At 38.9% G+C, this 230,686-nt stretch carries 223 protein-coding genes, 5 pseudogenes and 2 riboswitches (1 of these 230 only partly in view); of the genes and pseudogenes, 165 read left to right on the top strand and 63 right to left on the bottom strand.

Annotated elements, in window-relative coordinates; genetic code table 11:
* On the top strand, positions 1 to 504 hold the 3' portion of the coding sequence (locus IGI44_RS18340) for an ABC transporter permease (protein WP_438789379.1). 114 nt of this gene lie to the left of the window's left edge; 504 of the gene's 618 nt are visible here — the last part of the coding sequence; its start codon lies off the left edge, out of view; its stop codon occupies positions 502 to 504.
* 28 nt (positions 505 to 532) lie between these two features.
* On the opposite strand, the gene IGI44_RS18335 is transcribed toward IGI44_RS18340, so the two are convergent.
* Positions 533 to 1,246 carry a MurR/RpiR family transcriptional regulator gene (locus IGI44_RS18335; protein ID WP_438789378.1) on the bottom strand — a complete coding sequence of 238 codons (714 nt, stop codon included), beginning with the start codon at positions 1,244 to 1,246 and terminating at the stop codon, positions 533 to 535.
* A gap of 220 nt (positions 1,247 to 1,466) precedes the next feature.
* Here IGI44_RS18335 and IGI44_RS18330 point away from each other — a divergent pair, with 220 nt between their 5' ends.
* The 6 genes from IGI44_RS18330 (at position 1,467) to ade (ending at position 9,109) form a co-directional block, all read left to right on the top strand.
* Complete coding sequence (locus IGI44_RS18330) at positions 1,467 to 2,954, top strand: FAD-binding oxidoreductase (protein ID WP_438789377.1); 1,488 nt, start codon at positions 1,467 to 1,469, stop codon at positions 2,952 to 2,954.
* Positions 2,955 to 3,024: 70 nt separating this feature from the next.
* On the top strand, positions 3,025 to 3,813 hold the full coding sequence (locus IGI44_RS18325; RefSeq protein WP_438789376.1) for an electron transfer flavoprotein subunit beta/FixA family protein: 789 nt from the start codon (positions 3,025 to 3,027) through the stop codon (positions 3,811 to 3,813).
* Positions 3,813 to 4,745, top strand: coding sequence for an electron transfer flavoprotein subunit alpha/FixB family protein (locus IGI44_RS18320; RefSeq protein ID WP_438789375.1), 933 nt, complete (start codon positions 3,813 to 3,815; stop codon positions 4,743 to 4,745). The genes IGI44_RS18325 and IGI44_RS18320 overlap by 1 nt, the downstream gene beginning before the upstream one ends.
* A 46-nt stretch (positions 4,746 to 4,791) precedes the next feature.
* Positions 4,792 to 5,568 (top strand): SDR family oxidoreductase, encoded by a 777-nt coding sequence (locus IGI44_RS18315; protein WP_438789374.1) that lies wholly within the window; start codon positions 4,792 to 4,794, stop codon positions 5,566 to 5,568.
* Between the two features lie 114 nt (positions 5,569 to 5,682).
* Positions 5,683 to 7,128: an FGGY-family carbohydrate kinase gene (locus IGI44_RS18310; RefSeq protein WP_438789373.1), complete on the top strand. Its 1,446-nt coding sequence runs from the start codon at positions 5,683 to 5,685 to the stop codon at positions 7,126 to 7,128.
* Positions 7,129 to 7,369: 241 nt separating this feature from the next.
* Positions 7,370 to 9,109: an adenine deaminase gene (ade, locus tag IGI44_RS18305; protein ID WP_438789372.1), complete on the top strand. Its 1,740-nt coding sequence runs from the start codon at positions 7,370 to 7,372 to the stop codon at positions 9,107 to 9,109.
* Between the two features lie 47 nt (positions 9,110 to 9,156).
* On the opposite strand, the gene IGI44_RS18300 is transcribed toward ade, so the two are convergent.
* Positions 9,157 to 9,414: a hypothetical protein gene (locus tag IGI44_RS18300; protein WP_438789371.1), complete on the bottom strand. Its 258-nt coding sequence runs from the start codon at positions 9,412 to 9,414 to the stop codon at positions 9,157 to 9,159.
* Between the two features lie 232 nt (positions 9,415 to 9,646).
* Positions 9,647 to 11,416 carry a Na/Pi cotransporter family protein gene (locus IGI44_RS18295; RefSeq protein ID WP_438789370.1) on the bottom strand — a complete coding sequence of 590 codons (1,770 nt, stop codon included), beginning with the start codon at positions 11,414 to 11,416 and terminating at the stop codon, positions 9,647 to 9,649.
* Positions 11,417 to 11,685: 269 nt separating this feature from the next.
* Between IGI44_RS18295 and IGI44_RS18290 the strand changes: the two genes are divergently transcribed.
* The 9 genes from IGI44_RS18290 (at position 11,686) to IGI44_RS18250 (ending at position 21,320) form a co-directional block, all read left to right on the top strand.
* Positions 11,686 to 13,086, top strand: a complete 1,401-nt coding sequence (locus tag IGI44_RS18290) for a glutamate decarboxylase (protein ID WP_438789369.1) — start codon at positions 11,686 to 11,688, stop codon at positions 13,084 to 13,086.
* A 24-nt stretch (positions 13,087 to 13,110) separates the two neighbouring features.
* Positions 13,111 to 13,428 (top strand): DsrE family protein, encoded by a 318-nt coding sequence (locus IGI44_RS18285; protein ID WP_438789368.1) that lies wholly within the window; start codon positions 13,111 to 13,113, stop codon positions 13,426 to 13,428.
* Between the two features lie 569 nt (positions 13,429 to 13,997).
* Positions 13,998 to 15,923 (top strand): BglG family transcription antiterminator, encoded by a 1,926-nt coding sequence (locus IGI44_RS18280; protein ID WP_438789367.1) that lies wholly within the window; start codon positions 13,998 to 14,000, stop codon positions 15,921 to 15,923.
* 4 nt (positions 15,924 to 15,927) lie between these two features.
* The gene (locus IGI44_RS18275) at positions 15,928 to 16,254 is read left to right on the top strand and encodes a PTS lactose/cellobiose transporter subunit IIA (RefSeq protein ID WP_438789366.1); all 327 of its coding nucleotides are present in this window, start codon (positions 15,928 to 15,930) and stop codon (positions 16,252 to 16,254) included.
* 29 nt (positions 16,255 to 16,283) lie between these two features.
* Positions 16,284 to 16,622, top strand: a complete 339-nt coding sequence (locus IGI44_RS18270) for a PTS sugar transporter subunit IIB (protein ID WP_438789365.1) — start codon at positions 16,284 to 16,286, stop codon at positions 16,620 to 16,622.
* A gap of 15 nt (positions 16,623 to 16,637) precedes the next feature.
* Positions 16,638 to 17,987, top strand: coding sequence for a PTS sugar transporter subunit IIC (locus tag IGI44_RS18265; RefSeq protein WP_438789364.1), 1,350 nt, complete (start codon positions 16,638 to 16,640; stop codon positions 17,985 to 17,987).
* Between the two features lie 49 nt (positions 17,988 to 18,036).
* Entirely contained in the window at positions 18,037 to 19,119 is a 1,083-nt protein-coding gene (locus tag IGI44_RS18260; RefSeq protein ID WP_438789363.1) for a M24 family metallopeptidase, read from the top strand.
* Entirely contained in the window at positions 19,103 to 20,149 is a 1,047-nt protein-coding gene (locus tag IGI44_RS18255) for a M42 family metallopeptidase (protein WP_438789362.1), read from the top strand. The genes IGI44_RS18260 and IGI44_RS18255 overlap by 17 nt, the downstream gene beginning before the upstream one ends.
* Positions 20,136 to 21,320: a MalY/PatB family protein gene (locus IGI44_RS18250; protein WP_438789361.1), complete on the top strand. Its 1,185-nt coding sequence runs from the start codon at positions 20,136 to 20,138 to the stop codon at positions 21,318 to 21,320. Before IGI44_RS18255 ends, IGI44_RS18250 begins: the two co-directional genes overlap by 14 nt.
* Positions 21,321 to 21,349: 29 nt before the next feature.
* Here IGI44_RS18250 and IGI44_RS18245 read toward each other — a convergent pair whose 3' ends face one another.
* Positions 21,350 to 21,529, bottom strand: coding sequence for a hypothetical protein (locus IGI44_RS18245; RefSeq protein WP_438789360.1), 180 nt, complete (start codon positions 21,527 to 21,529; stop codon positions 21,350 to 21,352).
* A 74-nt stretch (positions 21,530 to 21,603) separates the two neighbouring features.
* Here IGI44_RS18245 and IGI44_RS18240 point away from each other — a divergent pair, with 74 nt between their 5' ends.
* From IGI44_RS18240 to IGI44_RS18210, 7 genes are all read left to right on the top strand, one after another.
* The gene (locus tag IGI44_RS18240) at positions 21,604 to 21,783 is read left to right on the top strand and encodes a hypothetical protein (RefSeq protein WP_438789359.1); all 180 of its coding nucleotides are present in this window, start codon (positions 21,604 to 21,606) and stop codon (positions 21,781 to 21,783) included.
* A 76-nt stretch (positions 21,784 to 21,859) separates the two neighbouring features.
* On the top strand, positions 21,860 to 22,045 hold the full coding sequence (locus tag IGI44_RS18235) for a CsbD family protein (protein ID WP_438789358.1): 186 nt from the start codon (positions 21,860 to 21,862) through the stop codon (positions 22,043 to 22,045).
* Positions 22,046 to 22,281: 236 nt separating this feature from the next.
* On the top strand, positions 22,282 to 22,749 hold the full coding sequence (locus IGI44_RS18230; RefSeq protein ID WP_438789357.1) for a cysteine hydrolase family protein: 468 nt from the start codon (positions 22,282 to 22,284) through the stop codon (positions 22,747 to 22,749).
* Positions 22,750 to 22,764: 15 nt separating this feature from the next.
* Entirely contained in the window at positions 22,765 to 23,364 is a 600-nt protein-coding gene (locus IGI44_RS18225) for a short chain dehydrogenase (protein ID WP_438789356.1), read from the top strand.
* Between the two features lie 29 nt (positions 23,365 to 23,393).
* Positions 23,394 to 26,258 (top strand): serine hydrolase, encoded by a 2,865-nt coding sequence (locus IGI44_RS18220; RefSeq protein WP_438789355.1) that lies wholly within the window; start codon positions 23,394 to 23,396, stop codon positions 26,256 to 26,258.
* Positions 26,259 to 26,425: 167 nt separating this feature from the next.
* Positions 26,426 to 27,343 carry an AraC family transcriptional regulator gene (locus tag IGI44_RS18215; protein WP_438789354.1) on the top strand — a complete coding sequence of 306 codons (918 nt, stop codon included), beginning with the start codon at positions 26,426 to 26,428 and terminating at the stop codon, positions 27,341 to 27,343.
* Between the two features lie 60 nt (positions 27,344 to 27,403).
* On the top strand, positions 27,404 to 28,201 hold the full coding sequence (locus tag IGI44_RS18210; protein ID WP_438789353.1) for a Cof-type HAD-IIB family hydrolase: 798 nt from the start codon (positions 27,404 to 27,406) through the stop codon (positions 28,199 to 28,201).
* 41 nt (positions 28,202 to 28,242) lie between these two features.
* On the opposite strand, the gene IGI44_RS18205 is transcribed toward IGI44_RS18210, so the two are convergent.
* Together IGI44_RS18205 and IGI44_RS18200 are read right to left on the bottom strand one after the other, a co-directional pair.
* Positions 28,243 to 30,336 carry an LTA synthase family protein gene (locus IGI44_RS18205; RefSeq protein ID WP_438789352.1) on the bottom strand — a complete coding sequence of 698 codons (2,094 nt, stop codon included), beginning with the start codon at positions 30,334 to 30,336 and terminating at the stop codon, positions 28,243 to 28,245.
* Positions 30,337 to 30,532: 196 nt separating this feature from the next.
* Positions 30,533 to 31,273: an epoxyqueuosine reductase QueH gene (locus IGI44_RS18200; protein WP_438789351.1), complete on the bottom strand. Its 741-nt coding sequence runs from the start codon at positions 31,271 to 31,273 to the stop codon at positions 30,533 to 30,535.
* A gap of 270 nt (positions 31,274 to 31,543) precedes the next feature.
* On the opposite strand from IGI44_RS18200, the gene IGI44_RS18195 reads away from it, so the two are divergent.
* The 8 genes from IGI44_RS18195 to IGI44_RS18160 all read left to right on the top strand — a co-directional run bounded on the left by IGI44_RS18195 (position 31,544) and on the right by IGI44_RS18160 (position 38,461).
* Positions 31,544 to 32,272, top strand: a complete 729-nt coding sequence (locus tag IGI44_RS18195; protein WP_438789350.1) for a GntR family transcriptional regulator, LSA1692 subfamily — start codon at positions 31,544 to 31,546, stop codon at positions 32,270 to 32,272.
* Between the two features lie 25 nt (positions 32,273 to 32,297).
* Entirely contained in the window at positions 32,298 to 33,599 is a 1,302-nt protein-coding gene (locus IGI44_RS18190; protein ID WP_438789349.1) for a Sapep family Mn(2+)-dependent dipeptidase, read from the top strand.
* A gap of 180 nt (positions 33,600 to 33,779) precedes the next feature.
* Positions 33,780 to 34,733 (top strand): N(4)-(beta-N-acetylglucosaminyl)-L-asparaginase, encoded by a 954-nt coding sequence (locus tag IGI44_RS18185; protein ID WP_438789348.1) that lies wholly within the window; start codon positions 33,780 to 33,782, stop codon positions 34,731 to 34,733.
* A gap of 21 nt (positions 34,734 to 34,754) precedes the next feature.
* Positions 34,755 to 35,084 carry a PTS sugar transporter subunit IIB gene (locus IGI44_RS18180; RefSeq protein ID WP_438789347.1) on the top strand — a complete coding sequence of 110 codons (330 nt, stop codon included), beginning with the start codon at positions 34,755 to 34,757 and terminating at the stop codon, positions 35,082 to 35,084.
* Between the two features lie 26 nt (positions 35,085 to 35,110).
* Positions 35,111 to 36,466: a PTS cellobiose transporter subunit IIC gene (gene celB / locus IGI44_RS18175; RefSeq protein WP_438789346.1), complete on the top strand. Its 1,356-nt coding sequence runs from the start codon at positions 35,111 to 35,113 to the stop codon at positions 36,464 to 36,466.
* Positions 36,467 to 36,485: 19 nt separating this feature from the next.
* Positions 36,486 to 36,812, top strand: a complete 327-nt coding sequence (locus tag IGI44_RS18170) for a PTS lactose/cellobiose transporter subunit IIA (RefSeq protein WP_438789345.1) — start codon at positions 36,486 to 36,488, stop codon at positions 36,810 to 36,812.
* Positions 36,813 to 36,915: 103 nt separating this feature from the next.
* The gene (locus IGI44_RS18165) at positions 36,916 to 37,725 is read left to right on the top strand and encodes an N-formylglutamate amidohydrolase (RefSeq protein WP_438789344.1); all 810 of its coding nucleotides are present in this window, start codon (positions 36,916 to 36,918) and stop codon (positions 37,723 to 37,725) included.
* On the top strand, positions 37,718 to 38,461 hold the full coding sequence (locus tag IGI44_RS18160) for a class I SAM-dependent methyltransferase (protein ID WP_438789343.1): 744 nt from the start codon (positions 37,718 to 37,720) through the stop codon (positions 38,459 to 38,461). The genes IGI44_RS18165 and IGI44_RS18160 overlap by 8 nt, the downstream gene beginning before the upstream one ends.
* 49 nt (positions 38,462 to 38,510) lie before the next feature.
* Here the strand turns inward: IGI44_RS18160 and IGI44_RS18155 are convergent, their stop codons facing one another.
* Positions 38,511 to 39,053: a helix-turn-helix domain-containing protein gene (locus tag IGI44_RS18155; protein WP_216409284.1), complete on the bottom strand. Its 543-nt coding sequence runs from the start codon at positions 39,051 to 39,053 to the stop codon at positions 38,511 to 38,513.
* A gap of 175 nt (positions 39,054 to 39,228) precedes the next feature.
* Between IGI44_RS18155 and IGI44_RS18150 the strand changes: the two genes are divergently transcribed.
* From IGI44_RS18150 to IGI44_RS18090, 13 genes are all read left to right on the top strand, one after another.
* A complete protein-coding gene (locus IGI44_RS18150; protein WP_438789342.1) occupies positions 39,229 to 40,008 on the top strand; it encodes a glycyl-radical enzyme activating protein in 780 nt (259 codons plus the stop codon).
* A 39-nt stretch (positions 40,009 to 40,047) separates the two neighbouring features.
* Entirely contained in the window at positions 40,048 to 42,450 is a 2,403-nt protein-coding gene (gene hypD, locus IGI44_RS18145) for a trans-4-hydroxy-L-proline dehydratase (RefSeq protein WP_438789341.1), read from the top strand.
* A gap of 633 nt (positions 42,451 to 43,083) precedes the next feature.
* The gene (gene trxB / locus IGI44_RS18140; RefSeq protein WP_438789340.1) at positions 43,084 to 44,013 is read left to right on the top strand and encodes a thioredoxin-disulfide reductase; all 930 of its coding nucleotides are present in this window, start codon (positions 43,084 to 43,086) and stop codon (positions 44,011 to 44,013) included.
* A gap of 186 nt (positions 44,014 to 44,199) precedes the next feature.
* Positions 44,200 to 44,517, top strand: coding sequence for a thioredoxin TrxA (gene trxA, locus IGI44_RS18135; RefSeq protein ID WP_438789339.1), 318 nt, complete (start codon positions 44,200 to 44,202; stop codon positions 44,515 to 44,517).
* 43 nt (positions 44,518 to 44,560) lie between these two features.
* A complete protein-coding gene (gene grdA / locus IGI44_RS18130) occupies positions 44,561 to 45,025 on the top strand; it encodes a glycine/sarcosine/betaine reductase complex selenoprotein A (RefSeq protein ID WP_115341642.1) in 465 nt (154 codons plus the stop codon).
* An 83-nt stretch (positions 45,026 to 45,108) separates the two neighbouring features.
* Positions 45,109 to 46,644 (top strand): glycine/sarcosine/betaine reductase complex component C subunit beta, encoded by a 1,536-nt coding sequence (gene grdC, locus IGI44_RS18125; protein WP_438789338.1) that lies wholly within the window; start codon positions 45,109 to 45,111, stop codon positions 46,642 to 46,644.
* A gap of 4 nt (positions 46,645 to 46,648) precedes the next feature.
* Positions 46,649 to 47,806 (top strand): glycine/sarcosine/betaine reductase complex component C subunit alpha, encoded by a 1,158-nt coding sequence (gene grdD / locus IGI44_RS18120; protein WP_438789337.1) that lies wholly within the window; start codon positions 46,649 to 46,651, stop codon positions 47,804 to 47,806.
* Between the two features lie 181 nt (positions 47,807 to 47,987).
* Positions 47,988 to 49,313 carry a glycine/sarcosine/betaine reductase component B subunit gene (locus tag IGI44_RS18115; protein ID WP_438789336.1) on the top strand — a complete coding sequence of 442 codons (1,326 nt, stop codon included), beginning with the start codon at positions 47,988 to 47,990 and terminating at the stop codon, positions 49,311 to 49,313.
* A gap of 92 nt (positions 49,314 to 49,405) precedes the next feature.
* The gene (grdH, locus tag IGI44_RS18110) at positions 49,406 to 50,725 is read left to right on the top strand and encodes a betaine reductase selenoprotein B (RefSeq protein WP_438789335.1); all 1,320 of its coding nucleotides are present in this window, start codon (positions 49,406 to 49,408) and stop codon (positions 50,723 to 50,725) included.
* A gap of 71 nt (positions 50,726 to 50,796) precedes the next feature.
* Positions 50,797 to 52,260 carry a glycine betaine uptake BCCT transporter gene (locus IGI44_RS18105; RefSeq protein ID WP_438789334.1) on the top strand — a complete coding sequence of 488 codons (1,464 nt, stop codon included), beginning with the start codon at positions 50,797 to 50,799 and terminating at the stop codon, positions 52,258 to 52,260.
* Between the two features lie 210 nt (positions 52,261 to 52,470).
* Entirely contained in the window at positions 52,471 to 53,169 is a 699-nt protein-coding gene (locus IGI44_RS18100; protein ID WP_438789333.1) for a GntR family transcriptional regulator, read from the top strand.
* 42 nt (positions 53,170 to 53,211) lie between these two features.
* Positions 53,212 to 53,769 carry a DUF3841 domain-containing protein gene (locus IGI44_RS18095; RefSeq protein WP_438789332.1) on the top strand — a complete coding sequence of 186 codons (558 nt, stop codon included), beginning with the start codon at positions 53,212 to 53,214 and terminating at the stop codon, positions 53,767 to 53,769.
* Positions 53,727 to 54,338: a DUF3841 domain-containing protein gene (locus tag IGI44_RS18090; RefSeq protein WP_438789331.1), complete on the top strand. Its 612-nt coding sequence runs from the start codon at positions 53,727 to 53,729 to the stop codon at positions 54,336 to 54,338. The genes IGI44_RS18095 and IGI44_RS18090 overlap by 43 nt, the downstream gene beginning before the upstream one ends.
* A 36-nt stretch (positions 54,339 to 54,374) precedes the next feature.
* Here the strand turns inward: IGI44_RS18090 and abc-f are convergent, their stop codons facing one another.
* Positions 54,375 to 55,868, bottom strand: coding sequence for a ribosomal protection-like ABC-F family protein (abc-f, locus tag IGI44_RS18085; RefSeq protein ID WP_438789330.1), 1,494 nt, complete (start codon positions 55,866 to 55,868; stop codon positions 54,375 to 54,377).
* A gap of 590 nt (positions 55,869 to 56,458) precedes the next feature.
* On the opposite strand from abc-f, the gene IGI44_RS18080 reads away from it, so the two are divergent.
* The 15 genes from IGI44_RS18080 to IGI44_RS18010 all read left to right on the top strand — a co-directional run bounded on the left by IGI44_RS18080 (position 56,459) and on the right by IGI44_RS18010 (position 77,250).
* Positions 56,459 to 58,207 carry a glycoside hydrolase family 13 protein gene (locus IGI44_RS18080; protein WP_438789329.1) on the top strand — a complete coding sequence of 583 codons (1,749 nt, stop codon included), beginning with the start codon at positions 56,459 to 56,461 and terminating at the stop codon, positions 58,205 to 58,207.
* Between the two features lie 107 nt (positions 58,208 to 58,314).
* Positions 58,315 to 58,686, top strand: coding sequence for a DUF1304 domain-containing protein (locus tag IGI44_RS18075; RefSeq protein ID WP_438789328.1), 372 nt, complete (start codon positions 58,315 to 58,317; stop codon positions 58,684 to 58,686).
* A gap of 121 nt (positions 58,687 to 58,807) precedes the next feature.
* Positions 58,808 to 59,320 (top strand): DUF1456 family protein, encoded by a 513-nt coding sequence (locus IGI44_RS18070; protein WP_438789327.1) that lies wholly within the window; start codon positions 58,808 to 58,810, stop codon positions 59,318 to 59,320.
* Between the two features lie 158 nt (positions 59,321 to 59,478).
* A complete protein-coding gene (gene ppdK, locus IGI44_RS18065; protein WP_438789326.1) occupies positions 59,479 to 62,094 on the top strand; it encodes a pyruvate, phosphate dikinase in 2,616 nt (871 codons plus the stop codon).
* Positions 62,095 to 62,718: 624 nt separating this feature from the next.
* Positions 62,719 to 64,137, top strand: coding sequence for a dipeptidase PepV (gene pepV / locus IGI44_RS18060; RefSeq protein ID WP_438789325.1), 1,419 nt, complete (start codon positions 62,719 to 62,721; stop codon positions 64,135 to 64,137).
* Positions 64,138 to 64,222: 85 nt separating this feature from the next.
* Positions 64,223 to 66,142: an OPT/YSL family transporter gene (locus IGI44_RS18055; protein WP_438789324.1), complete on the top strand. Its 1,920-nt coding sequence runs from the start codon at positions 64,223 to 64,225 to the stop codon at positions 66,140 to 66,142.
* The gene (locus IGI44_RS18050) at positions 66,135 to 66,500 is read left to right on the top strand and encodes a PqqD family protein (protein WP_438789323.1); all 366 of its coding nucleotides are present in this window, start codon (positions 66,135 to 66,137) and stop codon (positions 66,498 to 66,500) included. The genes IGI44_RS18055 and IGI44_RS18050 overlap by 8 nt, the downstream gene beginning before the upstream one ends.
* A 182-nt stretch (positions 66,501 to 66,682) precedes the next feature.
* Positions 66,683 to 68,059: an ATP-binding protein gene (locus IGI44_RS18045; protein WP_438789322.1), complete on the top strand. Its 1,377-nt coding sequence runs from the start codon at positions 66,683 to 66,685 to the stop codon at positions 68,057 to 68,059.
* A 75-nt stretch (positions 68,060 to 68,134) separates the two neighbouring features.
* Positions 68,135 to 69,295: an MFS transporter gene (locus IGI44_RS18040; protein WP_438789321.1), complete on the top strand. Its 1,161-nt coding sequence runs from the start codon at positions 68,135 to 68,137 to the stop codon at positions 69,293 to 69,295.
* Positions 69,296 to 69,575: 280 nt separating this feature from the next.
* Positions 69,576 to 71,465, top strand: coding sequence for a BglG family transcription antiterminator (locus tag IGI44_RS18035; protein WP_438789320.1), 1,890 nt, complete (start codon positions 69,576 to 69,578; stop codon positions 71,463 to 71,465).
* A gap of 2 nt (positions 71,466 to 71,467) precedes the next feature.
* Positions 71,468 to 71,914 (top strand): PTS sugar transporter subunit IIA, encoded by a 447-nt coding sequence (locus IGI44_RS18030; protein ID WP_438789319.1) that lies wholly within the window; start codon positions 71,468 to 71,470, stop codon positions 71,912 to 71,914.
* Positions 71,915 to 71,929: 15 nt separating this feature from the next.
* Entirely contained in the window at positions 71,930 to 72,250 is a 321-nt protein-coding gene (locus tag IGI44_RS18025) for a PTS fructose transporter subunit IIB (protein WP_438790294.1), read from the top strand.
* A gap of 16 nt (positions 72,251 to 72,266) precedes the next feature.
* Entirely contained in the window at positions 72,267 to 73,373 is a 1,107-nt protein-coding gene (locus IGI44_RS18020) for a PTS fructose transporter subunit IIC (protein ID WP_438790293.1), read from the top strand.
* Positions 73,361 to 75,961 carry an alpha-mannosidase gene (locus IGI44_RS18015; protein ID WP_438789318.1) on the top strand — a complete coding sequence of 867 codons (2,601 nt, stop codon included), beginning with the start codon at positions 73,361 to 73,363 and terminating at the stop codon, positions 75,959 to 75,961. The genes IGI44_RS18020 and IGI44_RS18015 overlap by 13 nt, the downstream gene beginning before the upstream one ends.
* Positions 75,962 to 76,014: 53 nt before the next feature.
* A complete protein-coding gene (locus tag IGI44_RS18010; protein ID WP_438789317.1) occupies positions 76,015 to 77,250 on the top strand; it encodes an MFS transporter in 1,236 nt (411 codons plus the stop codon).
* 17 nt (positions 77,251 to 77,267) lie between these two features.
* Here IGI44_RS18010 and IGI44_RS18005 read toward each other — a convergent pair whose 3' ends face one another.
* Complete coding sequence (locus tag IGI44_RS18005) at positions 77,268 to 77,546, bottom strand: zinc ribbon domain-containing protein (protein ID WP_438789316.1); 279 nt, start codon at positions 77,544 to 77,546, stop codon at positions 77,268 to 77,270.
* A gap of 255 nt (positions 77,547 to 77,801) precedes the next feature.
* Between IGI44_RS18005 and IGI44_RS18000 the strand changes: the two genes are divergently transcribed.
* From IGI44_RS18000 to IGI44_RS17975, 6 genes and pseudogenes are all read left to right on the top strand, one after another.
* Positions 77,802 to 80,192 carry a Xaa-Pro dipeptidyl-peptidase gene (locus IGI44_RS18000; protein ID WP_438789315.1) on the top strand — a complete coding sequence of 797 codons (2,391 nt, stop codon included), beginning with the start codon at positions 77,802 to 77,804 and terminating at the stop codon, positions 80,190 to 80,192.
* A 110-nt stretch (positions 80,193 to 80,302) separates the two neighbouring features.
* Positions 80,303 to 81,211 carry a DMT family transporter gene (locus IGI44_RS17995; protein WP_438789314.1) on the top strand — a complete coding sequence of 303 codons (909 nt, stop codon included), beginning with the start codon at positions 80,303 to 80,305 and terminating at the stop codon, positions 81,209 to 81,211.
* 74 nt (positions 81,212 to 81,285) lie between these two features.
* Complete coding sequence (locus tag IGI44_RS17990; RefSeq protein WP_438789313.1) at positions 81,286 to 82,230, top strand: TMEM175 family protein; 945 nt, start codon at positions 81,286 to 81,288, stop codon at positions 82,228 to 82,230.
* A gap of 99 nt (positions 82,231 to 82,329) precedes the next feature.
* A complete protein-coding gene (locus IGI44_RS17985; RefSeq protein ID WP_438790292.1) occupies positions 82,330 to 82,878 on the top strand; it encodes a hypothetical protein in 549 nt (182 codons plus the stop codon).
* A 69-nt stretch (positions 82,879 to 82,947) separates the two neighbouring features.
* Positions 82,948 to 83,493: pseudogene (locus IGI44_RS17980) on the top strand (family 1 glycosylhydrolase); the annotation flags it as partial.
* Positions 83,494 to 83,879: 386 nt separating this feature from the next.
* Positions 83,880 to 84,401 carry a hypothetical protein gene (locus tag IGI44_RS17975; RefSeq protein WP_438789312.1) on the top strand — a complete coding sequence of 174 codons (522 nt, stop codon included), beginning with the start codon at positions 83,880 to 83,882 and terminating at the stop codon, positions 84,399 to 84,401.
* Positions 84,402 to 84,598: 197 nt separating this feature from the next.
* On the opposite strand, the gene IGI44_RS17970 is transcribed toward IGI44_RS17975, so the two are convergent.
* The 4 genes from IGI44_RS17970 to IGI44_RS17955 all read right to left on the bottom strand — a co-directional run bounded on the left by IGI44_RS17970 (position 84,599) and on the right by IGI44_RS17955 (position 86,159).
* Positions 84,599 to 85,222, bottom strand: coding sequence for a DUF2922 family protein (locus IGI44_RS17970; RefSeq protein ID WP_438789311.1), 624 nt, complete (start codon positions 85,220 to 85,222; stop codon positions 84,599 to 84,601).
* A 45-nt stretch (positions 85,223 to 85,267) separates the two neighbouring features.
* Positions 85,268 to 85,651 carry a hypothetical protein gene (locus IGI44_RS17965; RefSeq protein WP_438789310.1) on the bottom strand — a complete coding sequence of 128 codons (384 nt, stop codon included), beginning with the start codon at positions 85,649 to 85,651 and terminating at the stop codon, positions 85,268 to 85,270.
* Positions 85,652 to 85,723: 72 nt separating this feature from the next.
* Positions 85,724 to 85,936 (bottom strand): DUF2922 domain-containing protein, encoded by a 213-nt coding sequence (locus IGI44_RS17960; protein WP_438789309.1) that lies wholly within the window; start codon positions 85,934 to 85,936, stop codon positions 85,724 to 85,726.
* Between the two features lies 1 nt (position 85,937).
* Positions 85,938 to 86,159: a hypothetical protein gene (locus IGI44_RS17955; RefSeq protein ID WP_438789308.1), complete on the bottom strand. Its 222-nt coding sequence runs from the start codon at positions 86,157 to 86,159 to the stop codon at positions 85,938 to 85,940.
* Positions 86,160 to 86,737: 578 nt separating this feature from the next.
* On the opposite strand from IGI44_RS17955, the gene IGI44_RS17950 reads away from it, so the two are divergent.
* The 7 genes from IGI44_RS17950 (at position 86,738) to IGI44_RS17920 (ending at position 90,044) form a co-directional block, all read left to right on the top strand.
* On the top strand, positions 86,738 to 87,628 hold the full coding sequence (locus IGI44_RS17950) for an SDR family oxidoreductase (RefSeq protein WP_438789307.1): 891 nt from the start codon (positions 86,738 to 86,740) through the stop codon (positions 87,626 to 87,628).
* A gap of 13 nt (positions 87,629 to 87,641) precedes the next feature.
* Entirely contained in the window at positions 87,642 to 87,773 is a 132-nt protein-coding gene (locus IGI44_RS17945) for a hypothetical protein (protein WP_438789306.1), read from the top strand.
* 41 nt (positions 87,774 to 87,814) lie between these two features.
* Complete coding sequence (gene amaP, locus IGI44_RS17940) at positions 87,815 to 88,387, top strand: alkaline shock response membrane anchor protein AmaP (protein ID WP_438789305.1); 573 nt, start codon at positions 87,815 to 87,817, stop codon at positions 88,385 to 88,387.
* A 55-nt stretch (positions 88,388 to 88,442) separates the two neighbouring features.
* Entirely contained in the window at positions 88,443 to 88,643 is a 201-nt protein-coding gene (locus IGI44_RS17935; protein ID WP_438789304.1) for a DUF2273 domain-containing protein, read from the top strand.
* A 43-nt stretch (positions 88,644 to 88,686) separates the two neighbouring features.
* Positions 88,687 to 89,262 (top strand): Asp23/Gls24 family envelope stress response protein, encoded by a 576-nt coding sequence (locus tag IGI44_RS17930; RefSeq protein ID WP_438789303.1) that lies wholly within the window; start codon positions 88,687 to 88,689, stop codon positions 89,260 to 89,262.
* Positions 89,263 to 89,280: 18 nt separating this feature from the next.
* Positions 89,281 to 89,526: a GlsB/YeaQ/YmgE family stress response membrane protein gene (locus IGI44_RS17925; protein WP_016178779.1), complete on the top strand. Its 246-nt coding sequence runs from the start codon at positions 89,281 to 89,283 to the stop codon at positions 89,524 to 89,526.
* Between the two features lie 347 nt (positions 89,527 to 89,873).
* Positions 89,874 to 90,044 carry a DUF3789 domain-containing protein gene (locus IGI44_RS17920; protein ID WP_438789302.1) on the top strand — a complete coding sequence of 57 codons (171 nt, stop codon included), beginning with the start codon at positions 89,874 to 89,876 and terminating at the stop codon, positions 90,042 to 90,044.
* Between the two features lie 84 nt (positions 90,045 to 90,128).
* On the opposite strand, the gene IGI44_RS17915 is transcribed toward IGI44_RS17920, so the two are convergent.
* Positions 90,129 to 90,458 (bottom strand): hypothetical protein, encoded by a 330-nt coding sequence (locus IGI44_RS17915; protein ID WP_438789301.1) that lies wholly within the window; start codon positions 90,456 to 90,458, stop codon positions 90,129 to 90,131.
* A gap of 236 nt (positions 90,459 to 90,694) precedes the next feature.
* On the opposite strand from IGI44_RS17915, the gene IGI44_RS17910 reads away from it, so the two are divergent.
* Positions 90,695 to 91,189: an Lrp/AsnC family transcriptional regulator gene (locus IGI44_RS17910; RefSeq protein ID WP_438789300.1), complete on the top strand. Its 495-nt coding sequence runs from the start codon at positions 90,695 to 90,697 to the stop codon at positions 91,187 to 91,189.
* On the top strand, positions 91,186 to 92,349 hold the full coding sequence (locus tag IGI44_RS17905) for an aminotransferase class I/II-fold pyridoxal phosphate-dependent enzyme (RefSeq protein WP_438789299.1): 1,164 nt from the start codon (positions 91,186 to 91,188) through the stop codon (positions 92,347 to 92,349). Before IGI44_RS17910 ends, IGI44_RS17905 begins: the two co-directional genes overlap by 4 nt.
* Positions 92,350 to 92,412: 63 nt before the next feature.
* On the opposite strand, the gene IGI44_RS17900 is transcribed toward IGI44_RS17905, so the two are convergent.
* The gene (locus tag IGI44_RS17900) at positions 92,413 to 93,603 is read right to left on the bottom strand and encodes an AI-2E family transporter (RefSeq protein WP_438789298.1); all 1,191 of its coding nucleotides are present in this window, start codon (positions 93,601 to 93,603) and stop codon (positions 92,413 to 92,415) included.
* A 217-nt stretch (positions 93,604 to 93,820) separates the two neighbouring features.
* On the opposite strand from IGI44_RS17900, the gene IGI44_RS17895 reads away from it, so the two are divergent.
* The 3 genes from IGI44_RS17895 to IGI44_RS17885 all read left to right on the top strand — a co-directional run bounded on the left by IGI44_RS17895 (position 93,821) and on the right by IGI44_RS17885 (position 96,614).
* Positions 93,821 to 94,942 (top strand): AI-2E family transporter, encoded by a 1,122-nt coding sequence (locus IGI44_RS17895; RefSeq protein ID WP_438789297.1) that lies wholly within the window; start codon positions 93,821 to 93,823, stop codon positions 94,940 to 94,942.
* A 104-nt stretch (positions 94,943 to 95,046) separates the two neighbouring features.
* Complete coding sequence (locus tag IGI44_RS17890) at positions 95,047 to 95,742, top strand: transposase (protein ID WP_438786461.1); 696 nt, start codon at positions 95,047 to 95,049, stop codon at positions 95,740 to 95,742.
* Entirely contained in the window at positions 95,742 to 96,614 is an 873-nt protein-coding gene (locus tag IGI44_RS17885; protein ID WP_438786459.1) for an IS3 family transposase, read from the top strand. The genes IGI44_RS17890 and IGI44_RS17885 overlap by 1 nt, the downstream gene beginning before the upstream one ends.
* A 143-nt stretch (positions 96,615 to 96,757) precedes the next feature.
* Here the strand turns inward: IGI44_RS17885 and IGI44_RS17880 are convergent, their stop codons facing one another.
* A complete protein-coding gene (locus IGI44_RS17880; protein WP_438789296.1) occupies positions 96,758 to 98,158 on the bottom strand; it encodes an amino acid permease in 1,401 nt (466 codons plus the stop codon).
* A gap of 326 nt (positions 98,159 to 98,484) precedes the next feature.
* Here IGI44_RS17880 and IGI44_RS17875 point away from each other — a divergent pair, with 326 nt between their 5' ends.
* On the top strand, positions 98,485 to 99,462 hold the full coding sequence (locus IGI44_RS17875) for a hypothetical protein (RefSeq protein WP_438789295.1): 978 nt from the start codon (positions 98,485 to 98,487) through the stop codon (positions 99,460 to 99,462).
* An 18-nt stretch (positions 99,463 to 99,480) separates the two neighbouring features.
* On the opposite strand, the gene IGI44_RS17870 is transcribed toward IGI44_RS17875, so the two are convergent.
* Positions 99,481 to 100,446, bottom strand: coding sequence for a response regulator transcription factor (locus tag IGI44_RS17870; protein WP_438789294.1), 966 nt, complete (start codon positions 100,444 to 100,446; stop codon positions 99,481 to 99,483).
* Between the two features lie 273 nt (positions 100,447 to 100,719).
* Here IGI44_RS17870 and ptcA point away from each other — a divergent pair, with 273 nt between their 5' ends.
* The 7 genes and pseudogenes from ptcA to IGI44_RS17835 all read left to right on the top strand — a co-directional run.
* Positions 100,720 to 101,739: a putrescine carbamoyltransferase gene (gene ptcA, locus IGI44_RS17865; protein ID WP_438789293.1), complete on the top strand. Its 1,020-nt coding sequence runs from the start codon at positions 100,720 to 100,722 to the stop codon at positions 101,737 to 101,739.
* 122 nt (positions 101,740 to 101,861) lie between these two features.
* On the top strand, positions 101,862 to 103,283 hold the full coding sequence (locus tag IGI44_RS17860) for an APC family permease (RefSeq protein WP_438789292.1): 1,422 nt from the start codon (positions 101,862 to 101,864) through the stop codon (positions 103,281 to 103,283).
* Entirely contained in the window at positions 103,237 to 104,334 is a 1,098-nt protein-coding gene (gene aguA, locus IGI44_RS17855; RefSeq protein ID WP_438789291.1) for an agmatine deiminase, read from the top strand. Before IGI44_RS17860 ends, aguA begins: the two co-directional genes overlap by 47 nt.
* Before the next feature lie 9 nt (positions 104,335 to 104,343).
* Complete coding sequence (gene arcC, locus IGI44_RS17850; protein ID WP_438789290.1) at positions 104,344 to 105,273, top strand: carbamate kinase; 930 nt, start codon at positions 104,344 to 104,346, stop codon at positions 105,271 to 105,273.
* Positions 105,274 to 105,387: 114 nt separating this feature from the next.
* Positions 105,388 to 105,633 (top strand): type II toxin-antitoxin system RelB/DinJ family antitoxin, encoded by a 246-nt coding sequence (locus IGI44_RS17845; RefSeq protein ID WP_438789289.1) that lies wholly within the window; start codon positions 105,388 to 105,390, stop codon positions 105,631 to 105,633.
* Positions 105,623 to 105,940, top strand: coding sequence for a type II toxin-antitoxin system RelE/ParE family toxin (locus IGI44_RS17840; protein ID WP_438789288.1), 318 nt, complete (start codon positions 105,623 to 105,625; stop codon positions 105,938 to 105,940). The genes IGI44_RS17845 and IGI44_RS17840 overlap by 11 nt, the downstream gene beginning before the upstream one ends.
* Positions 105,941 to 105,951: 11 nt before the next feature.
* Positions 105,952 to 106,107 (top strand): annotated as a pseudogene (locus IGI44_RS17835) (family 1 glycosylhydrolase); the annotation flags it as partial.
* Positions 106,108 to 106,184: 77 nt separating this feature from the next.
* On the opposite strand, the gene IGI44_RS17830 reads toward IGI44_RS17835, so the two are convergent.
* Both IGI44_RS17830 and IGI44_RS17825 read right to left on the bottom strand, forming a co-directional pair.
* Positions 106,185 to 106,619: a hypothetical protein gene (locus tag IGI44_RS17830; RefSeq protein ID WP_438789287.1), complete on the bottom strand. Its 435-nt coding sequence runs from the start codon at positions 106,617 to 106,619 to the stop codon at positions 106,185 to 106,187.
* A 49-nt stretch (positions 106,620 to 106,668) separates the two neighbouring features.
* Positions 106,669 to 109,245: a transglycosylase domain-containing protein gene (locus IGI44_RS17825; RefSeq protein ID WP_438789286.1), complete on the bottom strand. Its 2,577-nt coding sequence runs from the start codon at positions 109,243 to 109,245 to the stop codon at positions 106,669 to 106,671.
* 179 nt (positions 109,246 to 109,424) lie between these two features.
* Between IGI44_RS17825 and IGI44_RS17820 the strand changes: the two genes are divergently transcribed.
* A complete protein-coding gene (locus IGI44_RS17820; protein ID WP_438789285.1) occupies positions 109,425 to 110,378 on the top strand; it encodes a hypothetical protein in 954 nt (317 codons plus the stop codon).
* A gap of 535 nt (positions 110,379 to 110,913) precedes the next feature.
* Positions 110,914 to 112,803 carry a hypothetical protein gene (locus tag IGI44_RS17815; RefSeq protein WP_438789284.1) on the top strand — a complete coding sequence of 630 codons (1,890 nt, stop codon included), beginning with the start codon at positions 110,914 to 110,916 and terminating at the stop codon, positions 112,801 to 112,803.
* Positions 112,804 to 112,937: 134 nt separating this feature from the next.
* On the opposite strand, the gene IGI44_RS17810 is transcribed toward IGI44_RS17815, so the two are convergent.
* Complete coding sequence (locus IGI44_RS17810; RefSeq protein WP_438789283.1) at positions 112,938 to 114,386, bottom strand: helix-turn-helix domain-containing protein; 1,449 nt, start codon at positions 114,384 to 114,386, stop codon at positions 112,938 to 112,940.
* A gap of 416 nt (positions 114,387 to 114,802) precedes the next feature.
* On the opposite strand from IGI44_RS17810, the gene IGI44_RS17805 reads away from it, so the two are divergent.
* Positions 114,803 to 115,057, top strand: coding sequence for a TfoX/Sxy family DNA transformation protein (locus tag IGI44_RS17805; protein WP_438789282.1), 255 nt, complete (start codon positions 114,803 to 114,805; stop codon positions 115,055 to 115,057).
* A 67-nt stretch (positions 115,058 to 115,124) separates the two neighbouring features.
* Positions 115,125 to 115,295: a hypothetical protein gene (locus IGI44_RS17800; RefSeq protein ID WP_438789281.1), complete on the top strand. Its 171-nt coding sequence runs from the start codon at positions 115,125 to 115,127 to the stop codon at positions 115,293 to 115,295.
* 56 nt (positions 115,296 to 115,351) lie between these two features.
* Here the strand turns inward: IGI44_RS17800 and IGI44_RS17795 are convergent, their stop codons facing one another.
* The gene (locus IGI44_RS17795; protein WP_438789280.1) at positions 115,352 to 115,720 is read right to left on the bottom strand and encodes a YccF domain-containing protein; all 369 of its coding nucleotides are present in this window, start codon (positions 115,718 to 115,720) and stop codon (positions 115,352 to 115,354) included.
* A 129-nt stretch (positions 115,721 to 115,849) separates the two neighbouring features.
* Here IGI44_RS17795 and IGI44_RS17790 point away from each other — a divergent pair, with 129 nt between their 5' ends.
* Together IGI44_RS17790 and IGI44_RS17785 are read left to right on the top strand one after the other, a co-directional pair.
* Complete coding sequence (locus tag IGI44_RS17790; protein ID WP_438789279.1) at positions 115,850 to 116,773, top strand: alpha/beta fold hydrolase; 924 nt, start codon at positions 115,850 to 115,852, stop codon at positions 116,771 to 116,773.
* A gap of 36 nt (positions 116,774 to 116,809) precedes the next feature.
* The gene (locus IGI44_RS17785) at positions 116,810 to 117,451 is read left to right on the top strand and encodes a carbonic anhydrase family protein (protein WP_438789278.1); all 642 of its coding nucleotides are present in this window, start codon (positions 116,810 to 116,812) and stop codon (positions 117,449 to 117,451) included.
* 137 nt (positions 117,452 to 117,588) lie between these two features.
* Here IGI44_RS17785 and IGI44_RS17780 read toward each other — a convergent pair whose 3' ends face one another.
* Complete coding sequence (locus tag IGI44_RS17780; protein WP_438789277.1) at positions 117,589 to 118,401, bottom strand: Cof-type HAD-IIB family hydrolase; 813 nt, start codon at positions 118,399 to 118,401, stop codon at positions 117,589 to 117,591.
* A 296-nt stretch (positions 118,402 to 118,697) separates the two neighbouring features.
* Between IGI44_RS17780 and IGI44_RS17775 the strand changes: the two genes are divergently transcribed.
* Together IGI44_RS17775 and IGI44_RS17770 are read left to right on the top strand one after the other, a co-directional pair.
* Positions 118,698 to 119,552 (top strand): glycosyltransferase family 8 protein, encoded by an 855-nt coding sequence (locus tag IGI44_RS17775; protein ID WP_438789276.1) that lies wholly within the window; start codon positions 118,698 to 118,700, stop codon positions 119,550 to 119,552.
* Positions 119,549 to 120,436, top strand: a complete 888-nt coding sequence (locus IGI44_RS17770; protein ID WP_438789275.1) for a glycosyltransferase family 8 protein — start codon at positions 119,549 to 119,551, stop codon at positions 120,434 to 120,436. The genes IGI44_RS17775 and IGI44_RS17770 overlap by 4 nt, the downstream gene beginning before the upstream one ends.
* A 225-nt stretch (positions 120,437 to 120,661) precedes the next feature.
* Here IGI44_RS17770 and IGI44_RS17765 read toward each other — a convergent pair whose 3' ends face one another.
* Positions 120,662 to 121,144, bottom strand: a complete 483-nt coding sequence (locus tag IGI44_RS17765; RefSeq protein ID WP_438789274.1) for a MarR family winged helix-turn-helix transcriptional regulator — start codon at positions 121,142 to 121,144, stop codon at positions 120,662 to 120,664.
* Positions 121,145 to 121,304: 160 nt separating this feature from the next.
* Between IGI44_RS17765 and IGI44_RS17760 the strand changes: the two genes are divergently transcribed.
* The 3 genes from IGI44_RS17760 to IGI44_RS17750 all read left to right on the top strand — a co-directional run bounded on the left by IGI44_RS17760 (position 121,305) and on the right by IGI44_RS17750 (position 124,464).
* The gene (locus IGI44_RS17760) at positions 121,305 to 122,237 is read left to right on the top strand and encodes an ATP-binding cassette domain-containing protein (protein WP_438790291.1); all 933 of its coding nucleotides are present in this window, start codon (positions 121,305 to 121,307) and stop codon (positions 122,235 to 122,237) included.
* A 22-nt stretch (positions 122,238 to 122,259) separates the two neighbouring features.
* On the top strand, positions 122,260 to 123,054 hold the full coding sequence (locus IGI44_RS17755) for an ABC transporter permease (protein ID WP_438789273.1): 795 nt from the start codon (positions 122,260 to 122,262) through the stop codon (positions 123,052 to 123,054).
* 495 nt (positions 123,055 to 123,549) lie between these two features.
* The gene (locus tag IGI44_RS17750) at positions 123,550 to 124,464 is read left to right on the top strand and encodes a DUF6544 family protein (RefSeq protein ID WP_438789272.1); all 915 of its coding nucleotides are present in this window, start codon (positions 123,550 to 123,552) and stop codon (positions 124,462 to 124,464) included.
* A gap of 52 nt (positions 124,465 to 124,516) precedes the next feature.
* Here IGI44_RS17750 and IGI44_RS17745 read toward each other — a convergent pair whose 3' ends face one another.
* Entirely contained in the window at positions 124,517 to 125,446 is a 930-nt protein-coding gene (locus tag IGI44_RS17745; protein ID WP_438789271.1) for a helix-turn-helix transcriptional regulator, read from the bottom strand.
* 115 nt (positions 125,447 to 125,561) lie between these two features.
* Here IGI44_RS17745 and IGI44_RS17740 point away from each other — a divergent pair, with 115 nt between their 5' ends.
* Positions 125,562 to 126,200 carry a DJ-1/PfpI family protein gene (locus tag IGI44_RS17740; protein WP_438789270.1) on the top strand — a complete coding sequence of 213 codons (639 nt, stop codon included), beginning with the start codon at positions 125,562 to 125,564 and terminating at the stop codon, positions 126,198 to 126,200.
* Positions 126,201 to 126,254: 54 nt separating this feature from the next.
* Here the strand turns inward: IGI44_RS17740 and IGI44_RS17735 are convergent, their stop codons facing one another.
* Positions 126,255 to 126,665 carry a YjdF family protein gene (locus IGI44_RS17735; RefSeq protein ID WP_438789269.1) on the bottom strand — a complete coding sequence of 137 codons (411 nt, stop codon included), beginning with the start codon at positions 126,663 to 126,665 and terminating at the stop codon, positions 126,255 to 126,257.
* A gap of 262 nt (positions 126,666 to 126,927) precedes the next feature.
* On the opposite strand from IGI44_RS17735, the gene IGI44_RS17730 reads away from it, so the two are divergent.
* The 18 genes from IGI44_RS17730 to IGI44_RS17645 all read left to right on the top strand — a co-directional run bounded on the left by IGI44_RS17730 (position 126,928) and on the right by IGI44_RS17645 (position 146,828).
* Positions 126,928 to 127,968 (top strand): LacI family DNA-binding transcriptional regulator, encoded by a 1,041-nt coding sequence (locus IGI44_RS17730; protein ID WP_438789268.1) that lies wholly within the window; start codon positions 126,928 to 126,930, stop codon positions 127,966 to 127,968.
* Positions 127,969 to 128,069: 101 nt separating this feature from the next.
* Positions 128,070 to 129,365 (top strand): PTS sugar transporter subunit IIC, encoded by a 1,296-nt coding sequence (locus IGI44_RS17725; RefSeq protein ID WP_438789267.1) that lies wholly within the window; start codon positions 128,070 to 128,072, stop codon positions 129,363 to 129,365.
* A gap of 16 nt (positions 129,366 to 129,381) precedes the next feature.
* Positions 129,382 to 129,840, top strand: a complete 459-nt coding sequence (locus tag IGI44_RS17720; protein ID WP_438789266.1) for a hypothetical protein — start codon at positions 129,382 to 129,384, stop codon at positions 129,838 to 129,840.
* Positions 129,837 to 132,068 carry an alpha-galactosidase gene (locus tag IGI44_RS17715; protein WP_438789265.1) on the top strand — a complete coding sequence of 744 codons (2,232 nt, stop codon included), beginning with the start codon at positions 129,837 to 129,839 and terminating at the stop codon, positions 132,066 to 132,068. Before IGI44_RS17720 ends, IGI44_RS17715 begins: the two co-directional genes overlap by 4 nt.
* 410 nt (positions 132,069 to 132,478) lie before the next feature.
* A complete protein-coding gene (locus tag IGI44_RS17710; protein WP_438789264.1) occupies positions 132,479 to 133,912 on the top strand; it encodes a glycoside hydrolase family 1 protein in 1,434 nt (477 codons plus the stop codon).
* 5 nt (positions 133,913 to 133,917) lie between these two features.
* Positions 133,918 to 134,232, top strand: coding sequence for a PTS sugar transporter subunit IIB (locus IGI44_RS17705; protein ID WP_438789263.1), 315 nt, complete (start codon positions 133,918 to 133,920; stop codon positions 134,230 to 134,232).
* Positions 134,233 to 134,244: 12 nt separating this feature from the next.
* A complete protein-coding gene (locus IGI44_RS17700) occupies positions 134,245 to 134,556 on the top strand; it encodes a PTS lactose/cellobiose transporter subunit IIA (protein WP_438789262.1) in 312 nt (103 codons plus the stop codon).
* Between the two features lie 163 nt (positions 134,557 to 134,719).
* Positions 134,720 to 135,430 carry a GntR family transcriptional regulator gene (locus IGI44_RS17695; protein WP_438789261.1) on the top strand — a complete coding sequence of 237 codons (711 nt, stop codon included), beginning with the start codon at positions 134,720 to 134,722 and terminating at the stop codon, positions 135,428 to 135,430.
* Positions 135,431 to 135,663: 233 nt separating this feature from the next.
* Positions 135,664 to 136,929, top strand: coding sequence for a PTS cellobiose transporter subunit IIC (gene celB, locus IGI44_RS17690; RefSeq protein WP_438789260.1), 1,266 nt, complete (start codon positions 135,664 to 135,666; stop codon positions 136,927 to 136,929).
* Between the two features lie 63 nt (positions 136,930 to 136,992).
* Positions 136,993 to 137,892: an ROK family protein gene (locus IGI44_RS17685; protein WP_438789259.1), complete on the top strand. Its 900-nt coding sequence runs from the start codon at positions 136,993 to 136,995 to the stop codon at positions 137,890 to 137,892.
* A 269-nt stretch (positions 137,893 to 138,161) separates the two neighbouring features.
* Positions 138,162 to 139,130 (top strand): SIS domain-containing protein, encoded by a 969-nt coding sequence (locus IGI44_RS17680; protein ID WP_438789258.1) that lies wholly within the window; start codon positions 138,162 to 138,164, stop codon positions 139,128 to 139,130.
* An 11-nt stretch (positions 139,131 to 139,141) separates the two neighbouring features.
* Entirely contained in the window at positions 139,142 to 139,957 is an 816-nt protein-coding gene (locus IGI44_RS17675) for a fructoselysine 6-kinase (protein WP_438789257.1), read from the top strand.
* 68 nt (positions 139,958 to 140,025) lie between these two features.
* Positions 140,026 to 140,736, top strand: a complete 711-nt coding sequence (locus tag IGI44_RS17670; RefSeq protein ID WP_438789256.1) for a GntR family transcriptional regulator — start codon at positions 140,026 to 140,028, stop codon at positions 140,734 to 140,736.
* Positions 140,737 to 140,761: 25 nt separating this feature from the next.
* Complete coding sequence (locus tag IGI44_RS17665; protein ID WP_438789255.1) at positions 140,762 to 142,258, top strand: amidohydrolase family protein; 1,497 nt, start codon at positions 140,762 to 140,764, stop codon at positions 142,256 to 142,258.
* Positions 142,259 to 142,303: 45 nt separating this feature from the next.
* Complete coding sequence (locus IGI44_RS17660; protein WP_438789254.1) at positions 142,304 to 143,704, top strand: YfcC family protein; 1,401 nt, start codon at positions 142,304 to 142,306, stop codon at positions 143,702 to 143,704.
* Between the two features lie 630 nt (positions 143,705 to 144,334).
* A complete protein-coding gene (locus IGI44_RS17655; protein WP_438789253.1) occupies positions 144,335 to 144,742 on the top strand; it encodes a DUF4430 domain-containing protein in 408 nt (135 codons plus the stop codon).
* On the top strand, positions 144,729 to 145,289 hold the full coding sequence (locus tag IGI44_RS17650; RefSeq protein ID WP_438789252.1) for an ECF transporter S component: 561 nt from the start codon (positions 144,729 to 144,731) through the stop codon (positions 145,287 to 145,289). Before IGI44_RS17655 ends, IGI44_RS17650 begins: the two co-directional genes overlap by 14 nt.
* Positions 145,290 to 145,469: 180 nt before the next feature.
* A complete protein-coding gene (locus tag IGI44_RS17645; protein ID WP_438789251.1) occupies positions 145,470 to 146,828 on the top strand; it encodes an FAD-dependent oxidoreductase in 1,359 nt (452 codons plus the stop codon).
* A gap of 613 nt (positions 146,829 to 147,441) precedes the next feature.
* Here IGI44_RS17645 and IGI44_RS17640 read toward each other — a convergent pair.
* From IGI44_RS17640 to IGI44_RS17620, 5 genes are all read right to left on the bottom strand, one after another.
* Positions 147,442 to 148,101, bottom strand: a complete 660-nt coding sequence (locus IGI44_RS17640) for an EFR1 family ferrodoxin (RefSeq protein WP_438789250.1) — start codon at positions 148,099 to 148,101, stop codon at positions 147,442 to 147,444.
* Between the two features lie 157 nt (positions 148,102 to 148,258).
* Positions 148,259 to 148,900, bottom strand: a complete 642-nt coding sequence (locus tag IGI44_RS17635; protein WP_438789249.1) for a DUF2922 family protein — start codon at positions 148,898 to 148,900, stop codon at positions 148,259 to 148,261.
* 50 nt (positions 148,901 to 148,950) lie between these two features.
* Positions 148,951 to 149,334 (bottom strand): hypothetical protein, encoded by a 384-nt coding sequence (locus IGI44_RS17630; protein ID WP_438789248.1) that lies wholly within the window; start codon positions 149,332 to 149,334, stop codon positions 148,951 to 148,953.
* Between the two features lie 83 nt (positions 149,335 to 149,417).
* The gene (locus tag IGI44_RS17625) at positions 149,418 to 149,654 is read right to left on the bottom strand and encodes a DUF2922 family protein (protein ID WP_438786624.1); all 237 of its coding nucleotides are present in this window, start codon (positions 149,652 to 149,654) and stop codon (positions 149,418 to 149,420) included.
* 14 nt (positions 149,655 to 149,668) lie between these two features.
* A complete protein-coding gene (locus IGI44_RS17620) occupies positions 149,669 to 149,872 on the bottom strand; it encodes a hypothetical protein (RefSeq protein ID WP_048719264.1) in 204 nt (67 codons plus the stop codon).
* A gap of 786 nt (positions 149,873 to 150,658) precedes the next feature.
* Here IGI44_RS17620 and IGI44_RS17615 point away from each other — a divergent pair.
* From IGI44_RS17615 to IGI44_RS17525, 19 genes and pseudogenes are all read left to right on the top strand, one after another.
* Entirely contained in the window at positions 150,659 to 151,408 is a 750-nt protein-coding gene (locus IGI44_RS17615; protein WP_438789247.1) for a LytR/AlgR family response regulator transcription factor, read from the top strand.
* Positions 151,401 to 152,672, top strand: coding sequence for a sensor histidine kinase (locus IGI44_RS17610; RefSeq protein ID WP_438789246.1), 1,272 nt, complete (start codon positions 151,401 to 151,403; stop codon positions 152,670 to 152,672). Before IGI44_RS17615 ends, IGI44_RS17610 begins: the two co-directional genes overlap by 8 nt.
* Before the next feature lie 405 nt (positions 152,673 to 153,077).
* Positions 153,078 to 154,175, top strand: a complete 1,098-nt coding sequence (locus IGI44_RS17605) for a tyrosine-type recombinase/integrase (protein ID WP_438789245.1) — start codon at positions 153,078 to 153,080, stop codon at positions 154,173 to 154,175.
* A gap of 230 nt (positions 154,176 to 154,405) precedes the next feature.
* Positions 154,406 to 155,083: a WxL domain-containing protein gene (locus IGI44_RS17600; RefSeq protein ID WP_438789244.1), complete on the top strand. Its 678-nt coding sequence runs from the start codon at positions 154,406 to 154,408 to the stop codon at positions 155,081 to 155,083.
* 62 nt (positions 155,084 to 155,145) lie between these two features.
* Complete coding sequence (locus IGI44_RS17595) at positions 155,146 to 156,255, top strand: DUF916 and DUF3324 domain-containing protein (RefSeq protein ID WP_438789243.1); 1,110 nt, start codon at positions 155,146 to 155,148, stop codon at positions 156,253 to 156,255.
* A gap of 24 nt (positions 156,256 to 156,279) precedes the next feature.
* Positions 156,280 to 156,633 (top strand): hypothetical protein, encoded by a 354-nt coding sequence (locus tag IGI44_RS17590; protein WP_438789242.1) that lies wholly within the window; start codon positions 156,280 to 156,282, stop codon positions 156,631 to 156,633.
* Complete coding sequence (locus tag IGI44_RS17585) at positions 156,620 to 160,396, top strand: hypothetical protein (RefSeq protein ID WP_438789241.1); 3,777 nt, start codon at positions 156,620 to 156,622, stop codon at positions 160,394 to 160,396. Before IGI44_RS17590 ends, IGI44_RS17585 begins: the two co-directional genes overlap by 14 nt.
* A 50-nt stretch (positions 160,397 to 160,446) precedes the next feature.
* Complete coding sequence (locus tag IGI44_RS17580; RefSeq protein ID WP_438789240.1) at positions 160,447 to 160,680, top strand: hypothetical protein; 234 nt, start codon at positions 160,447 to 160,449, stop codon at positions 160,678 to 160,680.
* Positions 160,681 to 160,697: 17 nt separating this feature from the next.
* The gene (locus tag IGI44_RS17575) at positions 160,698 to 161,423 is read left to right on the top strand and encodes a winged helix-turn-helix domain-containing protein (protein ID WP_438789239.1); all 726 of its coding nucleotides are present in this window, start codon (positions 160,698 to 160,700) and stop codon (positions 161,421 to 161,423) included.
* 161 nt (positions 161,424 to 161,584) lie between these two features.
* Positions 161,585 to 162,349 carry an EFR1 family ferrodoxin gene (locus IGI44_RS17570; RefSeq protein WP_438789238.1) on the top strand — a complete coding sequence of 255 codons (765 nt, stop codon included), beginning with the start codon at positions 161,585 to 161,587 and terminating at the stop codon, positions 162,347 to 162,349.
* A 452-nt stretch (positions 162,350 to 162,801) separates the two neighbouring features.
* Positions 162,802 to 163,374, top strand: coding sequence for a GNAT family N-acetyltransferase (locus IGI44_RS17565; protein ID WP_438789237.1), 573 nt, complete (start codon positions 162,802 to 162,804; stop codon positions 163,372 to 163,374).
* A 254-nt stretch (positions 163,375 to 163,628) separates the two neighbouring features.
* Positions 163,629 to 164,030, top strand: coding sequence for a saccharopine dehydrogenase NADP-binding domain-containing protein (locus IGI44_RS17560; RefSeq protein WP_438789236.1), 402 nt, complete (start codon positions 163,629 to 163,631; stop codon positions 164,028 to 164,030).
* Between the two features lie 101 nt (positions 164,031 to 164,131).
* Positions 164,132 to 164,662 carry a hypothetical protein gene (locus IGI44_RS17555; RefSeq protein WP_438789235.1) on the top strand — a complete coding sequence of 177 codons (531 nt, stop codon included), beginning with the start codon at positions 164,132 to 164,134 and terminating at the stop codon, positions 164,660 to 164,662.
* A 514-nt stretch (positions 164,663 to 165,176) separates the two neighbouring features.
* Positions 165,177 to 165,935: a CPBP family intramembrane glutamic endopeptidase gene (locus IGI44_RS17550; RefSeq protein ID WP_438789234.1), complete on the top strand. Its 759-nt coding sequence runs from the start codon at positions 165,177 to 165,179 to the stop codon at positions 165,933 to 165,935.
* A 492-nt stretch (positions 165,936 to 166,427) separates the two neighbouring features.
* Positions 166,428 to 167,252 (top strand): serine aminopeptidase domain-containing protein, encoded by an 825-nt coding sequence (locus IGI44_RS17545; protein WP_438789233.1) that lies wholly within the window; start codon positions 166,428 to 166,430, stop codon positions 167,250 to 167,252.
* A 1,029-nt stretch (positions 167,253 to 168,281) separates the two neighbouring features.
* Positions 168,282 to 169,066, top strand: a pseudogene (locus IGI44_RS17540) (IS5 family transposase).
* A gap of 179 nt (positions 169,067 to 169,245) precedes the next feature.
* Positions 169,246 to 170,691, top strand: a complete 1,446-nt coding sequence (locus tag IGI44_RS17535; protein WP_438789232.1) for an IS1182 family transposase — start codon at positions 169,246 to 169,248, stop codon at positions 170,689 to 170,691.
* A 174-nt stretch (positions 170,692 to 170,865) separates the two neighbouring features.
* A complete protein-coding gene (locus IGI44_RS17530; RefSeq protein WP_438789231.1) occupies positions 170,866 to 172,008 on the top strand; it encodes an alpha/beta hydrolase family protein in 1,143 nt (380 codons plus the stop codon).
* 20 nt (positions 172,009 to 172,028) lie between these two features.
* On the top strand, positions 172,029 to 172,862 hold the full coding sequence (locus tag IGI44_RS17525) for an alpha/beta fold hydrolase (protein ID WP_438789230.1): 834 nt from the start codon (positions 172,029 to 172,031) through the stop codon (positions 172,860 to 172,862).
* A gap of 72 nt (positions 172,863 to 172,934) precedes the next feature.
* Here IGI44_RS17525 and IGI44_RS17520 read toward each other — a convergent pair whose 3' ends face one another.
* Positions 172,935 to 173,579, bottom strand: coding sequence for a TetR/AcrR family transcriptional regulator (locus tag IGI44_RS17520; RefSeq protein WP_438789229.1), 645 nt, complete (start codon positions 173,577 to 173,579; stop codon positions 172,935 to 172,937).
* A 337-nt stretch (positions 173,580 to 173,916) separates the two neighbouring features.
* Between IGI44_RS17520 and IGI44_RS17515 the strand changes: the two genes are divergently transcribed.
* Positions 173,917 to 174,192, top strand: a complete 276-nt coding sequence (locus IGI44_RS17515) for an FtsX-like permease family protein (protein ID WP_438789228.1) — start codon at positions 173,917 to 173,919, stop codon at positions 174,190 to 174,192.
* A 507-nt stretch (positions 174,193 to 174,699) separates the two neighbouring features.
* The gene (locus IGI44_RS17510; RefSeq protein ID WP_438789227.1) at positions 174,700 to 175,779 is read left to right on the top strand and encodes an alpha/beta fold hydrolase; all 1,080 of its coding nucleotides are present in this window, start codon (positions 174,700 to 174,702) and stop codon (positions 175,777 to 175,779) included.
* Between the two features lie 160 nt (positions 175,780 to 175,939).
* On the opposite strand, the gene IGI44_RS17505 is transcribed toward IGI44_RS17510, so the two are convergent.
* A complete protein-coding gene (locus IGI44_RS17505) occupies positions 175,940 to 176,482 on the bottom strand; it encodes a TetR/AcrR family transcriptional regulator (RefSeq protein WP_438789226.1) in 543 nt (180 codons plus the stop codon).
* A 152-nt stretch (positions 176,483 to 176,634) separates the two neighbouring features.
* On the opposite strand from IGI44_RS17505, the gene IGI44_RS17500 reads away from it, so the two are divergent.
* The 5 genes from IGI44_RS17500 (at position 176,635) to IGI44_RS17480 (ending at position 180,472) form a co-directional block, all read left to right on the top strand.
* Positions 176,635 to 176,931 carry a hypothetical protein gene (locus tag IGI44_RS17500; protein ID WP_438789225.1) on the top strand — a complete coding sequence of 99 codons (297 nt, stop codon included), beginning with the start codon at positions 176,635 to 176,637 and terminating at the stop codon, positions 176,929 to 176,931.
* Entirely contained in the window at positions 176,864 to 177,943 is a 1,080-nt protein-coding gene (locus IGI44_RS17495; RefSeq protein ID WP_438789224.1) for a saccharopine dehydrogenase NADP-binding domain-containing protein, read from the top strand. The genes IGI44_RS17500 and IGI44_RS17495 overlap by 68 nt, the downstream gene beginning before the upstream one ends.
* A gap of 319 nt (positions 177,944 to 178,262) precedes the next feature.
* Positions 178,263 to 178,532, top strand: coding sequence for a hypothetical protein (locus IGI44_RS17490; RefSeq protein WP_438789223.1), 270 nt, complete (start codon positions 178,263 to 178,265; stop codon positions 178,530 to 178,532).
* Between the two features lie 657 nt (positions 178,533 to 179,189).
* Positions 179,190 to 179,615: a transcriptional regulator Spx gene (spx, locus tag IGI44_RS17485; RefSeq protein WP_438789222.1), complete on the top strand. Its 426-nt coding sequence runs from the start codon at positions 179,190 to 179,192 to the stop codon at positions 179,613 to 179,615.
* A 245-nt stretch (positions 179,616 to 179,860) separates the two neighbouring features.
* A complete protein-coding gene (locus tag IGI44_RS17480) occupies positions 179,861 to 180,472 on the top strand; it encodes a hypothetical protein (protein ID WP_438789221.1) in 612 nt (203 codons plus the stop codon).
* 44 nt (positions 180,473 to 180,516) lie between these two features.
* Here IGI44_RS17480 and IGI44_RS17475 read toward each other — a convergent pair whose 3' ends face one another.
* Entirely contained in the window at positions 180,517 to 181,149 is a 633-nt protein-coding gene (locus IGI44_RS17475) for a pentapeptide repeat-containing protein (RefSeq protein WP_438789220.1), read from the bottom strand.
* Positions 181,150 to 181,224: 75 nt separating this feature from the next.
* Positions 181,225 to 181,764: a GNAT family N-acetyltransferase gene (locus IGI44_RS17470; protein WP_438789219.1), complete on the bottom strand. Its 540-nt coding sequence runs from the start codon at positions 181,762 to 181,764 to the stop codon at positions 181,225 to 181,227.
* Positions 181,765 to 181,900: 136 nt separating this feature from the next.
* Here IGI44_RS17470 and IGI44_RS17465 point away from each other — a divergent pair, with 136 nt between their 5' ends.
* Together IGI44_RS17465 and IGI44_RS17460 are read left to right on the top strand one after the other, a co-directional pair.
* Entirely contained in the window at positions 181,901 to 182,329 is a 429-nt protein-coding gene (locus IGI44_RS17465) for a MerR family transcriptional regulator (protein ID WP_438789218.1), read from the top strand.
* A gap of 13 nt (positions 182,330 to 182,342) precedes the next feature.
* Complete coding sequence (locus IGI44_RS17460; RefSeq protein ID WP_438789217.1) at positions 182,343 to 182,741, top strand: FMN-binding protein; 399 nt, start codon at positions 182,343 to 182,345, stop codon at positions 182,739 to 182,741.
* 32 nt (positions 182,742 to 182,773) lie between these two features.
* Here IGI44_RS17460 and IGI44_RS17455 read toward each other — a convergent pair whose 3' ends face one another.
* The 4 genes from IGI44_RS17455 to IGI44_RS17440 form a co-directional block, all read right to left on the bottom strand.
* Positions 182,774 to 182,938, bottom strand: a complete 165-nt coding sequence (locus IGI44_RS17455) for a hypothetical protein (RefSeq protein ID WP_438789216.1) — start codon at positions 182,936 to 182,938, stop codon at positions 182,774 to 182,776.
* On the bottom strand, positions 182,935 to 183,519 hold the full coding sequence (locus IGI44_RS17450; RefSeq protein ID WP_438789215.1) for a DUF1700 domain-containing protein: 585 nt from the start codon (positions 183,517 to 183,519) through the stop codon (positions 182,935 to 182,937). Before IGI44_RS17450 ends, IGI44_RS17455 begins: the two co-directional genes overlap by 4 nt.
* On the bottom strand, positions 183,516 to 183,830 hold the full coding sequence (locus tag IGI44_RS17445) for a PadR family transcriptional regulator (RefSeq protein ID WP_438789214.1): 315 nt from the start codon (positions 183,828 to 183,830) through the stop codon (positions 183,516 to 183,518). Before IGI44_RS17445 ends, IGI44_RS17450 begins: the two co-directional genes overlap by 4 nt.
* A gap of 138 nt (positions 183,831 to 183,968) precedes the next feature.
* On the bottom strand, positions 183,969 to 184,337 hold the full coding sequence (locus tag IGI44_RS17440; RefSeq protein ID WP_438789213.1) for a DUF6713 family protein: 369 nt from the start codon (positions 184,335 to 184,337) through the stop codon (positions 183,969 to 183,971).
* A gap of 233 nt (positions 184,338 to 184,570) precedes the next feature.
* On the opposite strand from IGI44_RS17440, the gene IGI44_RS17435 reads away from it, so the two are divergent.
* The 4 genes from IGI44_RS17435 (at position 184,571) to IGI44_RS17420 (ending at position 189,569) form a co-directional block, all read left to right on the top strand.
* Complete coding sequence (locus IGI44_RS17435) at positions 184,571 to 185,251, top strand: response regulator transcription factor (RefSeq protein WP_438789212.1); 681 nt, start codon at positions 184,571 to 184,573, stop codon at positions 185,249 to 185,251.
* Positions 185,244 to 186,233, top strand: a complete 990-nt coding sequence (locus IGI44_RS17430; protein ID WP_438789211.1) for a sensor histidine kinase — start codon at positions 185,244 to 185,246, stop codon at positions 186,231 to 186,233. The genes IGI44_RS17435 and IGI44_RS17430 overlap by 8 nt, the downstream gene beginning before the upstream one ends.
* A gap of 82 nt (positions 186,234 to 186,315) precedes the next feature.
* Positions 186,316 to 187,002, top strand: coding sequence for an ABC transporter ATP-binding protein (locus tag IGI44_RS17425; RefSeq protein ID WP_438789210.1), 687 nt, complete (start codon positions 186,316 to 186,318; stop codon positions 187,000 to 187,002).
* On the top strand, positions 186,999 to 189,569 hold the full coding sequence (locus IGI44_RS17420) for an ABC transporter permease (RefSeq protein ID WP_438789209.1): 2,571 nt from the start codon (positions 186,999 to 187,001) through the stop codon (positions 189,567 to 189,569). The genes IGI44_RS17425 and IGI44_RS17420 overlap by 4 nt, the downstream gene beginning before the upstream one ends.
* 53 nt (positions 189,570 to 189,622) lie before the next feature.
* Here the strand turns inward: IGI44_RS17420 and IGI44_RS17415 are convergent, their stop codons facing one another.
* Together IGI44_RS17415 and IGI44_RS17410 are read right to left on the bottom strand one after the other, a co-directional pair.
* Positions 189,623 to 190,402: an ABC transporter ATP-binding protein gene (locus IGI44_RS17415; RefSeq protein WP_221675551.1), complete on the bottom strand. Its 780-nt coding sequence runs from the start codon at positions 190,400 to 190,402 to the stop codon at positions 189,623 to 189,625.
* Between the two features lie 80 nt (positions 190,403 to 190,482).
* Complete coding sequence (locus IGI44_RS17410) at positions 190,483 to 192,240, bottom strand: ABC transporter permease subunit (RefSeq protein ID WP_438789208.1); 1,758 nt, start codon at positions 192,238 to 192,240, stop codon at positions 190,483 to 190,485.
* A 61-nt stretch (positions 192,241 to 192,301) separates the two neighbouring features.
* Positions 192,302 to 192,471, bottom strand: a riboswitch (M-box (ykoK) riboswitch).
* Between the two features lie 303 nt (positions 192,472 to 192,774).
* Here IGI44_RS17410 and IGI44_RS17405 point away from each other — a divergent pair.
* The gene (locus IGI44_RS17405) at positions 192,775 to 193,662 is read left to right on the top strand and encodes a LysR family transcriptional regulator (RefSeq protein ID WP_438789207.1); all 888 of its coding nucleotides are present in this window, start codon (positions 192,775 to 192,777) and stop codon (positions 193,660 to 193,662) included.
* Positions 193,663 to 193,779: 117 nt separating this feature from the next.
* Here the strand turns inward: IGI44_RS17405 and IGI44_RS17400 are convergent, their stop codons facing one another.
* On the bottom strand, positions 193,780 to 194,904 hold the full coding sequence (locus tag IGI44_RS17400; RefSeq protein ID WP_438789206.1) for an LCP family protein: 1,125 nt from the start codon (positions 194,902 to 194,904) through the stop codon (positions 193,780 to 193,782).
* 82 nt (positions 194,905 to 194,986) lie between these two features.
* A riboswitch (M-box (ykoK) riboswitch) is annotated at positions 194,987 to 195,154 on the bottom strand.
* 411 nt (positions 195,155 to 195,565) lie between these two features.
* Here IGI44_RS17400 and IGI44_RS17395 point away from each other — a divergent pair.
* Positions 195,566 to 197,176 (top strand): Nramp family divalent metal transporter, encoded by a 1,611-nt coding sequence (locus tag IGI44_RS17395; RefSeq protein WP_438789205.1) that lies wholly within the window; start codon positions 195,566 to 195,568, stop codon positions 197,174 to 197,176.
* On the top strand, positions 197,166 to 197,591 hold the full coding sequence (locus IGI44_RS17390; protein ID WP_221675556.1) for a universal stress protein: 426 nt from the start codon (positions 197,166 to 197,168) through the stop codon (positions 197,589 to 197,591). The genes IGI44_RS17395 and IGI44_RS17390 overlap by 11 nt, the downstream gene beginning before the upstream one ends.
* A 57-nt stretch (positions 197,592 to 197,648) precedes the next feature.
* On the opposite strand, the gene IGI44_RS17385 is transcribed toward IGI44_RS17390, so the two are convergent.
* The gene (locus tag IGI44_RS17385) at positions 197,649 to 198,020 is read right to left on the bottom strand and encodes a YxeA family protein (RefSeq protein ID WP_438789204.1); all 372 of its coding nucleotides are present in this window, start codon (positions 198,018 to 198,020) and stop codon (positions 197,649 to 197,651) included.
* Positions 198,021 to 198,249: 229 nt separating this feature from the next.
* On the opposite strand from IGI44_RS17385, the pseudogene fsa reads away from it, so the two are divergent.
* Together fsa and IGI44_RS17375 are read left to right on the top strand one after the other, a co-directional pair.
* Positions 198,250 to 198,899 (top strand): annotated as a pseudogene (fsa, locus tag IGI44_RS17380) (fructose-6-phosphate aldolase).
* Positions 198,900 to 198,980: 81 nt separating this feature from the next.
* A protein-coding gene (locus tag IGI44_RS17375; RefSeq protein ID WP_438789203.1) for an IS3 family transposase occupies positions 198,981 to 200,401 on the top strand; the annotation gives its coding sequence in 2 pieces (ribosomal slippage) (positions 198,981 to 199,458 and positions 199,458 to 200,401; 1,422 coding nt in all).
* A 104-nt stretch (positions 200,402 to 200,505) separates the two neighbouring features.
* On the opposite strand, the gene IGI44_RS17370 is transcribed toward IGI44_RS17375, so the two are convergent.
* The 3 genes from IGI44_RS17370 to IGI44_RS17360 form a co-directional block, all read right to left on the bottom strand.
* On the bottom strand, positions 200,506 to 201,525 hold the full coding sequence (locus IGI44_RS17370) for an LPXTG cell wall anchor domain-containing protein (RefSeq protein ID WP_438789202.1): 1,020 nt from the start codon (positions 201,523 to 201,525) through the stop codon (positions 200,506 to 200,508).
* 85 nt (positions 201,526 to 201,610) lie between these two features.
* A complete protein-coding gene (locus tag IGI44_RS17365; protein WP_438789201.1) occupies positions 201,611 to 202,558 on the bottom strand; it encodes a DNA/RNA non-specific endonuclease in 948 nt (315 codons plus the stop codon).
* A 42-nt stretch (positions 202,559 to 202,600) separates the two neighbouring features.
* Positions 202,601 to 202,870 (bottom strand): hypothetical protein, encoded by a 270-nt coding sequence (locus IGI44_RS17360; RefSeq protein WP_016178166.1) that lies wholly within the window; start codon positions 202,868 to 202,870, stop codon positions 202,601 to 202,603.
* A 129-nt stretch (positions 202,871 to 202,999) separates the two neighbouring features.
* Between IGI44_RS17360 and IGI44_RS17355 the strand changes: the two genes are divergently transcribed.
* Positions 203,000 to 203,725: a DUF5131 family protein gene (locus IGI44_RS17355; RefSeq protein ID WP_438789200.1), complete on the top strand. Its 726-nt coding sequence runs from the start codon at positions 203,000 to 203,002 to the stop codon at positions 203,723 to 203,725.
* Between the two features lie 49 nt (positions 203,726 to 203,774).
* On the opposite strand, the gene IGI44_RS17350 is transcribed toward IGI44_RS17355, so the two are convergent.
* Positions 203,775 to 205,346 (bottom strand): Nramp family divalent metal transporter, encoded by a 1,572-nt coding sequence (locus IGI44_RS17350; protein WP_438789199.1) that lies wholly within the window; start codon positions 205,344 to 205,346, stop codon positions 203,775 to 203,777.
* 170 nt (positions 205,347 to 205,516) lie between these two features.
* Here IGI44_RS17350 and IGI44_RS17345 point away from each other — a divergent pair, with 170 nt between their 5' ends.
* Positions 205,517 to 205,957 carry a hypothetical protein gene (locus IGI44_RS17345; protein WP_438789198.1) on the top strand — a complete coding sequence of 147 codons (441 nt, stop codon included), beginning with the start codon at positions 205,517 to 205,519 and terminating at the stop codon, positions 205,955 to 205,957.
* 112 nt (positions 205,958 to 206,069) lie between these two features.
* Here the strand turns inward: IGI44_RS17345 and IGI44_RS17340 are convergent, their stop codons facing one another.
* The 3 genes from IGI44_RS17340 to IGI44_RS17330 form a co-directional block, all read right to left on the bottom strand.
* Complete coding sequence (locus IGI44_RS17340) at positions 206,070 to 207,599, bottom strand: ABC-F family ATP-binding cassette domain-containing protein (RefSeq protein ID WP_438789197.1); 1,530 nt, start codon at positions 207,597 to 207,599, stop codon at positions 206,070 to 206,072.
* Between the two features lie 503 nt (positions 207,600 to 208,102).
* On the bottom strand, positions 208,103 to 208,249 hold the full coding sequence (locus tag IGI44_RS17335) for a hypothetical protein (RefSeq protein ID WP_438789196.1): 147 nt from the start codon (positions 208,247 to 208,249) through the stop codon (positions 208,103 to 208,105).
* 182 nt (positions 208,250 to 208,431) lie between these two features.
* Positions 208,432 to 209,514 (bottom strand): CPBP family intramembrane glutamic endopeptidase, encoded by a 1,083-nt coding sequence (locus IGI44_RS17330; protein WP_438789195.1) that lies wholly within the window; start codon positions 209,512 to 209,514, stop codon positions 208,432 to 208,434.
* Positions 209,515 to 209,923: 409 nt separating this feature from the next.
* Between IGI44_RS17330 and IGI44_RS17325 the strand changes: the two genes are divergently transcribed.
* Both IGI44_RS17325 and IGI44_RS17320 read left to right on the top strand, forming a co-directional pair.
* A complete protein-coding gene (locus IGI44_RS17325) occupies positions 209,924 to 210,295 on the top strand; it encodes a nuclear transport factor 2 family protein (protein WP_438789194.1) in 372 nt (123 codons plus the stop codon).
* Between the two features lie 100 nt (positions 210,296 to 210,395).
* Positions 210,396 to 211,061, top strand: a complete 666-nt coding sequence (locus tag IGI44_RS17320) for a helix-turn-helix domain-containing protein (RefSeq protein ID WP_438789193.1) — start codon at positions 210,396 to 210,398, stop codon at positions 211,059 to 211,061.
* Between the two features lie 84 nt (positions 211,062 to 211,145).
* On the opposite strand, the gene IGI44_RS17315 is transcribed toward IGI44_RS17320, so the two are convergent.
* The 3 genes from IGI44_RS17315 to IGI44_RS17305 form a co-directional block, all read right to left on the bottom strand.
* Complete coding sequence (locus IGI44_RS17315) at positions 211,146 to 211,694, bottom strand: ECF transporter S component (protein WP_438789192.1); 549 nt, start codon at positions 211,692 to 211,694, stop codon at positions 211,146 to 211,148.
* Positions 211,684 to 212,502: a bifunctional hydroxymethylpyrimidine kinase/phosphomethylpyrimidine kinase gene (gene thiD, locus IGI44_RS17310; protein WP_438789191.1), complete on the bottom strand. Its 819-nt coding sequence runs from the start codon at positions 212,500 to 212,502 to the stop codon at positions 211,684 to 211,686. The genes IGI44_RS17315 and thiD overlap by 11 nt, the downstream gene beginning before the upstream one ends.
* Before the next feature lie 90 nt (positions 212,503 to 212,592).
* On the bottom strand, positions 212,593 to 213,126 hold the full coding sequence (locus IGI44_RS17305; protein ID WP_438790290.1) for a PadR family transcriptional regulator: 534 nt from the start codon (positions 213,124 to 213,126) through the stop codon (positions 212,593 to 212,595).
* Between the two features lie 107 nt (positions 213,127 to 213,233).
* Here IGI44_RS17305 and IGI44_RS17300 point away from each other — a divergent pair, with 107 nt between their 5' ends.
* Positions 213,234 to 213,767, top strand: a complete 534-nt coding sequence (locus IGI44_RS17300; protein WP_438789190.1) for a phenolic acid decarboxylase — start codon at positions 213,234 to 213,236, stop codon at positions 213,765 to 213,767.
* 93 nt (positions 213,768 to 213,860) lie between these two features.
* On the opposite strand, the gene aspD is transcribed toward IGI44_RS17300, so the two are convergent.
* Positions 213,861 to 215,456: an aspartate 4-decarboxylase gene (aspD, locus tag IGI44_RS17295; protein ID WP_438789189.1), complete on the bottom strand. Its 1,596-nt coding sequence runs from the start codon at positions 215,454 to 215,456 to the stop codon at positions 213,861 to 213,863.
* Between the two features lie 336 nt (positions 215,457 to 215,792).
* Here aspD and IGI44_RS17290 point away from each other — a divergent pair, with 336 nt between their 5' ends.
* The 3 genes and pseudogenes from IGI44_RS17290 (at position 215,793) to IGI44_RS17280 (ending at position 216,675) form a co-directional block, all read left to right on the top strand.
* Positions 215,793 to 216,047, top strand: coding sequence for a hypothetical protein (locus IGI44_RS17290; protein WP_438789188.1), 255 nt, complete (start codon positions 215,793 to 215,795; stop codon positions 216,045 to 216,047).
* Positions 216,048 to 216,222: 175 nt separating this feature from the next.
* Positions 216,223 to 216,291 (top strand): annotated as a pseudogene (locus IGI44_RS17285) (transposase-like zinc-binding domain-containing protein); the annotation flags it as partial.
* A 30-nt stretch (positions 216,292 to 216,321) separates the two neighbouring features.
* A complete protein-coding gene (locus IGI44_RS17280) occupies positions 216,322 to 216,675 on the top strand; it encodes a nuclear transport factor 2 family protein (RefSeq protein ID WP_438789187.1) in 354 nt (117 codons plus the stop codon).
* A 157-nt stretch (positions 216,676 to 216,832) separates the two neighbouring features.
* On the opposite strand, the gene IGI44_RS17275 is transcribed toward IGI44_RS17280, so the two are convergent.
* Both IGI44_RS17275 and IGI44_RS17270 read right to left on the bottom strand, forming a co-directional pair.
* Positions 216,833 to 217,567, bottom strand: a complete 735-nt coding sequence (locus tag IGI44_RS17275) for a YdcF family protein (RefSeq protein ID WP_438789186.1) — start codon at positions 217,565 to 217,567, stop codon at positions 216,833 to 216,835.
* A 98-nt stretch (positions 217,568 to 217,665) separates the two neighbouring features.
* The gene (locus tag IGI44_RS17270; RefSeq protein WP_438789185.1) at positions 217,666 to 217,926 is read right to left on the bottom strand and encodes a DUF6442 family protein; all 261 of its coding nucleotides are present in this window, start codon (positions 217,924 to 217,926) and stop codon (positions 217,666 to 217,668) included.
* Positions 217,927 to 218,256: 330 nt separating this feature from the next.
* Here IGI44_RS17270 and IGI44_RS17265 point away from each other — a divergent pair, with 330 nt between their 5' ends.
* Positions 218,257 to 218,871 (top strand): histidine phosphatase family protein, encoded by a 615-nt coding sequence (locus IGI44_RS17265; protein ID WP_438789184.1) that lies wholly within the window; start codon positions 218,257 to 218,259, stop codon positions 218,869 to 218,871.
* 504 nt (positions 218,872 to 219,375) lie between these two features.
* On the opposite strand, the gene IGI44_RS17260 is transcribed toward IGI44_RS17265, so the two are convergent.
* Together IGI44_RS17260 and IGI44_RS17255 are read right to left on the bottom strand one after the other, a co-directional pair.
* Entirely contained in the window at positions 219,376 to 219,870 is a 495-nt protein-coding gene (locus tag IGI44_RS17260) for a GyrI-like domain-containing protein (protein WP_438789183.1), read from the bottom strand.
* Positions 219,871 to 219,937: 67 nt separating this feature from the next.
* Entirely contained in the window at positions 219,938 to 220,903 is a 966-nt protein-coding gene (locus tag IGI44_RS17255) for a GIY-YIG nuclease family protein (RefSeq protein WP_438789182.1), read from the bottom strand.
* Positions 220,904 to 221,147: 244 nt separating this feature from the next.
* Between IGI44_RS17255 and IGI44_RS17250 the strand changes: the two genes are divergently transcribed.
* Both IGI44_RS17250 and IGI44_RS17245 read left to right on the top strand, forming a co-directional pair.
* Entirely contained in the window at positions 221,148 to 222,767 is a 1,620-nt protein-coding gene (locus IGI44_RS17250; protein ID WP_438789181.1) for an NlpC/P60 family protein, read from the top strand.
* Positions 222,768 to 222,897: 130 nt separating this feature from the next.
* The gene (locus tag IGI44_RS17245) at positions 222,898 to 223,455 is read left to right on the top strand and encodes a GNAT family N-acetyltransferase (RefSeq protein WP_438789180.1); all 558 of its coding nucleotides are present in this window, start codon (positions 222,898 to 222,900) and stop codon (positions 223,453 to 223,455) included.
* Between the two features lie 41 nt (positions 223,456 to 223,496).
* On the opposite strand, the gene IGI44_RS17240 is transcribed toward IGI44_RS17245, so the two are convergent.
* The 4 genes from IGI44_RS17240 to IGI44_RS17225 are packed head-to-tail and all read right to left on the bottom strand — an operon-like array spanning position 223,497 to position 227,198.
* Positions 223,497 to 224,957: a HAMP domain-containing sensor histidine kinase gene (locus IGI44_RS17240; protein ID WP_438789179.1), complete on the bottom strand. Its 1,461-nt coding sequence runs from the start codon at positions 224,955 to 224,957 to the stop codon at positions 223,497 to 223,499.
* On the bottom strand, positions 224,954 to 225,643 hold the full coding sequence (locus IGI44_RS17235) for a response regulator transcription factor (protein ID WP_438789178.1): 690 nt from the start codon (positions 225,641 to 225,643) through the stop codon (positions 224,954 to 224,956). Before IGI44_RS17235 ends, IGI44_RS17240 begins: the two co-directional genes overlap by 4 nt.
* A gap of 53 nt (positions 225,644 to 225,696) precedes the next feature.
* Positions 225,697 to 226,476: an ABC transporter permease gene (locus IGI44_RS17230; protein WP_438789177.1), complete on the bottom strand. Its 780-nt coding sequence runs from the start codon at positions 226,474 to 226,476 to the stop codon at positions 225,697 to 225,699.
* 11 nt (positions 226,477 to 226,487) lie between these two features.
* Positions 226,488 to 227,198 carry an ABC transporter ATP-binding protein gene (locus tag IGI44_RS17225; RefSeq protein WP_438789176.1) on the bottom strand — a complete coding sequence of 237 codons (711 nt, stop codon included), beginning with the start codon at positions 227,196 to 227,198 and terminating at the stop codon, positions 226,488 to 226,490.
* Positions 227,199 to 227,423: 225 nt separating this feature from the next.
* Between IGI44_RS17225 and IGI44_RS17220 the strand changes: the two genes are divergently transcribed.
* A complete protein-coding gene (locus tag IGI44_RS17220) occupies positions 227,424 to 227,753 on the top strand; it encodes a hypothetical protein (protein WP_438789175.1) in 330 nt (109 codons plus the stop codon).
* A gap of 65 nt (positions 227,754 to 227,818) precedes the next feature.
* Here IGI44_RS17220 and IGI44_RS17215 read toward each other — a convergent pair whose 3' ends face one another.
* Positions 227,819 to 228,106: a porin gene (locus IGI44_RS17215; protein WP_438789174.1), complete on the bottom strand. Its 288-nt coding sequence runs from the start codon at positions 228,104 to 228,106 to the stop codon at positions 227,819 to 227,821.
* A gap of 225 nt (positions 228,107 to 228,331) precedes the next feature.
* On the opposite strand from IGI44_RS17215, the gene IGI44_RS17210 reads away from it, so the two are divergent.
* Positions 228,332 to 228,664 carry an SdpI family protein gene (locus IGI44_RS17210; protein ID WP_438789173.1) on the top strand — a complete coding sequence of 111 codons (333 nt, stop codon included), beginning with the start codon at positions 228,332 to 228,334 and terminating at the stop codon, positions 228,662 to 228,664.
* A 119-nt stretch (positions 228,665 to 228,783) separates the two neighbouring features.
* Here IGI44_RS17210 and IGI44_RS17205 read toward each other — a convergent pair whose 3' ends face one another.
* Positions 228,784 to 230,568 carry a PrpR N-terminal domain-containing protein gene (locus tag IGI44_RS17205; protein WP_438789172.1) on the bottom strand — a complete coding sequence of 595 codons (1,785 nt, stop codon included), beginning with the start codon at positions 230,566 to 230,568 and terminating at the stop codon, positions 228,784 to 228,786.
* Between the last annotated feature and the right edge of the window lie 118 nt (positions 230,569 to 230,686).

Genomic DNA, 230,686 nt, shown 5'->3' with positions numbered 1-230,686 from the left:
TTTCCTTTAGGACTTTTATTGTCTGAACGTCCCAAACTTTCGGATATCGTAATTGGGATCATCAATGTGATTCAAACAATTCCTTCAATCGCAATGCTGACAGTTCTCTTGATTCTGATGGGACTAGGTCAAAATACCGTTGTAGCAACGGTGATCTTATACTCACTCTTACCAATCGTCAAAAATACCTTTGTGGGGTTAACCAATGTGGATCCCATGTATATTGACAGTGCAAAGGGGATTGGGATGAGCCGTTATCAAATTTTGTATATGATCAAAATTCCGCTGGCGATGCCGGTGATTTTAGCAGGCGTTCGCAATGCGTTAGTTATTTCGGTGGGAATTACGACGATTGGTTCTTTTGTCGGAGCCGGGGGCGTTGGGGATGTGATTCTAAGAGGAATTGCGATCACAGACGGTGCTCCTATCATCATTGTTGGAGCAGTCTTGTGCGCCTTTATCGCCATAATGATGGATTGGTTGTTTGATTGGATCATGAAATAATGTTGTGAATAAGAAGACGACCGTGATTTCAATCACGGTCGTCTTCTTTACTTAATTTGCGAATGACCTCTTCAATAAACATCAACAAGATCGTTCGGGTCTTTTCGTGAGACTTCAATTGTTCATCTTGATGAGACTTAGTCAGGAAAATGATTTCACTAGCATCTAACGATAGGTCTGTGTTTAGCTCCTCCATCACCAGCAAAGATTTTGCATGGTGTTTTTTTGCTTCTTCAAAAAGGGGATCAAAGCTAGCGAATTTTCCAGCAACGGAGAAAATCAGCAGCAAAGAATCCTTCGTCAATAAATCGGGTATCAAAGTCGGCTGACTCACACGAATGACATTTTTATTTAGAGTGAAATTCAATTTGTATTCAAAATATTCCATGCAGAAGTTCGTTGGACCGTAGCCGAACAATAAAATTTTTTCCGACTGCTGAATTAGATCGACGAGATAATCAACAGCGGATTCATCAAAATTCTCCATGAACTCTTGGATACGGGCGAATTCGCTGTTCATTCTTTTTCGCTTAACTAATTCTTTTCCTGTGAGAAAACGAAAATATTCTTTATAGCCCGAGAACCCCATTTTCTTTACAAGCTTCGAAATTTTTGAAGGTGAAACTTCTGTTAGTCTCGCAGCTTCAGTGATGGTCAAATTGGGTTTCTCTTGGCTTTCCATAGTCAATTGCTGATGAATTCTTAATTCCAGATCATTTAAACGATTCAATTGAATTTTCATATTGATGCCTCCCTGCTGATCAACACAATAATGTCATGACATCAGAATAGCATAGATCGTTCATAAAAGGCAAACAATATATGGAAAATTTTCCATATAATCCAATAAAATCTGATTTAAATAGAAAATCTAATCAAATTTTAATGAAAAATAGACTCCCTCCCTTTATACTAAATTCAGGAAAAGCGCTTTCGAAAAAAAGATGAATGGAGTTAAGCGAATGAATTCTGAAACATTGGTGAAAGAAGCAATCATTAAGGACGTAAAAAAAATCGTCTCGGAGAAGCAGGTGGTCACAGATCATGAAACACTATATGATGCCGCATCTGACCGTTATCGTAAATACATGAAAGCAAAAGGACTGTTAGATAATCCACTTCCAACAGCGGTCGTGTATCCAAACAACACAGACGAGGTTAAAGAGTTACTAATGTATTGCAATGAAAATGATATCAATGTCATTCCTCGAAGCGGTAAAACAGCCACTGAGGGTGGTTTAGAAAATTGGAAGGATCTAGCATTAGTAATCGATGGTTCGCATATGAACAAGATTTTAAAAATAGATCCTTACAACATGCAGGCAACAGTTCAAGCGGGTGTCCCGTTACAAGCGCTAGAAGATGAACTGAGAAAAATCGGCTATACAACTGGCCATTCACCACAGTCAAAACCGATTGCGCAATATGGCGGGTTGGTCTCTACTCGTTCAATTGGACAGTTTTCAACCTTGTATGGCGGAATCGAAGACATGGTTGTGGGATTGGAATGTGTCTTTCCTAACGGACATATTTCACGGATTAAGAACATCTCTCGTCGGGCTGGTGGTCCAGACATTCGTCACATCGTCATCGGAAATGAAGGAACGCTTTGTTATATCACAGAAGTGACTGTGAAGATCTTTAAATACTATCCAGACAACAATAAATTTTTTGGTTACTTAGTCAACGATGTAGAAGACGGCGTGAAAGTTCTACGTGAAGTCATGGTAAACGGTTACCGTCCTTCTGTTGCACGGACGTATTCTCCTGAAGATGCGCGTCAGCATTTCTATCATTTCTACGAAGGGAAATGTGTCCTGATCTTTATGGCAGAAGGACCGGAAGGCATCGTGGAAGCGACTGGTAAAGGGATTGAGGAAGCCGTTGAGAAGTTCAAGGATGGTATTGTGAAGCAAGTAGATTCTCAATTGATCGAAAATTGGTTCAATCAATTGAACTGGACGCAACAGACGATTGATGACGAAGTGCAGGGCATGATCGATAACGACAAGCACGATGGCTACACGACAGAGGTGTCGGCTGACTGGGAAACGATCACAAAAATTTACAACAACGTCATCGACCGAATTCGTAACGAGTTTCCACGTGCGGATGATTTGACTATGTTAGGAGGGCATTCTTCACATAGTTACTTAAACGGAACCAACATGTATTTCGTCTATAACTACGATATCAACTGTGAGCCAGAAGATGAAATGAAAATCTATCATCATCCTATTCAAGCGATCATCGTGGAGGAAACATTGAAACTAGGCGGCTCAATGTGTCACCATCATGGAATCGGTAAGTATCGCAATGAATGGACGAAGGAAGAGCATCAATCGGCATACTATATGTTGGAGACACTAAAAGAGGCCTTTGATCCAAAAGGGGTCATGAGCTTCGGAAATATTTTCCCAGTCCAAGAAGGCTACAAATATCAAAAATAAAGCGATTTTTCATTCAAGGGCGATTCTTCGTCCTTGAATGACAGATAGAAATTAGGTAGGGAGGACAACCATGAAAATCATTTGCTTAGTCAAATTTGTTCCGGATACGGAGAAGTTTGAGTACGATTATGAGACGGATAAGATCGATCGCGACGCATCCAAGCTTATTTTGAATCCAGATGATAAGAATGCGGTGGCTTTTGCAATGGCGCAAAAGAAGCAAACTCCTTCTACTTATGTTGAGGTCGTTACGATGGGACCAATGAAGCTGGATGAACCGATGAAGGATTTCGTAAGATTAGGCGCGGATCAAGCCGTGCTGATCAGCGACCGCCAATTTGCCGGCAGCGATTCGCTGGCGACCAGTCGGATTATTTCCAGTTATTTGGCCTCAAAGGACTATGATCTATTGCTCACCGGCACACATACTTTGGATGGCGGAACAGGACATGTTGGGCCGCAGATCGCAGAAGTGATGGGAGTCAATCAATATTCCGATATCGTTGCTATCAAAGAGGTGACGAAGGACTATTCGATCGTGGAGGCCTTGCAGGAGGAAAAAACCTATCGGCTGAAAATTCAAAATCCCAGTGTCTTGAGTGTCACGCATCTAATGAATCTACGCTTAGGTTTTGTCAGATATGAGAATATCGGGAAAAATGTGGATGACCAATTTGTGCTAGTAACGAATGAAACCTTACAGTTACCAGCAGAACAAATTGGCGGCAAGGGCTCACCAACGAAGGTGAGAAAAAATGTCGTGGTCAAACGTGAACAAGTCGCTCATAAAGTGGTGAAGGTCGACGACGAGGGCATTGATGAAGTGGTTCATTTTCTAAAGGAAAAGGGGTACCTATAATGTTTAAAGGACTCATTCTGATAGATAACGAAAATATTGAGTATTCGCTGGACTTGATTGAGGTAGTGAAGCGATTGGCTGGTGAAGAAGCAACCTTTATCTATGGGCTAGGAATCAATTTATCCTGTGAAGCAAAAGGACTCGATGCGGTCATTCATGTGGACGTACCTAAAATCCAATTAAAGGATAGTCGAGTAGTGACAGACATTGTTCAGCAGGTTCATGAGGAATATCAATTTGACAGTATCATTATTTTAGCAACTGAGTTTGGACGGATGGTGGCTCCACGTTTAGCGATGCGACTTGAGGTAGGATTGGTGGCTGATATTACCGATATCGAAGTCGATAAACGTGGGAAGAAATTGATCCGTCCAGCTTTTTCAGGAAATATCATGGCCAGTATCGTGTGCGAGTCCTCCCCAATCATGGCGAGCGTTCATCCGAATGTCTTTCATGTGGATGCGGAGGAGTTGATCGCAGTGCCAGAGAAGCTTACTTTTGTACCAAGCAAATTGAAAGCGTCGTCAATTGAGGTGCTTGAAATTATTGAGTGTGAAGAAAATACAGTTGATATTCGTGAGGCGGATGTACTTGTTTCCGCAGGAGGTGGGTTCAAAGAGCCAATTGATCAGTTGCAAGGATTGGCTAAGGAGCTGACGGGCTTAGTCTCCGTATCTAAACAGCTAGTGGATCGTAAACGAGCACCACGAGAAATTCAAGTCGGTCAATCCGGTAAAACCGTCAGTCCAGATCTTTATATCGCTTTGGGTATTTATGGATCGACGCAGCATATTGAAGGATTAAAAAACGTAAAAGAGATTATTTCGGTGAATACGGATCTTGGTGCACCGATGAATTATTTAGCCAGCCTCGTCGTACATGGCGATGCGGCAGAATTTGCAAGGAAACTAAGTACCAAACTTAAGGGATAACCCAACCGGGTGAAAAAACAAAAATAAAGGAAAAGAAGGTAAAAAAATGGAAATTAAAGACTTTAAGATGGACATGTTTCACATCAAAGGAAAAAATGCGATCGTAACAGGAGGAAACACTGGATTAGGCCAAGCCTTCTCATTGGCACTAGCAGAAGCAGGCGCGAACATCTTCATGCCGTCGATCATGCCGGATGATCCAGAATTCAATGCGATCTTAGCAGAACGTGGCGCGAAAACGGCATATATGGAAGCGGATATTACGAAAGATGGCGTGTGTCAAGAAGTCGTTGAAAAATGTGTGGCTGAATTTGGTTCAGTGGATATCTTAGTTAACTGTGCTGGCATCTGCCCTTGTGACGACGTAGTCAGTTATGGCCGTGACAAATGGGACCCAACGATCAATATCAACTTAACAGCAGCATTTGACATGAGTCATGAAGCAGCAAAAGTGATGATTCCACAAAAGAGCGGAAAAATCATCAATATCTGTTCAATGTTCTCATTCCTTGGCGGACAATGGGCACCTGCCTATGCGGCGTCTAAACACGGTTTAGCTGGTTTAACAAAAGCTTATTGCGACGAATTGGCACAATATAATATCCAAGTAAATGGGATCGCGCCAGGGTACTTCAAGACCCATGCGGCGAAAGCTTCGATCGAAGATCCAGAGCGCAGCAAATGGATCGTGGATCACACACCAGAAGGTCGTTGGGGAGATGTAGCAGATCTGATGGGGGCGACAGCATTTTTAGCTTCAGAAGCCTCTCACTTTGTTAACGGGCATATTTTAGCTGTAGATGGTGGTTTCCTAGTACGCTAAAAACAGGGAGAACCTATTCTTTATCCCACCGATTATTCTAGGGGCCATGGCAATTTGAATGTCACAGCTCCTTTTTAAAAACCTATGATAGATAGAAAAGAAATGAGGAGACTGATGGAAAAGAAATATCTCGTTGGTATTGATGGCGGTAGCCAAAGTACAAAGATTGTCATTTTTGACTTAGAGGGAAATATCGTTGGCGAAGCGAAAGAAGCTTTGCGCCCGAATCATTTAGCAGAAGGTGTAGTTGTAGAGCACCCTGGAGATGATCTATGGGATGCGATGTGTGTCGCATCAAGTAAAGCAATGGAGCAGTTCGGCGTTCGCAAGGAAAGCATCGTTGGTATCGGCTTAGGCACGATTCGCTGCTGCCGAGTTCTAATGAAGAAAGATGGAACATTGGCTCAACCAGTTATTAGCTGGATGGATAAGCGCACCTCTGAAACTTATGTCCATGATAATCCAGACACGCAATACGTAACGTCAACCAATGGTTATTTGGCTACTCGCTTAACTGGTGCGTTCAAAGACAATATTGCGAATCATTTTGGGCAATGGCCGGTGGATTATGATACCTGGGATTGGTCCACTGACGAAGAAGTATTGAAACAGTATAATCTGCCACGAGAAATGTTGCTGGACCCAGTGAAACCAGGGGAGCAACTGGGGACTATTTCTAAAGAGGCCAGTGAAAAAACAGGATTTCCAGAAGGGTTACCCGTGTTTGCTACTACCGGAGATAAAGCCGTTGAAAGTTTAGGTGCTGGTTTGCTGCAGGAATCGACTGCTTTGGTTTCATTAGGAACCTATATCTGCAGTGTAATGGTCAGTAAAACGATGCCGCCGAAAGATGCGGTAAATTATTGGGGAATTATGTCTTCGATCCCCGGTTTGTATTTGTATGAAGGCTACGGGATTCGCCGCGGTATGTGGACTGTTTCATGGTTCAGAGACTTATTAGGTGAAAAAATCAGTATTCGTTCCGGGTATCAGGGAATCAGTGAAGAGGAATATCTGAATGAACAGGCTGCCAATGTTCCGGCGGGTAGCGATGGTCTGATGACAAAATTGGATTGGTTGGCGAATCCTTGGGAACCCTATAAGCGGGGCGTAATGATCGGGTTTAATGCGCATCACGATTATCGGTATATGTACCGCTCTATTTTAGAGGGGATTGCCTATTCTATGAGGAACAATGTGGTTAATATGGCGGAAGAAGCGGGACGTGAGATCGAAGAAATCATTGTCACAGGCGGAGGTTCTAACAGTGATTTGCTGATGCAAATTTTTGCCGATGTCTTCAACTTACCGATCAAACGAAATGTCGTGAACGGAAGTGCCAGCGTTGGTGCAGCAATCAACGCAGCTGTCGGACTAGGCATCTATGAAACTTATGAAGAAGCGGTTGAAAAAATGGTCAAGGTGAAGGATGTCTTTACACCAAAATCAGAAAATGTAGCAATTTATAAACGGTTAAATGAAGAAGTTTATCAAAATCTGACAGATTACACCGATGAAGTGTTAAAGAAAACCTACAAGGTGCTACACCCAGAGGGATAGTTTTCTGTTCTGTAAATAAATGGTCTATGAAGAGGCAATTTCCATCATTGAGGAATTGCCTTTTTTCTTCGGAAAAAACGTGGGAAGCATCGAAAAGGATGATTTTAGTCGAGAAGACGTTCTTTTCTTTCACTTGTATTTTTCTTAATTAGGTTTTATTTCAAAATTAAAAACATTTGCTAATGAAACTCGTGATCATCCTTGCTATAATAGAAAAAATATTTGAAAAGAGGCGAAGGAAGTGAACAAGGAAACGTTAAAAGGATTAATCGATGTCGCAGCAGGTCGAACGCCTGCTGATTTGGTTTTAAAAAATGCCAAGGTGATTGATGTCTATCAAGCTGAGGTTATTTCGGGTGATTTGGCAATCGTTGATGGTAAAATTGCGGGAATCAGTAAGGAATACCAGGGCAAAAAAACGATTGATCTAAAAGGAAAATATGTTGCACCGGGATTTATTGATCCCCATATTCATGTAGAATCCTCCTATGTGACGCCTGAAGAGTTTGGGCGCTTATTGGTTCCTCATGGAACAACGACGGTCCTAGCAGACCCTCATGAAATCGTGAATGTACTTGGTTTGGCGGGGTTGGATTATATGGTGGAAGCTGCAAAGGGAACGGCCTTGGATATTCGTTACATGATGCCTTCGTGTGTGCCGGCAACCAATATGGAAAATGCGGGAGCAGTGATAGAGGCCGCAGATATGATTGCTTCTTTTGAAAAAAATCAAGTAGATGGTTTAGCGGAATTCATGAATTTCCCAGGGGTTATCAACGCACAAGATGAGGTGCTAGATAAACTATTATCAGCAAAAGAACGCGGTCTGCGCATCGATGGACACTCACCGATGGTTTTTAACAAGGAACTGAACGCGTATGCAGCAGCGGGGATTGCCAACGATCATGAATGCTCTACAGTGCAGGAATTGAAGGATCGAATTGCTCGCGGAATGTATGTGTTCCTTCGTGAGGGGTCAGTCACTCAAAATTTACGAACATTATTGCAGGGAGTAACGGATAATAATTATCAGCGCTGTGTTTTATCAGCAGATGATTTACAGGCGAAAACGATGTTGGAAAAGGGGCACTTGGATAATAGCATTCGAATTTGTATCGAAGAAGGAGTGTCCCCGCTGCGAGCGATTCAAATGGCTACGATTAATGCGGCACAATGCTGCCAGTTGAATGATCGCGGCGCTATCGCACCAGGCTTAAGAGCAGATTTAGTTGTTTTTGCGGATTTGGCACAGCCAGACATTGAGGCAACTTATATTGAAGGCGAGTTAGTAGCTGAAAACGGCCGCTATCTACCCGAGGTGAATCGAATTTCGACTGAAAATGTTCAATCAAGCGTGCATATCGATAAATTCCGAAAAGAGCAGTTAGCGTTAAATTTAACTAGTGATAACGTTAGGGCAATCGAAGTTATTCCGCAAGAGGCGTTGACGAATGAAGCAATTGTTTCTATTAAAAGAGATGAACAAAATCATTTTGTCTTTGATCCGCAACAAGACGTGACGAAAATCGCGGTTATTGAACGCCATCATAATACAGGAAATGCTTTTGTTGGATTATTAAAGGATTATGGGGTGAAAAAAGGAGCGATTGGCTTATCGATTGCCCACGATTCTCATAACTTGATTGTAACCGGGACAAACGATGAAGATATGGCGGCAACTGTTCAGGCACTCAAGGAGCAAGAAGGCGGCGTAGTTTTGATTGAATCTGGGAAAGTTATTGGCAGTATGGCTTTGCCGATTGCTGGATTAATGAGCGATCTTACTGGTGAAGAAGTAGCGGAACAAGAAGCAGAGATTAATCGTCTGGCTCATGAGGTATTAGGTATTTCAGAGAAGGTTGATCCGATCATGACCTTGGGCTTTATGTCTTTAGCCGTCATTCCTAATCTAAAAATTACGGATATTGGCTTAGTTGACGTAACAAAATTTGAAGTTGTACCGATCTCAGTAGAAGAATAAAAAAACTAGGAAAAAGATTCCCGACAAAAGAATCTTTTTCCTAGTTTTTATTTTTTGGGTTTAAATAATGCAGGTAGGAAAATAAAGAATGTAAGAATAAGAGCACTCGCTCCAACAGTTAAAACTAATCTCGGTAGTCCTAACTGAGAAGCACCAGCAAAATTGCCAAATACATTTCCTAAAATAATTACTAAACTGACTAATAAAGTGGAGAGAACAGCTTTGCCTCGCTGACCTCGTTTTTCAAAATAATTAATAACTGAATAAAGACCCCAACCCAACAAAACTATTGTTACTGTATCCATAAGTTCCAACTCCCTTTCTTTGATGTATTCATCATATCAAGGACTTGAGGGTTAAAATACTTACGAAAGTGGTGGTAACCTTACGATCATGAAAGGTTGAATAGTTATTGTTTATTAAGGGAACTGTCCCTCTTTTGATAGTGGAGGAAAAGAGAAACGATCTTGCCATCTTTAAAAAAGCGAAAAGCGCGACATGCTGTTCTTTATAAAGAAGCATGTCGCGCTTTTTTAGCTAATCCAGTACTTCACCGTTTGTCCCAATTGAATCGCCTGACGCGTCATCTTCAGGTTCTTCATAGTGGAAGTTTGAAGTATCGTATTTGAAGTTGTATTTATTTCCTAAGAAGTATTTCGCGATATGCAGCGTACGATCGCTGGAGCGTTCGAGATTGGAGCTAATATCGATCAGTAATACGCCATCCGCTGCGCGACCTTCACCTTTGGTCATTAAGCGAATATATTTCTTTCGTAGTAATTCCACGAGTTGGTTAATCTCTTCTTCACGGTCTAACATTTTTTGTGCTAATTCGACATCGTCATTTTCTAGCACTTGCAATGCATCCCGAATATTTTTTAGCACCTTATCAAAAAGTAATTCAAGATGTTCATCATGAAGTAAAAATGTCTCACGACTATTAGTAGATTTTGTACGATTTCGTTTGTCTTTTGCACGTTGCTTTTCTTCAAGTGCAATTGATTCCTCAACATAGCGAATGATGTTCATGGAGTGATCACCAATCCGCTCGAAGTCTTTGGTAAATTCCAACAGCATTGCTTGTTCCTGACTCTCTAAGGGGGTTAGGACAGTTGCTGAGATTTTTACTAAGTATTCGGTTAATTCAATATCACATTGGTTAATGGCATCTTCGTATTGCAGAACATCGTCGCGCCATTCTTCCTTGGTATCATTATAGTATTTACGGGCGGATTTCACTGAAGAAAGCACATAGCTACCCATCTGGATGACTTCACTTTTGGCTTGTTCAATTGCCATCACTGATGAGGTATGAATGATCGGTTCACTCAACGTAACCGAGCGGATATTCAAATTCTTCTCACTACCAGGAACAATCTTCTTCACCAGCATTTCAATTTGAGGGATAAACCAGAATTGAATTGCCAAGTTTGACAGGTTAAAGAGCCCATGAGCAAAGGCTATCTGCATGGCAGGATTCAATCCTAATGAACTTGCAAATAGCATAACTAGTCTAGTAAATGGCGATAGTAATAAAGTGAAAATAACTGCACCGACCAGATTAAAGATTACATGAGAAGCAGCAGTCCTTTTTGCGGCAACACTAGCACCAAGACAAGCGATGACCGCAGTAATGGTCGTTCCAATATTATCGCCGAAGAGAATAGGAAGAGCTGCTGTAAGCGTGACACTGCCTTGCATGTAGAGCTGTTGTAAAATCCCAATTGTTGCACTTGAGCTTTGTAAGACCATCGTTAAAAGAGTCCCAATACCAACGCCTAAGACAGGATGGTCAGCAACACTGAGCATTAATTCATTGAACTGCGGCAAATCCTTTAATGGATCCATGGCATTTCCCATCAATTTTAAGCCGTAGAAAAGGGCACCAAAGCCGAATAAGATTTGTCCAATTGATTGTAATGAGGTCCGTTTCGAGAAAAATAGTAAAATGGCACCAGCACCGATAATCGGTAAAGAATAGGCGCTCAAGTTAAAGCCAATGATGAAAGCGGTGACAGTCGTTCCCACGTTCGCCCCCATGATAACCCCGATGGCCTGTCGCAAGGTCATAAAACCAGCACTGACGAGCCCGACAGCTAAAACAGTTGTACCGGAGCTACTCTGGATCAAGCCAGTTACAATAATTCCGGCTAAGACGGCGCGAAAAGGGGTTGAAGTGAAACGATTCAGAATTTCTCTTAATCGGTTTCCGGCTGCTTTTTGTAAGCCGTCTCCCAAATATTTGATCCCGAAAAGGAAAATTCCCAGCCCACCTAAGAAGGTGAAAAGCATTTCTTGATAAGACATAATGCGTCCTCCGCTAATTTTTTTTGCATACTACTACCAAAATAATAGATTCACAAGCAAAAAGAAAGTCTTTTATTTAAAAAAGCGCTATTTTTTTTGGAAAATTCCACTTATTTTGTCGGAATCAAGACAAATGCGAGATTAACCCGTCAAAACGGATGGAATTCTTTTGAATTTTTTAGCGCTTTCAGCTACTCTTAAAGTAGTAGGAATTTTTTCTTCAACGGTAAAAGAATCGAGCTATTTATTTCTAGAGGAGATGTGGTTGAATGCTTTATGGAAAGAAAGATCGACGTGAGGCGGGCTATTTAGATCCCATTTTTGGGTCAATGGCTGAAGATGAGTTATTACCTTCCTATCATTTAGGCGAAACGTCGATTGAACCGCGAATTGCTTATCAAATGATCAAGGATGATTTGTTAGATGAAGGAAACTCCCGCTTGAATTTAGCGACCTTTTGTCAAACCTTTATGGAGCCGGAAGCAGTTAAGTTAATGAGTGAGACATTGGACAAAAATATGATCGACAAATCAGAATATCCTCGAACGGCTGAAATGGAGAACCGTTGTGTGAATATCATAGCTGATCTTTGGCATGCCCGAGGACCAGAAAAATATATCGGAACATCTACGATCGGTTCGTCAGAAGCATGTATGTTAGGCGGCATGGCAATGAAATTTGCTTGGCGCAAGCGAGCTGAAAAACTAGGTGTCGATATCCAAGCGAAGAAACCGAATTTAATTATTTCTTCTGGTTATCAAGTTTGTTGGGAGAAATTTTGCGTCTATTGGGATATTGAGTTGCGAGAGATTCCTATGTCTGAGGATCATTTATCATTGGATGTTGAAAAAGCGCTGGAAGCGGCTGATGAATATACGATTGGGATTGTTGGGATTTTAGGAATTACCTACACCGGACAATATGATGACATCAAAAAATTAAATCAATTAGTTGAAGAATACAATCAGCAAACCGAGCACAAGGTCTATATCCATGTAGATGCTGCCTCTGGAGGCCTTTACGCGCCATTTGTTGAACCAGAGCTGGAGTGGGATTTTCAATTGAAAAATGTCATTTCGATCAATACTTCGGGGCACAAATATGGGTTGGTTTATCCCGGCGTTGGCTGGATTGTTTGGCGCGATGAACAATACTTACCGAAAGAGCTGGTGTTTAAAGTTAGCTATCTAGGCGGAGAGATGCCAACCATGGCAATTAATTTTTCTCATAGTGCATCTCAAATGATTGGCCAGTATTACAATTTTGTCCGTTTTGGTTTTGATGGCTATCGTAGTATCCATCAACGGACACATGATGTAGCTGTTTATCTAGCGAAGGAAATTGAACGATCCCGCCATTTTGAGATTATCAATGATGGCAGTCAATTGCCGTTAGTCTGTTATAAATTGGCAAAAGATGACGATCGTCGATGGACACTGTACGATTTGTCAGATCGCTTATTGATGAAGGGCTGGCAGGTTCCTTCTTATCCGCTGCCAAAAAATTTGGATCATCAAGTGATTCAACGAATCGTGGTGCGCAGTGATTTTGGAATGAGCTTAGCCCATGATTTTATTGAGGATTTGAAAGAAGCAATCAAAGAGTTGGAGAATAGTCACTTAGTCTTTCATGAAGAGACTGAAATAAAAAATTATGGCTTTACCCATTAAGAGAAGTCAGAGGAGGCGTTACAAATGAAAGTAGTTTTTCACGTTGATGAGTTGGGAATGATTAGAGAGGCCCGTCATGATATTGAGCATATTCTACTGTCCGAGCCCGATGCAGATATTGTCTTGTTAATGAATGGCGAGGCGATCCAAGGCTATCTACTGCCACGGGTTATCAAATTTATGAAGGAATACCCGAATGTAACTTATCAAGCATGCCACCATTCGATGCGCACTTTCCACGTCCGCTCGAAGCAAATGCATGAACAAGTAGAGATTATCGAGTCCGGTGTGATCGGATTAGTAGAACTGCAAGAAAAAGGATATTCATATATCAAGTGCTAAAAATTCCCCATCAAACATAAGTCCTTCAAATCAGAAGGGCTTATTTTTTTGTCAGTTTTGCTTTTCGCAGTGTGTAAGAAAAGAGTGTTTTTACTATTGCCTTAGATATTATTCAAATAAGGCTGTTTAGCAAAATGATAGACGTACGAAAATGAAAGATTTTTCGATTTTGAAAAATCCCCCTCAAGACTGAGCTAGCTGTCAGTTTTGCTTTTCGCAGAGTTTACAATCAAAAAAAGAAAACTGGTTTAGAGAGTCCTACTAGTAAGAAGTTTAGCAGAATCGTATACGTATGAAGGTGTTTCTCTAATTATAAATCAGCTAAATGAAAATGCTTGTTTGTTATTCTATCTGTACAAGTTGGATAAAAATTATTCTTTCTACTATTGATATAAGTCAGTTTGTTAGGTAGTATGCAAAACGATGGCTTTCTATTTTATAACTAGTTGTGCAAAAATAATAAGCGGCAGTTTTCAATCAGTTTATTTTTGCATGTTTAATTTGTAAAAGTTGCCATTTTAAGTAAAGGGCTTACATTGTATAGTTTTATTTGTAAGCGGGAGGTAGTTATGAGACAAGAAAAAATTGTTGAATACTTATATGCGAAGAAGCAAGCGATTGCTCCCAAGGCATTGGCCGCTGAATTTCAAATATCAGAGCGAACGCTGGCAAATGATATCAAATGGCTAAAGGAGATAGGGGCGAATGAAGGCTTCACAGTCGAACGGATTCGTTCAGCGGGTTATCAGTTGAAGGTTCTCGACAATGATAGATTCCGAAGTTATTTGATGCAATCAAAGCAGCAGGAGCAGGTGGATCATTCAAGTCCTCAGGAGCGAATCAAAAATATCGAACTGTTACTTTTGTTCCATGAAGAATACATTACGATGCAGCAGATTGCAGAATGGCTGGATGTTAGCCTGTCAACAGTCAAAGCGGATATTAAACAGGTGGAACAATTTTGTACGGACTATGAGTTATCACTTTTTAGCAAAGCCCATTATGGATTGAAGATCCTGGGAACGGAAAGCAAGAAGCGGCGGGCAATTCTATATTTGATTCGCAACACCCTTCATACACCCGTGTTAACGGAGAAATACAAGGAATTTAATTTCACCTTTGATGAAGCAGCTTTGCGTCACTTTTTACAAGAGCAGCTGCAAAAAAATCAGTTGAAGATTAGTGACATTGTGTATGAGAATATCGTTCAACATATTCGACTGCTGAGCTTTCGAATGTTGCAAAACAATACATTAAGCAACGATGAAGCTGCAGAAACAACGATTATTGATGGCTATGAACGTTTGACGGAAGAACTGGTGGCCTATTTAGAGGAGACGTATGATTTAGTTTTTTCAAATGTAGAGAAAAATTATTTAGAAGAACAGCTGCGAGGCAAATTCACAGTCCTTGAGAATGGTGACGGGAACCAGCAATTAAAGCAGGCGATTGAAAAGGCCTTGGAGCATGTTGATCGACAATATCATACAGAGTTTCGCAAGGATCAAGGTTTAGCGAATGCATTATTGATGCATGTGGCACCTTTATTGCAGCGGCTCTATACGGGGCATCAGTTGGAAAATCCTATCATTGAAGATATTTACACACAATATGCCAATGTTTTCAATGTGGCGATGGTCTTTATCAATGAATTAAATAAAGATTTGGATACGGATATCAGCAAAGATGAGATCGGATATGTAGCGATTTATTTTGCGGCGAGCTTAGAAAAACAATCCAATCAAGTGATTGATGATTATCAAAAAATTGCCGTTATTTGTTCAACGGGTGGAGGAGCAGCCTATTTATTGAAGGTCAATCTGGAACGACTGTTCAACAATGCAGAGGTCGAAACATTCGCCCTAAATGAAATGGATCAAATTGATGCGAGCTTTGATCTCTTGATCTCTACTGTCCCGTTAGAACAAGCAGATTTTGAGATACCTATCATTTATACCAAAACAATTTTAAGTCAAGCAGAGATCACAAAGATCGAAAAGGATTTAAACCTGTTGCGGGAGTCGCAAAATAAAGTTTTCGATGTGCATCAATTTATTCTCAGCCTATTCGCTGACGAATGGTTTCAAATTAAAGAGCAGTCAGAGGATTATCTAACTCTTTTAGAAAATGAAGGCGCTCACCTAGAGGAACAAGGCTGGGTGAAACAGGGCTTTAAACAAAGTGTTCTAAACAGGGAAAAGATGATTGATACGATATATCAGCAGGGCGTGGCAGGTCCTCATCCGATGGAGCAGGCGGCGATCAAAGAAGTCATTGATGTGATTTTACTAAAAAAACCGCTAATCTATCGAGAAAAGAAGGTCCGAATCATTTTTTTGATCAATATCAAGAAGGATCATTTGAACCTGCATAAAGAAATTAGTCGTTTGATGATCAAGATGATGGATGATCCGATGCTAGATACACAGCTAACAAAAATCACAAACTTTCAAGACTTCAAGTCTTATATGAAAAGCTTAATGAAAGAAGGATAAAACAATGAATGAGCAAGAAATGGATATTTTTAAAATTATTTCCGCGGCAGGTGATTCACGAGGGTCTGCGTTTGAAGCGTTGCGACTAGCCCGCAAAGGGAAATTTACTGAAGCCGAAGCAAAAATGCAGGAAGCCAAAGAAAAAAGTATCGACGCACATGATGTGCAAACCAAATTAATCACTGGGGAAATCAACGGCGATAAGACCGAAACGAGTTTGTTGATGGTTCATGCGCAAGACCACTTGATGACCAGTATTTTAGCTCGGGATTTGATTGAAGAAATGATCGGTATGTTAAAGGAACAAAGCGAAGCCAAGGCTTTGCAATAAGATAAAAATGAATTAGGAGGATTTAGAACATGAAAACATTACTAGTTTGTGCAGGCGGTTTTTCAACGACTATGATGATGGAGTCGATGAAAAAAGTAGTGAAGGAATCAAAAAGTCTAGACGAAAAGGACTATCCAATGGAGGCGATCGGAGTTGATAAGCTGGAACGGTATATCAATGATTACGATGTGATTTTAGTAGGCCCACAATTAAGTCATAAATACGATTTCATTAAGGGAGAAGCTGATAAAATCAATAAACCGACCGTCCTACTAACATCAGATATCTATGGTTCTATGGATGGAGCGACTGTTATGAAGCAGGCTTTAGTAGCGTACAGAAAAAATCAAGCACTAAAAACAAAATAGTTAGGAGTGAAAAAAATGGAAAATCCAAAGAAACAGAGTGCCTTTGATAAAGTGGAAGCATTCATTCGAAAAACATTGGTTCCAGTTGCGAACAAAGTGGACAGTAATCCGTACTTAACGGCCATCAAAAAGGGAATGGTCGTTATGACTCCGGTGCTGTTGTTGGGTTCTATTGCAGCAATTTTCCCATCAATTCCAGAGTTTATCAAGACGCAAGGGGTTGCGAACTGGTTTGAAAATTATGGGTATATCTTTGGCATTATTTCTAAGGTTTCACTAGGTCTTGTTGGATTATATGCAGTGTTGGCAATTTCGTATTTCTTAAGTGAACATTACAAGCTGTATACTGTTGGTTCGATGATGCTTTCCGCAATTGCTTTTCTCATTGTAGCGATGGATGTTGATGACAACGGAAATATCGTCGCTAGTTATCTAGATTCAAAAGGACTGTTTACCGCGATATTCATAGCCATTATTTCCGTTAAGCTGTATCAGTTCTTTACCAAACATAAACTGGTAATCAAGATGCCTGAAGGGGTACCGGATTTTGTCTCTAGTTCATTTGAATTGATTACACCAACTGCGGCTATCGGGGTACTCTTCATTGCTATTCGTGCAATCACTGACAGCCTATCTGGTGGGGTATTATTGCCACAAGTGATCATGGATATTTTAGCTCCGGCGATCGGAAGTCTAGATTCACTATGGATCATCTACCTAGTGTTGGTTTTGCGCCTTGTTTTCTGGTTTTTCGGAATTCATTCAGCCGTATTGTCGCCAATCCTTTCACCGATTGCAGTACAGTATTTATCAGAAAATATTGCTGCCCATGAAGCAGGAGAACCCTTAAGTCATGTAATTACTGGAGGCACTTTATCCGCTTATGCGAACTTCACTGGTTCTGGAGTAACGATTGGTTTGGTGATGGCGATGCTAATCAGCAAATCCTTACGCTATAAAAAAGTCGGAGCAGTCGCATTACTACCATCACTGTTCGGGATCAATGAGCCAGTGCTCTTTGGTGTCCCAATCATTCTGAATCCTGTGTTGATGATCCCGTTCATTTTCGGGGGTGCGCTTGTAGGAATGTTCCCGATGATTTGTATGAAACTCGGTCTATTAAATTTCCCGATTTTTGATCCGCCTTATGTTCCAGTCTTCATGGAGGGATTTCTGACAGGTTTTGACTGGCGCTCAATCATTATTCAGGTAATTCAAGTCGCAATGTCCTTTGGCCTGTACTTACCATTCTTTAAGGTGTTAGAGAAACAGGAATTAGAACGTGAAGCATTATTAGAAGCTGAAAAAGCCAATTCTGTCATTTCAGATGACGATGAACAATATTTAACCGATATTGATTTCTAGCCAAAAAGGACAGCATGGACTGTCCTTTTTGCTTTAAGGAGCATAGCGAATGAAACTAACTGAATTACGAAAAAAATTAATTGAAGAAAATCTGACCGGCCTGCTAGTAACAAATAAGATTAATCGTCGCTATTTGTGCGGATTCACGGGATCAAACGGTCTGTTACTCGTTACCGAGAATCACTCATACTTATTCATCGACGGACGTTATACCCAACAAGCCCAGCAGCAAACCCAAGGAGTAGATATTTACGAGATTCCGGTTGGCGGCAGCTTGATCGAAGTGGTTCGCCCATTTGTTAAAGGAGCAACACTTGGTTTTGAGGCGGGAACGATTGATTATCAAAGTTTTATTCGTTTCCAAGCATTAATGGAAGAAGTCAGTGGTCGATTGGTAGCGACGAAAAATCTGATTGAAGAATTACGTATGCGTAAAACGCCCGAAGAAATTCACGCCATCAAACAAGCGGCAAAGATTGCTGATCAAACATTAGAGCTGATTCTACCGATGATTCGAGTCGGGATGACGGAACGAGAATTAGCCAATGAAATCGATTATCATAGCAAAAAATTAGGTAGTGAAGGTCCTGCGTTTGAAACAATCGTAGCTTCTGGTGTACGAACTGCGTTGCCTCATGCTCATGCAAGCAATAAAAAGATTGCAGCCAATGAATTGCTTATGATTGATTTTGGTTCGATCTACGAAGGTTACTATTCTGATATTACACGAACCTTTGGTTTTGGGGAGGTGGCGACTCGTATCAAAGAAACCTATCAAAAAGTTTTAGCAGCTCAAAAACATGCGATTCAAACCATAGCTGTAGGGAAAACCTTAGGTGAAATTGATCAAACTGCACGGCGAGCGTTGCAACATGAAAATTTAGCGCACTATTTTAGCCATAATCTAGGACATGGTATCGGGCTATCTTGCCATGAATATCCAGGATTGTCTCCGCAAGAATCACTGACGATTGAAAAAAATATGATCTTTACCATTGAGCCCGGCATCTATTGGACTGAAAAAGGGTTTGGTATTCGGATCGAAGACGATGTTTTGGTAAATGAAGCCGGGGATGCGGAAATTTTGACACATTTTAACAAGGAGTGGATGACCATTGACTGCAACGGATAAATTATTGATGCAGCTATCCAATTTAGATGCATTGCCAGGACAAGAAACACAGGTACAGCAAGCCTTGCAAAAAACAATCCAAGGGCCAGTAAAGAAGGACACATTTGGGAATTTATATTTTGGTGATTTAGCCACGAAAAAGAAAAAAATTGCTTTGTATGCACATATGGATGAGGTAGGCTTTTTTGTTCATCGCATCACTGATGATGGGTTTGTTTACTTTTATCCAATTGGCGGCTGGTGGGGCCATGTGGTTTTGGGGCAACAGGTTAGGGCGACTTGCCGCAAGAATGGAACTGTTTTGGAAGGAATCGTGGGAACACTGCCCAAAAGCAGCCACAAAATGACAGAGGTTGTCCCCCTCAGTGAGTTGTACATTGATTTCGGTGTTCATTCAAAAACAGAGCTGGAAGCAGCCGGCTTACAGATTGGGGACATGATTCTACCGAATACGCTGGCCAAGAAAAGTTTTAATCAGAAAAAAATTATCGGCAAAGCGTTGGATGATCGAGTGGCGTGTACCATCATGGCGCAAGTCAAAAATCAGGTTGACACAAAGACGATCGAGGTGATCGGAGTTGGAACTGTCCAAGAAGAAGCGGGAACCCGCGGCTCCAAGGTCGCTGCCGCGCAGGTGGATGCAGACATCAATATCGTGATTGATGTTGCTAATGGAAAAGACACCCCGCGTGCCGCAGAAATGCCTAATCGTATCCAAGGAAACGGTCCAGGGCTGGTTTTAGCAGATAAAACCGCATTAGGGAATATGAAACTGCTAGATTATTGTAGAGAAGTCGCTGAAAAAAATCACCTTCCTTGGCAATACGACTTACTTGGCGGAGGCGGTACGGATGCAGGCTCTGTCCAATTATTCGCTGGAAAACCAACATTGGTTTTCTGTGTCCCCGTTCGTTATTGTCATTCGTGGAATTCGATGGTAGAAATCTCAGATGTGGAAGCGACCATTGAATTGCTTTCCGCGGTCATTCGTTCATTCGATGAAGGGGGTGCTGAGCTTGAGCAATTTTGATCAGCAATATTCACGCTACGGCACCTATTCGACTCAATGGGACTATGTTCAAGATCGCTTCGGTGAAAAGGAGCTATTGCCCTTTTCCATTTCGGACACAGATTTTATGCTTCCTGATGGAACGATCGATTGTTTAAAAGCAGCAGTTACTCGCGGATTCTTTGGCTATACTCGTTGGAATCATTTAGATTACAAAAAAAGCATCACTCATTGGTTTCAGCAAGAATTTGCTTGTTGGATCGACCCAGAGTGGTGTGTTTATTCTCCCAGTGTGATCTACAGTTTGTCGGTATGCATCCAGTTAATGAGCCAAAAGGGTGATAAAATCGTCACCTTCACTCCTTGCTACGATGCCTTTTTTAACTGTATTGGTGGGAACGAACGTGAATTGATCACCTGCTCACTGGAGAATGTCAATGAACAGTTCACGATTGATTTCACGGCATTGGAAAAGGTTTTTGCGATTGAACGACCAGCAATTTTTTTATTGTGCAATCCTCATAATCCGACTGGTCGCGTTTTTACAGAAGAAGAGCTGACTCACCTGATTGCTTTGTGCAATCGCTATCGAGTCGCGATAATCAGCGATGAGATCCATATGGACGTGCGTCGACCGGGTAAGATACATTTGCCTATTCTTGCTTTTGCAGATCAAATCCACGTTCCGGTCGTTTTATTGTCGTCTGCCTCTAAAACCTTTAATTCACCAGGATTAGGTGGATCTTACGGAATCTTTTCTGAAGAAGGATTGCGGGAAAAATTCTTGCGTATTTTGAAGGGACGTGATGGCTTATCTTCGATTCCATACCCCGCGCTACTAACGACAATGGACTGTTATAACAATCAAAAAAATTGGGTGGAAGAGCTAAATCAAACCATAGATGCCAATTTCTTCGAACTGAAAAAAATACTAGATAAGGATACACGAATTCAATTTGAGATTCCCGAAGCCACTTACCTCGGCTGGCTCAATCTTGAACAGTTACCTTATACAATGGAAGAGCTGCAAACCGTTTTAGTGAAACGGGAAAAGGTAGCGATTATGAAGGGAGAAACTTATGGGGCAGAGGGCAAAAGGTATCTTCGGTTCAATTTAGGTGCTCCAAAAGAAAAAATCATTGATGGCGCTGAACGCTTGATGCGAGGAATTCGATATTTGGATGAGAGATAAAAAACAGAGAAGCAGCCAATTGCTTTGGCTTACTTCTCTGTTTTTTCATTCCATTTTTTGGGGCTCCAAATATTACCTTCTAAAGCAATTTGCAAGCTTTCGTTGTCGTCTTCTAATTGCTCGATATATTTAATCGCCTCATGAACAACAAACTGGTATTTTTCATCTGAAATTTCTGCTAATTGCTCCTGCAACCATGTATTTCGCATTTACTTCACCTCAAAAGCAGTGTAGCATAGAATTAGTCGGTATTTGGTGCGTGATGCTTGGGAGGAATTATACAATGGAGATTAATGAAAGCGTTCTTATAGAAGTTCAGGCTGAATTAGCTGCAGCAAAAATTGAACTGGAGCGGTTGAAGCAGTTATCGTTTTCCAGTGAGTTGAAAGCGGAGCGGATCAACTCGCTTAAACAGGAAATCCAACAAGTAGAGCGGCTGCTAGAGGAGCGAGCAGATTCTTAGCCATCTAAATTTTCCGATGGTAAAATTAAATCAGAGATAAAGTTTGATTATTTTATCAACTAAAGGAGGATTTGTTATGGCAAACAACGACGAACTAAAAGGTAAAGTCAACGAAGCTAAAGGAAAAGTTACTGATGACGAATCAACTGAATTAAAGGGTAAAATTCAACAAGGCTTCGGGAAAGCAAAGGACAAAGCAAAAGAAACAGCAGATGATGTTGCTGGTAAGATTAACAAAAAGCTCGATAAAAAAGAAGATTAATGTTTTAGACCTGCTGCGGCAGGTCTTTTTTTGCATATAGTTTTACAGGATAGATATTATGGGAAGCAGAACTGAAACTTATTTTTTTGATCAATTGAAAAAATGAAGAATTTAACCTGAGAGTGCGGCTAAAGGTCCTTCTAGTGAACGGAATAATAATCATTCAATCATAAGTACTAGATGAAAGCCGATTCTATTTGCTATATAATGAAAAGCAAGTAAGAGGAGGGATTGGCGTGTCGCAAACTGCATTGTTGGTCGTAGACATACAAACAGGCACACTAGCACCACTGATCGCAAAGGAAAAGCTGTTGGCAAATGTGAATGCGCTGATTGATCATTTTCACAGAGAAAAGCATCCAATTATTTTTATTAAAAAAGTCGGCTATGGTGAGGTCTCACAGAAAGTGAATAGAGAACTGACAGACCAGGTGGTATCAAAGGTTCAAATGGATACCTTCAAATCACCAGAGTTCAAGAAAGTAATTGCTGAACATGATTTGGGAGAGTTTGTGGTGGTTGGTTTGATGAGTAATGCCTGTGTTCAAAGTACCTGTAAGGGTGCTTTGAGGGAGGGATATCCTGTGACGTTGATTGAGGATGCACATGATTCTGTTATTAAACCAATGCGAAATATCTGGAACAAGAAGTTACGTCATTCGGGTGTAACCCTTATGACTACTAAAAAGTATTTAGAAAAATAAAAGGAGTGAGTCGTTGTGCGTATTTTAGTCGTCGGCGGTAAAGGAACGATCGGTCAAGCGATTGTTGAGAAATTAAAGGAGCATCACGAACTGATCATCGCAGGCAGAACAAGCGGCGATGTGCAGGTTGATCTGACATCGGTTGATAGTATCGAGACCATGTTCAAAAAGGTCGGACATGTGGATGCGATCGTTAATGCTTCAGGGACAGCAAAATTTCAATTAGTAGAAGAAATGACGCCAGAGGATAATTTGGTAGCGGTTCAAAGTAAACTGTTAGGACAAATCAATCTTGCATTGATCGGTCAAAAATATTTGCGTCGCGAGGGTAGTATCACACTAACAACCGGCATTATGAAGGACGATCCAATTCCTGGTGGGGCTTCGGCAGCGATGGCGAATGGCGGAGTCGCGGCCTTTGTAAAATCAGCGGCGATTGATTTTACTCATGGGATACGGATCAATTGTGTCAGTCCCAATGTTCTGGTGGAATCCTATGAAAAATTCCAAGATTCCTTTAGAGGGTTCGTTCCCGTACCCGCGGAACGGGTTGCAATGGCGTACGTGAAGAGTGTTGAAGGCAAACAAACGGGTCAGGAGTATCAGGTGTATTAAAAAATTTCAAATAATTCGGGGGAGAAAAAATGAAAAAGAAATCAATAGGGTGTTTGATTTTTTTGTTTTTGCTTGAACTATTCATTGGAGTAGGGTTAGATAGTCAAAATGTATCTGCAAATCAAGTGAACGAAACAGTTGATAGTAGCCAGACATTAAACCCGCAGGTAGAAACTTCAACTGAGGCATTAGAAAACACAGAGAGTAGCCAAATAACAACAGAAAATTCGATGAATAATAGAGTGGAAGAAAGCTCTTCAACTGATCTGGATAATGAAACTAAGCCTTCGGACACGAAAGAAAGAGTTAGTGTCAATTATCAAACAAAAGCAGATGAAGGATGGCTGTCAGAAGTTTCTGATGGAGCGGTTTCAGGAATACCAGAGGGTTCTTCATTAAAAGGACTACAGGCAATCAAAATTTCTCTTAAAAATACTAGTGCCCCTTCAAATGGGATTGTTTATGAAAGTTACAGTAAGCCTGATGGCTGGGCTGAACATGGAAATCCCAAGAAAAACGGGGAGGTTTCTGGAGATACCTCCTACATTGAAGCCATACGTATTCATTTGATTGGAGAAATTGCCGAGACACACTGGGTGTATTATCGTGTTCAAACCGAAAAATTTGGTTGGTTAGGTTGGGCAAAGAATAATGAAGATGCTGGAACGATTGGGTATGATGAAGCTGTTCGCGGAATTCAAATTCAATTAATTGAGAAAGGCAAAAAGCCTAGTGAGGATAGTGATAAAAAGCCATTTAGCGAATATCAAGATGTCAATGTTAAGTATAAAACCCACGTTGAATCTATAGGTTGGCAAGAACAAAAAATCAACGGCGAGATTTCAGGTGCGACCGGGCAAAACAAACGAATAGAAGGAATTCAGATCTCGGTGGATCATTTACCAGAAGGGATTACGGGAGGTATTCGTTATCGGACACATGTTGAATCTATTGGCTGGCAAAATTTCAAAGAAAATGGGGATGTCGCCGGAACGACTGGACTTAGCAAACGGATTGAAGCGGTTCAGATTGAACTAACTGGAAAGTTAGCGCAATATTATGATGTCTATTATCAAGTGTTTAGTCAAAGTTTTGATTGGCTGGGTTGGGCTAAAAATGGTGAGAAAGCAGGGACAGAAGGCTTTGCCTATCGATTAGAAGGACTCAAGGTCCTTATCGTTAAGAAAGGTCAGGCGGCACCTGGGTCGATGGATCGTGAATTTATCAAATATAAGCTTCCCAAAGTGAGCTATCGCACACATATTCAATCCATTGGTTGGCAAGGTCAAAAATTCAATGGACAGCTCTCAGGAACAACCGGTCAAGCCAAACGTCTAGAAGCGATTCAATTACATTTATCTGATATGCCAGACTCTTTAAAGGGTGGAATTCAATATAGAACCCATGTACAGAATTATGGCTGGCAAGGAATGGTATCAAATGGATCTCAAGCGGGTACGACGGGTCAGGCCAAACGTTTGGAGGCAATCCAAATAAGCTTAACTGGAGAAGCAGCTAAGCATTATGACATCTACTATCGGACCCATTGCCAAACCTTTGGCTGGTTAGGTTGGGCCAAAAATGGGGAAAATTCTGGAACAGAAGGCTTCGCTTATCGCTTAGAAGGGATTCAAGTGGTTGTAGTGAAAAAAGGCGCTGCAGCACCTGGCTCAACGAATCGAGGATTTGTCAAATTCAAAATTCCTAAGGTAAGCTATCAAACCCATATTCAGTCGATTGGCTGGCAAGGTCAAAAAACGAATGGCCAACTGTCAGGCACGACCGGGCAAGCGAAACGACTAGAAGCAATACGATTAACACTATCCGATTTGCCGATCTCTTTAAATGGAGGGATTCAATACAAAACTCATGTCCAAAGTTATGGTTGGCAGGGGATGGTGTCAAATGGAGCGCAGGCAGGTACGACTGGACAAGCCAAGCGTCTGGAGGCAATCCAGATAAACTTAACTGGAGATGCAACCAAGCATTATGACATCTACTATCGGACCCATTGTCAGAACTTTGGTTGGTTAGGCTGGGCAAGAAATGGTGGGAACTCAGGAACGGAAGGCTTTGCCTATCGATTGGAAGCGATTCAGATTGTTGTAGTTAGAAAAGGAACTGCGGCACCTGGAAGTACAGCTAATGCTTTTAAGAAACAGGTTTCTAAAATTCCACAAGTCCAAAATTTATTGAATAAAAAATATAGAAATGGAAGCTATGGAATCTATGTATTGGATTTAAAAGCAAATCAGACGGCTGCCATCAATGGGACAACGAACTTCACCGCTGCAAGTACGGCAAAACTTCCGAATATCTACTATACACAAAAATTAATAAATGAAGGAAAAGTCTCTTTAAATCGTCAATTACAATATACTTCACGAGTGAATGGATTTCCTGGGGCCTATTTACCAGCTGGTGCGGGAATTTTACCAAAGATACACAATAATCAATACTACTCATTAAACGAGGTACTAAAAAATACGATTAGATATTCAGATAATGTTGGTTCAAATTTTTTGGGATATTATATCTCAAATTCTTATAACAGAACATTTATCAATGAAATTAATCGTGTTACTGGGAGAAACTGGACACAGTTTAGTTTTCAAGCATCAGCGAAAGACAATGCTCTATTGATGAAAGCTATTTATCAATTGGGTGGGGTTTCGAATCAGTATCTAACGAACACTGTTTATGACGATCAGCGTATTCCAAAATACTTACCTGTAAAGGTAGGTCATAAGGTCGGTGATGTCAGTCATTATCGTCATGATGTGGCTATTGTATATGCGAAGAATCCTTATATCCTCTCCGTAATGACAAAGAATTATACTTCCTATGAGACCATTTCTCTGATATCAAGAGATGTTTATAATTTAATGAAGTAAAAACAATAGCTAGACGATTAAATAAGACCTATTAAAGATCACTCCACTTATGTGGAAGTGGTCTTTTTTGTAAATACTAGTTTATTTATAAAAAAATAGTATCAAAAAACACTAATATGAGCTACAATACTTTTGTATACTATAAAAATAGTTTCGGACGTGATAATGTGTTAGCAAAACCACTTAACTTAGACAATACTCTAAAGGAATTGATGGAGTTTCCAGATACTGCCTTTCCTTTTGGTATTTGGCGTGATGATTTTAATGAAACGGTTGGTCAGATCTTGAATTATCATTGGCATGAGACAATTGAAATCAACCTATTGATAAAGGGGACCTTGGATTATCGTTTGAATGATCAACGGTTCGTTTTAAATGAAGGCGACAGCATGGTGGTTTTCTCTAATAGTCTTCATGGAGCTGCACTAAGAGAGAAAGATACCTCGGCAGAAATGCTGACGTTTGTATTTTCACCAGATTTATTGACTGGCGGCAATGCGGGATCGATTTACCAGAAATATTTTCAAACACTCAGTGAAAAAGGCTTTTTGGGAAAGAAGTTTGAAGGAACTAGCCCAATCGGTCAAGAATTGTTTGTGGCGTTGAAGGATTTAGTTGCAATTGAGGACACGGCCGGATATGAGCTAAGAGTACTTGCAAAGCTTAGTCTGATTTGGGAAAAAATCTTTGTCTATTTGCTGGATCAGCAAAAAACGTCAATAAGCAGACGGTCAGAAAAGAATGAAAAAGAAATCAAAGAAGTAATGAACTATATTCAACAGAATTATATGAAACGGATTACGATCCAAACGATTTGTGAGCATGCAAAGATCAGCCGTTCGGAGTGTTTTCGTATTTTTGCCCGTTTTACCCAAAAAAAGCCGATGGAATATATCAATGATTATCGACTGTCGATGGCTGTCGCATTATTATTGAATACCAGCTGGACAGTTGATCGCATTGCTCAAAAATGTGGCTTCAATAATCCTAGCTATTTTGGAAAAATGTTTAAGGAGCGGTTTAACCAAACCCCTAAAGTATATCGAATGAATCAAAGAAAAAAGATGACTGACAAAAAAGGCTAAAACAAGGTAGATTCTTCATAGTAATAATTAAACATAAATAATTTTTTCAGGAGGGGTCAAATGATAAAAGCAGTTGCGGTAGATATGGATGGGACATTTTTAGATTCAAAAGGTCAGTATGATCGTAAGCGTTTTGAGAACGTGTTTCAGGTAATGCAGGAAAAGGATGTACATTTTATTGTTGCCAGTGGAAATCAATATTACCAGTTAAAAAGTTTTTTTCCAGGAAAAGAAGCGGCGATTACCTTTGTCTCTGAAAATGGAGCGATCGTCATTAAGGATCAAGAAGTATTGAAGGAAAGTCATTTTGATCCGCAGCTAGTCACAGAAATTTTGACGTTTCTGCAGGCAGAATCAAATGAACTTGAAGTCGTAGTTTGTGGGCTGAAATCGGCGTATATGTTAAAAAATGCGACCCAACGCTTTAAAGATTTTTCTGCCTTATACTATTTTGAGTTGATGGAATTGGACAGTTTTGATGAATTGCCGGAAGATGACATTGTCAAATTCGCTTTGGATGTACCGATTGCACAAACGGCAAAAGTAGTGGATGATTTAAATCAAGCCTTCAAGGGGAAAATTACAGCGGTATCCAGCGGACATGGAAGTATCGATATTATTATTCCGGGAGTTACGAAGGGCAGTGCGATTCAATGGCTGTTAGACGGTTGGGCGCTTGAAGCGGATCAACTGGCGGCCTTTGGCGATGCAAACAATGACTTGGAAATGCTGGCTTTGACGAAATATAGCTACGCAATGAAGGAGAGCAGCCCTGCCGTGAAGGAGACAGCAAAAAATCAGGCACCATCGAATGATGACGCTGGAGTGCTGCAAATAGTAGAAGAATTGATTCATTAGTAAAAACGCGAAAGCTGTTGGTAAACAGCTTTCGCGTTTTGCTAGTTATTGGCTTCTTCGGCGTATTCCTTGAAGGACTTTGTTTTATACAAATCTTCTGTTGAGCGCTGATTGTGCTCAGAAAAGACGCTGGTTGATTTTTCACCAAGCTTTTTCTCAATTCTGTTCAAGGTTTTCGCTGAATTTTTATAACTGATTTCCTCAATCTTGACTGGGCTCAAGCCACTGTCGTAATAGAACCGCAGCAGATCCCCATTGTTGATCTGATCGGAGATGTCCAGCTGTTCCTCGACTTTCTTTTTAACTTCTTTGGCTTCTTCCAGAATTTCCGGCTGACTGAAGTTCAATAAGGCACCCGTTTGATTATCGTAAACATCGCCTTTATGGTAAGAATAGTCCTCTGTAACAAAATCTCCATTACGGAAGGCGACTAGTTGTTCTCGATTAGGAGAAAGCAGATCGTTGCCCAACAGCATTAAATTACTTGAATCATAACCGACTAAATTCAATAGCGTGGGCAGGACATCGATTTGGCCGCCGTAAGTATGATTGATCGTTCCCTTTTCTTGTCCCGGAAGATGAATGATCAAAGGCACCTTTTGTGCTTCGATGGTATCAAAGGTCGTCCAATCCTCTTTGCCAAATAATTCTTTAGTGGCCTCAATACGTGAATCAGAAATACCGTAGTGATCGCCATACAAAACGATCATAGAATTTTCGTAAAGACCACTGGCTTTTAGATAATCAAAGAATTCCTTAATAGCGGTATCGGTATAATTCGCTGTGGCAAAGTACCCGTCAATTGTTGAATCTCCTGTGTCTACCTTTGGAAAGCCGTTCTCTGCTTCTGGCAACTCAGAAAACGGATAATGATTAGAGACTGCTAAAAATTTCGCGTAAAATGGCTGCTGCAGGTGTTCCAAATAGTTCACCGATTGTTGGAAAAAGGGTTTATCGTGCAAGCCATATTGGAAAGAATTATTATCATTCGAGCTATAGTAGCTGGAGTCAAAGAAGTACTGGTAACCAAATCGTTTATATGTTTCGTTGCGATTCCAGAAATTTCCAGCATTTCCGTGAAAAGCAGCGGTTGTATAGCCTAATTTTTGATCTAAAATCGCAGGTGCGGCATTAAAAGTATTCTTTCCACCCAACTGTGAAAATAGAGAACCTTGATTCAGACCAAACAAGGAGTTTTCTAATAGGGTTTCTGCATCGCTGGTTTTCCCGGCACTGACCTGATGGTACACATTATCAAAGCTAAAGGAGCTTTGACTATGATAGAGGCTGTTTACAAAAGGCATGACCTCATGTTCTACCCCATTTTCATCCTTCAGCTTATAATCGATCAAAAATTGATGGGCACTTTCTAGATGGACATAGATAATATTCTTATCTTTCGCAATACCAAATAAATCCTGGTTTGTTTCCTTCGGCTGTTGCTTGATTTTTTCCGCTAAAACCTCCATATCATTGGGACTGGCTTGTGCGCGGATTTGCGATACTTGATAGGTTTTGACGCCGTCGTAAACGGTATAGGCATTGATTCCCAAGTATTTCACTAAATAATCTCGAGAAAACGTTCTAGTTAATAGGCCCGGTCGACTTGTTTCTGCCAACGCAATATTTCCCGCCAGAAACAGCAGCGACGCTACGGTAACTGAAAAGGCAAATTTTGCGCGCACGGGGCGAGTATCCAAAGGGATTTTTTTCAAAAGTAGGGCAGCCAACAACCCAAGACAGTCTAGAAAATAAAGAATATCATGGGGTTTAAATAGTCGAATGGCGCTTTCTCCCAACCCGCTAGCGACTTTTCCGGCACCTAAGATCGTGTCAATGGTGAGAAAGTCCGTAAATTCTTGATAGTAGACAACATTGGCAAAAAGCAAGAGGCTCAGTAATACGTAAATGAGATAGCCCGTGAGATAGGCCGCTCTTGTTCTGCGAATAAATAAAAAGATCGATAAAAAGAGCATCGTAGTCGCTACCGGATTGATCAACAGGATAAAGACCTGAAGGGCATTATCCAATCGCAAATCAAAATCTACGAGATAGGCAAAGAGATTTTTTGCCCATAATAATAGCGTTAATAGGAGAAAAAAGCCGAATCTCGACTTCAGTTTTTCTTTGATCATGTCATATCCTCTCTTAGTCTTCGTTCTAATTAGTTTATTGTATCGAAAAATCGGTTGGTATGTAAAGGCTATCAAGAAGAGTTGCCGCAAAATTTAGAAAAAAGCAATCATCCATGGATAAAACAAAAATAGCCTGTAGCTTTTGATTTTTTCCTAAAAAAGGACCGATAGAATTTTTCTATCGATCCCAGTTCTATTATTCAGTTGGTTGCTTTTGATGATCCTTCACAAAGGCTCTTGCCTCTTTATTGATTGTTTTCAAGTCACATCCTTGCTGTTTTGCTGCAAATACGCAGCCACAGTAACACTGTCGATAGACATCGTACTCTTTACACATCTCGATCGAACGTTGATAGCCGGAATTCTTTTTGAAATCACTTGGCAGGTAATGCGTATCGTAGATTTTTTGGATATCCATACCAATTTGGTTAATCAATTGACTATTTTTTTTCGGTGAGATTGTCAGTGCACTCCCAAAATAATCATATCCCCGTTCCAATGCCTCTTTTGCGGCTAAATCCAATCGCATATTGAAGCAGGCGGTGCAGCGTTTGCCGCCTTCGGGTTCTTCAGTTAGTTGCTTTTGTTGCATCAATTGTATGAACTCATTTGGTTTGTAGTCATCAACGATCAGATCCACCTGATTGCCAGTCACCGCATTAAAGTCATTGATAAATTTTTCTTGAACTAATACCCGACGTTGGTACTCACTTTCAGGGTGGATATTCGAGTTTGAAAAGAAAATTGTAACATCCGCATGCTGGGTTAAAAATTCTAACGTATAGGTACTGCAGGGGGCGCAACAAGAATGAATCAAAATTCGTGGACGAACCGCTTGCTTTTCCCAAGATTGAATCATCTTATGCAACACGCGATCATAGTTAATTTTTTGGTTGCTCATTTTTTCAACGATTTCCGTTGCATCAATTGTATTCATCAAATCACCTGAAGGTATTATAAGTAAAATTGTTGGATAAAGAAAGCTACATGAGATGTTTCTAAACATTAAAAGAAGCTGTCTTAAAACTAAAAAAAATCTGAGAATGATTGAATTATTCTTATTTTCGAATATAGTATATACTGTAAGGTATATACCGAATGAAGGTTGAAACGAAAAGTTACTCTAGCCAAGCGGTGAAAGAATCAGTATAGTGAAATTGACGTTTGGTAAGCATGGAAAATGAAACACGCGAAAAAGGGAGAAATTATGGAAGATAAGAAAACGACAAAAGCGAAATTTGACCAAGTATCCGCTGAGCTCGAAAAACGTATCCATGAAGGAGTGTATGTGAGTTCACAAAAACTGCCTTCTGAATATGACTTAGCAAAGGAGTTTGATTGTAGTCGTCTAACAATTCGTAAAGCCATTGATGACTTAATCAGTAAAAATATCCTAGTGAAGCGGCGAGGTAAAGGAAGCTATGTGATGTCCCAGCCAAAAATTCAAAGCGGTCGTTCAGGACTGCAAGGCTTTACTGAAGCGGCGAAGGCCTATGGAAAAACCAGCAGTACCGAAGTTATTTCGTTTCAAAAGGTTGAGCCATCAGAGGAGATTTTAAACGCACTGCAACTAGAAGAAGATCAACCGATTTATGAGCTGGTTCGACGCAGGATACTAGATGACGAACCAATGACGGTGGAAAAAATCTATTTATCCGAGTTTTATGTAAAAGGATTAAAAGCAGAGGATTTTAGTGGATCGCTCTTTAAATTGCTGGAGGAAAAGACCGAAATTGCCTATTCTCATCAGGAGGTGGAGGCTATTTTAGTCAAACCAGAGCTTTCAAAATTACTGGATGTGCCGATGGGAGATCCCTTGCTGCAGGTCTATTCCGTGACCTATGCACTGGACGCGACACCGATCTTTTACGATATCTCCTACTATCGCTCGGATCGCTATGTCTTTAAAACCACACTTACTCGCTATGGAAAATAAAAAAGTACAACCGAGGAGGTCTCTTATGTCAATTGATTTTCGAAAAGTGATTGAAAAAAACAAGGAACAATTCTATCAGGATCTGGATCAAGTGCTGCAAATTGAAAGTGTCAAGAGTGTGCCAGCAGAACATGCGCCTTTTGGGAAAGGCCCCAAAGAAGCCTTACTAGCAGTCATGTCTTTAGCTGAAAAATATGGCTTCAAAACGACGATCGTCAATGATGCAGTAGGGTACGCACAGTGGGGTGAAGCGGAAGACTATATTGGTGTCGTGGGTCATCTAGACGTTGTCCCAGCAGGTGATGGCTGGTCATTTCCGCCCTTCAAATTAAGCAAAAAGGGTCAACGCTTTTATGGTCGCGGAATTTTAGACAACAAAGGGCCGATTTTAGCTTGCCTATTTGGCTTGAAGCTGTTGAAAGAGCTGGATTTGCCCGTAAAGAAAACGATCCGAATCATTTTTGGTACCGATGAGGAAAATGGTAGCTCAGATATTCCGCTTTATTTGAACGAAGAACAGCCGCCACAGTTTGGTTTTACGCCTGATTGCAAGTATCCGGTGGTTTATGGCGAACGCGGAATTGTTAACTATGAAATTTTGACACCGTTTCCACAAGAAGAACTAAAGAATCTAGGTGATTTCATTGGCGATCAAGCTCGCGATCATGTTCCAGATGCGTTGTCAGTAACCATACATGGTAAGAATATTAGTGTGCAGGGCAAAAGAGCCCCTTCGAATGCACCGGAGCTAGGAGAAAACGCAATTACACTATTGGCGGAAAAAATTTTACAGGAACAAGCCGTTACTGGAACACTGGCGGAGTATTTTTCTTGGCTGGTAAAGGGCTTAGCGAATCAACATCATGGGGAAGGCTTGGGCCTTGCTTTTTCAGACGCGGATAGTGGTAAATTAATGATCACGCCCTATGAATTGATCAAAAAAGACCAGCAGTTAGCCCTTTCGGTAGCGATTCGCTATCCCGTTTCAGTTACAGAAGCAGAAGTAACCGATAGTTTGAAAAAGCATTTGCCGCCGGAGAGTCAGCTAACAGTAGTCCGTCGCATCAAAAGCAGCCATTTTCCTAAGGATGATCCCAATGTTCAACTCTTATCAGCTGTTTATGAAGATGTTACAGGATTGGATGGGACTCCGGTAACGACTACGGGAGCAACTTATGCCCGCTTTGTCCCGAATATCGTCGCCTTTGGTCCTTCATTTCCTGGTCAGAAGGGGATCGCCCACAAGCAGGACGAATATATGGATGAAGAGGATTTGTTAAAAAACATGGAAATCTATATGCGGGGAATGCTAAAACTAATTGAATAATCCATTTTTAAGGCCCAGCAAGGGATTGCGGGTCTTTTTTTTCGTTATTCTATATCTTTGGCTTAGAAAACGGTAAAAAAAGATAAAAAAATTTCAAATTTAGTATATACAAAACAGTATATACTATCTATAATGAATTCAGATTTTTAAAATGTAAACGGTAACGGGAGGAGCACGACGATGACGTGGGGAGCAATTGCGACATGGCGCATGGCACATGATGGTGTAATAGAAGCAATGCGTTTGCTAGAGAAGAAAGGGAAGGCTGGTGACGCAGTAGAAACCTTAATTAAGACAGTGGAGGATTATCCTTATTATAAATCTGTCGGTTTTGGCGGGCTGCCGAATGCAGAAGGAATTTTGGAAATGGATGCTGCCTTTATGCACGGAGATACGTTTGAAATTGGTGCAGTAGCCGGAATCACCGATGTAAAAAATCCAATCTCTGTTGCACGAAAACTTAGTAAAGATAAGTTCAATAGCTTTCGGGTCGGTGAAGGGGCAACCAAATATTCAATGCTGGAAGGCTTCGAACGAAAGAGTATGCTGACAGAACGTGCCCATAAAATTTGGGAAAAGCGTTTGAAGGAAATTCAGGAAAATAATCTGAACCCCTATGATGGTCATGATACGGTTGGAGCGATCACGTTGGACCAAAAGGGAACGATGACAGCAGGTACTTCTAGTTCTGGTTTATTTATGAAAAAACCGGGACGGGTCGGGGATTCTCCATTATCTGGATCGGGTTTTTACGTGGACAGTGAAATCGGTGGCGCAGCTGCGACGGGTCTAGGAGAAGACTTGATGAAGGGCTGCTTATCCTATGAAATTGTTCGTTTGATGGGAGATGGGCTGGCGCCGCAAGCTGCTTGTGATAAAGCCGTCTACGAATTTCATGATAAATTGACCGCTCGTTATGGTAAAGCTGGCGCCTTCTCATTGATCGCCATGAACCCTAAAGGCGAGTGGGGCGTAGCGACAAACGTTGAATTTACTTTTAGTGTAGGTAACGATCAGGAAAGCCCACAGATTTTTATTGCCAACATGGGGAGCAATCACACCACAGACATCCAGCCGATCACACAGGATTGGCTAGATGCCTATGAAAAACGGATCAAAGCACCGATTGAATAAAAAATTAGGAGAGTGAAGAAAATGAGTAAAAAACAAATTTATCTATTTTGTGATGCAGGGATGTCAACAAGTATTATGGTCAATAAAATGATGGAAGTCGTAGAAAAGCATAATATGCCGCTGCAAATTACGGCCTTTCCAGTGGCACGAGCACAGGAAGTGGTTGAAAAGGAAAAGCCGCTAGCGATACTTTTGGGCCCACAGGTAAAATTCTTGCTTGAAAAAACACAGGAACAGTTCGCTCCTCAGGGGATCCCTGTTGCTGTGATTGCACCAGAAATATACGGCATGATGGATGGAGAAAAAGCGATGAAGGAAGTTCTGAAATTGCTTAAAAAAAATAAAAAATAATATTGAACTGATTGGAGGATAAAAAGATGCAGAAGTTTTTAAACTGGTTGGAAAAAGTTTTGACACCATTAGCCAAAGTCATCGGGGAAAATAAGTATTTGATTGCGATCCGTGACGGTTTTTTGATTTCTACGCCCTTATTGATTGTTGGATCGTTCTTCCTACTTTTGGCGAATTTTCCGATTCCGAATTGGAGCAACATGATTTCTCCAATTTTAGGCAAGAATTGGGAATCCTTGATGTCGGTACCTGCTTCAGCCAGCTTCGATGTGATGACAATTTTAGCGGTTGTGGGAATTGCTTATAGCTTGGGACGGCAATTGGAAATTGATGCGATTCAGTCGGCTGCTCTGGCATTGGTTTCGTTCTTTATACTGACGCCCTACACTACACTCTTCACGCCAGAAAATAGTACGAAGGTGTATGAAGTAACGAGTTTGCCGTTAAAATGGATGGGTTCAAGCGGACTATTTTTAGGAATGATCATTGCGTTAGTTTCTACCCGAATTTTTGCGGCAGTAATTCACCGCGGCTGGACAATCAAAATGCCGGATGGCGTTCCACCTACTGTAGTGAAGTCTTTTGAAGCATTGATTCCAAGTTTTGTGGTAGTAACAATTATGTTCGTTCTCAATTGGTTGGTTTCTTTGACATCAATGGGGAACTTGCAAGATGTGATCTTTACATTCTTACAAACGCCACTGTTGAGTTTAGGCAACACGTTAGGCGCGATGATTATTGCTTACTTATTCCTACATTTCTTTTGGTTCTTCGGTATTAATGGAAGCAGTGTTGTTGGTGCAGTATTTAATCCAGTTTTACGTGCATTATCAGTCGAAAATATGCAGGCCTTTAAAGACGGGCATGAAATTCCTAATATTATCACAGGTCAATTTCAAGATATGTTTGCAACATTTGGCGGTGGTGGCTCAACACTGTCATTAATTATCGTGATGGTGCTCTTCTGTAAGAGTCAGCGGGTGAAAAAGTTATCACAACTATCGCTTGTTCCAAGTATTTTCGGGATTAACGAACCAATTATTTTTGGTCTGCCGATCGTGCTGAATCCGATTATATTGATTCCCTTTGCTCTTGTTCCTACTATTAATATTATTATTTCCTATTTCGCGATGGATTTGGGGCTCGTTCCATATACGAATGGTATTCAGTTACCTTGGACGACACCGCCGATTATTTCTGGCTTTTTAGTCAGTGGCTGGCAGGCCTCGATTTTGCAAGCGTTGCTGATCGTACTGGGAATGGCGATCTATTACCCATTCATCAAAGTGCTGGATGATCAGTATTTACGAGAAGAAAAAGAAGCGGAAGAGCTTGAAGCAGAAGAGATCGATTTTGATACTTTCGACTTTGATGAAATTTAAGATGGAGGAAGTTAGGTAAATGAACGATGAACAGTTACAAGTCGTTATGGGATTAATTATGAATGCAGGCAATGCAAAAAGCGAAGCGGTTGCGGCATTGGCGGCGGCGAAGGAAAATAATTTTGCTGAAGCTGAAGCGCGAATGAAAGCAGCTAACGAGGCACTAGTCGAGGCGCATAACACGCAAACGAGCTTGCTGACTGCAGAAGCTAGTGGAAATAACTCAGAAGTGACATTGTTGATGGTGCACAGTCAAGATCACTTAATGAATGCTATTTCCTATTTAGGCTTAACGCAAGAATTAATTGATGTTTATAAACGTCTGACTACATTAGAAAAACAATAATATACAGACTGACAAGGATAATCTCTTTGTCAGTTTTTTTATATCTCTTTAGGAGGATACAGGAGTATAATCAAAGGAAAAATGATCGGAGGGCAGGAAACCAATGAAGCCATTTAACACTTATAATGAAGAAAAACATACTTATCCAATAGTTATCAGTTTGCCACATAGCGGCACATGGATTCCAGAGGAAATGCGCTCAAGTTTACAGAAAGATGTGGTTTTAGCGAATACAGATTGGTTTTTACCAGAGCTCTACGACTTTCTAATTGCGAAGGGCTGTACGGTAATCGAAAATCGCGTGAGTCGCTATGTGGCTGATCCGAATCGTGAAAGTCAAATGGTCGGGACAAATTATCAAGAGACGGTGATTTATCAGCAAAATACCTTTGGAAAAGCCTTGTATACAGAAAAGCTGTCATCAGATATTATTACTGAACGCCTAGAAAACTATTATTGGCCCTACCACCAAGCATTGCAGAGATTAATCGATGCCAAAAAGAGCCGATTCGGAAAAGTCTATTTAATTGATTTGCATAGCTTTGCTGAATATCCCAATGGTGACAAAAATACACCGGCTGATTTTGTGATCGGAAACCAACTGGATCAAACTTCTAGTACAAAACTGCGAAAACTGTTAACATTTTTATTGGAAGAAGCAGGCTATAGTGTTTCAAATAATCATCCATTTCGTGGAGGGTTTATTACTCGTCACTTTAGCGAACTGCCCAAAATTGAGACACTGCAGCTGGAAATTCGCTATAATCAGTACATTGAGGATCGTTCTTTCGGTGAAGAGGTGCTAACAAGATATGATTCAGAATTATTCTCAAAAGCACAAGAGCGCTTAGAAACAGTTTTTGAAAAATTATTAGTAAAGTTATTAGATAGAAAGGATTTAAAAAATGAATGATCGAAACGCGTTTACCCGCAAATTATTTTTAGATTCAGGAATCGAAGCAGGTATGAGAATTTTAGATGTCGGATGTGGTGCCGGCGAAGTTAGTTTCTTAATGCAGGAGATTTTAGGGGACACAAGTGAAATTGTGGGAATCGATATTAATGAAGAGTTGATTTCGGCGGCACAAAATATTGCGACTGAAAGAGACTACCAGCATACTCGATTTTTTACTATGGATATCGCTGATGCAGCATCTGAATTGGGAACCTTTGATGCGATCATTGGCCGCCGTATATTGATGTATCTGCCAGATCCTTTTCAGGCGATCAAGGCTTTAATCACTTGCTTAAAGCCGGGTGGTCGGATCGTTTTTCAAGAGAGTGATGCTATTGGTGCGGGAGAGCTGATTGAGAAATTTCCATTACATAAGAAAGTGCAACAGTGGGTATGGGAGACGGTTGCTAAAGAACAGGGAAATATTCATATTGGTTCTGAGTTGTATACATTGTTTTTGCAGGCGGGTCTCCAGATACAGGAGGTTCGATCAGAAGCTGTTTTACAGACCATTGAAACGGGGAGTGATTTGGCTTGGTTATCAAAGGTCATGGAAAAGCGCATCATTCAAGCTGAAGTGGCAACAAAGGAAGAACTGGATGAGATTAGTGAAGAAAAATTGATGCGGGAAATGGAAAAAGCTCAATCTGTCTTCATTAGAGATATGAACTTTGGAATTTATGCTACTAAGTAAAAAGGTAAAAAGGTAAAAAGCGTTCGATCATTTTTTGATCGAGCGCTTTTTAATAGTCATTTGGATAATGGACCACGATAAATTTGACGACATTGCTGGTCTGATTGTCCCAATTGTGATCGATTGTCGAAAAATAGTGTGCAGAGTCGCCAGGATAAAGTTGGTATGTCTTTTCTTCGATCACCAATGTCAAGATTCCTTCTAAAACATACACGAACTCTTCTCCTTGATGCGGATAGGTGGTCGGCAATTCACGCTTTTCATGAGGCATGATCTCGATCATTTTCGGTGCGATCTTTTTATCCTGCGGCGTGCGGCTTAACTGCTTGTAAATCATGTTGTTTAATTTGTGGATCACCGGCTGGTCGTACCCGCGAACAATCGGTTCGATTTCTGGTTCTTCTTCAAAGAAGTAATTGATTTTTACTTTAAATAAATCTGCGATGTTCGATAAATGTTCAACGGCGATTGTCGTAATTCCCCGTTCGAATTGTGATAGGAAGCCGGTTGACAAACCCGTGGCTTCAGATAGCTGTTTAAGGGTCATCCCTCGCTCGTTACGCAAATTTTTCACTTTTTCCCCAATATTCATCTGTAAACCCCTTACATAATTAATTATTTTTAGTATACCCGAAAAAAGAGTAAATTTCTAACCATCATTAAAATGAAAAAATTCACGAAAAATAAAATAAAAAATTCATCATTATGAATAAAGCGTTTGCATTTATATCTATTGCCCTTTATAATTAAGGACGGGAGGGAAGCACGTGAAAAAACCGACGATTTTCAATATTCAAAAGTTTTCGACCCATGATGGGCCGGGGATTCGTACGACGATTTTTTTCAAAGGGTGTCCCATCAGATGTGAATGGTGTCACAATCCTGAAAGCCAAGTATTTGCACCAGAGATCATGTTAAATAAATATGGCAAGGAAGAGCTGATCGGCAAGGACTATTCTGTGCGAGAGCTCGTCAAGAAAATTCAGGCGGATCAAATTTTTTATGATCAATCAGGTGGTGGTGTGACATTTTCTGGTGGCGAAGTGATGGCGCAAAATATGGATTATGTGGTGGAATTAGCGAGGGAGTGCCAACGATTAGGGATTACTGTCGCGATCGATACCTGCGGAGTCGCGCCGACTGAAAATTATCGACGAATTCTTCCTTATGCAGATTTATTTTTATACGATTTAAAGTTCATAGATTCACATAATCACCAACTTTATACAGGTGTAGGCAATCAATTGGTGTTGGAGAATTTACGATTTTTATCAGAGCAGCAAGCTGAAATCAATCTTCGGTTAATTTTATTGGATGAAATTAACGCAGAGGAATTGGATGCAGAGGAAGTTATTGACTGGCTGGTAAAAGAAAAAATTCATGTGAGTGAAATATCGCTGCTGCCGTATCATGATTTCGGTCGAGATAAATATGAGCGACTGAAACGAGTATGTACGCAGAATTTTATCAAGCCGTCTGACGAAAAAGTGGAACGAGTACAAAAAATTTATCAAGATGCAGGGTATCAGGTATCAATTGGCGGATAAGAAGCAAACAACTTAACACATAAAATAGGAGGAAGATCAATGGCGGAATTAACATTAGAACCAACCAGAAGGGGCAGTACGGAGCGGATCAAACGATTACGGGAAATTAGCGACAAGGAATGCACACCGAGTATTTCGATGGAACGAGCCGTCCTTTTGACTGAGGCCTACAAAAAATGGGAGGGGAAAGTTTCTGCACCTGTTTTACGAGGGAAAGCCTTTAAGTACATTATGGAGAATCGAACCAATTATATTGAAAAAGGGTCATTGGTTCTTGGTGAAAAAGGAGATAAACCTTGGGCAGCTCCAACATTCCCAGAATTATGCTGTCATACTTTAGAAGACTTTGACAACATGAACAATCGCGAGAAAGTATTTTTCCGTGTGAGTGAGGAAGATCGTCGCGTTCAAGAAGAAGTCATTATTCCTTATTGGCATGATCGTGCCATGATGACGCGAATGAATCGCCTGCTGCCAGAAGAATGGCATTTATTATTCGATGCCGGCTTGTATACCGAATTTCTAATGCAGCGCGGTCCTGGTCATACGGTGGCTGATGGAAAAATGTATCAAAAGGGCTTTGCTGATTTTAAAGCAGAAATTCAACAAGAAATCGATAATTTAGACTATAACAATGATATGGAAGCGTTAAATAAACGAGAAGAACTAAAGGGCATGAAGCTAGTCTGCGAAGGAATGATCATCTACGGCAAGCGCTATGCGCAACAATGCCGTGATCTAGCTGAAACGGAAACAGATCCGCAATGGAAACAGGAATTGTTAGATTTAGCGGAAGTCTGTGACGTAGTACCAGAGCATGCACCACGAACCTTCCGTCAAGCGATTCAAATGTATTGGTTCACGCATATTGGTGTAACGGTGGAAATGAACAACTGGGATGCGTATTCTCCAGGTAAATTGGATCAGCATTTAGAGCCGTTTTATGAAAAGGATATCGAGGAAGGCCGCTTAACTCGTGAGGAAGCGCGGGAGCTTTTAGAAAATCTATGGATTCAATTTAATAATCAGCCCGCACCACCGAAAGTAGGAATTACTTTAAAAGAAAGTGCGACCTATACGGATTTCTGCAATTTGAATACGGGGGCTTTGCGTCCAGACGGAACAAGCGGAGTCAGTGATGTCAGCTATTTGATTCTGGAAGTTATGGATGAAATGAAGCTGCTGCAGCCAAGCTCAAACGTACAAATTTCTCGTAAATCCCCTGAAAAATTCCTACGTGAAGCCTTGAAGGTCTCTCGTAAAGGCTGGGGGCAGCCGGCAATGTATAACTCCGAAGCAATCTTGGCAGAGCTGAGCTATCTAGGAAAATCGGTCGATGATGCTAGAGAAAGCGGGATTTGTTCGGGCTGTGTCGAGGTCGGTGTAGCCGGAAAAGAAGCCTATGTGCTTACTGGTTACTTGAATATCCCGAAAGTATTTGAACTGGCTATGAATCGTGGCTACGATCATTACACAGACAAACAAGTCGGAATCGATGTAGGCGACTTTACTAAGATGGAGACTTATGAAGAAGTTTTTGAAGCTTTTCATAAGGAACTGCAATACGTAGTTGATGTGAAGGTCGCAGGCAACAACATGATCGAACGGATGTATATGGAGTTCATGCCGGTACCGCTGCTCTCTGTGATGTCGGATGATTGTATTAAAGTTGGGAAAGACTACAATGCAGGAGGCGCACGCTATAATACCAGCTATATCCAATGTGTCGGTATTGCGACGATTACCGATTCCTTAGCAGCGATCAAGCACAATGTTTTTGAAGAAAAAACGATGACCATGCAGGAACTATTGGCTGCCTGTGAAGCAGATTTTGAAAATTATGACGAAATCTATGATCGAGTTTATAACGAAACTCCTAAATACGGAAATGATGATGAATACGCCGATACGTTGCTGCGGGATGTGGCTGCTTCCCTACAAGAGGTAATCGCAGGTCGCCCAACACCGAAAGGATCGAAAACAGTCGTGGAATTTTTACCAACGACTTGTCACGTTTACTTTGGTCAAGTCATGGAAGCTTCACCAAACGGGCGTCATAAAGGGATTCCATTGCCGGACGGAATTTCTCCAGAAAAAGGGGCGGATCGCAACGGTCCGACTGCGGTGATCAAATCAGCGTCGAAAATTGATCAAACAAAAACCGGTGGGGCTTTACTGAATCAGAAATTTACCCCGAGTGTGGTAGCCGGAGAAGCTGGTATCACTAATATGGCTTCACTTGTACGCAGTTACTTTGCATTAGACGGGCATCATATTCAGTTCAACGTAATTGATCGTGAAACGCTGCTGAAAGCACAAAAACATCCGAAAGAGTATGAAAATTTGATCGTGCGCGTAGCTGGTTACAGCGATTACTTTAACAATTTGGAAAAAGCCTTACAGGATGAGATCATTTCACGAACAGAACAAGCTTTTGGATAAATGAATAAAATAATTTTTAAACCAGAGAAATTTTTTCTCTGGTTTTTTGTTGTTTGTTGAATTTCTAATAACAGGAAAAGGCTTCTGTTAATAAAAAACAGTTGGTTACATATAAGAAAACAAAAAGCAAAGTTTATAGCTAGCGTTAAAGAAGGCGTGCAATTGCTCAAAATGAAGTAGAGGATTCTATCAGTTTAATGAGGGAGAAGTTGGAAGGTAAAATCCTTGATTTAATTAAAGTGAAAAAGATAACTAATTTAGCAGATTAATGATAACGAATTATTCAAATCTAGAAGTGTCATTGTTTAAAAAGAACAGCTGTAATATTATTTTTTAAGATAAATAACGAAGAAATTGAGTAGAAAATGGATTGCAACGTTCTGTCAATGCTGGTAGAATGTGGTTGAGATAATTAGTCGTTTGTCGACAATCGACTAATAGTGGATTGGGGAATTTTAAAAAATACAAGTAATATTCCGAAAAAAAATATTGATCAATCAATCACATGCCAACTGTTTGTTCAAGCTCTTATGCAATGCAACAAAAAGCAAGCGCTATCAAAAAAGAGTTGTTTTATTGAAAATCACGATGGCTAAACATCGTATTTTATAAAGAAAGGGATGGAGGATAGGTATGCAAGTGTATGACGTAATTATCATCGGTGCAGGCCCCGCTGGTTTGTCAGCCGCAATTTATGCCGGTCGGGCAAGACTAAAAACGTTATTAATTGAAAAAGGAAAGGATGGCGGACAGATCATTTTGACCTCTGAGATTGAAAATTATCCGGGGAGTCTCGAAAAAGAATCTGGTCGTTCGTTGATCAAACGGATGTCTGAACAGGTGGCCTCTTTTGGGGTTGAGCGAGCTGCAGACACGATCGTTGAAGTAGATTTATCTAGTGACGTGAAAATCCTTAAAGGTAAAAAAGAAGAGTATCAGGGACGCTCAGTTATCATCGCCTCGGGGGCATTTCCACGTCCAATTGGTTGTGCAAATGAGAAGGAGTTTATGGGAAAAGGTCTTTCTTACTGTGCAACTTGTGATGCAGCCTTTTTCGAGGACATGGAAGTTTTTGTGATCGGCGGCGGAAACTCAGCAGTGGAAGAAGCCATGTTCTTATCGACCTTTGCCCGAAAAGTGACGATCATTCAGAATCTAGCAGAGTTAACGGCAGATGCCATTGCAATTGAGCAAATAATGGCGAACGAGAAAGTTCACTATGTTTACAATTCTGTCGTGGAAAGTCTTGAAGGTGACGGTATCGTTGAAGCAATCACGATCCGGAACACCGAAACAAATGAAACAACGCGCTTCGAAGCTGACGAAGAAGACGGTTTGATCGGTGTGTTCAGTTTTATCGGCTATTTACCACAGTCGAAAATTTTCGAAAACGTCGTAGAAATGGAGAACGGCTACATTAAAACCGATGAAAAAATGGCGACAAATGTTCCAGGCGTATATGCGGCGGGAGATGTTCGAGTGAAAAATGTTCGTCAGGTTGTTACTGCCAGCGGTGATGGCTGTACAGCGGCTGTCGCAGTCGAAAAGTATTTGCATCATTAGCATTTTTCTTGAAGTGTGGTTCAAATTCATTTTTCTCTGGGAAAAATGAATACATTAATCTGAATAAGGATTTCAGTTCTGTTTCTTGCTTTAGCAAGATTAACAGAATGATATACGGCATGACAATCAAATTCATTTTTTCTAAAAAAAATGAATACATTAATCTGAATAAGGAGTAGTGAAAAGATGAAAGTTCTAAATAAGAAGAATTTTGAAGAGGAAGTTATTCAAAGCGAAGGAACAATGCTGGTAGACTTTTTCTCTGAAACCTGCGAACCGTGTCAGGCATTGATGCCCAGCATTGAAGAATTCGCTGATAAATACAGTGGGAAAATTCCTTTCGCAAAACTAGATACTGCAAAAGCTAGAAGAGTAGCGATTGGACAAAAAATTCTCGGGATACCCGTCATCGCCATTTATCAAGACGGTGAGAAGATCGAGGAATTGGTGAAGGACGACGCGACACCAGAGAATGTAGAGGCAATGATTCAAAAGTATATTTAACGAGGAAACTCGTTTAAATAATAAAAAACAAGGAGGAATCAATATGTTGCTGAAAGACAAAAAGGTTATCATCCTCGGCGACAGAGACGGCGTTCCTGGTCAAGCCATTGAAGAATGTGTGAAACCATTAGGCGCAGATGTAGTATTCTCATCCACAGAATGCTTTGTCTGAACGGCCGCGGGCGCAATGGATCTGGAAAATCAAAAGAGGGTAAAAGAATTTACAGAGGAATTCGGTGCTGAGAATATTGTTGTTGTTCTTGGTGCGGCGGAAGGTGAAGCTGCTGGTTTAGCAGCTGAGACTGTAACTTTGGGAGACCCTACGTATGCCGGTCCATTAGCGGGAGTCCAGTTAGGACTTGACGTATATCATATCGTGGAACCAGAAATGAAAGAAGCGATCGACTCTGAGCTGTATGAGGAACAAGTTGGCATGATGGAAATGGTACTAGACGTTGACGATATCGTCGACGAAATGACTTCAATTCGAAGTCAAGTAAGTGAATAGGTTCAATGTGCAGCTTTTTTGATGATGCTGGACACTAGCCTGTTCAGCATCATCCCACAATTTTGAAAAGAAAGGATGTTTCTATGTATAGCGTATTGAAAGGGTCGAGCTATTTTCTTGCACATACCCCAGATATGGTAGTCCACAACGGCACTACTCAAACACTTCAAAGAAAAATTGATCCTGATTCAGAATACTTGGAGGAAATAAGCAACCATCTACGTGATTACGAAACTTGTGTTACTTATCCACCGAATCAAGTCTATATCGGAAACATGACACCAGAAGAACTCGAAACAATCGAGACCCCTTGGTACGATAAAAAAGCTGAGAACAAACGCCAAGGTGTTTTTGGGGAGATCATGCCTGAAGACGAGTTTATCGGCATGATGAAATATGTCGATGTGTTTGATTTGGTCAAATTGAACGATGAATTTAGTAAAACAGTAAAAGATAAATTAGATCAGCATCCATTATTGGATGAAAAAATTTTAGCAAAGCTTTCAGAGGAAGTATCCTCAGAAGAAATCATAGGCTTCATCGAAAATGAACAGGCTGAACCGATTTATTTTAAAGGCGATGTCGTAGGCTGTGTAAAAGCCGCTCATAATCTAGATGATAGCTTATTTGCTCATGTCATTTTTGAAAATCTTGTTTCAAAAGCATCCTGTACGATTGCGATCTTACAGTTGTTACAGCAAACGGGTATCGAAAAAAATGACATTGACTATGTGCTCGAATGTTCAGAAGAAGCCTGCGGGGATATGAATCAACGCGGCGGCGGGAATTTTGCGAAGGCAGCGGCGGAAATGGCTGGGTTGGAAAATGCGACCGGCAGCGATGTTCGCGGTTTTTGTGCTGGACCGACGCACGCTTTGATTCAAGCGGCGTCATTAGTGAAATCCGGCGTCTTCAAAAATGTCATTGTGGCTGCCGGCGGTTCGACTGCAAAGCTTGGCATGAATGGGAAAGATCATTTGAACAAAGGGCTACCGATTTTAGAAGATTGTGTGGCTAGTTTTGCAGTCTTGATCTCTGAAAATGATGGAGTTAGTCCAGAATTGAATATCGATATTGTTGGGCGGCATACGGTCGGCACAGGGGCATCACCGCAAAAGGTGATCTCTTCACTGACCAGCATCCCATTGGAAAAAGCTGGATTGAAGCTAACAGATATCGATAAATATTCCGTTGAGATGCAAAATCCAGATATCACTAAGCCAGCGGGAGCAGGAAACGTTCCTGAAGCAAATTACAAGATGATCGGTGCGCTAGCAGTAATGAAAAAACAGATTGAAAAATCCGAATTGGCTAATTTCGTGAAGCAGCATGGAATGGTGGGATGGGCGCCGACTCAAGGACATATTCCATCTGGTATCCCTTATCTTGGCTTCGGGCGAAACGACATTATGGCTGGTAAGGTCAATCGAGCAATGTTTGTCGGAAAAGGCAGTCTCTTCTTAGGTCGAATGACGAATTTGTTTGATGGCATTTCATTTGTGCTGCAAAAAAATAGCGGGAAACAGGAGGAAACTGTTTCCGAAGATCAAATTAAGCAATTGATTGCGGAAGCTCTCCGAGACTTCGCCAGCCATCTTGATGGAAAGCTAGAGGAGTGATCCTATGGCCGAAAGAGAAACCAAACAAATAATTGCGGATGTATTTCACGGTCTTGCGAACACGTTGGAGACTGGTCGCGGAGTTTCCTCAACAGTGGCTTTGACTGCCTTGGGAAGCGAGCATGACGAATCAGAGCTGATCGAAGCGGCAAAAATGGCTGCTGACAAAGGAATTTCCGTAAAAGTTATTGGCACACAGAAAATCGTCTATTCTGGAATTGAAAGCTTCTTGGTTTCGGATGCAGATGAAGGGCATCAGAAGTTGGAGGAACTTTTGGCTAAGGGAACGGCTGATGCTGGAGTGACAATGCACTACCCGTTTCCAATCGGTGTTTCTACAGTTGGCAGAGTGCTTACTCCTGCAAAAGGGAAACATATGTATCTAGCAACAACAACGGGTACCTCGGCACTAACTCGAGTAGAAGCATTGGTACGGAATGCTTTGTACGGGATCATCACCGCAAAAGCCTGTGGAATCGCGGAACCGACCATCGGATTATTGAACATTGATGGTGCCCGTCAAGCAGAAATCACGTTAAAACGGCTGGCGGAGAATGGTTATCCGATCCACTTTGCGAAATCGAATCGCAGTGATGGCGGAGCAGTGATGCGGGGCAACGATGTCCTTGCAGGAACCTGTGATGTCATGGTGATTGATTCCTTGACAGGAAATATCCTGCAAAAGATCTTTTCTTCTTATAGCACTGGTGGAAACTATGAATCTTTAGGCTTTGGTTATGGCCCCGGTGTCGGAGAAGGAATGGATCAACTGATTATGATCGTCTCCCGTGCGTCAGGTGCCCCTGTTGTGAGCGGTGCGATTGAATTCGCCGACGAGTTAATTCGAGGAAACTTCAAGCAGGTTCAGGCAGCAGAATTTGCGAAATTGAAGGAAGCCTCTTTGGATACCTTGCTGAAAGAAGCTCAACCACAAAAAGAAATAGCACATGAAGAAGTTACGCAGCCCGATAAGGAAATCGTGACTGAAGAGATTCATGGCGTTGAAATTTTGGATTTAGAGGAGGCTGTCCAGCATTTATGGAAGCAAGGAATTTACGCTGAGAGCGGTATGGGGTGTACTGGTCCAGTTGTGATGATCGCAGAAAAACGCTTATCTGAAGCGAAGACTTGTTTAGCTGCTGCTGGCTATATCGGAAGCTGATCCAATGGACTAATGATTTTTATGTAACGTATCAGAAGTTTATTCGATACAGAAACAGTCAAACTGATTTAAGCAGACCTGTTGTTATTTCTAATTTAGCAGGTAATGACAATTTGCTAGAGGATAGGAGTCGTTTTTTTTAGAGAAAATGATTTCCGTAAAAGGCGAAAGGAGCAAGTAAATGAAATTAGATATCGCAAATTTTCACGTCAAGGATATTCAATTCGGTGAAAAAACAGCATATGCCGATGGAATCTTGACGATTAATAAAAAAGAAGCGTTAGACGTGGTTTTTGAAGATGAACACATTACTGAAGCGGAACTGCATATCGTTAAACCCGGAGACGAAGTTCGGTTGGTTCCTGTGAAGGAAGCAATTGAACCCCGTTATCGGGTCGGAGGCGGACCTGTTTTTCCAGGAGTGACTGGAAAATTAATGCAGGCAGGCAACGGTGTGATCCATGCACTAAAGGATATGAGTGTCTTAGTGGTGGGGCAACATTGGGGCGGCTTCCAAGATGGATTAGTAGACATGAGTGGAGAAGGGGCAAAATATACCTATTATTCTCAACTTAAAAATGTTGTATTGGTAGCGGATACCGATGAGGAATTCGAATGGCATGAGCAGCAAAAGAAAAATCATGCCTTGCGTTGGGCAGGAATGCGTCTTGCCGAATATATCGGAGCAGTTACCAAAGGCTTGAAATCAGATGAAGTGGAAACCTATGAATTAGAGCCTGTGACTAAACGCAGTGAAGCGGTCAACAAGCTGCCAAGCGTCGTCTTTGTCTTGCAACCGCAATCCCAAATGGAGGATTCAGGCTATAACGATTTAAATTATGGCTGGGATTGCAACTTGATGCTGCCAACCTTTATGCATCCCAATGAAGTCTTGGATGGGGCAATGATTTCTGGTTCCTTTATGCCTTGTTCGTCCAAGTGGTCAACGTATGATTTTCAAAATTTTCCAATGATTAAGCGACTATACGAGGAGCACGGGAAGACTATCAATTTCCTGGGAATCATCATGTCAAATTTGAATGTTGCTTTGGAGCAAAAGGAACGGGCAGCGATATTCGTGGCACAAATGGCGAAAAGTCTAGGCGCTGATAGTGCGGTGGTGGCTGAAGAAGGCTACGGTAACCCAGATGCTGATTTCACTGCATGCTATGTAGCTTTGGAGGATGCAGGTGTAAAAACGGTCGGCTTGACCAATGAATGTACGGGGCGTGATGGCGCCAGTCAACCGCTTGTTTCAATGGATGAGAAATGTGATGCGATTGTCTCGACGGGGAATGTTTCTACCTTAATTGAACTACCACCGATGAAAACGGTTTTAGGTGAGTTAGAGGCCTTGGCGCGTGATGGTCTTTCCGGCGGCTGGTCAAATGATGAAATTCTTGGGGCTTCAGTAAAACCAGATGGGTCGATTATTATGGAAAACAATGCGATGTTCTGTGGCGACCAGGTAGTTGGCTGGTCCACAAAGACCATGGTTGAATTCTAAATTTTTCATTTGATATTTTGAAATGAACGGAAGAATCAAAATGAAGCGTTTTTCCAAAAAGAATTCAAATAGAAAGAACTAGGAGGGAAAAAATGAAAGCGATTTTATATATCAATCAGTTTTTTGGGCAGATTGGCGGTGAAGAATTCGCTGGTCATGAGCCGGAAATTAGAGAAGGTATCGTCGGACCTGGGATGGCTTATGCCAAGGCTTTGAAAGATGAGATCGAAATCACGCACACAATTATTTGTGGCGACAATTTCATGGGATCGGAAACGGATGAAGCGATCAAACGTATTCTTGAATTTTTAGACGACAAAGATTTTGATATTTTCTTTGCCGGACCAGCATTTCGAGCAGGACGTTATGGTGCGGCTTGTGGGCATATTTGTTCGGCTGTTCAAAAGAAATTTGGCGTTCCAGCAATCACCTCAATGAATGAGGAAAATCCCGGTGTGGAAATGTATCGGAAGGAAATGTACATTTTCAAAGGCGGGGCTAGTGCAGCTGCGATGCGTAAAGATGTTGCGAAAATGTCCGCTTTTGCGTTGCGTTTGTTGTATGGCGAAAAGTTACATTCAGCAGCCGAAGAAGGGTACTTTGGCCGGGGTATTCGTGATCAAATTTGGTTAGATCCGCCTGTACCAGCGACAGACCGAGTAATCGATATGCTGTTGAAAAAAGTCAGCGGAGAAGACTATCAATCTGAGTTGATCATTCCTAAATCAGAACGGGCACCAATTGCGCCAGCCATCCCAGCGGAAAAACTGGCAAAAATGAAAGTTGCTTTAGTGACTTCTGGCGGGATCGTTCCAGTAGGAAATCCTGACCGGATTCAATCTGCATCGGCGACTAAATGGGGCAAATACAATGTAGATGAGATGGACGAGCTGAAGAAGGGTGAGTTCATGACGATCCATGCTGGTTTTGACCCAGCAGCAGCCAACGATGATCCAAACGTGGTTCTGCCGTTAGATGTCATGAAGGAATATGCTAAGGAAGGAAAAATCGGCGGGGTATATCCATATTTCTACGCCACGGTGGGAACTGGAACCACACAAGCAGAAGCAACCCGGATGGGGCAAGAGATTGCAAAAGAATTGGTTGATGACGGTGTTCAGGCAGTTATATTAACCTCCACCTGAGGAACCTGTACTCGTTGCGGTGCAACGATGACCAGAGAAATTGAAAAAGCTGGGATCACGATCGTTCAGATGGCGAACCTGATTCCTGTTGCTCGTACAGTGGGTGTGAACCGGATCGTACCAACGATATCAATTCCATATCCATTAGGAGATCCTGCTACACCGAAGGAAGTCCAGCATAAACTGCGCTACCATCGTGTAGGGGTTGCATTAGATGCGTTAACCACTGAAATAGAAGAACCGCGACTCTTTGAAGTAAAAGTTTAATTGTAAGAATAATGACGAGCTGTTAAGCAACGGCTCGTCCGATAAAAAAACTTTGAAGAGGAGACGTTTAGATGAAAAAAAATGTAGTTTTTTATGTTTCTCTTTTGATTACGGGCATCATCGTATTGATTGGGCTGATTGCACCAGATCCCTTTGCACAAGCGATGAATAGCACGAAAGCTTTTTTAGTGGATACATTTGGTTGGTTTTATTTGATTGCCATGTTTGTTTTTGTCGTTTTCTCGTTACTTATTGCTTTTAGTCGCTTTGGAAAAATTAAGTTAGGGCCAGATGACTCCGTTCCTGAGTACAGCAACAAATCATGGTTTGCGATGCTTTTTGGTGCAGGTATGGGGATTGGCTTGGTATTCTGGGGAGTGGCCGAGCCGTTGAATCATTTTACGACGTTTGGCGGGACTGAAAAGGCTGCGGATTTAGCCATGCAGAAATCCTTTTTACATTGGGGATTTCATCCTTGGGCAGCCTACTCGATCATCGGAATGGCATTGGCCTATTTTCAATTCAGGAAAAAAACGCCTGGGTTGATCAGCAGTATTTTCTTGCCGATTTTAGGTGAAGAAGGCGTGAGAGGACCGATTGGAAAAATCATTGATATTTGTGCAGTCTTTGCGACGGTTGCTGGAATAGCCACATCTCTTGGACAAGGAACCCTGCAGATTAACTCGGGGCTGAATTATTTATTTGATATTCCCACCACGCGTCTTGTCCAGATCATCATCATCGTAGGACTGACTATTATTTATACGTGGACTGCGGTAAGCGGGATTGATAAAGGAATCAAACTGCTATCGGATATCAATCTTTATTTAGCGATCGCTATCCTTGTGGGTGCCTTCTTAATTGGTCCGAAAATTATGACGCTAAACATCTTTACTAATTCTTTTGGCGGCTATATCAATAACATCGTGTCAGAAAGCTTTTCGATTAACCCGTTTGGAGATAATTCGTGGCTTGGCTCGTGGACGATCTTTTATTGGTCATGGTGGATTGCTTGGGGACCCTTTGTTGGAACCTTTATTGCCCGAATTTCCAAAGGAAGAACGATTAAAGAGTTTGTCTTAGGAGTGATGATTGCTCCTTCAATGGTTTCTTTCATTTGGTTCTCGGTGTTTGGCAGTTTAGGACTCAACCTGGATATGGGGATTATTAACAAAGCCAAGGAAGTTACCGAAACAGCCCTCTTTGTTGTCTTCGGAGAATATCCGCTGGGAATGTTCTTTTCGATTATTGCTATCTGTCTTCTGTGTACGTTTTTTATCACTTCAGCTAATTCTGGAATTTTTGTTTTATCGATGTTTTCATCAGAAGGGGATTTGAATCCGGGAAATGATAAAAAAATCCTGTGGGGCGTGATCCAAGCACTTTTAGCATTGGTTTTATTGATGACTGGCGGATTGGATGCCTTACAAACTTGTTCAATTGTAGCGGCATTGCCGCTGACAGTAATCATGCTGCTATGCGCCGTATGTTTATTCAAGGCCTTAATGGAAGAAAAGAAAATACCGGATGAATAAACGGCTTCCTCTCAATTGGAAAAGCATAGTTGAATTACACATCCATGTGAATGAAAACACAATAAAGTGTTTCTGCTAAATCCAATCTATCCACGAGGAAATCAGCGATATGGGAACGGTTGAAATGGTCAAATGCCGAACGACAAGAGACTTAGCAAAGGCTTTCTGATATAATTAGTGACGTATATCTGAAAGGATGCTGATTTATTTATGGATATTATGCCTAGATACGAAAAACAAAGTTTAAGCGACATGGTAGTGTCGTATGTAAAAAATAGAATCTTGTCAGGTACGTTAAAAGGCGGCGATCGTTTAATCGAGACAGATATTTCGAATCATTTTAATATTAGCCGGGCTCCGGTAAGAGAAGCTATGCGGATATTGAACGAGCAAGGACTCATCACGTTTTCTCCTCGTAAGGGGAATCATGTGATTGAAATGGAACCGGCGGAAATAATGGAAGTATTTGAAATTCGAACCTCATTGGAAACGCAGATTTTACGAAAAATATTGCGCAATCAAATGATTAAGGAAGAGGATTTTCAACAATTGACAGAGATTGCGACGGAGATGAAAGATGGCGAGAATCGTTGCCGCACTGAAGAGGATAAAGTCTTTTTATTGAATACGTTAGATCTTTCTTTTCATAGATATCTTTGGCAATTATCGGGCAGTGTACGAAGAGCTCAAATTTTGGAAAGCTTGTTCTATCAACTATTAATCGCAATGAATGAAGATCTTTCGTCATTGGGAATTCTTGAAAAGAAATCAGAAGAGCATCTTGTTTTTGTGGATGTTTTGAAGAAAAATCAGTTACCTACAGTAGTAAGAGAATTTCATAATCACATCCAAAATTATGTGAGAGCTACGCTGCCAGAGGAAGAACAGAATTTTTGCTTGGATTGTTAAGAAAATAGAGACGTTTGCTTGTTTCTGACTTTTGGAGGAACTATGACAAAAAAAGTAAAGGTTTGGACGAAGCAGCACGAAAATATTTTACAAGTACTGGAACAAACTGGGCGATATATTGTGAAAAAAGAATACATCCAACAAAAGATGGAGGAGCACAGCAATCTTTATTTAGGTGTGTATGAATGGTATATGCATGCGGCTTCCCGCCTTGTGCCGCCGCCTCCAGATGTGAAGTATCCTATTTGGGTATCGCTTACGAAAGAGGAAAGTATTCAAAATAGCGAAGGTAACGCTATTTTAGAAATTGAACTTGAGGAGAACCAACTGATTGTGGTTGATTTATTTAAATGGGGAAATATTGTCAATCATTTGTACATTCCTAAAGATCTTGAGGATCAAAACGAACACACAAAAATGTTGGAAAAATATGGCATTGATGATATTACTGCCTTTATGACACCCTTTTATCCGAATATCAAACGAAAAATTGAGCAAAGTCATGAGCGGCTTTTTGATGATTCAAGCGTATTAGGTGAGATGAAAGTGGGGACGATATGGGAAATTCGCAAGGAATGGATTACTCAGATAACCAAGTAACACTCTACACCTCTCAAAGTCAGGTAGTCGTTGATCAGCTGCGCCAATCAGGCAGGCATGTTGTCGATGCGGCTTTTATAAAAGAGAAATATGGGGAAACCGCCCATGTCTTTTTGCAGGCGTATAGCTGGTATCGTCAACATGCCAGTAAAATCGTTGAGCGCCCAAGAGATGCTGATTCGGCGATCTGGACATTTTTGAATGCTAAATACCTTGATTACTCAGCGGACTCCCGACTCATTAAACTTCGTGTGCCTATTGAGAAGATTGTTTTTTTTCGCATGTCTGATTGGAACAGGATCTTGAATTTGCGGTTGCTGGGAACGGAAGAAGAGCAGGTAAAATATTCTGACAAGCTGAAAAGGTATAATGTGGATTATGAAGGAGATGTTTATACGACAGCTTTTTATCCGCATTTAAAAACCGAATTGGTCTGTAGTTGGCAAAAGCTTTTTCAGTATGACGACGAAATTAAGGCTACTAAACAACTGCCTTTTGAAGATATTCAAGGAGGCATCTGGGAAATTCAGCACAGCTGGGTTGAATCCTTATTAGAATGGAAAATATGAAAATGACCCGTCCAATTTTTGTTTGGACGGGTCATTTTATTTATGCAGCGGGATTTGTTTGGCGTGAACGTTTTTTAAGAAGGTTTGATCGTGTTCTACGATCAGCATGGTTGGTTTTATTTGGAGCAAAAGGTCCTCTAATTGTTTTTGATTGAAGACATCTAAATAATTTAGCGGTTCATCCCAAATGTAAAGTTCGGCTTCTTGGGCAAGGGATTTTGCCAATTCGACTTTTTTTCGCTGCCCCATGCTCATTTCTTCGATCTTATTTTGAAAGACATTTCGTTCCATTCCCAGCTTTCGCAGATTATTCAGAAACATAGAATAATCTAGCTGATTGGCCTCAGCGAAATCCTGCAGATTCCCGCGATTACTTTCATAGTTTTGCCGGACATAGCTGATTTTTACGTTGGGGCGTAGCAGTTCTCCACGCCCTTCACCTGCAAAAGTTCCTAATAGGTAATGCAATACGCTGGATTTTCCGATTCCATTAGGACCTGTCAATGCCGTGATTTCGCCACGTTTCAATTCAAAGGATAAAGCGTTGAAGAGGGGCTCTTGATCAGGATAACGGAGCGTTAGCTCTTCAACTTTTAGAAGCTGTGCATGTCTGCTTGGTGAATAATGCATCGTGAGACGATCAACATCCTCTAAATCCTTCAAAAGGCCTTCTTTTACTTCGATCTGATCATACATTCGTTGTTCAATCGTTTTTGAACGTTTCATTGTGCGGGCGGCTCGTGCACCAATGAATCCGGTATCGAAAATCCCCCCGCTGCCCTTTTCAGAGGGTTTACCATATTTATCGGTTTCTCGTGAACGCGACCATTCAGCTTTTTCAGCGGCCGTCTTTTTCAATCGACCAACTTCTTTTTTGATTTTGCGATTTTGCGCAAGTTCAAATTCGTCACGTAATTTTTTTTGTTCCTCATAGGTCGAAAAATTCCCTTGGTAGAGCACCAATTGGCTTTTTTCGATGGCTAAGGTATGATCGGTAACTTGATTTAAAAATTGCCGGTCATGGCTGACGACGATAAATCCATCTTTGTGCTGTAAATAGTTTGCAACATGCTGCCGTCCTTGAAGGTCCAAGTGATTTGTCGGCTCGTCAATTAGCGGAAAGAATTCTTCCTGGGTGAAGAGAAGAGCTAAGAGCACTTTGGTTTGCTCACCTCCGGAAAGGGTCTGATACGGCTGCCACAATACTTGTGGATCTAACTGGATCAGATTCATTTCGCGTTCCAGTTCCCAAAGCTCAAAATCTGCAACTTCCAGTAAGGCATAGTAGGTTAATTGATCCGTTTGATCAACCGTTGCTGGGAAATAAACTGGCCGCAATGGAAACTGGATATCTCCTTGATAGGCGTATTTTCCCAAAATTAATTGCAGTAAGGTGGTCTTTCCACGGCCATTGCGGCCGACTAATCCTAGTTTCCAACTGCTATCGATGGTCAAATTGGCATCTTCAAACAATAAATCGACTTGTTTATCAAAGCCAAAGGTTAAATGTGTAATTTTAATAGTAGACATAAAAAAATTCCCCCTTTTTGTTTTTCTAAGAAAACAAAAAAATCCTAACCAATTTTCAGGAAAGGATAGGAGTTGAAGGCTCTTTGCGGAGTTTGCCGTGCAACTAACAGCTAGCTCATGATAGCAGAATTCATTTTTCAAAAAGCGAAAAATGCTTCTATTTTCGTACGCAGTTCATTTTTCTAATCTGCTAAGGCAGGAAGAAAAAATGAAAAAAAGACCATCCGTTGAAATCCTAAGCCAATCCTGAAAATCTGCGCACGAACCCTATTGACATACGTCAAACGATGATCGTTTTGCAGCTTCCAACACTCGCTTAGTTTTTCAATGGCATGATCCCTCGTTTCTGTCTTTGATAAATTTATTAAAACAAAATTTTTTGGCTTTGTCAAAAAAATACGGACGCAGCCGCTTCCCCAAACATGCTACGCCCTGGAGTGATCCTCGTAATACGAGGCGAAGAAAATTTTTCTTCTATAATTATAGTAGCATAATTTTGTGAAAAAAATGTGTTCGAACACTTGAGAGAGTTGCAAGTGGAGCCGTTGTCCTCATTTTTGATACAATAGAGCAAAGAAGGAGGTGGTGGGATGAATCATGCAGGAATATATCATCGTCCCGAAAGCGAATATGCATTTCTTTATACGAAAGATTTGATGCGGATTCGTCTGCAAACGGCAAGGAATGAAATAAAAAAGGTAGGATTGATTAGCGGTGATTTTTACACGTTTGCCGAAGAAAAATGGTATCAGCAGCAACAGTCAATGAACAAAGCGTATACGACTGATACCCATGATTATTGGGAGATTGAAGTAACTGCGCCTCATCGTCGATTGGCTTATGCATTTTGCCTTACGGATTTTTCAGGGGCTAAGGTCTTTTACACGGATCAAGGTATTTTTAACTATGAAAAGCAACGATTGCTCCATGATAACCTTTATTTTAGAATGCCTTATTTTCAAGAAATCGATCGTTTCAAGACACCGGATTGGGTCGCGAAAACGGTTTGGTATCAAATTTTTCCTGAGCGGTTTAACAATGGTGATCCCTCAAATGATCCTGAGAATGCGTTGGCCTGGGGGAGCGAGAAACCCACTCGCGAGAATTTTTTTGGCGGAGATTTGCAAGGAATCATTGATAAGCTGGATTATTTAGTGGAGCTTGGAATAAACGGCTTGTATCTATGCCCAATTTTCACCTCACCTTCGAATCATAAATATGACACAGTTGATTATTATGAAATTGATCCACATTTTGGTGATAAGCAGCTTTTTCGTGAATTGGTAGAAAAAGCGCACGAGCGGGGCATCCGAGTGATGCTGGATGCGGTATTCAATCACCTTGGAGCGAGCTCTCATCAATGGCAGGATGTGATTTTACGCGGAGAGGAATCTGACTACGCCGATTGGTTTCACATCCAGACATTTCCGCCGAGCTATACCGCGATACCTGATTCAGAAAACGCGAAAAATGTGACGTACGATACCTTTAATTTTAACCCGCATATGCCAAAGTTAAATACGGCAAACCCAGAGGTTCAGAAATATTTGCTAGGGATCGCCACCTATTGGATTCGTGAATTTGATATTGATGGCTGGCGACTCGATGTGGCAAATGAGGTGGATCACCATTTTTGGAAAGAGTTTCAACAAGCGGTCCTGAAGCAAAAGGAAGATCTGTATATTTTGGGTGAAATTTGGCACTCCTCTCAGCGCTGGTTGCAGGGTGATGAGTTTCATGCAGTGATGAATTATGCGTTTACAGACAATATCAAGGCATTTTTTGTGGAGCAATCCATTTCAATTTCACAAATGATTTTTGGCATGAATCGTCAACAGCTGCTTTACCGCGATCAAACCAATGAGGTGGCTTTCAATTTGTTAGATTCTCATGATACCCCCCGTATTTTGACCTTGTGTCAAGGCAATAAGGATCTAATGAAGGCGGTTTTGACCTTCATGTTTATCCAAAAGGGCACCCCTTGTATCTATTACGGCACCGAGGTCGGTATGGAAGGCGAGATGGATCCGGATTGTCGGCGATGTATGATTTGGGATGAACAAGATAAGGAGCTTCAGACATTTGTGAAGCAATTGATTGCTTTGAGGAAGCAATTTTCGGAAGTATTTAGTTATGGAACCATGACTTGGCACTATGATGATGAGAAGCAGGCCTTTTCACTGACGCGCCAATACAAAGAAAAAACTTTAGTGGCAACGTTTAATGAAGGGGACATGTTTGAGGTGGGAAAAGCTGGCACCCGGTTGTTTGCTCAGAATTACCATGAAGGCGAGGCATATCAATTAGCGCGCCATGGCTTTGTTATTGAGAAGTACTAAGACGTTTCGATTGGAAAAAAAGAAAAAGATGATTATAGTAGATATCTGATCTGAATTTTTTCTGGAAGAAAAAATAATTACTTTAATAGGAGTAAGGGGAAGTATCTATGGTATTCATTATTGTTTTATTATCGGGAATCATTGGAGTCTTGCATTTGGTAATCATGGGGTTGGAAATGTTTGCCCCTGCGGAAAAACAGGCGAAAACATTTGCAATGCCGATGGAATTTGTTACACAGAAGAATGCTCAAATTGCCTTGAAAAATATGGGCATATACAATGGCAGTCTAGGATTGGCGTTGTTAACGAGTGTCTTCCTATTTCAAGGAGATGTAAGATTGCAGGTTCTGCTGCTATTGAATCTATTTGTAGTAATTGTAGGTGTATATGGTGGTAAGACTGTGACGAAATCAATCTATTTGATTCAAGCACTTCCGGCAATCCTGACAGTATTATTCATCTTAATTCAATTAATCTAATAAAAAATCGGTTAAGACAACACTCTTAGCCGATTTTTTTGTCGAAATTCAGCTATTGTACTGGAAGTAAAGAGCTTTATGTTATAGTAGGTAGATCAGTTATGAACGACGGAGGAAGAACATGAACAATAATGATTTATTGTTGCGCTTGCGGTATGCACTGGATATCAAGGATGCGGATATCGTAAAAGCTTTTGAATTAGGTGGTTTGGAGATTTCTAGAGAAGAAGAAAGAGCCATGCTGACGAAAGTACGTGATCATGAGCTTGAGGAGAATGAAGATTTTGAAAAAAATGTTTATGTGAAAATGATTAATAATAAAACACTGGACACCTTTTTGAATGGTTTTATTACCTTAAAACGTGGTGAACAGAAAAATAAAGCAGCGCAACCATCACAGCCTAAAAGCACAGAAATCAGACACATGAATAATATTTTATTGAAAAAAGTGAAAATAGCGTTAGCGTTGACTAGCGAGGATATGCTAGATATTTTAGCGGAGGCGGGTGTTTATCCTTCAAAAGGGGAACTTGGTGCTATTTTAAGAAAAGAGGGGCATCGAAATTTTAAGCCCTGCGGAGATAAGTATGCACGGAATTTTCTAAAGGGATTGGCGTTGTGCTACCGAGACTAACTAAAAAAACGATGAGGATCAGTCTGTTCTATCAGGACTGATCCTTTTTTGTGCGTATATGTACATGATTAAATTATATAAACATCTTATTGACTTTATATAATCCGCATATTAAACTGTTGTTAGGTTAAATAAAACTTTTTTAAGAGGAGAAGCGCATGAATCGTTGGGTTTATTTATTTTCAGAAGGTTCTAAAGAACAGAAGGATTTATTAGGCGGGAAGGGAGCCAATCTCGCTGAGATGACAAAACTAGGGCTGCCGGTACCGACAGGTTTTACGGTAACAACAGAAGCCTGCTTACATTATTTAAACCACGGCAACCAGCTGATTGATGAAATGAAGGATCAAGTAATGGAGGCTGTCGGAAAACTATCAGCAAAAACAGGAAAAAAATTTAGCGACTTAGAAAATCCATTATTGGTTTCTGTCCGCAGCGGCTCCAAATTTTCAATGCCGGGAATGATGGATACGGTTTTAAATCTAGGCTTAAATGATCAAACTGTCGCGGCTTTGGCTGAAAACAGTCAGAATGAACGGTTTGCTTATGATTGCTATCGCCGTTTGCTACAGATGTTTGGGAATGTGGTAATGGGCTTGGATAATAATGATTTTGAACACCGCATCACGGCACTAAAAAAGGTGAATGGTCTAACCTTTGATAATGAATTGACCGCAGATCATTGGAAGCAAATTGTAAGCGAGTACAAAGAAATTTATCGCAAAAAGCTGCAGCGAGAATTTCCGCAAGATCCGATTGAACAATTATATTTAGCGATCGAAGCGGTATTCGGCAGCTGGAACAATCAACGAGCCAAAACCTATCGGCGTCTTCATGACATCAGTGACGATCTCGGAACAGCCGTGAATATTCAGGAAATGGTTTTTGGAAACTTTGGGGACAGTTCGGGAACGGGCGTGGTCTTTTCACGCAATCCTTCCTTAGGTGACCCGGGTCTATTCGGTGAATATTTAATCAACGCACAAGGGGAAGATGTGGTAGCTGGTGTTCGGACGCCAAAACCGATTCAAGTCTTAGCTGATGATATGCCTGAGCAATACCAGCAGTTAAAAGGCATTTGTGAGAATTTGGAGAAACACTACCATGATATGCAGGATGTGGAATTTACGATTGAACGGGAAAAACTGTTTATTCTGCAAACCCGCAGCGGAAAACGTACTTCTAAAGCGGCGTTGACGATTCTGCTAGATTTCTATAAAGAAGGAATCATTGATGAAAAGGAATTAGTTAGTCGGATCGAAGCGAAGGATTTGGAGGCGGCTTTGCATCCAAACTTCGATGAAAAAGAATTGAAGAATCATGAATCCTTCTTATCTGGTTTAGCAGCTAGCCCCGGCGCTGCAACAGGAGCGGCATATTTTACTGCCGAAGCAGCGACCGAGGCTAAAGCCCGCGGAGAACGAGTCGTCTTAGTAAGAGAAGAAACTTCGCCAGAGGATATTGAAGGAATTGCTGTGAGTGAGGCAGTGATTACCAGCCGCGGTGGGATGACTTCACACGCTGCTGTGGTTGCTCGCGGAATGGGGATTTGCTCGGTTGTTGGTTGTGAACGGTTAACCGTTCTTGAGGAGAATAAAGCGACTGTCGGTGATAAGGTTATAGAGGAAGGCTCCATCTTGTCTGTCGATGGCAGCAGCGGAAATATCTACTTTGGCGAAATCCCAATGGAGGAAGTGACCAATACGGTTGCCTTAGATGAACTTCACGAGATTTGGGAGCGTCATGCGAAAATTAAGGTTCGTGCCAATGCTGAAACGCCAAATGATATCGAAACTGGTATGGCCTTAGGAGCAGTCGGAATCGGCTTGGCGCGGACAGAGCACATGTTTTTTGAAAAGAGTCGATTGTTGCAATTCCGACGATTGATTTTGGCGGATAGCTTAGACGAACGCTTAGAAGTGTTGAAGGATTTGAAAAAAGTACAAAAACAGGATTTCAAATTCATGTACGAAGCAGCCAATGGTAAAGCAACAACGATTCGCTTGCTTGATCCGCCATTGCATGAGTTCTTGCCAAAAGGGGCAGATGAGTGCCGTGAAGTAGCGAAGGAGCTTGGCAAGACCTACAATGAAGTGAAACGCAAAACGGATAATTTAGCCGAGGTGAATCCAATGCTCGGTTTCCGAGGCTTGCGTTTAGGGGTGGCTTATCCAGAAATTTATCAAATGCAAGCTGAGGCGATCATTGAAGCGGCTTGCGAAGTAACGAAAGAAAATGATTTTACGATCAAGCCTGAGATCATGATTCCATTTACCATTGATGCACAAGAATTTGCTCGGGTACGTGCATCGATCGAAGAGGCCATCCAAAAAGGGTTAGAAGAGCAAAAGTTAGTTGTGGATTATCAAATTGGAACAATGATCGAAATTCCGCGAGCGTGTTTCGTGGCGGATGAAATTGCCAAACATGCGGATTTCTTCAGTTTTGGGACCAATGATTTAACGCAGATGGCTTTGGGCTTATCTCGGGACGATTCACCAAGAATTATCAATCAATACATGGAAGCGGGGATTTTCGCAGATGATCCGTTCCAAGTCCTGGATGAGGCTGGTGTCGGTGCCTTGATGAAGCTGGCTATTGAACGAGGAAGACAAGTTAATCCAAAGCTGAAGATTGGAATTTGCGGTGAAGCAGCAGCTCATCCGAAGTCGATTGCCTTCTTAAATAACTTGTCTATCGATTATATTTCATGCTCGCCATTTAGAATTCCACAAGCGAAAATGACATTGGCTCAAGCTGCTCTGGAAAAGTAAGCCAAAGGACGAATAAAAAAACACTCTTATGAGTTTTTGATTAAAATACAATATGAATTCAAAAAGAGGTAGTCTTTTAAAAGGCTATCTCTTTTTTGTTATTAACACAACTATTCGAAAACTTAATATTAATGAAAGATAACAAATAAATGAGAAACCGCAAGCTTAAATGAATGAAATATAATTTGTAAACGGATACAGCCTTCGTTATACTTCTTGTAGGGTTTAAATGTGTCATGTCATAGGAAACGAACTTCTTTTTTTGATTTGCTTGGATAACATATTTTTTTTAGAAAAAACTTTATTTTTGATGAAAATCGTCTTATTTACATTAAATGATAGTTTTTTCACAATGACTTATGAATAAAAATACGGTATAATGCTGACTTGGGAGGTGAAACAAACTGCGGAATTAGGAATCATAGAATAACATTTTGATACTTATGGACGGTCTTTTCCGTTGATTGTTTTGACGTAGTTCATCCTCAAAAAGGACCGTGAATTCGTCTTAAAAAAAGTTATTCTAAGCTGTCAAAATTTGAAATCGACATTTAGACATGATCTTTCTAATGAATCTAACAGGTTTTAAACTTGTTACAAAAAAAAGAAAGCAGGGATTAAACAATGACAATTGATTGGCAAAAAGAAGTAGAAGCACGCAAAGACGATTTACTGAAAGACTTAGGCGATCTTATCCGGATCAACAGTATTCGCGACGTGGAACATGGCACAAAAGAAGAACCTCTTGGACCTGGACCAGCAGCCGCTTTACGAAAAGTATTGGAATTTGGCGAACGTGATGGTTTCGTAACGAAAAATATCGAAAACGTAGCTGGCCATATCGAATACGGTGACGGAGAAGAAATGTTCGGACTCTTAGGACATGTTGACGTAGTTCCTGTCGATGATAACTGGGATACTGATCCATTTGAACCAGTTATTAAAGATGGAAAATTGTATGCGCGTGGTTCAGCCGACGACAAAGGACCTTCAATCGCTGCTTATTATGCAATGCGTATTATCAAAGATTTAGAATTACCAATCTCTAAAAAAATCCGCTTTATCTTCGGTACTGATGAAGAAAGCGAATGGGTAGGGATTCACCGTTATATGGAAGTAGAAGAAATGCCTAAAGTAGGTTTTTCTCCAGATGCTCAATTCCCAATTATCAATGGTGAAAAAGGAATCTTATCTTATGAAGTGACTTTCGCGCCTAAAGAAAGTGCTGAAGCTGGTGACTTTGATTTAGTAAGCTTTAAATCAGGCTTACGGACAAACATGGTGCCAGGGGATGCAACAGCTGTTCTTAAAGTGAACGACGAAGCAAAAGTTGCCGACATGAAGGCGGCGTTTGACGCATTTATCGAAAAATCAGAAGTGAAGGGCGAATTTGCTGAAACCAACGGCGAAATCACCATTACTGTTATCGGTAAAGGTGCCCATGCACAAGAACCAAAATTCGGTGTCAACTCTGCAACCTTCTTAGCAGCATTCTTAGCTGACTACAACTTAGACGGCAATGGCGCTAACTATATTCAAACAATCGCTGAATATATGCACTTAGATTACAACGGTAAGAAATTAAATGCTTACACAAAACACGATGTAATGGGTGAAACAACTTCATCAGCGAACCTATTTGATTACAGTGCAGAAGGCGACAAAAAAGTGACCTTAAATGTTCGTCATCCAGAAGGCATTGATAAAGATACAATCTTGTCTAACATGGAAGAAGTTCTTAAAGCTGCAGATGTTTCAATCGCGATCATTGGTGACGTGAAAACTCCTCATTATGTTCCAGCGAGTGATCCATTAGTGAAAACATTATTGGACGTTTACGAAGAACATACTGGTCTTGAAGGCCACGAAGAATCAATCGGCGGGGGTACTTACGGACGCATCCTAGAACGTGGTGTCGCATACGGCGCAATGTTCCCAGGTGAAGAAAACGTAATGCACCAACCAAATGAATTTATGCCTATTGATAGCTTGTTCAAAGCAACAGCTATTTATGCTGATGCTATTTATCGCTTAGTTAAATAGTCGGTATTGAGAGACAGGAATCCTGTCTTTACGGGATTCCTCATCTCAATGGGGAAATGAAAGTAAGGAAGGAATTTCAAAGACAATGAAAAAACTCTCAAAAGACGCTTTTGGTGGAGTAGCGGGGAAAGATTATGTCCCGTATGTAGCAGATAAACCTAAAAAATCAGGTTCACCAATCATTATGGTATTAGGTATTTTACTTGCCGCGTTATTCGCTGCGTCAACCGCTTATTCAGGTATGAAGGCTGGTTTGACAGTAGCTGCAGGTATTCCAGGAGCAATTATTGGATCTGGGCTAGTCGCTCTATTTGTAAAGCCTAAAACAATTTTAGGTAAGAACTTATTGCAATTGATGTCAAGTGGTGGGGAATCTGTAGCATCAGGAATGATTTTCGTATTACCAGCCGTTATTTTAGTCGGCGGTAAAGTGAACTTTATCGAAGGTGTCGGAATCGGAGTTGGCGCCGTGTTGTTAGGTGTCGGCGTATTCTCAATCGTTCAAGATTACATGCTGATCAATGAACACGGTAAATTAGTTTACCCTGAAGCAATGGCTATCTCAGAAACGTTAGTGGCTTCAGATACTGGTGGCGATTCATTGAAATACATGGGAATCGGTTTTGGTATTGGTGGTATTTTAACTGCGTTAACTGGTTCTGTATTTGGTGTAATGAATAATGTCGTTAGTTTTGTAAACGAAAGCTTTTATAAATGGAAATTCGAAACAGAAGTGAACCCATTGTTAACAGGTATTGGTTTCATCGTTGGGATGGATGTTTCTGTCTTGATGTTTGCCGGATCAATCTTAGCAAACTTCGCGATTGCTCCTTTACTTGGTTACTTCATGGGTATGGCAAATAGCAACGCACATGTTTGGGACAATGCTGCTCAATTATTGAGTACGTCTAACTTTGCTGTGATCTCTGGTTCTTATGTGAAATACATTGGTGCTGGTATGATGATCTCTGGTGGTTTGATCGGCGCAATTAAATTGATCCCAACAATTATTACCTCAATCTCTGCAACCCTAAAAGGTCGTAAAGATGGTGTCGAAGCAGAAGGCGGCGGTATGTTGCCATTGATCGTAGGTGCTGTAATGGGTATCATTATGGGATTTGTGATCACTGGAAGCGTAGCGATGGCACTTGTTGCTGGTATTTTATCAATTATTTTAAGCTTCCTATTCGTTATTGTTGCGGGACGTTTAACTGGTACAATCGGTACATCAAACTTACCAGTATCCGGTATGACAATCGCTTCAATGGTTATTTTAACTTTAGTCTTCGTTATGATGGGCTGGACATCAGCAGAAAATACTCAACAATTACTCTTGTTTGGTACATTTATCGTCTTAGCGATTTCTGTAGCTGGTGGTTATTCTCAATCACAAAAAGTAACGTTTGTAATGGGCGGAAACTTTTCAGAAGGCCGTCGTTACTTCTTGATTTCTAATGTTGTCGGTGTAGTAATCGTTACTGGTATGATGGTTATCTTAGCTCCACAATTAGCGATCACTGGGTCAAATCCTCCATTTGGTTTACCACAAGCCAACTTGATGGCGACATTGACATCAGGAATTACATCTGGTTCATTACCATGGCACATGGTGATCGCCGGTATCGTAATGGGTATCGTGTTGCACTTCATGAAAGTGCCAATCATGACCTTCGCAATTGGGTTCTACTTACCAATTTCAACCACTTCTATCATTTTAGTTGGTGCATTGATCCGTCAATTGATTGATGTATTAAACAAAAAAGAAACAGAAGAAGTTGCGGAAGAACGTATCACTCTAGGTGTCAGCTTATCATCTGGTTTGATCGCTGGTGGATCAATCATCGGTTTGATCGGTATCATTTTACAAGTAACTGGCATTATCACTCCAGGAACGCCTTCAGGATTCCTAGGTTCTAACGGTGCTGCATTCTTGCTATTGGCAATCTTAGTGGTTGCGATCATTGTTCCTTTGTTAAGTGTAAAGAAAGTGAAACACAATGACTAAAGAACAGCCGCAAGCTGTAAATCCGGAAACGGAAGAGCTGTTAAAACGTGTTTACCGCATCAAAGAAGACCTGCATTATGAAGTACGTGATGGTGTCGTTTTTGTCATCACAGAACAAAATGCTTGGATTCAACGAGTCTTGCGTAAGATTCATTACAAGATTCCAGAAACTTCTGAGATGGAGTTGGATAAATACGGCAGCTTCATTCTTCAACAAATTGATGGAAAACGAACAGTGAGAGAAATTGGTGAAAATCTCGGCGCAGCTATAGAAGAAGCCAATAATCAACTGTATGATCGTTTATTGATTTATTTAAATCATTTGGAGAAGAATGAGAAATATATTGAATTAGTTTAAAACGAAGTCCTTCAAGCGTATTCGCTTGAAGGCTTTTTATGTTTTTAAAGGTGTAAATAGAAAGAGTGGTACGACGCGCATAATTAGCAAATCACTATACCTCCAATTTGAATTAAATAGCGCTTTATTATTTTACTACTTTAGATTATTATAATCTAAAGTAGTAAAATGAGGAGGGTGTTATGTTTCTAGGAAGAGAAAAAGAGCTGGCATCACTTGAACGGATGTACAAAAAGGAAAATTTCCAAATGGCTGTGGTATATGGCAGACGACGGATTGGAAAAACAGCGTTGCTAAATCAGTTTATTATGGATAAGAAGTCACTTTATCTGCCGGCAGAAGAAGTCAATGATTCATTGAACTTACAAAAATTTTCTAAATTGTTAGGCGAGAAGCTGGGAATCAAGCATTTTCCAGCGGTTGATGATTGGAACAGCTTTTTTACTATTATTAAAGAACAGCTTGGAAATGAACATTTAGTTATGGTCATTGATGAGTATCCGTATGCCGCCTCCGCAAACAAATCACTGAATTCGATTTTGCAACATGTCATTGATTATGAGTTTAAGGAAACAAATATATTTTTGATTTTATGCGGCTCCTCGATGAGTTTTATGGAAAATCAAGTGCTTGGAGAGAAGAGTCCATTATTTGGTAGAAGAACTGGGCAGCTTAAAATCAATCCATTAGACTATTACGATTCAGCTCGCTTCTATCCAAATGTCAGTGATGAGGATAAAATTAGGTATTATGCTTGTATTGGTGGGACGCCCTATTATCTATCGTTAATTGACCCGGAGTTGTCTTTCTCAGAAAATTTGCGAGCGCTTTATTTTGAGATTAGCGGATATCTGTTAAATGAAGGGATTCTTCTGATGAAGCAGGAGTTCAGAGAGCCAGCAAATTATAATGCAGTTTTACAAGCGATTGCTAGTGGGGCAAATACGTTACGAGAGATTGTTGGCTTCACGAAACTTGAAAGCAGCTTTGTATCGAAGTACCTTCTTACGCTGCAGGAATTAAACTATATCCAGCGAGTCATACCATTTGGCTCAAATCCACTAAAAGGAAAGATTAGTCAATATCAGATTACTGAGAATTTTCTTGCGTTTTGGTATCGCTTTGTGTTTCCAGTGAGAGCAGAGATCGAGCGTGGTGATGGAGCGCTTTATTTTTCATCAGCGCTTGCTGATCTATCGGATTTTATCGGACCGCTCTTTGAAGAGGTGACGCGTCAATATTTGAGAAGAATGAATGCACAAGGAAAACTTCCTTTTGTCGCCAGATCGTTTGGCAGGTGGTGGGGGAAGGACCGACAAGGCGCGGTTCAGGAGCTGGACATAGTGGTTGAATCTGTAGATGGAAAAGAATTACTAGTTGGTGAATGTAAATGGCGGAATTCATTCAAGGTGGCTAAGGCGGTAGAGGTGTTGGGCAAAAGAGCATTACATTTTGATAAGTACGCGACTCATGAATACCTTTTTACGAAGGTACCCCTAGATAATATCGGAGACGTAGAGGTTCGCAATCTTTCGCTTACCAATTACTTTGAAGAATAAGGATGGCAAAGAAGAGAAAGAGAAACGAGATAGATGTTCTTCTTTTAGTTAGAAAGAGACAAGAAAGAGGGAATAATGAAGAAAAGTGTTTTGTTTTTGGGTTTGATTTATCTGATATTTATTAGTTTGGGATTGCCGGATTCGGTACTGGGTGTTGCTTGGCCCACAATCAATGGGGAATTTAATGTCGCTGCAAGCGCTGCTGGGATTATCGCCATGATCGTCTCGATCGGTACGATTCTTTCAAGTTTTCAGACCAATCGGCTGATTCAAAAAATCGGCGTTGGTAATTTAATAGTATGCAGTATCTTTTTAACGGTTCTAGGATTATGTGGCTTTTCCGTGTCGCAAAACTTTGTCTTTCTAGTTGTGAGCGCGATTCCGCTTGGTTTGGGCGCAGGAGCGATTGATACGGCAGTGAATGATTATGTCGCACTCAATTATAAGGCCCATCATATGAATTGGCTCCACGGTTTTTGGGGTATCGGTGCCACCACAGGTCCCATTATTATGGGCTTCTTTTTAAGAAATCAAAATTGGCGGGGCGGCTATATTGTGCTGGCCAGTCTGCAATTTTTCCTCGTCGTGATCGTTTTTCTTACGCGGAAGCAATGGAAGCAACCGCCGCAGGTAGCGCAATCTGGAAAGGCGCAGGATTCAATGATGAGCCTGATCAAACAACCCGGCGTCGTCTTTTCCTTGATCTGTTTCATTTTCTATGTGGGAGTCGAAGCCTGCATGGGATTGTGGGGCAGCAGTTTTTTAGTCCAGGTAAAGGATATTCCTATATCAACGGCGGCATTCATGACATCAACTTATTATGCGAGTTTGACGATCGGGCGTCTAGCAGCAGGCTTTTTTACCTTTTTCTTATCGAGCCGAAAACTATTGTATTTAAGTGAATTGCTGCTATTGATCGGTGTGGTTGTCATGAACTTTGGCAGCGGAAATTTTGCTGCGATCGGATTTGTCTTTATGGGACTGGGATCAGCCGCGATCTTCCCAACGATGCTTCATGAAACGCCGGGACGCTTCGGGACAAAAAACTCTGCGCGGATTATGAGCTTACAGTTGGCGTTGGCATATACAGGAACAACCTGTTTACCGCCGTTATTAGGCTTTTTGGCAGATCAGTTTGGTTTAATAATTTTTCCATATCTTTTATTTTTATTTGGAAGTATGGTGCTCTTATCGACAGTGATGTTGGAAAAAGTAGTAACAGATACACGAGCTTAGTTTTCTATTAGAAATGCTGATTCTTTACTTGTTGGGGTGATCCAGCAAAAAGAATCAGTATTTTTATATTCAAAATAGAAATTATTTTTAAAAAGACTGATCGCTCTTTCAATTTTCTTTAGAAGCAACCAATGGTAAAGTAAAAAGTGCTTCTAAAAAGCTTTTAAAGACCACTATATAGCAAACCAACTTTTTACCGGATTGATTACGGAAAAAGACTCTGTTTTCTAAAAAACGCTTACAATATAAGATTAACTCAAGAAAGGGAATTGGTGATTCAATGGATAACCGAGATTATGAAGTGTTCGATATTTTAATGAAAAGCAATCATTTAACGATCACTCAAATAGCGAAGCAAATGAAATTATCCAATAAAACCGTTTCAAAATCATTAGATAAAATAGAAGAATTTTTGAAAGGGAGTGAATTGTCGCTTAGTCGAAAGCCCAAAATTGGTGTTTCGATTATTGGCGATAAAACAAAATCAAGCAGGTTTCTTAATCATCAAATGGAGCAAACTGTTCCAAATACGAAGGATGAACGAGTGCAATATCTTTGTTTTACGATTTTAAATAATCAAGGGTACTTTACTTTAGCTCAACTGTCTGATTCCTTATACGTGAGTAAAACAACTTTGGAAAAAGATATGAGTCAAGTGTACGAGATTTTTGATTATTTTCATGTAGCGATTGAAAAAATCCCTGGAAAAGGTTCCTTCTTAAATATTATGGAATATGAACGCCGGAAATTAGCGTTGGATCTGATCCATTACTTTTGGGGACAGAACTGGCAGGTCATTAATCAAGACGGACAATTTATTCACCTGATTGAGGGAATTCCAAAGTTTGCACAAATCTTTATCAATCTCGACTATTTGAAACAGATCAATCTGATCCTCCAACAATTTATTTCTCAGAACAGGATCAAGATGAGTGACTTGAATTATCAGTCTCTGATTTTACATTTACTGATCGCAGTTGAACGAATCAAAGACAATCAATTGATCGGTGAACAGTCTGCAGAAGAACGAAAACAAGCTTCAGGAATAGAGTCTTTGATCACGGAGTTAGAAAAAGCTTTTGATATCCAGATACCTGAAATTGAAATCGGCTACATTCAGGTATATTTTGATCAAATGAATCCACAGACAATCACTGAAACCGTGATTGAAGAAGAAACGATCGCTGGAATGATTCTTGAATATACGTTGTTAGATGAACGAACAGCGGTTAATGCTTTATCAGGACATATCAAACTAGCTCTGGAGCGGATCATCCATGAGTTGCCAGTCAATAATCCTTATACACAGGATATCAAGAAAAATTTTCCGCTGTCATTTGATGAGGCATTGTCCTTAAAAAGTAAACTGGAGGAGCGATATCAGGTATTCATCCCTGAAGATGAGGTCGCTTATATGGCGGTTCACCTGCAGGCGTACCGAGAACAGCTGCGAACAGAGGATACAAAAATCAAGGTTTTGCTTGTTTGCAGCAGTGGGAAGGGCACTTCGCAATTATTGGCCGCGCGAATCAAACGAACTTTTCCTGAGATTATAATCAATCGAATTTTATCAGTTCAAGAGCTATATCAGGCAACTATCGGTGAGGATCTAGTTCTATCAACCGTTAATATTTCTTTGCCTGATGAAAAATTATTGATCGTTTCACCTATTTTAAGTCAAGTTGATCGGCAGCAGATTCAATATTATCTGGATCATGATCAAAAGGAAAAACCACGGAATTTTGAGTTCAGTCGTTTGATTAAAAAAGAGTTGATTTTTCTAGATAAAAGTTTTCAAACAATCGAAGAAAGTCTTTCTTTTCTTGGGAAACAGCTGATCGAAAAGGGCTATGGAAAATCTGGCATTATTGAGAGTGCCAAAGAGCGTGAGCAATTTTCATATACTTCCTTTGAAAAATTTGCGACACCCCATGCCAATCCTCGTTACGTGAAGAAATCGGCGATCAGTTTTCTAAGATTAAGCCATGAGATTCCTTGGGGGAACACGCAGGTCCGATTTGTTTTCTTCCTTTGTGTGAAGGATGAGGAGCCCCAGCAATTAGAAAAAATATTCGATTCACTCTTAACGATTATCGATGAAAATGAAAAAGGGTACTTAGTAAAAGGTGATGCGCAACAGATTCTAGATTATTTGAAAGAAGGATTGTAGGAATGAAAGTTTTAGAGGTACTGCACACAGATCGAGTCGATCTAACGTTAGAGGCGGCGACTAAAGAAGAAACGATAAAAAAAATGGCAGGATTATTCACACAAGGATCACTTTTAACAGACGAAGAAGCTTTTGTCTCAGCCGTTTTAGATAGAGAAATTCATTCTACTACAGGTGTCGGAAATGGAATCGCCATTCCTCACGGAAAATCAAAGGCAGTCAAGGAACCAGCGATTGCTTTCGCCAGATTGACCAAAGAAATTGAATGGCAAGCCTTAGATGAAAAGCCAGTCTCGTTGATCGTGATGCTGGCGATTCCTGAAAGTGAACAAGGGGATACCCATTTATCAATTCTCTCTGAGATCGCGGTGAAATTGATGGATGAAGAAGTAATTACTAATTTAAATAAAGCGACGAATGCAAATGAGATCGTTGAAATTTTAAGCTAATAGGAGGAAGACATGATGAAAAGAAAAATTATTGCAGTGACCGCGTGTGCAACAGGGATTGCTCATACCTTTATGGCAGCCCAAGCTTTAAAGAAGGAAGCCAAAGCAAAGGGTTATTTATTAAAAGTGGAAACTCAAGGTGCAACAGGAATCGACGGCGCCTTAACGGAAAAGGATTGTCAGATTGGTGAAGTCGTGATCTTCGCAGTGGATACAAAAGTGCGTGATGAAGAACGTTTTGCCGGAAAGAAGATCTTGAAAGTACCTGTGGCTGCACCGATTAAGGATGCAGAAAAAGTTATTAGTGATGCATTGGCTTTAGTAGATAATAATTAATTGGGAGGAATGGATGATGAAAAATGTGTTATCAGAAATCAAGAACCATGTGTTGACAGGGATTAGTTATATGATTCCGTTGGTAATTGCTGGGGCAGTAATTATGGCAATTTCACGGGTAGGTGGTTCGTTGTATGGCTTAACAGACATTTGGGATGCAAAATATGCCGAAAGTGCGAATGGGATCATTCGCCTGCTCCACAGCATTGATGGTTTTGGCGGAACGGCCCTAGGATTGATGTTTCCAGTCATTTCAGCTTTTATTGCCTACTCCGTTGTTGATAAATTAGGGATCGTTCCTGGTTTAGTTGGCGGGATGCTGGTCAAAGATATCAATGCAGGCTTCTTAGGTGCAATCGCGGCTGGATTGATCGCCGGCTATATTTGTCTATGGATTCGTAATCATGTGAAGCTGCCGCAATCAATGGCATCAATCGTACCAGTCTTTTTGATTCCGGTTTTAGGGACATTATCAACCGTTCTTATTATTAATTACATCATCGGTATTCCATTTGCGGCATTAAATGTCGGCTTGGAAAACTGGTTGAATAGTCTAAGCGGCGGGAATCAGATTATTATGGCAGCAGTCGTAGGTGCGATGGTTGGCTTTGACTTGGGAGGTCCAGTCAATAAAGCGGCTGTTACGACAGCGATGGCACTACTAACTAGTCAAGTGTATGCGCCAAATACGGCAGCACAGGTTGCGATCATTATCCCTCCGATTGGATTAGGGCTAGCGACTGTTCTTGCAAAGAAAAAATACAATACAGAATTACGTGAAGCTGGAAAATCAGCGATTATTATGGGCTTAGTCGGTGTCAGCGAGGGCGCGATCCCGTTTGCAGTTGAAAGTCCGTTAAAGGTAATTCCATCAACCGTAATCGGATCAGCAATTGGTTCAGCAATGGCGGTCGGCTTAGGTGCAGTTAATCAAGCTCCGATCAGCGGCTTTTATGGCTGGTTTACAGTTGAAAAATGGCCGATCTATGTACTATCGATTGCGACCGGATCATTGTTTGTGGCTATTTCAAGTGTGTTATTACGCAAAAAGGATGCCGGAATTGAAGTTGTTTCTACTGAGGAAGAAGACTACAGCTTCGATGAGGCAGAGTGGGAAAACTAATGACGAAGGTGCATATTGTCAATCATACCCATTGGGATCGTGAATGGTACTTTACCTCGATGGATGCCTTGGTGTTAAGTGATCAATTATTTTCCGATGCGATCGATGAGTTGAAGCAGCATCCAGAAGCCAGCTTTGTATTAGATGGACAGCTGTCCATCTTAGATGATTATCTGGCGCTGTATCCTGAAAAATTGTCAGAAATTAAAACGCTGGTGGCCAATAAGCAATTGTTTATTGGTCCCTGGTATACGCAATCTGACGCGTTCTTCACTTCTGGCGAGTCAGTTCTAAGAAATGCCATGATCGGGATTTTTGAAAGTAAAAAATATGGAGACTACCTGCCAATCGGTTATTTACCTGATACCTTTGGATTCAATGCTCAGATTCCATTGATTTTAAAAGAAGCGGGGTTGGAAAGTGTCATCATGTGGCGCGGTCTGCATTTAAATAAGCATGTCAAATCACCTTATTTTAAATGGGCTAGTTTAAACGGCAAAGCACAAGTAACAGCTTTGAATTTGCCGCAGGGTTATGGCACAGGAATGCTTTTAGAGCCGACAACAGAATATGTTGATGGTCGCCTTGACCCAGCAGTCGACTTTATCAAGCAATATACGGATGGCGAGGTTTTAATCCCTTCCGGCAATGACCAGCTAGCGATCATTCATGACTTTTCGAACAAAGTCGATCAAATCAATCAACTAGGAAAATACGAATATAAAATCAGTACCTATCAGGATTTTCTAGCGTATGTGAATGAACAATCCCTTGAAACTTACCACGGCGAATTTCGCGAACCGGTGCTTGCTCGTGTGCATAAAACGATCGGTTCTGTGCGGATGGATATAAAACAGGCGATTTTTCATTTGGAGGATCATCTTGTTCAGCGGATTGAACCTTTGATGGTTATAGCAGATCAGATTGGTATAAAGTTGAGCAATCGCTTGTTGATGCAAGCATGGAAAAAAGTATTAGAATCTCAAGCACATGATAGCCTAGCTGGTTGTGTTTCGGACAGTGTCGCTGAAGATATCAAGCATCGTTTGAAGGAAGCACAGGAAATTTGTGAGAGCATCGAAAATACAATCATGAAGCAATTAGCTGATTATTTAAATTTAAGACCAAATGAAGTGCTTGTGATGAATCCTTCACCAAAACCCTTTGCTGGTACGAAAACGATAACCGTCCTATCGCCTACAGCTAATGTCTGTTTTACTGGGGCTGACTCTGTAGTGATCAAAGAAGAGTATGTAGAGAGTCGCAAGAATATTCTTGAAGAAACTCCTGCGGGGAATCGCTTCATTACAGAATCAGGCTACTATATTCTAACAGTTGAATTAACTTGTGAGCTACCAGGTTTAGGATACAACGTTTTTTCTTTCGAAGAACTTTCAGAGAAAAAAGAAGGAATCAAACAAACTACCCAACAAATTAATGGGAGACAACTCTCACTCACTTTCAGAGATGGAAAAGTTGATTTGAGTTATCAGGGGCAACATTTTTCTGATTTTCTTTCTTTAACTGATGAAGCTAATGCAGGAGATACTTATGATTTTTCTCCACTTGAAGAAGAACTGGTCGAATTATTATCTTTTGATCGCTGTGAATGTTGGATAGAACCACATCAAGAAAAAATGGTTTTAAGCGGACAAATGAAATTACCGCTGACCTTAGCTGATCGCAAAGCGAAACGTTACAATCATGAATTTTCCTATCAAATCACCTTGACACTCGATAGGAAAGATGAGCTTCAAGGCGAAATCAACTTCAAAAATTCACTGTTGAATCATCGAATTCGACTGCAAATTAAGAACAATCAATTTTTTAATAAAGCACTTGCTGGTATTCCCTTTGGATCTATTGCTCGCGAAAACGAATCACTTATTGATTGGGAAAAGACCTATTCAGAGATGCCTGTTAATGTAAATCCTTTTGAGAAGATTATTAGCGGTATATCTCAAGATCAAGGCTTGACGCTCTTCACGCAGGATAGCAAGGAGTATGAATATCAGGATGACAAATTGTGGATTACTTTATTGGCAACAACGGATAGTTTAGGTAAACCAGACCTGCTTTATCGTCCAGGACGTGCTTCTGGCGATACAACAAAAAAAGGACATATTATGATGGACACGCCATTAGCTCAGCAACTAGATCAAGAAATTGTGTTTAAGTTTGCGTTGCGTATTGATGAGCCAGACGTTACAGAGACCACATTATACAAATGGAGAGAAAAATTACTGCAGCCATCGATCGCCTATCAAAAACAGGCGTTGAACTATTTTGTGCATCGAATCGACAATAAAATTCAAACGTTCGACCAGCCTTTAACGATCGAAGCAAAAGAGTACAGTCTTCTTGAATTTCAAGAACCCGATCTGTTCATCAGCAGTATCCACCGTTCTTATTATTCGGAGAAAGCCTTTATTGTTCGATTTGAAAACCCGACAAAGGAAAGTAGGATACTACCGATTACTGAGCTTTTCAAAGGAAAAAATGTTCAACGAATCAATGCGATTGAAGAACCGATGCAACGAAATGAAAGGATTGACCCTTACAGTGTTGCAACATTTCTAATTAAGTAAAGGATGAACTGAGATGATTTCGGTCATCTCAGTTTTTTTATGAAGGAGAGAAGATGAAAAATAGTATTATTGCAAAAACAGGTATCAGCAAAGAATTATTTTGGGGTTATATAGGTCTGATTTTTTTTATGATGGGGGCAACTATTGAAACGAGTTGGTTCTCGTCATATTTGATAACTGTTGGTTTTCAAGTAAAAGATGCCTCCGTGCTTTTTAGTTTTTATGGTATTTTCGTCGCATTATTTTCATGGATTACGAGTTTTCTAGTCAATCGATATTCTGTCAAAAAAATGATGCTTTGTAGTCTCTTGCTCGCTTTTTTTAGTACAATAATTCTTTTACTTGGTTTATCAACGATGCGATCAGAATTGATTTTCTTAGGTTATATGTTTCGTGGAGCAGTGTATCCTTTGTTTGCATATTCCTTTTTAGTTGCGATCACGATTCAGACACCTAATGAGAAGTTAGGTAGAGGAACCTCTTGGTTTTGGTTGTGTTTCAATTTAGGTATGACAATTATTGGACCACTATTTGCCGCAGGTTTATTGAAACAAATTGAAGCTGCTTTTATTTTTATTATTGGTGGTGGAATGATTTTCTTTGGCGGTTTTGTTACGTTGGTGGGATGTGAATTTAAACAATCAGAAACGCACTCTGATACTGTTTTTAAAGAAATGAAGCAGGGGATATCCATTCTTTTTCAATTTCCTCGCCTACTAATAGGGCTGTTCGTGAAGGGAATCAATAATATCGGTCAGTTTGGTTTTGTCATTATGATGCCGATTTTTTTGTTGCAACATCAGTTTTCGCTAAGTGAGTGGACAAGTGCTTGGGCGATTTGTTATGTGATTAATTCCTTTGCGGGGCTTTTATTTGGTAGTTTGGGAGATAAGTATGGTTGGCGCAAAATTGTTGCACTGTTCTCAGGAACGATTACAGGGGTGTCATGCATATTGTTAATAATAGTAATTAATTATTTTCCTGGTAATTTCCTTGGTTTGATTTTTGCATTTAGTGTTTTTGCAGTGGGGATTGCTGCATTTACACCCTTATCAGCGCTGATCCCATCAATGGTTCCTGAGCATAAGGTGACTGCCATCTCAGTTTTAAATCTGGGTTCAGGGTTAAGCAATTTTATTGGCCCCGTGTTAGTTACAATGCTTTTTCAGCAGTATGGAGGAAACATAACTTTATTTGTATTTGCAATTTTATACTTTTTTGCAAGCTTTTTAAGTATCTTATTAAAAACACCAAATGAAGAAGTTTCAAAAAAACTAAACTCAATCTAAAAAAGTCGTCGTAATCGCTACGACGACTTTTTCCAGCGCTTCAATTCTGGGAAGAAGCTGTTCATAAACGCGAGTGCTTCTTCTTCTGTTTTTCCTTGTTTTTTCAGCATGCCGCTTTCCTTCATATGCTGCAAGCTGACGGCGATCATTTCCTCCATCGTACAGTCATCGACATAAGCCCCGTGTTTGTAGCAGTATAGGCAGTATTCGCTGCTTTCTGAGCCATCATGTTCCGTTCCGAAGACCCCTTTAGTCAAGGGCATTCCGCAACTTTGGCAATAAGTCATCTCACTCATGGTAATCCTCCTTTTAATAAAATCCAGTAATCGTTTTCATTGAACTTTAACCGAACTTGTTGGTAGTATTTGTTATAATTATTCTATCAGAAAAAAAGGATGCTCGTCCAACTTTTCTTTATTTATTAGGAATCAATGATATGGATACTGACGAACGATCGATTGGTGAGGAAAAGCTTGGGAATGAGTCAAAAAAGGCAGACTTATTTTTCTAAATGTAAACATCAGAATTATGATGATTAAGGAGAGAAGTCAATGAAGATCAATCAATTTGGTTTAAAGCGTGTCTCACTTGAAGAAGCAAAGAAAGAACTGGAACAGGCAGGTTTTTTAACCATCCATTCAACCAAGGATGCAACGAAATTATGGTTTGAATTCTTGCGGAAAAGTTTTTTAACCGTTCGAGACGATAGCGGCTTTGTAAATAAGCTGGGGAATTTTTTGGCGGATGAACAGACAGATCTTGCTGCATTTTATCAGTCAGGCTCTCCAGTAACAAAGGAAGTATTTTATACGATGGGTCTGCAGCAGTTAGACTTTGAGCCAACCATCGATTTTGAACCAAAGAATGTCTTAGCAGAAGCAGAAAAGATTGGTATTCCAATGATAGATGGGGATTTTTCAACTAGAGAAACACTGATTGAAGCCTGGTATTTACTATTAACCAGTCATACAAAGAATGGCTTGAATTACTTAGATAAATTGGCCTCAGAAGGCTATTTCGAAGACAAGGGAGTAAGTAAGCCTTTCTTCTTCAATGGAAAAGCCCAAGCGGTATTTGATACGTCTCGTTTGATTCGCGAAGTCGTCTATGTGGAAGCCCCATTGGATACTGACAAAGATGGCAAACGGGATTTGCTGAAGTTGGAGATTTTACGTCCTGCCGAAACAGAAGAAGGGTTATTGGTTCCGACGTTATTCACTGCGAGCCCCTATAGTCAAGGCGTCAATGGACCAGCGGGAGAAGAGCTGACGTATGATGTCAATGTTCCGTTAGAGCGGAAGGAACCAACGGAGACTACCTATGAAGATATTCGGTACAAACCGGAGCCTGTTGAGCTGCCAGCAGAACGGGAAGTGAAGGGGAAAGCGACGCATGCGACCGAAACCTTTACGCGAGAAAATAACCATAGCTTGAACGACTTTTTCCTAGCACGCGGCTTCGCGGTAGTTTATGGTTCAGGAATCGGAACACGGGATTCTGATGGGATTCAAACCTGTGGTTCGGTAGAGCAAACAACCGCGATGGTGGCTTACATTGAATGGTTAGCCGGCAATCGTCGGGCCTTCACGAATCGGACCGATAATATCCGTACTAAAGCTTGGTGGAGCAATAAAAAAGTAGCCATGACCGGAAAATCCTATCTTGGGACACTGGCAACAGCCTGTGCGACACGACAAGTAGAAGGATTAGAAACCATTATTTCAGAAGCGGCAATCTCGGATTGGTATCAGTATTACCGTGATAATGGCCTAGTCATCGCACCTGGCGGATTCCCAGGTGAAGATGCGGATGTTCTAGCAATTGAAACCTTCAGTAAAATGCGTAATGCCGGCGATTACTTACACAGTAAGAAATTTTTCTTAGATTATTTGAAGGACATGGCCGAATGGCAAGATCGGAAATTCGGCAATTACAATACCTTCTGGGATGAACGAAATTATCTGCCATTCATCAAGGATATCAAGTGTGATGTGGTGATGGTGCATGGCTTGAATGACTGGAACGTGAAACCGCGTCATGTCGCAGATTTATGGGACGCGTTGAAGGATGTTCCGGTGGCGAAGAAATTGATCCTGCATCAAGGACAGCACATTTACATTAACAATATGCCGTCATTTGATTTCCAAGATATGATGAATCTGTGGTTAAGTCATAAGCTTTACGGCGTGGAAAATAATGCCAAAGAACTCTTGCCGGACATCGTTTATCAAAAAAATACGACTCCTGAAGCTTGGGATACGTTGAAAGACTGGGCGCCAGCCAAAGAAAAGGTCTATCATTTAGGCAAAAAGAAACTGGCAAACACGGTCGAAACGGGTCGCTACACCTTCAGTGATCAATTACCAAAAGAACAATACAACAGCTATACGAAAAATATTGAGCTTTGGGAAAAAGAACTGAAAGAAGAAGGGCCAATGGACGGGCATCGTTATTTAGCGAAAACGGAAGCGTTGGATGAAGCGATTTTCTTAAATGGTCGTCCGAAGGTAAAAGTGAAAGTAGCCTCAAGCGTTGATCTAGGGATGCTGAGCTTTGAATTAATTGATTTTGGTACCGCGAAACGCTTGAAGCCGACACCAGATGTTGTTGCTTTGCATGGACTGCCATTAGGTAGAAACTGGCGTGAAGATAATCTAGTAGAGTTCAAATTAGGGGCAGCAGATGAGTACAAGCTGATCACACGTGGACACATTAACCTGCAAAATCGTGAGAATCCGTGGAAGAACGACGATTTAAAAGCCAATGAATTTGTAGAAATTGAAGTAGTCTTGCAACCAACGATGTATCATTTACCAGCAGGTCGCCAAATTGGGCTGGCTGTTTATGGTACTGATTTTGGAATGACCGTACGAGGCAATCAAGCGATTGACTATACGATCGATCTAGCAGAATCACAATTGGTTTTACCGATGGGTGAATAAAGATTTCGAACCAATCACAATCTGATTTGTGGTTGGTTTTTTCTTGGAATAAGGATCAAAGTGAGCACTAACGAGTGCTATAATGGGGAAAATGTGAAAAGGAGCAAATAATGAAGGTTAGAGGAGTATTATTAGCTTGTTCCGCCGGTGCTTTATGGGCGTTATCGGGGATTATGTGCCAAATTCTTTTTGATGAGTATCAAGTTTCACCGGAATGGCTAGCGAGTGTCCGACTTTTTTCAGCGGGTATCCTGCTTACGGGGGTTAGTTTTTTTCAGCGAAAGGAACCACGGAGACGGTTTTCTAAGAAGGACCTTTTCGGGTTGCTTCTGTTTTCGCTGATCGGGATGCTGGGTGTACAGTACACGTATTTTAAAGCGATACAATACAGTGGAGCGGCGATTGCGACGATTCTGCAATTTACCGGTCCGATTTTTATCTTTCTTTTTCTCGTCCTTAATAAGGAAAAAACAATCAATATCATTGAAGTACTGTTACTGGCAGTGACATTTATGGGTGTTTTTTTGATTGTGGCTGAAGGCAACATTCAAACCTTAAATATCTCTACAATGGGTTTTGTGATGGGAATCGCGTCTGCTATTACGTTGGCTTTTTATACGCTGCAGCCACGGAACTTGCTAGTGAAATATGGTGAGATGCGGATCGCTGGTTTGGGTATGCTGATTGGCGGGGTCGCCTTCCAGCCGATTCATCCAATGTGGCGTCCAGGATTCAAAATGGATGGTTTGTCCCTTGGGCTAGTGATCAGTATCGTCATTTTTGGAACGGCCTTGCCGTTTTTATTTCAATTGTCCAGTCTGCGGTTTATCGAAGCATCGTTGGCCAGTGTATTGACGGTGGTGGAACCGATTCTAGCAACGCTTCTGAGTGTTTTACTGTTTCACAGCCGATTTGCAGGGATTCAAGTATTGGGCTTTGCGGTAGTCATTGTCTCAGTTATCTTGTTAACACGTTTGTCGAATAAGGAAACCTTGCCGGAAGACCAATTAATTGAATAACTATATTGTAAGCTCCCCTTATCATTATTCTTTTTGCTTTATTTGGTATATGATAAGTCAGAGGAGTTGAGAATATGAAAGAACGTGTAGTCGTCTTTGGTGATGCGATCATCGCGATTATTTTAACAATCATCGTCTTGGAATTACCGATTCAAACAGCCGCAAATGGCGCGGTGAACCTATACTCATTATTTAGAGTAGTGGGCATCTACTTTATTAGCTTCTGTTTTGTGGCGAATCTATGGTTTCAGACCGCCTATGCCTTTAATAAGATCGAGCGTGTTAAAAATATAGATTTAGTTATTTACCTGTTATTGTTGTTTTTCTTATCCTTAGTGCCATCGGTTACGCGATTACTGATTGAAGATACGACAAAAGAGACCTTGTTGATCTATGGTGTGTTGACCTTGATTGTTACCTTGGTGATGCGGCGTTTGATTGTGGCATTAACAGGACAAACGATAAAAGATGAGGAGCAACGGAAGCGGCGAATCAATGAATTAAACAAACAAGATATGCTATCGATTGGCTTTCGAATACTCGTGTTAATATTCGGGATGTTTTACGTCAGACCAGCGTTGATCATCTATTTAATCCTGCCGATTCTAGCATTTCTGCAAAACATCATTGATCGCGAAGAAGACAACTTAATTGCGACATTAGATGATGATCAGCAGGCTGATTATTTTCAAGATCGAAATCAGGTCTGGGGAAATTCAATGCGGCGTTATTCAAGTCTGCTGCGTGATTCGATAAAGGGCGATGATGATCAAAATCCCGATCGCTGGCGCCAGGTCATGGCTGATTGGGAAGAGCATGTCACAAAAGAAATCAACCAGCGTAAGCAGGAACTTCCTTCTCTGAATGAACATGACAAACGGCGTGTTGAAGCAGAAATAAATCGTTTAGAAAAACAAAAACAGCGGATGGCGGTGCAAAAGGCAATGACTGAACGCCGATTCAGTCAGCCAAAAGATCAAACTGATCCACGTCTAATACAGTCAAAGAAAAGAAAGTAACTACCAAGACGAGGGTCGAAATGACCGTTCGTCTTGGTATTTTTTTTTGTATCGAGCTATAATGAGGTATAAATATCGCAGGAGAGCTAGGTGGGAAATATGGCATTATCATCGATCGAACACCCAATTAAAATGTACATTCGTCGGGATCTTGGTATTACAGTTGAACAGTTTGGCAAGCTTGCGGGCATTCCACAATCGACCTTAGCAACGTGGATCAAACGTGAACGCCGAGTCGAAAAATTGCCCATCGATTTTTACAGTGCCTTAGCTACAGTCCGCAAACAAAAAATCGAAATCGTCTATGGTGAACTTTTAGATTGGCAGCAGCGGTATGATCGTTACAAGCAGGAGAGCCTACAGACAATCGCTGAGGAGCAGCCACTATTTTCATTGGCCGCAGAGGAAGGCCGAACGATTTACCGAATGTATCGTACCAATCAAATGGAGAGCCAATTACTGGAACCTGCAAGACGTCTACGAAAAGCGATTGACCAGTTGAACCCGCAAGACTTCATTCAAGTCATGATCGAGATTTATGGAACAATCGAAGCACCGATGCCAACTTGGATCGCAAAATCCTTTAACAAAAGTGAGCTGAAGGAAATCGGTCAGGCGTTTTACAATGAACTATTAATGAAGGGATAGATCTGAGGAATTCAGGTCTATTTTTATTTAATAACATTAATTGGATCGAACAGCTCTTTTTTTAGCCAAGAGTTGTTGAAGGCTCACACGGTTGATTTTATTTCCTTCTCTTATTACTCGTCCCGTATAGCAACAACTGATCCTGAATTGTTGGAACAAACCGGTGGGAACATCTTTGCTTCAGTGAAAAATGATTACTTAGAATCAAGCGAATGGGGCTGGCAAATTGATCCACTCGGACTGCGTATCACGATGAACGATCTCTATGACCGATACCAAAAACCGCTATTTATCGTAGAAAACGGCTTAGGCGCTATTGATACACCCGATGAAAATGGCTATGTGGAGGATGACTATCGGATCGACTATTTAGTAAAACATATCCAAGCGATGAAGGATGCGGTGGAGTTGGATGGCGTGGAACTATTAGGCTATAAAAGCTGGGGCTGTATCGACCTTGTGTCTGCTGGGACGGGTGAAATGAAGAAACGCTATGGCTTCATTTACGTCGATCGCGACAATGAAGGTAACGGAACCTTGAAACCTAGTAAGAAAAAATCATTTGATTGGTATAAAAAAGTGATCGAAACCAATGGTGAAGAGTTGAGAGATTAATTTGCAACCGAGACTTGCTTTATTGCAGGTTTCGGTTTTTTTACGTTTTCAAAACGATAGTTCGGCTTGTGATTGGGGAGTGCTTTCAACGATAGGATTAAAATTTAGTTGAAGAAAGCTGTATCATGAATGATAAGAATTGGGTTCATGCGAAATATCAATTGATATAGGACTCCTTCTAAAAATGTGTAGCTATCTCTTTGCTGGTTCTGATAGAACAAAAAGGGAAATGATGAAGCTGAAATAGGTGGAGCAAAATTTAGTGATCATATCGGCTCCTTAATCTTTTACAGATGTGATAACGTGCCTTAAATCTAGTATACTTTGACAAAAGAAATAAAAACCAGTAACTGATTGTTCATGTATGAAGGAATGCGGAGGTGGCAATGATGGTTGATTTTTTCAAAAAAGGCAGGCTTAAATTACCCTCACGCCCAGTAAAAATTTATAATTTGGAAATTTCTGCTGGTAGTGCGGTATCCAAAAAGGATTTATACTTGCTCAATTTTTTTCTGAACTTTTTTCCCAATAAGGAAAAACTATGTTGTTGTATTAAAACGTACAGTGATGACGTCTTTGCCCATATTTATTGTCAGACTTCCTTAGAAGAGTGGGCTCAGTTGAACAAAGATATGGTAGAAATTACTAGATTTCTTGCGGGTCATGAGTATCCGGAAGAAGCTCTAAATTTATTAGACCTGCCAGAAGACGGTTCTTTTAATTTTTCTGATGAAGCTTTGATTCATGCAAAAGCGATTGATTTTATTAATGAGAACAGAAAAGATTTCCAAACAAAGTGTACGACAAAAGATAGTATATACTTTGACAAAAATAGTGACGTCAACTATTTCAAGATTGTTTGGGGCTTGCCTAGCTACATGAATTTCATTTCAGAAAATTTGGGATAGCGTCCTCAGTAACATCTTTAAAATGTGGAGGAACATCTACAAGCATTACAATTGAAAATAAATAGACCTGTTGGTGTACCTGTGATTCTAAAAAAACCGTGGGTGTTTAATTGGTTCTTCACCAGTAAGCTTGAATCAAGCGTCTCCCTCTAGAATGAGAAACATCGGGCTGTAAACACAGACAGTTACTTTTACCTCTAACCCGACGAAATAGGATCACCTGATCGAATATCTGGATCGTCCTTATTGCGATTTTTCTTATGGCGAAGCCAAGCGAAGAATCCTTTTTTGGGTTTCTTAGACTTATTTAACTCAGATTGTGACAGAAGAGGCTCTGAAGACGTAGTGACAGAATTTTCTTCAGTGACGATTGGTTGTTCTTCGATTATTGTTTCTTCAGATTTTGGCGAAAGGCTGCAGTTGATTGGATCTGCTTGTACTGCTAGCTTTTCTTCAATCGTAGTTCTTGATTTTGAATATAAATAGTCATAACTTCTTCCTGCTTTAGCAGGTAACTCTTCTTTAGGCTTTGGTACAGCTATAGTATCTTCTTTTACCCGAGCTTCCTCGCAGTAATCTGCATCATTTGGCGGGTTCTTTTCTTTGTCAAAAATTTCTGTTTCAATCGTCGTCACGATCTTTGCAGTTACAACTGTATGAAATAATTTGACGCCATCCTGTTCAAAAATATCAAGACTAGTCAAAAGTTCGCAGGCTTCTTTGATCGCTGGTACTGGCAGATCGGGATTCAAGCCTTTGTATGTCCAATCATGTTCTTTGCCTAGACTATTGGTAAATGTGGTAACTAAATCCTTTTTCATTTTTCTTATCCTTTCTTGGTTATTTTTGCATAGGTAAGCTTAGTTTCAAGGCTCGTTTGTTTCCTCTGGGCGGACGATTGAAATAAGAGAGTGAACGATTGCTTTGGCTTTTTCGCCAAAGCTGCGGATAGGGAATACTTTTGTAGTTAAGGCACGCCATTCAGGAGCCATAAAATAATCTTGGAAGTAGTAGAAAAAGCGTTTCATGGTTCGCGTGGCTTTAGTGTTTTCGAATATTTCTCGGACGAGATCCTTCAGAATTAAGGCAAATTCCTCCGCGCCTAGCTGGTATCTTACACGTAATGCCAAAATGTATTTGATTGTTAAGCTGCTGTTTTGAGTTTTGTAATAATAGTCGGTAATGCGTTTTTCCAACGTTTTTGGGGTTAGATTGAACAATTGTCGATGAGATAATGTCTGTTCATTCATAGTATCGCTCCTTGCTTTTATTTTTTAATAGAGGAGGGCGACGCGTATGCCGCCGATCCTCATTTCTTTCGTTTAAAAGATAACCGTTTCGATTGTCTCAACATATTTGGCTCGAATAACCTCGTTGAAAAGTTTTTCGTCGTCCTTTTTAAAGAGGTTTAATACGGTTATTTCTTCTAAAATATCTTGAATCTCTTGATTGGCTTTTCCTTCTCCCGGATTTGGATAGCTCCAGGTTTGTGATCGTCCGCTACTGGTCGTAAAGACCGCTTCAATTTTTTTCATTTCATTTTTCCTCCTGCGATTTCGTTACGCGTGACTGACTGGTGATAATTACGCCATCCAAAAGGGTCCCGTTTTGATCTAGTGCTGCCATGATCTCGCCTAGCTTGATGACCTCGACTTCTGCTGGTTCTTCTATGACATTTGCAAACGAGACCTTCTTCAGTTTGTCTACTCCAGGCAAAGTTAATTGAACTTGTAATCTGGTACTTAATTTCTGAATCATTGTTATTCCTCCATATTTTTTGTTCCGGCCGGTAATTAAAAGATAGCGGATGAGGGAAATAAATGCGAATCGCAAAATAACCATCACCCCCCTAAAATTACTGCTTTAGAGGCTGAAATCCGCATTCCTTCGTTTGAAACATGCAAAATTGGGGGTGATTTTGCAATTTTGCAAGTTGATCGAGAATTCTTTTTTTTAGTACAATAATAGATTGCTTCATTTTTGCTGGAGCAAGCTCCTTGTTCCGTCGTTATAGAGACCTTCGTTTTTATCGAACTCCTTCTATCTAACACTATAAAGAACTCGTACTCGATTCCTCTCTCCGCAGATAATTCAAAATCTTCTTCTTTCTTAATCTTATTAAAATCACTTAATAGTCATTTTGTTTTCTTTTGTAAAACAAAAAATAAGTTGAAGGTTATTTCTAATGAATTCAAACGTAAAAACCAACTAACTTATACTAATAATATTGTCAAATATTAAGCTTAAATAATGTGAATTTGGATATTATGAGCTAAATGTTGTGAAAAATAAATAATTCAAGTTAAGATAATCTTAGAAAGTGAGGAAGATAATTTATGAAACCAATTTTAAAAGATCCTAGGAAGTTATATTATCGGGATTCGTTTGAAAAACAGGATCAGAACACTCCCGCACTACAGACCAACATGAAGCCACAACCAGATTGCGGAGAAGAAAGCTATGTTGGTAATGGAAAATTAGAAAATCGTAGAGTATTGATTACCGGAGGCGACTCAGGTATTGGTCGGGCAGCAGCGATTGCTTATGCTCGAGAAGGGGCAGATGTCGCACTGCAATTCTTCCCAGGTGAAGAAGAGGATGCGAAAGAGGTCGCCAAGTATATCGAAGAAGCTGGAAGAAAAGCAGTCTTGCTTCCTTATGATTTACGCGATGACGAAGCCCCAAGTGAAATGATCAGAAAGACTGTCGCAGAATTGGATGGATTAGACACACTCGTGTTAAATTCTGCTCAGCAAATTTCTCAAGAATCCATTGAAGAATTACCAATTCAACAAGTCGAAGACACGTTCAAGGTGAATATTGTTTCGATGTTTGCCCTCGTTCAGGAAGCTTTGCCGCATTTACCTGCAGGCAGCAGTATTATTACAACAACTTCTGTCCAAGCCTTCAATCCAAGTGATCACTTGATGGATTATGCCGCAACGAAAGCGGCGATTGCGAACTTTACTGTTGGTTTAGCACAACAGCTAGCAAAAAAGGGCATTCGAGTGAATGGTGTTGCGCCAGGTCCAATCTGGACCCCGCTTCAGTTAGATCAAGGCCAACCTAAAGAAAAGCTACCTGAATTCGGTCAGGACTCCTTGTTAGAAAGAGCGGGTCAGCCCGTTGAATTGGCGCCGGTGTATGTTTTCTTAGCCTCAAATGATGCAAGCTATGTGACTGCTCAGATTTATGGTGTTACTGGAGGAGAAGCGATCAATCTGTAAGGAGGGATGCGCAATGATACATTTAATCGAAGCGATCGGGATTTCATTGATTCTAAATTTAATCTCTTTGTTAGTTAAGCGGAGACAACCGGCTGTTGCTTTGGCACGTGTGAAGAAACAGACAGGAACGGATCGTTACCGTTAAGCAATTGTTCAAACTGTTAAAAGTTTTTAAGGAGGTGCACTATGAATCGAGGAATAAAAGCAATTGGGATCATTCTTTCATTGATTTTGATCTCTGTCATGCTAATGGTCATCGCCATTAGTTCACCGTATTTGAATCTTCCATTCGGCATAAGCCGCGGAGAATTTTTACAAAACTCTTTGACAAATTACTATTTTCGCCAATACCTATTTTGGATCGCTCTAGTCGTTACAATTGTCTTAGTCGTTGTCATTCTCGTTCTGATCCTATATCCAAAGGTGAAACAAACCTTTGTATTAAAGGAAGACAAGGGACGCTTGTCTTTAGACAAGAAGGCGATTGAAGGATTCGTTCGTTCGAAATTACGGGGCGTAGGCTTTGTTTCATCCCCTGATGTGAAGGTTCGGGCGACTAAGAACAAGATTAAGGTCAAAGTGAAGGGACAGCTGACTCGAACATCGTCGTTAATTGGAAAAACCAATGCATTAATGACAGAAATTCAGAATGATTTGCAGGGAATACTTGGCAGTCAGGAAAAAATTAAAGTAAACGTTGCCTATAAGGCATTTGATGAAGAAGAAAAAAACGTCACGAATCAGTCACGCGTACAATAACGAAGACCGATTCATTCAATTTTGGAACACAGGATAACAGTTAGGAGGGAGACAGATGGAAAAATTAATCACTCAACACAAGCTCCCGATGATCTTTGGCGGATCAGGCTTGGTTCTTGCCATATTGTTTGTCACGCTGGGCTTTTTTAAGACACTCTTGATTGTGTTATTAACAGGGCTTGGTGTTTGGCTGGGAAGCTATTTCGAACAAACCGGTATGTTGGACAACTATTTCAGTCAACGGAAGAACAATTAATCATTTAATCATTGTACAAACCACTATTTAGGAGGAATTTATAATGGAAAATTACAACACGAACGGAATGGATGCAGGCGTTCATACAGATTCAGCAAAAACAAACAGTACCGCAAGCGTTAAAGGGGAATTGACCTATGACGACAAAGTGATAAAAAAAATCGTCGGTACAGCAGTGGAACAAATCGATGGATTGCTAACAGTGGATGGCGGATTCTTCTCTAATATCGCTGAGAAATTAGTCAATACAGACAATGTGACTGCCGGAATCGAAACAGAAGTCGGCAAAAAACAAGTCGCTGTTGATATGGATGTCGTCATTGAATACGGTCGTGACATTCCTAAAATCGCGGATCGAATCAAGGAAGTTATCCATGATGAAGTGGAGAAAATGACGCATCTTGACGTAATCGAAGTAAACATTCACGTTGTCGATATCAAGTCAGAAGCTGAATATCAAGAAGACAGCGAAACGGTGCAGGACAAAGTAACAAGTGCCGCAAAAACAACTGGACAATTTGCTTCAAAACAAACAGACAAAGCAAAAAGTGCCGTCAATCGCGGAACAAACAAAGCACAAGCAAAAATCGAAGAAAATCGTGAACCACGAGTACAATAATCAAAGGAGGAAGTTATCATGGGTTTATTATGGTCATTAATTATTGGAGCAGTCATTGGAGCAATCGCTGGAGCGATCACAGGTAGAGGAAACAGCATGGGCTGGATCGCTAATATCGTAGCCGGTTTAGTCGGATCAGCATTAGGTCAAGCGTTACTAGGATCATGGGGACCTTCATTGGCGGGCATGGCACTGGTACCATCGATCATTGGTGCAGTCATTTTGGTATTAATCGTGTCATTTTTCTTAGGCAGATCAAAATAGATTAACAATCGTTCACAAAAGTCTCAGATAGCGTTAGGAACAAGTAACGCAGAAAGCACAAAAAGATGCAATAGAAAGATGAATCCCAGTACCAGAGAGTGTTTCCCCCGAAGAAGTTTTTTGATACCTAAAAGATACAGTATCTGTAGACGATCTAAGTAGTTGAATGTAATTTCGAAGTATTCAAGCATTAATAGGATTTCTTGTCGTTGATTTATGAACGATGGGAAATCCTTTTTTGTCACCAAATCTCAAAGAACTTCACAAAACTATACAAAATTCTCAGATTTTTCTGAGTAGGGATCTGTATAATTATAGGAAAGAAGGCGAGAAAAGGCGGGATGAAAATGAGTATCCTCATTGGGTTAGGATTATTTTTCCTAGGCGGGTTTATTGGTGTAGCTGTGATGTGCGTTGTCCAGATAGGAAGTCTAGCGGATAAAAAAATCGTAGATACGTATTCGGAGCAGGCGAAATTGGGCAAAGGTAATTTAGAAGAAGAACACTTGATACAGTAACTTTTCTTTTTACGAAAATTTGAAGGATGATTAGAAGCACTAAGATAATAAGAAAGCCAAAAAAAGAAGCGAATCATCGCTTCTTTAAAGTTCTTCTTTGACTGTCTTAGTGATTTTTTGCAGTTCATCGGTCATTTGACCAGAATGCTTGATGATATCTGATACGCGCAGGAAGCTGTTCTTGTACATTGCTACTTCCCGAAATTTTTTATATTTTTCTTCGATTTCGTTAAAGGTTGCGGCTTTACGATCGTCATGCTCGACTGTTTCTGAGCTATTCACATAATGCATCCCTAAAAATGAGAGCGCATCATTGATCCCATCTAAAAAAGCCTCGTACTCTTCTTGACGAATCTTGCCATCAGCTAAACGCTGCCTCTGTTTTTCAATAAATATCTCAACTACTTGTTCCATTCCCCATCCTCCTATTCTAACGCATTTAACTTGTTGCTCATCCAGTTTATTGTACTATGAAACGACTCGTTTGTGTTATAAAAAAATGCATTTTTTTTGAGCAGAAGAAAAAGATTTAGGTTTTTAAATGACAGTAGAAAATTTTCGAAATAGTTTGACAGTTTTTCCTTTTTTGGGAATAATAAATGAAAGATTAAAAATAGCTAATAAATTGTTAAATTGAAGGAGACGTTCATATGGAACAAAGTAAACGCAAGCAACTATTGAAGCTGATCGAATCCGATTGTCGGTTAAGTATTGAGGAATATGCGGTGATGCTGGGCGAAGATGAAGTGATCGTTTCTGCTGAAATCAAACGAATGGAACAAGAAAAAATTATTTGCGGGTATCGTGCCTTGATAGACTGGGATAAAGTGGAGGATGATTGGATCGAAGCCTTGGTTGAGGTTCAAACGATTCCTAAAGGCGAAGAAGGCTATCGTGAGATTGCGGAGCGTGTTCGGAAGTTTCCTGAAGTCAAATCGTTCTTTTTTGTCAGTGGTGGTTTTGATTTCATCTTACTGCTGCAAGGGCGCAACATCAAAGAAATTTCTAAGTTCATTTCTACCAACTTAGCGTCAATTCCTGACGTTTCAGGAACACAGACGCATTTCTTGCTAGACAAATACAAGGAGTGGGGCGTCGACATGTATCAGGATGACTCCGACCCTAGAATTCAGGTGAGCCCATGAGAAATTTTTTAACGAAAAAAATCACAGATATTCAGCCTTCGGGCATTCGAAAATTCTTTGACATTGTTTCTGATCAGCCAGATGCGATCTCACTTGGTGTTGGCGAGCCGGATTTTGATACGCCGTCACATATGGCGCAAGAAGGAGTGCGTTCCATTCAGGAGGGACGGACGTTTTACACGGCTAATGCTGGGCTGATCGAGCTGCGTGAAAGAATCAGTGACTACCTGCATTATCGAAACAAAGTGCACTATGATCCGAAAACGGAAGTGGTAGTCACAGTCGGCGGAAGCGAAGCGATCGATATGGCGTTGCGAATTTTTGTTGATCCAGGGGATGAGGTCATCATTCCTCAGCCAAGTTTTGTTTGCTACGAGCCGATTACTCAAATCGCTGGCGGGACACCTGTGACGATCGACCTGCAAGCGAAGAATCAGTTTATGCTGACGCCAGAGGAATTAGAAGAAGCGGTTACTGAAAAAAGCAAGATTTTGATTTTGTCTTACCCAAACAATCCGACGGGTGGAACAATGGATCGCGAAGCGTTGATCAAGATTGCTGATGTTGTAAAGAAACATGATCTTTTAGTGATTACAGATGAGATTTATGCGGAATTGGTTTATGATGAGCCGTTTACTAGTATTGCGGAGCTGCCGGGAATGCGTGAACGGACGATCGTCATTAACGGGTTTTCAAAAGGCTTTGCGATGACGGGCTGGCGTTTAGGCTTCATGGCGGGACCAGAAGTATTTATGGAGCAGCTGCTGAAGCTGCATCAGTATACGATTATGGCGGCACCAACAGCGAGTCAATATGCTGCGCTGGCCGGTTTGAAAAATAATTGGCAGGAAACGGTTGAGCCGATGCGACTGTCCTATGAGGAACGTCGAAATTACCTGCATCATGCGTTAGAAAAGATGGGGCTGCCATGTTATAAAGCCAAGGGTGCATTTTATCTCTTCCCGCAGGTTAGTCAATTTGGCTTGAGCAGTGAAGAGTTTGCGTTGCGTCTATTAGATGAAGAGAAGCTGGCGGTCGTTCCTGGATCGGCTTTTGGAAAGAGCGGCGAAGGCTTCTTGCGGCTATCATATGCCTATTCGATTTATGAGTTAAAAGAAGCGATCCAGAGATTAGAGCGATTTGTGATGCGGTTGAAATAAAGTAAAAGAGCGGAGAAATCCGCTCTTTTTCGTTTAAAAAAAAACTGCCTAGAGGGGCAGATTTTAATTATTTGGGTATTCTTCTTGGGAAAACTCAGTATTTTCATATTCGCCATCATCTTTTCCATAGTAGCGGTTGTAGCGCTGCTTGAATTTACGGAAGAGGAAGACACCGAAGGCTTTGAAAATCGTGTAGGTGGGAATACCGAAAACCAATCCGAATAATCCGAAAAGATTTCCCATCACTAATAACACTAGCACGATAGTAACAGGATGGACCTTCAATTGATCGCCTAGAACTTTTGGCTCGATTACGTTGCCATTCAGAATTTGTTCTACGACCCAAACAATAATCAGACCGATCAGCATTTGGAAAGAATGTAAGACAGCGATCACTGCACAGGGAACAAACGCGATAAATGGACCGATGTAAGGAATTACCGAAGTAACGGTGACTAAGATTGCTAGGGGTAGGCTATAGGGCATACCAATAATCAGAAAACCGATAAAAACAATCACGCCATTGGCTAAAGCAACGATAAATTGGCCTTTCAAATAATCGCCGACTTGGCTGTTTAAGATTGCCCCTAGCTCATTGGAATCGTCACGAAATTTTGGCGGTAACAGCTTTAAGAAATACCCATGAAAATGGTGGGCATCCTTCAATAGAAAGAAAGTGATGATCGGCGCTGTAAACAAAATAACGAAAAATCCGCTAACTGTCGAAAATAAGTTGCCAATAAAACTCTGAAAATCGCCTAAAGAATTCGACAACGTGTTGATGATCTGAAAAACAACGTCTTCTAATGAACCGAAGACTTCCTCAATTGGGCTTTCCAAAGGGGTTCCTGAGGCGAGATTCTGCAATGTCTGATTAAAGTTTTCAACGTGTTGCGGGAAATCCGAGACTAAACTGGCTGTCTGACTGTAGATTCTCGGCACGGCCCAAACGCTGAAAGCACCTATTAATAGCAGCAAAATAATCACGATGCCGATAATCGAGTAAATCCGTTTTATCCCTTTTTTTTCAAAATAATTGACGATCGGATCTAATAAATAGTATAAGATCAGTGAAAGTAAAACTGGGGCAAAAATGGTTTTAAAGATAATCAATAGCGGGTTGAAGATGAAGCGCACGTGATAAAAAACAAAAATCAACGCACCTAATAAAACACCGGCAATCAGGGTAAAGATGAGGTTCCGGCCGCCGATAAACTTGATCCAACGGGTCGCTTTTGTCGATGGTCGTTCCATTATTATCAAATCCTTTTTCTTTTTATTGTAGCGAAGAAAGATTCACTAGACAAAAAATAGGCTTAATCATTTTTTTCTTAACATTGAGCAAAATGATATGAATCTGTAAATTATCTAAAATTTCTATTTTATTTTCACTATAACCTTTCGTGTGTTTCCTCATAAATGATAAGATGAAGCCATATCCTGGGGGATAAGAATATTTAAGGAGGTATTTATGCTTTCACGTTTTAAACAATCAAAGCTGTTTTTTTGGACTGCTGAGATTGTCTTAACAATTATCGGTATTTATTTTTTATTACAAATGCCGAACATCTTCAAACCAGTCGTGGGAATGGCTTCTGCTATTTTGATGCCGCTATTGATCGCGGGTTTTCTTTACTATATGTTTGATCCGATTGTGGTATTTTTAGAGGAAAGAGCAGGTCTTCCTCGTGTCGCAGGGTTTCTGGTTTCATTCGTTGTGATTGCCTTTATCATTGTATTGATCATGATGAATGCTGTACCGAAAATGATCGAACAAACTGTTCAACTGACACAAAATTTACCAGTTTATGCAGAAGAATCGGGTCGTTGGATTAATGATTTGGCTAGTCGGGAAGAATTCAAAAATTTTAAATTGGAAGAACAGCTGGCTTCGGCTAATTTAACTATCACTAAATTAATCAATCTTGCCATCGTGAGTGTGACCTCAAGCTTGTCACGGATTGTTAGTTTTGCGATGAGTTTCTTTGTGCTCTTGTTCACAGTGCCTTTTATTTTGATCTTTATGTTTAAAGACGGACATAAATTCTTGGATGCTGTGTCACATTTCTTTCCGATTACTATTCGTAAGGAACTGCGTCAAACAGTTCGTGAACTGAATGAAACGCTGTCTGCTTACATTAGCAGTACTGTCTTGGATGCTTTTATCATTGGGATTCTTAGTTTTATTGCTATGACGATATTCAAACAGCCGTATAGTCTGTTGTTAGCGATTTTCTGCGGAATTACCAATATTATTCCTTATGTGGGGCCATTTATCGGAGCAGTACCAGCAGTGATCGTTGGGCTATTTATTTCTCCGCTTCAGGCGCTTTATATGGGAATATCGATCTTAGTCATTCAGCAGTTAGATGGAAATTTAATCAAACCGTTATTGTTCGGCAAGTCGTTAAATATTCACCCATTGACAATCATCTTAGTTCTAATCGGTGCAGGAAGCGTTGCAGGCATCGTAGGTATGTTAATCTGTATTCCAGTGTACGCGGTGATTAAAACTTTAATCATCAATATTCATAAAATCTACCAGCTCCGTCGCGAAAGCAATCTGTTCAAAGACGGCGGAGAGGGACAATAAAAGAATTAGAAAGAACCGCTACCTAACACGCAAAGTGATATGCTCCCTATAAAGTAGACAAGGAAAAACAAAAATTCCAAATCTACTTTATAGGGAGTTTTTGTATGTCTAAGAGAAGTCTTTATTCTCCAGAAGAAAAGTATTATGTCATTTCAGAGGTAATAGATGACCGTCGTAGTATGAACAGTATCGCTAAGAAACATTCCCTTTCATGGAAAACTATAAATGATTGGATTCGCAAATATAAGGATGGTGGTCTAGAAGGGCTGAAAGAATCAAACACATGGAAACGATATGATCAGGCACTGAAACAAGCCGCTGTTTTGGCTGTCATTAATAAGAAGATGTCCGTTTTAGAAGCCACAATGTTCTTTCAAATTTCTTCGACTTCTGTGTTAAGAAACTGGATTTCACGTTATACTACTGGGGAACCGACAAAATCTACCAGTAAAGGCTGTGTACCCAAAACCATGAAAAAAGGACGTAAAACCACCTATCAAGAGCGTATCGAGATCGCTCAATATACAATCGCTAACGAGCTGAATTACACGCAAGCGATTGAAAAATATGATGTTTCATACCAACAAGTCTATTCTTGGGTAAAAAAATACCAACAACACGGAGAAGAAGCACTAAAAGATAACCGTGGACGAAACAGATCAAGCGAGTTCTTAACCGAAGAAGAACGGCTGAAATTACGAGTAAAAGAACTAGAAGCACGAAACAGGCATTTAGAAATGGAGAATGACTTCGCAAAAAAGTTACAAGAGATTCAGCGGCGAAACCGACCCTCACATTAGTGAGAAACGTTGAACTCTACCAAGCCATTTCTGAATTGCATGAAGAAAAGCATTATTCAATCACGCAACTCTGTCGATTAGCTGGGGTCGCACGCTCCTCTTACTATAAATGGTTAAAGTGGAAACCCTCCAAGAAAGAACTTGAGAATCGAAAACTAGCCAAAGAAATTAAAAAGAAATACGACAGTAAGAAAGGCGCGATCGGCTATCGACAAATTCGAATGCAACTCAACATAAAACTTAAGAAGCGCTATTCTCGGAAACGTTATTACCGTTTAATGAAAGCACTTGGGATCAAAGCAGTGATCAAGAAAAAGCGTCCGACCTATGTAAAAGCAACAGAAGCACACGTCGCAGAAAATGTATTAAACCGGAAGTTTACCGCTGAGAAGCCCAATCAAAAATGGTGTACGGATATTACTGAATTGAGATACGGTAACGGTCGAAAGGCGTATTTGAGTGCCATCATCGATCTTTATGATCACTCGATCGTTTCTTGGGAGCTCGATCATTCCAATAATAACCTCCTTGTCATGACTACTGTTAAAAAAGCCATGCGCAAGAATCCTGGCGTCAAACCGCTGCTTCATAGTGATCGTGGGTTTCAATATACCTCTTATGACTATAAAGCACTCGAAACGAACTATAGGTTCACCAAAAGCATGTCCCGAGTTGGTCGCTGTCTGGATAATCAACCGATCGAACACTTTTGGGGCACATTTAAAGAAGAGAAATTTTATCAAGAAAGCTATCAAAATTTTGATGAACTAAAGAAATCTGTTAGTAGTTATATGCGTTACTACAATAACTATCGCTATTCCGAAGCGTTGAACGAGCTTTCGCCAAACGAGTTTAGAAAGCAAGCCGCATAAAAAAACAGGAATCGAAGGACTCGATTCCTGAATAGCATTATTTTTGTTTTTTAGCTGTCTACTTGACAGGGTGCATTTCAAAGAAGTTGGGTAGCGGTTCTCTTTTTTTAGATTTTTGTGCAATACCAAGCAAGTAAAAATAACTACTTTGGATTGATGTCGTCAGAATGATGCGAAATTTTGCTGAATATTGGTCTGTTTCGTTCGAACTTGAAATGGTAGATGGCTAAAAGACCAATAAACCAAATGGGTGAAAAAAACAGCGCTTCGCGTGTGTCAGAAGCAAGGGATAAAACGAACAAAACAAAGACGAGGAAAGCAAAAACTAAATAGTTTGAATAAGGAAAAAACGGTAATTTAAATGAGTTTTTTGCTGCCAAAGCTGGCTTTGTTTTACGATAACGCATATGAGTGAATACGATCATTCCCCAAATAAAGATAAAACAAATCGTCGCGATTGAGCTGATGATTGTGAAAATATGGCTAGGAACGAAAAAGTTCAATAGTACGGCAATAAAAATGATCAAAGTCGAAAATACAAGCGCATTTCCAGGGACACGATTACGTGTCAATTTGGTAAAGCGGCTTGGTGCGCTGCCTTCTTTGGCAAGTGACCGAACCATTCGACTCGTGCTGTATATGGCGCTATTACAAGCAGACATTGCTGAGCTTAACACAACCAAATTCACAATGGAGGCAGCGGCAGCTATTCCGATTTCAGAAAAAACTTGAACAAATGGACTTTGATCCGCTGATAAGCTTGACCACGGATAAATCGACATAATCATGAACAATGAGCCGAGATAAAATAGAATGATCCGTACGGGAATGGTGTTGATTGCTTTTGGCAGTACCGATTTGGGATCGGATGTTTCGCCACCGATCAAGCCAACGAGCTCGACACCGCAAAAGGCGAAGGTCGCCATTTGGAAAGAAAGAACAAAACCACTAGCACCTTTCGGAAAGAATCCGCCATGACTCCACAGGTTTCTAATATCAACTGGGCCAGCGCTTGTTTTGAAGCCGGTGAAGATCATAAAGGCGCCCGTGAAGATCAAGACGATAATTGCCACTACTTTGATTAAGGCAAACCAAAACTCTAATTCGCCAAAAAGGCCAACGGCGACTAAATTCAAACTGAGCAACAGAAGCAACGCAATGACTTCTGGCAGCCATTGAGGGATATGGGGCAGCCAGTAGCTAACATACAAACCTGTGGCGGTTAAATCCGCCATGGCAATCGCAATCCAACAAAACCAATATGTCCAGCCAGTCACAAAAGCCGCCTTATTGCCAAGATAGTCTGCAATAAAATCTAAAAATGAATGATAATTTAAATTTGATAGCATCAATTCACCTAACGCCCGCATGATCAAGAAAATGATGCAGCCGGTGATCGTGTAGGAAAGAAGAATCGAAGGACCAGTTAATTGAATGGTTTTACCTGAGCCTAGGAACAGCCCTGTACCGATCGCTCCTCCAATTGAAATCAATTGAACATGCCGATTTTTTAATCCTCTATTCAATTCTTCATGTTTTTCCAATAAAATCAGTCCCTTTTCTAAGAATAGAATGAGTGTATCAAAAATAGCGAAATAGGTTAAAGGATATCCATTGGCTTACAAATGGCGGTCCCGCGTTCTAATAATTTAAAAATAACAAAAAAGAAAAAGAGTTGTTAAAGATTTTGTTGCGGACTGTGTTTTGCAACGGGTAAAATGCTATAATATTAAGAAAATTGTGTATTGAGATGAAACTGTAAATTCAGTAAAAAGCGTTATAGTTGTGAGTATACTGTGACTGCTTTAGATTAAACTAAGGAACAAAGCAGGAATAAGGGATACGTAGAAATAAATGAGGAGGAACCGGTTTGAACAAAAAAACAATCGGTTGGCTGATTTTAGGACTGGTTGTGTTGGGTGCTGTAGGGTTTGCCGGCTATCATATTTATCGAGAGAATGTTATCCAGTCAGAAAAGGAAACTAAAAAGGTCTTAAATGATCGTTTAACAGATCTTTATGAGGATCAACCATCCGGCTATTTTAAAGCGGATATCTCAGTTGACGCTTTTGATGAGCTAGCAGATGAGGTCAAAAGTCAGAGAGGCGAGAGTCGAACCTTAGAAGATATCGATCAGGCGAAGAAAAATTTTAAACTTCAGGAAGAGATGAATGCTCTTTTTGAAAAGGATGTCTTAAATGGGCTGGATCTTTCAGCGCACCCTGTTTTAAAGGCGCCTAGTGAAGAGAAAATCAACACACTAAAAGGTGAACTAGACGAGCGCTCAGCTAAAGACAAGTCTTGGGGTCAAGATATCCGCATGATCTTAGGGATAGCAGAAACACAATCAAAGGATTTCTCCAAAGCGGATGCTGACGTGACGAATTTGATCAATAAAGGGACGAGTTTGACTCTGACTGATTATTTAGAAGGGGTTAAAACACTGGCTGTTTTACCAGATGGTAAATATAAGGAAGCCCTACTCGAAAAATTAGCACCAGTCAAAGATCAGCTGACAAATGAGAATAATGATTTTGCTGCACAGATCCAACAAAGTGATGCCTCAATGGCCGCGGCAGAAAAAAGTTACCAAGAGCGGCAAGCAAAAGAACTTGCGGCCCGCAACAAGGAATTGACAGAATTGAAAAAAGAGTTAGCTGAAAAACAGGCGACCTATGACTCTTATAAAGATATTATTGATTCGATTGATGATAGCAGAAAAGATGACTCTTCTCGTAAAAAATCCGAAGAAGAATCTCGCTCGCGGGAATCCGATTCTTCTCGTTCATCAAGTTCATCGAGTTCAAGTTCTAGCTCGTCGTCAGAAAACCATCCAGAAGATGATTAAAAAAAAGAGCAATGATTTTTATGAAAAATCATTGCTCTTTTTTAGTATCATTTTTTCGTTCGAGGATGCTTGGTATTCTTCAAACAACGGGAAAATCTGTGTTCGTTTCTTGATATCCAGTTTGATAAAGATGTTGTGAACGTGTGTTTTTACCGTTCCTAGTGAAAGAAAGAGTTGATCTGCAATTTCCTGATTGGTTCGGTGGAACAACAAAAGCTCGAAGACTTCTGTTTCTCTCTGCGTGAATTGGTGAGCATGACAAAATCTTTGGATTAAAACGGCTTCTTCTTGTTCCTCTGTCGAGATTTCCTCCTGTACTTGTCGAACCTTTAGGAAAAAGTGAACCATCAGGAGACAGACGACAATAGAGAAGATGTCTTCAGAAATACTGCGATTATAAATTTTCGTCGTTAAGGAGCTGTATTGATCAACGTTAAAGATGACAAAACTATCTTCTATTACGATCAAAATACTAAAGAGAAGGCAGATGACTGCTAATTTCTTAAGATACCCTTTATTAAGATCAGGCAGGTCTTTTTTTGCTCCTCGCCAGCAATAAAACCCTAAATAAAAGAGAAAAACTTGATTTCCTAAGTAATAGAGCCAAACTTTAAAGGCAGAATTAGGCAGTAACGGGATCGAAATCATCCAGACGGCTAAGACGATCAATAAGGTATAGTGCAGTGGCTTAAGTGTTTCTTTCTGTAATTCGGCAATAATAGAGACTGAAAAGAAGGCGTTACCCATAAAAATAATGGTCTTAACCGCAGGTGCGCTCATAAACGCTTGGTCATAGCTTTGAGCGAAGGTATTGAGGAACTCGGTCATATAAATAATGATATTGTCGAAAATAAAAAAGGCCAGATAAAGACTGATTAACAGAAACACTTTGTTTTTTTCCTTTATATAGGAATTTATCGCAAAAGCCATGGTAATGGAATAAAGGATGATCAAAAGGATGTTATAAACAAAGATAGCTATCATATTGAATCCCCTTTCATTTTAGGATCAAAAAAACTGTTTCTCAACCTAAGTATAACATTAATTATTCCTCCTTCGCTTCAAAATACGCTAAACTTTTCCCTAAACTTTTCTAAACCCTTGAAAAATAAAAGGTTTACATCTAAAAATAAACCAGCGGTATAAAAGTCATAACTCTAAATGATAGCGTTTACATCCTTTAGCTTATCGTAAACTTGTACTTTTTCTCCTAAAGTAAAGATGCAAAAGCAAACAAATTACTTAGGAGGCGTCAACATGGCAAAAAGAGATTTCATTACAACAGAAAATTACACAAAGGAGGAGATTCAATACATCGTTGATTTATCATTGAAAATCAAAGCTTCTATTAAAAACGGTTTTTATCCGCCATTATTAAAAGATAAAGTGTTAGGTATGATCTTCCAACAATCTTCTACTAGAACACGGGTTTCATTCGAAACAGCGATGACACAACTAGGCGGACATGCAGAATATTTAGCGCCAGGTCAAATCCAATTAGGCGGACATGAAACAATTGAAGATACGAGTCGTGTATTATCTCGTTTAGTAGATATCTTGATGGCACGGGTTGAGCGTCATCACAGTGTATATGACCTAGCGAACAACGCAACAATTCCAGTGATCAATGGGATGTCTGATTTCAATCACCCAACCCAAGAATTAGGCGACCTTTGTACAATGATCGAACATTTACCAGAAGGCAAGAAAATTGAAGACTGCAAAGTATCCTTCATTGGTGACGCTACACAAGTATGTTTCTCATTAGGCTTAGTCGCAACAAAAATGGGCATGGAATTTGTACAATTCGGTCCAGAAGGGTTCCAATTGAATGATGACCATCGTGCGAGATTAGATGCGATTTGTAAAGAATCTGGCGGTTCGTATACTGTTTCTGATCAAATCGAAGTAATCGAAGGCTCAGACTTCGTTTACACAGACGTTTGGTATGGCTTATACGAAGCAGAATTATCTGAAGAAGAACGTATGAGTACCTTCTATCCGAAATACCAAGTAAACGATGAATTAATGAAACGTGCTGGCGAAAATGCGAAGTTCATGCACTGCTTGCCTGCAACACGTGGAGAAGAAGTAACTGACGAAGTAATGGATGGACCAAACTCAATTTGTTTCGATGAAGCAGAAAATCGTTTGACTTCGATTCGTGGATTGTTAGTTTACTTGATGCATGATTACGCAGAAAAGAACCCAATTGATGAAAAGAAAAAAGCAGCAGCAAAAGCAGATTTGGAAGTCTTTTTAGGCAAAGCACTATAAACCCAAGAGGTGAGGACGGAAATGATCTGCAGCTTTAAGCACCCTTCATCAAGATTGTTTCCATTCGGGGATTGAGGCAATCCTCAATCCCTGTTTCCCTTGTATCGGAAAGGAAGAAAACAATGGGAGAAAAGAAGAAAAAGTTTAGTTTGATGAGTGCAATCTTATCCGTTATCTGTGTCGTATTCGTGGCAGAGGCAGCGGCGCCGGTTGCGGCGATCGGGAATTCACAGTTCTTTTGGTGGATCTTCCTATTAATCGCGTTCCTTTTGCCATATGGCTTAATTTCTTCAGAATTAGGCACAACCTATATTGGTGATGGCGGTATTTATGACTGGGTAACTCAAGCATTTGGCCATCGTTGGGGATCGCGGGTCTCTTGGTATTATTGGATCAATTATCCATTATGGCTGGCTTCATTAGCCGTTGTTTGTCCTGACTTGTTAACGACGATCACAGGAATTGAATTTTCAACAATACCAGCAATTTTAATCGAATTAGTCTTTATTTGGGTCATCGTTTGGATCAGTTTTTATCCTGTTGCAGACAGCGTGTGGATTTTGAATGGAGCAGCTGTGATTAAGATGCTATTGGCAATCTTGATTGGTGCTTTAGGACTTTATACGTTTGCGACAAAAGGGGCGGCAAATGAGTTTACGTTGTCTTCAATGCTGCCAAGTTTTGACCTGAACAGCTTATCGTTTATTTCGGTTATCATTTTCAACTTATTAGGTTTTGAAGTTATTTGTACCTTTGCCGATGACATGGAAGATCCGAAGAAGCAAATCCCGCAATCGATTATTGCTGGTGGTTTGGTCATCGCGGCGATTTACATCTTCTCAGCGTTTGGGATTGGTGTGGCGATTCCAACGGATCAGATCAGTACCGGCAGCGGCTTGATGGACAGCTTCAAGCTATTGACAGGCTCTACTGGCGGCTGGTTCATCATTGCAATGGCGTTCCTATTCTTACTTACGCTCTTCGGTAATATGATTTCATGGTCATTGGGAGTAAACAACACCGCTTGTTATGCAGCAGAAAATGGTGATATGCCGAAAATTTTTGCCAAACGTGGCGGAAAAGACGAAATGCCAATCGGGGCTGCGATCATGAATGGTATCGTTGCTTCAGTAGTCGTGGTGATTGCACCGATTTTACCAAATCAAGATCTATTCTGGGCATTCTTCTCACTGAACCTAGTGATGTTCTTGATGTCCTATGTGCCGGTATTTCCAGCATTTTACAAATTACGTAAAATCGATCCAGATACACCGCGGCCGTTCAGAGTTGGCGGGAGTGATAGCGTATTAAAAGTTTTGGTAGCGCTACCGATGATCATGATCGTGATCTCTTTGATCTTCACAGCATTGCCTTTGCAATTTGACGCGGAAACATTGAGTCAACAACTACCGATTACGATCGGAGCTGTCGTCTTCACACTATTTGGTGAAGCGATTATATGGGTGAAAAAAATCAAGAAAAAAGGAGTAATTTACAATGGCGAAGAGAATCGAAAAGACAACACCGAAACAAGACGGGTTTAGAATGCCTGGCGAGTATGAACCTCAAGAAAAGGTTTGGATGATTTGGCCTGAGCGTCCAGATAACTGGCGTGATGGAGGAAAACCAGCACAGGAAGCATTTACTGAAGTGGCAAAAGCCATTAGTAAATTTACACCGATGAACGTGGTGGTTTCTCAGCAACAATTCCAAAACTGTCGTCGCCAATTACCAGAAGATATTACTGTTTATGAAATGTCTAATAACGACGCGTGGATCCGCGACTGTGGGCCTAGCTTCGTGATCAATGGCAAAGGTGAATTACGTGCAAACGACTGGGGCTTCAATGCTTGGGGTGGTTTGGTTGACGGGTTGTACTTCCCATGGGATCAAGATGATTTAGTCGCACAAAAAATCTGTGAAATTGAACATGTTGATTCGTATCGGACAGATGATTTCATTTTAGAAGGCGGTTCTTTCCATGTTGATGGAGAGGGCACTGTGTTGACCACTGAAATGTGTCTATTAAGTGAAGGACGCAATCCGCATATGAGCAAAGAAGAGATCGAACAAAAATTGTGCGATTACTTAAATTGTGAAAAAGTACTTTGGTTAGGAGACGGCATTGATCCAGAAGAAACGAACGGTCACGTGGATGACGTTGCCTGCTTCGTTCGTCCAGGTGAAGTGGCATGTATTTATACAGAAGATGAAAACAGCCCATTCTATGAGGCCGCTCAAGACGCGTATAAACGCTTAACTGAAATGACGGATGCAAAAGGCCGTAAATTAAAGGTTCATAAGATCTGCTGTCCAATCGAAAATGTGACGATTGACGGCAACTTCAAGATCGATTATGTAGAAGGAACGATGCCACGAGAAGATGGGGACATCTGTATTGCTTCTTACATGAATTTCTTAATTACCAATAACGGGGTAATCGTGCCGCAATATGGTGATAAGAATGATGCATTAGCCTTGGAACAATTAGAAATGATTTTCCCAGATAAAGAAGTTGTGGGTGTAAATACGGTAGAGATCGTCTACGGCGGCGGAAATATTCACTGTATTACGCAGCAACAACCACAAAGATAGGAGCTTGTCATGTCAAAAATCGTTATCGCACTAGGCGGAAACGCGCTAGGTAATTCCGCAAATGAGCAATTAACTAAAGCTGAATTAGCAGCAAAATCCATCGCTGATCTGATTACTGCGGGGCACCATGTAGTGATTGCTCACGGAAACGGTCCGCAAGTCGGAAAAATCCGCTTGGCTTTTGAAGAAACCAGCCAAAAACCAGAAGATACTATGCCATTTCCAGAATGTACCGCGATGAGTCAAGGCTATATCGGCTATCACCTACAGCAAGCCATCGATGAAGAATTGGTTTCTCGCGGCTTAGGAGATATCCCGGTTGTATCAATGCTGACGCAAGTGGTAGTAGATCCCAAAGATCCAGCCTTTTCAAATCCAACCAAACCAATTGGCGGCTATTACAGCGAAGAAGAGGCGAAAAAGCTGATGGATGAGACTGGAGATGTCTACGTTGAAGATGCGGGTCGCGGTTGGCGCCGGGTCGTTCCATCACCAAAACCGGTGGATATTTATGAAAAAGTTAGCTTACAAACCTTAGTCGACGCGGGGCAAGTCGTGATCGCCTGTGGTGGAGGAGGCATACCAGTTATTTATGAAGGCACGCGTTACAAAGGCGTCGATGCCGTAATCGATAAGGATTTTGCTGCCGCAAAAATGGCTGCACTGATCGATGCCGATGTCTTCATTATCTTAACTGCCGTTGATCATGTTTTTGTTAACTTCGGCAAACCTGATCAAAAAGCGTTGGAAACAACTTCCGTGGCAGAGATGAAACAATACATCAGCGAAGATCAATTCGCGCCAGGAAGTATGTTACCGAAAGTAGAAGCAGCCATCGACTTCGCCGAATCAAAAGCCGGTCGTCGCGCGATCATCGCTTCACTGGAAAAAGCTTCAGAAACACTGGATGGAAACAGCGGAACAATTGTGCAGATGTAAAGTTTAAGGCTCATGTCTTTTCATTTTTCAATGTGAAAGGACGTGAGCTTTTTCTTCACATTCGTTTACATTGTGATCACATTGTTTTACAATATGGTTAGAGGAGGGATTATCTTGGCTAATATCAATGTTAGAATCGACGATGAAACAAAGGAGTTATCGAAAGAGATTTTAGAATCATTAGGAATGGATTTATCAACAGGAATAAAAGTTTTTTTGAAACAAGTTATTGCTAGAAATGGGATTCCCTTTGAGGTAACCTTAAGTGAACTAGATCGATCAGTTTTACAAATGGAGCATGGTGATACAAAAAAGGTTCACGACGTCAAACAGTTAATGGAAGATTTAAATGACGATTAATGTGATAGAGTACACTCCCATTTTTAAAAAAGGTTTTAAGAGAGCTAAAAAGAAGCATTATGATATGTCTAAACTACAGATAGTTATTGAACTGATTGTTGCAGAAGAAAGGGAAACGCTCGTTAAAAAATACAACGATCATTCATTAAAAGGTTCGCATAAAGGACTTAGAGAGCTTCATATCGAAAGAGATTGGTTGCTTGTGTATAAAATTGTAAACCAGAAACTCAAGCTTTATTTACTAGCAACAGGCAGTCACGATGAAGTATTTCGCGAAAGTAAAAGTCAAATAAAGAACGTAGAATAGAAGTCCACGCATATTTAGGTATATTTTCTGATTGTTGGAGCTGGTTGAATGCATTCAAAAATCGATATGGGTTTTATCGTGTTGATTTGAACGGGTACAAACGAATACCTAAAAAATCAAGCCTTTGGATGGCAAATGTGGTTACTAGAAATGGTTTTGGGAATTAGTTGAGGTTTAAATCTGAAATGAAAACCCGCTTGCTTGGGCTTCCCAGCAGGCGGGTTTCTTGTTAATCGAGTACAATTTATTTTGTTATTTGAGTTAATAGCTTCGTGATATCTCTTTTTATTAAGCTCTGCATGCTTTCTTTATACTGATCCAGCTCCAAAGATGCCAGTTTTTCCTGGATTCTTGGAATCAATTCCGGTTTGGCTTGTGCCAAGTGGGATAAATAGGGGATACATTGCCGAACGATCGGTGCTTTTGAATCGTCAAGAACGGCGAGAATTTCTTCGAGATGTGTTTCAATGACGTTTTGTGTATCCCAGCGTGCATTGATCATAAAAAACTTAAAGGTTCGTCCGCGTCCACACGCCCTTTCAGTTGATAGGGCAGGCAAAAACATTTCCAGTTGATCGGCATAAATTGGTTTGATTAAGCAGGTATCTTCCAATTCTTTAAAGGCGCTCAACGCTTCTTTAGTATCTTTGGCGGTTAAAAGGTCCAAAATAGTTTCCATAAAATCTCCCTTCTATAGTAAAACAGTCGTCAATTTGACGACTGTTTCGTTAATCTTTTTCTTTTTCCTTCTGTTCCAATTGCTTCTTCAGATCATTGATTTGTTTATCAAGATCTTTGCTTTGATTTTTCGTATCGTCGATTTGATCTTTTATTGCGTTTACCGCAGAGTCACGTGCTTCTTTTTCACGCGCGTATTCGACTTCTTTGTTTCGATAGACATTTGTATATTGATCAGAGAGCGTTCCACCAGATGGTTCGACTTGCTGAACTAAAGCGTAAACTTGCTGTGCAAATTGATCGAAGGTTTGCCAATTGTCTTGCGAATCAGTCACAATTAATTCGAACTGGCTTAAGGTGTTGATTCGTTCAGAAATTAATTGATTACTGAAGGTTGAGGCTTCTTCAACCATTGGTGTATTTAGCTTCGCCGCTGTCAATTCATTGGCTTTTTGTTTTGCTAAAGTGTCAATATTGGCTGTTGCTGTCTGTAAAGCATTTTGACGAGCTGCCAGTACTTGCTTTGTTTGACTAGAGCGGGTGACTAATTGGTTCCCAACTTTTTGCACGGAAGAAGGCATTTGGAAATCTACATCTTCTTTGCCATTATTCAACAGATCCATCGTTTGTTTGAAGATTTCTTTGGTTGCTTGCCCAACACTAGCATTGTCTTGCGGCTGAGGTGTATCGTCACCAGCCCAGACAGCCACAGTATAATGTGGTGTCGCGCCAACTGTCCATAAATCCTTCGCTTCATCGGTGGTTCCCGTTTTAACTGCCCAAGACTGATTATGAGCTAAAGTCAGTCCAGCTGCTGTACCATCCGCATTTTCATGTACGGCCTTCATTGTGTCAATCGTTAAATAAGCCGCGTCATCGCTGTAAATTTTTTGTTGCGCAATATCATTTTGTGAGAAAATCTCTTGTCCATTGTCCTTCCGTTTGATGGTTTGGATGTTCAATGGTGTGCGATAGTTCCCTTGGTTTACTAAAGTAGCGATCCCACTAGCCATTTCTTGAGTCGTCGCGCCATAGGTCATCCCGCCGACAGCAATGATTGGATTATCATCTGCGACATCAAGTCCGGTGAATTGCATTTGTGCCAAAGGCTGATATACCGGTTCCTTAAGCTCATTTCGATTTTCGTCCGCTAATTTGTAGGCGACGACATTTGAAGAAATCGCCAAGGCATTGCGAAGTGTCAAAATGCCTTTTGATGCATTGTAAACATTATTTGGATACGTATTGTTTGGACGATCATCTGAGACAGTACTAGTCTCTAACAAGCCGCGTTCATAAGCAGGCGCGTAGGAGACCAGCGGTTTGATCGCTGAACCCGGTTGGCGATAGGAAAGAAAAGCGCGGTTGTAATGATTGCCTTCCTCACCACGACCGCCAATACTAGCGACCACATCCCCGGTTTGATTGTCGATAACGGTCATTGCGGCTTGCTTAGTGTAGAAATTGTTATCGCCGCTACGATCTTGCCAAGCGTTCATGACATTGCTGACGATTCCCTGTAATTGATCGTGCAGACCAGGATCAATATTGGTGCTAATTTGATAACCGCCAGAAAGAATTCGTTGATACACCTTGTTATAGGCTGTTTTGTATTCTTCGTTGTAGCGATCTTCCTCTTCTTTTGAATCAAACTGATATTGGAAACGGAAATCCTGTTGTTGCATTAAAATTTTAGTTGCAGAATCAACGGCTAAGGCGACTTCGTTATTGTCTAATTGGTTATTTAGCGCATTGCTATGAATTTTTGCTTCAAAATCATCTGCAACGGCCTTATCGTATTGATCCTTCGTAATATAACCTTGCTGGTTCATTTCCTTCAAAATCAGCTTGGCCCGCTTTAAGGCATTTTTCTTATTATCAGTAGGATCAAAAATCCCCGGATTGTTAGTAATCCCGACCAAAGTTGCTTTTTCCAGCAAACTGGTGTCATTGATCGATTTGCCAAAATAAACCTTCGCTGCGGCATTGATCCCATAAGCGCCGTGACCAAAATAAACGTTATTCAGGTAGTATTCTAAAATTTGATGCTTGGTAAATTTCTTTTCTAACGATTGCGCCATCACCATCTCTTCGATTTTACGAGAAATCGAAACTTCCGGTGTCAAATAAATATTTTTCACCAGCTGCTGGGTGATAGTAGAAGCGCCACGAACTCCACGACCAGTTGCGGCGTTCAGCGCGACAGTCAAAAGTCCCTGGGTATCCACACCGTGATGCTCATAAAATCGTTTATCTTCAATCGCGATCAGGGCCTGTGAAACTAATGGGTCCATCTTGTCATAAGTTAAGTAATCGCGTTCCTGCGTTTTAAGCTCCTTAATAACTTGCCCATTCTTATCCAAAATCGTTGTTGGATGGTACTGTTTAAAGTCGCTTTCTTGGATTTTTGCAGCGTGCTCTTCACCCGCATCGATAGCAGCAGTTACTTCCTTCCCGTATTTTTGGAAGAAAAAGATCGTGCCTGCAATTACCATTAACAGTATGACTGCTAGGACGCTGAGGGAGATTTTTGTTGATTTTGCTAGTTTTCCCCGTGGTTCTTTTTTGCGTGCGGTGTGTGTCTTATTTTCTTTTTTGCGTTGATGTCGTTCTTGTCTTTTTACCATATATGCCTATCCTTATAAATCATTTCTTCTAGTGTAATAGAAAATGACGAGAATAACTATGATAATCATATTTTTCCAAGAAAAATTTAGATTATTTCATAAAAATAGGCTGATATTTACTTGAAATACTTGACGCTTGCTTAATTTGTCGCCACAATAAGGGGGAGAAGAGGTGACCTATGAACACATCAAAGAAATGGTTGATCTTTTGGGGTGTGCTGGCGGCTTTGTTTGTCGGGACTTTCGGTATTATATTAAGCGGTAACTTTCCGCAATTTACGATTCCCTTCAGCGTTTTTGCTAGTGATGATAAGGGAAAGAAAAAAGAAGAGCTGCCGAAATTGAAGGTACTAGCATTAAGAGACGTCAATGATCAAACATTATTAGATGAACAAACTGAAAAAGTAGATGCTTTAAACAAAGCATTTTCGGACAATAATAATTTCTCTAGCTCTCAAGCGATGGCTGATGCAATCGAAAAAATCTATGGTCCGGCGAAAGATGGAAAGAATATTTTTAATCTTTATCGAAAAATTTATCCCATGGTAAGTTCACAGGAAAGCGGCTTTGTCAGTGTGAGCCTCATCGGATTCGGTCAACGTTTGGTAAATGATGAGCCCCTTTCAATGCAACGTCAAGTCTGGAGCTTTACTGATACGAATGGTACGCGTCATGATTACACTGTTAATTTGCGTTTTAATGGGAATGAATTAGTTGAGCTGACGGCTGAAGATGGCAGTGAAGTAAAATCTGTTATCACTAGAGAGGATACGTATCTGGATAAATCAGCAGATTTCGAAACGGCTTGGACCGAGGTAGTTCGTCGGGGAACAGATACTCAATTGTATCGAGAAATGAAGAAAGCTGGAATGGACAGCAATCAAACAGAATTTAAAGCACTGGAAAAAAGTATTGAATTAACCGATTCAAGCGGCTTTTTTGAACTGTTTAGGGATACTCGAGGCGATATTGCCCATGCTTATCTAGCTGGTTTTTATCATACGAACACGCCAACAGATGGCCAATCTGACTACTATTTCCGAGTACCGACATCTGAAAAAAAAGTTGCAGAGTTTGTAGTCGTTTATGATCGTTTGCAACAAAAGATTGTTTCAATTAATCGTAAGGACTGAGAAAACGAAGCTGCTAAGTGTAAATGATGAAAACTATATGAACCAATAGGTAGAGGTTATCTGTTTTGATAACCTCTTTTTGTGTGCTTACAAAAAATGATAAAGAAAAGTTTTCCTTGAGATGAATCTAAAAAAATGGATGAGCCAATTAATTTATTAAAAAAATTCTAAAATATGTGGAACGAAGCAAAAATTTTTGATCATAATTTGAATATTATTTTTGAATTTTGATGAAATATAGAAATATATCACAATTATTGTTATATTTTAAACAACAGGAAACCCCTTAAAAGATCACATTCTTAGAGGCGGGGAAAACCGAGAGAGGAATTCCTGTAATCGTGCATACCATTTTGGTATGAGTATTTGACAGGGGGTGGTACATGGGAGGTTGCTTCTGTTTTTGGCCAAAAACAATCTCTAAAAAATAAATGACTGCTATCTTGCTTGCGAAGATAGTAGTCACAATTGTTAGGGTAAGGTTATTTGCTGTGCATTTTTTTGCACTTGGGTAAAAGCAGAAAAGGAGAGCGAAATGAAAAGAAAAAGCTTGATGAAAAAGTTAAATGGGATCATGTCGTTGGTAACACTATTGATCATGACTGTATCTTCGCTAGGGATACCGGCACAAGTATTTGCAGCTGACAGTAATGTTCCTGCAAATTTGACAGTTAAACATAACGATACGCAAAAATGGACTGTAATTCAGTTTGATAAAGTGGAAAATGCTGAAAGCTACAATGTTTATCGATCAGAATCACAAGATGGGGAATTTGAACGTATCCAAACATTCAAGAGTGACAAAACATTTACAGTTGATGATTACATGGAATTAAAGACAAAAGGCACGATCAAGGCTGATTATCTTTACTACTATAAAGTTTCAGCTGTTGTCGACGGTAAGGAGCAGGATGCTACAGACCCAATCGCCAATCAAGATGTTGTAACGAAATCAAGTGATGAGGAGATTGAAGAAGCAGCTGAAGCTCCGTCAGCAGCGACTACTGAAGAATCAAAAGAAGAAGCTTCAGCAGATGTTGGGGTACAAACCTATGGGTCCACTAAGCATTCTTCTGGCTGTGATAGCAAGCATAGTGGCAAAACCTGTAACAACAACGCAGGAAAGCATGATGAGCATTGCGATAAGAAACATAGTAAATACCGTAAATGCAACTCGAACAATTGGAAGCATGACAATGATTGTGATAAGAAGCACAGCGGGAAAAACTGTAACAAAAACAATTGCAAGCATGACGAATACTGCGATAAGAACCACAATGGCGGAAGCTGTAACGACAATAAATGGTGTCATAAACCAACTTGTGATGAAAAACATAATGGGCATAACTGCAACAACAATTGGAAACACCATGAAGACTGTGACAAAAAACACAGTGGCAAAGAATGTAACCAAAACAATTACAAAGAAAAATGGGATGCAGTTAAAAATGTTTGTGTAACTGAAACACAACATCATTGGTTAAAACTTAGCTGGGAATCAAAAGGCAGCGATGCAGAGTACAAGATTTATCGCGCGTCTAAGAAATGTATCGATTATCATTCAGGAGATTTTAAAGAAATCGCTACAGTAAAAGGGAAAACTACCTATAATGATACTAAGCTAAATCATAATCAAACGTATTGCTACAAAGTTATGGTGAAACGTCCAAAAGTTTGTCCATATACGATCGAAACGGTCAGCAGCTCGAACATTGGTAAATTTACGACTTGCGCGACTACAAAAAATCCAAGTATTAAAGCAACTGCAGTCTCTGACAAAGCGATCAAAGTAACATGGACCAATACGAAGAGCGATAATACATCCACACGTTACGCGACAGGCTACACATTATACCGCAGCACAACAAACAACATTAACAATGCGACTGCGATCAATGTGACTGGTAAACAAGACGGTTCTGAAATGTCTTACACGGATGATGGTTTGAACCAGTGCACCACTTATTATTACTGGGTAAAAGCCAATTATGGTCAGTGGAGTAGCTGGGTAAGTCCTCAATGGGGATCAAGCTGTGCTACAACGCTTAAGAAAAAAGAGATTGGCAATGATTTGAAAGGCTGTATTAAGAATGTGCTAAAATGTGGTTGCATTCCAACACGCTATTACGGTGCTCAAATTTACTTAGGAACAAAGAGCCCAAGTTCATTAGATTATACTAAAGTTCGTGTTTATCGTCGTACAAGCAGTGGCAAGTATACTTCTGCTTATAAGACATTGGATGTTCGTTATGCGAAATATACGAATGGTGTTTATGGAAAAGGTTATTACCTTGACTATTCGCTGAGCAAAGTTTGCCTATCTAAAGGGACGTATTACTTTGCGATTCAAGCAGTTGGTTCTGATTGTGGAAAAGAGATCACTGGGCCAATGAAAGAAATCGGATGCGTAAATGTAAGATGGTAATCTGACAAAGTGATTGTCAAAATAGGGTCGGGGGTTAAAAGTGTTTTAGAAAAAGAAAAAACTGTTTTTGATTAGCTATCTAAAGATGCAAGATCGTCCAAAAAAGTGATAGGAGAGGGGTCTCCTATCACTTTTTATTTAATTTCTTCCAGATCTTGCGTTACAAATGTTTCTAGTATTTTTTCAATATCGTTGTAATCAGTTGCGCATAGATTTGAGCGCACAACGATGGATTTCTGGCCTTCTGACTGAAACTCCTTACAAAGTGGGGATGTTCCGATGATCAGCTGAGCATCCTGAAGGTTTTTGACGAATGTTAAATGATACTTATTTTTAAAATGCAAATTAATTCTTTCTTGAATGAAAATACTGAAAAGTTCGGTGTGCTCAGAAAACGCATACACCGAAATTTCGGGTAAACAGTTTTCTAGTGAATAGAGCGAGACACAGGTCAAAAATGAAAATATTCGTAATTGACGACGATCAAATCCAGGTACGGCTCGAATAAAATCGTCCCAGAAAGCATCAAAGCGAAGGTAATAATATGGAAATTGTGTTTTTAATTCATCCAACGCGATATTTTTCCTTAGTTGATCAATTAAAGAGTCGCTCAAGCGGAATAAAATTAATGAAGCATAGTGCTGCTTGAGTCTGCGTGCAATGGTCTTTTGTTCACGATTGCTCAATGGTCGGAAATGGGCTGAAAAATAGTTGCACCACTGACTAACTGCTTGGCTAAAGAAAGGCTCATCGGTCGAATTTTTTGGCTGCAGCTCAAAGTCTTTTAATTGAGAACTATAAATAGCGTAAAGAAAGAATTTCCATTCAGAGACAGTCCAAATTTTCAAAAAACTCGGTTTTTTCGGGTATTTGAATTGATTTAGCCAATCATTTTCCACTTCGTTTAGAGAAAGTATTCCTTTTTTACTCAGGGACTGGTTAGTGATTAACAACCAGAAGCAAATCATCTCTAAATTAGTCGGATCATTGACTAGTTTTAAATAGTCTTCAATTTGTTTCGCTTGTTGAACATAGTTCTTCGTGTTAATCCAATCAATTTGAGTGAATTGATGATAGAGCCCTCTAACGAAAATATAGTAGAAACAACGAATATCCACCTCGCGCCCTTTTAAGCTGATCTTTGCAGAACAGGAAATGTAAAGATCGTAGTCGTCGAGCGCCTGATTAATTTCTTTGATTTTTCGTCGTAGCTTTGATTCGCTAATATTATTGTCCATACAGAATTGAATGGCTGATACTTTTCGTTTTGCTAATACTGTACGAATGATTTCACAAGCAAGATCCTGTTGATATAAATAGCTCGTTAGTGATTGAAGGTTGGTTGAAGACCGATCTAGTTGGATTCCTCGACCATTATCCATGCGAAGATTTAATGAATAGTCTTTTTCATTATAAAGATCTTCGATGATTGATTGTAATTCTTTGCAATTTACCCGAATCGTACCAAGACTGGCATGACCGATTTTTTCCTGCAATTCTTTTAACGAGATCGGTTTTTGCAAAGCATCTAGTGTTTCGATAATCTGAATCTTCAACAATGTGTTTCTATCCATCCCAAGCATGAAATATCCCTCCATTCTTATCTGATAAAAATTAACTTCGTTGTCCTATATGATAAATTAAAATATCATTTAATACAAATAATAATTTAATAAAGGATAGAAAATAAAGCTTTTTTTCGGAAAATTTTAAAAAACTACTCTTTTTAAAATAACTATGATTATTTTTTAACTTTTGAAAATTAATAAGTTTTTTTGTTAAATTTTCGAAAAAAGCTAGATAAATCGGCGGAATGGATGAAAATAAATTAGTGATGGTACGTGTTAAGACTCAAAACGTATTTCATAGAGAGATTCGCTCATTTTGATCATTTGTAGCTGTTGTTGAATAGGAAATAGCGGACTTCACAGTAAATTTTTATGAAAGCTGTCGTTTCCGCTTTCATTCTAAGGTATAATAAATCTAAAAGGAGTCGACAATGAGAATCTCAGAAATGAAAAATATTGGTGTAGTAAATGAAGAGAAGTTAGCTCAGGTAGGAATCGTTGAGCCAGAGCAGCTGAGGGAATTAGGAACAGAAGCGGCTTTTTTGAAGATCCGTCACTTAGTTGACGACGGCGCTTGTTTGCATCTGTTGTACGGCCTAGAAGGGGCAATCCAAGATATTCCTAAACGCGAATTAAGTGAGCGCAGAAAATCTGAACTGCGGGATTTTTTCAAGCAGCTAGATTAGTTTTGGTAAAACGAACTTGATGACTCTTTTTTTCACGGTACACTACAGAAAAAAAGGATGTGACCTTTTGTATTTGATCGCATTAGTCGTTTTTATTATTTTGGTGGGCGGATACAATATCTTTCTTAGTCTTTTACGACGTAAAAAAAGAGGGGTAGCACCACTAATGGTGACTATTCAAGTAACTTTGAATATCGTATTGATTGTTGCAGGTTTGGTCTACTTGATTTTTGGATAAGAAAAAGAGGAAGACAATTGTCATTCCTCTTTTTGTGTAGACTTATGACGAAGAAACTAGCGAGCAGAGACAATCTGTGCGCCAAAGGGCATCAATGCTAACTGAGCAAGTTTCAATGATTGAGCGGCAAAGGGAATCCCTACGATCGTGATACATAATAACAAGGCACTGGCTAAATGCCCTAATGCCAAAGGAACACCAGAAACGATCAACCAAATAATGTTGACGATAAAGTTTACGCCCGTTGTATGATACACAATCTCTTTGCCAAACGGTGCAAAGCTTAAACTAGCAAATTTGAAGCATTGTAACCCAATTGGGATACCGATAATTGTGATACACCATAAGACGCCGGCTAGACACCAGGTCAATCCGCCGATCAGTCCACCGAAGATAAACCAAATAATATTTCCTAAGCAAGACATTATTTTTCCCTCCATTTGTAAATAGTGTATCATGTTTTAAAAGAATCACCTCCAACTTAGGATGGAATTTCTAGAAGTTTATTAAGGGGCAATCACAAGGCGAAGAAACTTTTTTGAAAGGAAATGCGTATGTTAGAAAAATTTACTCTACTTTCTGCGGATCGTCACGCATCAATACAAGGATACCATTGGTCTTGCCAAGACCCTTGGGCGGTACTACAAATAACCCATGGGATGGCGGAGCATTTACTACGTTATGAACCTTTGGCTAATTATTTGAATGCGCAGAATATTGCGGTGATTGGACACGATCACCTTGGCCATGGAGCATCCATTCAAGAAGGACTCCAAGGACATTTTCATGATCAAAAAATCAAGCATGGATTAGTTCAAGACGTCTATCAGATGACTAAATGGGGGAAGAAACGGTATCCTGACCTGCCTTTTTTCGTTCTGGGACATAGTATGGGATCATTTGTATTACGAAATTATCTTTATGAATATGGGGAAGAAATCGCAGGGGCCATTCTTGTCGGGACTGGTCAGCAACCGATATGGTTGACGCGCTTAGGTCAAGGCTCAGCTAAATTATTGAGTAAAATCCAAGGAGAAAAGCATCCTAGTAAACTGATTGATCGACTAGTCTTTGGAAATATGAATCGTAAAATCCGTAACAAACGGACAGAGAAGGATTGGTTAGTCAGTGTGGCGGAAGAGGTGGATACGTATTTAGCCGACCCAAAATGCGGATTTTTATTCACATTAAGCGCTTATCACGAGTTATTCTCATTGATCATTCACTCTCAGCAGCCTGCACTTTTGCAGCAAGTACCACAGCAACTGCCACTATTGTTTTTATCCGGTAAAGAAGATCCAGTAGGTGAGTATGGCAAAGGGGTAATGAAAGCAGCGAACGCCTATCAAAGGGCTGGAGTAACGCAGGTAACGGTTCAGCTTTATGAAAACGCCCGACACGAACTGCTGAATGAAACCCAAAAACTTACAGTTTTTCATGATATTTGCAAATGGATGGAAAAAATTTCTGGAAAATGATATCATTGTAAAAATTTTAGGTAATTGAGGGATCGTATGAAAGCAGAATTTTTGATTGATTATTGCCATCAACATGATTGGCAGCCACAGTTCGGGCAACGACAATCACCGATCGATATTCAAACATCTTTAGTTGAAAACAATGAGTCACTTGCAACTATTCAAATAAATTTTTCAGATAAAACAGCGACATTTTTTAATAATGGACAAAATCTGCAATTGCTAGGTGTCGGACAGGCGTGTTTTAACCATCGTGTGTTCAACTTTGTCCAAGTTCATTTTCACGCGGATTCAGAACATCGACTAAATGGGGAGTCATTCCCGTTAGAAGGCCATTTTCTTTTTCAGGCCCCTAATGGCCAGCTTGGCGTGGTTGGTGTGTTTTATCAAGTGGGTGCGTTTAATCCAGATTTTGAACAGGTATTGCATCAATACGAACAGAAAAAAGGCGAAGGCGCTTTTTCTGTTGAACGCTTGATTCCTGAAAATAAAAGTTATTATCACTATATCGGTTCATTAACAACCCCGCCGCTTACCGAAGGGGTTGAATGGTACGTGATGCACCATAGATTAGAAGTATCTGAAGAACAACTCCTGCGATTTATTGACTTACACGGGAAAAATAATCGTGAATGTCAATTGATCAATGAACGAAAGGTGTTAACTTATACAGAATAAATCGTCTAGTTTTAAAATTTTGCATTAAAAAAATTAAAGACTGAACAATCGAGTTTTTCCTTCTTAAAAACCTTGTCTGTTCAGTCTTTTTGTCATTTATAATACTATTCTCAGGTAGGCGTGCTTTGCGGAATAAGCTAGTTAAGGTAGTTCTTTAATATGAAAGCAACTCCAGAATCTTCGTTTGATTTAGTAAGTTGATCCGCCGCTTGTTTTACAGCAGGCGCAGCATTTGCCATCGCAAAACTGTTTCCGCTAAGTTTAAGCATTTCCAAATCATTTTCTTGATCACCAAAAGCCACTACATCAGACAACTCAACTAACAAGTAATTTGTTAAAAATTTTAATGCCGCCCCTTTGTTCACACCATCAGCCATCACTTCTAGCCAATATTTATCTGAATAAGAGCTGTTAATTTGTCTTTGCTCCAGTTGTGAACGCAACTTCACTAATTTGCTTGTATCGCTATCGGTAAAAGCCAACTTGAAATAACTAATGGATTCCTTCTCAATTTGTTCCCAAAGATCATCCACCTTTGATTCCTTTAAGTTGAACTGAGCGTAGTAAGGACTATTTACTTCATTTTTGTCTTGTGCAAAGGAGATACGGTCATCTTGAGTTGCACGACTAGCCACTACGGTTACCCCAACTTTCATCGCAAGTGAGAGAGCGGTATTCACAGTGGCAGGAACAATGGTATAACTTTTTAGCACGTCCTTGATTTCTCCATTTTCGATTCGTGCGACATATGCCCCATTTGAAGCCAACGTAAAGCCGCTGAGATTTAAGTGCTTAAAGACTTCTTTGGCCGATTGAATCGAGCGTCCGGTTGCTAAAACAACAATGCCGCCCTGTTGATCAAATTCTTTTAACGCCGAAGCGTTTTTTTCGGGTACATTTCCTTGTTTGTTCAGCAATGTACCATCTAAATCAACTGCTACTAATTTCATCTATATCCGTCCTTTTACGATTTGTCTAATAATAAGAGTAGAACAATTTTAATAATTTGAACAATCAAACGCTCTAATGTGAACAAATGAAACTTGGAAACAAGAGAAAATAATAATCTTTAGAAAAAATTAATATTTAAATATTACCGCCAAAAATAGGCAATTTTGATGGACTTTTTGAATAAATGAGAAGGGTCTCAAAGCAATAATTTTGCTAATTCAGAAAAAGGGGTCTAACCTGAAATTTGTAAACACATGTTATTAAAACGATAAAAACTGATAGGAGTGAAGATGATATGTTTTCAAAATCAACAGAAATACCCGTAGTAACAGCAGCAGATGAAAATTACGCTCCTTATCTGAGTGTGATGATAGCAACGTTACTAGATAATACTTCAAGAAAAACACCCATTCGCTTCATCATAATTGACGATGATCTTTCAATTTCAAGTAAGGAAAAGTTAATTCAAACAGCACATAAGCATTCGGAAACGGCTGTTATTCAATTTGTTAAGGTCGATGAAGAGACGTACAAAGACTTTTTAGTGAGCGATCACATCACAACGACCGCTTACTTTAGAATCTCTATGCCGAAGCTTTTAGCAGATAAAAATTATAAAAAAATTCTCTACATTGATTCCGATACACTAATTTTAGACGATATCCAAAAGTTATATCAACAAAGTTTAAAGGGAAATACAATTGGGGCTGTGATTGATCCCGGGCAAACCAAAGCACTTGAACGTCTCGGTATTGATTCTGCTGATTATTACTTTAACTCCGGAGTTATGGTTATTGACGTTGATCAATGGAATCAACAACAGATTACGGAAAAAACGATTGATTATTTAAAAACCAATGGTGATCGAATTATCTATCATGACCAAGATGCATTGAATGCGGTGCTCTATGAAAACTGGCATTCGTTTCATCCAAGATGGAATATGCAATCTTCACTAATTTTTGATAAACATCCAGCACCAACGAAAGAATATGATGAATTGTACAAAGCTGGAAGAAAAGACCCAGCAGTAGTCCATTTTACAGGACACGACAAACCTTGGAATACGTTAGAGGGACATCCTTACCAAGAAATGTATATGGACTTACTAAACAAAAGTATTTTTATGGAGACGGTGAATGTAAAATGAAAAATAAAAAAATTACAGTAGTATCAAGTTGCAACGATGCATTTGCTGAACACGTATCCGCACTGTTTGTTTCGGTTTTAGATAATACCGATCGTTCAACTAAGAGCTTTGATTTTTATGTGATTGACGATGAAATCAGTATTGCCAATAAACGTTTGATGCGTGAAACACTCAAAGAATATGATGCAATGCTGCACTTTTTGACAATAGATAAGAAATATTTCTCAGATGCGGTAGAAAGTGATCGAATTCCAGAAACTGCGTATTATCGAATTGCGATTCCTGAATTATTCAGCGATCAGGACCTTGAAAGAATTCTCTATTTAGATTGCGATATGATCGCATTAGGGGATATTTCGGAACTTTGGGAGATTGATTTGTCTGATTACACATTGGCCGCAGTAGAGGATGCAGGATTTCATCACCGTTTAGAAAAAATGGCTATCGCCTGTGATTCTACCAAGTATTTTAACTCCGGCTTCATGCTGATTAATATGAAAAAATGGCTTGCTGAGAATGTGACGAAACGGGTATTACGTTTTATTCACGATAACCCTGAAAAACTTAAGTTTCACGATCAAGATGCGTTGAATGCGATCCTCCATGATCAATGGCTGCAGCTTCATCCAAAATGGAACGCACAAAGCTACATCATGAAGCGTGAAGTAGAACATCCAGATCCAGAAGGGGAAAAAGAGTACTTTGAAACGCGCAGAGATCCTCAGATTATTCACTACTCTGGACATGTGAAACCTTGGAGTCCGGAATTTACCTCTTCTTTGAAGAAATATTATGAAGAATATGAAGAATTAACAGCTTTTCCAGATAATGATGATCAAGACACTCGTACAATAAAACTTACATCAACTAGAAAACTTGGGTAGGAGGAATAAGTGGTGCATAAAATGAATACTATGATAAAAAGTAAAACAGATCGGCCTAAAAATCACGCTCATAAATCTAAGAATCAGAAAACTCAGAGTAATGGGGCCGTTCGCTCACTGTTGTTCAAGATAGTATCAGTCTTTGTGATTGGATATATCACAAAGAAGATAAACAATCGAAAAAAATAGAAAAAAACGCGAGAGCTTTAGCTCTTGCGTTTTTTTCTATTTTTTTCGCCGGGGCCGCTCCCATTGATCTCTAGGCTTATGTTTGAGCTGCGGTTCTACCTCATCAATTAATTTTGTCAAGATATGATCAAATTGTTCTTTTTCCTCGTGAGTCAACGCATCTAATAAAATCGGCTGAAAATCATCACTTTCTTGCGCCGCAATTTTTCCCCGATTGGTCAAATGAATATTCATAATACGTTTGTCTGCTTGCGATTTTTCTCTTGTGATGTATTCTTTTTTCTCTAATTTTCGAATCATTTCGGAAGCGGATTGAGGTCGCATATCTAGACGGCTAACTAATTCCTTCTGAGAAATCGTTCCATGTTCACGGATGATTTGCAGAATTTGGCTTTGGCCGCGATTCCGATTTTCAAATTTAAAAGGTCCCCGTGAGTTTTCTCGAAAGAACTGCATAAATAAATTGCTCAGTTTGAAGTATTTATGTGCCAAATTTGAATCTAATTCTTTTTCATCCATTGTTTAGTACTCCTATTCATAAAGAAATGGAATAGTGACTTCTATTCATTCACTATTTTATCAGGTCACCGAAATAATTTAAAGATTTATATTGGCAAATTAATCAGGTTCCCTTATCATATTTATCAGTAAGGGTACCTGATTAAAAAAGAGAGATGAAATTATGACAGAATATGCAATCACGACAACAAATCTTGTCAAACAATTTTCGAAGAAACGAGCAGTAGATGGAATTAGCTTAACTATAAAAAAAGGCGAAATTTATGGGATCTTAGGACCAAATGGTGCTGGGAAAACAACCTTTTTACGAATGTTAGCAACACTATCACCAATTACTGAGGGACATGCGTCGATAGTTAGCTATGATGTTGCTAAAGAAGCAGATCAGATTCGCCGTATGATTGGTTTGACTGGTCAATACGCAACAGTGGATGAAGAATTAACGGCAATGGAGAATTTATTAATATTTGGCCAACTAAATGGCTTAGGAAAAAGCGGTGCTAAGCAGCGTGCCACCGAATTGCTCACGCAGTTTTCTTTGTTTGATGCCAAAGATCGAGCGATCAAGGAGTTTTCTGGCGGGATGCGCCGCAGATTAGATTTAGCAGTCAGCTTGATCACAAAACCACCACTAATTTTCTTGGATGAGCCAACGACAGGTTTAGACCCAATTACTCGTGGAGAAATGTGGGATGTCATTCGACAATTAGTTAAGGATGGTTCCACTATTCTCTTAACTACGCAATATCTAGAGGAAGCAGATCAATTAGCTGATCGGATCGCGATCATCAACCATGGAAAGTTGGTGACGGAAGGAACCGCAAATGAACTAAAAGCGCAGCTTGGAGAAACGTATTTTGACATTCAATTATCTGACATTCATCAGATTGATGATGCTGCGGAATTTCTACAAACAAAAGTAGAAGAAAGAGTCATTCGGATGCCTGACAGAGGAACTTTAGCATTAAAAATCAGCGATACCAAGAAAATGACAAAACTCTTGGTTGATTTGGAAGATAAACACATTGAAGTAAAAGAATTCGCTGTACGAAAGCCAACACTGGATGAAGTCTTTTTAGAAATCACCAAATAATTTTTTTAAAGGAGAATAAACGATGGAAATAACTCAAAGCTATGTAAAAAAGAAAAATATTAAAAGTGTGCTGAGCGATACTTTTGTAATGGTTAAACGGGATTTGTTAAAAACAAAGCACAATCCAGATAAATTGATGGATGTGACATTTATGCCGATCTTTTTCATGATCGTGTTTAGTTACTTATTTGGCGGTGCTATCGCTGGAGATGTCAAAAATTATTTACCGATTATTGTTCCAGGGATTTTGATACAAACACTCATTTCTTCAACCTCTGCGGCGGGAACACAATTAAGAGAGGACATTGAAACAGGTGTATTTGATCGTTTCAATTCATTGCCAATCGCACGAATTGCTCCTCTTGCAGGCTTATTGATTTCAGATATTGTCCGCTATGTTATTGCAACCTTTTTCTCGCTAGGTACGGGATTTTTGATTGGATGGCGGCCAGAAGCAGGGTATGGCTGGTTAGCTGTAGCATGTGTGTTAACTATCTTTGCTTGTTGGTGTGTTAGCTGGATTTTAGCCATGATCGGTATTCTAGTGAAATCAGCGGCGACGATTTCCAGTGTTTCAATGACATTAACGATGCTGTTATCTTTCTTGTCAAATGCTTTTGTACCAATCGATACATTACCAGGTTGGCTAAAAACCATTGCTACGATTAATCCGGTAACCCATTTAGTCAATAGCTTTAAAGCCATTGCAAATCATGGTGTTTTTGGTGCGGATGCGTGGTTAACAATTACAGCGAGTTTGGTTATTGTAGCGATCTTTGCACCAATCACTGTTGCTCTTTATAACAAAAACGTTTAAAAAGGAGAGAATGCGAATGATTGCTATTACAATTTGGCTACTGTTTAACGAAAAAATTAATCAGTGGATTGAAACAAGAACAGCTCCACAACCTATCTGAATAGAGTGAGTGTGGCTATTAGACTTTCTTTAAGCAGTACGATTGTCAAGCAGACAAACCTGTAGCGGGTTTGTCTGTTTTTGCGTTTTAAAAGACTTTTTTGAAAAGTCTCATTGATTATTGATGGCTATGAGTTTTACGAGATGTTTTATCAGATGATCGGGCACATTTTTTCTTGTATTAATAGGCGAATGTTATGATCGCTTTAACAGGAAAGTATCTTATTATGTTTTAGATTTATGATGGACGACGTGCCTATTTAAGAGATGGACGCATCAGGGCAATTTAGGGCGTTTGTCCACAGAAGTTACTTATTCGACTACTTTTTAAGCCTTTGGGCGGATGGCGATTGCCGTTCTTTCATGTATAGTAAGGATTAGGAATAGAAATACAACATGAAAGGAAGGATGGGTATGCTGCTCTTATGGGGACTCGTTAGTATTTTAGTGATAGTTATTATTTATCTGATTTGTCCAGGTGGGCCTGCTTGGAGCAACTATTTAGCGGATGTTGAATCATCTTTTCAACAAGAAACGGACTCTTCGCATTCAGCGATTATTACTGAAGAAGCAGTCGCTAAACTTCCCCAACCGCTAAGGAAATATCTAAAAAAGAATGGCTATATCGGTCAACCAATGATGCGCAACATGTTTATTCAATTTGAAAATACGAAGTTCCGCATGTCGGCGGATAAAGACCCAATTCAAATTGATTTCTGTCAAGTGAATTTTGTTCATCGACCGGACCGTTATGCGTTCTTAAAGGCGCGAATGTATGGTTTGCCGGTTCACGTAAGAGATAGTGTCAAGGATGGACGTGGAGCAATGATTGGTGTGATCGCTAAGCATTTTGAATTGTTTCATTCGACTGGTCCAGAAATGGATCAAGGGCAGTTGATCACGGCACTTGCGGATGCAGTTTTTATGCCTAGCTTATTTTTGCAAGAATACATAGAATGGCGAATGATTGATCAGCATACCGTCGAAGGGAGAATCGCCTGGAATGGCGTAAGCGCCAAAGGGCAGTTTCACTTTGATGAGTCTGGAGATATCGTCCGCTTTGATACCGAGGATCGTTATATGGATGAGAACGGAAAGAAAACCTCCTTGGTTCCGTGGTTTGTTCTGTATGAAAATTATCAGACCGATGGCAACTATCGTAGACCGGGCTGTGTCAGTGTAAATTGGCGGTTGCCGCGGGGGATCGATAATTATTTTGTGAGTGATCGAATCAAGATAGACTATTCAATTGAATCATTGGAGAATCCTAAAGGGGCCGGAGCAAAGGTCTCGTTAAACAGGGTTTCTTGATTTAAAAAAAAGGATCATCCTGCTGTTTTCAACAAATCGCAGGGTGGTCCTTTTATTCATATAAAGCAGCTATTTCTTTGATTTTACGCTTCATTTCTGTGCGGACATGAGAGGGTTCCAGACACTCACATTTATTTCCAAAACTAAAAAGAACATTGTAATAGTAATCATTTTCGATAAAAGGGAAGTCAACAAGATAATGTTCATTTCCATCAGGTATAAAATGTTCAAATGAGCAATAATCCAGTACCATATCCATAACTTCCCGATGAATCCGAAGTTTAATGTTAGTTTGCAGTGTGTCTAACATATTTGTAAAGTCTAGCTGTGGTTTTTGATATTGTCGTGGTGAAAACTGTTCCTTTTTTATTTGTAGATTAGTCATACGATTTAATTTAAAGAGTCGAAAATCATTTCTATTTAGACAATACCCTTGTAGGTACCACTGACTATTTTTTAGAACAAGCTGATAAGGTTCGATCATGCGTGAAGTACTGTTGCCATGCTGGTCAGAATAATCAAAGGTAAGCAAACGATTTTCCTGTAGCGCGGTTTTAGTAGTTTCAATGTAGCGCTGAATATTCCGATTTCCCAGCCAAGGACGTAGATCGAGATCGAATTGATTGATCTTTGTTTCAATCTCCTTTGCTCGATCGGCAGGAATAAAGCTTTTGACCTTCGCAAGAGCACTTGCTAATTCTTTTCCCTGCATCATGTTAGAAAAACCAGTAAGGCTTGTCAGAATGGCCGAGAGATCAGCAGCTGAAAAAACTTTTTTATCCATTTTATAATTTTCCATAATCTCAAAGCCGCCGCCCACTCCTGATGTTGATCGAATAGGAATGCCGGCCAAGTTAAGGGTGTCGATGTCGCGGTAAATCGTTCGCGGGGATACCTCGAATTTTTCCGCCAGCTCTTTAGCACCAATCCGTTTTTTATCCAATAGCAACATCGTGATGCTCAGTAGTCTATCCATTTTCATCGGCTATTCTCCTTGTAAAAAACTTTCTCATTTTTTAGTTTAGATTGTTGCCATACAGTTGTCAACGATTGCCAGGTATACTAAGGCTATAGAAAGTTATTGGAGGCGGAAATTTATGAGTACAATTTATGTTTATGTGATGGATACGTTAGCTGACTGGGAATTGGGACACGTGACAGCGGAGCTGAATTCGGGTCGTTTTTTTAAAGCAGGAGCACCAAATATAACTTTAAAAACAGTTAGTTATTCTAAAGAGCCAGTAAAGACAATGGGTGGAATGACGATTGTGCCTGATTGTGTGATTACTGACATCGAGGTAGCAGAAGCAAATGTCTTGTTGCTACCAGGTTCGAATACATGGAACGATCAAAAACATTATCCAATCCTCGAAAAAGCCAGCGCGTTTCTTTCAATCGGTGCTATGGTTGGAGCAATCTGCGGGGCGACTGCTGCACTTGCTAACTTTGGATTATTGGACGAACGTACGCACACTAGCAATGGTGCAGGCTTTCTTGAAATGGTCGCTCCTAGCTATAAAGGACAAGCATCCTATGTAGACCAACCCTCTGTAGTAGGAGAGAGTCTTATTACTGCAAGCTCTACAGGGGGTCTGCTATGGGCGAAACAAATCATTGAGTATTTGGATGTTTTTCAGTCAAACACACTAGAAGCATGGTATAACTATTTCAGTACAGGGAAGGCAGAAGATTTCTTTGCTTTGATGCAAACCTTGCCAGAAAATACTTCTGAATAATAAATCTAAAAGCAAGAAACAGCCCAAATCTATCTGGATTTGGGCTGTTTCTTGCTAATGTCCTCTATGCTTTTCGCGTTTTTTGGCTTGCTTTTGTTGGAACCGTTTGTCCGCCTGCTCGGCTTTTCTTTGCTTCTTTTGTGATTTGTGCTCCGCCTTGGCCTGCTCGCGAAGTTCGCTCATAGCAAGCTGAGCCTTAGTCGATAAGACTGGTTGCCGTTTTTCACGATTGATCAGCCGTTGCATTCGCTTAGGACTAAGCTTCTTCTCTCCGGATCTTTTCTGACTGGCAACAGTACCAGACTGCTCCAATATTTGCGGCAATTGCTTGACAACAAATTCCCACACATCAGCATCTTTTGGTTCAGGACCAAAAACATAGCGAATTGCTTGGTAGCGGTTATCAATTTCGTCTTCTATCAAACCACACCAAAAACTGCCATCGAAGTAAATCGTCAACTTCATGATGACACCTCCCTTTAAATGAATTTCAAGCAATGGACAACCCGGGAGGGCAGGTTACTGACATTTTCATGCGGCGGACTACCAACCGCCATGTGTTTTTATGCTTAACTTAAGTGTACTAGGTTTGGAGAGAAAAGCAATAAGCTCTAGAAAATCACTGGGAATTCTAATCAGAATTCTCAGCGATTTGACATTTCATTCGCCTATCTTTACTCTAGGGATGTATAGTTTAGTAAACAGTAAAAGGATAGGTGTAATCAAGATGGCCAGTATTAGAGATATTGCGAAACTAGCAGGAGTCTCAGCCGCGAGTGTCTCCCGAATATTAAATAATGACGAAACCTTTAGTATTAACGAAAATACTCGCAAACGAGTAATTGAAATCGCCAATAGCTTGAATTATTCGAAAAATCAAAATAGAAAAAATCGCGATGTTGGAGATAAGAATACAATTGCGCTCATTACTCGACATCAAATCGATAATGAAAAGAGCGATCCCTACTTTATGTTTATTCGTAAGGGTGTTGAGGCAGAGGCAAAAAAGTGGCGCTTAAAAACGTTTCGTGCATTTTCAATGCGTGATCAGGAGAAGGATATTTATCAACTAGGAAAGTATGGCGCTGTGGTAATTATTGGAGAGATGACATTAGATGCTCTAGAAGAAATACGCAAGATCAATCCCAACATTGTGTTGATTGATTCTTATTCAGAATATGCTGGCTTTGATTGCGTTCAAACCGATTTTGCTCAAAAGACCCATGAAATATTAGATTTATTAAAAAGTAAAGGACACAAAAACATCGCCTTTATTGGTGGACGAGGAAGCAGAGTGAACCTCGCTGGTGAAGTCGTTTATTATCAAGAGGAGATTCGTTCTGAGAATTACCGTCAATGGATGATTTTGAATCATCTAGAGAAGTATATACATGTGCTGCAAGACGAATGGTCTCCTGGTGCCGGCTTAGAGCTAGGGACTAAAATCGTGAACATGAAACCAAGACCGTCAGCCATTGTAGTGGCGAGTGATCCAATGGCCGTTGGAGTCTATAAAGCGGTGATCAATGCAGGACTGTCTATCCCTGAAGACATCTCAATTATCAGCTTTGATGACATAGAAATGGCGAAATACATGACACCATCCTTGTCAACCGTACGCTTAAATGCAGAAGAGGTAGGTAAGATTGGGGTTGAGTTAGTAAAGGGAAAATTATTGAATGTTCGAGGGATGCCTGTTCGAGTCGTTTGTTCCAGTGAACTAGTGCTTCGAGAATCAGTGGACGAGTGTTCAAATAAGGAAGTTTGAAATTTTTTCAAACTTTTTTATTTTATTCCTTGTGTAAACGTTAACTAAACAATTATACTGATACCAGTAAACGTTTGCAAAATAATTAAGGAGTGATTTAAATGAAATTCCTAGATAAAATGGCCGCAAAAATAGTTCCTCTAGCACAAATTATTGCTGACAATAAGTTCTTATTAAGTCTCCGTGATGGTTTCATGGTCGCATTTCCTGCTACTATGTTTGCTTCGATCATGATTATTATCCAAAATTTTCCCACGACCTTTGGCTTCGCTGATAAGTTGCCGGAGGGCGTAAATACATTTCTAAATGATTTCTTTGGTCCTGTAGGGAACGCTACAATGAGCGTTGGAACACTATTCATCGTTTTCGGGATTGGCTACCAGCTTGCGGATAAATTCGGACAACCCAAATTATTTGCAGGTGCGATTTCGCTTTCTTCTTTTCTAATGCTGCTGCCCTTCAGTAGTAATGATGAGCTAGGGACGATTATCCCAATATCAAAACTAGGTGCGGAAGGAATGTTTGTAGGAATCGTTACAGCAATGATCGCTACGATTATTTACTCAAAAATCAGTGCGGCTGGAATTACCATTAAGATGCCAGATTCCGTTCCTCCAATGATTGCACAGTCTTTTGTTGCAATTATTCCTGGAGCAGCGCCATTATTCATTTTTAACATTATTCGCTATTTATTTACATTTACAGAGTGGGGAAATGCTGTTGATTTTGTTTACCAGATTCTTCAAAAACCATTAATGGGACTTGGGGGAACATTACCTGCGGTGTTGATTGCTGTTTTCTGTATGCAATTTTTCTGGTGGTTTGGGATTCATGGAACTTTAGTAGTTAATGCCGTGATCGATCCAATCATGAATGCGTTAGCGATTGAAAACTATGAGGCCTATAAAGCTGGAGCTGAAGAGCTCCCTCATATTATTAATACGACCTTCATGGGTGTGTTTGTTAACCAAGGACTGCAATTGGGGATTTCGATTACCGCGGCCTTCTTCATTGCTCGATCGATTCGCATGAAGAAGTTAATGAAGACAATTATTGCTCCTTCAATTTTTAATGTTTCCGAACCAATGACGTTTGGCTTACCGATCGTCATGAACCCGATCGCTTTTATTCCATGGATATTGGCGCCTTTGGCTTCTACAACGATTTCTTATCTAGCAATTTATATGGGACTTGTTCCACGACCGATTGGTGCAACAGTTGTATGGACAACGCCGGTATTTCTTTCTGGCTGGATAGGTACAGGATCGGTTGCGGGTGCTATTTTACAAGTAGTCACGTTAGCGGTGATGGTTCTGATTTGGGTGCCATTCTTGGTTGTTATGGATAGAGAATATTTGAAGGAAGAGAATGACCAATTGTCGGCTGAGGCTGAGTAAAGAAGGGGTAGAACCAATGAATGTGGATACACTGAGTTATAACTATCAAATGAATGTCGGAAAAAGTCAAATTTATGAAGTCATTCATGAGGAGCAGCAACGCTACTTCCAATCAAATGGTTTTTCCAATGGGGAGTTTCAGGAAGGAGCAGAAATACCCCTAACTATGCCTTCAAAACTTGGAACAACTAAAATCCCTGCAATAATGCGACTTTCAAAGCTCACTCAAGATGAGATCGAGTTGATAACCTTTTATAACAAAGGCGAGATTATTCAACGTTATGTTTTAGATGCGCGATCTTCTTCTAAAACACAGGTCACTTATTCTGAAAGGAATTTCTTTCATCAAGCTAGAAACCAGTATAGCTTCATTTTTTTAGCTTTGCTGTATAAGTTTTTTTATAACAGAGGGATGAAAAAAAGAATGGTTTATTTAGAAAAACAATGTCGTAAAAAAGAGGAGGGAGTCGCTTGATCGACGTTTTAAACAATAATATGTTCCACCTGCATAATGAAAAAGTCAGTTATGTTATCAATATTTTACCCAACGGACACCTCGGACACGCTTATTATGGGAAAAAACTCGGTAAAATCTCGATTGAGGATATTCAATACATGACTTCAACGGAAAGCAAATCAGCAGGAACGGTTAAGTTCAGTCCAGCAATTCCTAATTTTAGTTTGCAGGATCAATATCAGGAGGTGCCTGTTTATGGTACTTCGGATTTTAAAGAAGGTTTAATCAAGGTTTCCGATGAAGACGACTCTCTATACTTAGATTTTCAGTATATTTCTCATACGATCAAACAAGGGAAGCCTAGAAGTTTAGCGATTCCTGCTTCTTTTGCAAAGGAAGGTCAGGTTGAAAGCATTACTTTCTGCTTGGAGGATAGTTTTAATCAATTAAGATTAGAAGTAACCTTTTCAATATTCGAAAATTCAGGAACGATTGCACGTGGACAAAAGCTGACCAATCTTTGTGAACGCAAAAGAAAAATTCAACGCTTTTTAAGCGGTGCGCTGGATATGAAAAATCAACAGTTTGACTTTCTTCACCTTTCTGGTGCTTGGCTGAAGGAAAGACACATAAAACGTCATTCTTTAGAACAGGGAACGGTTAGTGTGGGATCGTTAAAGGGGGCCTCCAGCCATCAACACAACCCATTTATCGCATTGCTTCCGAAAGGCTCCTCCAATCATCAAGGAGACATTTACGGAGCAAACCTGATTTATTCTGGAAATTTTTTGGCTCAAACAGAACTTGATGAATGGGACAATTTACGTTTGTTATTGGGAATTCATCCCGAGGCGTTTTCTTGGGAGCTAAAGCAAAATGAAGCATTTGAAACGCCTGAAATGCTGTTACATTATACCGATGAGGGATTAAACGGATTAATGCAGGAAACGAGCTGCTTTATTGAAAAACACGTGGTTAATCCAATTTGGAATCAAAAGGAGCGTCCAGTTGTCCTGAATAACTGGGAAGCGACGTATTTTGATTTCGATCACGACAAACTGCTTCGTTTAGCTGCTGAGGGTAAGAAGCTGGGAATCGACTGCTTTGTTTTAGACGATGGTTGGTTTGGGCAGCGAGATAGTGACCGGGTTTCTTTGGGGGATTGGTTCGAAGACTCTAGGAAGTTTCCCAAAGGAATAGCCACGTTTGCGAAGGATATACATGATCTGGACTTGCAGTTCGGTCTTTGGTTTGAGCCGGAGATGGTCTCACCAGAAAGTGAATTGTATAAAAAGCATCCTGAATGGGTGGTCAGACATACCAATTCTCAGCGAATAGCGATTGGCCGCGGTCAATATGTTCTCGATTTTTCTAATCCAGAAGTGGTAGAAACGATCTATCAGCAAATGAAAAATATTATCTCTGCCACGAAGCTGGAATATATCAAATGGGACATGAATCGAAATATTACGCAGGCCTATTCCAGCTATTTAAAACAACAAAAAATTGATCAAGCCGAATTTTTTCATCGTTATATTTTAGGTGTTTATCGTTTATATGAAAGGATTTTATCGGAATTTCCTGATGTTTTGATCGAAGGCTGTGCAGGGGGTGGAGGACGTTATGATCTGGGCATCCTGTTTTATAGTCCACAAATTTGGCCGAGTGATGACAGTGATCCAATAGAACGCTTAGCGATTCAGTCTGGGACACTTCTGGGTTATCCCCTTTCTTCTTTTAGCAACCACGTTTCGGCTGCACCGAATCATCAGGTGCAGCGTCAGACTTCTTTAGAAATGCGGACAAACGTTGCGATGTTCGGTCCATTAGGATATGAGTTAAATATTTTCGAGCTTTCTGAACAAGAGCAGGAACAAATAAAAAAAGACATTCTTTTCTATAAGAAGCATCAAGCGTTGCTGACTTTTGGCAGGTTTTATCAATTGACGGACATTCTCAATCAACCAAATGAGTATGGCTGGGCGGTGTATGATGAAGTCCAAGGACAAGGAATTATTTGTTTTTATCGAATCTTAACAGAGGCGAATAGCAGCAATCGAGAGTTTATTAAGCTTCCATTTGTAAAAGAAAATGAGAGCTATCTTGTAAATGGTGAAAAACTGTCTGGAAATGTAATGAATCGACTAGGTATTCGGAAACCTTATCAATTTAATAGTGTGAACGGAGACAAAGCACAAGTAAAGGGAGACTATCAGTCATTTGTCTATAAGCTAAAAAGACAGTGAACAAAATGAATTTAAAAATATTATCGAATCATTTGACCTTCATGAGACTAGTCATGAAGGCCAAATGATTCGTGTTCGTTAATAGTCGATTCTAGTGCATATATTTTATTCACTAAAGCCGACTTTGTTAAAAATCTGACTTTTTTATATAAAAGTATAGACATTTAAAAATATAGTATATATAATATGGGTGAATTGAAGGAATTGAGCTGCCGGTGGTGATTGAATCAGGCGGAACAAAAAGTTAGTAGAATTGCTAACGAATAGAATGTAACCGAAATCAATAGTGAAAATAGTAGCTGTCTGTTAAATCTATCAAGCATTTCATTGTTCCTAGTAAGCTGAATAATCGCGCAGGTATTATTGGCGGTCTAGAATTAGCAAAGAAAATTTCAGGAGGAGAATAAGCGATGCAGATTAAATTTCCAAGCAATTTTTGGTGGGGGGCCGCAACATCAGGACCCCAATCAGAGGGACGGTTCAATAAAGAGCACGCCAACATGTTTGATTATTGGTACGATATTGAGCCAGAAGCCTTTTATGATCAAGTAGGACCAAATGTGGCGTCAAATTTCTACAATGATTTCAAGAAAGACATCCGTTTGATGAAGGAGATCGGATTGAACTCAGTACGTACATCGATTCAATGGACGCGACTGATTGATGATTTTGAAACTGCTACGTTGAATGAAGCTAATGTTCGTTTCTATAATGACGTGATTGATGAATTTATCAAAAACGGCATAAAACCAGTTATCAATTTGCATCACTTTGACTTACCAGTAGAACTTTACCATAAATATGGCGGTTGGGAATCTAAGCATGTCGTAGAGTTGTTCGTTAAGTTCGCCGAACAGTGCTTCAAGCTGTTTGGGGATCGTGTCACGGATTGGTTTACTTTTAACGAGCCGATGGTGGTGGTTGAAGGAGAATACCTGCATCAATTTCATTATCCGAACCTTGTGGATGGGAAGAAGTCGGTTCAGGTTGCTTATAACATTCAATTAGCTTCAGCCAAGGCGATTGCCTGCTACAAAAAAGTCAATCCAAATCCAGCAGGTCGAATCGGAATCATTTTAAATTTAACGCCTGCCTATCCTGCAAGTCAGAAGGAATCAGATTTGGCAGCGGCTGAATTTGCTGATTTATGGTTGAATCAATTGTATATGAATGCCTCGACATTAGGCGAATTTCCAGCTGCCTTGACAGAAAGATTGTCGGAAGATGGCGTACTTTGGGAGACCAACAATGAGGAGCTTCAACTGATTAAAGACAACACAATTGATTATTTAGGTGTGAATTTTTATCATCCTCATCGGGTAAAAGCACCTGAGGTTTCACCCAATAGTCTAGCGGTAGATTGGTTGCCGGAGAAATATTTTGAAGAGTATGAAATGCCAGGAAGACGGATGAATGTCGATAAAGGTTGGGAAATCTATCCTAAAGCTGTTTATGATATTGCTATCAATATTCGCGATAACTATAACAATATCGATTGGTTTGTTTCAGAGAATGGGATGGGTGTTTCACGAGAGGAACGTTACTTAAACGAACAAGGAATGATCGAGGATGATTATCGCATTCAATTCATTCAAGAACACCTGTATTGGCTGCACAAGGGAATGGAAGAAGGCTCTAATTGCTTCGGTTATCATTTATGGACACCGATTGATTGCTGGTCTTGGAAAAATGCATATCGTAATCGCTATGGCTTTATTTCTACGGATATTCGTACACAAAAGAAAACCATCAAGAAATCAGGCTATTGGATAAAAGAAGTTGCCACCGCAAATAAAGTAGAAATAGCAGATCAACTAATTGCTAATTTAAATAAGGAGGATTAAGACAGATGAAAACAATAATGTTAGTTTGTTCAGCAGGGATGAGTACGAGTTTGTTAGTAACAAAGATGGAGACAGCAGCGAAAGAGGAGAATTTTGATGCGGAGATCTTTGCCGTTTCATCGACGGAAGCCAACAATGTTCTAGAAGAAAAAAACATAGATGTCCTTTTATTAGGGCCACAAGTGCGTTTCATGCTGAAGCAATTTGAAGAGAAAGTCGCCGGCAAGGGGATTCCAGTAGCGGTTATTAATATGGCCGATTATGGAATGATGAACGGACAAAAAGTTCTGCAAGAAGCCAAACAGCTAATGGGCCAATAAGGAGGGGATATAATGGAACAACAAAACTTGGAAGCAATCATGGGACTGATCATTCATTCTGGTAATGCGAAAAGCGATGCGGTTGAAGCCATTCAAGCGGCTAAACGAGCAGATTTCGTTGAGTCTGAGTCGAAAATTTCGGCGGCAGAAAATGCTCTAGTCGAAGCCCATCACGCGCAAACAGGTCTGCTTACGCAGGAGGCGCAGGGAAACAATATGGAAATTTCACTTTTAGCGGTCCACAGTCAAGACCATTTAATGACCTCGATTGCGTTTACCGATTTGGCGAAAGAAATTGTTGATCTTTACAAACGAATTGATTAAACAGGATGGAAAGAGGTGCGAATCACTAAGATTTGTACCTTTTTTTTCGTATAAAAGTATGAATCTATATAAATTAAGTTTCATACTATTCTTTCTAATTAGTATAGACCAAGATGAAGGCGCTGGGCTATAATGGTAGAGAAATCAAGAGGAGGTCATTTCAGTGAAAAAGTATATCCATATTTCAAATGATCTAAAAAATAAAATTATCGACGGCACCTTTAAAGCGAATGAAAAGCTGCCTTCAGAAAAAGAGCTGGGTCTTGAATACGATGCCAGTAAAATGACCGTTAAGCAAGCGCTGGATATTCTGGTATCAGAAGGGTTAATCATTAAAAGACGAGGTTCAGGTACCTTTATCAAAGATTTATCAGACACAGAATTAAAACGGGTCTCCATTACTAACCAATTTCGAGGAAAGACAGCTGAATATCCTCAAAATGAAGTAACGAGTAAGGTCTTAAACTTTTCGGTTATTCAACCGGATGAAAAAATACAAGAGAAGCTGAATATTTCAGCAGATGACTTTGTTTATTTTATTCATCGGGTTCGCTATGTTGATGGTGTTCCTTATGCTATCGAAGTCACCTATATGCCGATCAGTCTGATCATGAGTTTAAAGCTGGATCACGTGAAGCATTCGATTTATGATTATATTGAAAATGAATTGGGGCTAGTTATTCAAAGTGCGCATCGCGTTATTACAGTCAGAGGGGCAACCGAAGCTGAGGCAGAAGAACTAAATATGCAGGTTAATGAGCCTGTGGGAATCGCCGAGCAGGTCGGATACTTATCAAACGGTGCGGCCTTTGAATATTCTACCACCATCCATCATCACGATCACTTTAAAGCAGAAATGGTATTAACGAAGTAATTCTTAATGATTTAAACGCTTAACAGTTAGCCTGTTGAGCGTTTTTTGATGTTACAGGTGAAGCGTAGCCAAGAAAGTTTGCTAGGTTTTTTAAATAAAACGGCTTATCTATAATGGTACAATCAATATTTAGGATAAATCTATACTTTTGTATATAAATATGTAGACTTATATAAATAGGCGTGGTATTATTGGAATGTAATCGATTACTAAAAATTACGAGGTGAAGAAAAATGAATGGTTTTATGGATAAATTAAGTGAAAAAATCATGCCCTTAGCGAACTGGTTGGGGGATAATCGTTACTTAATGGTTTTGCGCGATTCTTTTATGTTGGCGTTCCCACTGACAATGTTCGGATCTATTATTGTTGTAATCAATAACTTGCCGTTTTTTAGTGATGACACGAAAGGCATGCTGTCGAACTTATTAGGGAATGGTCAAAATGCAACCATGAGCATCATGACGGTCTTTGTTACATTTGGTATTGGCTATTATTTATCGAAATCCTATGATGTCGAAGGTATTTTTGGCGGAGCAGTGGCTTTTTCAAGCTTTCTGATCCTGACACCTTTCTTTATGAGTACGGAATCTGGAGAAACTGTAAGTGGTGTACTGAGTCTCGATAGACTTGGGGCAAAAGGGATGTTCTTGGGAATGATTGCGGCTTTTCTAGCGGCTGAAATTTATTGTCGAGTAACAAAACGTGGTTGGCAAATCAAAATGCCAGACGGTGTTCCTCCAGCAGTAACAAAATCTTTCGCAGCGATGATACCGGCAATTTTAACCTTGTTAGTCTTTTTGGTAATTAATGCTGTCATGGTAGGAGCATTTAATGCCAACCTGCATGATGTCATTTATGATGTGATTCAAAAACCGTTGACTGGACTGGGAAGTAGCTTGCCAGCAACACTTGTATCTATTTTCTTCATTCAATTTCTATGGTTCTTTGGTCTACATGGACAAATTATTGTCAATTCAGTAATGGACCCGATATGGAACACCTTAATGCTTGATAATTTAGAAGCATACAAGGCAGGAGATACGTTACCGCACATTGTTACGAAACCATTTATGGAAACGTTCACTGTTGGTCTGGGTGGATCAGGAATGACGTTGGCAGTAGTGATCATCTTGGCTTTTTTGATGAAAAAGAAACAATACAAGGACATCGGTCGTTTGGCATTAGGACCTGGAATCTTCAACGTAAATGAACCGGTTATCTTTGGATTACCGATCGTGTTAAATGCGACGATCCTCATTCCATGGGTTATCGCACCAATCGTTGTGACTACTTTAAACTATTTAGTGATGGCAGCTGGCATCGTTCCTGCACCAACAGGGGTCTCCGTGCCATGGACAGTTCCGATTATTGCCAGCGGTGTCTTAGCAACCAACTCTTGGTTAGGCGGTCTGCTGCAGGTGATTGACTTCCTGGTTGTTGGAATGATCTGGTTACCGTTCCTACGCGCATTAGATAAACAACCAGATATGATTTAATCAATTTCTGAAAAGTATGGGCAGCGAGCCCATACTTTTTTATAAAGGAGAAGGAGCAGAAGAATGAATCTTTTTGTTATTGATATTGGTGGCTCGACAATTAAGTATGCCACTTGGAATGGCGAGCAGCTAGACACGAAAAAAAGTTTACCGACACCCAATTCGTGGGAAGGGATGAAGCAGCAGTTTGTTGCGGAGTTAAAAAGCTCAACACTTGAATTCTCAGGAGTGGCAATCAGTTCCCCTGGGTCAGTCGATACACAAGCGGGAATCATTTATGGATTGAGTGCGATTGACTATATTCATCGTTTTGAAATCAAAAAGGAACTAGAAAATCTTTTTGGCTTACCTGTATCGATCCAAAATGACGCCAATTGTGCTGCATTGGCGGAAGTATGGAAAGGTAACGCAGCTGAGGTATCCAACAGTGCTTTTCTTATCATCGGTTCTGGAGTGGGCGGAGCCATTGTTTTAGATAAGAAATTATATGCAGGACCGCATTTATTTGGTGGTGAATTTGGTTATATAATCTTAAACGAAAAATACCAAACATTCAGTGAGTTAGTCAGCCCTGTTAATTTGGCAAAAAATTATTCGATCGAAAAAGCAGATGGGAAGAGCTACGATGCGATCCATGTATTTGATGCAGTTCATGATGAATTAGCTATAAAGTATGTCGATCAATTTTATACGAACCTAGCGATCGGAGCTTATAATGTATTGGTCAGTTTAGATGTCGATCGGTTATTGATTGGCGGAGGAATTTCAAGAAGACCGGGTGTTGTTGAACGACTTCGTAACGAAATTGATGGACTATTAGAAGCAAAAGGAGCGCAAGATCAGACTGCAGAAGTTATAAGCTGCAAATACTTAGCAGATGCGAATCTAATCGGTGCGGTGTATCAGTTTATAACGGAGATGGATGAAGGAGGAATAGGGATATTAACGATGGACAATCGTTGATACAAATTTATTGATGATCATTTTAAGGTCATCTTTTTTTGTGTTCAAAATTATCCATACTTATTCGCAGATGTTTTATCCAATTTAGATAGCTGTTTTTTTATACTTTCTGAGTGAAGAGAAGCAGTACAAATGACTCATAATTTCTAATAGAAAATTTTTATCTTAGAAAAATAGTTAAAAAGAGCATTGACATTCCTAAATAAACATTTTAAAATGAATCCATCGATATGACGTCATATAACGTCATGTAAGAAGGAGGATTTTTTATGGATGTGAAAAAAGTAGTTGCTGAAATTGTTAAGAAGAACGCAGGAGAGCTGTCAGGGATTTATTTTGTCGCTTGTGGAGGGTCATTAGTAGATATGTATGTGGCGGATTACTTCATGAAGGCCGAAGTTTTGAAAACGGGTACAGGGTTATATACGGCAAATGAATTTGTCCATGTAGTTCCTAAACGGCTAGATGAAAACGCTGTTGTCATTCTATGCTCCCATGGCGGAAATACGAAAGAAACTGTCGCAGCAGGTGAAGTTGCACAAAAAAGAGGTGCAATTACGATTGGTTTAACGCATAATAAAAATGCTGAATTATTGAAGGTTTCAGATTACAGTTTTCTTTACGAATGGGGAGATGGCGCAAAGGTGCTAAATAATCCAATGGCGATTATTTTGGATTTGACTGTTTCGTTAGTCAATGCGTCAGAAGGGTATGAAGCCTATGAGAAGTTTCGCGAAGGGATGACGATCATTGACACTGTCGTTGATAACGCAAAAAAACAGGTTCAAGATCGGATCAAAGTTTTCGCTGACAAGTATCAGGATGAAACAATGTACTATATCTTGGGCAGTGGCCCAAGCTATGGGCATGCCTATGGTTTTTCAATTTGTTCATTAATGGAGATGCAGTGGTTAGATTCGACTTCTGTACATTCAGGCGAGTTCTTCCATGGACCGTTTGAGGTAACTGACAGAGATACGATGTTTATTCTGTTAATGAGCCAAGGACGTACGCGTGCGTTAGATGAGCGGGCAAAAGTCTTCCTTGATAAATATGCCGATAAAGTTGAAGTTGTAGATGCAAAAGAATTAGGCTTAGATTTGATTCCGGATGAGGTCTCAGAGTTCTTTAATCCAATTTTATTTTACAGTGTATTATCGGAATATCGTTCTGCTTTAGCAGACAATCGTAATCATGATTTAGATGTTCGACGTTATATGGGAAAAGTTGACTACTAGGAGGAATGGACATGAAGGTTTTAGGTTTAGGCGATAATGTTGTTGATAAATATGTAAACCTTGCAATCATGTATCCTGGGGGAAATGCGCTAAATTTTGCTGTCTTTGCCAAAAAACTTGGTCAAGACAGCAGCTTTATGGGCGTTTTTGGTTCGGATGCAGAAGGAAAGCACGTGGTATCAGCTATTAAAGACTTAGGCATTGATTATAGTCATTCGCGGTTTGAAACAGGTGAAAATGGTTGTGCACGAGTAGAGATCAAAGAAGGGGACCGCATCTTTTTAGGAAGTAATGAAGGCGGTGTCACACGGGAACATCCAATTGAATGGACACAAGCGGATCGTGAATATTTGACTCAATTCGAATTGATCCATATGGGTTTATACAGTCACGTGAACCATTTATTAAATGAGCTATGCGATTTTCCGGCAAAGGTTTCTTATGACTTTTCAGATGACTTTACCGAAGATGAAATTTTACGCGCCATAGACAAGGTCGATTTCGGTTTCTTTTCTGTCAGTCAGTTAACGAATCAAGAAACGAAAGATTTTTTGAAAAAATATTTTTCTTCTCGTAATGAAGTTTTAGTTGCTACCAGAGGGGATAAAGCGGCTATCGCTTATGATGGTCAGGAGTATTATGAAGTGGTGCCGGTCTTAAGAGAGCCCGTGGATACAATGGCTGCTGGCGATTCCTTCTTAACTGCGTTTTTAATTCACTACCTAAACGGAAGCGACATTTCGACTGCGATGAAACGTGGCAATGAATTTGCTGGTGAATCCTGCATGATCAAAGGTTCTTTTGGCTATGGAGTTTCTTACGAGTAGCTTGTTTTATCAAAAGGCATTTGATACTCTAACTAGGAGATACAATCCAGAAAAGCGAGGATCAGTCTATGTTAGATGCAGATGCACAATTACCATTATATGAACAGTTAAAAGAAGTAATTAAAAGTAAAATTCGAGATGGAGAATACAAGGAGAATGAAAAGATTCCGCCTGAGCCAGAATTAACTGAAGCCTATTCAGTTAGTCGGATTACTGTCCGCAGGGCAATTCAGGACTTGGTAAAAGAAGGTTATTTGATCAAAAAGCAAGGAAAAGGGACATTTGTAAACCAACATAAGGTTTTTCGTAAAATTGAGTATGTGACAGGCTTTACTGAAAGCTGTCTGGCGAATGGTTTTACGCCTACTAGTCAACTTTTGGAGAGGAAAATAATTTCTGCTACTCCTGAACTTGCGGAAAAGCTGCAGCTAGCTGTAGGTGATGAAGTGATTTACACTCAGCGTAAACGGATGGCTGATGGCATGCCAATCTTGCTGGAAAATAATTACTTCGACAAAAAACGATTTGAATCGTTATTGACTGCAGATTTAACAGGCTCTCTTTATCAGCTTTTGGCAAAACAAGAGGTATTAGCAATCAATCCAGGTGAGACGACACTTGAGTTAGCGATTGCTGATGATCAATTAGCGGAAATAATGGAAGTAGGAATTGGTACCCCGTTCTTTTTCGTGAACACCTTGATAAATGATCAAAACCAACGACCCATTCATTTAGGACACCAATACTATCTAGGTGAGGTCTATAAGTTCAGCCTATAATTCTCCAATAACAGGAGTGGGCGACATGCGAAAAATTCTTCGTTCTAATTACATTTTCGATGGAGAAAACTCTCCCTTCAAAGGCTATATCGCTTTTAGCGGAGAAAAAATTGAAGAAATAAAGAAAGATTGGTCATATCAGCATTTGGTTGATGATCAAACAACAGTACTTGAATACGATGATTATTTCATCATGCCAGGATTACACGATAATCATGTGTTTTTTAGCGGTTATTTAAGCATGCACGCGGGGATTGACTTAGCAGAAACAAGATCAGAACTAGAGGCTTTGCAAAAAATTAAAGATGTACTTGACCTAAAAAAATCTGAGCCTATCTACGCGTATGGCTGGTCACCGCAGGTTTGGGGAAGTTTGCCTACTCAAGATTTACTGGAACAGCTTGATTATCAGGGACCCATTACGGCAATTGCCTGTGATCGTTCTTATTGCTGGATGAATCGACAGGCGAAAGAGCGTTATGGCTTCAATGAAACAGAAACAAGTGCCGAAAGCCGTTTTCGTTTGATCAAAGAAATGCTAAGCAATCAGGAACTAGTCCAAACAGTTTATCAAGAGTTCGAACAATTATTACTTTCAAGAGGTGTGGTGTCGATCAAAGAAATTGTTTTTGATGATGCGAAATTCTTGAAGCAAATAGAAGCACGAAAATTGGCTACACACTTTTATCTTCAATCCGTAGAGCAGCCAATTGATGTGCGACTAGTTGAACAATATAAAGAAGAGCCATTTCCTGCAAAGATAACCTTTGGTGGAATCAAGATTATGGTCGATGGTGTGGTTGCAGATGAAACTGGAGATATTCTAGGAACATATTCTTCTGGTAAAAAAGGACCTGAGATCGATTATCAAGTGATTGCTGATGAAGTAGAAAAATGGAATCAATTGGCTGTTCCATGCTGTTTAACTACAGAAGGGGATCGAGCAGGATTAGAGGCTGCCAAAATTCTTAACCATTATGGAAAGCGCTTACCCGAAGGCTTGTATAATTCTATAAGTGATTTAGAGATGATCACAAAGGAAATGGTGAGAGAGATGGCAGAAGGAAAAATCATTGCTGAGATTTACCCGCAAATACTGGGGTTAAATCCCTCCTATGAGGAGGCCTACATGACTGAAGTTATCAGAAATGAGAAGAAGGCCTTTTTCAATTATCAATTATTGCGAGAAGCTGGTGTTTCAATAACCAGCGGAACGGACTTACCGCTTTTTATCACCAATTTACCTGAATCAATCGTTCGAGCCTGTTTTCGGCGTTTCCCGCATGGAAATGAAACGTGGCAACCAGAAAAAGGGCTGACAACAATAGAATTATTGCAAAGTTTCACCAAAAATGGATTTGTGGCTAATGGTAAGGAAAGTTACGGTGTTCTTCAAGTAGGGAAATCAGCAACATTTGCCATTTTTGATCGTGATTTGACACAAACTGTCTGTGAGGAAGTTGCTGACGCTAGGACCATCATGACTTATTTGGATGGTGTAAAGGTTTATGAAAAAGTGTAAATTTTGATATAACGTTATGATACGATATAAGGAGTGTTAAACTAGATGGAACTTAAGAAAAAGAAGTTTGTTTTTCCCCATAGCTATACCTTGATCTTCCTTTTGATTATTGTTGCAGCTCTGTTAACATGGTTTATTCCAAGTGGTCAGTTTAAAACAATCGTAGAAACGATTAATGGAATGGAAAAAACAACGGTTGTCCCAGGAACTTACCATCAAATTGATAAGGCCGGCTATGGACAAGGGATTGGAGCCATATTAGAGGCGCCAGCTGCTGGTGTGATCAATGCAGTAGAAGTGGTGGCGTTTGTCTTGATTGTTGGTGGCGCTTTTGGAATTATTTTAAAAACAGGAGCGGTGGACAGGGGATTATTTACCATGGCTCAATCTTTGGGTGATAAAGGGATCCTGGTGATTCCACTTTCCATGATCCTGTTCAGCCTAGGGGGCTCGACTTTTGGTATGAGTGAAGAAGTTATCCCACTATTTGCTATTTTTGTTTCACTAATGTTTTCACTAGGATTTGATTCTATGACAGCGATTTTGATTCTCTTTTTGGGTACTCAGGCGGGTTATATTGGTTCAACGATCAATCCCTTCAATGTTTTGATTGCCCAAGGAGTAGCGGATGTCCACGGAAATCCGCTGTTAATTTATCGAGTAATTTGCTGGGCAGTCATAACAGCGATCTCGATCATTTTTACGATGCATTATGCGAAAAAAGTTAAGGCAAATCCTGAATCTTCCATTGTTTATAGGAATGATCAAAGAGTGAAGCACAAATTTCAAAACTTTGAAGTTGATAAGCCATTTAGTATGAGTGATAAATGGATCATTGGTGGATTTATTGTTGGATTGATGATTATGATCTGGGGAATTATTTCTCAGGGCTGGTATATGGTCGAAATCTCGGCATTGTTTGTAGGAATGGGCTTATATGCTGGAATTGTAGCTAGATTTAACCAAAAGCAGATAGCAGAAGCTTTTGTTGAAGGCTGTGCTGACTTTGCCTATGCAGCGGTAATTATCGGTCTTGCTCGTGGCGTATTAGTCATTTTAGAAAACGGAATGATTATAGATACGATCTTGAACAGTTTAGCCAATTTGTTAGGCGGCTTGCCGAAATTCATGTTTTCAGCTATTTTATTAGTTGCTCAAGTGATTGTGACTTTCTTTGTACCTTCCTCATCTGGTGCAGCAGCGTTAACGATGCCTGTTATGGCACCACTTGCTGATCTGGTTCATATTAATCGAGATGTTGTCGTTTTAAGTAATCAGTTCGGTAATGGCTTAATGAATTTAATTTCCCCAACTGGGGGAGTTTTGTTAGCAGGATTAGCGATTGCTGAAATCAACTTTTCTAAATGGTTAAAGGTAGGATCGAAAATTTTTGTAATTTTATTCGTTGCTTCAGCTATCCTGTTGTATATTGCTACATTGTTATAAAAAATTTTGATAACCACAATAGTAGAATGTAAATAAGAAATGCAATCAACCTCTGGGATTGAAAAATCATGGAGGTTTTTCTGTGTTGTAGATTTTTTCGGAAACTACAACAATACGAATCAGACATTTTCGCAAATAAATGCCGTGAAAATATCTAGCGTACTCACGATCGTTCACGCTGTTACAGCGTGAACGCATTTTAGATTTTGTTGTGATTCTAAACGCAATTTTTTTCTATTTAGTATTATTTATTTGTTTTGTCCTCTACGACATGTATAGATTGTTTCAATAGTATTTATTTTATTATGGATATCTGTTATTTTGAATATAGCAGTTGGATTTTTTAATCATTAGATTTTTTTTTAGCGGAAAAACTATTTGAATAGATTAAAATAAACTGCTAGAACGAAACAATCAGAGTTTAAAAAGTGAATATCCTTCAATCAACAACTAGGAAAAAGGTGAGATTCCTTTACAGTCCCTCTTTCTACTGTAATGCATGTTGCAAAGTCAGATACTAGTGTGGATTGATTCGAACAAGCAATATCAGGGGCGTTTGTTTCAAAAGTTTTTTGAGCCCCCATTGTTTTTGGGGCTTTTTTTATGAATAAAACTAAAGGGGATAGAAGAATGAAGAAAAGAAATTTGTTTTTAGCACTATTTTTAAGTGTAATATTATTTAGCGGCTGCAACTCGAAACAAGGAGAGTCTACCGATAGCAGTGCAGCAAAAGAACAAGTTACAAGTACTGAACGTTCGGAGGAAAAGGCGACGATTACTTTATTAGATGGTGATAAGGAGCTGTCTAAAAAGGAAATCACTTTTAAAAAGGATCAGAAATTATTTGATGTTTTAAAAGAAAACTATTCGGTTGAAGATGACGATGGAATGATTACTTCGCTTGATGGACACGCACAGGATGCGAAAAGCAATAAATATTGGGTCTTTACAATCAATGATGAACAAGTAAACAAAGGAGCCAAGGAAGTCACGCTAAAAAAAGACGATCGAGTGGTGTTCAAACTTGAACAATTCTAGTCGAACCATTTATTCTGCATTTTCGCTGGGAGTAAAAGAATTAAGTTTGTTGTCTATGTTAGTCGCTCTATGTGTGGTTAGTCGGACATTTTTTCAATTTATTGTCAATGTACAACCCGTTACCGCTATATTATTAATTATTACCATTTATTGGGGAACGTACCAAGGACTGTTGGTCAGTCTACTATCTATTCTAATCACGAATTTTTATATGGGAATGGGTGTTTGGACGATCGCTCAAGTGAGCACCTATTTTATCATTATCCTACTAACAGGCTTGCTCAAAAAAGTGCCTAAATTTAGGCAGAGTATTTTGATACAGGCACTCTATGCAGGACTTACAGGACTATTGTTTGGTTTTTTTATTTCTGCGATTCAGGCGCCTTTTTTAGGAATTTCAGCTTTTCTCCCTTATTATCTAGCCGGAATTCCTGTTGATACCATGCATGCCGTCGGGAACGTGGTCTTCTACTTGCTATTAGCGCCTGTTTTAAAAAAATTATTAACACAGACCATTCAACGCTGGCATAAATTGCATAGTAAATAATCATTAAAAGATATACCTACGCGAGTAATCGTAACAGGTTTATCTTTTTTTACGTTTCAGAGCCTTAGGTTGGATAGAAGCTGTTTCTTTTGCTAGGTCGTGAGCTAAAATATGTCTTTATCTACGAGGTGTACGCTACAATATAGGTGTATCAAATAAATTATACAGGAGGGATTTTTGATGAAGGTTATTGTATTAGGATCTTCACACGGCGGCTATGAAGCGGTCGAAGAGTTACTATTGACTCATCCCAAAGCGGAAATTCAATGGTACGAAAAAGGTGACTTTATCTCATTTATGGGATGAGGCACGCAAATGTATCTCGAAGGAGTCGTGAAAGACGTAAATTCAATTCGTTACATGACAGCCGAAGAGATGGAACAACGCGGGGTTCGCGTTTTTACCAATACTGAAATTGCTAAAGTGATACCTGACAGGCACGAAGTTGAAGTACTCGACCATGTTAGCGGTCAGACTCGAACAGAAACCTATGATAAATTGATTTTAAGCCCAGGAGCAAATCCATTTATCCTACCAGTTCCTGGTCATGATCTGAAAAACATTGAAACGATGCGTGGCCGTCAAGACACAATCGATTTGAAGCTGCATTCTGTTGATCCAGCTATTCAAAATGTTGTCGTTGTAGGTGGTGGCTATATCGGTATCGAAGCAGCAGAAGCCTTTGCGAAAGCTGGGAAGAAGGTCACGCTTGTAGATATCATCACTCGACCATTAGGTGTGTATCTTGATCAAGAATTCACCGATATCCTTGAAAAAGAAATGACGAATAACGGCATGAATTTGGCAATGGAAGAAAAAGTCGTTGAATTTGTCGGTGAGGATGGAAAAGTCAGCAAAGTCGTGACGGATAAAGGTGAATATTCTGCTGAGTTAGTCGTTATGTCTGCTGGTGTTAGACCAAATACGGCTTGGTTAAAAGATGCTGTGGACATGCATCCAAATGGCATGATCAAAACCGATGACTATATGCGGACAAGCGCAGAGGATGTCTTTGCGGTTGGTGATGCGACGTTAATTCAATACAATCCTGGACAAACGAGCGTCAATATTGCGCTTGCGACAAATGCGCGACGTCAAGGACGTTATGCCGTGAAAAATTTAGAGGAAGCCAACTATCCATTCCCAGGAGTCCAGGGTTCATCTGCGTTGCGGGTGTTTGATTACAAATTTGCCTCGACTGGCTTGAATGATCAGATGGCAGAGCGGCTAGAAATTAAGACCAAATCTGTTTTGCTAGACCAAGACACGTTGATGGACTTTGTTCCGGCAAATATGAAGGAACGGATGCTGTTCAAATTGGTTTATGATCCAGAAACCTATGCAATCTTAGGAGCGCAAATCATGTCGAAAAAGGATTTAACCGCGAATATTAATGCAATTTCAATCGCGATTCAAACGAAATTTACGATCGAGCAGTTGGCTTATGCAGACTTCTTCTTCCAACCAGAGTTTGATACGCCGTGGAATCTGCTTAATATGGCTGGATTAAAGGCGCTTCAACAGGAGAATAAAGCTTAATCCGCAGGTATACTTTCAAAATAGAGAGCTTACAGAAAATAAAAAAGATCATTGAGAAACGTTAATCGTTTTTCAATGATCTTTTTTGCGTACTTAATTTTTATAGGAAATTTAAAAGATTATAGAGGGTATTTCTAACTAATTAGTGAAGTAATTTTCAATTACTAGGTTTACAAATAAAAATTGCATTTATACGACGAAGTTTGTAAGCCGTTTCCTCGTAGAAAAGTGAGCCACTCAAATTGATGGAAAATTACCCCGCCACCAAAGATTAATTTTCGTGAGAAAAAAATTTCTTTTATACGTGTTTCATTGATTTATTCTTTTATATAACCAAGGATGCACGAAGATATTTAGACCTACAGGAGGTGGCAACTATGCCGAGTTGAGCCAATTTCATAATTAGTTGCTCTTAATCAATTAATTTCTCTGTGTATACACTCAAAAAGAGGAGAATTCTCATAACTACTATAAAAAATATCTTGTTCATTGGTTTTTATTTTGTTAAGGTTGTAAGAATATGAGTTTTTATGAATTGTTTTCATATAATAGAACATTCTGGAGCATAAAACCAGAGCTTTTAGACTTGCTAGACTGCTTAATTTGAATTTTCTTAATTAATTGTACTCTTTTTACGATAAAACATCTCCGATAATCTGATATCTGGATTATGGAATTGTGTTCTATTTTTTACACGTTTATTGCCATGAATTGCTTTCTGAGGACACCATTGCATACAAGCTACACAGACATCACAATGTCCTCTAAAGGATGGGGTTCCATTTTCCAACACAATGTTATTTAACGGACAAATTTTCGAACAAGTTCCACATCCGGTACATGTTTTTGTAACTAAAAAATTTTCATCTTTATCTACTCGATGATTTAAATACAACCAATGAAATGCATAGTGATGTGGTAAAATTCTTCCGATTGAAGTTTTCTCACTTTTTTTTATATCTTTACTGAACTCAAGAGATAGTCTTTTCATCTTCAAAAGTTTTTCATTCATATTTTTCTTATTCAAATCGTATTCCATAATATTATTTGCGACTGTATGGATCACTTTCCCATAGGACAATTTTTGAGATTTTCTTTTTAAACTATTATCCAGAAATTCCAAAGGTGCTCCAGGTAACCCAGCGCAGGTAACTACAGAAAAAACATAGACAGTTGTATGAGCAAATTCTAATTCTCTTATAAAGTTTTCTACTATCCTCGGTAATCCCCAGAAAAAAAGCTGGGAACACAAACCCAATTTTTTTACTATCACAATAGTAATTACCAGGTGTCATTTTAATTAATTCTGCGTCTAGTTCACTCGATAGTACCTTGGCGCTTGCCAAGCTAGCTATTCCCTGTGACTGTGATCGTAGGGGCCGAGAATTCTGCTTTCCTACGCATAATTGACAGGATTTAGCTATAATTGTTTATTCTCGTGGGGTGCTCTCTGGCGCGTCTTTGTTTCGACTTCTTCTTCTGAAAAGCCGATGGAACAGGCCTTTACGTTCCTTTGTGTCTTGAATGTCAGTTGATCGATGAGTATCAGCTTGCTGTCTTTGACGGTCGCAAACAATGATTTCCACCGATGGGTCATTTTTATTGGGTGGAAGCGAGTCTTTATTAAGGTTTATTTCTGTCGCATCCTCGATTTCAATCCGCGTCAATCGATCATAGTGACGCCCGCGTGGTTGGATTGTGCTAGGGGGGATACTAGGTACTTTGGTAGCTAGATCGTTTCCTGTTTTTTCTGATTCATCGCTAACCTCAAAACAGCCAACCTCTTCACAGGTTGCTTCCATCGGTGGGGCGATTTCTGGAATCATTTCTTCCGGCGCATGTTCCAAATCAAAGATCAATGTTTCAATCGTGGTCACAAACTTGGCCGATAGGGCGGAATCAAATAGTTTTACGCCATCTTGTTCGAACAGGTCGAGTGTGGTTAATAGTTCGCAAGCTTCTTTGATTTCTTCTGCCGGCAAGCTGGTGTCCACATTTTTGTAACGCCAGGTATGTCTTCCACCGTCATTTTTCGAAAATAAGGCGACTAAATCTGTCGTTTCAGTACTCATAGAATCGTTCCTTTCTGTATTTTTTGCGCAGGGTTATTCGTTGTTCATTTTCAAGTTTCGGTTGTTTCTTCGGGACGGACAGTTGAGATAAGGGAACGGACAACAGAGAAGACTTTTTCGCCAAAGTTTCTTATGGGGAAGACACGTAGTTTCAGTCGTTTCCACTCAGGCGCTTGAAAGTAATCCTCAAAAAAGTAAAAGAACCGTTTCATCGTACGTGTCGCTTTGGTGTTCATAAATAAGTAGCGGACAAGATCCTCCAGAATGTGGGCGAACTCTTGCGCGCCAAGTTTAAAGCGGACACGTAGCGCTAAGATATATTTGATGGTTACACTGCTATTTTGTGATTCTTGGTAATACTCCATGATGCGTCTTTCTAATGTTTCTGGTTTTAGTGAAAATGCTTGGTCGCATGTCAACAGTTGCTCATTCATGGATTTCTCCTCCTTGTTTTGTCTGTAATGTAACTTTAGTAGAGGAGGGCGGTACATCTACCGCGACTCCTCAAATTATTCTTTTACGGTTGTTCTTGTGTCGTATCAAAAATCACGGTTTCAATCGTTTCGACGTACTTGGCACTTTCTACCGTGTGGAATAAGTCTGCGCCATCTTTATGAAAGAGTTTTACCCGAGTCAAGCGTTCCAATAGGGCTCGGATTTCAAGAGGCGATTTTTTTGTATCAGGATTAATCAAACTCCAGGTCTGTTTCTTGCCTAGGCTGTTTCTAAATACGGTCACTAATTTCTTTTTCATCTAGCTGCACCTCCTTATTTGGTATAACGTGATTGACTGGTTAGGATCACGCCGTCTAAGTTGCTGTCTTCAGGTGAAAGTGCCGTCAAGATATCCCCCAATTCCAAAACGGCTTCTTCCGTTGGTTCATCGATGACATTTTGGAACGTCACCTTGCTTAGTTTGTCTTCGCCAGTATCGATTTGTACTTGTAATTTATTGCCAATCTTTTGAATCATAGTGATTCCTCCTAATTTATTTTTAATTCCCAATTTTTCCTGACATAAAAATTCAGAAGATTCTTGTACATGTCTACGTTATGCCTACAGTTTTACTAAGCACACAAGTGAAACTAGTATAATCTTTCTGAAGCAAGAAGAACTGACAAAGTTGTACGGATATCCATGTTTGTGATTCTGTCCCGGCCGGTGTCTATAAGATAGTCGATTTTTCAAAAAAGTGCGAATTTGAAATTAACCACTCCCCCCCCTAATTTGACTCCTTTTGAGGCAAAATACGCCTTTTTTTAGTCAAAAGTGGTTAAATTGGAGGGGGTACGTGTCAAATTGCAATTTGAGATTCCTACGTATTTGTAGTATAATGCAAAATTTTCAAAGAAATGGATTATACATAAAGGATTTAAGATTGTAATTCTTACTTTTTTAGTTGTGTAAGGTGAATTCGTTTTACAAGAATTATTTTTGGAGTAAAGACATTGATTTTTTTAGTAAAGAAAGATGCATAAATCTTCTGTTTTGGTTAAATGAATGGTTGATAACATTGAGTTTATTTCAATGTGGCCAATGTAAAATAAGTCAAAATTTATTATTATCTTCTTCAGTAAACATAAATGTGAGAACAGGCTATTTTAACAAATTAATCATTATTTCTTTAAAAATTAGGATCGAAAATATATTGATGTACATATTATCACTAAAAAAATAAACCGAATTAGAAAATAACTATTAATATTACTAAAATCATGTGATATTCTTATGATAAAAAGAGTGATTGGAGAAGATGAAATGAATATCGCTATCTGTGATGATGACAAATTATTTTGTCAGCAAATGAAAAAAAATATTGATCATTTCTTTATAGATAAGAATAATAATTATGTTAGCGAGATTTTTCTTTCTGGAGAGGAATTATTGACCCATTTAAGAAAGAAAAAAAAGAGTATTCAACTTTATTTTCTTGATATTGAAATGGAAGGAATCGATGGTATCAGTGTCGCGAAGAAGATACGGGAGGAAGACGTGGATGCGCTGATTATTTTTATAACATGCCATGAAGAAAAAATGCCTAAAGCTTTTGATGTGTTTGCTTTTCATTATTTGATGAAACCAATTGATCAGAAGAGTGTTTTTAATATACTTAACTCAGCCTACAATTATTTAGAAAGAAAGATGACTATTTTTCAATTTGCTATCCGAAAGCAGATTTATACGCTACCTTTCTCTCAAATTGAATATTTTGAAAGTGCTGGAAGAAAAATTAGAGTACATTCAAAAAATAATGTGATCTATGAATACTATGATGTATTAGATAGAGTAGAAAACCAAATATCCTCTGAGTTGTTTGTTCGGATTCATAAATCTTATCTGATTAATTTAGATTATTTACATAAAATCGAAAGTAAAAAAGTGATTATGAGAAGCAATGCTTCGTTTCCGATTAGCAGAAAGTATCAAAAACATTTTCATCATAAATTCCGAAAATTTCATCTTAGATATGAAATAGTTTCTTTTTCTAGTGGTGATAACCATGTTTAAAGAAATCCTCTATTCTAGCTTCCTTTATACAACATTGTATTCTTTAAACTACTATCTTCTAACAAGCTATTTTTTGACTTTAAAATCAAAAGTGAATAAACAAGCAGTATTTTTAATACTGTTCATTAGCACATATATTTACGCAGAGATTAATGGATTAATAACACCATTAGGGCCTGGGACGAAACGAAAATTATTGTTAGATCTGTTAATGATCATTTATCTAATCATTAATATGGCCTATTATGCTGATACGTGGAAAAAGAAAATATTTGTATCGGGGATGCTTTTATATTTTCAATTAATGAGTGAAGCAATACTATGGATACTTCTAAATCTAGTTTATGGAGCTGATGGAGCAACTCGAATTGTTCAAACAGATTGGCATGCAGGAGAAATGGGGAATTTTATTGTGTTTTTCCTTGTTATCTACATAAGGAGAAAGGATGGCGGAAAAATTAATTATTTAACAACGAAAACAATTATTTTGCATTTAAGCATTACACTATTGTGTATAACAATGGCTGGGGATTTTTTATATGAAACAAATCTTTTTCTTGTTTTGCGTTTTCTTGTCTTAATTATTCTTTTTTACTTCTATTTCAAGCATGTAGAGACAACCGCTAGAGAAAATTATGAATTGCAGCTAAATGGACAAAAACATTTGTTAATGGAAGAGTATTATCGAAAAATCGATAATTACCACAATGAAGTTAGAATCATTAAGCACGACATGAAAAACCAACTGTTGAATTTGGAAGGGTATTTAAGAGAAGAAAATATTTCTCAAGCCAGGACGCAGTTAGGAGCGTATCTTTCAGAATTAACAAGTATTGAAAATTTTTATTTTACATCCTATCAGCCATTAAACTTATTTATCGGTCACAAATATACGAAGGCACAGGACCAACAAATTAAATGTATTTTCGAAATTAATCTTCCGCCGACTATTGAAATTGCTGAAAATGACATTATATCTTTAGTGGGAAATGTATTGGATAATGCAATAGAAGCATGCGAACATTGTAATCATGAACGATTTATTCATCTTAATTTGGAATTGAAGAAAGGATGTATGCTACTGATGTGTGAAAATAGTACGGATGGAAAACATAAAAGTCTATCTACGAGAAAAAAAGTTAATTTGACACATGGTATTGGAATGACAAGTATAAAAAAAATAGTAGAAAAGTATAATGGAGAAATGGATTATAAATGGAGCGAAAACAAATTCTTGTTAGAATTAACTCTAATTGAGTGTTAAAATTGACAATTAACAGATGATTTTTTACAAAAAAAATAGAATAGTCCTCCTTTTTGCTAAAGTTTTCATATAGCAAAAGGGAGGACATTTTTTATTGTAGAAGATTTTTTTCCTGTTATTAGCTAGAACAGGAAGTTGTTGTTAAAGAAATTGCTGATTTGTGATAAATCAATAACTTAAATAATAGAAAAATAGTGATACCACAAAAATGATTATCAGTTACTTTGTATTTTAACTTAATTTATTTGGTTAATCAATCTATTTTTAATAAATTAAAATATTTTATGTTCGTGATTGGTAATTTCTGCTTATTTTTAAAGTAGATGTAGACATTCTAATTCTGTGTTTCACCAAAAATTTAAATCAGAAAAGCGTCAATTTCGCCGTCAGGAAAGGAAGAGTTTTATGGCAAGAATTGGAGATAATTTATATAAGCGTAAAGATGGTCGTTGGGAGGGCAGATACATCAGAGATCGTAGACCAGATGGAAAAATTATTTATGGCTATATCTATCATCGAAAATATCAAGAAGCAAAAAAGCTTCTTTTTGAAAATAGGCTCGCTTATAGAAAGTACTATCAAACTTTTGGCAAACATCATGCTTCTGGACAAATGGTAAACGAATGGTTCAATTATTGGCTTGATCAGAAGAGGGCGCAAGTAAAACAAACAACTTATCAGAGTTATGAAAGCAAAATGATAAATCACATCATTCCCTATTTTCAGGATACTCAATTGAATAAACTTACAGGTGAAATAATCCAACAATGGTTGTTAAAACTTTCAAAAAGGATAAGTGCCAACTCAGTACATGCAGTTTTTCGAGTATTTAAGCAGGGAATTAAGGCGGCGCTAGATAAAGAACTACTATATAAAAGCCCATTAAAGGAAGTTATTTTGCCCAAGCAAATGAAAAGTGACGTTCGATCTTTTTCAAGAAAAGAACAGGAATGCATCGAACGTTTTTGTCAAACAACCAAAGAACTTCCTATAGTGATGGCACTGGATACGGGTATGCGAATTAGTGAAATTCTTGGACTTACCTGGAGAAATATTGATTGGGATAATCAGACTATCTCTATTGAACATATCGTTCAACGAGTCAAACAAGGAGATAAGACGCAATTGATATTCACGACGCCAAAAACCTCTGCCAGTATCCGTGTTATTCCTCTAACAAAGCGATTAATTAGATTATTAAAAAAACAAAAAAGAGAGTCTAAAAGTCAATTTATTTTTGAAGGAAATCGTGGAATGCCTATTGATCCAAGATCAGTACGGTATCGCTTTGAAAAGGTAAAAAAGAACAGTGATGTAGGTGATTTACCGTTTCATGCATTAAGGCATACTTTTGCGACGCGTTGTCTAGAATCCGGAATTAATATAACTACGGTCAGTGCTTTATTAGGACATAGTTCTGTCAAACTAACTCTAGATATTTATACTAATTCATTTTTATGTGAAAAGAGAAAGGCTATTGAACAACTGGAGAGTAGTTATTAGTGATCCGAAATAAGTCGTTATGTCGTCAAAAAGCCGTCAACATCTGTTACAAAGCTTGTTTTGAAAAGCCCCAAAAAAATTTCCCATTATAGCTAATAATAGGAACTTGAGCAGATTATCATATAGAAATGTAAACATCAGTCAGTAATTATAACAGACTTTTGAGCAATGCTAAACCAGAAAAATAGTTTTCTGTTTAGAAATATAAGAAAAAAAGGAGAGAGAAACAAATGAAGAGTTTAAAAGGAAAGATGTTAGTAAGTTTAGCTAGCGTGGCCACATTAGGAGCAGTTACGCTAGGGAGTGTTGGGGTATTTGCGGCTAATGCAGGAAATGAGAATTCTGATGTAACAGTAGGGTTTAGAAATTACACAGAACCACCTGGGACTGGAGATGGAATTCTATCTTTACAACATGTTCCAGAAGTTATGAACTTTGGTGCTTCGAATACAGCCGGTGGTACTCTTACAGCATTAACAGGTGATTTGAATGGGGCTGAATATGCGATGCTTCGCGATGATCGTGCTGTGAGTGACCCAACAGATTGGGAACTTTCTGCAAAAGCATCTAATCTTACTGCTACAGACAATAGTTCAATTATCACTAACGGTGATATCCGGATTGGTTCAACTGGTGCAATTAAAGAGTGGGGACCGAGTTCTCTCGATCCGACACAACCTCAATTAGGGTCAGACTACGCTTCACAGCCAACAGTTACTAGAACGCCTGTTGTACTGCCTCTAGATGGAACGACTTCAGATACATTAGCAACGACAAGTGATGCTGGAACTCGAGGATATTTTGCCTTGCCGCTAGATAGTGTTGAAATGAACATTACTTCTGTTAGTTCTCAAGCAGGTAAACAGTTTACAGGTACAGTTACTTGGACATTGGATGATTTAGTATAATTATGACTTGAAAGAGAGGGGAGGCTTATTCTCTTCTCTTTCATTAGTTAAGGAGCCCTATTATGAATGGATTAATTGAAAATAATTCTAAAAGAAGTCTTTTCATAGTCACCAATTTATTTCTTCTTTTATTAACAATTTTTGGCTTACTGTTTCCTATGACTGTTTTTGGAGAGGAAAGCGGTCAAATCGGTAGAAAAGACATAAATCCTAGATCAAGCACTTCTACTAGTGGTGTTGGTTTTACTGTAGAACCTGTGTTGACGGATACACAGATTGATCCCTCTAAAGGTTATTATTTTATCAGAGTGGAGCCAGGTAAAATACAAGCTATTACTCTAAGGGTGAAAAGTACAATCAAAGAATCACGGACAGTTAGTATTAGTGTGAAGGATGCTTTCACAAATGGAAACGGAGCGATTGATTATAACGGAACTGAGTTTAAACGTGACAAATCACTAATGAACTCACTTGAAGAAATGTCCTCTGTTTCGTCAAAGAAAGTTACAGTAAAAAATTTGGAAACTAAAGAAGTGACAATCAAGATTCACACACCTGTAGAGCCATTTACTGGAGTAAAAATGGCAGCTATCTGTGCCATTAGTCATGATAATAATGATAAGGAGAATAAGGAAGGTCTGTCTTCTGCATACGGTTATCGAATAGGATTAATTGTTACTGAAGAGGAAGAAATAGAAATAGACAACGGGGCATCTCTCAATCTGTTAAAGGTAAAGCCAACGGTTAATCGTGGCAAGCGAGTCATCCAATCAACATTCCAAAATCCAGAGCCAAAAATTTTGAAAAATTTGACTGTTGAAACAAAGCTTCGCAGAAAAGGGAACGAGGAGGTCTTGAGGATGAGAAAGACCAACAGCATGCGGATGGCACCTAACTCACAATTTCATTTTGACACCAATTGGGGATTGGACCCGATTGCTCCAGGAACCTATGTCTTATCTATGAAAGCTCATTCTGACAAAAAAAATTGGACATGGAAAGAAGAATTTACCATTGGTGAAGAACAAGCAAAGAAAATCAATGAAGAGGCGACTTATACAATTACTTACCCTAAATGGGTACCGATCATAGTCATCCTTCTAGGTGCTTTGACGATTTGTTCGATTGGTATGCTATATGTGCGTCGAAAAAAATGGTCTGTATCAAAATAAGTTCATAGAAAGGAAGGGGGACTTATGAGAAAATCAATGACTATGTTTGTTTTACTGGTTAGTTTATTGTTCAGTAGCTTGTTCGTGAATATCACTAGAGTGGATGCACAAGCTCGAACAGCAGTGACGATTTCCTTTAAGGAAGCAAATGATTCAATACCACTACCGAAGGAGAATGAAAATCTTCCATTGACACAAGCAACAGAAATAAGAAAAGGGGGATTTACTTCTGATTTATCAGATGCAAAACGGCTGCCAGTAACTGGTGAGGAATACAATCAAACTTTAATTAAGTTGGGATGGTTAATGTTGTTTGCAGGTATTTTCTTTTATTTGATAGGAAAACTTGGAAAGGAGAAGTATGATGCGGAAATATAAGAAAAGATTTGGTCTTTTTTTTCTATCAGTTATGCTGCTTTTTTCTAATATTTCTCCAGAGGTAGTTACAGCGGTTATGGATTTGACTACTCAATCAAATGAAGTCGCAACGAGTAACAGTGATTCGGAAGGGACGAGCAGTGAGACATCAACTGAACCAATAACTTCACAAAATCAAGAAGGACAACCTGCTGTAGAGGATATTGTAGCTGAAAATGATTACGAAGAACGAGAATTATCTGATGAAATCACAGGAAATTCTCCGCACCCAATTGTCCAAGCAGTAAAAGACTCAGAAGCTAAGCTAGTTGTTCAAAATGAAAATCAGCAACAAATTACACGGTTAGAAAAAATGATTCTCCAGTCAAAGCAAGGGGAGAACTGGCAAAATAAGGAAGAGCACCATATTGATAAGAATCAAGAGATACGTGAGATTCCTTATTCCTTTAAATATGATGTCGATACATTATCACGAATAGTAGTCGAATACACAGTCTCAGAGTTTGAGGATGGATATATAAGAAAGAGGACTAAACACAAAGCACATTACAGATTAAAAGGAACAAAGTCAGAAGAAGCTGATACTAGTAATAAAACAAAAGAATCTCAAAAAGAAAGCTCTCAAAATAATACAGATATTCCAAGTGCGGAGACTAATGATTCATTGATAAGAACTAGCCGGGGAATCATGCCCTTAGGAGCAAATATAAATTACTCGGGGGGATATACTCCAAGTACTTCTACAGGTGAAGCTGGTATTCAATCTAAACTTACCATTTCTGGAATTGGAAAAACCTCAGCAACTATAAGTGGTCAACACTATCGTACAGGCGAAATTAGAGCACCAATTTATATTGTATGGAGTAAACAAAGTAATGGTTTCGGCGCACCTATTTCTCCAAGCGATATGACAAATTTAACTACGAAAAAACAAATGAACTTTTCATCAAATGGTGAAAAGCGAGCCATGTATTTTGATGTCACCTTAAACAACTTAGAGGCAGGCCAAACTTATTATTTTTGGATGTACACTAAAACTCTATTTAGTGCTGATTACACAAAGTTTGGTACTGATAAAAGCGATGATACTGGTGTCAACACAGAGGGGTACTGGAGATACCATTTTACTACAGATTCGGTGGTAAATTTAACTGTTGAAGCGCCAAAATTCTTGTCTACAAAACATAATAGTGCCACATTAGGAACCTCATATTATACAGGAGATATCTCCGCCAATGATAGCGATGGAATCCTAAAAATGAGTGGGAACTCATCTAGTACATTAACAAATAAGGCTACGAATATTGTGCACGAAACAATCTGTGGAACATCTAATGCAAAGGGCAAAGTAAATAATGTTTCAAATGGAAGAACTTTTACGGGATTGACCGCAGGTACAAAATATAAAGCACAGCTTTCTATACGGGATTTTGGAACGACTGGTGCAGGAACTAACTGGGTAAACTCTCCTGAAACAACGATATATACTACAAATACTGTTAGTTCATTGTCACTAACTGAAAACATTAGACCACCGTTAGGCAACGTAAAAGCCTCGGCAGTATTTGAGGGAAGTTATGGATACAATAGTAACTCTACACTTGCTGCTCACCCAAAACCTACTATAAATGAAGCATTACATGTAAAAGTGAAGGAAACCTCAACTAACGATTGGGGAAACTATTTAACGACCACCTCGACTCCTGGAGTCGAAAAAATTCAATGTAGTAATGGCAAAGTGAAATTCAAGGTAACTGGATTATCTCCTAAAAAAGAATATAATGTTGCTTACCATGTAACAAACAATGGTGGAAATTCAGAATGGGGGTTTCTACCCGATGCCAACAAGAGTTTTACTACGTACGCTACTACTATGTCAATAAATACTCCACAAATTACAACTGAGAATGCAACTTCAGCCAAGTTGAAAACGGGAAACTTTTCGGGAGACTCTAGTCGTGCAGAGTTGCTTGTTGAGAAATTTACTGGGGGAACAAGTTGGACAGGAGTAACGAATAGCGCCTATGCAAATGTTCCAAAAACTACTACACAATATGCAACACCAAGTGGGTTTAACTTTGGAGGTCTATTAGCAGGGAACAAATACCGTTCAAGAGTAAAGATGTACTATAATGATTCATCTAATGGGTCGATTCTATCGGGTTATAGTAATGACTATGTTACCCCTAACACGGTTTCAAATCCTGCTGTTACCCCGGGTTCAGTACCTTCATCAATAACTAATGCTTCGGCAACCGTTGTAGGAGAATATCAGGCGGGAACAGAACACCCGAAAGGTTCGGGGGTGACAGAAGGCGTTAGCGGGAAGGGGGTACAAATTGAATTGAAATCACCTACTGACTCAGGTTTTATTGCTGCTGGAGATAAAGCGTCGGATGTTCAAATTAACTCGACTGGATCTATACCCAATATTTCCTTTAAGCTAAGCAACCTACTATCAGCTACCAGATACTCCGTTCGTTATCGAGTCAAAAATAATAGTGGGCTATGGTCAAATTGGGGAACTTCTATTTTTAACACAAGAGGTGTTCCGTTGAAACTTTCTCCGCCAATATTTGAAGAAGCAGAACCAACATCCATTAAAATGAGAAGTGGAAGTTACACAGGCGATATAGATCCTGTTTTAAATCGAGGGATAATCCAAACTGAGTCGTATAATGTCCAGAATGGAAGTCAAACAGATAAAATTTCAAAAGTAACTGATTTAGCCCATAATCCAGTTGAAAAAACTTATGAAGAACGTATTGTTACTGATCTTGACCCAGGGACTCGATATCAAGGATGGTGTGCTTTTAAGGATTACGGGTCTGATGGAACAGATGGAACATATCAGTATAAAGCAAATGATCAACAAGTCTATTTTTATACTACCAACAAGATTAGTAATCTTACCGAACCGGTAAAAGAGATGCCCACTACGACTAACAATGCAAAGGCGACCTTTGTAGGAACTTATGAGGCAGCAGAACGGCACGAGGCTCAGGTAGCTGCGCATCCGACAAAAGTTAAAGTTTTTTTGAAAACAGATAATTCAAATTTCCAGGAAGTAACAACAAGTTCTGAAGGCCCAAGACTATCAAGTGATAATGATATTGATAGTAATCAGAAGAAAATTACGTTCAAATTGGAAGGCTTATTGGAAAATACACATTACCATGTGAAATATCAAGTTGTAAATCAAGGGGGAGACTCACCAATATCTGATTCATATGAGTTTACCACGCTCGCTCGCTCGAACGGTTTTTATATCAATCAAGTACCAGAGGCTTTTAATTTTGGAACCATTGATCTCTCTGAGAATGAAATGAGTCATCCTTTACAAAATACTAATACAGGTGATTACTTCGTTGATTTTGAAAATATCAACATCAATGAACAATGGTCATTGTCTGCAAAATTAAGTAAATTACAAGTTGAGGGCGAGCAATGGACTTTAACTGGTAGTAAGATTGTAATGGACAAACAATTAAAAAAGACTGGTGATAATGGGGTGACATGGAATACTGCTGATTCAAACAGATTTGATTCAGTTTTGGGAATTAACGGTTCATTTAATTTGCCTGCTGATGGCTCTACGAGTATTCCTTTGTTTGAAACTACGGATAGTCAGTATGGTATTGGTCATTTTAAAAATGAAATTTCAACGGATTCTGTAAGACTAATAATTCCGAGAAATACTGGGAAAAAAGGTAAGACCTATGAAGGAACACTTACTTGGACGATGGATCTTTTAGAACCATAAAAAGTTGTGCAGCAGTTTCTGTTGCACAACTTATAAAAGGAGGTAGTCATATGGAGCGTTATGGATGGATGATTATTTTAGCTGTTATAGGAGCGATAGCATTGATTTCTTTTTTCTTTTTCTTATTTGGTGATTTAGAAAAGATTAAGCTTTTGAAAAAATCGAGAATTCATTATTTGTTAAATGCCTCGTTGTTTTTGATAGCATCACTATGTATAGTATTGGCAATTTATCTATACTTTGATATTCAGGAACAAGTTCGTATATTAGGGAATTTATCTTAGGAAGAGGAGAGCGACTAATGCAGATTTTAGTTTTAACTCAGAATATTTTGACAGAAAGTCATTTTCAAGAAAAACTTCAAGGGTTAAACCATGAAGTATTTTGTTCCAAAAATATGCTAGATTTATTAAAAAAGCAATCAGCTGAATGTTTCGGTGGTCACCTTTACCACATGATTATTTTAAGCGAGACATTGTCTAACCGTGAAATAATTAGTATTTTACCTTGTTTGAGAAAATTAAATGCCATAATTTTACGGAAAATTGCAGATGAGCCAAACTCAAAAGAAAAAGAAAGTTTAGAAGGACTGGATATAGATGGATGGGTTACTTCGAATATATCGAAAGATAGTTTAAGAGAAGTGTTGTCTGAAAAGGAGAAGTTGGTGGAAAAGGAAGAAACAAATATTGTTTCTTTTCCTCATGTTCAGTCTCCCACATTGGTTGGTACATACGAACAACTACTGAGCTTTTTCTCTAATACAGAAAAACGTGTAATGAACTTATTGGTTGAATCGGAAGCACGCGTTGTTTCTCGAGAGGAATTCTGTAAGCGTTTATGGGAAGACAAGCCAACAAATTCTCATCTTTCTCAATTGTCATTAACCGTTCGAAATATTCGTCTTAAATTAATCAATCATGGATTACCAGAAGACATTTTGAAAACTGAATGGGGAAGGGGATACCGGTTGTCGCATGAATTCTTTGATTTTTATCCATTAAAAATGGAAAGAATCAAGGGATGATTTACACATATAAAATGATATGATAGTAGAAACAAGGATATCTGGTTTACCAATGGTGGTGGGTCAGATTTTTTATTTATTTTCAAAGAGTCAAGGTATACAAGTTTTCTGTATTATTCCACATTGAAAAGTTGTCAAAAACGGGAAGGAAGAATTATGGAATGGAAAAGAAAATACTGATTCTTTATTTCTCAGGTGCTTCTTCAACCAGAAAAATTGCTAAAAAAATGTCTAAGGAATTTTCATTACCAGTGGCAGTTCATTCGATCGAACATGTTTTAAAAAAGAATCTTTGCATGACAGATTTTTCTGCAATTGTGATAGGTACTCCTGTCTATCATGGGGAGCCAGCTAAAATTTTACTGAATTGGATAGAACAGCAGGAGAAACTAACCAAACCAATACCCGTAATGATCTATAGTACTTGTGGATTAGGACAGTATAATACAAATCGAATTCTAGCAAAAAAATTAGTTAAAAAAAATTTAATCACAATTTACAGCACAGGTTATCGAAGTCCATCAAGTGATGGTACATTGTTGGTAACATCCGTTAATCTTCTATTTCGTTTTGAGAAAAACATAGAATCAAAAGTCCATGGTGATGTTCAAATTTTTGTTGATAAATTGGATAAAGGTCAGACTCAATTATTAATGCCTAGATTTCATTTTAGTAGCGTATTGAATTTGCCAAACAAAACCGTAGGGAAGAGCTATACATTCAGGATCTATTTACACAAAGAGGTTTGTATTAACTGCATGAAATGTAAGAAAAACTGTCCTTATCAAGCAATTGATGCCAGCAAGGCGAATAGCCCAGTGATTAATATTCAAAAATGTGAAAATTGCTATAGATGTGTTCATCACTGCACCGTACAAGCACTGTCACTTAGCAAAAAGAAGAGGCCTAAGAAGCAACTGATATAGTTCTGGAAGAATATCAACCAGTTGGTATACGCATAAGTGAATAAGAATTAGAGAAACATAGGGGTGAATCGAGAACATGAGAGTGAGATTTTTATGTAAAAGCAACGAACGTAACTATCTTTTTAAGGACGAGAAAAAGACACTAGTGAGATAAGTATTTAATTTGAGTGGCTTACCGACCCTAGGAATGCCAATTTTATTTCAAAGAAAATCTGAGAAATAGATAGCATATAAGAGAATATAGATTTAACAGGAATAGTAAAGCCAGAATTAGAAAGTGTTAAGAGTAGTGGAGAAAAAGCGTTTTTTAAATTGGGTAAATTTTATACAATATTTATGAAGTGGCAGGTTTTGTCATGGATTCGATGATGGGGAAAAATTACCTTAGGCAGTACAATGGATTCTTAAAATATATGAAACGAATCATTAAATGATGAAGGGTGAGAAAAACTATGAATGTTGAATTAAACAATATCGGGACGCAAGATTTTGAGACAGATCGACTTCTGCTTCGCAAATTTTCTTACAATGACAATGATAGTATGCGCAAGTATTGGGCAAGCAAGGAAGAGATACAAAAAATGTATTCTGAACCGGTGTATGCCACAAAGGAACAAGCACGTACGTTATTGGATAAATATATAGCTAGTTACAGTAACGATCATTATTATCGTTGGGCTATTACACTGAAAGATAATAGTGATTGCATCGGACAAATAGCCTATTTTATGATCAATGAAAAAAATCATTGGGGTGAAATCGAGTATTGTATCGGCAAGGAATTTCAAAATCAAGGATATATAACCGAAGCAATCATGGGAATTTTAGATTATGGTTTTAACAGTATAGGCCTTCATAAAGTTCAAGTTTGTCATAAAGCGAATAACATTGCTTCGAAGCGTGTGATTGAGAAGTCTGGCTTTAGGTATGAAGGAACATTACGGGATTTTTTCTACATGGAGGGTGACTATGTTGACCGTCTATATTATTCAATTTTAGAAGAGGAGTATAGGCGCCCAGAGTAGGGGCATTAATGGTAAAAAATGTTTGGTTAAGAAGATATTATAGGATCACTTTTGATTTACTTCGCTTTTTTTCACAATTAAGCAACCAATCGTCTTTTATTTTGGAAACATAGCAGCGTGTGATTTATTTGATAGGTAGTATTAGAAAATGAACGAGAATATCCAGATAGGCAGGGAATTACTGGATTTTTGAGACTTTATTTTAATCATATTATTGTTTGGAGAATTGAAAAAAATAGAAAGTGAGTGTAGCTATGAAAAAGCAGATTATCGTACTTGGTGGATCGGGGAGTATGGGTGTCAAAATTTGCAATGCGTTAGCGGAGATGATGCCTGAAATCCATATTATTGTAGGAGATTACAAGCTTGAACGAGGAAGAAAGACAGCTCAAAAGCTGCCGAACGCTAGTGCTTCTTTTTCGGATATAACCAATATTGATAGTTTGGAAGAATTAATCACAGATAAAATATCATGCGTTGTTGTTGCTTTGAAGCAAACAGAACCGATAATTCAGAGAATTTGTTCACGTAAGAAAGTCCCGTGTATTGATATAACAGCTTTTGGTGATTTTACAGAAAAAGTAAAAAATCAATTGCCTATAGATAGTAGTTTATCTGTCATTTTGCTGGATTCTTTCCAGGCATATCTGGGATAGCTGTAAAAGAATCCCTTATAGGCTTTGATCAGATTGATCAAGTAGATGTAAGTCTTTTACAAAATATCCAAGCCAATGTTGGTTTGACAGGAATGTCTGATATGTTGAAGATTATCGCTGAGCCAATAGATGGACGGACAGGATTTGTTAAGAGTCATCCTGTAATTATCAAAGATAAAGAATATCAACTACGGAATATTAATCATGATGAAATAGAAATTCTACAAAGCTATTTAAATATACCCAAGGTAGCATATCATACAAGCTGGGATAATGAAGTGTTTAATAAATTTGTATCATTCATCGTACGAACACATTCAAATAAGTTAATGACTAATCTGATGCGTTTATTGAAAATCAATACAGACAAAGGAATGAAAGAGGAAACAGCTTATCTGATAGTTGAAACTAAAGGGAAAATTAATAATAGTTACACAAAAAAAATGATCCAGTTAGAAGTTTTTTCGGATTATGGAATTACCGCTTGGGCAATTGCCTTGTTAGTAGAAACTATTTTCAACAAACCTTCGTTAAATGGGGTCCTTTATCCTTTTGAAATACTTGATTTTAATGAAATTTTAGTATTAGAGAAATGGCAGAAATTGCGTTGTCTAAAAAACAACCTAGTATAATTTAAAAAACTGGGTAATTTTCACATCGTTTTCTTGCCTAAAGTACTTATACTCTAGATGTTTAATTTTCTTACAACATTCGAAAGGTGGGTCCAATAAAACCGATCAACTTTCAAGCACCAATAGATTGTTTTACTTGGAAGCTTTCAGGAATGTCCGTTTTAGTGTGATATGCTTGTTTTAAATCTAATCGACTATTTATTAAGTCCAGCGAGATACAGCCAATTAAGGTGGTATTGATTTCACCGTAGTTGGACAGAAATTTCAGTATTTCAATGGATTTGCAAAATGAAGATAAAATGCTTAGTTCAGAATATATGGAATTAGTACTGTACTAAGATTAGTGAATTTATGTCGTTCGAAAAAATGAAAGATGTGTATGAGAGAATGCTTGTCCTTTTTGAGCAACGTATTCGGTTCAATAGATGGCAAAGAAGAAACTTATTCAATTTAGTTTATGGTACCAAGTTTCGCTATTTTAGATGGAGTTAATGCATATAGAAGGGATAGATTTATGAATAATCGAAAAATAATTAGACGTTATCTCGGAATTTCTTTTGGTTTAGCCTTTCCAATGGGGCTTCTTTTTCTTTTTCTACATAACAATGACGTATCGACAAATACGACAGTGATCGGAATAGTCGGTTTGATTGTTGGCGGAGGTTCAACCGCGATTGCCGGAGTGACTATCGCTAAATCTTCTGGAAGAGTATCAAAGTATAGAGAAATTCTAAGAGATTTTTTTAATATTCGGCAGTCAGTAGGCGCTTATTTATTAGTGATTCTTTTTTTGCTTCTTAACTTTGGTACTGCTTTTCGACCGATTTCATTGAAGCAATTTATCGAACTATTTCTTATGTCCCTCATATTTGGCGGACTTGAGGAAATTGGCTGGCGATATATATTTCAACCAACATTAGAAAAGAATCGTTCATTCATTACAGCAACATTTCTAACAGCTTTTGTTTGGGGAATCTGGCATTTTATATACTTCATAATTGATGGATCAATATTTGATATGTCAACAATGGGTTTATTGACCTTTTACATGGGCTTATTGGGAAATTCATTTGTCTTAGCTTGTATTTTCTTTTTGACTAAGAGCCTGTGGTTGTGTGTTTGTTATCATGCTTGTCTGAATGCATTTACTCAGTTGTTAGGAGGAAATGATTTGATGCGCTCAGTATTCTTTACAGGTGTCAATATTCTTATTTCATGCCTGCTAGTTCACATATTAGGGAAAGCACGTTTTTCAAAGAGTACAGGAAGTTAGAACCAAAAAACAAGAAAAGAAAACGTTGATAGATGAAAAAGTCGGGATGGATAATATGAAAACATAAGACAATATGACTTAGTTACGCAATTTAGTATTTTTTAGTTAGTTTGAAAATTTCCTTAAACGTGAAGACACTTTTATATTAATTAGAATGCAAAAAATCATTCTTGTTATCAATATCTCGTTAGGTCTTTCTTGTTGAATCTGTCAATAAAGGAGATAACAAATTTTGTATCGAAATTTTTGGTATTCTCAATTTTTTATCATTTGATTAGATCCGATCGGAGAAGGATTAGAGTGACGAGGTTTTCTTTTAGGAAAGTAAGAAAAAGATAGTCGACATTATGAATTTTTATTCTTTTAGGAGTCATTTGGCTTTTTAACATCCACCTGAATTAACGGATGATGAGAGCGCTTTTTTACCATACATTTTTTTACACCTGAATCGAAACAAATTATAAAAGAAAAAATAGGAAAGTAGGGAGAACCTTGTGGCAAGATCAATACCTAGATAGTCAAAATGGAAAAATTTTTTTGAGAAGCTTTATAAAAGATAAAAAGGCAAAAAATATACTTGTTTCCCATACGCCAGTTGTTTCAACTTCTATGATTTCAAAAGTCTACGAGCCTTTAGAAAAATATAATGTGAATATTTTTGCTTTTGACTTTAGTGGAAGTGGAAAGAGTTTAGGAACAAGAAAATGGATTTCTAAAGATAGTATTATTGAGGATTTTGATTGTGTAATTCGATATATTACTGAAACTTTTTCAAATGAAATTTATCTGTATGGAAGTACCGGGATTGGAGGAATATTTGCGCAATACTATGTGTGTGAACGAAATAATGTAAAAGCTTTTGCTCAATTTGCTTGTTTAAGTTATTTAGAAACAAAAGGACTCGGGTATCCACTTCCGCTGGTAAAAATGGTTTGTCCTATTTTGAGAGGATTACCAAATATCAAGATGACGATGAAGGCACCAAAATATAATGGTTATCATGCGAGAGAAGATAATCAATTCTATGAGGATATGCTAACTATAAATCCCAATTTTTGGAAATCAGATAGTAAATTTCTTTTGACTTTATTAGAAATGGCAGTGAACAAAGAAAGTTCATTGAGAAAGGAAATTAGAGTGCCAACACTCGTATTTAAAACAATGCACGATCGATATTTTTCTATCGAGCATTTTGATCATTATTATGAGCAGCTTTCTTGTGAAAAGAAATTGGTTGAGATAGAAGATACACATAACAGTTACTATAATAATAGTGAACTATTTTGTGAGAATGTGTACCATTGGTTTAACAACTAAAAAGTAAAATAGTGTTTATTTTTTAATTAATTTACTTAGTGATTCGTTAAGATACTAGTAGAAAGATGGATTCTTTTAGCTCTGGGTTAGATAGAGAAGTTGTTTTCGTTGCTTAAAAATATATGAATTAGCAGTATAAATTTCAATCTAAAGTTAGTTGAAAAATCGTCAATAATCAGCTACAAAATAATCGATTCTTTTAAGAATGTTTAGGTGCAGTCTTTACACGTCAAAGCGTGTAAAGAAATCTGCTGAATTGAGAGTAGCTTATGCTGTATGTGACTAAATTCAAAATAGCATTAAGGATAATCTAGAATTAGAGGTAATAAGTTGGAGCATACGCTAAACAATTAGTGAAGTAAAAAGCGTATTGAAAAAAGAATTTTGAATACAAATGGACATATTTTTCATCAAGTGACTAAGATAACGGATTTTAAAAGATAAGTAGCTATTCATTGATGTAGATGAATGGCTGCTTTTTTACATTAAAGAGTTGAGATGATGTTAATGTTGGAAATATTCATCGTTTCGTGATTAAAATAAGGGATTGTAAAATGAACTATGCTATTAACACGCCATTCATTATTATAACGGTGTTCTCATTGCTTTTTTATAGGCGATTCGAGAAACTGTCACCGTTAAAAGACAATTCAGGAAAAAAATCCGGATGCTATTTCTGAAAAGGTTTGACTTGATTTGAATGACATAAGATAAAGAGGATTTAATCTCCAAAATCGTGTCTTATCGTACTTATACGGTGTTTCAGAAATCCTAATGTTATAGCTCATTGCTTATTTTGAGGAAATAAAAAATCCTGAACGTCTCTAAAAATATTTTACAGTTTGCTACAGGAAGTAGCGTGGCCCAAGAATAACTTTTGCCAAATCAACAAATCCCTTTACTATGACAACAGAACATGCTTTGGTATGAAGAAGAAAATAATTTATTAAAGATATACTACTAGGACTTGTTTGAAAACTCCGTAAAAAAATGATATCTCTGTTAAAAATAAATGGAGTAGGATAACGAATGGCACAACAACGAAGATATGAACTGAGTGAGGAACAGTAGAAACAAACTGGCGGATTATTTTCGAAATATCGAACTGGACGTCCTTCTAAATTAGATAATCGCACCGCGGTCAATGCCATTCTTTGGATAGTCCGTAGCGGTGCTGCCTGGCGCGATTTACCAGAAGACCGATACGGTTCTAGGAAAATAGTCTACACCCACTTTTGTGATTGGAGAGATAGTGGTTTATTAGTAGCGGTCTTTCGGGTTCTTCAAGTGGAACCAGATTTTGAAAATATTAGTATCGACTTCTACATCAATAAAAGCTCATCAGCACAGTGCAGGAGCTAAAAAAACGCCAAATTGGGCAAAATGAACCAACATATTGGAAATAGTCGTGTAGGCAAGATAACGAAAATACATATGGTGGTAGATGAATTAGGAAATCCATTGCTTTTCTTTTAACTGGAGAACAAACGCATGATGTTGTTCCAGCAATCCATTGTTAGAACAAATTGAAGTTGCAGGAAGCAACATTTAGGGATTAAAACATATGGATCAGAGCCAATTCGTGAGTGGATTTCGGTTTCTGCCCAAAGTGGTGTACCTATACAATTCCACCTAGAAAAAATGCTAAAAAGTCATGAAAAGTCGAAGTATTTTTACAAAGAACGCCACCTAATGAAGTGTTTCTTCAACAAAATCAAACACTTCCGTCGTGTCACTACACGATATGATAAATTGGAAAAATTATTTTTTTAGTGTTTGTTTATGTGGCGGACATCTTCAAACTGACTCTCTAATAAGTTTGAAGATAAGGGATAATAATTTACAAAAGAGTTTGAAATGGTCTGATTCAAACAATAAATGACGATATGTCATTTATTGTTTCAGACTGTAGACAAAGTCCATTTTATGGATGCTGTCTACAGTCTTTTCTTTTATAATAGATTTATGAAATCGAATACAAGGAGTGATAGTTATGATGTCTAAAAACAATACGAACGGTAGAAATCAATTTGCGATGCTCACGATTGATGATCTGGTTCCTCAAGATCATCTTGTTCGAAAGATTGATGCCGCGCTTGATTTTGACTTTATTTATCCAATCGTCGAAGCCACTTACTCCGATTTAGGTCGACCAAGTATCGATCCAGTCATTCTGATCAAATTGGTGTTTATCCAGTATTTATTCGGCATCCGTTCCATGCGCCAAACCATTAAGGAAGTCGATACCAATGTCGCTTACCGCTGGTTTTTAGGCTATTCCTTCGAGGAGAAAATCCCCCATTTCTCAACTTTTGGAAAGAATTATGTCCGCCGATTTAGAGAAACGACGTTGTTTGAGGATATCTTTGCCTATATTTTAGAACAAGCAGTTAAAGCAGGTTTCGTAACAGAGGATAATTTGTATCTGGATTCTACCCACATCAAAGCCAACGCCAATAAACATAAGTTTACGAAGGAAATGACCCATGATGAAGCGAAAGCCTATCAAGATGAATTAGAAGATGAGATCAATCGTCAACGAATAGAGGCCGGAAAACGCCCTTTTACTTTGGACCTAGAAAAGGAAGTGAAGCTGAAAGAAAGAAAAATAAGTAAGGTTGATCCGGAAAGCGGCTACTACGTCAAAGGTGAACGAGAAAAACAATTTGCTTATTCTGCCCATACTTCATGCGACGACAACGGATTTGTTCTCAGCACCATCATAACTCCTGGAAATATTCATGACAGTCAAGTCGCCTTTCAACTCGTCAAACAATCGAAGAGACTTTTTCCTGAAATCAATTGTGTTGTCGCTGATGCCGGGTATAAGACACCTAAGTTTGTTCACTTTTTGACTCATTTGAACCTTCGACCTTGTTTGCCTTATTCAAGGCCCAAAGGGAAAAAGGGACTATTATCAAAAAACGAGTTTCTCTATGACGAGTATTATGATTGTTACATTTGTCCGCAGGATCAAATGCTCGCTTTTTCAACAGTCACTCGAGACGGGTATCGTGGATACAATTCTGATCCAAAAGAGTGTGTGCACTGCCCTCTGCTAAACCAATGTACCAAAAGTAAAAATCATCAACGAGTCATCACGAGACATGTTTGGGGAGACTTAATGGATGAAGCGGAACATCTTCGTTTAACGGATCGGAATAAATCGATTTATAAAAAACGAAAACAAACGATTGAACGAATATTTGCGGATGCAAAAGAGAAGCATGGGATGCGTTGGACCAAGTATCGAGGCTTTGAAAAAGTCGCGACGCATACGATGCTGGTGTTTGCTGCAATGAATTTAAAGAAATTAGCCACTTGGCTATGGAAAGGCAAAGAGCCTTTATTTTTTTGTTCTAAATTTCGAAAGAAATCAGATAAAAAGACGTCCCAAACTCAAATTACGAGTTTGGGACGTCTTTTGTCTACAGTCTGAAACAATAAATGACGATATGTCATTTATTGTTTGACAAACGAATGGTACTCATTGATAATAAAAATGACACATGGTCATTTTTGTGGGATGGTGTATAGACAATAAAATGTAGTAGCTAAAGAAGATAATTCCTATACGATTAAGCTGTGAAAAAAAATGAAAGAGGTGCTTGACATGGAATACGTTGTTTTGCTCTTGATTACTCTTGTTGCACTAGGGGTGATAATTTTAGTAAGAAATAGTACAGGTAAGCTTTCACCACTGAAAGACAATTCGGGTGAAAAAATCATAAATTCTATCTCTGAAAAAGTATGGATAGAAGTAAATGGTATTAAGCAGGGGATGTTTATTAGAGGTGAGAACCGTAAAAACCCAGTATTACTATATGTACATGGAGGACCTGGGACCCCTATGTTACAATTTATTTCTTATTTGGAAAAGCTTAAAAATCCTGAACGGCTTGAGAAATATTTTACCATTTGTTATTGGGATCAGCGTGGTTCTGGAATGACGTACACTAAATCAGTAGAGTTATCTGCTTTAAAAACTGAAACGATGGTTGAGGATACTCATGCAGTGACAGAGTACCTGAAAACCCGGTTTTCTCAAGATAAAATATATATTTTAGGTCATTCCTGGGGATCCTATCTTAGTGTAAAGACAATCGAAAAATATCCTGAGGATTATCATGCATATGTTGGCGTAGGTCAAATATCTGATCAAACTGAGTCTGAGCGTTTGGCATATCAATATATGATCGACCGTGCAAATAGAACAAATGACGAGGAAGTGAAGGAGAAGCTAAAGAAATTTGATTCTAATGCCAAGGAATTTCCTTGGGTACAGGAAGAAGGACATCAGCTTGATTATCTTATGACACGAACGGACATATTTAATAAATATGGAATTGGTCATTTGCACGATGATCTGCCTAAAGGACTTACTTTCAATAGCATGGTACGACGAGCATTATTTGGATTTCGAGGATACACTTTAATAGAGAAAATTAAATGGTTTTTAGGTGCCGATTTCTCAATGCTCCAACTATTTCCAGTCATACTGCACGATAATCTTTTTGTTTCATCCGTAAAATTTGAGGTTCCGTTCTATATAATTCAAGGGGCATTTGATTATCAAGTTTCTCAGAAACTTGCACAAAAATATTTTGATCGCGTAAATGCTCCCCGAAAGGAATTTTTTTTATTCGATTATCCTGCTCATTCTCCGAATTTAGAAGAACCTGAGAAATTCATTTCAATAATGAAAAAAATTGATAATCGAGAGAGAATTATGTTAAATCAACAGATTAAGTCTTAAAAGATGATAGGAGAAAAAATATGATTTATCAATCTAGAGAGGGCAGATTATTTATTAACGGAGTAAGTATGTCGTATGTAGTATTCGGTTATGGATCAACCCCATTGATTCTTTTACCCGGGCTTAGTGATGGAATCAAATCAGTCTCAGGTCAGGCTGTACCAATAGCGATTGCTTATAGAAAATTTGCCAAAAATTATAGAATATACATGTTTAGTAGAAAGGATGAAATACCGAATGACTATAGTATAAGGGATATGGCAATAGATCAAAAAAATGCTATGGATCAATTAGGAATCGAGAAATGTTTTCTGATAGGTGTTTCACAAGGGGGAATGATTGCACAGCAATTTGCTATCCAATTCCCTAACAAAGTGGAAAAGCTTGTCATTGCGGTGTCAGCTTCTCGAATAGATGAATTATGCAGGGAAGTTTTGAGTAGCTGGATCAATTTTGCTGAAAGAGGTGATTATGCATCTCTAATGATTGATACAATGAAAAGATCGTATACTCCAAAAAAACTAATGAAGATGAGAATAGTGTCTCCTGTCCTAAGTAAAATTGGGAGGCCGAATTGTTTAAAAAGATTCATAATTCAGGCTCAAGCCTGTATCGCTCATGATGTGTATGATAGGCTGACCGAGATCAATTGTTCAACGTTACTAATTGGAGGAAAGCTCGACAAAGTAGTCGGCTTCGAAGCGACATTAGATATGGCTAAAAAAATTAGGAATAGTCACCTGATTGTGTATCCAGAATCGGGGCATGCCGCTTATGAAGAAAAGCACTTTGTTGATGATGTTATTAAATTTTTAGACGAAAATAAGAATGACTATCGAGTTGGTTATAGTTAAAGAAAATATGCACACAGTCTTGAAGAAAAATGACTTTAAAAATCAGGTGAATTAGATTATTCGCTAGAATCTTTATTTAAAGAAGGATTTAGCAGATAGAGCAAGAGTTTGAAATAGTTCCCTGATTTCATTTACTAGCTGTTCTTTTTTTAGATTACTAAACGCAATGTGTCCGAGAATCCCATCCACAGTGACAGCAATGAAGCGATTGAGCTGCTCTACCGGAACCGTGAGCTGAATAACACCCTCTTGGACGCCAGTTAAAAAGTAATGAATTATTTTATCTTGCACCTGTTCTAGGTTCTGTTTGAAAATTAATTGTGGCAAAACGTTTTCTCTTTTTTGCTCATCACAAGAACTATAAACTAAAAGTTCTGAGCATAACTTGCCACCCACAGATAAGAGCAATTCTTCTAGATACCTGCCTATCGCAAGTAAGAGACTAGAAAGCATCTCTTCGTTAGGGATGTCGGCTTTTAATAGGGTATTCACTTCTTGATCTAAATCGTAATAGATTGGGATATTATTAATTAGAGCAATAAAAATTTCGTCAATATTAGCGTAATATCGATAGATAGCACCTTGACTAAAGCCGGTTTTTTTAATGATATCTCTCATGGTTACTTGGAACAAAGGCTTTTCAATTAGTACTTCACTTGCACACTTCAGAATATATGCTTTTCTCTCTGCTATATAATCATCAGAAACTTTTGGCATATCAAATTCTCCAATCTTTTAATCTTTAATATATTTGAAACCTTATTGTATAGCGAATAGAGCGAGTAGTAAAGCATAAGTGATAGAGTGTCACTTAAGAAAAAAGTATCAAAATCAAAATTTATTTTAGCAAACTTTCAGTTCAGAAAAGCCATTAAAATTTGTAGTTTTAAAAATAATATTCGTAATAATAATCATTAAGCTATTTATACTGTTGAAAGCTTTTTTCTTCCGATCTATAAATTCCGAAAGATGAATATCTCAAGTCATTATAAGCTACAGGATTAATATCGTAAGCTTAATGCGACAATGAGTGATGGACTAACTGAAAAACAGATTGAAAAAAAAGAAAAATTTGGATAAGGGAGGATACAGCGGTGCAACGGTTGAGGATGAGATTGGTATGATTCGGAATATTATCAATGCTATTAATGGGATATTCATTCTTTTCGGAGTGATTGCTCTTTTAGTAGCAAGTTTTGGAATTCTCACTACGCTATACATGTCTGTTCAAGATCGTGCTAGAGAAATTGGTTTGATGAAAGTGATGGGTTTGAGCAGTTTTAAAATAGTTATCACTTTCGGTATTGAAGCAATTTTGATTGTTTTCTAGGGTGGCTTAATTGGAGTTAGCATTACCGCTATAGTAGGGGATTTTCTCAATAATTTTGCATCAACTACTTTTTTAATGGGTCTGACAGAATTTGAATTGATTCAAATTCCATATCCAAGTATTCTCTTGATTGTTCTACTTATTATGATGATTGCATTTTTGTCAGGAACTTTACCAGCTAATCAAGCTTCGAATCTATATCCAATTATAGCTTTGAGATATGAGTAATTGGGTCATTGGTACATTGTAGCTGTAAAAAAAGTAGAACTGTTGATTTTTTTAGCAACAGTTGAATTAATAATAATTAGAAATGATCACTGTGCTTTTTTCAAAGAAAGTTTTTTAAGTCAAAGATTATGAAATGGTTGATCCACAAACAAATTTATAAAAAGATTCAGAAGATCCATATAGGTATACCTAATCATTTAACGGAAAAAAATCTATTAGATTGATTAATGTAACTGAAATATTTTTGATTTAGAAAAAAAATTAAGGAGCGTGAATGTAGTGATAGTCACATTAATAGTATTTTGTATAATTGTTACTCTTCTATTAGTTAGAGGTTTAATTCGTAAGAAATTACGAACCAAATATAAAATCAACGGTTTGGAGGGAATAGATTCAATTGAAAAAATTCCAATTAACGGTATAAATCAAATTATTCACGTTCGAGGAGAAAAAAAAGATAATCCAGTTCTTTTATATTTACACGGTGGTCCTGGATTTACTGATATGCCGGTTAGCTATTTATACCAAAAAGAGTGGGAGAAACATTTTACTATAGTTCAATGGGATCAAAGACTTTCAGGAAAAACATACATGAGTAACAAGTCTGATCAATCATTTAAACAGATCGAGGATAGCATTAATTTGCGAATCAAGGATGTTATTGAATTAACCGAATATTTATTAGACCGGTTTGAAAAGGAAAAAATTGTTTTGATGGGACACTCATGGGGAACAGTTTTAGGAACATATACCATAAAAGCAAAACCAGATATTTTCAGTGTTTTTATCAGTGTTAGTCAGTTAGTTAATTTGCTTGATAGTGAGAAACTTGGTTATCATAAAACTCTATTCTTAGCAGAAGAAAAGAAAAGTAGTAGAGATACTAGTATGCTGAAATCAATCGATCCTTATCCAGTTCTAGAAGAGGATACCCATCTATTTACAAAAAAAATGATGATTCTTAGGAAATTACAAAGTAAATATAAAATAGGTATGCCAGCATCATACTCAGAAAATTTTAGTAGTTTTGTTTTTTCACCTTATTATTCACTGTATGATTTATCTTACTATTTTAAAAATGTTTTCAGTGAAAATTATTCAATATACAGATGGCTTCATAGAGAATACGATTTACGGAAAATAGACTTGCAATTTGAAATCCCAACTATTTTTATTTATGGAGAAAATGATTGGACTACACCATCCTCTTTTTTTAAGAATGAAATATATGAGAAAATTAAGTCACCATTAAAAGAATTTCACATAGTAAAAAATGCAGCACATCGACCGATGAATGATAATAAAAAAGATTTTCTAAAGATACTAGTCGACGTAAAGAAAAAACTATGTTTGTTATAAGTTCGTTTATAATATCTGAATAAAAAAGATTAAGAGAAAGTGGTAGCCATCGCTAGACTGCTAAGATAGATAAAACAACTCGGATTTATGCAAAGGTCATTATGGAGAAAAAATGTTCAACATTTTAACACTTAATTGTAAAGAGCAACAAATTCTGATTCTATTGTAAATTGAACTTCATCAAGAGTTGATGCAAAATCTTAGATACTTGTTCTAATGGCATATCTAAACCGGATCTTAACCATTCTTCCAAAATCCCAAAAGTACCAGCTACAATAAAAAGTGCTTCTAATTGTTCGTATTCAGAAATTTCTGAATAGCACTCGTCTTGTAACACCTTCTCGTTAAAAATTTCTTTAATCTTATTCAAAATATTTTCATGGACATCCATTAATAAAAGAAACAGTTCCCTCTTTTTATCAATATATGCTGTTACTTCGTTCGTCAAAGCAAGGAGATTCTCGGATGTAACATAGGGGGAGAATTCATCGAACATCTCTACTAGTTCAGCATAAAGGTCTCGTTCAACGCTCTCATATACATCGTAGAGATCATGATAATGAAGATAAAAAGTTCCGCGACCAATGTCAGCTTTTTCTGACAACTCTGATATTGTTATTTTATTAATGCTTTTCACTTTTAGGATATCTAGAAATGCATTCTTGATAGCTCTTTTAGTTTTAGCCGTTCTTCTATCAACCATATTAAACCTCCTGTTTATGAACAAATTCGTCTTATTTGTTCAATAGTAAACAAAGCACTGTGGATTGATGATTGTTCTGTTATTTTAATTTAGTATAATATACATATGTGTATTAATCAACAATCGTTTAAGAAATTAAGGAGGGAGAATCTATGATTTTATATTTTTCTGGGACAGGCAATAGCAGAAATATCGCTGAGCTTAATGCAAAAGAAGAACTTGTTTCAATAAATAGACTTCTTAGAAATCAGACATCAGCAAAGCTCATTACTGAAGCTAGTTACTCATACAGAGAAGAATCTATGTTTTTATCAAAAAAACGGTTGACCACCGTGAATTTAAATGGAGAGATCAGAAATTGGATAATTGGAGGTTTAAGATATGGGAGCAATTCTTGTTATTGGGGGTCATGGAGACGTTGGAAGAGCAGCTGTCAAGGAGCTACTTAGGTTAACCAATGATGCTATTATTATTGGCGGACGCAATGTGGAAAATGGTGAACAATTTATTAGAGCAATTAGTGACGATAGGGTCACATTTCAGAAGATAGATATTTATGATGAATCATCGTATGTAAATAAGTTGAGCGGGGTTTCTCTTGCGGTGATGTGTTTAGGTCCAAAAAACATAAATTTCGCTGAGTATTGCTTAAAAATAGGTATTCATTATATTGATATTTCAGCTTCGAATCAAACAATGAATGAACTCGTAAAATTACCACTTTCAAGTGTAAATGCGCAGGGGATTTTAGGAGTCGGTATTTGTCCAGGACTATCTACAATACTAGTAAAAGAACTTGCGGATAATTTTGCTGAAGTTGAGCAAACAGAAATCTCACTACTGATGGAAATGGGTGATGGATATGGGAAGGATGCTTTTCAATGGTTGCTAGATAATCTGTCACAGCCTTTTTATTGGAATATTAACGGTGAACATAAGAAGCAAATGGCTTTTATTAAGAAAAAATCCGTTTATTTTGATAGAAATTCAAAATCTCATTCTGCATTTGTCTTCAACTTAGCAGATCAGCAAATTGTCACAAATACTTTAAATCATCCTAATGTCACTACTTTTTTTAGTTTGGACGATTCACTAATGCTATTTGGGATAAACATTCTAGCAAAAATACGATTCTTCAAACTTCTGAAGAATCGTAAACTGTATAATCTAGCTTTGAAATTTGCAAAGGTTAGTACTCGTCTTTCGAAGAGGTCCACGAGCTCATTTTCTATCCACGTAAAAATAAAGGGCAGAAAAGAAAATCAAAGAATCATTTTGGAAAAAGTACTTCATGGAACAAATAGCTCAGAAGAAACAGGGAAAATCGCTGCGTATACTGCCTCTAAATTGCTGGAAAGTTCAGATAAAGCTGGCATTTACTATTTGCATGAACGATTTACTTTAGATAATTTCTCGGAATATTACAAGCAAACAGGTTTTGGAAATAAAAATACTATTTAAATAGGAAGCACCTCAAGAAGTTTTCTAACTATACTAGACATTTTATTAGATTTTCTAGTAGTTTTTGTCATGAAATTGTATGAAAGTATACATGGAACCAGTAATTGTATTTTATTGGAAAACCGTCAACAATGAACGTTTTCTCTTTTCTTAACGCCATTAGAGTTGTTTTGACTACCATCTCTGGATAACGTGCATTAGTGTAAGAAAGAATTTTATCATCAAAAAAAGAAGTCTTTGTATAACCAAGACAAAGAGCCAAAACTTGAATGCCAAAAGGGTGACATTCGTATCTTATTAAGTCAAATGGGAATGAATTTTGTTCCTGCATTGGAAGCCGGCCCGAAAAAAAAGGAGAACAGCGCTGAACTTTAAACAAGCCAATACAGCTGAATGGTTTGTTGCACCAAAAGATATGAAAATAAAAGCAACTACGAGTTATAAAAAGGTTCGTGTTATTGCTCAAGAGATGGTTACTGGTCTTGTATATGATAATATTGGCAAAAATAGTAATTTTAAAGTACCAAAAGTTAGTTACGTTATGATGACTTCATCTAAAGCAAGAAGTTTCATTTTTGATGTAGAATAGATTTAATAAATTGTTCTATTAATAAGTGGTCTAATTCAGGATAATAGATAAAATTTTTCAAGTGAAGTTGAAGTATGACATTTTAATACAAAGAAAGTGGCTTAATTAGTAATCGTGTCTAGGTTATTAGTTAAGTTTTTTTGTATTATACAGGATATGAATTAGTATCTATTTTATAAAGCGAGCTATGAGAATATTCCGATGTACCTTGTAGTGAAAGAATAGATTGATAAAGTTAGAAAAGTTAAATCATTAAGCAGATAAACGAATATTCGATGATTTTGATAAGTATTTTCATTTTACTAAACAAATGGACCAAGTTGTCGTAAGAGCCATCAGTTAGGAGTATTATCATAATTTACTTTTCCGTAGAAATAAATGATTCGATGGAAAAGGAGAAATAACCATTGTTTTTTATTAGGAGACTTTTTCTAAATCAACTAGTTGTAATGTCGAAGATTACATGGGTTTTATAGTTAAACCATAATAATAATGATTATACTTTGAAGTTATTATATCAGCTTTTTTCTGATGGATTAAAGTCATTTTTTTGAGCACTTTTAAAAATTATATTAACAACAAATGATATGTCCTGTATCGTTATAGGTGTAGAAAACAAGGTGTATAGAAAATGAAGTTTAGAAGGGTGTTTATAAAATGATTAAATTATTTAGTTCAGCTAGTTGTACTTCTTGTAGAAAAGCAAAAGCTTGGTTGAAAGAACAAGGGTTAGAATTTGAAGAAAGAAATATTATGTCTGATCCGTTATCGCGTGATGAAATTAAAGAAATTTTGTCTTTAACAGAAACTGGTACAGAAGAAATCATTTCAACACGTTCAAAGGTCTATTCAAAATTAGCTTTGGATTTTGATACAATTTCGTTTAATGAACTGGTAGCCATTGTAGAAGAGCATCCAGATTTATTGAGACGACCAATTGTTACGGATGGTTTAAGATTACAGATCGGTTTTAATGAGGATGAAATTCATCAGTTTATTCCTCGAGAAATTCGCAGAATCGCATCAAGAAAAATGACGGAAGCCTTAATCCAAATGGAATTTAACACCAAACATTATGCGTAGGAAATGTTAATTATAGAAAATTTTGAGCGTTTAGACGCGTTTTAGAGAAGAATAAGGGAATATACATGAATGAGTCAGCCACTCCGACACCTGCGACTGAATCTGTTGTAGGTGTGTTGTCATTTTTGAGTTTATTCAACAGTTGATGTTTTAGGTGCGTGAGTAACAATCATTTTTCGTTCATATAATTTAAACTGAAAAACAGTTGTTGAAATTGAATTCTTTAAAGTAAGGGGAGGATAGAGATGGCTAAAGAGTTTGAGGAAAGGGCAGTTGAGCGTATGTTGCAGGCGGGGATTAGTTTGGAACATATTCAGCTACAAAAGAGAATTTTTTTTCAAAACACGGAAATAGAAAATTATTATGATAAGGCAGAAAACAGTGAGAGCCTTCAAAAGGACATTCCCGTACCTAAAATTATTGCGGCAACGACAGATTTAGATGTCGAGGGAAAATCCGTTTATGACCTCTTTATGGGAATTGGTAATGGTGATCGCGATGAAAAGAAGATTATGGAGAATTTACACTCGCTAGAAGCAAATGGTCTTGCGGCGCAAAGGGCTTTTTATTCAGGAAAGATCAATGTTGAAGGGACTTCTTTGATTAGATTCAATTATTTTCAAGAAGACGATTGCTATATTCTTCAAAATGATGGGATTCATCGCTTACTCTCAGCAAAAATGTTCAACGCTCCTGTAATGTCGGGGTTGGTCACTACGTATAGGTTGAACGAAGAGAAAAAGAAATTATATGAAGAATATGATTCTTTGAAGGAAATCTTGCGCCTGACAGATATCAAAGGATTCACGTTGGACCTTTTTCAAGAAAAAATGAATCCTAATAAAAAAAGAGAATAAAGAAACCGATCTTACCATTTAGCTCAATGGCGAGATCGGTCTTTTTACATATATCCTTCAGCTTCTTTTCGGGTCAGCCAAAAATGAATGCCTCCAGTGGAATCGGCCCAGCGATTGGGGTTGAAATTTTCCGCTACCACGTATTCTCCTACGCGATAAACAAAATTTCCATCGACATATGAAATGGCTTCGTTATAGTCTTCATTTGTATACATATCTTTAATCGTTAGTACTTTAGCTTTATCACATCGGCAGCATGTATTTGTTGCAGAAGTCCTCCGTGCGTCTGCGGGGATTAGTAATTGAACGATTCGAAAATCAAAACATTTTTTATAGCCGATAAATGGTCCTTCCGCAGGACAATAAAGGTCAAAAAATTGTGTGCGTTCATCATGGATAATGTCCGTTAAATCGGCATGCTCCAACATGGCGAAAAAGAGATTCGCGCCAGAAATATCTGCACCACGTAAGCTGCTTTTTTGAAAATCAGTTCCTTGTAACGACGCGTCTCTTAAAAGAGCCTCTGAAAAATCGCAATCAATGCATAAACAGTTACTCAAATTTGCGCCAGTTAAATCTGCGTTTGAAAAGTCCACCTGTTCAAAAGTCATATCATGAAAATTAGCTTGCTGCAAATTACGAAATGAATAATCATGATCTTTCATCGTCGCATTCATAAAGTTCGCGTCCTTCCTGTGAAATACTCTCTAACATCATTTTAGCATCTTAATAAGCAAGAAGCGATTGGGGACTTACTGAATTTTCGATAAGTGGATCCAATAAACCTGAACCATATTTCCATCTTCATGGATGAACTCTTTTTCTAAAATACCGCCGTTTTTACGAATTGTTTTGGCAGAAGGAATATTTTCTTTGTAACAGGCGACCATCACTTTTTCCAATCCTAACATTTTGCAATAGTCTAGCCCTAAGCGCAGGATCTCCGTAGCGTAGCCTTTTCCACGCTCAGTGGGACGAACGCCAAATCCAATATGCCCGCCAAATTCCCGTAAAAATTCGTTCAACTCGTGGCGAATATCGATCGTTCCGACCATTTTTTGATCCTTTTCCCGTATGGCAATCAGAGTTGTCGAGACAACCCAATCAGGAGCGACTGTTTTCTTATTGGATTGTCTAGTCAAATGAGTTAGCCAAGCACTATAGCTCTCCATTTCTGTCAGCAACGAGGAACCGTGTAATGAATCTTCCCCAACAGATAAATGTTCTTCGGTGTAATCGTGAACAGCCGCTTCATGATTCTTCCCTGGTGGGACTAGTGTGATTTTCTCCATTTCTTCACCTCTTGAACTTCGTTTCTTGTTGCTAGTGTAGCATGATTCCTCTATTTGAAGTAGTCCAATTTTCACCGAAAAGCCCTTGACCTTCATCCAAGGTTGAATGTTACGATACTTAAAAGGAGGGAAGGCCATGTGGACAATCAAGGAGTTTTCACAACTAACAGGTGTCTCGCCAGTTTCATTACGCTACTATGACAAAAAAGGGATACTGACATCCCAACGATTAGAAAATGGGTATCGGTACTATGACCAGAAGGATTTGCTGATTGTAAAAAATTTAGTGGTTCTCAAGTATGCTGGTTTTTCGTTAGAGGATATTCGTCTGCTAATGTCTTTGTACAATGAGCCTGAGGGTCAGGAGTGCAACGATAAGTCTAATGAGGTACTACAGCGTAACTTGAAGGAAATGAAAGAGCGTATTAGGATGTTTCAACAAATTATTGACGCCATGGAGGAGATTATGCCACTCTTTGAAAATCATGAGTTGTATAAATTGAATCAAACGACGTTGAATCAAAATATTGACGCGATTTTTGATCAGCTAAAAGCTTCGGAATAAAAGGAGAGAACCCATGACAAAAAAGGTGAAATTGATGTGGCTTATCGGCCTAGGTGTACTTGTTTTAGCTGGTGGCTACGGAGCATTTTATTACAAGCGGTTTATTGATTATGAGCAGGCAGTGGGAGCCATCTCGATTAATGAACCGGATCTTAGCCAACTGGAGGACGGAGAATATGTTGGTGAACACGATGTTGATTTTATTCGTGCAAAAGTGAAAGTTGAGATAAAGAACCAACGGATTAAATCAATCAAAATGTTGGAACACTATAACGATCGCGGAAAACGAGCGGATGTTCTGCCGAAAAAGATGCTGGAGAAGCAAAAAGTCAAAATTGATGCTGTTTCTGGAGCAACCAATTCAAGCAAGGTCATTCAAAAAGCGGTAGAGAAAGCTTTGGACAGTAAGTAAAAAAACGAATCCGCATCGGATTCGTTTTTTTTTTACTCAATATAGAAGCCTACGACGTTATACCAATGCCGATCATCATAATTCATGCGGTAGCGGTCAGTGGAAAAGCCGGACAACGCATAGCCTAGCATCATCAATAAAATACCAGCACCAATTAAATAAGTAGCAAGTTTAGGAACTAAATGTTTTGATTTCATACTTGGACCACCTTTCGTTGGAAGACATTGCGGCGAATAATTCCCATCAAGCTACGGTGCATATTCATAAAGACAGCACTGAATTTGTAGGTCAGCCACATGCACAATAGACCAAAGCCGAATAAGAACATTCCCGCACCAAGTTGTGTTACCCCCATAAAGAAGGAATCGAAGAGAACAAATGGGCTTGTGAAGGCCGCTGCGACGCCGCCGATGATCGTTCCGCCGGCCAAACATGCACCCGTGAAAGGAATACACCAGATAACGATATCGATACTTAATAGTACCAAAAATGCTGCAAGTGCCAAACTACCCCATAATGGGAAGCCGAGAACCAGCATCGTGATCCATAGCCAATTAAAGCGACGTGGAACCCGAACCTCCGTTGGGATACCGGCTGCTTCGTAAGCTAATTGCTTGGGATCACCTAACTTTTTGACAGCGGCGTGTTCAGAGTACCCATCCTCCATTAGATCTAAAATCATTTCGTCATAATATTCAATCAAGCGATGGACTTCGCTAGGTCTAACTTCATACGCTAAATAATTGCTCAATTCCTTGATAAACTCCACTCGATTCATTCTTCAACACTCCTTTTAATGTAATTATGAACGGCTTCGACGTCGTTCCATTCCTGCAAAAATTTCTGAATACTGGCAAAACCTAGATCGGTCAAGTGGTAATACTTTCTCAAACGTCCATTATGAACTTTTGAATAAGTAGAAACTTTTTCGTTTGTTTCTAGCCTTTTTAAGATTGGGTAAAGCGTAGACTCAGTAATCTCAAGCTGTGGCTGGATTTCTTTGACGATTTGATAGCCATAAGAATCAATCTCTACCAGTGAGGCTAAAACACAATACTCAATCAAACCTTTTTTTAATTGACTATCCATCAGCAACACCTCTCTATACGTTATACTATACATTACATAGTATAGAGGGACTATAGGACTTTAGGCGTATTTTACAAGAAACTTATAGCCATGTGAGCGTTCGATGAGGTTGATCAAAAAAAGGGGGATAAGGATTTTTTAACGAGCAATCAGCATTATGGCTAAATGAACAGCACCAATAACCCCAGCTAAGTAAATAATTGTTTTAGACAAAAAGCTGGTCAGTTGGTTCTCAGGATGCTTTCTAAAAAGGAAGTGCAGAAGAAGGTGGCAAATGAGAAATAGATCAACAACATACAGAATGATTGTACTATTTAATAGAAGCAAAAAGATTACGAGCGCATAAAGTAAAATATGCGGCAGAGTAAAGACCCAAAAAGCGGTCTCTTCAGATAAATCTTTTAAGATGATAAACATGTTCCACTCTTTATGGCGAACAGCGTCCATTTCGTGGGTCAGCAATAGGGCTAGTTCGAGTGCGAAAAGAAAATTCGACCAGTTAGACATTCGTACAGGTCAGCTCCATTCAAAAATAGTTATGAGTTAATGAGAAAACCGATTTTACTTTTCTCGTGATATTGTGAATTTCCTATCTATCACTATAGCATAAAGTGAGGGGATAAAAGGGGTAAAATAAAAGTTGATTAGGGACCTGATGGTTACATAAGGTAAAATAAGAGAAATGATAAAGATAATTTTTAACTTCGTTATTATTCGAAGTTAAAGGGGGAAACAGTAAAATGACACATTTATTTTTAGTAGAAGATGATCAGGTGATCGCAAAAAATTTGCTGATCTTGCTACAGAATGAAGGTTTTATAGTGACTCATGCGGCAAGTAAAAGTGAAGCCTTAACTCTGTTGGCTGAAAATAAATTTGATCTTGCTTTGGTCGATATATCACTTCCAGATGGCAATGGATTCACCGTTTATACAGAAATCAAGTCACAGCTGGCGATACCGGTTCTATTTTTGACGGCTTCGGACGATGAAGCTAGCATTGTGACGGGATTGAATATGGGAGCGGATGATTATATCATCAAACCCTTTCGTCCGCGAGAACTACTGGCACGTATAAAAAATGCACTGCGCAAAAATGGTCAGGGGCCGGCAATTTTTGAGGTTCAAGGACTTTATGTGGATATTACAAGCGGTATCGTGCGCAAAAATGGTCATGAGGTTTTTCTGTCAGCTTTAGAGTACCGCTTGCTATTGATATTTGTGAACAATCCTAAAATTATCCTCACACGGGAACAATTATTAGAGGAATTATGGGATGCCGCAGGAGAATTTGTCAATGACAACACTTTAACTGTCTACATTAAACGATTGCGTGAAAAAATTGAGGATGATCCAGCCAAACCGAAAATTATTCTGACTGTTCGCGGGATAGGTTATCGATTAGGAGGCAGCAATGTTTAGAAATCGGGAATTTCGCAGATTCACTGGACTTTTTCTCTTGATATCGGGCATTTTGCTTCTCATCGGCTTCAATCTAAGCAGAGCGTCTGGACTGTTGATGATGTCGGCAGTTGTACTATTTGGTGGACTTTTTTATTCTTTTACGAAGTTACGATATCAAAAAATCGCGCAATTAGCTGATGAGATCGATTTAGTTTTGCATAATGAGGATCATTTATTGATTGAAGAGCTGGATGAAGGCGAACTATCGATTTTGCAAAGTGAGATCGCCAAAATGACTTTGCGGATTCGTGAACAGAATACAGCCTTGAAAAAGGAGAAAGAAAATCTGGCGGATTCACTAGCAGATATTGCACATCAGCTGCGAACCCCATTGACTTCAGTTAACTTGCTTCTTTCGTTGGTTCAAGCTACGACCGATGAAAAGGAGCGAAAACGAAATATGCGGGAAATCGAGGAATTACTTCTGCGCATGGACAGCTTGATTACGGCTTTGTTGAAATTATCCCGCTTAGATGCAGGAGTGGTGACATTTCAGAAGACCTCGCTCAATCTTGCAGAATTGGCGGCAGCTTCAATTCGTCCCTTTTCAGTATCCCTTGATTTGCATGAAGTCCAAGTAGAGACAGCGATTTCTCCAAGTATAACGATCTATGGTGATCGAATTTGGCTTTCCGAAGCTCTGCAAAATCTTCTCAGAAACTGTATTGAGAGTATTGGTGAAAAAGGAACAATTGCTATTAATGGTACGGATAACCCTTTGTTTACGGAAATCATGATTCATGATAGTGGGAAGGGCTTTGAAGCAACAGAGCTACCTCGTTTGTTCGAGCGTTTCTATCGTGGAGAAGGCGGGAGTGAGACAGGCTTTGGGATTGGTCTGTCGTTGAGTAAAGCCATTATCCATCGTCAAGGTGGAACGATTACCGCGAAAAATCATCCAAATGGCGGTGCTTTATTTACCATTCGTTTTCCAAAGTGACGTATCTCTCACTTAGAAGTCACCAAGCTGAAAGATAAAGCTTCTATTATATAGGTGAACCATAGGAAAGGAGGCTCATATAATGGAGCTGTTAAAAATTGAACATCTTAGTAAGGTTTATGGAAAAGGTGAGAATAAGGTCGTTGCTCTTGATGACGTATCGTTGACGATTGAAAAGGGTGAATTTACAGCAATTATTGGGGCATCTGGCTCAGGAAAATCGACTTTGCTGCATATGATCGGTGGTGTAGATGTTCCTACGAACGGAAAAGTCTATTTGGATGGACAGGATATTTATGCTCAGAATAATGAAAAGCTAGCGATATTTCGCAGGCGTCAGGTCGGACTGATCTATCAATTTCACAATTTGATTCCGACATTGAATGTGGTGGAAAATATTACGTTACCGGTTTTGATGGATAAGCATAAGGTCAATCAAGATCGATTGAATGAATTGCTAGAGCTTTTAGGTCTAAGCCGGCGAAAAGATCATTTACCCAATCAATTATCAGGTGGACAGCAGCAAAGGGTTTCGGTTGGTCGGGCGCTAATGAATGCGCCAGCCGTTTTACTGGCAGATGAACCGACTGGTAGTTTGGATAGTAAAAATGGTCATGAAATCATCAAGCTGTTGAAAATGAGCAATCGTAAATACAGACAAACATTGATCGTTGTGACTCATGATGAAGAGATCGCCCTGCAGGCAGATCGCATCATCGGTATTTCTGATGGGCGTGTCACTCGTGATGAGAGGATGATTCAATCATGAACATTTTCCATAAAGTGACGCTACAAAATATGCTGAAAAATCGTGCGCGTACGTTTGTAACAATTATCGGTGTAATCTTGTCAAGCGCATTGATTACAGCCGTAGCAACCTTTGCTCTTTCACTTCAACAATATATGATGGCAGGATCTGAAAAAAAATACGGGGATTGGCATGTAGAATTTTTTGACAAATCAATTAACTTTGCTAAAGACCAAGAGAAAAATCAAGAGGTCTTAAAAATCACAATGTTTGAGGATATCGGTTATAGCAAGCTTGAAGGAGGTAAAAATCCTCATAAGCCATATTTGTTTATAGCAGGCTTCAACCAAAGAACCTTTGAGACACTGCCAATAAAAATGATTTTTGGCAGGCTGCCGAAAAATGCCCAAGAAGTTGTCATTCCCGCTCATATTGCCGCCAATGGGGGAGTAAAATACGCTGTCGGGGATAGGCTATCGCTATGTGTTGGTGAACGTCGGATCGGAAATAATTGTTTGAATCAACATGATCCATACGACGAAGCGAGAAAAAAACAAGAAAAGCTCGTAGCGAAAAGTCAAAAAAGCTATAAAATTGTTGGTATTTTTGAACGACCGGGCTTTGAAGAACAGCGTGCTCCGGGCTACACAGTGGTTACTACTACAAGCAAAGCTGTGAAGGAAAAAAATTTTAGTGTTTTTGTTACTCTTAAAAATCCTCGAAAAGCAAATGACTATGTGAAAAAAACAGCCAACAATCAGAAGTATACGCTGAATGAGGAAGTATTACGTTTCACTGGTACATCGAATGACAGAATCTTCAATTTATTATTGTATTCAGTTGGAGGAATTCTAGTTCTATTAATCATGTTGGGCTCGATATTTCTGATCTATAATTCATTTACGATCTCTTTAAATGAGCGCACTCGCCAATTCGGAATACTTTCGTCTGTTGGCGCGACACCGAAACAGCTAAGAAACGCTGTCTTATTTGAGGGATTTTGTATCGGTATGATTGGGATTCCCCTTGGAGTAATTACAGGGATTGGAAGTATAAAGATGGTTATCGGACTTGTGGCTAAAAACTTTCATAACATTTTATACGCGGATGTTCCACTAGTTTTGTCACTATCAGCTCCTATTTTATTAGCTGCAACCATGATTAGTTTGATGACAATTTTACTTTCTGCCTATCTCCCTGCCAGAAAGGCAGCAAATACCCCAGTCATGGAAAGTATTCGTCAATCCAATGAAGTAAAGCTTGCAGCGAAGGATATTAAAACAACAAAACTCTCAGGACGTATTTATGGATTGGAGGGATTGTTGGCGCTGAAGAATTTTAAGCGCAACAAGAAACGTTATCGTACAATTATTTTATCGTTAGCTTTTAGTGTAATTCTTTTTGTCTCAGCACAAGCATTTGGAAACAGTTTGCAGCAATCCGCTAAGCAGATGGTCATAGATACAGATTATGACATTGTGTTTTCCAGCACAGAGATACAGGAAGAAGCTCTCTTTCGACTCTATGATAAATTTCAAAAAGTTGAGGGGATTGCTAGTAGTTCTTATCAAGCGTTGTTGCAATATTCTACCCAAGTAAAAAATAGCGATTTTTCGTCGCGCTATCTTGCGTTGAAAAAAAATGATCCAACTCGAAAGACTGATTTAAAATTGGACATTCAATTCATTGAAGATACGGAGTATTTGAAATTTATCAAAAGTCTGAACTTACCTGTTGAAGAGTACACTGGTGAGAATGGGAAAGTACTTGCTGTCGCAAAACAACGAATCGGAAAATCGGTGAGAAAAAATGAACTGATTGATCTCTTTGCCAAAGACTCGCTGGAACTGCTTTTGAAGCCACAAATTAAAGATCAGACCTCTCTGAATGATTTGCGAAAGATACAAGTTAGGTTTGTTGATACCTATCCGATGGATACCTTACCTCGTCAAGTTTCAGAAAAGCAGGCTTATGTCTTTATGCTGATCGCACCTTATCGAATGAAGAGAAACTTTACTCCTTCTGACATCAATCAGACTTTAGGGTTAACTTTTCAATCCAAAGATGCGGGACATTCAACGGCAGAAATGAAGAAGATCATTCAAAATGAAGGGATTACAGTTCCCTACGAGTTGTATAATGTCCATGAGATTTTTGATCAGAATCGTAATACGATCTTCGTTGTGAATCTTTTCAGTTACGTGTTTGTAGCGATGATTTCCTTGATCGCCATCGCCAATGTCTTCACAACGATTTCTACGAATATTAAACTCCGGCGGCGAGAACTTGCAATGTTGCGTTCTGTGGGTATGGCAGATAAGGATTTTAATAAAATGATGATCTTTGAGTGTTTCTTTTATGGGTCTCGCTCGCTGTTATTAGGCATTCCAACTGCAGGAATGATTTCTTGGCTAATCTATAGAGCAATGGTTAAGGGAGGAGCAGAGATCAGTTATCATTTCCCTTGGAGAAGCATTTTGATCAGTGTAACGGGTGTATTTTTGATTGTGTCACTCACTATGCTTTATGCAATAGATAAGATTAAGAAGGAAAATATTATTGAAGCGTTGCGTGATGAGCTGTCGTGAGTATCTTCATAAAAAAATAGACACCCGTGCAAATTTGCGCGGATGTCTATTTTTTATACTTGCATGCGACGGATCATTTCTTTTGTAATGCGATCCACAATGTTAATGATTGTTTTAGGGGAGCGTTCGCTTCTTGGAACATCGATTCGATAAATTTTCGCTACACGTCCAGGATTGGAGTCCATCAAAACGACACGGTCGGATAGTTGAACGGCTTGTTGGACATCGTGAGTGATCATGACGATTGATTTGGTAGCAATTTGATTGTTCAACCAAATGTCTAATAAATCGTTGGACAGTTGACTAGCTGTTACGATATCTAAAGCTGAAAAAGGTTCGTCTAATAACAACAAGCTAGGTTCAATCGCTAAGGCACGGGCAAACCCGACACGCTGCTTCATCCCACCAGATAGTTCTCTAGGATAGGCCTTTTCAAATCCTGTTAAGCCGATCATTTCGATGAGATTATTGACTCTTTTTTTGATTTGTTCACGAGAAAGCCCTACACGATTTTCCAGACCAAAGCTGATATTTTTTTCTACCGTTAGCCAAGGAAAAAGAGCGAAGTGTTGAAAAACCATACTAATGTTGGCATCTGGTTCAGTGATCGTTTTATTCTCAAACGTAATTTCTCCTGTGGTTGGTCGAAGAAGTCCGGCAATACTTCTTAATAGAGTCGATTTTCCTGTTCCAGACTGACCGATAATGCTCAAAAATTCATTTGTTTTAACTGTTAAGTCGATATTTTCAAGTACTTTCAAATGGTCTTTATGCCCTTCAATTTCAAATTCCTTGCAGACTGCTTTTACGTTTAATAATTCTGTGTTTTCCATTGTCTATTTTTGCATAATCGAACGAGTCGATCATACTTCTCCTTTCGTTTGCATGCTAAAAAAATAATGGGGTAAAACTACTAATAGTGAAATTTTTCTTTAGCTACTCGATATAGCGGTTGCCAAATAAAAGCGATACAAAGTCCTACCATAAAGCACATCGCTAATGTACCCAAAGCGGATTTATCTTTTATTCCATCATTCACTGAAATATATTGACCTAAGCCTGTGACATTGATTGTTTGTTTACCCCATTGAATACTTTCAGCGGCAATGTCTGCATTCCAAGCTGCACCAGCAGCATTAATAATCGCTGTAATTAGATAAGGCAGAATCGAAGGAATTAGGTATTTGGTCCACCATTGCCATTTAGACAGTTTAAATAGTTTCGTCACGTCTCGTATGTCATCAGGAATTGCTAAATAACCGGCGATTACATTAAAGAAGTAATACCATTGACACCCAACCATAATAAGCGGCAGAATCCACCATTGTAACTTGTTAAAACCCATACCAATAACAAGAACGACAAAGGGTGTATAAACATTCGAAGGAATTGAGCCCAAAATTTGACCGATGGGTTGAACAATATTTAACCGGCGATTATCACTAGCGACCCAAATGGCTAAGGGTGTAAAGATGACTCCGGCAACAATCATTGCCAATGTCACTCTTAAAGTGGTATAGAGCGTTAATCTAGGAATCATGCTGAAATCTTGATGAGGTAAGAAATGATAGAGCTTGATCGAACAAATGATTACCACAAACGCTAGACTGACATACCATAAGGTTTTAAAAAAATTCCGTAATTTCGACACTAATCGATACAGATGATCCAATTTTAAGAAATACCAAATTTTTGGTATATCGTAGATCCAAAATCTGCTGAAACTTGCAAAACCCTTTGAAAACTGTTTCGTTAATGATGCATTTTTTAACAGTTGATAAACGATTGATTTTGGCGGTGTTGTACTTTCAACGTCTGTCTCATATTTGAAGTAATAAGTTGCCCGAACCAGCGGTTGAAATACTAAGAAATTTAGGATTACCACATTCAGTAGCAACGCTAGAACAGCCCACAAACAAGCCTTGAAGTCGGCACGGTTCAATGCCACTTGAATATATGAACCAATTCCCGGTAAAAAAAGAGTCGTATCCTTTGGTAGAGCTACAGAAGCTTGTTCACTAGCTACTAATGCAAACCAAGCCGCCGTTTGAGAAATAATCACATTCCAAAGCAAACCCGGGATCGCATATACAAATTCAAGCCGCCAAAATTTTTCCCAAGGGTTGTATTTGAATTGCTCAGTAACATTGGACAGATCCGAAGGGATAACTTCCATGATTTGGTAGAGTGTCAACATAATGTTCCATGCTTGACCAGTAAAAATTGCGAAGATGGCAACACATTCAGCACCCAACACATTTCCTGGGAATAACCCCAGCAGCCAAGCAGTTGTAAAAGTTAGAAAGCCTAATAAAGGCACGGATTCAAGAAAATTAACTAACGGTAGAATAATTCTTCTGGCAGTCTTATATTTCACTGCTAAAAGTCCAAAAACAAAGGAAAATAAGAAAGACCAAACCATTCCGACAATCATTCGAAACATCGTTCGAATGGAAAAATAACCAAGATTTGTGACGGATAAAAAGTCCTTATGTTTATTCACCGTCGATAAAAATTCTTCCGAGGGTAACGTTTGAAGCGGGCGGTTCATTTTCATCAGCGAGAAAATCAGTATGAAAGCAAAAAGAGCTAAGATAAATAGGAAGGTGATATTTCCGATAATTCTTGTAAGCTGATTGTTTTGCTTTGATGAAGCGTTGAAAACTTTCAATGTAAAAAACCTCCTAAATAATCATATTAAGGAGGTCACCGAATAAATAGACAAGTTTATAAGGAAATCACGTTAATTGAGCTTTGGCTTTCTGAGACGTAAGAAAAGGATCTTCTAGTTATCTTGGGAAAGCCTTAATTCGACAATCCCTGCTTTACTCGTTACTGTCTCTCGACATTTCCGAGCGATAACCTGTGTTCTTCAGAGTAACCTCACCTAATATGATTATATTTTATTGTGCAAACTCATCATACTCGTGAAGGATGATAAATCAATTGTTACTCAGACAACAATCACTATATGAAAGACTGTAGTCCTTACTAATAAAGCTTTTTATTATCATTACGCTTTTTATAGAAATGCTTTCCAATTTATTAAGAGAGGCCTCCGTCTATTTTTGTTTGGTGCTAAGAGCCTCAAAATAGTTAACCACTGTTAAAGAATACTTGTTATTTAATGTTTTTCCTTGCCTAATAGTCGTTTAAAAGAGCAAAATTAGGTTGGCCTAAAATTTACTGTTGGGATGTGAAAGAAATGTCGATTGAGAAATTAGAGTACTTCTACGTCATTGCAAAATACAATAGCCTCTCAAAAGCTTCGAAAGAGTTGTTTATTGGAATCTCTTCTCTGAGCTCAGCCCTTAAAAGCCTGGAAAACGAGCTAGGCTATGATTTATTTACGCGTCACGGAAAGAAACTAGTTTTGAGTGAAGAAGGACAGAGGATTCTCCCTTTTGTGAAGCGAATCATTGAGGAAGCAAAAAAAATCCATTTCCCTCTTTATCAAATGATTGATCGTCCTTCTTTTAGGGTGGGGATTAGCGAATCAGTTTTAATATTTGAAGCAGGAGAGTGTGGGTGCTGCAATGACAGCTATACGATCAACTATGTCAATGACGCTCCTTTAGAGTTACTGAAGCAACTTAAGCATAAGGAAATTGACTTAGTAATAACTAGTTGCCTGATGGATGATCCACAATTTGAGCGCTGTTCACTAATTCGTTCGAAAATGTTACTGGCGGCTAATCAATCACTGGTAACGAATGAATTGAGACAGGCGGCAGCAGAGGATCTAGAAAAATTTCCTTTTATCATTTTGACCGATCATGTGGGGCATCAACAGTTAACTCAAAGGACAGCTGAATATTTTAATATTGATCCTGAATACCTTTATTGCCATGATAGTTTAGGGATTCATAAATGGTTGAATGAGAAAAAGGCAATTTTTGTGATTCATGCAATAGAAAAGGAACTTCTGGCAAATGAATCGATTGGCTTTCTTACGTTGCCTAGTGCGTTAAGCTTGGATTATTATTTATACAAAAATAAGAACAGCCAACAGGTTTTTGATATTGAGGAAGTAGAAAATGATTTAAAGCGAACATTCAAAGAAATTGAACTCAAAGGAAATGGTATCCGTTAAGAAAAATCTATTTAAGTAGATCAAAAATCAGCGTAAGCAAGTGCAATTAACACTTACTTACGCTGATTTTTTTGTTCAAAATAGAACGTTCATTTCGTTTGGTAAATCATTTTCTGCTTAAGGAACAAACCCGTTTTTGGTTTTTACGGTAGGCAGCGTTCCAGTTTCCGTATTACCTGGTGTTCCAATATAGACATTGCCGTTCAGAGAAGTAGATTCTTTTTCCTCTGCTGCTTCATCTTGGACAGAATAGTCGCTTTGATAGAGATATTGACCATTTGTGTGAAAGACAAATGATTTTTTATCACGATCGTCTTTTTTGTCGATTCCGAGACTTACCCGCAATTCATGACTGACATATTGAATGCTATCCGGATAGAGCTCAACCATGCTGCGACCTTGATTGCTAAAGGTTCGCCAATCAAAGGTGAGTCTTTGTTTCTCATAATTGTTATAAATCAATCCACTTTCTATTAGTTTAAGCAATTGATCGGTCGTGATATCGGTTTGAATATTATTATCAAAGGAGTCGATGATACCTGTCAAATTTTTGACAACATCCTTTGATTTCAATTTTTTTCCAACGGATTGGATAATCTCTTGTTGGCGAAAGCCCCTCATTATATCGTTGTCGCTATGACGTTCGCGAGCATAGGAGAGGGCCTTTGTGCCATCAACATGCTGTCTCCCTTCATCGAAATGGATGGCACCTGGGCCGTCTTTTGTAACACCGTCAAAGGAGTGCTGGACGTTGATATCGATTCCACCGATTGCATCAATGAACTGAATAAAAGATAAAAAATTAAATACACAATAATGATCGATTGGAATCTTCAGCAATTTTTCTACCGTATTCACAGAAGCGGTTGGTCCGTCAAAAGTGTAGGCCGCTTCAATCCGTTGATTGCCACGATAGTTCTTAGCCGCGATCGGGACGAAACTATCTCGCGGGAGACTGCAAAAGGTGATTTTTTTGGTTTTGTTGTTGACGGTAATAACCATCATCGCGTCGGTTCTCGTTGTTCCTAATTTCCTTTCGATGGTGTTGTCTAAACCCATAACCAGAAAAGATTCCGCATCCTGTTTCTTTGCCGCATGATACTCGTTTTTAATCGGATGATAGCCGTTGTCTAGGGTTTTCCTTAAATGTTGGTTGACTAATAGAAAATAGGCAGAGACTGAAATGGTACACATCAGTATTAATGTGAGACCAAGTAAAATAATTTTTTGCGCTCGTTTCATGGTAAAACTTCCTCTCATTAGAACTATTTTTTTATCAACAAAAAGGATTGTCCTCTTATACACAATAAGAAGGCAATCCTTTTATGTCCTCTCATCGTCTGAGTTTTAGCACTATACAACGTAAAGAAAACTCTTAGCTATCTTTAGAAAAGCCTTAATTCGACAATTCCTGTTTTACACATTGGCATCTTTCGATGTTTCTGCGCAATAGCTTATGTTTGCATAGAAGCCTCACCTAACAAGGTTATATTCGCTTTCGGTTGAATATATAATAACGATTTATTAAAAATAAAAATAGTCGGATGTTTTTTCTTAATAATATATTTAAAAAAGAATTGATTGGATTAGCATTGCTATATAAAGGAAAAGGCTTTACGGAAATATCGGAAAGGGGATATTTCGATTTATAAAAAAACGATTTAGCTATCTTTTGATCGTTTTAAAATAACTTTATAAACAATTCATGAGTAGAGTAGAGAGAAGACCTGACGAAGTGTATTGACGATGAAATCATCTGCATCACATAACATTTTGTATGGCTAACGGGATTGTCCTTGGAGTAAGTGTCATCAATTTGGCTATTGCCTAACGAAAGATCTTGCGATATTTTAGGTGTGCCTAAAAATTTTTGAAAGCAAATTTAATGAAAGAGGGTATTTAATTGAATGACTCACAAAATAATAAAGATTTTTCACACAAGAAACATCATTTAATAGAATACGCGAATGGTCCATCGCTGGAGGAAATCAATGGAACAATAGAAGTTCCAAAAGATGTAGGTTTTTTGAAAACATTATTCGCCTATTCAGGACCAGGTGCTTTAGTCGCGGTAGGATACATGGACCCTGGAAACTGGTCGACTTCTATTACCGGAGGGCAAAACTTTCAATACCTCTTAATGTCGATTATTCTTATTTCTAGTTTAATTGCGATGCTGCTGCAATATATGTCAGCGAAATTAGGTATTGTTTCCCAAATGGATCTAGCGCAGGCAATTCGAGCTAGAACCAGTAAATCATTGGGGATCGTACTTTGGCTATTGACTGAACTAGCGATTATGGCAACGGATATCGCTGAGGTAATTGGGGGAGCTATTGCCTTATACTTGCTATTCCACATTCCGTTGTTTCTTGCTGTATTTATTACAGTGTTTGATGTTTTACTATTGCTATTATTGACGAAAATCGGTTTTAGAAAAATCGAAGCGATTGTTGTAGCGTTGATCGTCGTGATTTTTGTCATTTTTGCTTATCAAGTTGCTTTGTCGCGACCGGAATGGCACGCTGTTTTTAAAGGATTAATACCGCGATCGGAAGCATTCTCTACAACACATATGGTCGCAGGTCAAACACCTTTGACTGGTGCATTAGGAATTATTGGAGCGACAGTTATGCCGCACAATCTTTATCTACATTCTTCGATTGTTCAAAGTCGAAAAATCAATCATGAAGATCAAGAGGATATTGCACGTACATTACGTTTCTCTAAATGGGACTCAAATATTCAATTAACGATGGCTTTCTTTGTGAATTCTTTGTTGCTGATTATGGGAGTGGCAGTTTTCAGAACCGGAAGTGTCGCCGATCCATCCTTTTTCGGGTTGTTTAAAGCACTGTCTGATCCGTCTGTAATGAATAATTCAATCTTGGCTCATGTGGCTAGTTCAGGGATTTTATCGATTCTTTTTGCTGTAGCACTCTTAGCTTCAGGGCAAAACTCGACCATTACCGGCACACTTACCGGACAAATTATCATGGAAGGATTCGTTCATATGAGAGTGCCTATCTGGCTGCGTCGATTGGTTACGCGGTTGTTATCTGTGATTCCTGTGCTGATCTGTGTTTTCCTTACTAGCGGAAAAAGCGAAGTTCAGGAACATATCGCGATAAATAATTTAATGAATAACTCTCAAGTTTTTCTGGCCTTTGCGCTGCCATTTTCTATGCTGCCATTACTGATGTTTACGGATAGCCGAGTCGAAATGGGAGAACGGTTTAAAAATTCCTGGGGAATAAAACTTCTAGGATGGATATCAGTCATTGGACTAATTTTTCTGAATATGAAAGGTCTGCCTAATCAGATTGAAGGTTTCTTTGGAGACAATCCATCAAGAAGCCAACTACATTTAGCGGACAACGTTGCCTATATCATCATCGTTTTCGTTCTCTTGTTATTGCTTTGGACAGTGATTGAATTATACAAGGGAGATAAAAGATACGCGCAACAACTGAAGACGACTATCTCTGAAGGGAAGAAGGAAGATGACTTTTAACAAAATTATGGTTGGGGTAGATGAGAGTCCCGATGCATTAAAAGCGTTTCGTTATGCAATTCAAGTGGCACGTCACGAGATGGCTGAATTGATCATTGTATCCATATTAGAGGAGAAAAATATTAATGTTTATCAATCTTTAGATCGAAACTACTGGCAGAAGGAAATGACCGAACTAAAAGAACGGTGTGAGGGGTATAAAAGAGAGGCTCTCGAATACGGGGTTATTGATGTAAGAACGATAGTCAACAAGGGAAACCCTGGTGAGCTGATCATTAATAAGTTTATTCCGCTAAACAATCCAGATCTTCTAGTTATTGGAGCGAAGTCTACAAGTAGAATAAAGAATTTTTTTGGAAGCCAGGCAGCTTATATGGCAAGATACGCGAAAATTTCGACTATAATCATTAGGTAATAAGAAGTGCCGAAAGGTTCATCCGTCATAAAGACAGATGAACCTTTCGGCTTGCGGTTACCGCGGATCAATTTCATTTAACGCTTTTTCTGGCACCTGATCACGCCTAACCTCCTCATAGGTCTCAATGTGGGCACCTTTACCGGTTATTTTTAAATAGCGATTGGTCTTTAATTCAGAAATTCCATTAAATTGAATTCTGCGAGTTTTCCCATTTTCGTCAGCTGCAATTTGTTCGTAGCTAGCCGTTCCATAGCTATTGACTGACTGAGGTTTCGTTGTTTTAACAAAAAGCTCACTTTTAGGAACTAAAGGGTTTAGTTGATCAAGAGTACCCGCAACCTCACTAGATGAATTTTTTGAATAAAGCATTGCACCAACTAACAGAATAAAGATTCCTAAAATGACTCCAAGTATTTTTTTGATCATGAATTAATCGTCCTTTCAAACTTGATACAGTTAGCTTATCAAGTTTATTAGAAGCATAAATCAGGCGCGGGACCTATCTAGAACGAACAAAACTGTCACAAAGATGGACGCTCATTTCTGAACTTGATGGAGTCGATAGGAGTGAGTATACTTGTAATAAAGAAGGAATATCGGCTGATGTAAAGACAAGTGCTGTTGCAGTGGAATGAGCGAATAATAGGAGGAAATGATGAAATTTTTTCTAGACACAGCGAACATTGAAGAGATTGAACGGATCAATCAGCTTGGCTTAGTAGATGGTGTCACGACGAACCCTACGATTATTGCAAAAGCAAGGAGTTTAAAACAGTAATCAAAGAAATCTGCCACTTAGTTCGTGGGCCTGTCAGTGCGGAAGTCACCTCGTTAGACAGTGAAGGAATGATTTGCGAAGCACGTGAAATTCATCAGTGGGCCACAAATATTGTTGTAAAGATTCCAATGACGGAAGCGGGTTTAAAAGCGGTTCACACACTTTCACAAGAAGGGATCAAAACAAATGTGACCTTAATTTTTTCAGCAGCTCAAGGGTTGATGGCCGCTAAAGCTGGAGCTACCTATGTCAGTCCTTTTTTGGGACGCTTAGATGATATTGCTTCTGATGGTATCCAGCTGGTTGAGGATTTACGAGAAATCTTTGATATTTATGATTTCGATACAGAAATCATCGCAGCCAGTGTAAGAAACCTTGGTCATGTCGAGGCCGCTGCGTTAGCAGGTTCAGACATTGCAACAATTCCGGGGAATCTGTTTCCAAAATTATGGAGTCATCCATTAACTACCAATGGTATTGCTCAGTTTGAAGCCGATTGGCAAGGGTATCAGGAAAAACAAAAATAAAAAAATCAGTGGGCGAAAGAATCTTTGAACCGACCCCCAAAAGTTAGACCAAAATCTAGCTCTTGGAGGTCGGTATTTTTTATGACTAAATATAGTTTTGAATTCAAATTGAAAGTAGTTCAAGAATACTTAGATGGGAAAGGTGGTTATAGCTATTTAGCAAAGGTACATTCGGTTAAGGATAGTAGACAAATACTAGATTGGGTGAATTCCTACCGGGAATTTGGCGAAGAAGGTCTTCTCAGAAAACGTAAAAATGCGAATTATTCTGTTCAATTTAAGTTGGATGCGATAGAGTTATATCAAACTAGTGAGCTGTCTTATCGTGAAATTGCCAATGTACTTAAAATGAATAATCCGTCTCTCATTGCCAATTGGATGAGAAAATTTCGGGATGATGGTATCGATGGACTCTCAAAAACGAAAGGACGTCCATCCGCTTTGGCTGAGAAAAAAGAACAGAAAAAGAAGCGTTCAATTGAGACAACACCGGAAGAACGAGACCGTATTAAAGAATTAGAAAAACAAGTGCGTTCCCTTCAAATTGAGAATGCCTTTTTAAAAGAGCTGAGGAAGCTGCGAAAACAGGAAGCCCAACAAAGACGAACGAATCAATCGCACGAACCATCGTCAGCCTCCGAGGATCATTCAAATTAGTTGAGCTTCTTGAGACGTTGAACTTTCCTAAAGCGACATTTATGTACTGGCAAAAACGATTTGACAGAGAAAATCCCGATCAAGGAATCGAAGCCGAAATGCTTCGTATTCGTAAAGAACACAAAGATTATGGCTGTTTACGAATGACCAACGAACTAAAAGAGCGAGGCTTTCATGTCAATAAAAAGAAAGTTCAACGTTTGATTCGAAAACTAGGGATCGAAGTCCGTTCCTACACTCGGAAATCACGTCGCTACAGCTCTTACCGAGGAAAGGTCGGCAAAGTGGCGAAACACCGAATTCGTCGTCATTTTTACACGAATATCTGTCATCAAAAAATTACGACTGATACAACAGAATTCAAGTATTTTGAAATAGATACCAAAGGCGTGATCCGACAAAGAAAGTTATACCTAGACCCGTTTATGGACATGTATAATAGCGAGATTCTTTCGTACCGCATTTCAGAAAAACCGAATGCCTTGGCAATTATGGAAGGTTTAGAAGAAGCCATCGCGATCACGGCTGATTGCCCCTATCGTCGCACCTTCCATTCGGATCAAGGTTGGGCTTATCAAATGAAGGCCTATCGGCAAAAACTAAAGAAACAGAAAATCTTTCAAAGTATGTCTCGCAAAGGGAATTGTTTAGATAATTCAATCATGGAGAATTTCTTCAGTCTTCTAAAACAAGAAATCTTTCATGGGGAAACCTATCACAGTTTTGATGAACTAAAAACGGCGATCGATGACTATATCTATTACTACAACAATCACCGGATGAAACAGAAATTGAACTGGAAAAGCCCTGTTCAATTTCGAAAAGCTGCACAGAAAGCGGCATAATTGCCCATCTTAACAAACAAAAAAAGGAGTAGATTTCTCTACTCCGAAATAAGTCTAACTTTTGGGGGTCACTTCACTTGCTATTCTCGCTCACTGATTTTTTATTATTTTTTACGATTTCGACGAATCATAATAAATGCGATGATTGCTAAGATAATAACACCAGCTGCAGTAAGCCAGGTCCTTCTTTCTTCACCCGTTTTTGGTAAGAAGCCGCCTTTGTCCTCTTTTTTATCGTTGTTATCTTTCGCAGGTGCTTTGTTTTCGGCACTGTTTGTTGTTGAAGTAACTGTTGAACTTTCTGTCGTTGATGTTTCGGTTGTGCTGGAAGTAGTCACTCCGTTACGAACCTCATCCTTCTCCGCATAACGACTGATCCAAGCAATAATGCCAGGGAAGAAGTCGCCTTCAGTTCCGATCATTTTTTCTTGAATCGGTGAAATGTATTTTAAAACATTGGATAATTCTTGATTGCTCATTTGACGAATCGGCATGAAAGAACTGTTGCTAGGATACAGGGCCGCCAAATAGGCTTGCAGGCTGTCAATCTGATCAATCATCTCAAGGGCATTTGTATAATTACTTGGATTGTAATTCATAATATTTTCGATTTTATCCCAAGACAAGCTTTTATCTTTATACAAAGCTTGCAGTATACGCGCGTACCCGCTAACGTCTAAACCGTAAGTATCGGAACTGATTCGCTCACAAAGTGTCATGGCATTCAATAGTTGTTGATCAGTGTAGCTATCCACTTCGCTAGGTGTGATGATGCTTTTCATCGTTTCACCTTTTAACATCTCGCGAATCTTATTGGTATCGTGTTCACTACCAATCGGATCACTGCTTTTCTTTACGCCCGTTTCTTTTTCAATTTGATCAATCGTATCGTCTTTTGCTTGTTGAATATCTTTAACCTCATTGTTTTCAGTGATGCTGGACGAGCCCGTTTCAGTTGTCGTATTTGAATCAACTGTTGCACTATTTTCAGTGGAAACGGTCTGTTCAGTTCCGGCTGCAGGGGTGTTATTCGCTGCAGCGGAGCTTTCTGTCTCGGCATTTGCACTGATGGGGAAGAGAATAAATAGCGTTAAAGCAAAAAAAATTTTTTTCAAAGTAATCACTCCTTATGTTTTTGTTTACGTTTTGTAACAATATTGTAACATAAGAAATGTATCTGTAAAGTAAAAAAGTGAAAACTTTGATAATTTATTTGGCGGGACGGTAACCAGCCTTTTTGGCTTCTTCAATCGTCTTAAACCAAGCCCGTGGATTGGTGGTTTTATCGTAATATTTACTACCGGGAAGATGGTAGACGCCACTTTTTGATCCTTTAATCAAGCCTTGGCCCTTATCATCAATATATTCTTTTTCCGCAGAAACCCTTGTTGAAGTTGAAGATTGTGAAGTTGATTCTGTCGTACTGGTGCCATCTGCATAATTTAGTTTTACACCATTTTGCACATTGAAAATATATACATTGAAGCGAATCTCCTCACTGCCAATCGATTGGGCCATCATATGAACACCGCGTGCTAAGAGCTCCTCGTTACGAAAAACAGGAACAACGGAATAGCGGACATAATTTTTATTGCTTTTCTCTAAATAGTATTTGATATCCATCTCAAAGCGCAGCATCTCGGGACTGTTCAATTGACGTGTTCCCGTGATTAAATTTTTCCAATTGGCATTTTGTCCAGTTAATTGATACCCAATTAAGTGAGACCGATTGAATAGGTATTGCCCGTTGATTTTTTTATTATGCCAGCCCGTTGGAGTCACGCTGGAAATTTCCCCACGTTTTTCAGTCGGCATGAGTTTCTTATTCAATAAGGCTTCTGCGCCAGTCGCACGATTCAAATGATCTAAGTCCCCATATCTTTCCCAAGGACCTTTTTCAGTTGAGAGGTCCTCTTTAGAAAAAGTCGGATTGTTTTGGTTGATTTCGATGGTCTGGGTGCCTTCGTAATTTAGCTGGGCTAGATCTTGCTGAGGCGGAATAACTTGTGTCTGCGATTGATTTTGCGTTTTCTTTTCTGATTGTGTTATTTGTGGTGCATTCGGTTTTGGTTCTTGAACATGGTCTTTTACGCTATACACAGCGAAACTAGCTGCCGCAATTATGATCGCAGCAACTAGTTTAGTTTTTTTTGACAAGGGTTTTGCTCCTCTTCTGTTTAACAGTATATGAAATGTTGCTTATTCTGGTGCACCGATGATTTTGATATACTCATCAGGATTCATGATCTCAAAATGTTTTGCTACCAATTGATTCCGTTTGTTGCGGCGTCCCTCAATATGGATCATATATTTATTTTCCGGTAAACGAAAAACATAACTGGATAGATAACGGTCTTTGATCAAGACTTCGGTTTTATTTTCACCATCACTCATAATCAATAAAGACATCATAATCGGCTTTTCCTGTAACAAAATCGTCTTTTCTAATAAGCCGCGATATTCCTCCAAAAAATCACTTCCTTTTTTTAAATCTATCACTTAATTTTAGCATTTTTACGCAATTAATGCTCTAATAACGAAATAGCTCGCGTCACCCTTAGCAAATTTGATAAGATAAAAGAAAAAGTGGGTGAGAAAATGGGCATGTGGAATCCATGGCGGGGGTGTCGTCGAGTAAGTGAAGGGTGCAAGTATTGCTTTATTCATGAAGGCGATAAAAAGCGAGCAGTTGATACAAGTAAGATTGAGAGGTCGGCTCAGTTTGATGCGCCTGTTAAAAAAACGAAGAATGGGTATAAAATGAAGGGCGGACAAACGGTCTTCGTTTGTTTCTCCAGTGATTTTTTAATCGAGGAAGCTGATCCGTGGCGCGCGGAATGCTGGCAAATGATCAAAGAGCGCAGTGATCTTCATTTCATGTTCTTGACTAAACGAATTGAACGTTTAATGGATTGTGTGCCTGAAGACTGGGGCGACGGTTACGATAATGTTACGATCGGTGTTTCCGTTGAAAATCAGGCGCGCGCGGAGCAACGCCTGTCCTTATTCCAAGAGCTACCAATCAAACATAAAAATATCGCTTGTCAGCCGTTGATTGAAGAAATTTCTATTGCTGATTATTTGACGGGTATTGAATTAGTTATTGCAGGTGGCGAATACCATAAAAATGCACGCCCGTTAAATTATGATTGGATTTTGAAGTTGCGGGAAGAAACCGTGGAACGAGCGATTCCTTTTGAATTTCGTCAGTGCGGAACACATTTTATCAAGGACGGTCAAACGTATCAATTAAACTATCGTCAGTTATTTGCGCAAGCGAAAAAAGCGGGAATTAATTGGTATCCAGAAAAAGAAAACATATAAAAACGAAGTTCTCAGAAAATCTATGAATGATTTTCCAAGAACTTCGTTTTTATTCTGATAAATCCTCATCTAGTTCCTTCGCAGCCAGTGCTACACGTTTGTTTCCTTTATGCAATTCAACAACCGTCCAGACTAATAAGGCAAGCACAGCCGCAATTAAAACATACGCAATACCGTCTGCTGTAGTAATTTCTAGGGCAGAAGGATTATCACCGAAGAAGCCTTCGATTTGACTAGGTAAACCAATTAAGTTTAAGTAAGTAAGGCCGACAACTGAAATCCAGCCAAGCAGTTGAATGATTCGTTTATTTTTGAAGCGTTCACCCATTTCTGCGCTGCTATTTGTCATCATCAATAGCGGCAGCATGGAGAAAGGCAGAGCGAAAGCTAAGAAAACTTGCGAGTTGTTCATTAGATTGTTTAAAGCTTCGTGTTCTTCTACGACCGTGTCTCCCCGAGTGAGCAGCACACAAATCAATACGGGAATCACTGAAATCAATCGGGTAACTAGACGGCGAAGCCAGATAGGCATGCGCATATGCACGAAGCCTTCCATAATTACTTGCCCGGTTAAAGTACCAGTAATGGTAGAATTTTGACCGGAAGCCAGCAAGGCAACAGCGAACAAGGTTGATAAAGCGCCTGTTTTTGCGACATTCATCAAAATTCCATTGCTCATAGTAGCTGGATTGGACAACGCTTCATACAATCCAAAGAATGAAGGGTCTTTAACGGTTCCAGTTTTAAATACCGCAACGCCCATAATTAAAAGCAACGCGTTGACAAGAAAGGCTAGCGATAATTGAATGTTTGAATCCCACGTCGTAAAGCGAACAGCATTTGCGACATCCTCTTCATCATCATGATCAACCTGGCGAGTTTGTGAAACGGCTGAGTGCAAGTAAAGATTATGGGGCATTACTGTTGCGCCGATAATTCCTAAGGCACCAGTTAATGGTGTTTGACCACCAATGGCGGGACCGTTTGAAAAGGTCTCACTGGTCGGAACAAAGCCTTTCAAGACATCGCTCCAGTTAGGATTAGATAAGGCTACTTGGTAAATGAAAACAAAAAGAATGACGAATATCAAACAAACAACAATGGCTTCGATTTTTCGAAATCCCACTTTGGTTAATAGCAATAATAGAAAGACGTCAAAGACGGTAATAAAGACCGCGATAACTAATGGAATATTAAACAATAAATACAAGGCAATTGCTGCCCCGATAACTTCTGCGATATCGGTGGCCATAATCGCTAATTCAGTTAAAATCCAAAGAACAATCCCTAACGATTTACTCGTTCTAGCGCGAATAGCTTGGGCTAAGTCCATTCTGGTAACAATTCCTAGTTTGGCTGCCATGTATTGTAAAAGCATCGCCACTAAACTTGAAAGCAGAATGACTGACATTAATAAGTATTGGAAATTTTGACCACCAGTGATAGAGGTTGACCAATTTCCTGGATCCATATATCCGACAGCGACTAACGCGCCCGGTCCTGAATAGGCGAGCAATGTCCGCCAAAAGCTTTTTCCTTTCGGTACTTTGATGGTACCATTGACCTCTTCTAAAGAGAGCCCGTTTGTATGTTCTAAAATGGGATGTTTATTTATGCTCAATACACTCCCACCTTTCTTTAAACTTTTCTATTTTCTACGATGTCATCATACACCCAAAATCAGGAAATTAAAAGAAAAAGATTCGGTATGCCTAAAATCGAGCAGAAGCATATTTCTTTAGCATGAATCACTTTTATTTTACACTGATTAGAAGAAAACGAGGTGAGCCTATGACAGCATGGCATACACAATTAGAAGGTACTTGGGAAATCAAAGGAACAAATTTTCCGATGTGGTTGTCGAATAAAAGAAAAAATCCCCGAATTACGTATAAACAAACAGAGAAGAAAGCAGTGGAATTACTCGATCTAGTGGAATATGAAGTGAATAACAAAACGAAACAGATCAAAGGGGTGGATCATGTTAAAGACGGTAAATTTGTTTGGCGTGGTCTAGGAATATTAAGAATTTTAAGCAGCCGCTGGCAAGTAGTAACGATCAAAGGGGATGTACTAGTGATTCGTTTTGAAAAATCATTGATGACCCCGGCAGGAGTAGATATTTTAGTAAAAAAAGGGTCAAAGGTGCCTAATTTACAGCAACGTGTATTGGCGCATCACGAAGGTTTTGGTTTAACTGCTGAGGAGAAAGAAACGCTACGTTGGAAATAGAATGAAGTGTTAAGGGAATTCGAAAAATTCTTTACATAGGAAAAGCCATACAGCCACTTTACTTTACATTAGGAAAGTAAGTAGCTGTATGGCTTTCTTATCGATTGATACTTTACTGACTAATCTCAATCACACGATCGGTCCAATCCTGATAAAAGCCTTCCTCATGGGAAACGACGATCACCGTACCAGCGAAATTCGCTAAGCTTTCACGTAAACTGTCCTTCGTTGCTTGATCAATGTGGTTGGTTGGTTCATCGAGAATTAGCAGGTTGCCTTTTTGCATGGTCATCTGACAAAGCTTGACCTTGGTTTGCTCGCCACCACTTAAGGTACTCAACGGTTCTTGTGCTAATTGATTCGGCAGTCCGGCTTTGGCTAAATGCTTTCGTAGCTCTTTAACAGTTTCTTTTGGAAAATGTTCGCTTAAATACTGTAAGGGCGTTTGATAAGGATTTTCCCATTGCAGATCCTGTTCAAAATAATTAATTTTTGTATTTGCTGGAAAGTGAAATTCACCGGCAATTTTTGGAATCGCCCCAATCAACGTTTTCAGCAATGTGGATTTACCAATGCCATTAAAGCCACGAATCGCAACTTTTTCGCCATAGCGCAGGGTCATGTTAATCGGTGCCAACAAGGGTTTTTGATAACCAATCTCAAGATCAGTCGTTTCAAGCGCCAAAGTTGTAACGATTGGTGCGTAAGGAAACTCAAAGTGAGCGATTGCATTGGTTGAAGGCGGCGTTAAACGTTCTACTTTATCTAATTGTTTTTGACGACTTTTCGCCATGGTGGAACGTGAACCGGCCTTGTATTTGCGAATATAGGCTTCTGTTTTTTCGATCTGACGTTTTTGAGCGGCATATTGTTTCATGTAGGTTTCTTGGAACTGCTCTTTTTGTTTTAATGCTTTTGTTAAATTACCAGTATATTTGGTTAATTTTCCGAACTCGATGTCAGCGATATGGGTGGTAATTTGATTCAAAAAGTCGCGATCATGGGAAATAACCACAAATGTACCAGTAAACTCCTGTAAGAACTGACTCAACCAAGCTACATGTTCGTCATCTAAATGGTTTGTAGGCTCATCCAAAATCAATACATCCGGCTTTTCCAATAATAATTTCGCTAGAATCAATTTGGAACGCTGACCACCACTTAAATCCTCCAGTGGTGTATCCATACCTAAAACATCTAATCCCAGACCACTGCTCATTTCAGCAATCAAGGTATCAATTTGGTAGAAATCACCTTGATCTAATTCTGTCTGCAATTTTCCAGCTTTTTCTAGCAGTTTATCATCCATTGATTCACTGTAATCCATATATAATTCGCCGATTTTTGCTTCTTTTTCAAAGTCTGCCGCATAGGCAGTCTTCAAAAAGTCTTTGATGGATAATGTTGGATCGACTTCCACGTATTGATCTAAATAGCCCACATGGATGTTTTTTTGCCAGGCGATTGTGCCTTCATCTGGTAATTGTTCTCCAGTAATAATTTTGATTAGGGTACTTTTTCCTGCGCCGTTTTGTCCGATGAGGCCAAGGTGTTCCCCCTTATTCAAATGTAATTCTAAATCTTCATACAAGATCTTGTCGCCGAATTGTTGGGCGATTCCTGTTAAATCTAAGATACTCATGTTTCTCCTACTTTCTTACTCAAACTCTCATCATCTAATAAAAGAAGGGGATAGTCAAGAAAAAAAGAGTCCTTTTTAAGGACTCTACGACTTTTATAACTGAGCGGAGAACAAATACAGGACAATATCAGAAATTACATCAACAAGTTGACTAAATAAATCTATCAGATTTTTGAAAAATTGAATGATCATCTCAAGCATTTTTTACCTCCACTTATTTAAATAAACCGGCTACCCAATCAATTGGGTAAAGGGACAAGTGCAATGTAATATGAGCGAACAAATAACTTATTGCGAAGAATGGAAATAACATTTTTTTCATGAGTTTTCTACCTCCGTAATTTTCTTTGATTCAGTATAACGTGAAACGAAAGAAGGAAGACATTGATTTACCTTATCGTGAACGAACAATTATGTAAGTTGCGCATACAAAAAAGCCTCTGCTTTCAATTTTTAAGCAGAGGCTTTTAATTATAGGCTTCATTCATTGAGAGATGCGCTCCTTAGGCAGATTTTTTTAAGTCGTAGATCGCTTGTTCAATGGTGATTCCAATTCCCTGTTGACCAGTAATCGTTGAGTAAACGATAAAAACATTTTGTTCTAAATCAAACGTCACACGGTAGGGCTTTTCTTGTTCAAAAAAGGTCATCTGATTTCCTCCTTTCATTTAATAACATACTTACAAATAAAAGTATAACACATTAGAAAATAATAATAAAACAATTTTGCATTCATAATCTATTTTAATTTTTTAGAATTTGGACTAAAGGGAAAGAAGCAAATAAACGGAGTGGACGCCACTCCGTTGAACAAAAAAACATTTTTTTACCGCTATGATTCACCAATGACTTGTTCGTGTTCGGTACTCAATGAATGGGCGACACTAGCGGCACGATGTTCTGGCGTCGGGTTGAGATTGTCGAGATCTCTGAAGAATTTTGTTAATACTGGCCAAGCGTAACAGACTGTCATAACAATCAGGCTAAAAACGACGGAACTCCATGTGATGCTGTTGCCTTTTATGGAATTTCCCGATAAGTCACCGGAGAAAATAGGAATCAGATGATTATTCAAAAAGTGCATTACAACGACTGTCCAAATATTATCCGTCTTCATATAAGCATAGGCGTAAAAAATTCCAAAAGTCATACAAACGACGATTTGATTGGCAACGGAGATAATGCCATCTGCTGGTGAAGTATAATAGAAAAAGTTGAGCGGCAAATGCCAAATTCCCCAAACAAATCCTAGTAGTAAAACACCATTTAAGGCGCCGAAATGTTTTTGTAAGATCGGTTGCAGAAAATAGCGCCAACCATATTCTTCTCCAAAAAAAGGAATAAAAGAAAGAAAAAAGGAAATGGGTAAAGATATAAGAGCAACCCAAGTTGATGGATTGGAAAAAGTTTCCGCGAGTTGCGAAAAACTTCCGTCAATTATTAATGCGATCACTATACGTGCAATGTATAAAAAAAGATACAGCAGTACGATGCGAACCGCGGATTTACCGTTTTTGAGGGTCAATCCGTACGCAGTATTCTGCTCATCTTTTGCTAGGAAGAGACAAGGCAGTGATACCAAAGCGCCAATAAGTATAACTATACTCGCCAATTGGTTAAAAAGTTGTTTGCCAGTGAAAAAGAGCGAAAGACAGAGTACGATTATCAGCGTAGTTTGCGCTAAATAGCATATATAAAATGGTTTAGGAAGCAGTTTCTTTTCTTTGCTATAAAACAGTGAAGCAATCATGACGCCTGCAGCTGGGTAAAACATATGAACAGAGGCGAATAAATCTAAGTTTTTTTGTTGACCATAACCGTACCACATCAAAAATCCCATAATTACAGGCATTCCAAAAGCAATTGCCGAAAAAATCAGTAGTTGTTTCTTTTCCTTTTGTTGATTTTCGTACATCTTATCACTCCTCGGTTTATTGGATGATTTTTTGTGAGAAAAATAGTTCAATTTGAATGCCTCTATCTTTCAACTAAAGTGCTCCCGTCTCACACTTATTAAACTTTGCAATGGATCATTCAACTTTTGAAATCTGCGAAAAGTTGAACTGCCATTCTTAAATGAACTCATTTTTTGTACTTAGTTCTTCTATACAACAATTTTACAAAAAAGTACGGCTTTTGGGGAATAATCCTTTCAAATAATTGTAATAAAGTCCTAAATAAACAAAATCCCAGTTCGCCAATCAATAATTATCGAGTAAATTAAACATCTTGATAACCTACACCGTTGAAATCTATTTCCTGATCATATTCATCGATTGAAATTGCTATACTGTTTAAAAAGAAAATTTTTGGAGGAAATGCTTATGAGACGTGTAATCATCGAACAATTCGTAGCAGCCATCAATCAGCAAAACCTACCGACGATTATCCAAATGATGACAGAAGATTTTCGATTCATTGATACTTATGGAAACTGTGAGGATAAAGAAGCAATGAAGAGTGGCTGGCAAGGTTATTTTGATTGGTTTCCTGACTATTTAATCGAGATTGAAGAGTATCTTGCAAATGATCAGTTTGCGATGATTCTTGGAAGGGCGAGCGGCTCCTATCTTGGAATGCCCGATAAACGTTGGGAAATTCCTGCTGCTTGGAAAGTCGTAGTGGAGGGGCAGAAAATTAAAATATGGCAGGTGTTCTGTGATTCGAAAAAGCAGTTGGATGCAATGAATAAGTGATTCTACAAAATGTAGAGCTTGATATAGAGGCATTCCACAAAGGATAGGTGGTATGTTGGTTTTATTCTTTTTATGATGAAATGGGAAAGGGGTTTGCGGTTTGGAAATTGGAATACAAATTAAGGAACATCGAAAACTGTTGGGATGGACGCAAAAAGAATTAGCTGAGAAAATCAATGTTTCTGATAAAACTGTCTCAAGTTGGGAAACAGGACGGACATACCCTGAATTATCGTTACTAGTAGAGCTCAGCGAACTTTTCGGTATTTCATTGGACGAATTATTGAGAGGAGATGTGGAGGTCGTTAAACGAATTGATAAGGATATCAAATTGAAAAAAGTTTATAAGTATGGTTTGATTGCGACGTTACTAATCGTGTTTTTAGGAATTTTATTTCTGACTCAATACCAAAATAAAAATCAATGGGTGGATCGCTTCAATCCCTTTATGGAAATGAAGATCGGCTACGCGACATTGCCAACTTCTGTTACTTATAATGGCGGAAAAGAATACCAAAAGGATGGAAAGAAAGCTCAAGTTCCTGACCCGTATAAAAATATTTGGGTAGCAGATGATCCATTTGGCGAAGGGATGTTATTGAATTTTCAAGGTGGGCAGGCTCCAGAAGGGAAGAATTACGCTTTGGTGCAGCATAAAGGAACCTATGTACGAAGAATCTCGTTTATCTCATGGAAATCTATTCCGGGTATTTACCGTGACATCATGAGTAAGGACTATTATGAGGTCCCATCAATGGAGGACTAGAAAAGCGGCGAACAAATCAATCGATTTGTTCGCCGCTTTTTTGTAAGCTTTCGCCCCTGCCAAGGAGGTTCATTATAGCATAAATTAAACTGGTTGATTATGAAAAATTAACTGCATTGCTCGTCTTAATGGAAAGTATACGAGGCTGACAATTAAAATTGTTGAAAAGATATTGATTATAGTAGCGGGCATTGTAGCTAACGCGGCGAAGAAAGCAGGCTTCAGTTGAGCGCCAGCAATCATTGCCATAATCGTGGCTTTAATCACGGACATGATGAATTTGGCAACCCCAGCACAAAAACCGATAACGACTACTTGATGAATACGCGTAGGTTTATGTTTAAACAGGGAGAAGGCAGCGTAGGCCGCAGCCCCAACAACAAAACTTTCCACTAGAAAGTATGGAGCTTCAGCCGCAAAGCCATTTAAAATATCAAAAATAAAAAAGCCAAGACCACCTGCTAAGGCTCCTTGCCAATAGCTCACCAAAAGTACCGCTAAAAGAACGACAGAATTTCCAAAATGAATAAATGCACCAGTTGGTAGCGGGATTTTGATCATTGTGCCCATCAGGGTTAGTGCCGCAAATAAAGCGACTAATACTAAATTTTGAATACGTTTATCACTGTTCATCTGAATACTCCAATCGTTTTTCACCGTGAGTGTAGGCGCCATGCCACACGTGACCCACATACGGATTAATTTTTTCACCCATTGCGATAGCAGATTGCACGAACTCAATAGCCAGCGTGATTGCTTGTTCCAACGGATAATTCTTTGCTATAGCAGAGGTGATCGCTGCGGCAAATGTACATCCTGCTCCATGATTGTAGGGGGTATCAATAACAGGATGCGGATAGCGTCGGAAATCCCTGCCATCATAATAAAGGTCGAGGGTTTGCTCCGAATCAAATCGCGCGCCGCCCTTGATAACGACATTCTTTACCCCCAATAGGGATATTTTTTTAGCGGCTTCTTGCATTTGCTTTTCAGAAGTAAGTTCGCCTAGTTCAGATAGGATCCCTGCTTCTCGTAAGTTCGGTGTTGTGATCAACGCCTGAGGAAGCAGCTCTTCTCGTAAGGCTTGAACTTGGTCATTTTTAATAAAGTCTTGGGTTCCTTTTCCACCAATCACAGGATCAACGATTAATGGGATATCTTTAGGGATCAGCTCTTGAACCAACGCGATTATTTCTCGAGAAGGCAGCAGCCCCGTTTTTACTGCATCAATTGGACCTGCAAAGACCGAAGCAATTTGTTCTCGAATCAGCTCTAGCGGAAGGAGGCGTAAATGGTGCTTCCCGTTATTTGGATCTAAGTTAACGATCGACGTAATTGCTGCTAATCCAAATGTTCCAAATTCCTGAAAGGTTTTTAAATCGGCTTCTAGCCCACCACCGCCAGTGGCATCTGAACCGGCAATTGTTGCGACTTTTTTCATATAGTAACGCTCCATTTGTTTTTTAACAGCATATCTTTTTAATTGGAAGATGGAAACAGCCAATTGGATTTGTTTTCCCTCATCCAATTATTACTGCTGTTTTAAGCTTTCCAGCCAACTTAGATATTCTTCTTCGCGATGGATGGCATGCATGAGGATAAGGTAATGTCCGTAATTTTCTTTGATTCTTTTTTCAGGAAAAACAACTAGTTTTCGTTCTTCTAGATGAGTTAATTTTTTTTGATGCAAATCAATTTGCTGCTGGATCATCTCCGGTAGGCGTTCATCGTCAATTCTTTTTATAAAGTATAATTTCAAAACAAACTCATCCTTATTCGTTGGTAGCTCTGTTAGCGGCTCCTTGAGCCATGCTAATAAAGCGTTTCTTCCTTCAGTAGTGAGTGAGTAGACCTTTTTTTCCAGTTTTGTTCCAACGATTTCTGTTTCAAAATCGATCCAGCCTTTATTCGTAAGTTTGGATAATTCGGGATAAATTTGGCTGTGCTTCGCTTGCCAAAATTCACCTATTTCAGTTGTGAAAGCTGTTTTTATATCGTAGCCAGTTTTTTTATCATCCTGAAGCATTCCTAGAATAATATACTGTAGCGTATTTTTTTGTGCGATGTTAATCCTCTCCCTTGACAATTGTCTAAAATCATTCTATCATAATCAAGTAATCTAAAACATGTAAATAATTACATGTTGTTAATTAATCGTTTGGAGGGATTCAATTGAAACAATTTAAAACATTGGCAGATTTTGTCGGCACCCACTTTATTTATACGTATGATAACGGCTGGGAATATGAATGGTATGCAAAAAATGATCATACGGTAGACTATCGAATTCATGGCGGCATGGTCGCAGGCCGCTGGGTGAAGGATCAAGAGGTACAAATGGACCTGTTAACTGAAGGGGTCTATAAGATTACTTGGACAGAACCAACCGGGACAGATGTTGCGTTAGATTTTTTACCAAATGAAAACAAGCTTCATGGCACGATTTTCTTCCCAAAATGGGTAGAAGAACATCCAGAAATTACAGTCACATTTCAAAATGAACATATTGACGAAATGCTTGAAGCTAGAGAAAAGTACGAAACCTATCCTAAATTAGTCGTTCCAGAGTTTGCAAAGATTACTTATATTGGTGAGGCTGGGGAAAACAACGAGGATGTGATCAGTGAAACTCCTTACAAAGGGATGCCTGAGGATATTCGTAATGGCAATTATTTTGATGGAAATTATCGTCGGATCAATAACTAAAACAAAAGCTGTTCCAAGCTCGAAATATGAGCCTAGAGCAGCTTTTATTTTACAATCTGAAGTCAACATTCTGATGGGGATGTTGACTTTTTTCTATTTCGTTTTCATCCATTGGTCGCGAATTTCATCGGTTAAACGAATGATTCGTTTGCCAACTTCTGGGTATTGATTCGTCGCTAGGTTGGCTAAAGAAACACGAACGGCCCACTCGCTGCTGCCAAAAGCATTGGCCTTCAATAGCATCAATTGTTCTTTTTCAGCTAAAGAAGTTAGCACCTTGGTTACTGTCCATTTATTTTTCAAATAGTCAGCAAAAGCATTGCCGTAACGTTTCCGCGTCCAGTCTTCGTAATTGATCTCGCAATAGTAGGCTGTGTCTAAATCTTCAAGCGGTTCCTGTAGTCCTAAAGTATGAAACAAGAGTTTTTCTCGTTGACGACAAATATCCATCACTTCCGCTTTGTAGGCTTTTCCTTCATCTAATAAACTGTATAAACTGAACATTACCATCATTACTTGTTGTGGAGCGGATAATCCAGCAGCATGATTTAACGCAACATCGCGACTATCAGCAACGATTCGGTCGATAAAAGTGATCGTTGTCGGATCAGCAGTCAATGATGCATAGCGTTCGTTTAATTTTTCGATCTTCTCCTGCGGCAGGTTGGCGATCAATTCATCAAACAGATTGTGTTTGGCAACAGCGATGGTTCCCACACGCCAACCAGTTGCTCCGAAATATTTCGAGTAAGAATAAATACAGGCGGTATTGTATGGAATCTCTGAAAATAGAGACGTAAAGACTGGAACAAATGTACCATAGACATCATCAGTTAAAATCATCAATTCAGGGTTATCAGTTGCAACGATCTCTTTCAGTAAATCAATCGTGGGTTGAGCCAGTGCATTGGCAGTCGGGTTGCTAGGATTTACTACAAAGACAGCTTTGATAGCAGAATCGCGCAGCTTATTAATTTCTTCATCAGGATATTGATAGGTCATTTTACCGTCGATTAGGGTTTGCTTGGCTTGAACTTTGACGATTTCAAACGCGTATTTTGGCAATTCGGGAATTTCTAAATATGGTGCGAAAGTCGGTAGCATCAAGGCAATTTTATCGCCGCGATTTAATAAAAAGTTGTTGAGCAAGGTATCGAAAATGTAACAGATTCCAGCCGTTCCACCTTCAACCGCGAAAATATCAAAGGGAATGGTACTATCAGAGAATAGCTCCTGATTCAAATAGGCTTTGATTGGGCCTTCGCAGGCACTCAAGCAGCGTACTGGATTTGGATAGTTGTCACCGATGATGTGATCCAACATATCTGTTAACCAGGCTTCTTTTGGCATTCCTAAGTAATTGTTATCCGAAAACCAGATTTTTTTTAGGAAATCGGCGCCTTTTCCTGGATGAGTTGCTAAAAATTCAGTAAACCGTTCGCCACGGCTTGTATCGGCCTGGATCATACCTGCTGTTAATTCACCTGTTCCATACAACGTTTCCTGGGTAGCAAATTGTCCAAGTAAGAAGAAGGCTTCCCGTGGAGTAGGGGCAGTCCAATTAGGATTTCCTCGACCAGCATTTAGCAGGTTGCTAACATTTTTGTTTTCGTGGATCTTTTGTTCCAAAAAGAGACTCAATTCAAAAGGACTTAATTCTTCTAAGGCTTGTTCAGTAATTGTTGTCACAAATACGACTCCTTCTACGCTATAGTTTGGTTCTATAGTAACGAGAATAATTTTTAATACAGCGTAAATACGCTTAGAGTTTATGAGAAAATTTCTGTTAAAATCCAAAGAAATAGAGAGCGTTTTTTCTTGAAATATTCTTTAAACGTTGATACGCAAGCGAAGTTAACGCTTACAAAAATCTCAGAATTCTATTTTTGAATTTCCCGAACAGATATCAGTCTTTCGACCCATGCGATAAAGAATATTTTAAGGCATACTATTCCTATAAGTTAATTGCTATGCAAACGGATGGATTATGAAGTATATATAGAGAGAAAGAAGGAGGAATCAGAGATGGATCAATTAATTGCTATTGCATTTATCGCACTATTGGTTTTCTTTGTGGTAAAGGTAGGATCAGTCTTATGGCGAATCGCTGGTGTGTTGTTCTTGCTATTCATTATTTATGTGTATAAGGATCAAGTCATCTCACAAGTTCAAAACTTTATCGCGAATCCTAATTTTGGTGGACTATGGCAAAGCGTTTCAAGTTTCTTCGGAGATTTGTTTGATAAAGTCGCAGGATTTGTAAGTACAATCATTGAGTAAAATCGAAGGGAGTTCTCTAAGGGAGGGCTTTCTTTTTTTACTAACTCGATTGATAAAAGGATAAAAAGAGAACGAGCGAAATATTCTTCAGAAATTTTTGAATAAAAGGCAAGGGGATAGAGATCATAACAAAAGAAGTTAATAAAATCGCCAAGGGAAAAGTCGCTCATATTGCAGTGCTAAAACTGTATCAAGAAACGGAAAGCATAAAGGTAAACAACGATATATTTGCAAAATAAAATAAAGATTATTACATATCGAGGAGGTAAATTTTATGAATCCAAAAGAAATACTTTGCCAATGGGTTGACGCATTTAATAATGCAGATGTAGAAATTATTTCAGAATTATATGATGATAATGCAATAAACCATCAGGTTGCCAATGAGCCAGTTATTGGGAAAGAGGCTATAAAGAAAATGTTTGAACAAGATTTTTCTAACGCAAAAATGGTTTGTATCGTTGAAAACATTTTCGAAGATGGACAATGGGCAATTTTAGAGTGGCGTGACCCATTAGGTTTGAGAGGTTGCGGTTTTTTTCAAATAGTAAATAATAAAATTTTAATTCAAAGAGGCTATTGGGATAAGTTGTCTTTCTTAAAACAGCACAATTTGCCTATTGAATAAAATGACTATATATCTATAGGTATAGTTTGCAAATTTCTTAAAATGTGCATTAAGGGAAGTATAATAACTTCCCTTAAAAATGGTTATAATAGTAACACTGTATTAAAACATAGCCAATAGAACTAGCCTCTGCTTTAAATGAAAGCAGAGGCTAGTTCTATTTTCTTTCAACATGTGTTAAATAGTTCTCGCATCTTCGATAACTCGCCAGAACATTCTCTGGGACCTCAACGTGAGGAATAAAATTCGCTCCCTTAGGACCATACCCATTCTCATCATCGTGTAATCGCCGAATTTCACCAACGACTAATGATAGGAAATAATCTGTTTCCCACCAAGTATCCATTTGCGGATTTTTAAAGTGGGGACGGGTATCAAACTTAATCAGTTTCGGCTGTTCAAAGCAAAGGGGCTGAACTGCTGATAATTGGAGCCCCCATTCTTTGCAAAAGGTGATATGGGTACGCTTTTGAACCATTGGGTCTTGCACGAGCCAAAAGTTTTTCGGTGCATCATGCTCAAAGAGCTCATAGGAGAAACGAGCGTTTTCGCCAGTATTGGTTGATTTTTTTTCTAACAGTAGCTCAAGATTACGTGAATAGTAATGCAAAAATATTTCGTGCGTGATTTCAGCTTCAGAAAGCTGTTCCCACTCTGGTCTCACAAGCTCTGGATACATTTTTCTGCAATTTGAGATCAACGGGGCAGTACCGTGACCAATCCCGCCTACAAAAATGACTCGTTGAATCCGGAAATCCTCCTCACAAAACTGTGCAGCAGAAACAATCAAATTTGGTAAACTATTCCCAGCAATGATAAGTGTGTCAGTTTCGAAATACGGATTGTCTTGAATCGTGGTTAGAAAATCCACTAGCGTAGCAAAATCAGACATAATGCCCTCCTTATTCCTTCTTTGTATACTACTAATAGTATAGTAACAAAAAAAACAGATAGAAAAAAACTGTCAGCAAGAATTACTGACAGTAAATGTTAAAATAAGTATCGGATGAAGAAGAAAATACATAACGCGAAAAGAATAACGGATAAGCTTAACCAGGATTTTTGCTTGATCCAAAGAAATTTTCCATAACAAAAGGCTCCCGCGGCTCCCGTAACTAGGCTGACTAGATCCATTACTTCACGATCATCGATAACACGAGCCATCATTAGAATACTAAAAAGAATCAGACTAAAAATTCCCGCTGTGGCTAAAGCTAAATCTGTACTAGTCTGTTTTCGATTTTTTTCCATCCGTTTTCCCTCCGCTTCTATAAGATCATTGATCAAAATAAATAAAAGTTATTTTAAAGTTAAAATTTTGTTTTCTTTTAGGGTGCACACCTTTAAATAAGGTGAAACTGAGTTGATATCACGATCTTTGTTCTTTTTATTATAATTGAAGCCGATTACAATGTCACGTGTTTAAGAATTTACTATTTAATAAAAAAGGTGTTTTTTGGTTTTTTAGGTAGTAGATACGTTTTTTTTGGTATCAATTACTGATAAGTAGTGTATACTGGGTGGGGAAAATAGAACGAAGCATTCAAACAAATAAATGAATAATGAATGGGGTGTGTAGGTGTGACAACTTTTTATTTTGTCAGACATGGGAAAACTGAAAACAATGCTAAAGGACTTTTTAATGGAGGAACAGTCGATTCCCCTTTGATTCCCTCGGGAGTCGAAGCAACCAAACGGATGGGGGAGCACTTAAAGACTCTCCCGTTTGATTTAGCACTGACTTCTCCACAGATGCGTGCGCAAACCACAGCAAAATTGATTCTGGATGAAAATCAACATCCGACTAAGGTAGAAATTGTTGAAGATTTGAGAGAGATGCGTTTAGGCGATTGGGATGGAAAAAAGGTCGATAAGATTACTGAAGAATATCCTGAAGATATAAAGAATTACCGAAAACGTCCGGATTTATTTGATGCGAAGAAATTTCACGCAGAGTCCTATGCGGATTTAATAGCGAGAAGTACAAAAGTGATTAAGCAAGTAAGCGATACGTATCCTGATGGGAAAATTTTAATAGTAAGTCATGGAATTTTATTGATGGCTTTACTAAATACGTTAAAAGGGAGTCCCTTAGCGAAAATCCGTGAGGGGGGGATTATGGATAATTCCAGTTTAACCATTCTCAATTATGCAAATGGGGAAGTTCATATTGAAGATTGGGGAAAATCTTTTTGAATGAATAAATAATGAATAAATGCCCTATGAGATTCTATATTTAACTATTTATTTAAAAAAAATTAACGAAATAGTTGTTTGAGATATTTTTTTAAAAGAACTGGTTAATTACTGATAAATATGATAGTTAAAAGTTTAAATGATTAAAACAGTTATTTATTATTTTTCTTCATAATAAAATGAGCATAAATATATCCTCGCTTTTCCTGCAGTTTTTACGAGCAAACACTTAATTTTTGACTACAAATAATCTTGTGAATAATAAATAGTCGTGAAAACCGTCTCGATCCTGTAAGAAAAAAGTCGACTGCTTATAAATAACTTTTAAAAAACTCTTTAGCGTTTTGTGCTAAGGTGTTTTTTTATTTTATCTAGAAATTATTAAGAAGCAGATAAAAAAACTATTTTAATGAGTAGTGAGAGGTTTAAAAAAATGAAAGACAAACAAAAATCCTTTCGATCGTTTAATCGAAAGGACCCTCATTTTATTTTAATGTATACCGTTTAATCTGTTAATAAATTTTTCCGTTTTTGACGATACGTTAATTCAATCATTGTTTCTTGATCTTCCAATGGAACAGAAGCATCTGTCAAAAAGTACTCATAGCTACGGAAAGTAAAGATACCGCCATCTTGCTTAATCGCTTCTAGCAATTCCTTATAGGAATCGGTCAAGTCCTCGTAATCTCCGACATATAGTGTACGTACAGCTTGGTAGCTGGGAAGTTCATAACTTTGGAATTTCTCTGTAGAGGGAATTTCCTGATTAATTGGGAAGCCGATTTCAACATCCAGCAACTCGTCCTTAGGCTGACCATTGCTATCAAGATTTAAATAGGAGATAAACGGTGTCCCTACCAATTCGGCCCCATTTTTTTGAATGTACTCTAATAAATCCACAAAAGAAGTCCCGATGTAACTTGGCAAGTATTCATGTGAAATATGCCTAGACATCGAAACGATTGTTTGTGCTGGTTTAATGATCTTCTCAATTTGCATTCTTATCCCCCGTTTCATAACACTTAGAATGATTGTAACAAGGATTGAAATCGAATACAAATAGGAACTATTCGTTGCGTGTCTCAAAGCCAAGCACCTGACCATGTTGATTCAAATAATTAAAGAAAATGGGAAAGAGATCAACCTCTTCTTTTTCCAAACGTTCCTTAGTTTCTAGACGTTGCCAAGTTTTAGCAGGGATGGCTTTTTCTAATCTTTTTTTCGCTTGTTGAAAAGTTGGTTTTCGATGATAAACCACACGATTCAGCAGCTCTCCTTTGGCATAGAGATAGCAGTAGTAGTTCTTATTTTCTGTTAGTATTCCAACAAAAGTATGATTCTGCATGATTTGGATCAGCTGTTTATTTCTGCGTAAAAAACGTTGTACTGTTAAGTAATAATCCCACCATTGAGCGGAAGCTTCATAATCATGACGTGCACTAGCCGCCTGTACTCGCTGGTCAATACGTGTGAGTAAAGCTGTTGAGCGCCCTAAGAGGGTTTCTTTAATTTCCTGAATGCGCAAGTCAAATTCTGCTTCAGGATCGATTTCAGTATAGTTTTTTACAATACCCGCTACGTATTTTAGAGGCCCATCTAAACGGTAGGTACTGTTAATGATTTGTTTCAATTCTTGGATTTTACTTTGCTTGAAAAAAGGCCCAATGACTAGGCCAACTTCAGACCATTCACTTAGTACCTTCAGATATGGTGCTTTATCAATAAACTGAAAGTAACCATATCCTTCATAGTAATTCATCATTCGATTATAACGTGGTCGAATTTGATGAATTAAATGGCATTCTAATAAGAGAGCATCAAATTCTGTATCCACTATTTCGTAATCAAAATCGTCAATCCAACGAATCATTTCTAAAACTTTCCGAGAGTGTTGCTTGTTTTGTACGAAGTAGGAACTAACCCGTTGCTTCAAATTTTTGGCTTTTCCTACATATATAATATCGCCATGTATGTTTTTCATTTTGTATATTCCTGGTGCGCTTGGTAAATTCTTAATTTTTTCTTTTAGCATTTTTTCACCTCGTTTGTCGTATTGACCAAAAAGATTTTTAATCGTATTTTTAAAAGGTTTTTACAGAATCAATTTTTTAAGAATTTTGAAAATAATTGAAAAGTAGGCGTTTTTGGTCTATTCTCTGAAAAAATAATCTAAAATATCAAGAAATGCAGTTCTTAAACAATGACCATCCATTTCTATTGTGTTATAATTAATTACGTTAAGAAAGCAATGAGAGAGAGAAATGGAGAGATGTTAAATGTCAAATAAGGTTTTGACCAGACGTGAACTACGTCAACAGAAACGACAGAAGACCATCAATTATCGTAACATTAAAAAAGGGTCTGCTGTAGTAGGTACGGCACTAGTAGCGGTTTCAGTAGCGGCACCACTACTAAACACAAATGAAGTAGAGGCTGTTGAAGGAAATGCCACTGCAACTACGTCAAATGTTGATAAGAAAGCATTTATCAATGAAATTTCAAATGAAATCAAACCGTTAGCCGAAAAACATGACCTGTATGCGTCAATTATGATCGCTCAAGCCATCGTTGAGAGTGATTGGGGACAAAATGATTTTGCTAAAGCCCCATATTACAATCTTTTTGGATTAGAAGGTCAGTACAAAGGCCAATCTGCAATGTTGGACAAAAAGAACCAAGAGACTGGTGCTAGTGAAAAGAAAGAAATGAAGCACTATGGTTCTTATAAGGAAGCAATCCAAGATTACATCGAAATCATCAAGACAACTTCTCGTGATGGTAACGAAAATTACTTCAGTGGAACATGGCGCAGTAATGCAAAAGATTATCAAACAGCTGCTGAAGCATTAAAAGACCGCTTCAATGACGATCAAAGCTATGTTCAAAAATTAGTTTCAGTCATTCAAGAAAATGATTTGGCTAGCTATGATGCCACAGAACCAGTAACACCGCCAGTGGCTCAGCCTGCTGCCGAAACATCAACTCAACCAGTCAAGTATACAGTACAGTCTGGTGACACAGTTAGTTCGATTGCTGCACAATTTGGCGTTAGTGTTGAAGACCTTACCGCTTGGAACAATGTTTCAGAAAGCAATATTTACGCTGGACAAACAATAATTGTTGGTAATGGTACGGTAGTTAATACTACTCCAGTTGAAACGCCAGTGCAACCAGCACCAACTGAACAAAATACTACAGTTGATGTACCTATCAGTAATGATTTTACAGCAACTCCAGAAGTACCCGCTGAAACGCCAGCGTCTGAACAAAATGTAATACCAAGTCCAGTACCAGAAGTACCTCAAGCTGATAAGGTGGTACCAGAACAACCTGCAACGGAAACTCCGGCACCAGAAACACCAGCGCCAGAACAACCTGCAACGGAAACTCCGGCACCAGAAACACCAGCGCCAGAACAACCCGTAACGGAAACTCCGGCACCAGAAACACCAGCGCCAGAACAACCCGTAACGGAAACTCCGGCACCAGAAACGCCAGCACCAGAACAACCCGCAACAGAAACTCCGGCTACGGATCAGACTCGTGGGCAACAAATTGTTAACGAAGCTGAAAAATATATTGGCACACCATATGTATGGGGTGGAAAAGATACTAGCGGTTTTGACTGTTCAGGACTTACTCAATATGTTTACAAACAAGTAACTGGTAAAGATATCGGTGTTTGGACCGTTGCACAAGAATCATCAGGTACACAAATTGATGTTAGCCAAGCACAACAAGGCGATCTATTATTCTGGGGCGACCAAGGCTCAACTTATCACGTGGCTATCTCAGCTGGAGGAGATCAATATATTCATGCTCCTCAACCAGGTGAAAACGTGAAATATGGTTCGACTCAATACTATGCACCAGATTTCGGTGTTCGCGTATACTAAAATTAACTTAAAAATAATATCCAAGTGGACGTAATCCTTATTCGTCGACTTGGATATTTTTTATTGAATAATAGAAATAATATCCGCTAAAATTAGGAATAGACATTTTTAAGAATGGTAGGCAAACAGTATGCGAAAAAAAGTTTTTGAAACGGAACGTCTTTTCTTATCTATTTGGTCAAACGCCGATTTACCATTGGCAGAGCAATTGTGGGGAAATCAACAGGTAACGCATTTTATTGCGAAGAATGGCTGCTTCTCAAAAGAGCAAGTAGCCCAAAGACTAGCGTTGGAAATTGAAAGTCAGAAAACGTTTGATTTTCAATATTGGCCCCTTTTTCTAAAAGAAGGGGAAGCCTTCATCGGTTGTTGCGGGCTGCACGATTACGATTCAGAAGCGAAAATGGCGGAACTAGGGTTTCACTTAGTGCCGGATGCTTGGGGAAGAGGCTTAGCCGAGGAGGCGGCAAAAGGGGTTATTTCTTACGCAACATATCAAACGGATTTGTCGGTATTATTTGCGGGCCATCATCCAGAAAATGCTGCCTCTGAGAAATTATTAAGAAAGTTGGGCTTCAAATTCCAAGGCAAAGAATACTATCAACCGACGGGCTTGGAGCATCCATCCTACCTTTTAGTTTTAAAGGATTGTTCGTCTTCTAGAGTTAAAACGAAGAATTTTCTTTAAAAAATGACCCTGAACAATTTAAGTCAGGGTCATTTTACAGATTACAAAAATAGCAGTACTTGAAACATTTTCTCTTGTTCATTGAGTTCTTTGAACAAAATCTTCCCACCATGCATTTCCACGATTTTTTTACTTATGGCTAGTCCCAAACCACTTCCATTTTTAGTCGTACGCGAACTATCACCACTGACAAAAGGGTCAAATAAATGCTCCTGCAACTCTTTAGAAATCGGAGCCCCATTGTCTTTGATCTCAAAAATCACTTGATTTCTAAAAGAGGTGAGCTGGATTTGAACAATTGTACCTGCCGGATTGTGATGGATGCTGTTTCCAATTAAGTTGTCAAACACCCGTCTTAATTCCACAGGATCACCGATAATCTCCAGAGGTTCCTCGGGCAAATCAACCAGCCATTCAATCTGATTTTTTTCCGCTGTTTCCAGCTGATCTAGCAACGCTTCGCGAATCATTTCGGATACGTCTAAACTTAGTCGTTGAAGCTGGTAATCAGGGCTTTCTAATTTTGAGAAAACTAAGAGGCGATTAACCAATTCATTCATATGATCGCTTTTCTTAATAATAGTTGTCATTGTTTGATTCAGTTTGTCTTGGCTGACCAATCCATCGGCGACGGCTTTTGCAGAACCTTGAATGGTTGTAATCGGTGTACGTAGATCATGAGCCATATTGGCGAACAGTAGTTGTCGCTCTTTTTCATAAGAAGCACGTTGCCGATCGGCTTCTTCCAATTGTTTTGCCATATGATTAAAGGAATCTTCAATTTCAACATACTCGTACTCGGCGTTCAAATGGATTTTTTTTGAGAAATCGCCATTTTTGATTGTTCGCAAACCGTTAATTAAAACCGTATTCGGTGCGACAATATGTTCTTTGACTGATTTAGAATAACGTTTTAAGCAAAAGATGAAGATTAATACTACGGGAATAAGGATTATGATAAGTTCCTTTATAATAGAAAAGAAGACTGATGAACGAAATTTTGAAAATGTCGGCTCAAGTGTACCTAAAATGCTCCCTTGAGGAATCTTGGCGATACAAAGGTATTCTCGACCATCTCGACCTTTAAAAGGAGCGAAAGTAGCAATATAAGGAGAGCCTTTATCATTTAGACTCAAGGTTGAAGGTCCGATTTTGTAAACTTTGCGTCGAATCACAGATTGGAGTCCATCCATTTCTAACAGCTGTTTTTGAGAGTAGTGAGCCTTTTTCTCAGCGACAGTACCTTTGGTGTAAATAACATCATTATTTTCATCCAAAATCTCTAGCCATCCACCTACGTCCTCCAATATAGCAGTATCGATTTTTCTATAATCCGATTTGACGATCGTTTCAGCACATAGTTCAAGTGCAATTTTATTTGTACCTACTGAAAGAAGTTGAGCTACGAATGCTAAAATATATAAAAGCCCTAATAATAACAGTGAAGTCGTAATATACTTTTTAGTTAAAAAACGTCCTAATGTTTTTGGCTTCTTCCTCATGGCAGCATCTTATATCCTAATCCTCGGATCGTTTGGATATAAGATTCCTCCTCTCTCATTCCCAACTTCTCCCTGAGCCGACTGATGTAGACCATGATGTTGTTGTCATCAACGATATAGGAGTCCTGCCACACCGCTTCGTAAATCTGTTTTTTAGTAAAAACACGCCCGGGAGAACTCATTAATAGACGCAAAATTTTGAATTCGATTGAAGTCAGACTGATTGAGTCGTCTTGTTTAAAAAGTAGGCACTGATCCAAGTCGAGAACTAAGTCATGAAGGACAATTTTTTTGGGTTCACTGATTTCTTTTGTTCCTAAAGAATAGAAGCGGCGAAGCTGAGCGCTGACGCGGGCGACTAATTCCAACGGATCGAAAGGTTTAGTAATATAATCATCTGCACCAATGTCTAGTCCCAATACTTTATCAGCACTGGCATCTTTGGCAGTTAGGAAAATAATCGGCATATTTTTTTCGGCACGAATTTTCTTGATCAGCTGATACCCGTTCAATTTTGGCATCATAATGTCCAAAATTGCCAGATCAACTGTTTCTTGCTGAATCAATTCCCATGCTTTTTCTCCATCTGTTGCAGTGTGGACTGTATAGCCGTCTTTTTCTAAATATAAGGTGACAAAATCAATGATCCCTTGCTCGTCATCAGCCACTAGAATCGAAATACCCATGAAACAACACTCCCTTGCTCATCTAATACTATTCATTATACCGTTCAAACAAGCTATTTTATATCTACTCTTTTAAAAAGTTGAGCAGTTAAGGCTATAATAAAAGCGACTATCAAGATCGAAGACAGCAGTGCAGAAACGAAATATTCAGCTTGTCCACCAATTAAATGATTGCTCACCGATAGGGCAGAATATTTTGTAAAATCAAAAGCATTCGCATTTATCAAATAATTGACCGCAAACAAACTGACTAGGGAGAGAATAAACGCGATAAAAGGTGATAAAAACAGTCCGGCAAGCAATGTTACTGCCATGAATAATGCTAAGTGCAGAAGAATAAAGCCAATCATCATTAACATATTTGGTAGATCGATCATCGCTGAAGCGAATTTTCCGTTACCGATCGAAGATTCTGCAATGAAAAGGTAGTAACTCCCGCAAGCACTAAGGGTGAAGAGGGCAAAGGCACTTACTGCGGTAGTGACCAATGTTAAGAATTTTGCAAAAATAACAGGGCTTCTTTTTCCTATTCGAAGCAGCGTCATTTTTATTTGCCCGCTAGAAATCTCACCAGAAAAATGAAAAGCTGCAACTAAAATCAATAGAATTCCCCAGATGCCGAGTGTGTTGAAGAAGGCCCACATGGCAGAAACAAAATCGAGACAAGCAAATGTGCCGTTATTGTTCATAGTACCTCCAGTAAAGGTAACACCGCCTGTTGAAATACCAAATGCCAAAATCACAACTAGAATTGATGGAATCAGCAAAATCAAACTATTTTTTCGTTTTAAAGTTTTGATCATTTCCATTTTATAAATTGTCCATATTTCCATGAGTACTCCTCCTATTTCATCAGCTCAATTAATTGAGCCTGTTGGTTTTCAAAATGGGTGTTTTGTTCAGAATAGCCGATTACGCCGTTGCTTAGCACAAGAATAGTATACGTCAAGTCACAAACCTCTTGCATTTGATGGCTGGAGAAAAGTATAGCAGTTCCCCGTTCATGGCAAAGCTTTTGCAGCAGCTCTTTGACTTCTTCTACACCAATAGGATCTAAACCGACGAAGGGCTCGTCTAAAATTAAGAGCTCTGGTTTGGTGATTAAGGATAGAGCCAAGGCCAAACGCTGTTTCATCCCAAATGAGAAATTTTTGACCTTTTTCTTAGCAGCGGTGTCTAATTCAACAAATTCTAAGCTCTCTTGAACCATCCGTTTGCGTTCGTTGCGAGGGATTGAAGGAATTAATCGAATCGAAAGCATCAAATTATCATAAGCATTTAAATCCTCATAAAATTGAACGTCTACCAACGAGCCAATTTTCATTTTTGTACCAGTATCCCTTGTGTTCAAACGTTCTCCATTAAAAGTCATTTCACCTTTGAAGTTCGCTGTTAATCCTAAGATACATTTCATCAGTGTTGTTTTACCAGCTCCATTTCGCCCCAAAAGTCCGGTGATTTTTCCCGACTGCAACTGTAGATCAACTCCTTTTAAGATTTCATGGTGCCCATAACTTTTTCGTAAATCATTAATTTCTAAAATGGTTGTTGTCATGATTTTTCCTCCTGTTCCTTATGACTACAGTATAGAGAGGAAAACTTGCTGAGGACTGTTATTAACCTTAAAATAACCTTACAAATACAATCATTAGGAAAAGAATCAATTTCAGGAGATAAATAAGGGGGATTTATTACTTTTATTCATACTTTGGTATAATTAAAATCATAGAGCCCATAAAATTCAAAATACTGCTATAGAAATAGATGTGAGGTGGAAACCATGTTCGAAGTTCTCCTAATTATTGGAGCAATTTTAATTGGAATAATCATATATTTGTTTATTAAGCAATCACAGGAAGCAAAACAAGATGAGGGTGTTTATTATGATTTGGTTGTTTCCTTTAAAATCGAACCCGCACCAAACATCATTCAGCATCCCAAAATCAAAGATGCAGCTACTTGGCAAGTCTATGGAGAAGGTGTGTTCAGAGGGAGATCGCCGTTGACTAAAGCAGAAATGAAACGCTTATTGATGACAGAACTATGCCTATTGGAAGAAAATGTGATTGTAGTGGATGCGACAGATAGCTTCGCGAAATCGGGGATATAAATAATGAAGCAAAAAAGAAAGGATCTGACAGAATCCTTTCTTTTTTGCTATAGTAATGTCAGCTATCATTGAAAATACAGCCATGAACCTATGGCTATCAAGGCTAATGCGATTAAATAAACGAGGACACTGGTGCATAAAATGATTAATTTGCTGTTTTCATTTAAAATATTAACTTTGAAAACAGGGATAAATAAATCATATTTACGAAAAAGGAAAACGCGACCGGCAACAATTCCAGCAACAATTCCGAATAATAGTAAAAAAAGCGAAAGACTGATGATGGACGTAAGCTTCAGAAAAATGGAAGAAGTTAACACAACAGCATAAACATATTTTTCCAAAATGATCACCTGATTCCTTTAAGTATTTCGTTTCTCCTTTTATTATACGTATTCTACGTGGAGATTTGAGGAATCTAGCTATAATCGTTGGCCTATTTTTTAAGCTCTCGTAAAAAAATAGGGAAAAATGACTTTTAAGAAGATTGAAAGTCCTAATAATAAATTAGTTTTTTGCCGCAGCTTCATTTTATTGCTTAATTCTTGATAAAAATGAATGAAGGAGGAACGAGGAAAGTGATTTGGTTTATAGGATTGTTTCCAGCAGTAGTATTTTTATTCGTGTTGCCTATTTTGGAAACAGAGTTGGGGAAGAAAGATCGCTACCGGACAAATTCTGTTTATGGTTTTCGATCAACGAAGGCAGTTAAAAACGCAGAAAATTGGAGAAAAGCACAAGCGATTGTAAGAAATTCTTCATTTGTTTTCGGAGGATGTCAATTATTATTTACACTTCTCAGTAAAAGGCTTCTTCAGTGGTCAGATGATTGGTTTTTAGTAGGAAACACTGTTGTTTTCTTTTTATTAATAGTTGTCCAATTTTTTTGGATAAATAGCAAGTTAGATTAATATTTTAAAACCAGTTAAAATCACCAATAAAAACCAAACGAGTTTAAACTTTCCAAATGGAAAGAAAAATACTCGTTTGTTTTCTTTTTGTTAAGTATATTTCAAAAAAACTTTACACTTCAGTCTGCTTTTAAATACCGCCACAAGGTTGTTCGACTAATTCCCAGTTGTTCAGCAGTTTTTGTTTGATTCCCATTGTTTTGATCCAGCACATTTAGGATGATCTCTTTTGAGTAATCAAAGAGCGTTGGATTCTCTACCTTTGTTTTTAAAGTAAAGCTTCCTAAATGAGTATCAGAGAAATGCTGTAGTAAGTGTTCCTTTTTTAGCAGCTGGATCACTTGATGTTCAGAAATATAATGGGTCGTTGAATTGATCACCAGTTCCTTGATCGCTGATTGCAGTTGATTGAAATTTCCTGGCCAATCGTAAGCCAGAAATTCCTTAAGTGCATTTGGATCAAAGCCGAGAACTTCTTTGTTACATTCAATATTCATTTTGTTTAGCATCAACGTAGTGATCACACTTAATTCATGCTTTCGTTCTTTGATGGGTGGTGCATAGATGCTGGCGCAGTTTAACTCAAATAACAAGCGATGATAGATTTTTTCCTCACTGACATTATTCGTATTGTAGGTGAACAATACGTGATTTCTTTGCAGCAGTTTCGTGTTTTTTACGATTGTAATCAATTGTTCTGCGTCTCGTACCGAAAGTTGTTCAATGTTTTGGAAGAGCAAGGTATTGTTCTCGTCAACTAAAGGCCCATTGGTAGGATTCACCAAAAATTTCCACATCTTATCATTCATTAGCTTTGCGTCAATCGAAATCAGTTGATTGTTGTGTCTTTCTTGATTTAAAAAAGCTTGGTAAGCAATACTTGATTTTGCGGTTCCAGTTTCACCAACGATAATAATGGAGGTATAGAAATGATTCGTTCGACGCAGTTCTCTTTTCGTCTCCTCTTGAATAAACTGGGCAAATAAAAGTTTGGTCGTAAATATCTCGGCAACCTCTGAACGTTTTTGATAAAAAATCCCAAAGCGATTGTTAATGATCGGTGGTGTCGAAATTTTTAGATGACAGCTGAAATAGCTCTGATCCTCAATGCTCACTTTTTTTACATTAAGCATATAGACCTTGTTTTTAAAGGTATGATAGTATTGGTTTTCGTCTGTCATATCTTTTTTTGTACGCAAAAATTTGGCGACCGAGCGGGCTAACTCATTCGAGACATTTGCAAAATAAACTTGAAATTCTTCATCAACAATCACAAACGCTTGTTTTTGTTGTTTGATACTTTCTTCTAAAACTGCTTTTTCATGGGTGACTCTTTTTAATTGCTTTGCGATAGTCAAGGCTTCTTGATACGCATGCTTCACACTTTCAAATCCAGAAGTAATTAGGATCGTATTGATCGCTTTTGTTAAGGCCAAACGATTTGTAATGGCGTCACAGAGAATCATCTCATAGTGCTCTTCGGCTAGGATGTCCAAAGTCAGACTGGCATCAATTGTTTCATCTAAGGTGATAATCTTAATATTATAGCCCAAAATATCGCAGAGTAGATGAGCGGTTTCCGTGATACTGGCGTAACCAACAATTGCAAAATTATCTGTATAATTTTTTGCTAAACGAATCGTGCCGAGAATATCGTAGATGGAAATAGAAACATCGATCACCGGAATTGAAACTACGTGACGAATTAGATCCGCAGTACCGCCTCGAGAAATGATCGCGTCATAATCATTAGTATATAGTTCAGCAGCGATTTTTTGTCCTTCTTTCAGATCTGCAGTATAAATATCGGAGTCGATTTCAGTAAATTGTTTACTGACGGCGCTCATAGAATTATTGAGTTCTTCATAAGGTGCGATCCCTAAAATCTTGATTTTAGCTGTCATACTCTTTCTCCTTGTGTTTCATATTAGAACGATTATACGACAAAAAATGCATTTCAGACACCTGTTGTCCTAAAGTGTTTCAAAAATAAACGTTTTTTTCATTTATTGGATATTAAAA

Origin of the sequence: Enterococcus sp. DIV0756 (assembly GCF_051710745.1) — a bacterium.
Classification (GTDB): Bacteria; Bacillota; Bacilli; order Lactobacillales; family Enterococcaceae; genus Enterococcus_A.
Note: the sequence above shows the minus strand (reverse complement) of the source record. Positions and strands in the feature narration are given on the sequence as shown.

Coding starts and splice junctions, on each gene's coding strand:
- IGI44_RS18335 (WP_438789378.1), bottom strand. CDS start 1,246: ATGAAAATTCAATTGAATCGTTTAAATGATCTGGAATTAAGAATTCAT.
- IGI44_RS18330 (WP_438789377.1), top strand. CDS start 1,467: ATGAATTCTGAAACATTGGTGAAAGAAGCAATCATTAAGGACGTAAAA.
- IGI44_RS18325 (WP_438789376.1), top strand. CDS start 3,025: ATGAAAATCATTTGCTTAGTCAAATTTGTTCCGGATACGGAGAAGTTT.
- IGI44_RS18320 (WP_438789375.1), top strand. CDS start 3,813: ATGTTTAAAGGACTCATTCTGATAGATAACGAAAATATTGAGTATTCG.
- IGI44_RS18315 (WP_438789374.1), top strand. CDS start 4,792: ATGGAAATTAAAGACTTTAAGATGGACATGTTTCACATCAAAGGAAAA.
- IGI44_RS18310 (WP_438789373.1), top strand. CDS start 5,683: ATGGAAAAGAAATATCTCGTTGGTATTGATGGCGGTAGCCAAAGTACA.
- IGI44_RS18300 (WP_438789371.1), bottom strand. CDS start 9,414: ATGGATACAGTAACAATAGTTTTGTTGGGTTGGGGTCTTTATTCAGTT.
- IGI44_RS18295 (WP_438789370.1), bottom strand. CDS start 11,416: ATGTCTTATCAAGAAATGCTTTTCACCTTCTTAGGTGGGCTGGGAATT.
- IGI44_RS18290 (WP_438789369.1), top strand. CDS start 11,686: ATGCTTTATGGAAAGAAAGATCGACGTGAGGCGGGCTATTTAGATCCC.
- IGI44_RS18285 (WP_438789368.1), top strand. CDS start 13,111: ATGAAAGTAGTTTTTCACGTTGATGAGTTGGGAATGATTAGAGAGGCC.
- IGI44_RS18280 (WP_438789367.1), top strand. CDS start 13,998: ATGAGACAAGAAAAAATTGTTGAATACTTATATGCGAAGAAGCAAGCG.
- IGI44_RS18275 (WP_438789366.1), top strand. CDS start 15,928: ATGAATGAGCAAGAAATGGATATTTTTAAAATTATTTCCGCGGCAGGT.
- IGI44_RS18270 (WP_438789365.1), top strand. CDS start 16,284: ATGAAAACATTACTAGTTTGTGCAGGCGGTTTTTCAACGACTATGATG.
- IGI44_RS18265 (WP_438789364.1), top strand. CDS start 16,638: ATGGAAAATCCAAAGAAACAGAGTGCCTTTGATAAAGTGGAAGCATTC.
- IGI44_RS18260 (WP_438789363.1), top strand. CDS start 18,037: ATGAAACTAACTGAATTACGAAAAAAATTAATTGAAGAAAATCTGACC.
- IGI44_RS18245 (WP_438789360.1), bottom strand. CDS start 21,529: ATGCGAAATACATGGTTGCAGGAGCAATTAGCAGAAATTTCAGATGAA.
- IGI44_RS18240 (WP_438789359.1), top strand. CDS start 21,604: ATGGAGATTAATGAAAGCGTTCTTATAGAAGTTCAGGCTGAATTAGCT.
- IGI44_RS18235 (WP_438789358.1), top strand. CDS start 21,860: ATGGCAAACAACGACGAACTAAAAGGTAAAGTCAACGAAGCTAAAGGA.
- IGI44_RS18220 (WP_438789355.1), top strand. CDS start 23,394: ATGAAAAAGAAATCAATAGGGTGTTTGATTTTTTTGTTTTTGCTTGAA.
- IGI44_RS18210 (WP_438789353.1), top strand. CDS start 27,404: ATGATAAAAGCAGTTGCGGTAGATATGGATGGGACATTTTTAGATTCA.
- IGI44_RS18205 (WP_438789352.1), bottom strand. CDS start 30,336: ATGATCAAAGAAAAACTGAAGTCGAGATTCGGCTTTTTTCTCCTATTA.
- IGI44_RS18200 (WP_438789351.1), bottom strand. CDS start 31,273: ATGAATACAATTGATGCAACGGAAATCGTTGAAAAAATGAGCAACCAA.
- IGI44_RS18195 (WP_438789350.1), top strand. CDS start 31,544: ATGGAAGATAAGAAAACGACAAAAGCGAAATTTGACCAAGTATCCGCT.
- IGI44_RS18190 (WP_438789349.1), top strand. CDS start 32,298: ATGTCAATTGATTTTCGAAAAGTGATTGAAAAAAACAAGGAACAATTC.
- IGI44_RS18185 (WP_438789348.1), top strand. CDS start 33,780: ATGACGTGGGGAGCAATTGCGACATGGCGCATGGCACATGATGGTGTA.
- IGI44_RS18180 (WP_438789347.1), top strand. CDS start 34,755: ATGAGTAAAAAACAAATTTATCTATTTTGTGATGCAGGGATGTCAACA.
- celB (WP_438789346.1), top strand. CDS start 35,111: ATGCAGAAGTTTTTAAACTGGTTGGAAAAAGTTTTGACACCATTAGCC.
- IGI44_RS18170 (WP_438789345.1), top strand. CDS start 36,486: ATGAACGATGAACAGTTACAAGTCGTTATGGGATTAATTATGAATGCA.
- IGI44_RS18165 (WP_438789344.1), top strand. CDS start 36,916: ATGAAGCCATTTAACACTTATAATGAAGAAAAACATACTTATCCAATA.
- IGI44_RS18160 (WP_438789343.1), top strand. CDS start 37,718: ATGAATGATCGAAACGCGTTTACCCGCAAATTATTTTTAGATTCAGGA.
- IGI44_RS18155 (WP_216409284.1), bottom strand. CDS start 39,053: ATGAATATTGGGGAAAAAGTGAAAAATTTGCGTAACGAGCGAGGGATG.
- hypD (WP_438789341.1), top strand. CDS start 40,048: ATGGCGGAATTAACATTAGAACCAACCAGAAGGGGCAGTACGGAGCGG.
- trxB (WP_438789340.1), top strand. CDS start 43,084: ATGCAAGTGTATGACGTAATTATCATCGGTGCAGGCCCCGCTGGTTTG.
- trxA (WP_438789339.1), top strand. CDS start 44,200: ATGAAAGTTCTAAATAAGAAGAATTTTGAAGAGGAAGTTATTCAAAGC.
- grdC (WP_438789338.1), top strand. CDS start 45,109: ATGTATAGCGTATTGAAAGGGTCGAGCTATTTTCTTGCACATACCCCA.
- grdD (WP_438789337.1), top strand. CDS start 46,649: ATGGCCGAAAGAGAAACCAAACAAATAATTGCGGATGTATTTCACGGT.
- IGI44_RS18115 (WP_438789336.1), top strand. CDS start 47,988: ATGAAATTAGATATCGCAAATTTTCACGTCAAGGATATTCAATTCGGT.
- IGI44_RS18105 (WP_438789334.1), top strand. CDS start 50,797: ATGAAAAAAAATGTAGTTTTTTATGTTTCTCTTTTGATTACGGGCATC.
- IGI44_RS18100 (WP_438789333.1), top strand. CDS start 52,471: ATGGATATTATGCCTAGATACGAAAAACAAAGTTTAAGCGACATGGTA.
- IGI44_RS18095 (WP_438789332.1), top strand. CDS start 53,212: ATGACAAAAAAAGTAAAGGTTTGGACGAAGCAGCACGAAAATATTTTA.
- IGI44_RS18090 (WP_438789331.1), top strand. CDS start 53,727: ATGGGAAATTCGCAAGGAATGGATTACTCAGATAACCAAGTAACACTC.
- abc-f (WP_438789330.1), bottom strand. CDS start 55,868: ATGTCTACTATTAAAATTACACATTTAACCTTTGGCTTTGATAAACAA.
- IGI44_RS18080 (WP_438789329.1), top strand. CDS start 56,459: ATGAATCATGCAGGAATATATCATCGTCCCGAAAGCGAATATGCATTT.
- IGI44_RS18075 (WP_438789328.1), top strand. CDS start 58,315: ATGGTATTCATTATTGTTTTATTATCGGGAATCATTGGAGTCTTGCAT.
- IGI44_RS18070 (WP_438789327.1), top strand. CDS start 58,808: ATGAACAATAATGATTTATTGTTGCGCTTGCGGTATGCACTGGATATC.
- ppdK (WP_438789326.1), top strand. CDS start 59,479: ATGAATCGTTGGGTTTATTTATTTTCAGAAGGTTCTAAAGAACAGAAG.
- pepV (WP_438789325.1), top strand. CDS start 62,719: ATGACAATTGATTGGCAAAAAGAAGTAGAAGCACGCAAAGACGATTTA.
- IGI44_RS18055 (WP_438789324.1), top strand. CDS start 64,223: ATGAAAAAACTCTCAAAAGACGCTTTTGGTGGAGTAGCGGGGAAAGAT.
- IGI44_RS18050 (WP_438789323.1), top strand. CDS start 66,135: ATGACTAAAGAACAGCCGCAAGCTGTAAATCCGGAAACGGAAGAGCTG.
- IGI44_RS18045 (WP_438789322.1), top strand. CDS start 66,683: ATGTTTCTAGGAAGAGAAAAAGAGCTGGCATCACTTGAACGGATGTAC.
- IGI44_RS18040 (WP_438789321.1), top strand. CDS start 68,135: ATGAAGAAAAGTGTTTTGTTTTTGGGTTTGATTTATCTGATATTTATT.
- IGI44_RS18035 (WP_438789320.1), top strand. CDS start 69,576: ATGGATAACCGAGATTATGAAGTGTTCGATATTTTAATGAAAAGCAAT.
- IGI44_RS18030 (WP_438789319.1), top strand. CDS start 71,468: ATGAAAGTTTTAGAGGTACTGCACACAGATCGAGTCGATCTAACGTTA.
- IGI44_RS18025 (WP_438790294.1), top strand. CDS start 71,930: ATGAAAAGAAAAATTATTGCAGTGACCGCGTGTGCAACAGGGATTGCT.
- IGI44_RS18020 (WP_438790293.1), top strand. CDS start 72,267: ATGAAAAATGTGTTATCAGAAATCAAGAACCATGTGTTGACAGGGATT.
- IGI44_RS18010 (WP_438789317.1), top strand. CDS start 76,015: ATGAAAAATAGTATTATTGCAAAAACAGGTATCAGCAAAGAATTATTT.
- IGI44_RS18005 (WP_438789316.1), bottom strand. CDS start 77,546: ATGAGTGAGATGACTTATTGCCAAAGTTGCGGAATGCCCTTGACTAAA.
- IGI44_RS18000 (WP_438789315.1), top strand. CDS start 77,802: ATGAAGATCAATCAATTTGGTTTAAAGCGTGTCTCACTTGAAGAAGCA.
- IGI44_RS17995 (WP_438789314.1), top strand. CDS start 80,303: ATGAAGGTTAGAGGAGTATTATTAGCTTGTTCCGCCGGTGCTTTATGG.
- IGI44_RS17990 (WP_438789313.1), top strand. CDS start 81,286: ATGAAAGAACGTGTAGTCGTCTTTGGTGATGCGATCATCGCGATTATT.
- IGI44_RS17985 (WP_438790292.1), top strand. CDS start 82,330: ATGGCATTATCATCGATCGAACACCCAATTAAAATGTACATTCGTCGG.
- IGI44_RS17975 (WP_438789312.1), top strand. CDS start 83,880: ATGATGGTTGATTTTTTCAAAAAAGGCAGGCTTAAATTACCCTCACGC.
- IGI44_RS17970 (WP_438789311.1), bottom strand. CDS start 85,222: ATGAAAAAGGATTTAGTTACCACATTTACCAATAGTCTAGGCAAAGAA.
- IGI44_RS17965 (WP_438789310.1), bottom strand. CDS start 85,651: ATGAATGAACAGACATTATCTCATCGACAATTGTTCAATCTAACCCCA.
- IGI44_RS17960 (WP_438789309.1), bottom strand. CDS start 85,936: ATGAAAAAAATTGAAGCGGTCTTTACGACCAGTAGCGGACGATCACAA.
- IGI44_RS17955 (WP_438789308.1), bottom strand. CDS start 86,159: ATGATTCAGAAATTAAGTACCAGATTACAAGTTCAATTAACTTTGCCT.
- IGI44_RS17950 (WP_438789307.1), top strand. CDS start 86,738: ATGAAACCAATTTTAAAAGATCCTAGGAAGTTATATTATCGGGATTCG.
- IGI44_RS17945 (WP_438789306.1), top strand. CDS start 87,642: ATGATACATTTAATCGAAGCGATCGGGATTTCATTGATTCTAAATTTA.
- amaP (WP_438789305.1), top strand. CDS start 87,815: ATGAATCGAGGAATAAAAGCAATTGGGATCATTCTTTCATTGATTTTG.
- IGI44_RS17935 (WP_438789304.1), top strand. CDS start 88,443: ATGGAAAAATTAATCACTCAACACAAGCTCCCGATGATCTTTGGCGGA.
- IGI44_RS17930 (WP_438789303.1), top strand. CDS start 88,687: ATGGAAAATTACAACACGAACGGAATGGATGCAGGCGTTCATACAGAT.
- IGI44_RS17925 (WP_016178779.1), top strand. CDS start 89,281: ATGGGTTTATTATGGTCATTAATTATTGGAGCAGTCATTGGAGCAATC.
- IGI44_RS17920 (WP_438789302.1), top strand. CDS start 89,874: ATGAGTATCCTCATTGGGTTAGGATTATTTTTCCTAGGCGGGTTTATT.
- IGI44_RS17915 (WP_438789301.1), bottom strand. CDS start 90,458: ATGGAACAAGTAGTTGAGATATTTATTGAAAAACAGAGGCAGCGTTTA.
- IGI44_RS17910 (WP_438789300.1), top strand. CDS start 90,695: ATGGAACAAAGTAAACGCAAGCAACTATTGAAGCTGATCGAATCCGAT.
- IGI44_RS17905 (WP_438789299.1), top strand. CDS start 91,186: ATGAGAAATTTTTTAACGAAAAAAATCACAGATATTCAGCCTTCGGGC.
- IGI44_RS17900 (WP_438789298.1), bottom strand. CDS start 93,603: ATGGAACGACCATCGACAAAAGCGACCCGTTGGATCAAGTTTATCGGC.
- IGI44_RS17895 (WP_438789297.1), top strand. CDS start 93,821: ATGCTTTCACGTTTTAAACAATCAAAGCTGTTTTTTTGGACTGCTGAG.
- IGI44_RS17890 (WP_438786461.1), top strand. CDS start 95,047: ATGTCTAAGAGAAGTCTTTATTCTCCAGAAGAAAAGTATTATGTCATT.
- IGI44_RS17870 (WP_438789294.1), bottom strand. CDS start 100,446: ATGATAGCTATCTTTGTTTATAACATCCTTTTGATCATCCTTTATTCC.
- ptcA (WP_438789293.1), top strand. CDS start 100,720: ATGGCAAAAAGAGATTTCATTACAACAGAAAATTACACAAAGGAGGAG.
- IGI44_RS17860 (WP_438789292.1), top strand. CDS start 101,862: ATGGGAGAAAAGAAGAAAAAGTTTAGTTTGATGAGTGCAATCTTATCC.
- aguA (WP_438789291.1), top strand. CDS start 103,237: ATGGCGAAGAGAATCGAAAAGACAACACCGAAACAAGACGGGTTTAGA.
- arcC (WP_438789290.1), top strand. CDS start 104,344: ATGTCAAAAATCGTTATCGCACTAGGCGGAAACGCGCTAGGTAATTCC.
- IGI44_RS17840 (WP_438789288.1), top strand. CDS start 105,623: ATGACGATTAATGTGATAGAGTACACTCCCATTTTTAAAAAAGGTTTT.
- IGI44_RS17830 (WP_438789287.1), bottom strand. CDS start 106,619: ATGGAAACTATTTTGGACCTTTTAACCGCCAAAGATACTAAAGAAGCG.
- IGI44_RS17825 (WP_438789286.1), bottom strand. CDS start 109,245: ATGGTAAAAAGACAAGAACGACATCAACGCAAAAAAGAAAATAAGACA.
- IGI44_RS17820 (WP_438789285.1), top strand. CDS start 109,425: ATGAACACATCAAAGAAATGGTTGATCTTTTGGGGTGTGCTGGCGGCT.
- IGI44_RS17815 (WP_438789284.1), top strand. CDS start 110,914: ATGAAAAGAAAAAGCTTGATGAAAAAGTTAAATGGGATCATGTCGTTG.
- IGI44_RS17810 (WP_438789283.1), bottom strand. CDS start 114,386: ATGCTTGGGATGGATAGAAACACATTGTTGAAGATTCAGATTATCGAA.
- IGI44_RS17805 (WP_438789282.1), top strand. CDS start 114,803: ATGAGAATCTCAGAAATGAAAAATATTGGTGTAGTAAATGAAGAGAAG.
- IGI44_RS17795 (WP_438789280.1), bottom strand. CDS start 115,720: ATGTCTTGCTTAGGAAATATTATTTGGTTTATCTTCGGTGGACTGATC.
- IGI44_RS17790 (WP_438789279.1), top strand. CDS start 115,850: ATGTTAGAAAAATTTACTCTACTTTCTGCGGATCGTCACGCATCAATA.
- IGI44_RS17785 (WP_438789278.1), top strand. CDS start 116,810: ATGAAAGCAGAATTTTTGATTGATTATTGCCATCAACATGATTGGCAG.
- IGI44_RS17780 (WP_438789277.1), bottom strand. CDS start 118,401: ATGAAATTAGTAGCAGTTGATTTAGATGGTACATTGCTGAACAAACAA.
- IGI44_RS17775 (WP_438789276.1), top strand. CDS start 118,698: ATGTTTTCAAAATCAACAGAAATACCCGTAGTAACAGCAGCAGATGAA.
- IGI44_RS17770 (WP_438789275.1), top strand. CDS start 119,549: ATGAAAAATAAAAAAATTACAGTAGTATCAAGTTGCAACGATGCATTT.
- IGI44_RS17765 (WP_438789274.1), bottom strand. CDS start 121,144: ATGGATGAAAAAGAATTAGATTCAAATTTGGCACATAAATACTTCAAA.
- IGI44_RS17755 (WP_438789273.1), top strand. CDS start 122,260: ATGGAAATAACTCAAAGCTATGTAAAAAAGAAAAATATTAAAAGTGTG.
- IGI44_RS17750 (WP_438789272.1), top strand. CDS start 123,550: ATGAAAGGAAGGATGGGTATGCTGCTCTTATGGGGACTCGTTAGTATT.
- IGI44_RS17745 (WP_438789271.1), bottom strand. CDS start 125,446: ATGAAAATGGATAGACTACTGAGCATCACGATGTTGCTATTGGATAAA.
- IGI44_RS17740 (WP_438789270.1), top strand. CDS start 125,562: ATGAGTACAATTTATGTTTATGTGATGGATACGTTAGCTGACTGGGAA.
- IGI44_RS17735 (WP_438789269.1), bottom strand. CDS start 126,665: ATGAAGTTGACGATTTACTTCGATGGCAGTTTTTGGTGTGGTTTGATA.
- IGI44_RS17730 (WP_438789268.1), top strand. CDS start 126,928: ATGGCCAGTATTAGAGATATTGCGAAACTAGCAGGAGTCTCAGCCGCG.
- IGI44_RS17725 (WP_438789267.1), top strand. CDS start 128,070: ATGAAATTCCTAGATAAAATGGCCGCAAAAATAGTTCCTCTAGCACAA.
- IGI44_RS17720 (WP_438789266.1), top strand. CDS start 129,382: ATGAATGTGGATACACTGAGTTATAACTATCAAATGAATGTCGGAAAA.
- IGI44_RS17710 (WP_438789264.1), top strand. CDS start 132,479: ATGCAGATTAAATTTCCAAGCAATTTTTGGTGGGGGGCCGCAACATCA.
- IGI44_RS17705 (WP_438789263.1), top strand. CDS start 133,918: ATGAAAACAATAATGTTAGTTTGTTCAGCAGGGATGAGTACGAGTTTG.
- IGI44_RS17700 (WP_438789262.1), top strand. CDS start 134,245: ATGGAACAACAAAACTTGGAAGCAATCATGGGACTGATCATTCATTCT.
- celB (WP_438789260.1), top strand. CDS start 135,664: ATGAATGGTTTTATGGATAAATTAAGTGAAAAAATCATGCCCTTAGCG.
- IGI44_RS17685 (WP_438789259.1), top strand. CDS start 136,993: ATGAATCTTTTTGTTATTGATATTGGTGGCTCGACAATTAAGTATGCC.
- IGI44_RS17680 (WP_438789258.1), top strand. CDS start 138,162: ATGGATGTGAAAAAAGTAGTTGCTGAAATTGTTAAGAAGAACGCAGGA.
- IGI44_RS17675 (WP_438789257.1), top strand. CDS start 139,142: ATGAAGGTTTTAGGTTTAGGCGATAATGTTGTTGATAAATATGTAAAC.
- IGI44_RS17670 (WP_438789256.1), top strand. CDS start 140,026: ATGTTAGATGCAGATGCACAATTACCATTATATGAACAGTTAAAAGAA.
- IGI44_RS17665 (WP_438789255.1), top strand. CDS start 140,762: ATGCGAAAAATTCTTCGTTCTAATTACATTTTCGATGGAGAAAACTCT.
- IGI44_RS17660 (WP_438789254.1), top strand. CDS start 142,304: ATGGAACTTAAGAAAAAGAAGTTTGTTTTTCCCCATAGCTATACCTTG.
- IGI44_RS17655 (WP_438789253.1), top strand. CDS start 144,335: ATGAAGAAAAGAAATTTGTTTTTAGCACTATTTTTAAGTGTAATATTA.
- IGI44_RS17635 (WP_438789249.1), bottom strand. CDS start 148,900: ATGAGTACTGAAACGACAGATTTAGTCGCCTTATTTTCGAAAAATGAC.
- IGI44_RS17630 (WP_438789248.1), bottom strand. CDS start 149,334: ATGAATGAGCAACTGTTGACATGCGACCAAGCATTTTCACTAAAACCA.
- IGI44_RS17625 (WP_438786624.1), bottom strand. CDS start 149,654: ATGAAAAAGAAATTAGTGACCGTATTTAGAAACAGCCTAGGCAAGAAA.
- IGI44_RS17620 (WP_048719264.1), bottom strand. CDS start 149,872: ATGATTCAAAAGATTGGCAATAAATTACAAGTACAAATCGATACTGGC.
- IGI44_RS17615 (WP_438789247.1), top strand. CDS start 150,659: ATGAATATCGCTATCTGTGATGATGACAAATTATTTTGTCAGCAAATG.
- IGI44_RS17610 (WP_438789246.1), top strand. CDS start 151,401: ATGTTTAAAGAAATCCTCTATTCTAGCTTCCTTTATACAACATTGTAT.
- IGI44_RS17605 (WP_438789245.1), top strand. CDS start 153,078: ATGGCAAGAATTGGAGATAATTTATATAAGCGTAAAGATGGTCGTTGG.
- IGI44_RS17600 (WP_438789244.1), top strand. CDS start 154,406: ATGAAGAGTTTAAAAGGAAAGATGTTAGTAAGTTTAGCTAGCGTGGCC.
- IGI44_RS17595 (WP_438789243.1), top strand. CDS start 155,146: ATGAATGGATTAATTGAAAATAATTCTAAAAGAAGTCTTTTCATAGTC.
- IGI44_RS17590 (WP_438789242.1), top strand. CDS start 156,280: ATGAGAAAATCAATGACTATGTTTGTTTTACTGGTTAGTTTATTGTTC.
- IGI44_RS17585 (WP_438789241.1), top strand. CDS start 156,620: ATGCGGAAATATAAGAAAAGATTTGGTCTTTTTTTTCTATCAGTTATG.
- IGI44_RS17580 (WP_438789240.1), top strand. CDS start 160,447: ATGGAGCGTTATGGATGGATGATTATTTTAGCTGTTATAGGAGCGATA.
- IGI44_RS17575 (WP_438789239.1), top strand. CDS start 160,698: ATGCAGATTTTAGTTTTAACTCAGAATATTTTGACAGAAAGTCATTTT.
- IGI44_RS17570 (WP_438789238.1), top strand. CDS start 161,585: ATGGAAAAGAAAATACTGATTCTTTATTTCTCAGGTGCTTCTTCAACC.
- IGI44_RS17565 (WP_438789237.1), top strand. CDS start 162,802: ATGAATGTTGAATTAAACAATATCGGGACGCAAGATTTTGAGACAGAT.
- IGI44_RS17560 (WP_438789236.1), top strand. CDS start 163,629: ATGAAAAAGCAGATTATCGTACTTGGTGGATCGGGGAGTATGGGTGTC.
- IGI44_RS17555 (WP_438789235.1), top strand. CDS start 164,132: ATGTTGAAGATTATCGCTGAGCCAATAGATGGACGGACAGGATTTGTT.
- IGI44_RS17550 (WP_438789234.1), top strand. CDS start 165,177: ATGAATAATCGAAAAATAATTAGACGTTATCTCGGAATTTCTTTTGGT.
- IGI44_RS17535 (WP_438789232.1), top strand. CDS start 169,246: ATGATGTCTAAAAACAATACGAACGGTAGAAATCAATTTGCGATGCTC.
- IGI44_RS17530 (WP_438789231.1), top strand. CDS start 170,866: ATGGAATACGTTGTTTTGCTCTTGATTACTCTTGTTGCACTAGGGGTG.
- IGI44_RS17525 (WP_438789230.1), top strand. CDS start 172,029: ATGATTTATCAATCTAGAGAGGGCAGATTATTTATTAACGGAGTAAGT.
- IGI44_RS17520 (WP_438789229.1), bottom strand. CDS start 173,579: ATGCCAAAAGTTTCTGATGATTATATAGCAGAGAGAAAAGCATATATT.
- IGI44_RS17505 (WP_438789226.1), bottom strand. CDS start 176,482: ATGGTTGATAGAAGAACGGCTAAAACTAAAAGAGCTATCAAGAATGCA.
- IGI44_RS17500 (WP_438789225.1), top strand. CDS start 176,635: ATGATTTTATATTTTTCTGGGACAGGCAATAGCAGAAATATCGCTGAG.
- IGI44_RS17495 (WP_438789224.1), top strand. CDS start 176,864: ATGGGAGCAATTCTTGTTATTGGGGGTCATGGAGACGTTGGAAGAGCA.
- spx (WP_438789222.1), top strand. CDS start 179,190: ATGATTAAATTATTTAGTTCAGCTAGTTGTACTTCTTGTAGAAAAGCA.
- IGI44_RS17480 (WP_438789221.1), top strand. CDS start 179,861: ATGGCTAAAGAGTTTGAGGAAAGGGCAGTTGAGCGTATGTTGCAGGCG.
- IGI44_RS17475 (WP_438789220.1), bottom strand. CDS start 181,149: ATGAATGCGACGATGAAAGATCATGATTATTCATTTCGTAATTTGCAG.
- IGI44_RS17470 (WP_438789219.1), bottom strand. CDS start 181,764: ATGGAGAAAATCACACTAGTCCCACCAGGGAAGAATCATGAAGCGGCT.
- IGI44_RS17465 (WP_438789218.1), top strand. CDS start 181,901: ATGTGGACAATCAAGGAGTTTTCACAACTAACAGGTGTCTCGCCAGTT.
- IGI44_RS17460 (WP_438789217.1), top strand. CDS start 182,343: ATGACAAAAAAGGTGAAATTGATGTGGCTTATCGGCCTAGGTGTACTT.
- IGI44_RS17455 (WP_438789216.1), bottom strand. CDS start 182,938: ATGAAATCAAAACATTTAGTTCCTAAACTTGCTACTTATTTAATTGGT.
- IGI44_RS17450 (WP_438789215.1), bottom strand. CDS start 183,519: ATGAATCGAGTGGAGTTTATCAAGGAATTGAGCAATTATTTAGCGTAT.
- IGI44_RS17445 (WP_438789214.1), bottom strand. CDS start 183,830: ATGGATAGTCAATTAAAAAAAGGTTTGATTGAGTATTGTGTTTTAGCC.
- IGI44_RS17440 (WP_438789213.1), bottom strand. CDS start 184,337: ATGTCTAACTGGTCGAATTTTCTTTTCGCACTCGAACTAGCCCTATTG.
- IGI44_RS17435 (WP_438789212.1), top strand. CDS start 184,571: ATGACACATTTATTTTTAGTAGAAGATGATCAGGTGATCGCAAAAAAT.
- IGI44_RS17430 (WP_438789211.1), top strand. CDS start 185,244: ATGTTTAGAAATCGGGAATTTCGCAGATTCACTGGACTTTTTCTCTTG.
- IGI44_RS17425 (WP_438789210.1), top strand. CDS start 186,316: ATGGAGCTGTTAAAAATTGAACATCTTAGTAAGGTTTATGGAAAAGGT.
- IGI44_RS17420 (WP_438789209.1), top strand. CDS start 186,999: ATGAACATTTTCCATAAAGTGACGCTACAAAATATGCTGAAAAATCGT.
- IGI44_RS17415 (WP_221675551.1), bottom strand. CDS start 190,402: ATGGAAAACACAGAATTATTAAACGTAAAAGCAGTCTGCAAGGAATTT.
- IGI44_RS17405 (WP_438789207.1), top strand. CDS start 192,775: ATGTCGATTGAGAAATTAGAGTACTTCTACGTCATTGCAAAATACAAT.
- IGI44_RS17400 (WP_438789206.1), bottom strand. CDS start 194,904: ATGAAACGAGCGCAAAAAATTATTTTACTTGGTCTCACATTAATACTG.
- IGI44_RS17390 (WP_221675556.1), top strand. CDS start 197,166: ATGACTTTTAACAAAATTATGGTTGGGGTAGATGAGAGTCCCGATGCA.
- IGI44_RS17385 (WP_438789204.1), bottom strand. CDS start 198,020: ATGATCAAAAAAATACTTGGAGTCATTTTAGGAATCTTTATTCTGTTA.
- IGI44_RS17355 (WP_438789200.1), top strand. CDS start 203,000: ATGGGCATGTGGAATCCATGGCGGGGGTGTCGTCGAGTAAGTGAAGGG.
- IGI44_RS17345 (WP_438789198.1), top strand. CDS start 205,517: ATGACAGCATGGCATACACAATTAGAAGGTACTTGGGAAATCAAAGGA.
- IGI44_RS17340 (WP_438789197.1), bottom strand. CDS start 207,599: ATGAGTATCTTAGATTTAACAGGAATCGCCCAACAATTCGGCGACAAG.
- IGI44_RS17335 (WP_438789196.1), bottom strand. CDS start 208,249: ATGACCTTTTTTGAACAAGAAAAGCCCTACCGTGTGACGTTTGATTTA.
- IGI44_RS17330 (WP_438789195.1), bottom strand. CDS start 209,514: ATGTACGAAAATCAACAAAAGGAAAAGAAACAACTACTGATTTTTTCG.
- IGI44_RS17325 (WP_438789194.1), top strand. CDS start 209,924: ATGAGACGTGTAATCATCGAACAATTCGTAGCAGCCATCAATCAGCAA.
- IGI44_RS17315 (WP_438789192.1), bottom strand. CDS start 211,694: ATGAACAGTGATAAACGTATTCAAAATTTAGTATTAGTCGCTTTATTT.
- thiD (WP_438789191.1), bottom strand. CDS start 212,502: ATGAAAAAAGTCGCAACAATTGCCGGTTCAGATGCCACTGGCGGTGGT.
- IGI44_RS17290 (WP_438789188.1), top strand. CDS start 215,793: ATGGATCAATTAATTGCTATTGCATTTATCGCACTATTGGTTTTCTTT.
- IGI44_RS17280 (WP_438789187.1), top strand. CDS start 216,322: ATGAATCCAAAAGAAATACTTTGCCAATGGGTTGACGCATTTAATAAT.
- IGI44_RS17275 (WP_438789186.1), bottom strand. CDS start 217,567: ATGTCTGATTTTGCTACGCTAGTGGATTTTCTAACCACGATTCAAGAC.
- IGI44_RS17270 (WP_438789185.1), bottom strand. CDS start 217,926: ATGGAAAAAAATCGAAAACAGACTAGTACAGATTTAGCTTTAGCCACA.
- IGI44_RS17260 (WP_438789183.1), bottom strand. CDS start 219,870: ATGCAAATTGAGAAGATCATTAAACCAGCACAAACAATCGTTTCGATG.
- IGI44_RS17255 (WP_438789182.1), bottom strand. CDS start 220,903: ATGCTAAAAGAAAAAATTAAGAATTTACCAAGCGCACCAGGAATATAC.
- IGI44_RS17250 (WP_438789181.1), top strand. CDS start 221,148: ATGTCAAATAAGGTTTTGACCAGACGTGAACTACGTCAACAGAAACGA.
- IGI44_RS17245 (WP_438789180.1), top strand. CDS start 222,898: ATGCGAAAAAAAGTTTTTGAAACGGAACGTCTTTTCTTATCTATTTGG.
- IGI44_RS17240 (WP_438789179.1), bottom strand. CDS start 224,957: ATGAGGAAGAAGCCAAAAACATTAGGACGTTTTTTAACTAAAAAGTAT.
- IGI44_RS17235 (WP_438789178.1), bottom strand. CDS start 225,643: ATGGGTATTTCGATTCTAGTGGCTGATGACGAGCAAGGGATCATTGAT.
- IGI44_RS17230 (WP_438789177.1), bottom strand. CDS start 226,476: ATGGAAATATGGACAATTTATAAAATGGAAATGATCAAAACTTTAAAA.
- IGI44_RS17225 (WP_438789176.1), bottom strand. CDS start 227,198: ATGACAACAACCATTTTAGAAATTAATGATTTACGAAAAAGTTATGGG.
- IGI44_RS17220 (WP_438789175.1), top strand. CDS start 227,424: ATGTTCGAAGTTCTCCTAATTATTGGAGCAATTTTAATTGGAATAATC.
- IGI44_RS17205 (WP_438789172.1), bottom strand. CDS start 230,568: ATGACAGCTAAAATCAAGATTTTAGGGATCGCACCTTATGAAGAACTC.